Raw genomic sequence first — 180,710 nt, 5'->3', positions numbered from 1 at the left:
GCTGTCGGGGGTTTTTTATTGCCTGCAGGAAAGCGAGCAGATATGACCCTGTGATCAGGCGCACAGTTACGCTCGGTAAATAGCGTTAGCATTCCCTCAAGACTGGCAGAAAAAAAGACTAAAAAGCCAGCTTCAGAGACACTCATCAGTCATTCGATCATTGCCGTCAATAACAACAAACGGCGGGCAGGTATGGCTATGAGTACACGTAAAAGACTATTCCTCGCGCTGTCCATGGTGCTGTCTTCGGCTGCCCATGCAGATTTGCAGCCCATTTCTGATGCCGAGCTGTCCGAGGTGACAGGTCAGGCCTTTGTCTCCATAGACCGCCAGTACCATCCCGATCCCAACGAAAATACCTCCTATACCCGTGTCAATCTCGGTATGGATATCGAAATCCAGACCAATGTTGATGTTCTCGAGATGGGGCGATATGAGCGAGCGGGTGAGAAGCAGGGTTCTTCCGATGTGCTGATCCGCGATTTTGCGCTCGGGTACATCAATAACCAGGCCTACTACAGCAAGAACCCTGATGCTCCGCGACAATATCGCCCCGATGGCTCAGCCTATGGCGAGAATGAGATTGTTCCGTTCATGATCGATAGCCCGTTCTTTGAGTTTGCCTTTGATGAGACCACCAATGAGGTGGTAGGTGTTCGTCTTGGCTTTGGCGAGTCCATGGGCATTCTTTCCGGCAAGATCGAAACGCTGACGGGCAACGTCAATGTCGACATCATTGATCGGGGTGAAGGGTTGCGGGAGGCTAACTCCACCGGCAATTTCTTCGATCAGTTGATTGTACTGCTCACCCCTTTGCTCGAATCGGGCAGTCCGCTCGCCACCAAGGCGCAGCTGGTCTATGGAGCGGAAGATGACCCGCGCATTGGCGAGCTTGATCCCATCCGTGCGGAGTATATCGGTATTCCGAACGGGGAAAAGTTCGTTCTCGAAGGTGCCGCCGGATTCACCCGCTGGTCTCTGAAGAACCTGATTGGCTGGGGATCCAGTTCGGAGATCGAGGTGCCGGATTGTTCCTTCTTCAGCTGTGGTGCTGGTGACATCTATGTCTATGCCCAGGATTGCATGGTGCTGGGTATAGACTCCTGCTTTGATCTGGATATTTACAACAGTTTCCCGATTGGCCAGGTTGAGGAGGTCAATGGTGAGCGGCGAATTACCGGTCCCGCCGATGGTGCGTTTATTTCGTTTCAGACCAAAGATCTGGATTGGCTGAAGGACGTCAAGAAAACCGACATCACGGTAGAGGACTTTATTCGGGCGACGTCCGGCGCATTCTTCAATATCCCCAATGGCGCCACCGAGGTAAACCTGAATGAGGCGTTGTACGGCACGGACCGTTATCGGACTGAGTACATAGACCGTGGTCGGGGGCTGTTCTGATGAGAGGATTCGGGTTCTGCAACTTCCCCTGCACTTCAATGTTGTCGTTAGCGCTCTTGTGGTCTTTGCCCCTCCAGGCTGAGATGGTGACTCTTAATGAGTCCGAGATGTCCGAGATCGATGGCGCCGGCATAGGCCTGGTTCTCGATAACTTTGCCTTCTCCCATGGAACCGACGCGCCGGATGCCAATGGCAACCAGGCCCGTATATTCCGAATCACGGGCATCAAAAGCACGGACGGGCAGGACGTGGATATCACCGTGAATCACTTGTACATCGCGGGCGCTGATTCCGCCTATGGTCAGAATCTGACCCCGGTCAACCTGGGGCGTTTGCTGCATCCCTGGCGAATTGACGTGGTGGACGGCAACACGATCGGGGTCAGAGATAAATCGGTGTTGGAAATCGCCGCGCCCGCGATGCTCAGCGCGGCCGAGGGTTACGATTGCCTGGGTGGCTCTGCGGCTGCTGGCAGCGGTACCTGTTCAAGCCGCCCCGCGACTGAATCCTGGATTGGCGAGCGAGCGGATATGGGGATGCAGATGAATGTCGCCGTGGGTGACGATCGCTCTGCCAACCTGAATATACATGCGAAAAGTGCCGTGATTGACGGGAGTTACCTGCGCCTCTGGGGCGATGACGCTCGCCAGCAAATGGCCGGCCAGTTCAAGCTGAACTTCTACTCTCCGGAGTTAACCATCAACGCATGCACCCAGGATGGCAGCGAGTGTGGCTCCCGCATCACCATGTCCGATTTTGTCCTTCAACTGGCGATCGGTAACGAGCTCCAGCCAGTGTTTTTTGATGTCGACGGTACGGGCAATTTCGTGCTGGAGGTAGATGCTATCGCTGCGCCGGCACCCGGGCAGATTGCCGCAAACGGGCTTCGGGATGGCAGCGATACCGCAACCTGGGACTTCTATGAAGCCTATTACACCAATCCGGAATACCGGAGCAATCTCCGGATTGGCAACTTTGGTGTTGGTGACCGGGATTTTGGCTCCGCCCGCATCGAAGGAATGCTCATTCAGCACCTGGAAATCAGAACCAAGGACTTGGCGCCATGATCCGTCTGACTTGTTGTTCAGCTACCCGGTTTTGCCTGCTCTTTGCGGCCTTGCTTCCCGCCTTGGCGTATTCCGAGATGTCGCCGCTCGGGGACGACGCCCTGGCTGATGTCTCCGGCCAGGGGGGGATCTATCTGTCTGGCGACATCAGCATCAACGAAATGGGAGGTCCGGTTCAGAACAATTACTTTGGCCGGTGTGATGAGGCAGATAAGAAATGCGGTGCTCGCTTTGCCTATCGGCTGAAGCAGGATGGCGGATGGATGGTACTGGATGAAATTCGAGGGATGTTCGCCTTTGAGGGTCTGACCCTGAGGGTGCGTTCGATCGATTCCGGCTTTGGGGGGGATGGTGCACTCTTTGACCGTGATGTGATTGAGCTGGGCTTGCCAAATGTTGTCCGGTTTTCTGACGTACAGTTCAAAATCGCTTCCAGTAGCACGCCACGACCAACTGACCCCGGCTTTCAGCAAACCGACATCTTTGCGGTGGAAATGCAGGGGGACGTGATCATGCAGGGTAACCTTCTGGTTTTTCCGGATGGAACCCCTTAGCCAGGAGGCATCATGACTCGTAAGCTTTCCGGAATCCTGCCCCTGAGTACGGTCGTCCTGGGCCTGGGCAGCTATTCGATGATAACCGCTGCAGATCTCCAGAGCCTTGATGACCGGGCGCTGTCTGAGATACGAGGCCAGAGCGGGATTGCCATCGAAACTGACCTGACCATGACCGCAGACAAGCTTTCCTATTACGACGATAACAAAGGCGTCCATCTGGAAGGCATGCGGGTGGGTTCCTCGGAAGTGCCGGGCCAGGGCGCATTTCATCGGACCAGGATCGATATCGGCAGTGATTCTGCGCTGAATCTCGAATACCTGGTAGAAGACCGGCGGGTCGAATTCTCGGACATCCGGCTGGCCGGCGCGCCCGGTGTCAGTATGGGCGGGATTTTCTTTGATCATAGCCTTCAAGGCACCTTGAGCCTGCGCCAGCAGACCGCAGGTGGAACCGGCTATGAATTTGATTCCGCGTACACCATGACGGGAGGCCGTCTGGGCTATAGAACCAACGGTAATTCGGTGTTTCTGGACGATATTACGATGTCCGTTGAGGCCTTGGGAGTAACTCTGGAGCGGGTGGGCCAGACCCTGGAACTGACGGCTCCAAGAGTAACTGGTAGTTGGCAGGTCGGTGCTATTCGATATTCCAGCGATCCTGCGATTTATGGCCGTAGCACCAATGGTAACGGTGACCTGCTGCCCAGCTATGGCGGTCTCTCTGGCCAGTACGAACTGTCCTCAACGACCGGTATATCCGCAGGAGGCCGCGCAGGGGAGGGATTGCGGTTTGATAACGAGACAACCATACATAGCGCGTCTTTCCTCTATCACGATGATGGCCATGCACTCGCCCTGAGAGACATCACTGGTTCCTACCGAATTCAGGACCTTCGTCTGGATGTGGGTGAGGATTGGCGCGGCCGACCGGCAGTGGGTTTAACGCTTGGGCGAATGGAAGGCGAGTTTGAGGTCGGAGCCATTGAGATTGGCGGTGCTGGTAAGAGCTTTGGGGCCTTCAACCTGAGCTTTCTGTTGGAAGACCAGGTATTTGGTGGTCGCAACTACACCAATGCGCTCTACCTGCAGGGCGGAGGCCATGTCGATGCCGGTGCCCAGGGCCTGAGGCTGGCTGCCCAGTGGAGCCTAAGGCTTTCTGATCTGAGCTATACCGAGGACGGCAACAGGGTGATTATCAGCGGCCTTCAGTCCTGGGGGCAGGGCGATATCACCGTGAACGTTACCCGTGACGGTGTTCAGGGTGGAACCCGATTCTATGACGGTTTGAGAATTGGCTTTGAGGGGCTTGAGGCCGGTTACCGTATTAATGGGATGCGCGTTGGCAGTGATGATGCGCCATTGCAGGGTGGTACCGAATTGTTGTTGGCGCTCGGCATCTATCCCGCCTACGACTTTACGCTGGACGGTCACATGACGCTCGGAGCCGGTGGCGCGTCCGGTGAGGGCCTGACGATTAATTCGGATATTCACATTCGTGACGGTCGTGCTGCAGTGATTGCCGCTCCTTATGACGAAGGTAACGGTGAGCAGCCCCAGAAAGGTCTCTGGCTGACCGATATGACCTATGATGGTCATGTTCGTAACATGACTCTGGATGTTACCGATGAAGGATTGGCGCTGGCAACGGAAGAGTCCTGGAGCACCATGGATATCGGCAATGTCCGGATCGGTAATGGTGTCGATGGAGAGAGCCTTGGGCGTTTGAAGATCCAGCGTTTTGAACAGGGGAGCACGACGTTGATCAAGCCTGGTGGTGCCGGCAACGTCTGTGTGGGTGGCGCTGGTGCTTCGGCCTCGGCCTGTTCGGCATCGGGCGGTGAGTGGGAAATGCGGGGCGAGGAAGGTGTCACGATCGAGATGAAGAACATCCTCGCCCGTGCTCAGAGCAGCGAGAAGCGGAATTCGCTGTTGTGGGAAACCAATCGGACCGTCGATGGCCAGGGGCGGGCCGTGAATGGTTCCGGAACCCGCCTGGTTCTGGACAATATTTACACGAGTGACGGTGGTGATTTCGATGGTGATGGCTTCGACGACAATACCTACGGTATTCAAACCGACCTATCCGTTGACGTATACCAGACCCGAGTCGTGAAGAAAGAAAATGGAGCGGACTCGCTGGGGGTGAATGGCGCCCGTGGAGACGAAAAGATTATGGATGCCTCGGCCCCCCAGGGTTATCGGTATGTGTCCTCTCCTTCGGAGGCTGATCGCCTGAACCGTCCACTGGGATTCGCGGTCAAGGCGGAAACCCGTTTCAAGGAACTGACCATAAATAATATCGATCTGGTTCATCCTGTAGGTGGCGCCCAGACCGCCGTGTTCGGCGCCGTGCTGCAGAACGTGAATATTCGCGCAAACCTGACCGCGACACCTATCCCCTGACGTCGCGACCGGTAAAGGGGCAAGGCCAGTGCTGCCCCTTTGCTTTTCAATCCCCTCCTGTTGTTTAATCCGGGCTTGTTTATTCCCCGTCTGGAAGCTCATTGATGAAATCCAATGCATTGCTGTCCCTGCTCAGTGATCGTGAAATCCATTCCGGTGAATCGCTGGCCCAGAAGCTGGGCGTTTCCCGGACGGCGGTGTGGAAGCATATCCGCAAGGCTATCGCCGACGGAACTGACATACGGACCATTCGCGGGCAGGGTTACCAGCTGGTGTCCGCACTGGACCTGCTTGACCGTGACATCATTCTTGGTCAGCTCAATGCTTCGGTTCGAGAGCGGATACAGCTCGCTGTTCTGGATGAAGTGGATTCCACAAACGCCGAGGTTGCGCGCCTACTGACGTCGGCGCCACTCCCGGTGGTGTTATCTGACTGTCAGACGTCCGGCCGTGGTCGAAGAGGTCGGAACTGGGCCAGCCCCAAGGGCCAGAACCTCTACCTGAGCCTTGGGTTGTCGATAAAAGGTGGGTTCTCGGCCCTGGATGGCCTCAGTCTGGCCCTGGGCGTTGCCGTCGCCAATGCCATTGAGCAGGTAGGGGGCGGTGAGGTAGGGCTCAAGTGGCCCAATGACCTGTTTGCCCAGGGCCAGAAATTTGGTGGGATCCTGGTAGAAATCCAGGGCGAACTCCAGGAAGGTTGTGTTCAGGTGATCGCAGGAATCGGTATCAACGTGCATATGACTCAAGCTGAAGACGTTGATCAGCCCTGGACGAGCCTGGACAAGCGTTGGCCAGACCAGGCCTGGGTCCGCAACCAACTCGCTGCCGGGATGATTACTCACATTCTGGCAGCAGTGACGGAATTTGAGGCTGGTGGCTTCCGGCAATTCCGGGAGCGCTGGCAGCGCCGTGACATCTTTAGCGGCCTGCCCCTCGTCACCCGTGAAGGTGAATTAAAGGGCCTGGGAGGCGGTATCGACGAAACCGGAAACTACCTCCTGAAAACAGCAGAGGGCGAAATACCGGTGCGGGCGGGCGATATCAGTTTGCGGGTGTCTGAATGATTCTGTTGATTGACGCTGGTAATACCCGCCTGAAATGGCGACTGACTGGAACAGGCGGCCCTCTTGAAGGGGCAGCGGTCATGGCAGATGCTGAGCCCCTGACAGGACTTTCAGGCTACTGGTCTGACATCGAAAGAATTCTGGTGTCGACGGTGGCCTCGGAAAGCGCCCGCGCGCAACTTCATGAACTGTTGCTTGCCCGGGCCAAGGTGCCTGTTGAATATTGCTGGGCTGAGTCGACGCGCGATGGCCTGTCCAATTCCTATGGGGATGTGTCGCGCATGGGGGCTGATCGATGGCATGCCATGCTGGCAGGCTGGGTCAGGTGTAAGGCTTCTTTCGCCGTTGTCGATGCTGGTAGCGCCGTCACCGTGGACTATGTGAATGCCAGCGGGCGACACCTCGGTGGCTACATTCTTCCTGGGCTCCAGATGATGCGCCGTAGTCTGAAAGTGGATGCGGCACGAATTGGATTTGAGCAGAGTGAGCAACTCGCCACCCGCCCGGGACAATCGACCGGCGAATGCGTCAACCACGGTCTGGCCTGGCTCACCGAGGCCCTTGTCCAGGGGATTCATCGCGATGCAAAAGCCTTTGGACTCTCTGCGATCTATCTGACCGGTGGCGATGCCCGGCGTTTGCAGGCCCTTGGTCTTGAGGCAAACGTAGTTGAGGGTATGGTGCTTGACGGTCTTGAGCGAATCGCCAGGGCGGGCGTTCTGTGATGAAGTGGCTGGCGTTTCTGTTGGCAGCTCTCAATCTGGCCGTTTGGTTTGTGCCGGCCTGGATCGAGCCATCCCGTTATGTTGGCGTTTCATCTGGAACCCTGCCACGTGTCTCCAGTCTGAAAGTGGCTTCCGAGACCATGGAGAGCCTCTCCCGGGAAGAGAGTTGTCTACGGATAACGCTCGGAATGTTTGATGCGAGGGATGACGCCGAGAATGTGGCGGCCGGTCTCAAGCATAGAGTCGGCATTGTTGAGGTTGAGAAGGAGTTACCGCCCCTGCATTGGGTATTGATTCCTCCGCAGCCGCCGGAAGCCGCGCGAGCCCAGTTCCGTGAGCTCTATCTTCAGGGCGTGGAATCGTACATTGTTTCCCGTGGAGAGTACCGTAACGCCATTTCCCTGGGGCTGTTCGAATCCCTTGAGGCTGCGCAATCGGTAATGGCAGAAAAAAAACAGGCAAATCTGAATGTAGTGCTGGCCAAGTTCCCTCGAAATCGTTTAGGATACGCGCTCGTTTTTGAGGTTGAATCCATGGCAGAAAGTGAATGGGTTCAAGCGGTTGAAGCGGAAACCGGTTACGAGTTCGATTTCGTTGAAAGCAATGCTTGTGAAGGTGTTGCAAGGCCGGAAAAAAATCCGTAGTATACCGCCCTCGCTGAACAGGCGAATGTGAGCTGGCGTAGCTCAGTTGGTAGAGCAGCTGACTTGTAATCAGCAGGTCGGGGGTTCGATTCCGTCCGCCAGCTCCACTTTAAGTTTTAAGCAGGTTCGCTTTTGCGGATTTGTTCGGGAGGGGTTCCCGAGTGGCCAAAGGGATCAGACTGTAAATCTGACGCGAAAGCTTCGCAGGTTCGAATCCTGCCCCCTCCACCACTAATTGCTCGCGGGCATCGTATAGTGGCTATTACCTCAGCCTTCCAAGCTGATGACGCGGGTTCGATTCCCGCTGCCCGCTCCAATTTGGTTTCAATGCTCATGTAGCTCAGTCGGTAGAGCACATCCTTGGTAAGGATGAGGTCACCGGTTCAATTCCGGTCATGAGCTCCATTTTTTATCCGGTCAACGTTGCGATCCTGGTTGATTAGGGAGATTGGTCGAAATGTCTAAAGCAAAGTTTGAGCGTAACAAGCCGCACGTAAACGTGGGCACCATCGGTCACGTTGACCATGGTAAGACCACTCTGACAGCCGCCCTGACTCGTGTGTGTCACGAAGTTTGGGGTACTGGCGAGAGCCGTGCTTTCGATCAGATCGATAACGCACCGGAAGAGCGTGCGCGTGGTATTACCATCGCGACCTCTCACGTAGAGTACGATTCTCCGACCCGTCACTACGCCCACGTAGACTGCCCGGGCCACGCTGACTATGTGAAGAACATGATCACTGGTGCGGCACAGATGGACGGCGCGATCCTGGTTTGCTCCGCAGCTGACGGCCCCATGCCGCAGACTCGTGAGCACATCCTGCTGTCCCGTCAGGTTGGCGTTCCTTTCATTGTCGTGTTCCTGAACAAGGCTGACATGGTAGACGACGAGGAGCTGCTGGAGCTGGTTGAGATGGAAGTTCGTGACCTGCTGAGTCAGTACGACTTCCCGGGTGACGACACTCCGATCATCACCGGTTCTGCCCTGATGGCGCTGGAAGGCAAAGACGACAACGAAATGGGTACTACCGCTGTGAAGAAGCTGGTAGAAGCCCTGGACGACTACATCCCTGAGCCGGAGCGTGCGATCGATCAGCCGTTCCTGATGCCGATCGAGGACGTATTCTCCATCTCCGGTCGTGGTACCGTAGTAACTGGCCGTGTTGAGCGTGGCATCATCAAGGTTGGTGACGAAGTGGAAATCGTGGGTATCCGCGACACCACCAAGACCACCTGTACCGGTGTTGAGATGTTCCGCAAGCTGCTGGACGAAGGTCGTGCCGGCGAGAACGTTGGTGTTCTGCTGCGTGGTACCAAGCGTGACGACGTTGAGCGTGGTCAGGTTCTGTGTGTACCGGGCTCCATCAAGCCGCACACCAAGTTCGAGTGTGAAGTGTACGTACTGTCCAAAGAAGAAGGTGGTCGTCATACTCCGTTCTTCAAGGGCTACCGTCCGCAGTTCTACTTCCGGACCACTGACGTGACCGGTTCTTGCGAACTGCCGGAAGGCGTAGAAATGGTAATGCCGGGTGACAACGTGAAAATGACCGTCACCCTGATCGCTCCGATCGCCATGGAAGATGGCCTGCGCTTCGCGATTCGCGAAGGTGGTCGTACCGTTGGTGCCGGCGTGGTCGCCAAGATCATCGAGTAACCTTCGGGTTGCTCGTTTGTTGTTGCGCTGAGTTGTTTCGGTGCAGGCCAGTAGCTCAATTGGCAGAGCAGCGGTCTCCAAAACCGCAGGTTGGGGGTTCGATTCCCTCCTGGCCTGCCATTTTTCAACATCCGGATACATAAGCTGATTCCTATGGAGTCAAAAGCCGTTCAGTCGACCAGCCGTTTCGATGCTCTGAAATGGCTGGTTGTTTTTGTTCTGATTGCCGTTGGTGTGGTTGGTAATCAGTATTTCAGTGCCGAGTCTGTGCTGTATCGGGTTCTGGCTCTTGTTGGGCTGGGTCTTGTTGCTGCATTTGTTGCGCTGCAGACCGAGCGTGGCCGTCGTTTTGCCACCCTGTTGAAGGAAGCACGCGTAGAGATCCGGAAAGTCGTCTGGCCCACCAGGCCTGAGCTGGTTCAGACCACGATTATTGTTGTGGTGTTTGTTCTGGTTGTGGCTCTGATCTTGTGGGGTATGGATTCGCTGATCAGCTGGCTGGTCGCCGGCTTCATCGGCTAACGGGAGTGGGCAATGGCTAAACGCTGGTACGTCGTTCATGCGTATTCTGGCTTTGAAAAGCACGTAATGCGCACTCTGAAGGAGCGTGTGGCGCTCGAAGGCATGGAAGACAAGTTTGGCGAGATCCTGGTTCCGACCGAGGAAGTCGTCGAAATGCGCGATGGCAAGAAGCGCAAGAGCGAGCGCAAGTTCTATCCCGGGTACGTATTGGTCCAGATGGAAATGGATGATGCCTCATGGCATCTTGTCAAGAATACTCCTCGGGTACTCGGCTTCATTGGTGGTACCAAGGACAAGCCGGCACCCATTACCGAACGCGAGGCTGAGGCAATCCTGCGTCGTGTAGAAAGCGGTGCTGACAAGCCCAAGCCGAAGACATTGTTCGAGCCGGGTGAGATTGTACGCGTTGTTGAAGGTCCGTTTGCAGACTTCAATGGCGTTGTTGAGGAAGTCGACTACGAGAAGAGTCGAGTTAAGGTTGCGGTCCTGATCTTTGGCCGTTCAACTCCGGTAGAGCTGGAGTTTGGTCAGGTCGAGAAAGACTGAGCGTAGCCTGAAAACCTGAGAGCTCGCGCGCCACGGCGACGCGGGCTTTTTGTGTCTGCTGAAGGCAGTTATATAAACGGGGAGCCGAGAGGCGTCAGAACCCACAGGAGAACTATCATGGCAAAGAAAATTGAAGCCTATATCAAGCTTCAGGTTGCTGCCGGTCAGGCCAACCCGAGTCCCCCCGTTGGTCCGGCCCTGGGTCAGCGCGGCGTAAACATCATGGAATTCTGTAAGGCCTTTAATGCCAAGACTCAAGGCATGGAGCCGGGCTTGCCGATTCCGACTGTCATCACCGTATACAGTGATCGCAGCTTTACCTTTGTTACCAAGACCCCGCCGGCGCCGGTGCTGCTGAAAAAAGCGGCTGGCATCAAGAGCGGTTCCGGTCGTCCGAACACGGACAAAGTGGGTACGGTAACCCGTGCTCAGCTGGAAGAAATTGCCAAGACCAAAGAGCCGGATCTGACTGCTGCCGACATGGAAGCAGCGGTTCGTACCATTGCCGGAACTGCCCGCAGCATGGGCCTGAACGTGGAGGGTCTGTAAGATGGCAAAGCTGAGCAAGCGTCAGAAGCTGATTCGTGAAAAAGTAGACTCTACCCGTGCCTACACCGTTGATGAGGCGGTAGCACTGTTGGCCGAGCTGGGCCAGAACGTCAAGTTCAAAGAGTCTGTAGACGTGGCCGTTAACCTTGGTGTTGATGCGCGTAAATCTGACCAGGTCGTACGTAGCAGCACTGTTCTGCCGCACGGTACTGGCAAGACTGTTCGTGTAGCTGTGTTCACTCAGGGTGCCAATGCCGAGAAAGCCACTGCTGCCGGTGCAGACGTGGTAGGTATGGATGATCTGGCTGACGAAGTGAAAAAAGGCAATATGGACTTCGACGTGGTTATTGCCACTCCGGATGCCATGCGTGTGGTTGGTCAGCTGGGCCAGATCCTTGGTCCGCGCGGCCTGATGCCGAACCCGAAGGTTGGTACTGTAACTGCAGACGTTGAGACTGCGGTCAAGAACGCCAAAGCCGGCCAGGTTCGCTACCGTACTGATAAAAACGGCATTATCCACGCTCCGCTGGGTAACGTTGAATTCTCTGCGCAGAACATCAAGGAAAACCTTGAAGCTCTGGTGGCAGATCTGAAAAAGGCCAAGCCTGCATCGTCGAAGGGTGTGTATCTGAAGAAGATCACCATCTCTTCCACGATGGGTCCTGGCCTGACTATCGATCAGGGTACTCTGAGCATCTGAGGCTCTGAGCGGTAGTTACTTTGTAGTCTGGGCGGAAGCCAAGGCTGTCAAAGACCGCAGGCCCCCGCAGCGCCCTCTTGAAGGGCGCCTCAAGGGTTAAAGCAACGCCTGCGCAGACGGTGTGACGACGTTCTCTCTGAACCCAAACACCGTTAGGCGTCCCGCGAGGGACATAGATGGGTTTGCTGGCATAAGCCGGCGAAATCGAGGAGAAAACCAGTGGCAATTAGACTCGAAGACAAGAAAGCGATCGTCGCTGAAGTCAACGAGACTGCTGGTACTGCTCTGTCTGTGGTTTTGGCTGACTACCGTGGTGTCACCTCCGGTGACATGACGGCGCTGCGTGCCAAGGCTCGTGCCGAAAACGTGCGTCTGAAGGTTGTTCGTAACAACCTGGCAAAGATCGCGATTCGTGGTACCGAGTTCGAGTGCATTGATCCGGCGCTGGTTGGTCCGACCATTCTGGCTTTCTCAATGGAAGATCCGGGTGCCGCTGCGCGCCTGCTGAAGGATTTTGCCAAAGAGAAAGAGGCGTTCGAAATCAAGGGTCTGGCTGTCGGCGGTGAGCTGATGGGTGCAGAACAGATTGATCGCCTGGCTACGCTGCCGACGCTGCACGAAGCGTTGACCAAGCTGGCCATTGTTACACAGGCACCAGTTACCAAGCTTGCACGTACCCTGAACGATATTCCGGGCAGGATCACACGTGTTGTAGCTGCAGTCCGAGACCAGAAGCAAGACGCTGCTTGATTCTGTTGAACACCATTTTTTACATTTTTGGGAGAAAGTCATGGCTCTGTCTAAAGACGATATTTTGAATGCAATTGCTGAAATGAGCGTAATGGAAGTTGTTGAGCTCGTAGAAGCAATGGAAGAGAAGTTTAACGTTTCTGCTGCTGCCGCTGTTGCTGCCGCTCCGGCTGCTGCCGCTGCTGGCGAAGCCGCCGAAGAGAAGACCGAGTTCGACGTAGTTCTGACCGGCGCTGGCGAGAAGAAAGTAAACGTTATCAAGGCCGTTCGTGAACTGACTGGCCTGGGCCTGAAAGAAGCCAAGGAAATGGTTGACGGCGCACCTTCTACTGTTAAGGAAGGCGCAAGCAAGGACGAGGCTGAAGAAGCCAAGAAGAAGCTTGAGGAAGCAGGCGCTTCTGTTGAGCTCAAGTAAGAGTCGGCTGTTGATCGACACCGTGCGTTAAGCATGGACGGGCTGGTGGCTTCGTGCCACCGGCCTTTTTCTGTTGTATATGCTATAGAGTCTGGTGTGCAATTGCAGGTTGATGTCAGATCTATAACCTACAGCCAGAGTCTTGTTCAAGACGGCGCGATAAGCCGAGCAACTCGGCCCCGAAGCAGAACATTTGATTGCTTCTTGATACCAGGTATCAGGTCTAAAGCTGGGGAATGCAGATGACTTACTCCTACACTGAGAAAAAGCGGATTCGCAAAGACTTTAGTAAATTGCCTTCCGTGATGGAAGTCCCCTATTTGCTGTCTATTCAGCTGGATTCGTTCCGGGACTACCTCCAAATGGAAACTGCGCCTGAAGACCGCCGGGAAACTGGTCTTCATGCAGCATTCAAATCCGTATTCCCGATCGTCAGTTATTCTGGCAACGCCGCGCTCGAGTATGTGAGCTACCGAATCGGCGAGCCAGTCTTTGACGTCAAGGAATGTCAGCTCAGGGGCGTAACTTACGCCGCGCCGCTACGGGTGAAGGTCCGCCTGATCATTTATGATAAGGAATCGTCCAACAAGGCGATCAAGGACATCAAAGAGCAAGAAGTCTACATGGGCGAAATGCCCCTGATGACCGAGAACGGTACCTTTGTTGTTAACGGTACCGAGCGTGTTATCGTTTCCCAGCTCCACCGTTCACCTGGTGTGTTCTTCGATCACGACAAGGGTAAGACCCATTCCTCCGGCAAGCTGTTGTACTCAGCCCGGGTGATTCCTTACCGTGGCTCCTGGCTGGACTTCGAGTTCGATCCGAAGGACGCCGTGTTCGTTCGTATCGACCGCCGTCGTAAGCTGCCGGCCTCCATTCTGTTGCGTGGTCTGGGCTACACCTCTGAGCAAATGCTCGAGATGTTCTTCGAAACCAGTAAGTTCAGCCTGGGCGCGGAAGTGTGCAAGCTGGAGCTGGTGCCAAGCCGTCTGCGTGGCGATATCGCAACCTTCGACATCAAAGACAATGACGGTAACGTAATTGTTGAAGAAGGCCGCCGGATCACTGCCCGTCACATCAAGCAGCTGGAAAAAGCCGGTATCACCGAGCTGGAAGTGCCGACCGAGTATCTCTACGGTCGTGTCCTGGCCAAGGACATGATCGATCAGTCTACCGGCGAAGTGCTGGTAGAATGCAACACCGAACTGACCGAGGAAGTGGTTACCAAGATCCTTGATGCCGGTGTTAAAGACATTGAAACCCTGTACACCAACGACCTGGATTGCGGTCCGTTCATGTCGGATACCCTGCGTATCGACCCGACCCGCACCCCGCTCGAAGCGTTGGTGGAAATCTACCGCATGATGCGCCCGGGCGAGCCGCCTACCAAGGAATCTGCGGAGAATCTGTTTAACAACCTGTTCTTCTCCGAAGAGCGTTACGATCTGTCCGCCGTTGGCCGGATGAAGTTGAATCGTCGCCTGGGCCGGGAAGAAAGCACCGGCGAAGGCACGCTGACGCACGACGATATCATCGACGTACTGAAGACTCTGATTGCCATTCGTAACGGCCAGGGCCAGGTGGATGACATTGATAACCTGGGCAACCGTCGTGTGCGTTGCGTGGGTGAAATGGCCGAAAACCAGTTCCGTGTTGGTCTGGTGCGTGTTGAACGTGCGGTTCGTGAGCGTCTGAGTCTCGCCGAAAGCGAAGGCCTGATGCCGCAGGACCTGATCAACGCCAAGCCGGTTGCGGCCGCTGTGAAAGAGTTCTTTGGCTCCAGTCAGCTGTCCCAGTTCATGGATCAGAACAACCCGTTGTCCGAGGTTACCCACAAGCGTCGTATTTCCGCGTTGGGCCCAGGTGGTCTGACCCGTGAACGCGCTGGCTTCGAAGTCCGTGACGTACATCCGACCCACTACGGCCGCGTGTGCCCGATCGAAACTCCGGAAGGCCCGAACATCGGTCTGATCAACTCGCTGGCAACCTACGCCCGGTCCAATTCCTACGGCTTCCTTGAGAGTCCGTACCGGAAGGTGGTTGATGGTGTGGTGACCGACGAGGTGGTTTACCTCTCTGCGATTGAAGAGAGCAACTACGTGATCGCCCAGGCCAGCGCCGCTACCGATGAAGGCAAGCGTCTGACTGACGAGCTGGTTACGGTGCGTCACCAGAACGAATTTACTGTAGCGCCTCCGGAAGCGGTTAACTTCATGGACGTATCTCCGCGCCAGGTTGTATCGGTCGCGGCGTCTCTGATCCCGTTCCTGGAGCACGACGATGCCAACCGGGCCCTGATGGGTGCGAACATGCAGCGTCAGGCGGTGCCGACCTTGAAGTCGCAGGTGCCTTTGGTGGGTACCGGTGTTGAGCGCACGGTGGCTCAGGACTCTGGCGTGTGTGTAACCGCGCGTCGCGGTGGTGTGATCGAAAGCGTGGATGCGGCCCGTATCGTGGTTCGCGTCAACAACGAAGAAACCGAAGCCGGTGATGCAGGTGTGGATATCTATAACCTCACCAAGTACACCCGCTCCAACCAGAACACCTGTATCAACCAGCGTTCTATCGTGCGTCAGGGTGACGTGATTGCCCGTGGCGATGTGTTGGCGGATGGTCCTTCTGTGGATCTGGGTGAGCTGGCTCTGGGTCAGAACATGCGCATCGCGTTCATGCCCTGGAACGGTTACAACTTTGAGGATTCCATTCTCATCTCCGAGAAAGTGGTTCAGGAAGACCGTCTGACCACCATCCACATTCAGGAACTGACCTGTGTGGCTCGTGATACCAAGCTGGGCAGCGAAGAAATCACCGCAGATATTCCGAACGTGGGTGAAAGCGCACTGTCCAAGCTGGATGAGTCTGGCATTGTCTACATCGGCGCTGAAGTGGGTCCCGGCGACATTCTGGTTGGTAAGGTAACGCCGAAAGGCGAAACCCAGCTGACCCCGGAAGAGAAGCTTCTGCGTGCCATCTTTGGTGAAAAAGCGTCTGACGTTAAGGACACATCTCAGCGTGTGCCGACCGGTACCCGTGGTACGGTCATTGACGTTCAGGTCTTCACCCGTGACGGTATCGAGAAAGATGCCCGAGCGCTTTCGATCGAGAAAGAGCAGCTGGACAAGTACCGTAAGGACCTGAAAGACGAGTACCGCATTGTTGAAGGTGCGACGTTCGAGCGTCTGATGGCCGCTCTGAAAGGTCAGGAAGTGATCAGTGGTCCTGGCCTGAAAAAGGGTGCGAAGCTGGAAGAAGCCTACCTGGCGGAACTGCCGCGAGCCGACTGGTTCAAGCTGCGCATGAAAGACGAAGCTTTGAACGAGTTGCTGGAGAAATCCGAGCAGGGCCTCGAGGATCGCAAGAAAGAGCACGAAGCTCGCTTTGACGACAAGAAGGGCAAGCTTCAGCAGGGCGACGATCTGGCTCCTGGCGTACTCAAGATTGTTAAGGTTTACCTGGCAATCAAGCGTCGTATTCAGCCGGGCGACAAGATGGCTGGCCGTCATGGTAACAAGGGTGTTATCTCTGCGGTTATGCCGATTGAAGACATGCCCTACGACGAGTTTGGCAATACCGTCGATATCGTTCTGAACCCGCTCGGTGTACCGTCGCGGATGAACGTTGGTCAGGTGCTTGAGACTCACCTGGGTGCTGCGGCGAAAGGCCTGGGTGAACGGATCAGTCGTATGCTGGACGAGCAGCGCAAGGTAGCTGAGCTTCGTAAGTTGCTGGACGAGATCTACAATCACTCGGACGAAGTGTTCAAGGTTGACCTTGATAGTCTGACTGACAAAGAGATTTTCGAGCTGTGCAACAACCTGCGTGGTGGCGTTCCCATGGCAACACCGGTCTTCGATGGTGCCAAGGAAGCTGAGGTGAAGAGAATGCTTGAGTTGGCTGGCCTGGATACTACCGGTCAGACCAAGCTCTATGACGGCCGTACCGGCGATGCGTTTGATCGTCCGGTAACTGTTGGCTATATGTACATTCTCAAGCTGAACCACCTGATCGACGACAAGATGCACGCTCGTTCTACCGGCTCTTACAGCCTGGTTACCCAGCAGCCGCTGGGTGGTAAGGCTCAGTTCGGTGGTCAGCGCTTCGGTGAGATGGAAGTCTGGGCTCTGGAGGCATACGGTGCCGCCTATACCCTGCAGGAAATGCTCACCGTCAAGTCTGACGACGTAAACGGTCGGACCAAGATGTACAAGAACATTGTCGATGGCGATCATCGTATGGAGCCGGGCATGCCTGAATCCTTCAACGTTCTTGTCAAGGAAATCCGCTCGTTGGGTATCGACATCGAGCTGGAATCCGAGTGAGCCGAATTGTTTTTGGCAGCGTGAGCGGGCACTCCGTGTGCCCGCCCGAGATTAACGCCATCCGGAGCTTTAACTGATGAAAGATTTGCTGAATCTTCTCAAGAGCCAGAATCAGAGCAAGGAATTCGACGCCATCCGCATTGGTCTGGCGTCGCCTGACATGATTCGTTCCTGGTCTTTTGGCGAAGTAAAAAAGCCTGAGACCATTAACTACCGTACCTTCAAGCCGGAGCGTGACGGTCTTTTCTGTGCCAAGATCTTCGGCCCGATCAAGGACTACGAGTGTCTGTGCGGAAAATACAAGCGCCTCAAGCACCGCGGTGTCATTTGCGAAAAGTGTGGTGTCGAGGTTGCCCTGGCGAGCGTTCGCCGTGAGCGCATGGGCCATATTGAGCTGGCCAGCCCGGTCGCCCATATCTGGTTCCTGAAGTCGCTGCCGTCCCGCATCGGTCTGATGCTGGACATGACCCTGCGTGATATCGAGCGGGTTCTTTACTTCGAGAGCTTTATTGTTATCGATCCGGGCATGACCACTCTGGAGAAGGGCCAACTGCTGAACGATGAGCAGTATTACGAAGCCCTGGAAGAGTTTGGTGACGAGTTCGACGCCCGCATGGGTGCGGAAGCCGTCAAGCAATTGCTGGAAGACATCGATCTGCAGGCAGAAGTTGACGCGCTGCGCGAAGAAATTCCGCAGACCAACTCCGAAACCAAGATCAAGAAATTCAGCAAGCGCCTGAAAATTCTGGAAGCGTTCCTGTATTCCGGTAACAAGCCGGGCGACATGGTCATGACCGTGCTGCCGGTTCTTCCGCCGGACCTGCGCCCCCTGGTTCCGCTGGATGGTGGCCGTTTTGCCACTTCCGACCTGAACGACCTGTACCGTCGGGTGATCAACCGGAACAACCGTCTCAAGCGCCTTTTGGAGCTGAATGCTCCGGACATCATCGTGCGTAACGAGAAGCGGATGCTGCAGGAAGCTGTGGATGCCCTGCTGGACAATGGCCGTCGTGGCCGTGCCATCACCGGCACCAACAAGCGCCCCCTGAAGTCCCTGGCTGACATGATCAAGGGTAAGCAGGGTCGTTTCCGTCAGAACCTGCTGGGTAAGCGTGTTGACTACTCCGGCCGTTCGGTGATCGTGGTAGGTCCGTACCTGCGCCTGCATCAGTGCGGTCTGCCGAAGAAAATGGCTCTGGAGCTGTTCAAACCGTTCATTTTCTCAAAGCTTGAGCACCGCGGACTGGCGACCACGATCAAGGCCGCCAAGAAGATGGTCGAGCGTGAGGAAGGTGTGGTCTGGGATATCCTGGATGAGGTCATCCGTGAGCATCCGATCCTGCTGAACCGTGCGCCGACCCTGCACCGTCTGGGCATCCAGGCGTTCGAGCCGGTTCTGATCGAAGGTAAGGCCATTCAGCTGCACCCGCTGGTGTGTGCGGCCTACAACGCTGACTTCGATGGTGACCAGATGGCGGTACACGTACCGCTGACTCTGGAAGCCCAGCTTGAAGCCCGCGCGTTGATGATGTCTACCAACAACGTGTTGTCGCCCGCCAACGGCGAACCCATCATCGTACCGTCTCAGGACGTGGTACTGGGGCTGTACTACATGACCCGTGAGCGCCACGCCGCTCTGGGTGAAGGTATGGTCTTTGCTGACGTCAAGGAAGCCCATCGCGCTTACGGTGCTGGTCAGGTTGACCTGCAGGCGAAGGTTAAGGTTCGGGTCAAGGAAGTTGCGGTTGACGAAGACGGTAATCGTACCGAGAGCTTCCGCATTGTCGATACCACCGTTGGTCGCGCTCTGCTTTACGATATCGTGCCGGACGGCCTGCCGTTCGAGATCGTCAACAAGCCGATGGTGAAGAAGGCGATTTCCAACCTGATCAACACCTGTTACCGGGATGCTGGTCTGAAAGACACGGTCATCTTCGCTGACCAGTTGATGTACATGGGTTACCACTACGCAACCCGTTCCGGTATCTCGATCGGCTTTAACGATTTCGAGATCCCGCCGGAGAAGTACGAGCTGGTGGATGCGGCCTCCGACGAAGTAAAAGACATCGAAAACCAGTACGCATCCGGTCTTCTGACCCAGGGTGAGAAGTACAACAAGGTGATCGACATCTGGTCCCGTGCCAATGACAAAGTGTCCAAGGCAATGATGGAGCGTCTGTCCAAAGAGCAGGTTATTGGCCCTGATGGCCAGCCAGTAAAGGGCGAAGACGGTGAAGACCTGATGCAGGAGTCCTTCAACTCCGTCTACATGATGGCCGATTCCGGTGCGCGGGGTTCCGCCGCCCAGATCCGTCAGCTGTCCGGTATGCGTGGTCTGATGGCAAAGCCGGATGGTTCCATCATCGAAACGCCGATTACGGCCAACTTCCGTGAAGGTCTGAACGTACTCCAGTACTTCATCTCGACTCACGGTGCTCGTAAAGGTCTGGCGGATACCGCACTGAAGACCGCGAACTCCGGTTACCTGACCCGCCGTCTGGTTGACGTGTCTCAGGATCTGGTGGTGACCGAGGAAGACTGTGGTACCGATGAAGGCCTGCTGATGACGCCGCACATCGAAGGTGGCGACGTGGTTGTGCCGCTGGGCGACCGGGTTCTGGGTCGTGTGACGGCTCGCGATGTGTTCACGCCGACTGACAAGGACAACGCCGTTGTTCCTGCGGGCACACTGCTCGACGAGAAGACCGTCGAAATGGTTGAGCGCGCGGGTGTAGACGAAATCTGGGTACGCTCTGCGATTACCTGTGAGACCCGTCACGGCATCTGTTCCAAGTGTTACGGCCGTGATCTGGCCCGTGGCCACCAGGTGAACGTGGGCGAAGCGGTAGGTGTTATCGCTGCCCAGTCCATCGGTGAGCCGGGTACCCAGCTGACCATGCGTACCTTCCACATTGGTGGTGCCGCGAGCCGGGCGTCTGCGGTAGACAATATCCAGGTGAAGCATGGTGGTACGGTACGCCTGCACAACCTGAAGTCGATCGAGAAGACCGATGGTTCGCTGGTGGTGGTATCCCGTTCCTCCGCGCTGGCCATTGCCGACGAGCAGGGTCGTGAGCGCGAGTGGTACAAGCTGCCGTACGGTGCCGTGCTGTCTGTGAAGAACGGTGATCAGGTAGAAGCCGGTGTTGTGGTTGCCAAGTGGGATCCGCACACGCACCCGATCATCGCGGAAGCGAAGGGCACCGCCAAGTTCGTCAACATGGAAGAGGGCATTACTGTCCGTACCCAGGCTGACGAGCTGACCGGTCTGTCCACGATGGAAGTGATTGACCCGAAAGAGCGTCCGGCCGCGGGTAAGGACATTCGTCCGGCCATTCAGCTGGTCGACGACTCGGGAGAGGAAGTGGAGCTGCCCGGGGGCGGTACCGCGATCTTCTTCCTGCCGGCTAACGCTCTGGTAACCATGGCGAATGGCGCCAAGATCGAGCTGGGTGATGTGGTCGCCCGTATTCCGCAGGAAAGCTCGAAGACCCGGGACATCACCGGTGGTCTGCCTCGGGTTGCCGACCTGTTCGAGGCCCGTCGTCCGAAAGAGTCCGCAATCCTCGCGGAGATCAGCGGCGTGGTTTCCTTCGGTAAAGAAACCAAAGGCAAGAAGCGCCTGGTGATCACGCCGAAGGATGACGATGCCTATGAGGTTCTGATTCCGAAGCATCGCCAGCTCAACGTGTTCGAAGGTGAAACCGTTGAAAAGGGTGAGGTGATCTCGGATGGTCCGTCGAACCCGCACGACATCCTGCGTCTGCTGGGTGTGGTCGAGCTGGCCAAGTACATCACCAACGAAATCCAGGACGTTTACCGTCTGCAGGGCGTTGTCATCAACGATAAACATATCGAGGTTATCGTTCGCCAGATGCTGCGCAAGGTCGAAATCACCGATCCGGGTGATACCACGCTGCTGTCGGGCGACCAGGTAGAAATTACCCAGGTGATGGAAGAGAACGAGAAGGCGAATGCGGCAGACAAAGAGCCTGCACGCTTCGAGCGTCTGTTGCTGGGTATCACCAAGGCATCGCTGGCGACCGAGTCCTTCATCTCTGCGGCCTCGTTCCAGGAAACCACCCGGGTTCTGACCGAGGGTGCGGTGACTGGCAAGCGGGACTACCTGCGCGGTCTGAAGGAAAACGTGGTGGTTGGTCGACTGATTCCGGCCGGTACCGGTCTTGCCTATCACAACGAGCGCCGTCGCAAGCGTGACCTGGAAGAGCAGGGCGTGACTGCGGCCGATGTTGAAGAAGCTCTGAGCGCCGAACTTAACCGCGAAAACTGAGTTCGTGCGCGCCACCCTCGGGGTAGATACCTACCTTCAGGGTGGTTAAAAAGAGATCAGTCATCTTGACTGACTCGGGGCGCAAGCTTAAACTTGCGTCCCTTAAATTTTACCCCCTGCATTGGGGGTAAGTTTCATTGGTATGGTTTTTTTGGAGTTTGCTTACATGGCAACGATTAATCAGTTGGTGCGTAAGCCTCGTAAGCGCAAGGTAGCCAAGAGCGACGTTCCCGCGCTCCAGGCTTGCCCTCAGCGCCGTGGTGTGTGCACTCGTGTATACACCACTACGCCGAAGAAGCCGAACTCAGCACTGCGTAAAGTGTGCCGTGTTCGTCTGACTAACGGCTACGAGGTTTCCTCATACATTGGTGGTGAAGGTCACAACCTTCAGGAGCACAGTGTTGTGCTGATCCGTGGCGGTCGAGTAAAAGACCTTCCGGGTGTGCGCTATCACACTGTTCGCGGTACTTTGGACACCCAGGGTGTACAGAACCGTAAGCAGGGCCGCTCCAAGTACGGTGCAAAACGACCCAAGTCCTGATGTCCCGAGCGGGTGTCTTTTATCGTTGCTTGTCAGAACGGTAAGAGTAAGGCTGAGTAGCAGATGGCTATCTCAGGGGTTCCTGAAGACCTTTTAGATATATAAGGGCTTATCGATGCCTAGAAGAAGAGTTGCAGCTAAGCGGGAAATCATTCCCGATCCGAAATTCGGCAGTGCACGTCTTGCCAAGTTCATCAACCACGTGATGGAAAGCGGTAAGAAGTCTGTTGCAGAGCGCATTGTTTATGGCGCGCTCGATATTGTTGCCGAGAAATCCAAGGAAGAGCCGATCGAAATGTTCGAGAAGGCCCTGGAGAACATCCAGCCGATGGTGGAGGTGAAATCCCGTCGCGTGGGTGGTGCTACTTACCAGGTGCCTGTAGAAGTACGGCCTTCCCGTCAGAACGCGCTGGCTATGCGCTGGCTCGTCGAATACTCACGGAAGCGTGGTGAGAAGTCCATGGCGCAACGTCTGGCCGGCGAAATTCTTGACGCGGCAGACAGCAAAGGTGCCGCGGTGAAGAAGCGCGAAGACGTGCATCGTATGGCAGAAGCCAACAAAGCATTCTCTCACTTCCGTTTCTAACAAGCCGAGGTTTATATCGTGGCACGCAAGACTCCTATCAAACGTTACAGAAACATTGGTATCTGTGCGCACGTGGATGCGGGCAAGACCACTACAACCGAGCGTATTCTTTACTACACCGGTCGTAGTCACAAAATGGGTGAAACCCATGACGGCGCTTCCACTACAGACTGGATGGAGCAGGAGCAGGAGCGTGGTATCACCATCACGTCTGCCGCTGTTACAACCTTCTGGCAGGGTATGGACAAGCAATACCCCGAGCACCGCATTAACATTATCGACACACCGGGACACGTTGACTTCACTATCGAAGTAGAGCGTTCTCTGCGGGTTCTCGATGGTGCCGTGGTTGTGTTCTGTGGTTCCTCTGGTGTTGAGCCGCAGTCTGAGACTGTATGGCGTCAGGCCAACAAGTATGAAGTTCCGCGCATGGTGTTCGTCAACAAGATGGACCGTGCTGGCGCTAACTTTATGCGCGTTGTTGAGCAGATCCGTAACCGTCTGGGCGCGACCACTGTGCCCATCCAGCTGCCGATTGGCGCGGAAGACGATTTCGAAGGCATTGTTGACCTGCTGCGCATGAAGGCCATCTACTGGAACGAAGCTGACCAGGGCATGACCTACGAGCTTCGCGACATTCCGGAATCCATGAAGGCGGAAGCCGAGAAGGCTCGCGAGCAGATGATTGAAGCTGCTGCCGAAGCCAACGAAGAGTACATGGATAAGTATCTGGAAGGCGAAGAGCTGACCTACGAAGAGATCAAGAAGGGTCTGCGCGATCGTACCATCGCCAACGAGATTGTTCTGGCGACCTGTGGTTCCGCGTTCAAGAACAAGGGTGTTCAGGCGGTGCTGGATGCCGTTATCGAATTCCTGCCGGCTCCGGATGAAGTTAAAGCCATCCGCGGTGAGGTTGACGACGAAGGTACAGAAGAGACTCGTCCGGTTGACGACGATGCGCCGTTCGCTGCTCTGGCGTTCAAGATCGCCACCGATCCGTTCGTGGGCACGCTGACCTTCTTCCGTGTTTACTCCGGTAAACTGGAATCCGGTAATGCTGTGTTCAACTCGGTTAAAGGCAAGAAAGAGCGTGTGGGCCGTATGGTTCAGATGCACGCCAACGACCGTGAAGAGATCAAGGAAGTTCTGGCGGGCGACATCGCTGCTGCCATTGGTCTGAAGAACGTGACCACCGGTGACACCCTGTGTGACGAGAACAACAAGATTGTTCTGGAGCGCATGGAGTTCCCTGAGCCGGTTATCTCTGTTGCGGTTGAGCCGAAGTCCAAGGCAGACCAGGAGAAGATGGGTGTGGCGCTGGGCAAGCTGGCCCAGGAAGATCCTTCGTTCCGTGTTCGCACCGACGAAGAGTCCGGTCAGACCATCATCTCTGGTATGGGTGAGCTTCACCTGGACATCATCGTTGACCGTATGCGTCGCGAGTTCAAGGTTGAGGCCAACATCGGTAAGCCTCAGGTCGCTTATCGTGAATGCATCCGTAAGCCGGTTGACGTTGAAGGTAAATTCGTTCGTCAGTCTGGTGGTCGCGGCCAGTACGGTCACGTAAAAGTGAAGTTGGAGCCGCTGCCTCTGGATGATGAAGATGGCGAAAACTTTATCTTTGTGAACGAGATCGTTGGTGGTGTGGTTCCCAAGGAATACATTCCGGCGGTTCAGCAGGGTATCGAGGAGCAGATGCAGAACGGCTGTCTGGCCGGCTATCCGCTGCTGGGTATCAAGGCGACGCTGTACGATGGTTCCTACCACGACGTCGACTCCAACGAAATGGCGTTCAAAATCGCTGGCTCCATGGCGATGAAGAAAGGCGCCCTCGAAGCAAATCCTGCCCTTCTTGAGCCGATCATGAAGGTTGAGGTTGTTACCCCTGAAGATTACATGGGTGACGTTGTTGGCGATCTGAACCGTCGTCGCGGCCTTGTGCAGGGTATGGATGAAGGCCCGGCGGGCAAGGTCATCCGTGCTGAAGTTCCGTTGTCGGAGATGTTCGGTTACGCCACCGACCTGCGTTCTGCAACACAGGGTCGGGCGTCTTATGCGATGGAGTTCTCCCGCTATGCGGAAGCTCCTTCGAACATTGCCGAAGCGATCATTAAAAAGGGTTGATCCCAGGACTTAAGAAACAGGAAGAGGTGTAACCGTGTCCAAAGCAAAGTTTGAGCGTAACAAGCCGCACGTAAACGTGGGCACCATCGGTCACGTTGACCATGGTAAGACCACTCTGACAGCCGCCCTGACTCGTGTGTGTCACGAAGTTTGGGGTACTGGCGAGAGCCGTGCTTTCGATCAGATCGATAACGCACCGGAAGAGCGTGCGCGTGGTATTACCATCGCGACCTCTCACGTAGAGTACGATTCTCCGACCCGTCACTACGCCCACGTAGACTGCCCGGGCCACGCTGACTATGTGAAGAACATGATCACTGGTGCGGCACAGATGGACGGCGCGATCCTGGTTTGCTCCGCAGCTGACGGCCCCATGCCGCAGACTCGTGAGCACATCCTGCTGTCCCGTCAGGTTGGCGTTCCTTTCATTGTCGTGTTCCTGAACAAGGCTGACATGGTAGACGACGAGGAGCTGCTGGAGCTGGTTGAGATGGAAGTTCGTGACCTGCTGAGTCAGTACGACTTCCCGGGTGACGACACTCCGATCATCACCGGTTCTGCCCTGATGGCGCTGGAAGGCAAAGACGACAACGAAATGGGTACTACCGCTGTGAAGAAGCTGGTAGAAGCCCTGGACGACTACATCCCTGAGCCGGAGCGTGCGATCGATCAGCCGTTCCTGATGCCGATCGAGGACGTATTCTCCATCTCCGGTCGTGGTACCGTAGTAACTGGCCGTGTTGAGCGTGGCATCATCAAGGTTGGTGACGAAGTGGAAATCGTGGGTATCCGCGACACCACCAAGACCACCTGTACCGGTGTTGAGATGTTCCGCAAGCTGCTGGACGAAGGTCGTGCCGGCGAGAACGTTGGTGTTCTGCTGCGTGGTACCAAGCGTGACGACGTTGAGCGTGGTCAGGTTCTGTGTGTACCGGGCTCCATCAAGCCGCACACCAAGTTCGAGTGTGAAGTGTACGTACTGTCCAAAGAAGAAGGTGGTCGTCATACTCCGTTCTTCAAGGGCTACCGTCCGCAGTTCTACTTCCGGACCACTGACGTGACCGGTTCTTGCGAACTGCCGGAAGGCGTAGAAATGGTAATGCCGGGTGACAACGTGAAAATGACCGTCACCCTGATCGCTCCGATCGCCATGGAAGATGGCCTGCGCTTCGCGATTCGCGAAGGTGGTCGTACCGTTGGTGCCGGCGTGGTCGCCAAGATCATCGAGTAATTTATTCGATTGATCAGGAAAAAGGGGCTGAGCGTTCAGCCCCTTTTTCTGTTTAGGTCGCAAATGTCGCTCAACCCTGTCAATGGCAATGCTGTTGACAGGGTTGGGTATTATGCATACAATGCGGCTCCTTTTTTTGAAGGTCGGCTAACTAGTAGCTGCTACGAGTGGAGTTTGGTGCATCATGCAAAGCCAAAAAATTCGAATCCGGTTGAAGGCGTTTGATTATCGCCTGATCGACCAGTCCACGCAGGAGATTGTCGATACCGCCAAGCGGACCGGCGCTCAGGTGCGTGGTCCCATTCCTCTGCCGACGCGGAAGGAAAAGTACACGGTATTGATCTCTCCGCACGTCAACAAAGACGCGCGTGATCAGTATGAAATTCGTACGCATAAGCGTTTGCTCGACATTGTTGAGCCGACGGAAAAGACAGTAGATGCTCTGATGAAACTGGACCTGGCAGCAGGTGTAGACGTTCAGATCAGCCTCGGCTAATACCGCCCGGTATTAGTCTGTGTAACTGTCATAGGCCATAGAGGGTGCAAGCCCCGTACACTTAAGAGGTGAAACATGGCAATTGGTGTTGTCGGTCGTAAGGCCGGTATGACCCGTATTTTTACGGATGAAGGGCAGGCGCTGCCTGTCACGGTAATTGAGGTTGAGCCCAACCGCATTACCCAACTCAAGACCCTCGAAAGCGACGGCTACCGTGCAGTGCAGGTAACCGTAGGTTCTCGTCGTTCCTCCCGTGTAAACAAGGCGGCTGCCGGGCACTTTGCAAAAGCAGGTGTTGAAGCTGGTCGTGGCGTTTGGGAATTCCGTCTGGCTGATGGCGAAGGTGAAGACCTGGCCGCCGGTGGCGAGCTGACCGTTTCCGTGTTTGAAGACGGTCAGGTGGTTGACGCAGTAGGTCAGTCCAAGGGTAAGGGCTTCCAGGGCGGTGTTAAGCGCTGGAACTTCTCCATGCAGGACGCTACTCACGGTAACTCCTTGTCTCATCGTGCTCCGGGTTCCATTGGTCAGAACCAGACTCCGGGTAAGGTGTTCAAGGGCAAGAAGATGGCCGGTCAGATGGGTAATGCGCAGGTTACTGTGCAGAACCTGAAAATCGTCCGTGTCGATGCCGAGCGCAACCTGCTGCTGGTAAGTGGTGCCGTACCTGGCGCAACTGGCGGCGACGTTGTCATCAAGCCTGCAGTTAAAGCCTGAGGAGCGGTGCGATGGAATTGACAATTACTGGTAGCGGCAAGGGGATTTCTGTTTCCGACGCTGCGTTTGCCAAAGATTTTAACGAAGCTCTGGTGCATCAGGTGGTTACTGCTTACATGGCAGCTGGCCGTCAGGGTACCAAGGCCCAGAAGACACGTTCCGAAGTCAGTGGTGGTGGCAAGAAGCCATGGCGTCAGAAGGGTACTGGTCGTGCCCGTGCTGGTACCATTCGTAGCCCGATCTGGCGTTCAGGCGGCGTAACCTTTGCTGCCAAGCCCCGTGACTTCGAGCAAAAGGTTAACCGCAAGATGTACCGTGCGGCGATGCGTTCCATTTTCTCCGAGCTGGTACGCCAGGAGCGTCTGGTTGTGGTTGACGACATGAATGTCGATACACCCAAGACCAAGGCCTTCACTGCCAAGCTGAGCGATCTGGGTGTGTCCAACGCCCTGATCCTGTCTGAGAATGTTGAGCAGAATCTGCACCTGGCTTCCCGCAACGTTCCTCATGTGGACGTTCGCGATGTGGCAGGTCTGGATCCGGTCAGCCTGGTTGCCTTCGAGAAAGTCGTGGTGACTGTTCCCGCTCTGAAGAAGATCGAGGAGATGCTGGGATGAATCAGGAACGTATTTACAAGGTCCTGTTAGGGCCGCACGTATCAGAAAAAGCGTCTCTGGCGGCAGAGCGTGGTCAGGTGGTGTTTCGTGTAGCGCCTGATGCGACCAAGCCCGAGATCAAGAAAGCCGTTGAGCAACTGTTCAACGTCACCGTCGAAGGTGTTCAGGTTCTGAACCGTAAGGGTAAGCTCAAGCGCACTATCCGCGGGTTCGGCAAGCGTAATGACATTCGTAAGGCTTACGTCAAGCTGGCAGAAGGTCAGGACATCGATTTTCTGGATGTGGAATAAGGTAAAGGGGTCGTAATATGCCGATCGTCAAAACCAAGCCAACATCTGCCGGACGCCGTCACGTTGTAAAACTTTACAACCCGGATCTGCACAAAGGACGTCCTTACGAGCCGTTGGTAGAAACAAAGAGTAAGTCTGGTGGCCGTAACAATGTTGGCCGCATTACTACTCGTCACATTGGTGGTGGTCATAAGCAGCACTACCGTGTTATCGACTTCAAGCGGACCAAAGATGGTATCCCGGCGGTCATTGAGCGCCTGGAATACGATCCTAACCGCTCTGCGCACATTGCACTGGTCAAATATGCCGATGGCGAGCGTCGTTACATTATCGCTCCCAAAGGTATGAAGGCTGGTGATCCTGTGCGCTCCGGCGTCGACGCGCCGATCAAGGTGGGCTCCACGCTGCCGCTCCGGAACATTCCGGTCGGTTCCGTAATCCACTGCGTCGAACTCAAGCCTGGCAAAGGTGCACAGCTGGCTCGCTCTGCGGGCGCATCCGTACAGCTGGTTGCTCGGGAAGGGGCGTATGCCACCATCCGCCTGCGTTCAGGTGAAATGCGTAAGGTGCTTGTAGATTGCCGTGCCACTCTGGGCGAAGTGTCCAACAGTGAGCATAGCCTCAAGCAGCTTGGTAAAGCGGGTGCATCACGTTGGCGCGGCAAACGGCCAACAGTACGTGGTGTTGCTATGAACCCAGTTGACCACCCGCATGGTGGTGGTGAAGGGCGTACCTCTGGCGGACGTCACCCGGTTACTCCGTGGGGTGTTCCGACCAAAGGGCATAAGACTCGTAAGAACAAGCGTACTGACAAGATGATAGTACGTCGTCGTTCGGCCAAGTAAACGACTACATAGAGGTAATTGCTGTGCCACGTTCTTTGAAGAAAGGTCCTTTTATAGACCTGCATCTGTTGAAGAAGGTCGAGGCAGCTCTGGAAGCAAATGACAAGCGGCCCATTAAAACCTGGTCCCGCCGGTCAACAGTCTTCCCGGAGATGGTAGGCCTGACCATTGCAGTCCACAACGGCAAGCAGCACGTGCCGGTTTATGTCACCGAAGATATGGTTGGACATAAGCTGGGTGAGTTCGCGGCAACGCGTACTTATCGTGGTCATGCGGCCGACAAGAAAGCTAAACGCTGATTCTGAGGTAATAGAAATGGAAGTAGCAGCCAAGTACAAGGGCGCTCGCCTCTCAGCTCAGAAAGCACGTCTTGTCGCTGACCAAGTACGCGGCAAGGCTGTTGAGGACGCCCTGAACATTCTGACTTTCAGCCCTAAGAAGGCAGCGGTTGTGATCAAGAAAGCTCTTGAATCCGCCATTGCCAACGCTGAGCACAACGAAGGTCTGGACGTAGATGATCTGCGGGTTTCCACCGTGATGGTGGATGAGGGCCCAACGCTCAAGCGAATCAAAGCTCGAGCCAAGGGGCGCGCTGACCGTATTTTCAAGCGCACCTGTCATATCACCGTCAAGGTCGCCGACAAGTAGGAGATGCTCAGATGGGTCATAAAGTAAATCCAACCGGCATTCGCCTGGGTGTGATCAAAGAGCACAACTCAGTGTGGTACGCCGACAAAAAGGACTACGCGAAGAATCTTCTGAATGATATTCAGGTTCGCGAATTCCTGGACAAGCGTCTGGTTAAGGCGTCTGTCAGCAAGATCGTGATCGAGCGCCCTGCTCAGAACGCCCGGATCACGATCCATACCGCCCGCCCCGGTATTGTTATCGGTAAGAAGGGTGAAGATGTTGACCGTCTGCGTCGCGAAGTCAGCGACATGATGGGTGTGCCTGTGCACATCAACATCGAAGAAGTCCGCAAGCCGGATCTGGATGCCCGCCTGGTAGCGCAAAACGTTGCCGGCCAGCTGGAGCGTCGTGTGATGTTCCGTCGCGCTATGAAGCGTGCGGTTCAAAACGCCATGCGTCAGGGAGCCAAGGGTATCAAGATTCAGGTTGGCGGTCGTCTTGGGGGTGCTGAAATCGCACGTTCCGAGTGGTATCGCGAAGGTCGTGTACCTCTGCACACACTGCGTGCAGATATTGATTATGCAACCTATGAAGCGCACACCACTTACGGCGTTATCGGCGTAAAGGTATGGATCTTCAAAGGTGAGATTCTTGGTGGTATGGAGCAGGTCCGTGCTGACAAGAAAGCCTCTGGGAAGAAAGGTTCTAAGTAAAGGGGCACTCTTATGCTGCAACCAAAACGCACCAAATTCCGCAAGGTAATGAAAGGCCGTAACACCGGTCTTGCTCAGCGCGCAAACAAGGTGAGCTTCGGTGAATACGGATTGAAGGCGACCAGCCGTGGGCGTATAACTGCGCGCCAGATTGAGGCAGCGCGTCGTACCATGACTCGCCGCATCAAGCGGGGCGGTAAGATCTGGATCCGGGTATTCCCGGATAAGCCGATCACCGGTAAGCCGCTGGAAGTACGTATGGGTAAAGGTAAAGGTTCTGTCGAGTATTGGGTGGCTGAGATTCAGCCAGGCCGCATGTTGTACGAGATGGAAGGTGTCGCGGAAGAAATCGCACGCGAAGCTTTCACTCTGGCTGCCGCCAAACTGCCGGTACAGACCACCTTTGTTAAGAGGACGGTGATGTGATGAAAGCAACAGAGCTGCGTGAAAAGTCAGTCGAGGAGCTGAACAAAGAGCTGATCGACCTCCTGAAGGAGCAGTTCAACCTGCGCATGCGCAAGGCGACAGGTCAGCTGAATCAGTCTCACCTTCTCGGCAAGGTGAAGCGCGATATCGCTCGCGTGAAAACAGTATTGAACGAAAAGGCAGGACAGTGACATGACCGAAGCTACCCAAACTGCCAGAACTCTGAGCGGCAAGGTCGTGAGCAACAAGATGGACAAGTCCATCGTGGTCCTGGTTGAGCGTCAGGTTAAACACCCGCTGTACGGTAAGTACATGAAGCGTTCAACCAAGATTCATGCACACGATGAAAGCAATCAGTGCAACATTGGTGACACCGTAACCATCCAGGAAACCCGTCCGGTCTCCAAGACCAAGAGCTGGGCCCTGGTGGAAGTTACCGAACGCGCTGCCAAGGTGTAATTCGCCCGGAGAACAACCATGATTCAGACTCAAACAATGCTTGAAGTCGCGGATAACAGTGGTGCACGTCAGGTTATGTGCATCAAGGTCCTGGGCGGATCTCACCGGCGTTATGCAACCGTTGGGGATATCATCAAGGTAACCGTCAAGGAAGCCATCCCCCGCGGCAAGGTGAAAAAAGGCCAGGTCCTGAAGGCTGTTGTAGTACGTACCCGTAAGGGTGTGCGTCGTCCGGACGGTTCTCTGATCCGTTTTGACGGTAACGCGGCGGTACTTCTGAACAATCAGGACGCTCCCATTGGTACCCGTATCTTCGGACCGGTTACCCGTGAACTGCGTAACGAGAAGTTCATGAAGATTATCTCACTGGCACCCGAAGTACTTTAAAGGACCAGAGGCCGGTTATGAAAAAGATCAAACGAGATGACGAAGTAATCGTCACCACGGGGAAAGACAAAGACAAACGTGGTAAAGTCCTGAAAGTTCTGGACGACGGTCGCGTGCTTGTTTCTGGCATCAATATGATGAAGAAGCACACAAAGCCGAACCCGATGCTTGGCACCCCGGGCGGTATCGTCGAAAAAGAAGCGCCTATCCAGGCTTCCAACGTGGCTATTTTTAATCCGCAGACCGGCAAAGCCGATCGTGTTGGCTTCCAGATCAAGGAAGACGGCACCAAAGTGCGGATCTTCAAGTCCACGAACGAAGCTGTCGATAACCAGTAAGCGGTGGTGGTTACGATGCTTAACATGAAAGAGCAGTACACTAAGGAAGTGGTACCCGCCCTGCAGAAAGAGTTCGGTTACAAGAACGTGATGCAGGTGCCGCGTATCGAGAAAATCACCCTGAACATGGGTGTTGGCGAAGCGGTTGGTGACAAGAAACTGATTGAAAATGCCGTGGCAGATCTTGAGCGCCTGGCAGGTCAAAAAGTGGTTGTTACCAAAGCGCGTAAATCCGTCGCGGGCTTTAAAATCCGTGAAGGTTGGCCGATTGGCTGTAAAGTGACCCTGCGCGGTGAGCGCATGTGGGATTTCTTTGATCGTCTGGTGCACATTGCGGTTCCCCGCATTCGTGACTTCCGCGGTCTGAACCCGAAATCCTTCGACGGTCGCGGTAACTACAGCATGGGTGTGCGTGAGCAGATCATCTTTCCGGAGATCGAGTACGACAAAGTCGACAAGATCCGCGGGTTGGATATCACCATCACCACCACTGCCGGTACCGACGACGAAGGTCGCGAACTGTTGAAAGCCTTTGGCTTTCCGTTCAAGAAATAAGGAACGAGTGACATGGCGAAGGTTTCAATGAAAAACCGTGAGCAAAAGCGCGAAAAACTGGTAGCAAAGTATGCTGCCAAGCGCGCCGAGCTCAAGGCGATTATCAAAAACCCGAATACCAGCGATGATGACCGTTGGGATGCACAGATGAAGCTCCAGCAGCTTCCGCGTGATTCATCTCCTTCGCGTCTTCGGAATCGTTGCCAGGTGACTGGTCGTCCCCACGGCGTTCTGCGCAAGTTCGAGCTGTCACGGATCAAACTCCGTGAATACGGCATGCGCGGTGACGTTCCGGGCCTGACCAAGGCAAGCTGGTAAGATAGGCCGCCTGACTTCGGTCAGGTGCCTGTTGGTAAGCGGTGCGGCAAGCCGCTGCACAACTAAAAAGATCAGGAGCCTCATACCAATGAGTATGCAAGACACGCTTGCGGATATGTTTACCCGTATCCGTAATGCCCAGATGGCGTCAAAAGCTGACGTAACGATGCCATCTTCAAAAATGAAGGTCTCGGTAGCCCAGGTCCTCAAGGACGAAGGCTACGTAGCAGATTTTTCTGTTTCAGCTGACGCGAAGCCCGAGCTGACCATCACTCTGAAATACTTCGGCGGCAAGCCGGTTATTGAGGAGATTCAGCGGGTCAGCCGTCCGAGTCTGCGCCAGTACAAAGGCGCCGGGGAACTGCCGAAAGTAGCCGGTGGTCTGGGAGTCGCGATTGTCTCAACGTCCAAGGGCGTTATGACAGACCGCGCCGCACGAGCTGCAGGCGTGGGTGGCGAAGTCATCTGCACCGTATTCTAGGAGATACACATGTCCAGGGTTGCCAATAATCCTGTCGTGCTGCCTTCCGGTGTTGAGGTTAAGCTGAACGGACAGGAAATCAATGTGAAGGGTTCCAAAGGAGCGCTTCAGTTCACCATTCACCAGGCGGTTGAAGTAAAGCAGGAAGAAAACGTCCTGCGTTTTGCGGCCCGCGATGGTGCAAAACAGTCCCGCGCTCTTGCTGGTACTACTCGTGCGCTGGTTAACAATATGGTTACCGGCGTATCCACAGGCTGGGAGCGTAAGCTGCAGCTGACGGGCGTAGGTTACCGTGCGCAGGCGCAAGGTAAGAAGCTCAACCTGACACTGGGTTTTTCCCACCCGGTCGAGTATGAGCTGCCCGAGGGTGTTACCGCTGAAACTCCGTCCAATACGGAAGTTGTGATTCGCGGTATCGACAAGCAACAGGTTGGCCAGGTCGCTGCGGAAATCCGCGCGTTCCGTCCGCCCGAGCCGTATAAGGGCAAGGGTGTGCGTTATGCGGATGAGCAGGTCAGACGCAAAGAAGCCAAGAAGAAATAAGGCGGGACTATGAGCGCAAATAACGAAAGACTGCGTCGCGCGCGCAAAGTGCGCATGAAGATCCGTGAGCTGGGTACTGACCGTTTGTGCGTGCACCGTACACCGCGTCATATGTACGCCCAGGTTACGACTGCAGATGGCAGCAAAGTGCTTGCCACTGCCTCCACGTTGGATAAGGAGCTGCGCCAGGGTGCAACCGGTAACGTGGACGCTGCCAAGAAGGTCGGTCAGCTGATTGCTGAGCGCGCCAAGGCAGCAGGCATTGAGAAGGTCGCTTTTGACCGCTCAGGTTACCGTTATCACGGTCGTGTTCAGGCTCTTGCCGACGCTGCCCGTGAAGCTGGCTTGCAATTCTAAGAGGTGGAGAAGATGAGCGTTAACGAACAGAAGGCGCCTGAGCTCCAGGAGAAGCTGGTTCAGGTCAATCGCGTCGCCAAGGTAGTTAAAGGCGGCCGTATCTTTGCCTTCACTGCACTGACTGTAGTGGGTGATGGTAAAGGTCGCGTTGGTTTCGGTCGTGGCAAGGCCCGGGAAGTTCCGGTTGCCATCCAGAAGGCCATGGAAGCTGCACGCAAAAACATGGTAGACGTAGCGTTGGACGGCACTACCCTGCAGTACCCGGTTCGGGCGCAGCACGGGGGTTCCAAGGTCTACATGCAGCCTGCTTCTGAGGGTACCGGTATCATTGCCGGCGGTGCGATGCGCGCCGTACTCGAGGTGGCCGGTGTGCAGAACGTACTGTCCAAGTGTTACGGGTCCACCAACCCGGTGAACGTAGTACGTTCCACCATCAAGGGTCTGCAGGCCATGAAGGCGCCTGAAGACGTTGCAGCCAAGCGCGGTAAATCCGTGGAAGATATTCTGGGTTGAAGTCATGGCGAACGCAAAAACGATCAAAGTAACTCTGACCCGCAGCCCGATCGGCTGTCAGCCCAAGCACAAGCTGTGCGTCAAGGGCCTGGGTCTTCGTAAAATCGGTCACACCGTGGAAGTGGAAGACACTCCTTCCATTCGCGGCATGATCAACCGGGTAAATTACCTGGTTCGGGTTGAGGAGAACTAAGATGCGTCTGAACGAACTTGCTCCGGAACCCGGTTCACGTCCGTCCGCCAAGCGTGTCGGCCGTGGTATCGGTAGCGGTCTCGGCAAAACCGGCGGTCGTGGTCATAAAGGTCTGAAATCCCGTTCCGGTGGCTCCGTTGCCCCTGGTTTCGAGGGTGGTCAGCAGCCTTTGGCCCGTCGTCTGCCTAAGTTCGGTTTCACCTCGCGTCAGCAGCGTTACGTGGCGGAAATCCGCCTGAACGAGCTGGCCAAGGTTGAAGGCGACGTGGTGGATCTGGCGGCCCTGAAAAAGGCTGACATCATTCGCGAAGAAATTCGCGAGGCCAAGGTTATCCTGTCCGGCGAGCTGGACCGTGCGGTAACCGTGAAAGGCCTTCGAGTCACCAAGGGCGCACGCGAAGCGATTACCGCCGCGGGTGGTAAAGTCGAAGACTAAGACGAGTCGAGGACTAAATGGCCAAGACAGCATCATTGCCTGCGGGCGCCGGAAAAGGATTTGCAGAGCTGCGCTCGCGGCTCTGGTTCGTGTTTCTGGCGCTGCTGGTGTACCGGATCGGTGCCCACATTCCGGTTCCCGGTATCAACCCGGATCGGCTGGCGGCACTGTTTGATCAGAACCAGGGAACCATCCTGAGTCTGTTCAACATGTTCTCCGGTGGTGCGCTTGAGCGCATGAGTATCTTCGCACTCGGTATCATGCCGTACATTTCGGCTTCTATTATCATGCAGCTCATGACTGCGGTTAGTCCGCAGCTTGAGCAGCTTAAGAAAGAAGGCGAGGCTGGTCGTCGCAAGATCAGCCAGTATACGCGGTATGGTACGGTTATCCTGGCCCTGGTTCAGGGCTTTGGTATTTCTGTGGGTCTGGCATCACAGGGCGTTACCTTTAATGACAGCTTCAGCTTCCACTTTGTGGCGGTTGTTTCGTTTGTCTGCGGTGCGGTCTTCATGATGTGGCTCGGTGAGCAGATCACCGAAAGAGGTATTGGTAACGGTATTTCGCTGCTGATTTTCGCGGGTATTGTTGCCGGTCTTCCTGGCGCCATTGGCCAGACTCTGGAGCAGGCTCGTAACGGTGAAATGAGCTTGCTGGTTGTTCTCGGAATTGGTGTTCTGGCGATTGCTGTTGTCGGTTTCGTGGTCTTCATGGAGCGTGGGCAGCGTCGTTTGACCATCAACTATGCCAAACGGCAGCAAGGGCGGCGGGTATTTGCCCAGCAGTCCAGCCACCTGCCGCTGAAGGTGAATATGGCCGGCGTCATTCCGCCGATCTTCGCCTCTTCGATTCTTCTGTTCCCGGCTTCTCTGGGGCAGTGGTTCGGTCAGGGCGAAGGCATGGAGTGGCTGAGCGATATCTCTCAGGCATTGGCACCGAGCCAGCCGTTGTATATTATCCTGTTCGCAGCAGCAGTTATCTTCTTCTGCTACTTCTATACAGCGCTGATGTACAACCCCAAGGAAGTTGCGGATAACCTCAAGCGTTCCGGCGCGTTTATCCCCGGTATTCGTCCCGGCGAACAGACGGCCAAGTACATCGATGGTGTGCTGACCCGTTTGACTCTGTTCGGTGCTATGTATATTGCAGCAGTGTCCCTGTTCCCTCAGTTCCTGATGGTGGCCGGGAATGTGCCTTTCTATCTTGGGGGCACCTCTCTGCTGATTGTTGTAGTCGTGGTGATGGATTTCATGGCTCAGGTTCAGTCGCACCTGATGTCTCACCAGTATGAATCGCTGATGAAGAAATCCAATCTCAAGGGCTATGGACGGAACGGCTGAACAAGCCGTTCCCCTTGAAAACTGGAGTCGACAATGAAAGTACGCGCTTCGGTAAAGAAAATTTGCCGTAACTGCAAAGTAATTCGACGCAATGGCTCAGTTCGAGTCATCTGCTCGGAGCCTCGTCACAAGCAGCGCCAGGGCTAATCCGTTTCGGATAAGCGCTGACATTGTAAAAGGGGTTCGGAATAGTGGCGCTTGACTCACAGGTGGGTCAGGCGCTATTATTTCGCGCCCTTTTTGTGGCGGAAAATTCACACAGCAAAGCTTTGAACGCGGAGTAATTTGGATGGCACGTATAGCCGGTGTCAATATACCCGATAACAAACATGCTGTTATCTCGCTGACCTACATCTTCGGTGTTGGCAAGACAACAGCCCAGAAGCTTTGCGATGCAACCGGCGTTAAGCCGGACGCCAAGGTCAAAGACCTGAGCGACGAGCAACTTGAAGCACTTCGTACTGAAGTGGGCAAGTTTACCGTCGAAGGCGATCTGCGTCGTGAAGTACAGATGAACATCAAGCGTTTGAAGGATCTCGGTTGCTTCCGTGGTCTGCGTCATCGTCATGGCCTTCCGGTCCGTGGCCAGCGCACCAAGACCAACGCCCGCACCCGTAAAGGTCCTCGCAAACCTATTCGTAAGTAACAGGTAGGCAAACATGGCAAAGCCAGGTACACGTACCCGTAAAAAGGTGAAAAAGACGGTTGTTGATGGCGTCGCGCACATTCACGCGTCCTTCAACAACACCATCGTGACCATTTCGGACCGTCAGGGCAACGTCCTGTCCTGGGCCACTTCTGGTGGTTCCGGTTTCCGCGGCTCACGTAAGAGTACACCTTTTGCTGCGCAGGTAGCAGCTGAAAGAGCCGGTAATGCGGCTGCTGAATACGGCCTTAAAAACCTGGACGTAGAGGTTAAGGGTCCTGGGCCCGGACGTGAATCTGCAGTTCGCGCGCTGAATGCGTGTGGCTACAAGATCACCAACATCACTGATGTGACGCCGATTCCCCACAACGGCTGTCGTCCGCCCAAGAAGCGCCGCGTCTAACACAGGAGACAGTGAAATATGGCTCGTTATATAGGCCCGAAGTGCAAGCTGTCTCGTCGTGAAGGGACAGATCTTTTTCTGAAGAGCGGCGTTCGCGCGCTCGATTCCAAGTGCAACATCGAGACTCCGCCGGGTATGCACGGCGCGCGTCGCGGTCGTCTGTCCGAGTACGGCGTTCAGCTTCGTGAAAAACAGAAAGTCCGTCGTATCTACGGCGTTCTTGAGAAGCAGTTCCGTAACTATTACAAAGAGGCCGCCCGAGGCAAAGGTGCAACTGGTGAAAACCTGCTGCAGCTGCTGGAAGGCCGTCTCGATAACGTTGTATATCGCATGGGCTTTGGTTCTACCCGTGCAGAAGCCCGTCAGCTCGTCTCTCACAAGGCGATCCTGGTCAATGATAAGCCGGTTAACATCCCGTCCTATCAGGTCAAGCCGGGCGACGTTGTGAGCGTGCGCGAAAAGGCCAAGAATCAGCTGCGTGTTAAAGGCGCGCTGGATCTGGCTTCAAGCCGTGCACCGGTAAGCTGGGTAGAGGTTGACGCCAACAAGATGTCCGGCGTTTACAAGTCAGTACCTGAGCGTACTGAACTGCCGGCCGACATCAACGAGAACCTCATCGTCGAGCTTTACTCCAAGTAAAGCCCAGTTAGCAACGATAGCAGATAGGGGCGTCTATGCAGCGTTCAGTACATGAGTTATTGACACCTCGTACCATTGACGTGAAAGAATCCAGCGCCACGCGCGCCAAGGTGACTCTGGAGCCGCTCGAGCGCGGTTTCGGGCACACCCTGGGCAGCGCGCTGCGTCGTATTCTTCTGTCTTCGATGCCGGGCTGCGCCGTAACTGAAGCACAGATCGACGGTGTCCTGCACGAGTACAGTGCCATTGAAGGTGTCCAGGAAGACGTCATCGAGATTCTGCTGAATCTCAAGGGCGTTGCCGTAAAGATGAACGGCCGTGACGATGCTGAGCTTACCCTCAGCAAGAAAGGTCCGGGCGTGGTGACTGCCGGCGATATCAAGCTGGACCACGATGTGGAAATCGCTAACCCGGAGCACGTGATCTGTCACTTGAGCGAAAACGGCGAAGTGAACATGCGCTTGCGCGTGGCACGGGGCCGTGGCTACGAGCCGGCTGATCAGCGTGGTCTGGACGAGGACGAAACTCGTGCCATCGGACGCTTGCAGCTGGATGCAACGTTCAGCCCGGTTCGTCGTGTGGCCTATGCCGTCGAGAGCGCTCGGGTTGAGCAGCGTACAGACCTGGACAAGCTGGTTATTGATCTGGAGACCAACGGTACCATCGATCCGGAAGAAGCAATTCGCCGGGCCGCTACCATTCTCCAGCAGCAGCTGGCTGTGTTCGTCGATTTCGATCATGAGAAAGAGCCTGAGCGTGTAGAGGAAGAGGAAGAAATCGATCCGATTCTGCTGCGCCCGGTTGATGATCTGGAGTTGACTGTGCGTTCAGCTAACTGCTTGAAGGCTGAAAACATTTACTATATCGGCGATCTGATCCAGCGCACGGAAGTGGAGCTGCTGAAGACGCCTAATCTTGGCAAAAAGTCGCTGACCGAGATCAAGGACGTTCTTGCGTCCCGTGGTCTGTCTTTGGGTATGCGTCTTGATAACTGGCCGCCGGCAAGCCTTCGTGGTGATGACCGGGTTCTGGGCGGTTGATCGCCGATTAGTTTAAGGTAAGGAATCAGAGCAATGCGTCATCGTAAGAGTGGTCGTAAGTTCAACAGGACCAGTGCGCATCGCAAGGCCATGTTCCGTAACATGACTGCGTCACTGGTTGAGCACGAGCTGATCAAAACGACGCTCCCGAAAGCCAAAGAGCTGCGTCGGGTAGCTGAGCCGTTGATCACGCTCGCAAAGAATGATTCGGTAGCAAATCGTCGCCTGGCGTTCTCTCGCCTGCGTAACGATGCTGCGGTAGCCAAGCTGTTTGATGAGCTGGGCCCCCGTTACAGCGAGCGTCCGGGTGGTTATCTTCGTATTCTGAAGTGCGGTTTCCGCGCTGGCGATAATGCCCCGATGGCATTCGTTGAGCTGGTCGGCCGTCCTCTGGACATCGAAGCTGAAGAGATGGACGACGAAGAGTAAGTTCTTCTGAGTCCATAAAAAAACCGGGTTCCGCAAGGTTCCCGGTTTTTTTGTGCCCGTCGCTCGGGCGGGCTATTTGGTGAGCATCGGTTTGAGGTAACGTCCGGTGTGCGAAGCCGGATTGGCGGCCACTTCCTCGGGCGTTCCTTCAGCAATAATCTGTCCGCCACCGGACCCACCTTCCGGGCCGAGGTCGACAATCCAGTCTGCGGTCTTGATGACGTCCAGGTTGTGCTCAATGACAACGATGGTATTGCCGTGATCGCGCAAGCGCTCCAGCACGTTCAAAAGTTGCTGGATATCGTAGAAGTGCAGGCCGGTCGTGGGCTCGTCCAGAATGTACAGGGTTTTGCCTGTGTCCCGTTTGGACAATTCCTTAGCCAGCTTGACCCGCTGTGCTTCGCCCCCCGAGAGGGTCACTGCGCTCTGGCCCAAACGAATGTAAGACAGGCCCACGTCGATCAGCGTTTGCAGTTTTCTGGCAATGAAGGGGACTGCGTCGAAAAACTCCCGGCCCTCCTCAACGGTCATTTCCAGAACTTCGTGAATGTTTTTGCCTTTATACCGAACCTCGAGGGTCTCCCGGTTGTAGCGTTTGCCTTTACAGATGTCGCAGGGCACATAGACGTCTGGCAGGAAGTGCATTTCGACTTTGATGACACCATCGCCCTGGCAGGCCTCGCACCGGCCGCCCTTCACGTTGAAGGAGAAGCGGCCAGGTTTGTAACCGCGTGAACGTGCCTCCTGAGTGCCGGCGAAGAGTTCCCGGATGGGGGTAAACAGGCCGGTGTAAGTGGCAGGGTTAGACCTGGGTGTCCGTCCGATAGGGCTCTGGTCAATGTCGATCACCTTGTCGAGCTGATCAAGTCCTTTCAGGCTCTTGTAGGGCGCATGATTGAGGCTCGTCGCTTTGTTCAGTTTGGCGGCCGCGACCGGATAGAGGGTGCTGTTGATCAGAGTGGATTTGCCTGAGCCCGATACCCCGGTAACGCAGGTCATCACGCCCAGCGGCAGCGTGAGCGTTACGTCTTGAAGATTGTTGCCAGAGGCGCCGGTCAGTACCAGCTTCTTGCCGTTACCCTTGTTTCGCTCAGAAGGTACCGAGATCTCCTTCTCGCCACTGAGGTACTGGCCAGTCATTGAAGCCGGGTTGGCGATAATCTCTTTCGGGGTTCCCCGTGCGACAATCTCTCCGCCGTGGACGCCAGCGCCGGGGCCAATGTCAATAACGTAGTCGGCAGCCCGGATAGCATCTTCGTCGTGTTCCACCACAATCACCGTATTGCCAAGGTCCCGGAGGTGGGTGAGGGTGGCAAGCAGTCGGTCGTTGTCCCGCTGGTGCAGGCCAATGGACGGCTCGTCCAGAATGTACATCACGCCCACCAGGCCTGCGCCTATCTGGCTGGCCAGCCTGATGCGCTGGGCTTCGCCGCCTGAGAGGGTGTCTGCGCTGCGTTCCAGGGTGAGGTATTCGAGGCCCACGTTGACCAGAAATTGCAGGCGCTCCCGTACCTCTTTCAGGATTTTTTCGGCGATCTCACCTTTACGCCCGGGCAATGCCAGAGTGCTGAAGTAGCGATGGGCATCACCCACGGGCAGGTGGGTTATTTCCGGAAGGTTTCGCTCTTCGATAAAGACGTGACGGGCACTGCGACGCAGGCGCGAACCGCCGCAGTCTTTACAGGGCTGTGTACTCAGGTTGCGAGCCAGTTCCTCACGCATGCTCTGGGATTCCGTCTCGCGGTAACGGCGTTCCAGGTTAGGCAGTATGCCCTCGAATGGGTGCGCTTTTTCCATGATATGGCCGCGAGAGTTCACATAGCGAAAGGGAATGTCCTCGTCGCCGGAGCCATACAGGAGCACCTCCTGGAAGTTTTCGGGCAGCTCTTCCCAAGGCGTTTCCAGGTCAATGCCGTAGTGTTCGGCAACACTGGTCAGCATCTGGAAGTAATACACGGCACGACGGTCCCAGCCCTTGATGGCTCCTGATGCCAGGGTCGCTTCCGGGCTCTGGATCACCTTTTCGGCATCAAAGAACTGGCGCACCCCCAGGCCGTCGCAGGTGGGGCAGGCGCCGGCCGGGTTGTTGAACGAAAACAGGCGAGGTTCCAGTTCGCTCAGGGAGTAGCCGCATTGGGTGCAGGCATAGCGCGCCGAGAAGGTGTGTTCCTCGCCTTCTCCACTCATGGGCGCCACCAGAGCAATGCCGTCGGCCAGCTCCAGGGCGGTTTCGAAGCTCTCGGCCAATCGTTGCTCCAGCCCCTCCTTGACTTTGAATCGATCGACCACAACGTCAATCTGGTGCTTGCGCTTCTTGTCCAGGGCAGGAACGTCGTCTATGTCGTATACCGCTCCGTCTACTCTCAGGCGGATGAAGCCCTGGCTGCGCATGGTGTCGATCACCTGCAGATGCTCACCTTTGCGATCCCGGATCACCGGCGCCAATATCATCAGCTTGCTGCCTTCCGGCATCGCGATAACCTGGTCAACCATCTGGCTCACGGTCTGGGCTTCCAGCGGCTGGCCGTGATCAGGACAGCGGGGTTCACCGGCACGAGCGAAAAGCAGTCTCAGATAGTCATAGATCTCGGTGATGGTCCCCACGGTAGAGCGGGGGTTGTGAGACGTGGATTTCTGTTCGATGGAGATGGCTGGTGACAAGCCTTCAATGTGATCCACATCGGGCTTTTCCATCATCGAGAGGAATTGCCGTGCGTAGGTGGACAGTGACTCGACATACCGGCGCTGGCCCTCGGCATAGAGCGTATCGAACGCCAATGAGGACTTGCCGGAGCCGGACAGACCGGTAATGACGATCAGTTTGTCCCTTGGCATATCCAGGTCGATGTTTTTCAGGTTGTGGGTGCGTGCGCCCTTGATCTGGATATGGTCCATAACACCTCGCTTGGTAAAAACTGCCAGTATATCGGTTTCGTGTCGTTCCGGCTAAGTGCGGAACGACCCGCTGTGCGGGTGTCCCGTCGCCGGGGTGGTTCTGGTACAATGCGCCGCCGGCGGTTACCGGCCGCTCACCATTCATTCAAACCGCACGGGTAGGCATGAACGCGCTCGAAAAACGCTCAGTTGTGGCTCTGGCTTCGGTATACGCCATGCGTATGCTGGGCCTTTTTATGGTCATGCCCGTGTTTGTCCTGCTGGGTACGGACCTGCAGGGTTCGACGCCGGCGCTATTGGGCCTGGCGATTGGCGCCTACGGTCTGAGTCAGGCGCTGTTGCAGATCCCCTTCGGCCTGTTGTCGGATCGGGTTGGCCGCAAGAAGATGATCTACCTGGGGCTTATCTTGTTTGCCAGCGGGAGCCTGCTGGCCGCGTCGACCGACTCCATATACGTTGTGATCGCTGGTCGGATTCTTCAAGGTGCCGGTGCCATCGCCAGTGTATTGATGGCACTGCTGTCAGACCTTACCCGAGAGGAAGAGCGCACCAAGGCCATGGCCACGGTGGGCATTTCCATTGGCCTGTCGTTTTCTGTGTCGCTGGTACTGGGGCCGTTGCTGGGCGCGGCCTGGGGGTTGTCCGGTATCTTCTACGTGACGGCAGTGATGGCTCTGTTGGCGCTAATAGTGGTAGCCCGGGTCGTGCCTACGCCACATACCCATAAAGTCAGCGCCGATACCCATCCTGCCCGCGAAATGGTAGGGCGCGTTCTGGCCGATGGCCGCCTGCTGCGGCTCGATTTCGGGATCTTTGTGCTGCATCTTGTTCTGACCGCCCTGTTCCTGGTCTTTCCGACCATGCTTCAGGATCGGTTGGGGCTGGCCAGCAGCTCCCACTGGTGGTTCTATTTGAGTGTGATGGTGCTTTCTTTCTTTGCCATGGTGCCCTTTATCATCATTGGCGAAAAGAAACGTAAAATGAAGCCGATACTGTGCATGGCCATTGCCTTGCTGACAGCGGCAACAGCAACGCTGACTCAGGTGAATACCAGCCTCTGGGCAGCTTGGGGTGTGCTGTTTTTCTTCTTTATGGCGTTCAACCTTCTGGAAGCCAGTCTGCCTTCGTTGATCAGTAAAGAGGCTCCGGCTGCCAGTAAGGGAACGGCCATGGGGGTTTATTCCACCTCCCAGTTTTTTGGTGCTTTTCTGGGTGGAGCTCTGGGAGGTTATCTGCTGCAGAGCGCTGGCGTGGAGGGAGTGCTCTGGTTGATGGCCGGGTGCCTCCTGGTGTGGCTGCTGGCAGCCTTGACCATGCCGGCCCCGAGCTACACGACCAGCCTGGTTCTGGAGCTGAGGGATGCACTGGAAAATACCTTTGACGACGTGGACCGTCAGCTACGGAGGCTGCCGGGCGTGAAGGACGTTGTGATTGTTGAAAATGCATCGACAGCCTACCTGAAGGTGGATCGTCAGCATTTTCGGGAAGATCAGCTTGCGGACTTTGACTTTGTCCGGCAGGGTAAGAGTACTTAAACACAGGATGCTGGCATGGACGGCTGGCACTCCGCAAAACATGATCAGGAGCATACGATGGCACGAGGCGTAAACAAGGTAATTCTCATTGGTAACCTGGGGCAGGACCCGGACACTCGTTATACCCCCAACGGCAACGCTGTGGTTAACCTGAACCTCGCCACAGACGAGAGTTACAAGGATCGCCAGACCGGACAGCTGGTGCCGAAGACCGAGTGGCATCGGGTTGTGCTGTTCGGCAAGGTGGCTGAAGTGGCTGGGCAATACCTGCGCAAAGGCTCCAAGGTCTACATTGAAGGCAAGCTGCAGACCCGGAAATGGCAGAACAAGGAAGGGCAGGATGTCTACACCACTGAAGTGGTTGTGGATATCAATGGCCAGATGCAGATGCTGGACAGCCGTGGCTCTGAGGGCGGTATGAATCCGGGGGCGCCCCAGGGACGGCCGCAGCAACAGCCGCAATACAATGCGCCGCCCCAGCAGGGTGGACAGGCTGGTGGCTACAACAACCCGGCACCCCAGCAGCAAGGTGGCGGCATGCCTGAGCCGATTGATGATTTTGATGACGATATTCCGTTCTGATAAATATCAAGTTTGTCCTGAATCAAAAGCCCGCGATTTCTGCGGGCTTTTTTGTTACGGACTTGCAAATCTCCGTGAAATCAATCAAAAATCCGTAGAGTTACGTTCGGTTTCTCAACTACTATTTAAGTCAGTGTAAAAATTCGGCGATATTTTAAGCGTTTCTACGCTTGGCTATCGTGGCAAAGAACGTTCGTCTTAAAGGAAGTCATGACCCTGAGCTCCGTTGTAAACCGAGTCTCCCGCTTGTTTGCGCGGGCAGACAGCAGAACCCCGGTCTGTCTTGAGGTCCGCCCTGACGGCATCGCCTGGGCCAAGGGCTCCGATGGGGTGTGGGCCGGCCGAGGGTTTGTCGATTGTTTGCCGGCCAAGCGTCGCGAAGCGCTCGAGTCTCTCGTTAACGAACAGGGCTGGGTGGGAGCCCCCGCGGTTGTGGTGTTGCCCATCGATCAATACCAGGTTTTCCAGGTGGAGCGCCCTGAGGGTATTGAAGACAGCGAGCTGGCAGATGCCCTGAAGTGGAAGTTGAAAGACTTCCTGGATTTCAGTCCCTCCGATGCGGTTTCTGATGTTTTTGCCTTTCCGGAAGATGCCTCCCGTGGGCGTGGGCCCCTGGTGAACGTAGTTGCCGCTCGCAAGTCACTGGTGCAGGAGCTGGTGGCACTGGTTGACGGAGCCGGCCTGGAACTGGTGCGGGTGGATATTGCTGAACTTGCACTGCGAAACCTGGCCTCCCGTATGGACACCGCGAACCGTGGTGTGGCGCTGGTCCACCTGCGCGAACGATATGGGCAGATGGTTGTCTGCCGCGGCGATACGCTGTATCTGTCCCGGCGGCTGGACGTGTCCTACGACGATCTGCGGGATGCCGGCCGACAGGAAAACGCGGTGCAGTCCCTCGCCCTGGAGATTCAGCGCTCCATGGATTATTTCGAGAGCCAGTTGGGCCAGGTGCCGCCCGCCACGATCCGCCTGGTGGCGAGAGACTCGGTGCTGCCGCTTACCTCCATGTTGTCGTCCTATGTGGCCGCCTCGATTGAAACTGTCGCCTGGCCGGAGTTTGGACTGGAGCAGGATCTGGATAGCCGGTGTCTCCCTGCCTGGAGTGCGGGCCTGGTCGTCGGGGAGGCTCATTAATGCAGCAGCAGGTCAATCTTTATACCGCCGAGCTGCGGCCAAACAAACAAAAGCTGAACGCCACATCGGCACTGATGGCGCTGGCACTGGTGATTGTGGTGGTTGCCGGGCTTGCCGGCCTGGTTCGTTACCAGAATCAGCAACTGGAGGCTCAGGCTCTGGCCGTAGAGCGGCAAAACAACCAGTTAGAGCAGGTGGTCGCCCGGCTGCAGGATGAGGTTCGGGCTCGTCAGCCGGACCCGGATCTGGAAGCGGCTCTGGCAAGGGTCACGGAAACGATCAGCCGCCGACAACGACTGCTGGGTCGAATCGAAACCCTGACCATAAGTGGTCATTCCGGATTTTCCGGAAGGTTGTCTGCGTTGGCCCGGCAAGTGCCAGACAATCTCTGGCTGACCGGGATTCGGCTGGAGTCTTTCCCCGCTACCCTGACGCTTAAGGGCCAGACCCGGTCTGCCGACTTGGTGCCCCGTTATCTCGAACGCCTGGGCGAAGAGCCGGCGTTTATTGGTGAAACCTTCTCTGATTTCCGGATCTCGCGCCCGGATGGAGAGGCAGCACGCCAGTGGGTCAACTTTCAGATTGCCACCGAAAACAACGGGGACGCAGGCTTATGAGCGTGTTGAAATCCCGATGGGCTGACGGCTGCCAATGGTATAACGACCGGCCGATTCGCGAGCGGGTTCTGGTACTGCTAACGGTATGCGTGCTGGTGTTTGTTGTTGGCTGGGAACTGCTGGTTGCGCCTGCTGAAGCCCGGAAAAGTCAGCTAACCAGCCAGTTTCAGGCAGCGCTAACCACACGGGATGCTTTGTTTAGCCAGCAGGAAAGTCTTGATGGACAGCTTGCCAGTGATCCTTCCACCGAGCTGCGGGAAAGGCTTGCAGCGCGGGAAAACCGGCTAAGCAGCCTGAATGAGCAGATTGCTGAAACCACCGGTCAGTTGATTGCACCCCGGGACATGGTGGTGCTGTTAAGAGAAATGCTTGCTGCGCAACAGGGCCTGAAACTGGACTCCATGGAATTGTTGGCTCCGGAGCCGGTGTATGACGAACCGGACACGGCGAATGCTGCCGTCGGTAACGACAAGCCAAAATCCGAGCCGTTGTTGTACACGCACGACGTGGAAATGACCGTGCGCGGCGGCTATCTGGACGTGTTGAACTATCTTGAACGCCTGGAAGCCATGGATGAACGGCTGGGCTGGTCGCGGCTTGAGTATGATGCGGGCACCTGGCCGGACGGCCAGGCCACTATTCGGGTGCGCACGCTAAGCCTGGAGCCTGCGTGGTTGGGGGTGTGATGTGAGCTGGCAACTTATTGGTACTGCCGTGATCGTGATGGCCGCCGGCGTGGCGTTGCCAGCGCAGGCGTTGCAAGACCCCACCAGGCCCCCGGGTATTCAGAGCCGGGCTGTGGCTGCAATGCCGCCGCGACCCCTGGAGCTTGGCTCGATTGTCCATGGCTCCGACCGACGAGTGGCGGTGATTGAAGGCGTTGCCCTGAAAGAGGGTGAGAGCCACGACGGTATTCGCGTGCGCCGGATCTATCGAGACCGTGTTGAAATCCTGGATAACGGACAACATCGGGTGCTCTACCCGGAAACCCTTCCGCAGGTGCGGAGAACCCAATGAAAGACAAGCGGACACCAATGAATGCATTCAGACCGAAGGCCCAGACGGCGCTCGTAGTTGCGCTCTCCCTATTCATGGCGGCCTGTAGTAACAATCCGTTAATGCGCACCTCGGCGGCGACCTCTTCGGATGTGGCTGACGAAATCGATCGAACCCTGGAACAGGCTGAACAGAGTCAGCGGATAGCCAGTAACGTGAGTGCGGTGCCTGCGCCATCGGCTGCCGATATCAGCAGCCAGTTGTTGCCGCCTCTGAGTAGCAGCCCGCAACAGGATGAGCGCTTCGATGTGAACGCCTCGGATGTTCCGGCCAGTAGTTTTTTTGAGGCACTGGTTGCCGGCACCCGTTATAACGTGGTGGTTCGCCCGGATGTGGCCACGACGGTCAGTCTTCGACTGAGCGATGTGACCGTTCCGGAAGTCATGGACATAGCGGCAGACCTGTATGGCCTGGATATTACCCGTACTGGTCGGCTTTATCGGGTGGCGGCCGATCAGGTTCAGACCCGCCTGTTCCCCATCGATTATCTGCACTTCAAGCGCCGTGGCGGCTCGGAAACCCGTGTTAGTTCCGGGCAGGTCAGCAGTTCCCGAAGCAATAGAGAGGGGGCTGGCAGCAACGATAACAATGAAGACAATGAAACCCGCAATCTGGTCGGTACCACGATATCGACTCAGACCGAATCGGATTTCTGGAGTGATATCCGCGACGCCCTGAACATGATCGTGGGCGGTGATAAAGGGCAGGTTGTGGCGAATCCGGGAGCAGGGCTGGTTATGGTCCGGGCTGGTGCCGACGATCTTAGGCTGGTGGAGAGCTATTTGCGCAAGACCGAGCTGATTATGCAGCGCCAGGTTGTGCTGGAAGCCAAAATTCTGGAAGTGGGGCTGAACGAGGGGTACCAGCAGGGTATCGACTGGAATGATGTACAGAGCTCTGCGGGGCGGGCCGACTACTTCACCAGCCAGTCACTTGGTGGTCAGCAAATTCGGACTCCGGACATCGGCGGGCTTTTCTCGGCAACGGTCAGTGCCGGGGATTTCACCGGGTTGATTGAACTGCTTGGCCAGCAGGGCAATGTGCAGATCCTGTCGAGCCCGAGAATTTCCACGGTTAACAATCAAAAGGCCGTGATCAAAGTCGGTACCGATGAGTTCTTCGTCACTGACATTGATTTTGATGATAACAATTCCGCTGTTACCGCTACCGACAGCACATCAACCTCCGTCGAGCTGACGCCGTTCTTTTCCGGCATCTCTCTGGATGTGACTCCTCAGATCGCCGAGGACGGCGCCATCACCCTGCATGTGCATCCGTCCGTGAGTGAAGTGGCGGATCAGGAAAAGGTGATCACCATCGGGGAGCGGGATGTCACCCTGCCACTGGCCCGAAGCACTGTTCGCGAAACCGACAGTGTCATCCGGGCCGAAAGTGGCCAGATTGTGGTGATTGGCGGTCTGATCCAGAACAGCAGCGAGGACAACAATTCAGCGGTGCCTTTCTTCAGCGAGATCCCTTTACTGGGAGAGCTGTTCAAACAGCGCAATTTCGAATCCCGCAAGAGTGAGCTGGTTATCCTGTTGCGTCCGGTCGTCGCCAATGCCGGTCAGATGCAGGCCGATGTCAGTGCCTCCCGTGAGCGCATGAATGTATTGCGGGAGCTGTTGAATTCGTCTGAATCCGTCAAGCCACAACCCGAGACTGCGCCGCGCTGATGTATCAGAGCCACTTCGGACTGCAGGAAGCACCGTTTGCATTGACGCCCAACACCCGCTACTTCCTGCGGGCGCCCAGTCATTCCGATGCCCTGGAGCTTTTGCTGGTGGCGCTGCGGCAGCGGGAAGGCTTTATCAAGGTGACCGGGGAAGTCGGTACCGGTAAGACCCTGCTGTGCCGCCTGTTGCTGAATGAACTCGATAAAGAAGCCTGCACCGCCTACGTGCCCAACCCGAACCTTCCGCCGGATACGCTCTACGAGGCCGTGGCGGAGGAGCTGGGTGTGGACGTGGCGGTGTGCGCCAACGTGCATCAGATCCTCAAGGCCCTGAACGAGAAACTGATTGCCCTGGCCATGGTCCAGAAGCCAGTGGTGCTGGTGATTGACGAAGCCCAGGCCATGCCGGAAGAAACCATCGAAGCCCTGCGCCTGCTGACCAACCTGGAAACCGAAAGCACCCGGTTGCTTCAGATCGTGCTGTTCGGTCAGCCGGAGCTCGACACGACCCTGAGCAAGGACAGCCTGCGCCAGCTACGCCAGCGCATTACTTTCCAGACTCGCTTGCAGCCCCTAAACCGGGATTCGGTGGGGCAATACCTTCGGCACCGGCTGTCACAGGCGGGGTATAACGGCTCCGACCTGTTCGCGCCAGCTGCTCTTAGAGTGATCTGGCGGGCGTCGGGAGGTATTCCAAGGCTGGTGAACGTGCTGGCCCACAAGGCCATGCTGGCAGCCTGGGGCCAGGGGGATCGGCTGGTCAACCGAAGACACGCACTACTGGCCGTCAGGGATACCGAAAGTGCCCGTTCCCTCGGCCTGTTCGGGAGGTGGTTATGAGCCTGCTGAACGATGCCCTGAGAGCGGCCGAACAGCGCCAGCAACAGCCACAGGTGTCGGCGGTCTATACCGGTCACAGCACAACAACGGGTACGGGATTCGGTGGAAAAACCGCTTTGCTGTTCGTTCTTGTGAGCTTCCTGGTGCTCGGCGTTGGCGCAGCATGGTGGCTTATTTCGAAAGACGAGACGGCTGCCCCGGCGCTTACTGAAGCCGATGTGGCGCCAGCACCCGCCCCTGAAGCTCCTCTCGAAACTCAGACTGTGGCGAAGTTCCGGCCGAATACTGAGGCGGCGAGTTCTTCCGCGGCTACAGCGCCTGAAACAGTAGTCACACCTGTCCTTGAACCGGTGGTGACGGCTGAGCCTGCTGTAGCTCCAGAGTCGGCCATTACCGAAACGGTTGAGGAGCAGGTCCGGCACCTGGCAGAACCGACTGACCAGCAGGAGCCAGCCAAGCCCGAGGTGGCCGTAGCAGAAAAAGCCAGCGCAGCGAAGCCTGAGCCGGCTGTCACCATTGCTGAGCCTGAACCTGCGGCAACGCCGGCCCAGACATCCGTGAAACAGCCCCGGGAAACTCCGGAAGCGATCGACCTGCGCACCAGCCGTGAGCTGGCCAGGCTGTTGTCTTCAGGTCGCATTGTTGAGGCCGAGCAGTTGCTGGCCTCGCTGACTGAAAGCCAACCGGCACCGAACAGCCGGGAAGTGGTTGCCCGTGACCTGCTGGTGCAGGGAGAAGCGGAGCGGGCCCTTGGCTGGCTCCCGGCTGAGGTGACTGACGATTACGCCGGCCTGCGCTTGCTCCGGGCTAGAGCTTTACTGGCGCAGGGGCAGCTTGAGCAGGCAGTGGCCACGTTGTCGGCCCGGGTGCCGGCTGTGGCTGATCAGCCAGAGTACCGCATCACGCTGGCTACCTTGCTGCAACAGGTCGGGCAGACGGAGGCCTCTGCCGGCCACTGGGCGGAACTCATTGCCTACGACGACAGTCGCCCAGCCTGGTGGCTCGGCCTGGCCATTGCCCTGGAAACCGGAGGGCGCGGCCGCAGCGCTGCGCAGGCTTATGCCCAGGCTGCAGCCTTGCCGGGATTGTCTCCGGCGCTGGCGGACTACGCCCGAGAACGCTTGAATGCATTGCAGGCAGGATCATGACCACAGAACCGAAGAAAAAAATTCGCATAGGTGACCTGCTGGTCCAGAACGACGTCATCACCGAACAGCAGCTGATGACGGCGCTGCGTGAGCAGAAGAACACCGGCCGGAAACTGGGCCGGACCCTGATTGATCTGGGCTATGTGGATGAGGATAACCTGCTTAATATCCTCTCCCGCCAGTTGGAGGTGCCGTTCGTACAACTGCGCCACTACCAGTTCAACAACGAACTGGTAAAGAAGTTGCCTGAGGCCCTCGCGCGCCGGTTCCGGGCGATTGTGCTGGCGGAACAGGGGGGCGAGTTGCTGGTGGGCATGGCCGACCCGCTCGATATTTTTGCCTACGATGAACTGGTGCGGGTGCTCAAGCAGCCCATCAAGCAGGCGGTTGTTCGGGAAAGCGAACTGCTCAACACGTTGGACCTGGTCTACCGCCGTACCGACGAGATTGCCTCGCTGGCCGAGGAGCTGGAAGACGAGCTGGGCGATGATGCCTTCGACCTGGCGGACCTGTCTGCCGAATCCGAAAGCGCTGATGCTCCGGTGGTCAAACTATTGCAGACTCTGTTTGAGGACGCCGTGCAGGCCCGGAGTTCGGATATTCATATCGAGCCGGATGAGTCGGTGGTGCGTATCCGCCAGCGGGTGGACGGGGTGCTTCAGGAACAGGTGATGAAGGAAAAGCGCGTGAACGCGGCGCTGGTCCTGCGCCTGAAACTGATGGCGGGCCTGAATATTTCCGAGAAGCGGTTGCCGCAGGATGGCCGTTTCAACGTGCGGGTAAAAGGCCGCAGTATCGATGTGCGGGTATCCACCATGCCTGTGCAATATGGTGAATCGGTGGTGATGCGTTTGCTGGACCAGAGCCAGGGTATGCTGGATCTTCAGGGTACCGGCATGCCACCGCACTTGCTGGAACGTTTCCGTAAGCTGATCAAAAAGCCCCACGGCATGATTCTGGTAACCGGCCCCACCGGCAGCGGTAAAACCACGACCCTGTATGGCGCGTTAACCGAGCTGAACAAACCCGAGGTCAAGATCATTACCGCTGAAGACCCGGTGGAATACCGGTTGCCACGGATTACCCAGGTTCAGGTGAATCCAAAAATCGGACTGGAATTTGCCAACGTGTTGCGCGCCTCCCTGCGCCAGGACCCGGATATCATTCTGGTGGGTGAAATGCGCGACCACGAAACCGTCGAGATTGGCTTGCGTGCTGCCATGACCGGTCACCTGGTGCTGTCCACCCTGCACACCAACGATTCAATCAGCAGCGCCATGCGTCTGATTGATATGGGGGCGGAGCCCTTCCTGGTGGCGAGTTCACTGTTGGGCGTGGTGGCTCAGCGTCTGGTTCGGCGGGTATGCGACAACTGCAAAGAGCCCTACCAGCCCACCGAACAGGAGCTGATCTGGCTGCAGTCCTTTGACCTGGATCCGCTCGATATTGAAGCCGGCTTTATCCACGGCAAGGGCTGCTATCAGTGCAGCAACACCGGCTATAAGGGCCGGCTGGGCGTCTACGAAATGCTGGAAATGGACGAGGACATGCTGGATGCGCTGCGCCGCAAGGATGTCTCTGACTTTACCCGGGCCGCCCGCCGAAGCCCCATCTATCGGCCTTTGGGGCAGTGCGCCATGGACTATGCCCTACAGGGCGTTACCTCTTTGCAGGAAGTGGCACGAGTAGCGGCCACATCGGAAGCCGACATGTCGGTGGATGCCGATGACCTGGGCGGCGATACCGCCATAGGAGTGGATAGCTGATGCAGTTCAGTTACCGGGGCAAGGACAACCGGGGCGTTGTTCAGCAAGGTTCTCTGACCGCCGCCAATCCGGACGCGGCAGCCAGCGAACTGATGCGCCGTGGTATTACGCCGCTGACCATTCGCGAACAGGAAGATACCTCGTCGGCACTGGACAAACTGAACCAGCTGCCGCTGTTCCGGAAAGCCGTCACGCTGGATGAGCTGATTGTGTTCTGCCGCCAGATGCACGCGTTGACCAAGGCCGGCATCCCGCTGATTCGCACCATGCGCGGGCTGGCAGAAACCACGCGCTCGCCGGTGCTGGCGGAGGTGCTGGAAGACATTACCAACCGGCTGGAAGGCGGCACCACCATGGCCACGGCCATGCAGGCACACCCGAAAGTGTTCTCCGAACTGTTCATCGCAATGATTCACGTGGGGGAGAACACCGGGATGCTGGATGATTCGTTCAAGCGCCTGTCGGAGATTCTGGAGCTGGAACGGGACACCAAACGGCGGGTAAAACAGGCACTTCGCTACCCGACATTCGTGGTCATTGCACTGCTGGCGGCGTTGATGGTGGTGAACTTCCTTGTCATTCCGCGCTTTGCCTCGGTGTTTGCCAAGCTGGGCGCAGACTTGCCATTCCTGACCCAGGTGCTCGTAGGCACGTCGAATTTCCTGCTCGGGTACTGGCCGGTGATGTTGTTTGCGGGGGCTGCCGGTGCTGTGCTGATCCGCCAGTGGAAGCAGACCGATCGGGGCCGGCTGATGTGGGATCGCTACAAGCTAAAGCTGCCCATCATCGGCCCACTGTTGGAGCTGATTACCCTCAGCCGTTTTGCCCGTAACTTTGCCACCATGCTCAAGGCCGGGATGCCGGTGACCCATGCGCTGACGGTAGTGGCCGACGCCACCGACAACGCCTGGATCGGCAGCCATATCAAAGACATGCGGCTTGGTATTGAACGCGGTGAAAGCCTGCTGAGAACCGCGCGGCACAGCGAAATGTTCACGCCCCTGATCCTGCAGATGATCGCTGTAGGGGAAGAAACCGGTTCGGTGGATGACATGCTTAATAATGTGGCGGATTTCTACGACGAAGATGTGGACTATGGCCTGAAACGGCTGGCGGAATCCATCGAGCCGATCCTGATTGTGGCCATGGGGATTCTGGTACTGATACTGGCGCTGGGGGTCTTCCTGCCGATCTGGGACCTGGGGGCGGCCGCCATGGGGCGGGGCTAGGTGCAGGCGCCACGCTGGTCTTCGGCTGATGGCCTGGCCAATGCCAGGCGGATGCGGATGCTGACGGCCCTGGTGGTGTTATTTGTGCTCTGGTGGGTGCTGCTGGGCAGGCTGGAAAGAGAGCTGCAGCAGGTGGAACAGCAGAGCGTGGCCATGGTGCTGACGCAGCTTCGCTCTGCGCTGGTGATTAAAGGTGCGGAAGCCATGTTGAGCCGGGATCAGAACCTGGCCAGCCTGGAAGGGCGTAACCCCTTCAACTGGCTTGATCACCAATGGGCCAGCTACAAGGGCGATTGTGGTGAGAACGAGCCGGACTCCGGCAGCTGGTGTTTTGCAAACCAGCAACAAAAAGAAACAGGCGAAACGGCCAGGGGTTGGTTAATTTATAAACCGAAGCAGCCGATAACCATAGAAGGCAAGCGCGTGAAACCCGAACAGCCGATCGCCTGGCGAGTGACAACCGAATTTGCTGACCGCAACAGGAATAACCGGCGGGAGCAAGACGAACGGTTGACCGGCCTGACACTGAGGCCGGTACCGTTCCAGCAAACCACAGTGAACCGGCAGGACGCCTGGCGCTGAATGGCCAACACGATAGAACCGGCAAGAGGCTGACGAATGACGCAGTACAACAGCAAACAGAAGCAAAAAGGTTTCACCCTGATCGAGCTGGTGGTGGTAATCGCCATCCTGGCCATCCTGGCAGCGTTTGCGCTGCCGCGGTTTGCGCAGCTTTCTGAGCAGGCGCACCAGTCGAGTATCAAGGGTACTGCTGGGGCGTTGAGTGCGGGGGTTGCGCTGGTCAAAGCCCAGTGGGTGTCGAATGGCCAGACCGCTGCTGTGCCCGCCGTTGATGGTTTCGGCGATGACGACGTGGCGGTCAACGATGAAGGTTGGGCAACCTCGACCAACGGTATTACCGGTGCCCCGAACGAGAATCGTTGTGTGCAGGTATGGCAGGGATTGCTGCAGGCTAACGCCCCGACAATCTCAACCGCTACTGCCGCCAATGCCGACGCCGATTATTGGGCGGCTGTGGTTGGCACGGCTTGCGAATACGAATATCAGCTGGATGGTCAGGGCAGCACCATTACCTACGACACTGCTGATGGCTCTGTGGTCACCAATATAAATTAAGAACGACGCGATAGTTTCGATTAGAACTTCACGACAAACGTAAGAGGTAACGGCAATGATGAATATGATCCCTGCAAGAAATCAGAAGGGTTTCACCCTGATTGAACTGGTTATGGTAATTGTGATTCTGGGCATTCTGGCGGCGTTTGCTTTGCCGCGGTTTGCTGATTTTGGCGGTGATGCCAGAGCCGCCTCTCGGGACGGCATATCGGGGGCCATTAGATCTGCAAGTTCGATTGCGCATGCTGCTTGCCTCGCATCGAGTTCTTGCTCTAACAGCGGTGCATCAACAGTTACTATTGAGGGTGCAACAGTGGATATGGTTAATGGATATCCGGCTGCTCACCCGGCCACCACCGGCAACATCGGAATCGGTGGAATGGCACAGGTCGACGGAGTGGACGTTAGTAACTCCGGCACTACCTTTACAGCAACTATCGCCAGTGATTGCACCGTAACCTACGCAGAAGCTGCCAGCGGAGCCTCACCAACTATTGGTGGTGATGACACGTGTAGCTAACAGAAGGAACGGAACTTGTTACAGACAGTTGCTTCCCAGCTTATTTAAGGAAGTTGGAGGGGAATAGCCATTAAGATTGCTCAAAGCGAATCAGGTTTCACCCTCGTAGAGCTGGTCATGGTCATCATCCTGATCGGGGTCCTCTCCGCCCTGGGTGTTGGCCTGTTCGCCAGGAGCTCGGCCTTCTCCCCTTTGCTGGCCACCCAGCAACTGGAATCCGCCACGCTGCTTGCCCAGCAGGCAGCGCTGGCGGGTAACACCACCCAGAACACGCTGACCGTGACATCGACCTCCAGCGAATATCTGTTCACCGTGGGCTCACGGGAGCCTTTCCGGATTGACAGCGGCGGGACATCCCTGTCGGTTACCGGAGCCACCTTTCCCATTACCTTTGATTATTTTGGCCGTCCGGAAACCTCGGGTAATACCGTTCAGTTTACCTTTTCCGGCGAATCCACTTTTCGGGTTTGCCTGAGCCCACTTGGGGCGATTTACCGGGGGCCGTGCTGATGCATGTCCAACGTGGAGCCACCCTGGTGGAGCTGGTCATGGCCATCGTGATTATCAGTGTTGCCATTGCCGGTGTCGTCGGGGCATTCTCCCTGATTGCCGGGCGCAGTGCCGATCCGCTCAACCAGACCCGGGCAATTGCCTTGGCACAGTTCTACATGGATGAGGTGCTGTCTCGGAAGTATGATGACAAGACTTTGCCGGGGGGCGTTCCAAAGGAAGTTGGCTGCACGATCGACACGGAAGAGTCACAGCGTGAGGATTACAACGATGTGGATGACTACAACGCGATCAACAACGCATTGCCTGCCAATGCGCAGGGCGGCTCCCTTGGCAGCCAATACTCCGGCTTTCAGGTTTCCATTACTGTAACCTGTGCGGGCACCGAAGTAGGGCTGCCCCCCGATGAGGCCAAGCGGATCGATATCACCATCACCGATCCGTCCGCCAATGACTACCGCTTCACCGCCTACCGAGCGAATTACTGATGCGCCGGGCAGCAGGATTCACGTTGGTTGAGCTGGTCATTGTCATCGTACTTTTGGCCATCGTGGCGACCATTTCTGTGCAGTTCGTCGCCCTCTCCACCCGTGGTGCGATTGACGTTAGCGCCCGACAGCAGCGCGCTTTTCAGGGCGTGGTGATCAGTGAACAGATAAGCCGGGAACTTCGGGAAGCCTTCCCGTTATCCATTCGCGTTGCGGGCAATTGTCTGGAATGGCTGCCAATTGAGGCAGGCACGGCCTACACCGATCTTCCCGATGGCGGCAACGCGATCGCCGTAGCACCGTTTGCCAATACGCCCCCCAGTGGATATACCCGGGCGGTGGTCTATGGTTATGGCACCTCTGCGGATTCACTCTATAGCAGTGCCAGTCCGGGACCCGTATCGCCAACCATCGCCAGCATCGACAATTCAGTGTCTCCAGCTCAGATTAACCTTAGCGCCAATCATCGTTTCGGGGAACGGTCACCGCAGCGGCGGCTCTTCGTGGTGGCGCAGCCTGTCAGCTTGTGCCAGAGCGGTCAGTTTCTATACCGCTACAGCGGCTATGCCCCATCGACCACACAGCCAACTCCCCCGTCGGTGACGCCTCAGATTCTATCGGCCAATCTTGCCGGTACGGCCCAGTTCCAATACACGCCACCCAGTTTTCGGCGTGCGGCAGTCGTGCAGTTCACCTTTTCTTTGAAGGATCCTCAGGGTGATGAGACCACCACGGTTAGCCAGGAGGTGCAGATCCGCAATGTACCCTGATTCTTATCCCGGCCGGGAGACCGGTGCAGGTCTCCCGGTAGCGCTGTTTATTATTACGGTACTGGCCCTGCTGGTAGTGGGCATGGCGCAGCTACAGGAGAGTAGCGGGCAGGCGGTAAGCCTGCAGATACAGTCCCAGCGAGCGTTCTTCGCGGCGGAGAGTGGCGCCCAGGTGGCCGTCAGGGATGTGCTGGAGGGCGGCAGCTGCAGTGCGGTGAACGCATCATTGAATTTTACTGTTTCGGCCCTGAACGGCTGCAGTGCGTCGGTCACCTGCGCCTCGATAGCTGCCGATATCAAAGGCCCCGGAGGCGATACGGTGTTTTCAATTAAAAGCACGGGGCGGTGTGGCAATGGTCCGGATCAGGCCATACGGATAGTGGAGGTTCGCACCCGATGAATCGCACCATGTCACGGACGTTTATGAAAACCCAAAGCTTGTTGCTTTTGGCGTTGCTGTTTTCACTTGTCCCCTTATCGCTCCAGGCACAACAGGTTGTGGAGTTCGATTCTCCTGGTAATGGTTCCTTTACGGTTCCGGCCAACGTTCGATCCATCACGGTTGAGGTTTGGGGTGGTGGTGGTAGTGGTGGGTCGGTTTCCAGGCCTCTCTTTGGAGGCGGCGTGGAGGCTGGTGGCGGTGGTGGAGGAGCGTATGCTTCCCGGTCGTTCGGGGTTTCAGTTGGCCAGACTTTTGCCTACCGGGTTGGTTCCGGCGGAAGCAATTCAGCCGCAGGCGACAGCTCCTGGTTTGGCAGTCCGTCAACACTGCTCGCACAGGGTGGTGCTGGCGTAAGCACTAACAATACGTCGGGTGGCGCTGGTGGACGTGCGGTATCGAGTGTCGGTGATGCGGCGTTCAGTGGTGGTCGAGGTGCCAACGCCCGTGGAGATGGTGGTGGCGGTGGTGGTTCCGCAGGCTCTGGTTCTGCGGGAAACGATGGCACGGGCAGTACGGGCGGGAGCGCAGTGGCTGGAGGCGGGGCCGGCGGCAACGGCAGTTCCGGTGGAAGCGGGGCGCCGGGTAGTGTGCCCGGCGGGGGTGGAGGTGGTGCCGCCTGCAGTTTTCTAGTCTGTTTGTCGGCAAATGGTGGTGCAGGAGCATCCGGACGAGTGCGAATCACCTACACCGTTGAAGACCCTAAGCCGGCAATCTGTTTCAGCGAAGAGTTCTCTGGGGGGGCTCTCAATACCGATGACTGGGCAACCTCCGTCTCCAGGGGGAGTTTCAGGCCTGGCATTGTTGGTGGCAGACTGAGGCTGACTGAGGCTGTAGGGAACCAGGCGACAGCAGTCAGTTTACAGCGCTTGTTCCCCGGTGCAGATAACCTTATCCAGGTCGAATTTGACTACTACGCCTACGATGGCAATGGCGCCGATGGCGTCGCGATCGTTTTCTCTGATGCCTCGATCACACCGCAGGCGGGTGGTTATGGCGGTTCGCTCGGCTATGCACAGGAGCCAGACAGAACCGGGGGCTTCGCTGGCGGTTGGCTTGGCATAGGTATTGACGAGTACGGCAACTATTCGAACTGGAGCGAGGGTCGTCAGGGCGGCAAACGTGGACGAACGCCCGACTCGGTGGCAGTGCGCGGCGCCGAAGATTTGGATTACCAGTACATCGCAGGCTCCGATGCCTTGTCTCCCGGCATTGATGCGACCGGCAGGAATGCACCTCACCGTTACCGGATAACCATCGACTCACGAGGCGCTCTCCCTGTTCTCCTGGTTGAGAGAGACAGCACTGCCACGGGCACCGACTATCAGGAGATCATCTCGGTAACGCTCACTGGCCAGCAAGCGGATGTTCCGGAGAACCTGTTCTTTTCCCTGACCGGCTCCACGGGTGGCTCGACCAATATCCATGAGCTCGATGGTCTGGAAATCTGCGCAGACAAGGTGGGCGAAATTCAGCGACGAGTGGATCACTTCGAGATCATTCACAGTGGCAGTGGCCTGACCTGTAAGCCTGAAACCGTGAGAATTCGCGCCTGCGACGACCCGGCCTGCAACGCTTTCTTCCCTGATCCTGTGGAAGTGACTTTGTCTCCGTCTGGCTGGGTAGGGGGAGACACCTTCACCATGACTGGTGAGACTACTCGTTCGTTGGCGATTACCTCGCCCGGCACCGTTACTTTGGGAATTCCTTCGTCGGATCCCGGTACGGTGGCGTTTTCGCAGACTCTCTGTGATGACGGTTCCGGCACGTTAGCGGTCGGTCAGTGTGAGATGACATTCTTTGATTCGGGATTTGATATTACGGTGCCGGATCACATTGCGGATACCGTTGTCACGGCCAATATCGCGGCGGTACGCAAGGATGACAGCAGTCAGCGCTGTGTTCCCGGTTTTGACGAGGAAACGAAAGACATTGCACTTTGGTCTTCCTATATCAACCCGTCTTCTGGTAGTCAGAGTGTGATATTAGATGAGGATGGCAGCGAGTTACCTTCCTCTATCACCGGAACCAGGTCATTGTTCTTCGATGCCAATGGCCTGGCAACGGTGAGTATTCGATACCCCGATGTCGGGAGGATCCGTCTCAATGCCCGTTACCAAGGCTCCGGCGAGGATGCAGGCCTGGAAATGCTTGGCGATGGTGAATTCGTTGCCCGCCCGGATCATTTCCAACTGACGATTCCGGGTAATCCGGCGGCGACCTCGGTTCAGGACGCCAATGCGTTTGTAGCCGCCGGCGATGACTTCGAGGTTCGGGTTTCGTCTGTTAATGCCAGCGGCAACGTGACGCCAAATTTTGGCCAGGAAACGCCCGCTGAAGACGTAGTGCTGGAGGCCTCTCTCGTCGCGCCATCGGGTGGAGACAGTCCCGCACTTTCCGGCTCTTTCGGCGACTTTGCTCAGGACTGTAACGGCGCCGCGGCCGCAGGCGGCACTGCCTGCGGTCAGTTCCAGTGGCCAGAGGTGGGCATCATCAGCATTACTCCTGAGCTGGCCAGTGGTGGTTATCTGGGCACAGCTGATGTCATTGGTAACGCGGTCAGCCATGTAGGACGTTTCATCCCCGATCGTTTTGGTGTCACGATTACGGAGCCGGGTGAGATCGAGGCTTATTGCGACATTTCTACCGCATTCTCCTATATCGGCAAGCCGTTTGAATGGCTCAGCGGCGCCGAACCCACGCTGTTGGTGGAGGCCCTGAATGTCGGGGGAACCGTGACACGGAATTACACTCTGGGTGATTTCCAGCGGTTGTCGCCGGGCAGCCTTGTGCGAACGCCAGCAGCAGCCGATAACAGCGGTCTGGATGCTAACGGCGCTCCCTTTCCTGTCAGCACGAGTCTCGCCAATCCGACTCTGTCCGTGATCGGGCGAGGCCAGTTGCAATATCGGTTCTCTTCATCGGATGAGATTACCTATGACAAGACGGTACAGACGCGGGTGGCGCCGTTTACACCGGACTATGCCATTGAACTGACACAGCTGCAGGATGCAGACAGCGTGACAGCCCCGCTGTTGCCAACGAATTTGGCACCCGTTATGAACTTCGAATTGCGATACGGCAGGCTGCAACTGGAGAATGTATACGGCCCGGAAACCGTTAATCTGGCAATGCCGCTCCAGATTGATCATTACACGGCAGCCGGCTTCACCCGGAATCTGGCGGACAGTTGTTGGGGCTACAACACGGGTAGTGTCACTCTGGATCAGTCAGGCCTCTCCGGGGGCAGTACCTCGGTTGTGCCGGTCTCGGGGACGATGGATATGGGAGGCTCGGCCACGGGCAGTGAGGTTGTTCTGGCGGCGCCAGGCGAGCCAAACCGGGGGGGCGTCAGGGTCAGTTTTCCGGTGCCGGTCTGGCTACAGGGAGACTATGACGGTGACGGTTCACTGGGCGACCCGTCAGGGGTGGCCACCTTCGGCGTCTACCGCGGCCACGACCGTATCATATACTGGCGGGAGGTGACCGAGTGAGGTGAAGGAAGAGTCTTAATCCTCCTCCCCCTCCGGCTGATCCATTCCCAACTCATTGATTTTCCGGGTCAGCGTATTTCGCCCCCAACCCAGCAGAATGGAGGCATCCCGGCGGCGGCCGCCGGTGTGCTTCAGCGCCGTTTCAATCATGATCTTCTCAAACTCGGGCACCGCGGTATCCAGTATGCCTTTCTTGCCGCGCTTCAGTTCCTGTTCTGCCCAGTTCCTCAGGCCTTCCTGCCAGGTCAGACCGGTGGCAGCATGCTCGTTTTCCGCTTGATGCAGCAGTTCCGGGGGCAGGTCATCAATGTGGATCTCCCGGCCACTGGCCATGACGGTCAGCCAGCGGCAGGTGTTTTCCAACTGACGGACGTTGCCGGGCCAGGGCAGGGTGGTGAGGTATTCCTCTGCGTCCGGGCGCAGGATCTTGGGTTCTACTGCCAGCTCTTTGGCTGCTCGCTTGAGGAAGTGCTGCATCAGGCGTGGAATGTCTTCGCGGCGTTCGGCCAGCTTGGGCAGGTGCACGCGAATGACATTCAGGCGGTGGAACAGATCTTCCCGGAAGTTGCCGGCCTGTACCAGTTTTTCCAGGTCTTGATGGGTTGCGGCGATGATGCGCACATCCACTTTGATGGGGGTGGTGCCGCCTACCCGGTAAAACTCGCCATCGGCCAGCACCCGCAGCAGTCGAGTCTGAGTGTCGGCGGGCATGTCGCCGATTTCATCGAGAAACAGGGTGCCTCCGTTGGCCTGTTCAAAGCGGCCCTGGCGGGCAGCGCCGGCGCCAGTGAAGGCGCCTTTTTCGTGGCCGAATAATTCGGATTCAATCAGGTCTTTCGGAATTGCCGCCATGTTCAGGGCGATGAACGGGTTTCGTGCTCTGGGGCTGTGATTGTGCAGGGCCTGGGCTACCAGCTCTTTACCGGTGCCGCTTTCCCCATTAATCAATACGGTGATGTTGGAGTGAGACAGCCGGCCAATGGCCCGGAAAACCTCCTGCATGGCCGGGGCTTCACCGATAATTTCGGTATTGCGTGGTGTAGCATCGGCCTGTGGTTCGCTGGCGGCGCGTTTCTCATGGCTGTGGGCTACAGCCCGCTTTACCAGTGCGACGGCGTCATCCACATCAAAGGGCTTGGGGAGATATTCGAAGGCGCCGGTCTGGTAGCTGGTCACCGCGCTTTCAAGATCCGAGTGCGCGGTCATGATGATAACCGGCACATCCTGATGCAGTTCTACGATCTGGGAGAGCAGGGTGATTCCATCCACGCCAGGCATCCGGATATCGCTGATGATGGCGTCCGGTTGCTCGTGTTCCAGCCGCATCATGATGCTGTCGCCGCTGTCGAATACACGCGGTTGCATGCCAGCCTGGCTCAGGGCACGTTCCAGCACCCATCGAATACTTCTGTCATCGTCGATAATCCAGACGTTTGCCGGTTGGCTCATTTGCTGTCCTCCAGAGGCAGGAAGATGATGAAATCGGTTCTTCCGGGCTCACTCTCGCACTCCACCAGCCCCCGATGCTGGCCGATAATGCTTTGGGTAATGGAAAGGCCGAGTCCGGTGCCCGAGGCCCGACCACTGATCATGGGGTAGAAGATGTTCTGCAACAGCTCGGGCGGGATGCCTGGGCCGTTATCTATAATGTCGACCCGGCACACCAGTCGGTGACGACGGTGGCCGATGGTGAACTGTCGCAAGGCCCGGCTGCGAAAGGTAATCGTGGGCGTTGCGGAGCGCCCGCTTGCGGCTTCGTTTTCGAATGCCGCCTCCATGGCGTTGCGGGCGATGTTCAGGAAGGCCTGGATCAGTTGCTCTTTGTCGCCGGGGAATTCCGGGATGCTCGGGTCGTAGTCGCGTCTCAGGCGCACTCGGCCTTTGCTTTCGGCCTCAATCAGCGTGCGGACCCGCTCCAGAATTTCGTGGATATTGGTGGGCGCAATCTTCAGGGCTTTGTTCGGGCCGAGCATGCGATCCACCAGGCTGCGCAGACGGTCCGCCTCGTCGATAATCACACGGGTATATTCACGCTGGTCGTCGTCTGAAAGCTCGCGGTCCAGCAGTTGCGCCGCGCCACGGATGCCGCCCAGCGGGTTCTTGATCTCGTGGGCCATGCCCCGCACCAGGATTCGCGTGGTCTCCTGTTGCGAGATGATGTCTTCTTCCCGGCTGATACGCATCAGTCGGTCTCGGGGCTGGATCTCGATCAGCAGTTCGGTCGGGTCCAGGCTGATGGGAGTCACTGAATAATCCACCGTCAGTCTGGCACCGCTGATCAAAGCAAATTCAGCTTCCCGGCGGGTGTAGGACTGGCCGTTCTCCACCGCGGCATGCAGAGTGGTCAGGGCATCCTCGGAATCCACCAGAACCTCCTGTAAGGGGAGGCCATGGCTTCGGGTCATACTGGTTTCAAACAGGCTTTCGGCGGCGGGGTTGAGGTAACGGATAGCCAGATCATCGCCAAGTACCAGTACTGCGGTTGTCAGACTGTCCAGAATACTCTTGTAACTGCTTCCGGATATGGTGACTGGATGGAATGGCATGCGTTGCTTCCGTTCTCGACTCATAGGATGTACCCCTGCGGCTGCAAAAAGCGAACCAGTTTTTTGGCATTGGGTAGGCAATGGGCAAGGATCGGGCAGAACGGGCGCGGTAGCCGGTACGCGGTGCTGTAGCTTGGTGCAGTAGTGAACGGTCTGGCGACAGGCAGCCCGGATTTTGCCCCTTGGCTGCCCAAAGTATGGTCACAACATGGTGCAATTGCACCATGTTGGTGCGAATAAGATTTAGTTGAGAACGGATGGGCGGTGAATCGTGAAGGTAATTGAATTGCCGGATTTCACGCGTACTCCGTTTTCATCGACAATATGAACGCCCGCATTGTGAGTGCCCCGGTCGATATTGCTGACGGCTACCGAGCCTGAGCTGCTTTGCCCGACCGGTTGTCCATCCAGGGTCACCTCAAATTTATGGCCCCGCTTCAGCGGTGGTGTGCTTTGAACCTCGAAGGTGACGTTGCCGTTGCCGCTGTGAAAGGCCTGTTCATTGGCCGGATACTGGAATGAGACAGCCTGGTAGGCTGCGCCCTCACGTTCCACCCGCTCGCGGAGTTGTTCGGGTTCCTGAACCGCTTCCGGCTTGGGCAGGGTGATGGTGGTCACGGGCTTCACCTGGACCTCTTCACCGCCTTCCATGGGTTCGTCGGAAAAGGTGACGTTGCCATAGGCGTCAACGTGTCGGTAGACCTCGCTGTGTGCTGTGGTCGAAGCCAGCATCAGCAGGCCAGCGGCGAGTACGAACGGTGCTTTCATGGCGATAACCTGTGGTAATGAACTGCTTTGATTATCGATTGCGGGCAAGGTCATTTCAATGTTGTGGCCTGCTTCCTTGGTTACATATCGTTAAGGGCGTGGGTCTTGGTTAAGAACTGGGATTGAGGCCACAAAAAAAGCCCCGCACGGGGCGGGGCTTCTGGTCTGCATAGTCTGCACCGAATTGGTGCAGGGCTTTAGCAGGAGTAGTACAGATCGAACTCGACCGGGTGAGTGGTCATGTTCAGACGCTCGACTTCACCACGCTTCAGGTCGATGTAGCCTTTGATCATGTCTTCGGTGAACACGCCGCCACGGGTCAGGAACTCGTGGTCTGCTTGCAGGCAGTCCAGAGCCTCGGACAGAGTCTCGGCAACCTTCGGAATGTTCAGGGCTTCTTCCTTCGGCAGGTCATACAGATCTTTGTCCATAGCATCGCCAGGGTGGATCTTGTTCTGGATACCGTCCAGGCCGGCCATCATCAGGGCAGCAAAGGCCAGGTACGGGTTAGCGGCCGGATCCGGGAAGCGCACTTCAATGCGACGAGCTTTCGGGCTGTTCACGTACGGAATACGGATGGAGGCAGAACGGTTACGGGCAGAGTAGGCCAGCATAACCGGTGCTTCATAGCCCGGAACCAGGCGCTTGTAGCTGTTGGTGGCCGGGTTGGTGAAGGCGTTGATGGCCTTGGCATGCTTGATCACACCGCCGATGTAGTACAGGGCTGCTTCGCTCAGGCCCGCGTAGCTGTCGCCGGCAAACAGGTTCTTGCCGTCTTTGCTCAGGGACATATGAACGTGCATACCGGAGCCGTTGTCACCCACAACCGGCTTGGGCATGAAGGTGGCGGTCTTGCCGTAGGCGTGAGCTACGTTGTGCACGCAGTACTTCAGGATCTGAACTTCGTCTGCCTTGCGGGTCAGGGTGTTGGCGCCAACACCGATTTCACACTGGCCAGCGGTGCCCACTTCGTGGTGGTGAACTTCAATTTCCAGGCCCATGGATTCCATGGCGGCACACATGGCACCACGCAGGTCGTGCAGGCTGTCGACCGGCGGAACCGGGAAGTAGCCGCCTTTTACGCCCGGGCGGTGGCCAATGTTGTTGCGGTCAAAGTCTTCACCGGAAACCCACGCGGCTTCTTCAGAATGGATGTGGTAAGAAGCGCCTTGCATGTCCACGTTCCATTTGACGGAATCGAACACGAAGAACTCAGGCTCCGGGCCGAACAGAGCGCCATCAGCGATGCCGGTGGACTTCAGGTATTCTTCGGCGCGACGGGCAACAGAGCGGGGGTCGCGCTCATAACCCTGCATGGTAGAAGGCTCTACAATGTTGCAGGTGATGTTGACGGTGGTTTCTTCGGTAAACGGGTCCAGAACGGCGGTTTCGTCGTCCGGCATCAGGATCATGTCGGATTCGTTGATGCCTTTCCAGCCGGCAATGGAGGAGCCGTCGAACATCTTGCCGTCAGCGAAAAAGTCTTCGTCCGCCTCGGTGGCGGGCAGGGTCACGTGCTGCTCTTTACCACGGCTGTCGGTGAAACGCAGGTCAATCCACTTGACTTCGTGTTCTTTGATCAAATCAATCGTCTTGGACATTGTGCATGCTCCGTAAGGTTTTACATGTTCGTTGTGCCGGATCGTTCAGTGTTCTGAGGCCCGATCTTTTTTCAGGTCAGGGAAGCTTACCAGAAGCTTGTGGTCCTTACCTTCACTATGCGGCTGCTTTGGCATAAGCAATCGGCTTGCCAGTTTTTGTCGGCTGCGCCAGAAAAGCGCAGCGACAAGGCTTTCGGGCTAATGTGGCGCAGCTTCCTGGCCGAAGACCATGCTTATTGCACCACTGCAGCGCACCATGGTGGTGCAAGTTCTCTGATAACGCATAATTATGGTGCAAGCCCCGATTGGTTACATATTAGGCACTAATCTTCATATTATCGCCATGGACTTTTCGATATACTGCGCGCCGCTAATTTCTTCAGGATACCCGTTGTGATTGATAAGCTTAGAAACGTTGCCATTATTGCCCACGTTGACCATGGCAAGACCACCCTGGTTGACCAGCTGCTGCGCCAGTCTGGCACGCTGGACCGGAAAGAGCTCGAGAACGAGCGTGTAATGGACTCCAACGACCAGGAAAAAGAACGTGGCATTACCATTCTGGCAAAAAACACTGCTCTAAAATGGAAAGACTACGACATCAATATCGTAGACACCCCGGGCCACGCTGACTTTGGTGGTGAAGTAGAGCGTGTAATGAGTATGGTGGACAGTGTGCTGCTGGTGGTGGATTCCATCGACGGCCCCATGCCGCAAACCCGTTTCGTGACTCAGAAAGCTTTCGCAGCGGGCCTGAACCCGATTGTGGTCGTGAACAAAATTGACCGTCCGGGTGCCCGCCCGGATTGGGTGGTGGATCAGGTGTTTGACCTGTTCGACAACCTTGGTGCCACCGATGAACAGCTCGACTTCCCGATAGTCTATGCCAGTGCGCTGAACGGCATCGCCGGCATGGATCATGAGAATCTGGACGACAACATGGACGCTGTGTTCCAGGCCATTGTTGATCATGTGCCAGCGCCTTCGGTTGATCTGGATGGCCCGTTCCAGATGCAGATCTCCCAGTTGGACTACAACAGTTTCCTGGGTGTCATCGGTATCGGTCGCATTATGCGCGGTAAAGTGAAGACCAACACCCCGGTGGTGGCTATCGGTGCCGACGGCAAGAAGCGTAACGGTCGTATCCTGAAAATCATGGGCCATTCCGGCCTGCAGCGTGTGGAAGTTGAAGAAGCCCAGGCTGGCGACATTGTGTGCGTGAGTGGCCTGGACCAGCTGTTCATTTCTGACACCCTGTGTGATCCCTCCAACGTAGAAGCCCTTCCGGCGCTGACCGTTGACGAGCCCACTGTATCCATGACCTTCCAGGTAAATGATTCACCGTTTGCCGGTAAAGAAGGCAAATATGTGACCAGTCGGAACATCAAGGAGCGCCTGGAAAAAGAGTTGCTGCACAACGTAGCGCTGCGGGTTGAAGAAGGCGACTCGGCGGACAAGTTCAAGGTATCCGGTCGTGGTGAGCTGCACCTGTCAGTTCTGATCGAGAACATGCGCCGCGAAAACTTCGAGCTGGCCGTGGGCCGGCCGGTGGTGGTCATCAAGGAAGTCGACGGCCAGAAGCAAGAGCCGTACGAAAACGTGATCATCGACATCGAAGAGCAGCACCAGGGCCCGATTATGGAGCAGATGGGGCTGCGCAAAGGTGACATGACTAACATGATCCCGGACGGCAAGGGCCGTATCCGCCTGGAATACACCATTCCGGCCCGTGGCCTGATCGGTTTCCGTAACACCTTCCTGACCATGACTTCCGGTACCGGCATCCTGACCTCTACCTTCAGCCACTACGGCCCGGTGAAGATGGGTGACGTAACCAGCCGTCAGAACGGTGTCATCGTTTCCATGGCCACCGGTACTGCGCTGACCTACTCCCTCGAAACTCTGCAGAGCCGGGGCAAGCTGTTCCTGGACCCTGGCCAGGAAATCTATGAAGGCCAGCTCTGCGGTATTCATAGCCGTGACAACGACCTGGTGGTTAACCCCACCAAGGGCAAGAAGCTGGACAACATGCGTGCCTCTGGAAAGGACGAAGTGATCGGCCTGGTGCCGCCCATCAAGTTCACTCTGGAGCAGGCGCTGGAGTTTATCGACGATGATGAACTGGTTGAGGTGACGCCCAAGTCGATTCGTCTGCGCAAGAAGCTCCTGACCGAAAACGAGCGTAAGCGCGCTAACAAGAAGTAATCCCTCAGGGGCCGGGAAATCGTTGTGAGGCGGTAAACGCTTCCGCCTGTTTTTCTGGCCCCTGTATTTTTCTCGCCTGTCTCAGCTAGACTGCCGTTATCCCCGAAACGGAGTTTTTCATGCTGACCCTCTATCCTGAAATCGAGCCTTACGCCCGCCACCGACTGGCGGTGGATCATCCCCATGAGCTGTACCTCGAGGAATCCGGCAATCCGGACGGAATTCCGGTGATTGTCGTTCATGGCGGGCCGGGTGGCGGTTGTGAGGATTACCACCGGCGCTTTTTCGATGCTGAGCGTTTCCGGATTATTTTGCTGGATCAGAGAGGTGCCGGAAGATCGACCCCGTTGGCCGAGCTGGAGGGTAACAGCACAGACAAACTGGTTGAGGATCTTGAGGCGGTTCGGCATTTTCTCGGCATCGATCGCTGGTTGCTGTTCGGGGGAAGCTGGGGATCGACGCTAAGTCTGGTTTATGCCGAGACCCACCCTGACCGGGTTCTGGGGTTGGTGTTGCGGGGTATCTTTCTGTGTCGGCCCCGGGATATTCACTGGTTTTATCAGGACGGCGCCAGCCGGGTATTCCCGGATTACTGGCAGGGTTACCTTGCCCAGATTCCGGAGGTGGAGCGCGACGATATGGTGGCGGCCTACTACCGGCGCCTGACCAGCGCTAATGAGCTGGAACAGATTCAGGCCGCGAAAGCCTGGTCCGTCTGGGAAGGGCGGTGCGCCACTCTGCATCCCAATCCCAAGGTGGTGGAGCATTTTGGGCATCCTCATGTGGCCATAGCGCTGGCCCGGATTGAATGCCACTATTTCATGAATAATTCGTTCCTTGAGCCCGACCAGATCGTGCGTGATGCCTCGCGGCTAAAGGACATTCCGGGCGTGATTGTGCACGGCCGCTATGACATGGTTTGCCCGCTGGATAATGCCCTGGCTCTGAGCAAGGCCTGGCCGGAGGCGGAGCTTCAGATCATTCGTGATGCCGGCCACTCGGCATCCGAGCCAGCGATTGTAGATGCCCTGATGCGAGGCGTTGAGAGTGTGGTTGCCAGAAGTCTTCCCTCAGTTGGCTGAGAATGCGACTTTTTATTGATCTGACAGGGTTGCGGTGGTCTTGCGGGCTCTATACACTTTTCGCGTTTCAGAAATTTAACCTTCGGTGTTACCGCTCAAGGGACTGAATGAAAGGACTGATCCAGCGCGTTTCGGAAGCCAGTGTAGCCGTAGATGGTGAAACGATTGCCCGTATTGGTCCCGGGCTGCTCTTGCTCCTTGGCGTAGAAAGGAACGATACACTGAATGAGGCAAAGGAACTGTGCCGAAAAATCCTCTCCTACCGGGTTTTCCCCGATGAGCAGGGCCGGATGAACGTGAATGTTCAGGCTGCCGGTGGCTCATTGCTTGTTGTCCCCCAGTTTACGCTTGCTGCTGACACGTCATCTGGCACGCGCCCGGGTTTTTCCCTGGCGGCTGCACCGGAGCTGGCGAATCGGCTTTATGGTGACTTTGTGGCTGAAGCGAGTGGGCTGCTGGGTGCTGGACGTGTGGGTACGGGGGAGTTTGGTGCTGATATGAAAGTGGCACTGATCAACGATGGTCCGGTTACCTTTATGTTGGAATCTGGCCAGAGAGGGTCGTGCACAAAAATGTGACGCAGTTGCCAGCAGTGCCTCACGAAAGTGCGTGATTTGAGGTATTGTTTTGTGGCCCTCGGCTGAGGAAGCGTTGAGCGTAAGATAACCGCTTGTTTTTCAGATTTTTTTGGTTATCTGGCCCTGAATTTGTTGTGGAAATGGGAGAGGTTGTTAGTCCAGGCTGATCTAACGACAAAGGTTACGAATGCAAATGGGGCTAAAAAATAGCCATTAAAAATTTGCAAAAAATGGCACATTGTATTAAAACAGGTTCATCACGCAGAGCTTTAATAAAGCTGTGTAAGTGGTTGAGATCTAAGGCAAGCGTGCTTGTCTTATAAAAAGAAGAAAAGCTGTTCCCGCAGGAATGACAGGGGCCAGTCAGATACCCGGCAGGCAGAGCCAAGCGTTGTGCCGGCCAATAAAAATCGGGATTTAGACCCGTCGAAAACCTGAGTTAACTCAAAAAGGAAGACGCAACATGAAAAAAACGATTCTTGCTTCTGCTATTGCAGCTGCAACCTTCTCTGGCGCTGCCATGGCACAGTCTAATCTGTCTGCTGCTGAGCTGGCTGCCAAGATGGATTCCATGCCGAGCGTTTACGGTAACATTCAGTACGCTATCGCTCACGAAAACATTGACGGTGGCGACTCTGAGCTGAGCCACTTTGACAACGGAACCACTCTGGGCGTTAAGCACGACCACGAGATCGCCCCGGGCGTTACCGGTTTCTTCAAGCTGGAGCTCGACGGCTTTGGCGCTGATGAAAAAGACTCCGATGGCGCGAACATCGACGAAGCTTACATCGGTGTTAAGGGTGACAGCTTTGGCCAGGTATGGGTCGGCTCTGACGACTCCCTGTACGAGTCTGCGATTGATCAAATTGCAAACTTTTATGAGATCGGTGCTAGTGCTGGCGGTTCCTACACCACTGGTGAAGGCGACCTGGTTCAGTACGTGTCTCCGTCCTTCGGTGGTCTGACTCTGGGTGCGGCTATTCAGATCAATGGTGACGGTGAGTCTCAGGGTGCTGAGAAGTCCTATCCGTACCAGCTGGCTGCAATGTATGAAGTTGATGCTCTCGAGCTGGCCTTTGCCATTGACTCCAACGACAATGGCGACGGCAACAACGAGAACACCTACGGTCTGCGCGCCGGTTACAACCTGGATAACCTGTCCGTTTCTGCAGAATACCAGACTCGTAAAGACGTGAACGATGTATTTGGTGTTATGGGTGTTTACACTCTGGGCGCTAACCAGTTCGCACTCTCTTATGAGATGGTTTCTGACGACACAGACGCAGAAGATGACTACAGCATCATCACACTGCAGGCGCTGCATAACGTATCTGACCACATGTATGTTTACGTTGAAGGTTACCTGCAGTCCAACGATGAAGACTCAATCGACGAGTTCTTTGTTTCTGAGAACGGTTCTCCTGCTGGTGACGAGCGTGCCATCGCAGCCGTTGGCGCTGTTTACTACTTCTGATCAGCTAATAAGCTAGTCAAGTAGTATCGAAAGCCGGTGACTCTGTCACCGGCTTTTCTGTTTTTACAGGAAGAGAAATCATCAGGAGCGTTTCAGTGGCCACGGAACTTGAAGTAAAGCTGACCCTTTCAGAATCCGCGCAGTCCCGGGCCTTCGAGTGGCTCAAAGGTCGACCGGGTGCAAGCGAAGGTCCGGTCAAAATACTGGTCAATCGCTACTACGACACCCCGAATGCCGGGTTAAACCAGGCCCGTGCTGCTTTGCGAGTCCGTCAGGCTGGTGATCGCTATATCCAGACCTTGAAAACCCAGGGCGAGTTCGTAAACGGAGCCCATCGCCGCCAGGAGTGGGAGTGGGATCTGCCGGGGCCGGATCTGGATCTTGGGCTTTTGGAGCAGACTCCGTTGAGGTCTCAGGTCGACCTTGACGAGTTGGCGTTGGCATTCGAAACCAACTTCCAGCGGCGCATTATCATGCTGGAACAAGCGGAGTCTGTAATTGAGGTCGCTCTGGACTCAGGCGAAGTGGTAGGTGGAACGCAGGCAAGGCCTCTTCATGAGGTGGAATTTGAGTTGAAAGCGGGAGAGCCCGCAGCGCTGCTTGAAAACGCCCGTGCTCTTGCGCAAACGGTTCCGGTTTTTCTTAACCTGGTAAGCAAAGCCGAGCAAGGTTACTACCTTGCCGGAATCTACTGCCCGTCTCTGGTGCTGCCTGCTTCCGGGTTCAGCTCGGTATCTTTTCTGCATTATCTGAGTCAGGCCTGGTTAACCGGTGACACGATATGTCTGCCCGCAAGCGCGCTTGCGAAGATTGAGCCGCAGGTGGAAGCGGCCGGACTATTGCGCGTTTGGAGGCCGGTAGCCAAGGCGCTGCAAGCCGGAATTACGGTGCCGACCCTGGTTGAGCAATTTCCTGAGTTCGGTCAGTTGCAACTAGCGCTCGCTGCCGCCGGCTGACGGGGGCTCTTCAGAGCTCTCGGTGGCGGCTTTCTGGTTTTGCTCATGCATGGTGCGCCACTGCTTGAGAAACTCCCGGTACCGGTCCAGCGCTTCCTCTACCACGGAAACCTCCGGCGTCTCGCTGGAACGCACCAGAACAATCAGCCCCTTGCCCTCAACCTCGGCGTTGGTATCCGGGTGGCAGATGACTTCATTGTCGTGATCGATGTAGGCCAGAGCGGTTCCAATACCGTGGCGGATCAGAGCACTGACAATATCCGCCCAGGTAAGGTCGTCGAGCTTGAGATCATAACGATGCGGATGATCTCGCTCGTAGTTGAACATGTCTTCCAGAACCTTTTCGGAACCTGGGGCGACCACGGAGCGAACCATGATTTCAGGATAGGTGCGCACGGGGCGAATGGTGGTGCGAACGCCCAGTGCTTTGAATCTTGCACGGTTGTGGTCGCCGACACATTCAACCGTGGTTCTGCCGCCCAGATTGGATTCGGCCAGTCGATGGGCGATATCGAAGGTCAGGCTGTCTGACATCGGGTCTGATTCGTCGGCTGCCAACACGATGATGTGCTTGGCGCTGCCAGCGTGCACGGATTTCAGGGCTTCCGGGTCATTTCCTGCGCCGTGAAAGTGAACGACGCCGCAGTCGGACAGTTCTGCAGGCAGACCTCCCGGAAATTGCCGCGTAAGCAGCATTATCGGCACCGTGTGGTACTCAGGAACCGAGCGAATCTGCGAGGCGAATCGCATGAAGTACTGTTCGCCGCCGCTTCGAGGGGTGTTGATGATGACAATGTGGTCTTTCATTTTGTAAATCCAGCGTCCGGTCAGTATGCGTTCTCTGCGGTAGAAACGGTATTCGATGTAATCACTTACGATCAGGGTTAACAGGGTAATGGCGGAGACGAACATCAGTACAATGGTGCTGATCCGGCCGACGGGCGTGACCGGGGAGTAGTCTCCATAGCCCACGGTAACCAGCGTCGTCATGGTGAGCCATACGGCTTCAAAGAACGAGAGTGGCTCTGCTGCCCACAGGATAAGAATCTGCGCCGATACCAGTCCCCCGAGGATGGCAAAGAGCCGGTTGATCCGACTTCTTATAAGTCCGCCCATAGGGAGGTGGGATTGGGTATGTTCCGGATTCAGAGGGCGTTTATTTCGCATCATGGAGAGCGGGTGCCTGTTCAGTCCTTGGCGAGTTCGTTATACAGTACCTGAAATATATCAGAGAGACAGAGGGTTGCGTTATGTCTGAGCCATGGGCTTCACTGCCGGGAGTGCTCAAGGAGGAGATTTCCGGATGCTGGCCATCGGTATTCCCGGAGGGGCTGCCGGGCTGGCTGGCCGGTGACCATGTCTCCGAGGCCGATGTGGCAGAGGCTATTTCCCGTAGCCTGTTTCTCCGGCAAACCCTTGAACGACATCCGGAGCAGGTTCAGCCCGCCGTTGTTGCCCGGCCTTTAACCGAACCAACCACCGAGGCGTGGCTCGCTGATCGCTGGCGGGATTACCTGCAGAACGTTGACTCTGAACCGGCGTTGCACGCGGCACTTCGCCAGTACCGGCGGGAAGTGCAGTTCCGGATTATCTGGCGGGATCTCATGAAGTGGGCCGATCTGCATGAAACCATGACCGCTACCAGTGCCTTTGCGGATACCGCCATTGATGGTGCCTTGAATTGGCTTTACGAACGAGCCTGTGAAGAGTTCGGTACTCCCATGGGCGATGATCCGGTAACCGGGCAAGAGGCACCCCAGAAAATGGTGGTGCTTGGAATGGGCAAGCTCGGCGGCCGGGAGCTGAACGTTTCCTCCGATATCGACCTGATTTTTGCGTTTCCCTCAAAAGGCGAAACCCATGGCGGCCGGCGTGCTCTGGATAATCAGCAGTTCTTTATCCGACTTGGCCAAAGGCTGATTCAGGCGCTGGACCAGATTACCGCCGATGGTTTCGTGTTTCGGGTGGATATGCGCTTGAGGCCATATGGCCAGAGTGGTGCGCTCGCCCTGAGCTTCGCCGCCCTGGAAACCTATTACCAGGATCAGGGGCGCGACTGGGAGCGTTATGCCATGGTCAAGGCCCGCGTCGTGGCGGGCGACCAGCGCGCCGGTGAGGTGCTGATGGCTAGCCTCAAACCCTTCGTTTACCGCAAATACATTGATTTCAGCGCCTTTGAATCGCTTCGCAGCATGAAAGAAATGATCAGCCGGGAAGTTCGCCGGAAGGGGCTGGAGAACAATATCAAGCTTGGCAGTGGTGGCATTCGGGAAATTGAGTTTGTGGTGCAGGCGTTCCAGTTAATCCGCGGCGGGCGTGATCGGGAGCTGCAACAGCGTGAGTTGCTACAGATCTTGAAGGAGCTGGAGGAACTGGAGTTGCTTCCGTCCCGGGTGGTCGGTGAGCTGAGGGGCGCCTATGTGTTCCTTCGCAATCTAGAACATGCCCTTCAGGGTATGGAAGACAAGCAGACCCAGGTTCTGCCTGAGGATGCGCTTTCCTGCGCTCGGGTTGCGAGGATTATGGGCTTCGATAGCTGGGAAGACTGCCTGTTTGCGCTGGATGAACATCGAAGCCGGGTGGCTCGTCATTTTGCGGATATCATCGCCACGGAAGATCAGGATGACGCCGATGAGGGTGGTGTCGACGATGGCTGCTACGAGCTGTGGCTGGCGGAAATGGATGAAGCCAGTGCCCTGGGCTGGCTGGAGCAAAGCGGGTTTGAGGACCCGGATGGCAGTTATAAGCGCCTGACCAGCCTGCGCGACAGTCGCACCGTGCAGACTCTGCAGACCCAGGGGCGTAAGCGGCTCAATCAGTTTGTGCCGCTCCTGATTAACGCCCTGATGGATGTAGAGAATCCTTCGGAAACGCTGGACCGTGTGCTGCAACTGGTTGAAGCCATTCTGCGCAGAACCGCCTATATGGTTCTGTTGATGGAAAATCCCGGAGCCATGACGCAGTTGGTGCGGCTGTGTAGTGAAAGCCCCTGGATTGCGCGCCTGCTGGCGGATACGCCCTTGCTCCTGGACGAACTTTTGAATGCGGAGAGCCTATACAGTCCGCCGGCCAAGGAAGAGTTGCAGGATGATTTGCGTCAGCAAATGCTGCGGATTCCGTATGAAGATCTGGAAGAGCAGATGGAGGCTCTGCGTTACTTCAAGAAGGCCCATGTGTTGAGGGTGGCGGCCTCAGAGTTAAAGGGCACGCTGCCGCTGATGAAAGTGAGTGATTACCTGACCTGGATTGCCGAGGTGGTGCTGGATCATGTGGTGGATGTGGCGTTCTCGAATCTGGTCAGCCGGCACGGTTACCCGCGGCGCGCCGATGGCTCCGCCTGTGATACCGATTTCGCCATCATCGGTTACGGCAAGCTCGGCGGTATCGAGCTGGGCTACACCTCAGATCTGGATCTGGTGTTTGTGCACCAGGCTGATCCTCAACTGGCCACCGATGGCGACAAGCCTATTGATAACGCCGTGTTCTATACCCGGCTCGGCCAGCGAATCGTGCACATTCTCAGTACCCAGACACCCTCCGGGCAGCTCTACGAAGTGGATATGCGATTGCGCCCCTCGGGTAACTCCGGTTTGCTGGTGAGTACCTTGCAGGCGTTCGAGAAATACCAGCAGGAGGATGCCTGGACCTGGGAGCATCAGGCGCTGGCCCGCGCCAGGGGAGTGGCAGGCTGCGACGATACGCTCAAAGCGTTCGAGGATATTCGCCACCAGATACTGTGCCGACAACGGGACAAGGCGTCGCTTCGGCAGGAGGTGGTCGATATGCGTGAGAAAATGCGCAGCAACCTCGGGACACCCGCAGCCCGGCAGAATGACGTTTTCCACATCAAGCATGACAACGGTGGCATCGTAGATGTCGAGTTCATGGTGCAGTACCTGATGCTGGCTTGGTGCCCGGAACACCCGGAGCTGACCCAGTGGAGTGATAACATCCGCCAACTGGAAGAATTAGGCCGCGCAGGCGTTTTGCCAGTAGAAGACACTGAGCGGCTGCGGGAGGTGTTCATCACACTGCGCTCCACCATCCACCGCAGAGCTTTGCAGAATCTCAACAGCCAGGTCGAGGGCGGAGCCTTCACAGAAGAGCGTGACTACATCCAAAGTATGTGGAAAAAAGTCATGGTTGAGTAGCAAGCTAAATTTATTTCATGCGGCGTTTGCTGCTAGAATGCCAGTTCCCCGAAAACCGCTTACTCAGGAGCAGAACAGAATGTCGATGGCTGATCGCGATGGCCTTATCTGGCTGGATGGTGAAATGGTTCCCTGGCGGGAAGCCAAAACCCACGTCCTCACCCACACCCTGCACTATGGCCTGGGTTGCTTTGAAGGTGTGCGTGCCTACAACACCGCGAATGGCCCGGCGATTTTCCGCCTGAAAGAACATACCGATCGGCTGTTCCGTTCAGCGCACATCCTGAACATGAAGATGCCGTTCTCAAAGGACGAGATCAACGAGGCCCAACGAGCAGCGGTGCGGGAAAACAATCTCGATGAGGCTTATCTGCGCCCGATGGCATTTCTGGGCTCTGAGGGCATGGGTCTGCGTGCTGACAACCTGAAGGTGCATGTGATGGTTGCGGCCTGGAGCTGGCCGTCTTACATGTCTCCGGAAGCGAAGGAGCTGGGCATCAAGGTGCGCACCTCGTCCTACACTCGCCACCATGTAAACATCACCATGTGCAAGGCGAAGGCCAACGGTAACTACATCAATTCCATGCTGGCCCTGAATGAAGCCATCTCCGGTGGTGCCGAGGAAGCTCTGCTGCTGGATAACGAGGGCTACGTGGCGGAAGGTTCCGGTGAGAACATCTTTATCGTGCGTGATGGTGTATTGCACACCCCCGAGCTGACTTCCTGCCTGGAAGGTATCACCCGTGCCACTATCATTGACTTTGCCCGAGACCTTGGTCTGCAGGTCAAAGAGCGCCGCATTACCCGCGATGAGGTGTACGTTGCTGAGGAAGCGTTCTTTACTGGCACGGCTGCCGAAGTGCTGCCTATCCGCGAACTGGATGGTCGCCAGATCGGTGAAGGTAAGCGCGGTCCCGTTACCGAAAAGCTGCAGAGCATGTATTTTGACGCGGTGAAGGGGAAGCTGGACAAGCACTCAGAGTGGTTGAGCCACGTAAAAGGCTGATCCAGCCAGTATCTGTATGAAGTGGCCGCCGGCGCTGAACAGGCCCCGGCGGCCTTGTTATTTGGAATCCACGAGCAAGCAGGACGAGACAATGGCAGACGTAATCAAGGTTCCCGTTTCCTTTGGTGAGGTGCTGGACAAGATCACCATCCTCGAAATCAAATCCGAGCGCATCAAGGACGAAGAAAAGGTCAGAAATGTTCGCCTTGAACTGGAAGAGCTCAGCAAGACCTGGGATGAAGCCGTGGCCGACAAAGCCGATGATATTGCCGATCTGCGTAAGCAGCTCAAAGCGGTTAACGAGGAGCTCTGGGTGATTGAGGACGACATCCGTGACCAGGAAGCGGAGCAGGACTTTGGTCCCCGCTTTATTGAGCTGGCACGCGCTGTTTATGTCACGAATGACAAGCGTGCGGCCATTAAAAAAGAAGTGAACCTGGCTCTGGGGTCACGTTTTGTGGAAGAGAAGTCTTATCAGGACTATACCGCACGGAAATAATCCCATTTCCGAATGCATCCGCCCCTGAGGGGCGGGTGCGGCTACCCTGAATGCTCCGCGACCCATCGGTCGAGCATGGTCGTTACATCGTCCACCGATACCAGTTCCATCGCCCCTTCAAATTCTGCCTTGGCTCCCCAGCGGGCCTCTTCAACGGTTTTTCCCGTGAATTGCTTCAGGGCTTCCGGATAGCGGTTTACACACCATTTCAGCGAACTGTATGGCCCTGAGCGGTTAGGATTGCTGGCAGCGAACAGTCCGAGTACATCAGTTCCGACGGCGCTGGCAATGTGCGCCGGGCCCGTGTCGGGGGCCACAACCAGGTCGGCATGGCTCATCAGAGCAGTCAGCTGTTTCAGGGTGTCCTGGCCACAGATATTGTGAACCGGGTGTTTCATGGCGCTTTCGATAGCCTCGCAATATTCTTTCTCGAACGGTGCGGGGCTGCCCACCAGAATGACCTTCATGCCATGAGTTTCAATGGCGTAATCGGCCAGCTGAGCATAGCGTTCAGCGGGCCAGTTACGCAGTGTATGGCTGGCGCAGGGGCTGATGACCAGGTTCTTCCTGTCCTTGGCCAGATGGCCATGAGCAAATTCGTGATCAGTGTCAGAGAGGGGAATATCCCAGCGGGGAGGCGCGGCCTTGAGCCCCAGTGGTTCCAGAAAGCTTGCCAGACAGTCCCTGACATGCTGATGCGGTGCGGGCGCGATGCGCCGATTGATAAACAGGCTGTGGAGGTCTTTACTCCGGGCCTTGTCGTAGCCGATTTTGACTTGTGCCGGGATGCAGGCCGCCGCCAGGTTTGCTCGGAAAGCGACCTGCATGTGTAGCAGAGCGTCAAATTTGCGGCCTTTCATTTTCCGGCGAAGCTCCGCGTAGCCTGCTCGGCCGGCCTTCTTGTCAAAAATGATGAACTCGACACCGGGCAGGTCGCCAATCAGTTTTGCCTCGATTTTGCCGATTACCCAGGTGACTTTTACGTTGGGGAGTTGTTCCTGAAGGCTCAACACCACGGGGATGACATGGGTAACATCGCCAATGGCCGACAGGCGCAGGATGCAGATGGAGGCTGGGCTTGATAGCTGTGTTTGGCGCGTCACGTTACGGTCCGTTGCGATTCTTTAACCAGGGTATGTAGAGGTGTTCGGGGCTGATTGGTAAACTGTCGGCCATTCTAGCGTACTAGTATCCTGGCGTCTCGAGCCAGGCGCTGACCCGTTCATATGAGGAAGTCTGCACTTGCACCTTTCCGAGGGAAAACTATCTGTCGCCAAAGAGGCGAGTCTGTTGATCTCTCCCGGGTATGAGGGGGTGACTGCAGACTGGTTTCAGCCCTGCTTTTGGGGGGCTGATGCCGCGGTGGTAGACGAAGGCGGCCGAGGCGGCGCCTGGTTCCTGGATGCGGGTGGCGACGAGTTTGTGCTTCGGCATTATCGACGTGGTGGTCTGATCGGCAAGTTTGTGGAGAGAACCTACATCTACACCGGTCTGCTGCACGCGCGCTCATTTCGTGAGTTCCGCTTGACCCGGGAGCTTATACTGGCCGGGCTTCCCGTGCCGAACGTGATTGCTGCAGCGGTCTGGCGTCGTTCGCTGTGCTTCTATCGCGCGGCGATTATTGTTGAGCGTATTCCAGAGGCTGTGAACCTGCCAATCAGCACTCGGGTGAATAGTGAAAAGCTCTGGATTCAGACGGGGCAGATGATTCGCCGCTTCCATGACTGGGGGCTGGATCATGTCGATCTGAATTGCGACAACATTCTGGTCGCCAACGATAGGACCTATCTGATCGATTTCGATCGCTGCAGGCGGCGGGATCCTTCAAGTTCCCGGCAGTGGCAGGCGAATAACCTTCAGCGCCTGAAGCGATCGGTCGACAAAAGACTCGGCCTCCGCGCTGATCTTGACGTAGAGCGCCTATGGAAGCAATTACTCTCGGGTTATCATAGCGACATATCGTGACAAGGCCGTTACGTTTTTCGATCTTAAGGCCCACTCTCTCTTTTATTCCCGGATAACGAAATTGTTCATAGCCTCAAACCACTCCATTCTTTCCTCCTCCATTGCGGTTGCCATTTTTTTCTATCTGGCGACTCTGGCGATTGTTCCTGCCGTCTACGGCTACGCACCGGCGTTTCTGCTTCTGGCTGCTCTCGGTTGCTGGCGAACTCGCGAGATTGCTATGGTCATGAACCGCCGGGATCGGGTTTTCGCGTTAGCTTTTTTGCTCTATGGCATGGTGTACGTGGTGCTGACTCTCTGGCATCAGGACAACATGTCCAGCTTTGATCGTCCCAGCCGCTTTGTTGCTGCCGCAATCATTCTGACGATGCTGCTCCGTGTTCCTGTTACAGCGCGTGCAGTATTTGCGGGGGCTGCAATCGGGGCCATTGCCTCCGGTGTTTTTGCTGTTTATGAGGTGTTCGTGTCTGGTGTGGCCAGAGTGTCCAGTTTTGACAACGCGATTTACTTCGGAAATGGAGCGCTGATCCTCGCCCTGGTGTCTCTCACTGGACTGTTCGCGGAGTTGCCAAAGCCCGGTCGCCGCCGGTCGCTGCTGTTGTTTTATGGCCTTGGCTCGGTGGGAGGTGTCGCCGCATTGCTGTTGTCGGGCACCCGTGGTGGCTGGTTGGCCTTGCCCGTTATTGCGCTTGTGGGCCTCTGGGCCTATCGAGGTGTATTGATCCGTCGACCCAGGCTGCTGGCATTGGCGCTTGTGATCATCGCAACGCTTGGGGTTGTGGCAGGAAACATGAAGATCGTGAGCGACCGTGTCGATGTGGCCATGTCCGAAGCGCGCTCGTACTTCACGGAACACCGAGTGGGTACCTCCGTCGGGCTGAGGCTGGAAATGTGGAAAGCCGGAGCCTTGATGTTCTCTGCCCATCCTGTGACGGGTGTCGGTGAAAGTCAGTTTCATTCGGAGCTTCAGTCCCTGGTTGCAGACGGGAAAATCGATGGTGGGTTGCTCACCTTCCGGCACCTGCATAACCAGTTCGTAGATCATGCTGCCAAAGGCGGGCTGTTGGCGTTGGCGGCACTGCTTCTGGTGTTTGTTGTTCCCGTGATGCTGTTCTGGCGCTACCTGTCGTCAACAGAACCGACGATCAAGGCCTGTGCCTTCGCCGGCGTCGCTTTTACCTTATCCTTCGTGGTTTTCTGCCTGACGCAGGGTATGTTCAGCCGGAATCTCGGGGTTATGATGTACGTTATCCTGCCCCTGTTTTTGTGGGCCATCATTCGTCAGTCGGAGGCTGAAGATGCTGATGGACAGTCATCAGCCCTTGTTTCCTCCAGGAGGCTAGTTTGAGTACCCCGATCCTATTGGACTGCACACTCCGGGATGGAGGCTATTACAACAGCTGGGACTTTCCGGTTGATCTCATCAACGACTATCTGGAAGCCATGGCTGCACTTCCTGTCGGATACGTTGAACTCGGGTTGCGCTCCCTGAAAAATGAGGGCTTCAAGGGCGGCTGTGCCTATACCACGGATCAGTTTATCCGGACGCTTAGCGTTCCGGAGAGTCTCAAGCTTGGTGTTATGGTGAATGCATCCGAGTTAGTCAGTGGTGAAGGCTCTCTGTCGAGCCGGCTCGAGAGTCTTTTTGTCCCGGCTGACGGTTCTCCGGTGTCCCTCGTACGGATTGCCTGCCATGTCCATGAGTTTGAGCCCGCGCTTGAGGCGTCCGTATGGCTTAAAGATCGTGGTTATCAGGTCGGCTTCAATCTGATGCAAGTGGCGGACCGTGAGGCCGATGAGATCCGCCGGCTTAGCAGACTGGCCTCGAGTTATCCTCTGGACGTTCTGTACTTCGCCGATTCCATGGGGAGCATGAACCCGGCTGATACACGTCGTCTGGTGGCGCTCTTTCGGGAAAACTGGACCGGTGCCATGGGAATCCACACCCACGACAATATGGGTAACGCTCTGGCCAACACCATGGCAGCACTGGAGGAGGGCGTGACCTGGCTGGACGCGACCGTGACCGGCATGGGGCGGGGGCCGGGTAACACTAGAACAGAGTATCTCGCTCTGGCGCTGTCTGGCGATGGTAGTCGTGAATTTAATATCACGCCACTGCTTTCAGTTATCCGAAATTACTTTGATCCTCTCAAGAGTGAACACCAGTGGGGGAGTAACCCCTACTATTTTCTGGCAGGCCAGTACGGTATACACCCAACCTACATTCAGGAAATGCTGAGCGACCAGCGATACAGTGAAGAGGATATCCTTGCGGCCATTGAGCATCTGAAGGTTGAAGGGGGCAAGCGGTTCAGCTTTACCAACCTCGAGGCCGCGAGGCACTTCTTCCGTGGTGAGCTGACTGGACGCTGGCGTCCTGAGGCCAGCCTCAAGGGGCGAGAGGTCCTGGTTCTGGGCTCAGGGCCCGGGGTTGAGCGGCACAAAGATATCATTGAACTCTATATCAAGACGTTCAAGCCGTTTGTGCTTGCTCTGAACGCGCAGCGTGGGGTAAGTGACGCTTTGATCGATGCGCGGGCAGCGTGCCATCCTGTCAGGTTGTTGGCAGACTGCGATGCTCATCGTAGCCTTCCGCAGCCGTTAATTACCCCTTATTCAATGCTGCCCGAGGATGTAAGGCAGTCTTTGGAGGGAAAGGAGATCCTCGACTTCGGGCTCAAGGTGTCCAGCGATACTTTTGAGTTCAACGCAAGCAGCGCCCAACTGCCTAACTCACTGGTTGTCGCTTACGTGTTGGCGATTGCCACCAGCGGTGGCGCGTGCCGCATTTCTCTTGCGGGTTTTGACGGGTTTTCGGCAGATGATCCAAGAAATGCTGAGATGGAGAAGCTTCTTGAACTCTATCTGCAGCACCCGGAGCATCTCCCGCTACGGAGCGTAACACCGACCCGATACCGCGTACCGACCATCAGTATTTATGGTCTTGTGAGTTGAAGTTCCTGGAGAAAAACAACGATGTCAGACTTTAACAGTAAGCTGAACAATGGCCCGTGCCTGGGTTTATTCAGCAAGACCACGGACAGTGCCTTCGTTGAGGCCGCGGGTCTTGGCGGAATGGATTTTATTATTCTGGATCAGGAACACGGGCCCTGCGGCCTGGAGACACTGCACCATCACGTGCGGGCTGCCCGGCTCGGGCGAATTGCCTCCATTGTTCGGGTTCGGGGCGTGGACAGTCATGCCATCGGCAGTGCTTTGGACAGCGGGGCCGATGGTGTCCAGGTGCCCAATATCAATACCGCGGAGCAGGCTCGGCAAGCAGTTGCAGCTGCAAGATTCCACCCAATGGGGCAGCGGGGAGTGTGCCGGTTTGTCCGGGCAGCAAACTACGGAACGATGGAGAAAGACCGCTATTTCTCCGACTCGAATACTCAGACACTGGTGCTTCAGGTTGAGGGCACTGAAGGCGTCCGGAATATGGATGCCATTCTCGATGTCGGCGGTTTTGATGTGCTGTTTGTGGGCCCCTATGATCTGTCACAGTCTGTCGGCTTGCCGGGCCAGGTGGACGCGCCGGAGGTACTGGCTCTGATTGAGGAAATTGCGGCGAAAGCTTCGGCCAAAGGTGTTTTGCTTGGGGCTTTCAGCGATCAGGTTTCCCGCTCAAAAGATCTTATGGCTGCGGGCTTCAACTACATTGCTCACTCGGTGGACGTTAATGTGTTTGCGGAAGCATGCCAGCGCATGAAAGGAGATATTTGTGGCTGATTTTTCTGATATCTCAGTGGTTATCCCTGTCCGCGAGGGCAGTAGCCGGGTTCGGGAAAAGATCTTCCTTCCCTTCGGAGACAACACGACGCTGCTCGACTGGAAGATCTGCCAGCTGAAAAAAGTGCAACGGGCGGATCGTATCTTCCTGAGTTCGAACTCTGAACGAGTGAAAGAGGTGGCCCGGGCTCATGGTGTCGAGTTTCTGCCCCGCAACGATTACCTCAGCGTCGGACACCAGGCGTCATTCAGCGAAGTCATTACCGGGGTTGTTCAGGACATACCCACCGATCACTTTGCCTGGGTTACTGTTGTTGTGCCATTGATGTCGCCTGCCGAATACCGTTCGGGATTCGAGCTGTACCTTGAGCACGTTGTCGACAAGCAGAGCCATGACAGTCTGGTCTCGGTCAATCTTTTGAAGGAGTATTTCTGGGACAAGAACGGCCCACTGAATTATCAGGCTGACAAGAATCATACGATCAGTCAGGACTTGCCGGATATCTATCGTGTGACCAATGGCCTGTACATGAGAAGCCGGGAACAGACCCTGGCAGAGGGGTATTTCCTGGGTCCGAACCCTTACATGCATCAGGTTGGTAAGATGGCAGGGGTGGATATTGATGAGTTTGAGGACTACGAGATGGCCCTTGCCATGAAGGCCTTCTATCGTGATGAGTAACACGATTGCCCGGACTTGCTCTGGTTTCCCTTCCGATATTGAGTGTCATGGGTGTGATGGCTTTTTTTTCTGATTTCAGACGTCGTAAAGATCGTTGGTGGCGCTATGGCATTCTGAAGCAAGCGTACCAGCAGGCTCAGCACGCTGAAGAGGCCAACGACCAATCGTTATCCCATGCCTTCAAACGCTTCGGCTATAAGGCGCCTCCCGGAGAACTCCTCGCTGTGTGGCAACGGCTGACGGAGGTTGGAGCGTTACGCTGCACCGCACTTTCGGAGCAAGCGATCACTGGTGTCGAGCGCGCAATAGCCGACTTGCCCGCCACCACGATCAATGCCATGGCCTGGCTCGACCTGTATCGCCTCGGGCTGGGTATCGGTCTTTTTTTGCCAGCGAACCGGTTTCGGGATAAAGCGATTGCGGCAATGCTGGTTCGGTCCCAGCAGGCCAGAGCCTCACTAAACGAGCTCACCGCGGGGTGCTATGCAGCGATCGAAACGGGAAACTACCAGCGCGCAAACGACTTGCTTGAGCGAATGAAGTCAAGAGGACTGGATCAGTCGCGCTACGATCAGGGCCGTTGGCTGCTGCAGTTGTTCAGTGCACATCCGACGCCAGGGGGGCATCATCGCAAGTTGGATGACACGACGGTGGATGCGGAGTTCCGAAAGGAGCTCCAAGGCAGAAATCTGGCCCTGGTAGGGCCGGTGGCAACCAAGGCCATGAATGGCTCAGAGATTGATGCCAACGACCTGGTCATCAAGTTTGGTTATCGGGGGGGCGATACCGGGAGAGATCCTGCCACTCAGGGTGAGAGGGTCGATATCAGCTACTACAACAACAAACAGGCTCAGCAGCTGTCCCAGATGCCATACACCGGGGTTCTCGCCTCTTTGCGTTGGGCCGTGTTTAACAACCACAAGGGCCGCTCGTTTTTTCCAAAAGAGCTGAATAGCGTTCGCCAACTGGCGTCGTTGCAGTGGCTGATGCCGGATACACATCTGAACGCCGGGCCCAATGCGGTTCTTGACCTTCTGCGTTTCGGACCGGGGTCGCTCAAGGTATTCAATACCGACATGATGCTGTCATCGGGGCGATTCGCAGGCTACAAAGCGCCGGATGAGAAACCGATCGACTACACGCGCTCCTTTATCAAGACGCACGACCCTGTGGTCCAGTTCCTGATCCTGAACCGTTTGTGGACGGTAGGGCACATATCCGGAGATGAACGGTTTGAGGCCGTAATGGCTATGGGGCTGGAACAGTACCTGTTGCAGTTGCAGGAGGCTTATGGTGCACGTAAGCAGGCGCTGATCTGATGGCCTCTGAAAGCGCAGGCAAGGTCGTGCCGGAGAATACTGTAGCTCCGGCAAACCATTTTCGTCAGGGGGCGTGGCGACTGGTGTCTTACCTCGGGGAGGCCGAGAGTCTTGCTCTGCTGTCAGTCATTGAACAGGGTGAAATGACTTTCACCCGGGTGTTTCGTGACAATCGCCGGACTTTGAGTGCCCGGATTGAGACGGATACCGACGGGGCGCTTATGCTCAAGGTTCCTCGCGCCCGGAATGGTCGACGTTGGGAGCGGATGCTTACCTTTTTTCGCGGCAGTGATGCGGTCCGATCGTTCCATCAGCTCGAGAAGATGAAAGCCATGGGCTTTGCAGCGCCCGATCCGGTCCTGGCGTGTGAGAAGCGTCAGTCGGGTGTGGTGGTCGATGCTTTCCTCTGTTATCGGTTTGTTGACGGTCGGCCGGCAGAGGCCGGTGACGCCGGTCTGGTTCTTGATGCCCTCAGAAGGCTTCACCGAGCTGGTTACCTGAGAACGGATGCTCAACTTGCCAATTTTCTGATGGATGGTGATCAGGTTGTGTTTATTGATTTCCGTCTCAAGCGACCGCGCTTTTTTGCGAGTCTTCAGAAAGCGAGAGAGCTGGATCGGTTCATCAGGAGCTGTCCGGAGGCCGCCGTGCATCTGACCGACCAGGAGAGGGCGTCCCTCTGGTTACGGCTCGCCCACAGGCTGGAGAACCTCAGTTTTGCAATACGGGAATCCAAGCGCGATATACGCCGGAAGAAGCAGCAATAAGGCCAAGGTCGGCCAGCGACCCCCTGAATCTCAGCCAAGGCAGGATCAATGAAAAAAACCGTTATGTTTTGCCCGTCCAAAGTCTGGGGTGGTATCGAGAAAAATGTTCGCTTGCGGGCCCGGCTCCTGGGGGAGCAGGGAGTGGCCGTTTACGTCGTGTTACTGAGAGGTTTTTTTGCTGATCGTTTTCAGGACCTTGAAAACGTGACGGTTATAGAGGTGGGCTCCAGGGGAGGGGATTTTAACCTTTTTGTAGTTGCCAATTACGTGAGAATTCTGAAGCGAATCAGGCCAGACGCCGTCTTTTCAGCTCTGAAAAAAGACTGGTGGCTGGTTACCCTCTCGTCGAAATTGGCGGGTGTTGAACGCGTCATCCTCTATCTGGGCATTGCCCGTCGCGTCAAAAGTCCGGTCAAATTCTTTATGATCTTTCGAATCATGAACGCCATTTTGATGGTGAACAGTAACTCATTGCGGGACGCCATGCTTCGGCACCGGCGGTTATTCAGTCCCGAGCGGGTCTGCCGTGTTTACAATGGCTTTGATCTGCCGCCTATAGAGGGAACGCAGCTTTCGATCAGGCAAACGCTAGGCCTGTCCGAAGACAGCATCATTGTCGGATGCGCCGGTCGATTCAGTCCGCAGAAGGGTTTTGACCTTTTGCCCGAAGTGGTGGCCCGCCTGCCTGACCATGTTCATGTTGTGCACGTTGGCGAGGGAGAGTTTGAGGCCCAGATCAAATCCGCCATCGAGGCACGCCCGGAATCCGGCCGCATTCATTTTCTGGGCTATCAGGCCGATATGCCCGCGTACTTTCGAAGTATTGATCTTTTTCTTCTTTGCTCCCGCAATGAAGGAATGGCAAACGTTCTGAATGAGGCCATGAGTCTAGGCGTGCCGGTTGTTTCGACGAGGGTTCCCGGTAGTGAAGAGTTGTTGGATCACGGACGTTATGGTGTTCTGGTGAACATTGATGACGTAGACGCGATGGCGGACGGCATCCGGCGAATCCTTGACGGAGAGCTCAGTTTCGAGAGAGAGGCGTTGCGCACCCACATTGCTGAGGAGTTCGGGATGGATCGCATGCTGAAAGAAACCCGGGAGTTGTTCTTTGGCGCTTAAATATCGAATACGGGCCCTCAGGACCGATACCTTGAATCGTTTGCGTTATGGGCCAGGTGCACCAAGGTATGCGGAACGGGTGTGGATAGACCCCCGCCAGTGCTCGCAGTATATCGAGGCCGCTGATCTTGCCAGGCGAATGGGAACGGGCTCGCGGCAGTTGTCGGGGCGGGTCGTCCGCGATTGGCCCGAGGATCTCCTGCAATCCTTTGATTCTCATCCCAAGCTTACTTATTGCTGGGCACACTGGCGCGATGGAAAAACCTGGGAAGAGGCCGGCGCCATTGACTTCATGATGAGCCGGATTCGGGTTTCACCAACTGGCGTTACCGATAAATGTCGAACCCGTGAGGATGTCATGCAGCGGTTTGATACTCTGGAGCAGATCTGGAACGCGTCTCGGCAGCAAGGCTATCTTGCCTCGCAAGCACAGTTGGAACCTGACAACTTCCGCGAGGTCGGTGGTGTGCTGATGCACCTGGGACCGGGGGGGGAACCGGTCTTTTCGGGGGCTGGTTGTCACCGGTTTGCCATTGCCATGCTGCTCGATAGTCCCTTCCCTGCTCAGTTGGGCTGTGTGCACATTTCAGCCATTCCGGTGTTGCAGAGACTGCGGTCCAACAGCTAACAGAACGGCTTGTTGTAGCTATGAATAGGACGAGTTCAGACATGATGAACATGAAGTGCTACAAAACCTGGGTATTCGACTGCGATGGCGTGGTTCTGGACTCCAATCGCATCAAGACGGATGCGTTTTTTCGAGCGGCCGAACCCTATGGTGCTCATTATGCGCGGCAATTGGTCGACTACCATGTAAAAAACGGGGGGATTTCCCGGTACATCAAGTTCCAGTATTTCATGACCGGGATTCTGGGTCGTGAGTCCGTGGATGAAGCGGAGCTGAGCCACCTGTTGTCGACCTACGCTGAGTATGTGAAGCAGGGATTATTATCCTGCGATGTCGCCTCGGGAATTGATCGGTTGCGACAGCTGACAAAGGACTCAAACTGGCTGATCGTCTCCGGTGGAGATCAGGTGGAATTGCGCTCGGTGTTCAGTCAGCGCGGGCTGGACCATCTGTTCGATGGAGGTATCTATGGCAGTCCGGATACGAAGGACGAGATACTTAGCCGCCTCAAGGTCGAGCGTGTTATTGGCGAGCCGGCCATTTTTGTTGGTGATAGTCAGTACGATATCGAAGCGGCCAGGCGCGCGAGCCTGGATTTCATTTTCGTCAGCGACTGGAGCGAGTCGAGTTTTGACTTCAGGGACGCCGACATGACGCTTGGATCCATCGCCGCAATTGCGGACCAGTTCTAGCTGGTTCGGTGTATTCCCACTTTTGCTTTGGTCATCGCCTGTGAAACAAACCGACAATCACTCTAATACGCGTCTGATTATTCTCGGAGCGGGGAAGCCGTTCAAAGGCGAACAGCACAGCGTGCTTCGGGGAACCACTGGCCGCCGCCGGGTTCTGGACTGGTTGCTTCACGCGATGCGAGGTCTGAACCCTCAGACGAATTTCGTGGGTGGCTACCAACTGGAGGCGGTGGTTGAGCGTTATCCGGACCTGCACTACTCATTGAATCCCCATTGGGAAACCACGGGCGCAGCGGCCTCGTTACTGGAAGCGCCACTGGATGCGCAGCATACCCATTATGTATCGTACGCGGACATTCTGTTCCGTGATTCAGCCGTCGATGCATTGGCAGCCTTGCAGACAGAGATTGCGATACTGGTGGATTCCAGTTGGCGTAGCCGCTACGAGGGCCGATCCCGGGAGGATATGGCCCGGTGCGAAAAGGTTAATCTTCACGGCGGCATGGTTACAAGACTCGGCCGAGATATCCCGGAAGAGCTGGCCGACGCGGAGTTTGTTGGTCTTGTGCGGTTATCGGGTGGTGTGGCTGATTATCTGGCGGATGCTGCGGCCATACCGACGTCTTTGAAATCCGGTAGTTTGAGTCAGTTGCTTGAGTACCTGCGTATTCGAGGGTTCCCTATTGCCGCTGTGGATGTGGCTGGTGAATGGGCCGAGATGAATGACGCCAATGACCTGAGCCGGTTCGTTTTGGGTACCAAGGCCCAGACGTTGTATCGATTACAGGGCGTTGTCACCCGCAGTCGAATTGAGGATCAGGTCAGTTTCACCGTCGCGGACTGGCTGGAGGGCTCGACGGATGTTCTGGCCGACATCGAAACGGAGTTGGCGGCATATTCCCGTTTGGTGGTACGAAGCAGTGCCCTGTCTGAGGATGGCTTCGGAGTGTCCAACGCCGGCGCGTACACCAGTATTCTGAATGTGGAGCGGGCAAATGAGGAGGCACTGCGTTCTGCGGTTGAGGAGGTGATCGCGTCCTACCCGGATGGTCATCCGGAGAATCAGGTGCTGGTCCAACCGATGCTGGAGCGGGTTATTGCCAGTGGCGTCGCCTTTACCAAAACGCTTTCCTCCGGCGCCCCCTACTATGTTGTGAACTATGACGATACCACCCGCAGCACGGAGTCGATCACCAGTGGCTCGAGTCGGGAGCACAAAACTCTGGTTGTCCGCCGGACTGCGCCCGAAGACGGGCTTTGCATACCCGATAACCTGGCGGGATTGCTCCCGGCGTTGCGGGAAGTGGAAGATCTTCTGGATTTTGACTCTCTTGATATCGAATTTGCGATCACGGAGGGTGGAAGTATTCACATCCTTCAGGTCCGTCCGATTGCTGTCCAGCATGAACTGAATCCGGATGACTTCCAGGATGGTTACCTGAAAGCAGCCGTGGCGCGTTTCCGCGAGCTGCAGTGTCCGGGGCCTTTCGTGCTGGGTCGAAACGGTGTTTTTGGCGTCATGCCCGACTGGAATCCGGCGGAAATCATTGGTACCCGGCCGGGGCGTCTGGCGTCCAGTCTTTACCGATATCTGATTCTTGATGATGTCTGGGCGACTCAAAGGGCGGAATACGGATACCGGGACGTCAGACCGCAACCGTTGTTACAGATGTTTGCAGGCCACCCCTACGTTGACGTGCGTGCCAGCTTCAACTCATTTATCCCCGCTACCGTGCCCGATGGCCTGGCGGAACGGCTCGTCGATTTCTATCTGGGTTGGTTGAGGCAGCATCCGCACCTGCACGACAAGGTGGAATTTGATGTGGTGCCTACCTGTTATGCGCTGGACTTTGAGCGTTGGCGTGAGCGCCTTGCCGTTGAGGGGGAATTCCAGCCGCAGGAGATTGAGCAACTGGCTGAAGGCCTTCGAGCCATAACGGCCGGTGCCGTTGCCCGCACCGATGGAGATTTACGTCTGGTTGCGGAGGCCGAGGCCAGATTCGACCGTTTTGATTGTCAGCCGAAGCCCAGCCTTGATCTTGTGTTTGCACTTCTCGAGGAGTGCCGACGTTATGGAACTTTGGTATTTGCCCATCTTGCGAGGAGTGGCTTTGTGGCGGTGACGTTGCTGAGGTCCGCTGTTCGTAATGGCGTGTTATCCCAGGCCGCCGTAGACGAATTCATGAATTCGATCCGCACGGTGTCGCACCAGTTTACCGACGATGTGGCCAGTGTTGCGCAGAAGCGAATGCCTTTTGCAGAGTTAGTGTCTCGGTACGGGCATCTTCGGCCGGGAACCTATGACATCACTTCTGCCTGTTACGGGGAGAACCCGGAGCAATATCTGGCGCCTGCCGTGGCGCGTGCGGAATTGGCGGAGCTCGGACATGGCGACGAGTCACCTATGGGTGCCTGGAATGAGGAGAGGGCCGCTTTTGCGAGCGCGATGGCATCGGTTGGGCTGCCGTCGGATGTTGATGTTCTTGAGCGTTTTTTGCGGGGTGCCATCGAAGGCCGTGAACGGGCTAAATTTGTGTTTACGCGCCATTTGTCACTGGCGATTGAGTGTCTTGCCCGTGTTGGTGCGGAGTATGGCCTTGGCAGAGAGCAGGCTGCCGGGATTCCGCTGGAGGCGTTCGCAACGCTGCGCGCCGGGCAGGTTGGAGGGGCCGACAGAGGCAGCTGGCTGACTTTGCGAGCGGAAGAAGGCGAGCAAGCAGCCCGAGCTGCGGCAATGATTGAATTGCCGCCGTTGTTGTTCTCGGAGGCTGACTTTTATTCTTTTGTCTATTCTGAGAGCCACGCCAATTTCGTCGGAAAGCAGCGGGTGGTCGCCGAGTGCGTCGATCTCCGTAACGTTTCCAATGAGAAGGGAGCAATCCTGGAAGGCAAGGTAGCGCTCATCCCTCAGGCGGATCCGGGCTATGACTGGTTGTTCGGCCACGGGATTGCAGGACTGATTACGATGTACGGCGGTGCAAACTCCCATATGGCCATTCGTGCGGCGGAGTTTGGTCTGCCAGCTGCCATTGGTGTAGGGGAGGGTAAATACGCGGCGCTCGCCAAGGCTGACGTTCTGGAGTTGGACCCTGTCAACAAGCGTATCGAGGTGATTCGATAACATGAGAATCGGCATCACTCAGAGGGTAGAGGTGGTCGCCTCTTATGGCGAGCGCCGGGATTGCCTGGATCAGCAATGGTTCCTGTTTATGGAAGCGCTGGGCTATACGCCCATACCGATTCCCAATCGGCTTGACGATGTTCAACGTTGGGTCCGGGCTGCAGGAATCGAAGGCTTGATACTGTCTGGAGGGAACGATCTGACGCATCTGCCTGGTGCCGTGAACACCGCGCCAGAACGTGATCAACTGGAGGTGGAGTTGCTGTCATGGGCTCACGAGAATGAAGTGCCGGTTATCGGTGTGTGCCGAGGCTTGCAGATAATGAATGTCTGGCTGGGCGGCGATCTGGTGCCTGTGGAGGGCCATGTGGCCGTTCGGCATCCTCTGGTATCCTGCTCAGAGGCAAAGGTCTGTTTTCAGCAGTGCACGGAAGTGAACAGTTACCATGGCTGGGGGATTGCCAGCAATGGCCTGGCTGGAGCCCTGACGCCTCAGTGTTATAGCCCCGAGGGGCATGTTGAGGCCTTTCTGCATAATCGACTGGCCTGGGCGGGTATCATGTGGCACCCAGAGCGCGAGTCGACATTCAGCGACGCTGACAGCCGTTTGTTTAATCATATTCTCCGAGGTGAAGCATGCGAACACTGATACTGGCTGCAGGCCAGGGAACCCGGCTGCGGCCTTATACGGAAGACCGCCCTAAATGCATGGTTGCTCTTGCTGGTGTTCCGCTGCTGCACCGTCAGATGGCTGCGATGAGGCAATGTGGCATTACGGATGGCATCACGGTCATTGGAGGTTACCGATCCGGCGATCTGGATACGCTCGGGGCTGGTCTCGTGATTAACCCGGAGTATGCCTCAACCAACATGGTTCGCACGTTGTTCTGCGCTCAAGACCAGATGGTACCCGGTGAGGATCTGGTCATCAGTTACGGTGACATTATCTACGAGCCAGGCGTTTTTCAATCGCTACTGGATTGCGAGGCGCCTGTGTGTCTTGCCGCTGATCGTGAATGGCGCAGACTCTGGCAGTTGAGGATGGATGAGCCACTTGATGACGCTGAGACTTTCCGTATGAACGAGAAGGGACTTGTCATCGAGTTGGGTAAAAAGCCGGAAAGTTACGATCAGGTCGAGGCCCAGTATATGGGGCTGATCAAGGTTCGCGCAGACCACGTCCAGGCTTTCAAGGATGCTTTTCTGGCACTGGACCGGTCCCGTTTATACGACGGTAAAGACTTCGACAACATGTATATGACCAGCTTTATTCAGCACCTGATTGATACAGGCTGGCCGGTCAAAGCCTGTCTTGTTTCCAATGGCTGGCTGGAGGTCGATACAGCAGAGGAGCTGGAAGCCTATTCTGAAATGGCGGCGGATGGCCGCCTTGATTCTTACTGCAAGCTGTCCAGTTGATGTCGTAGTTGATAAAGCTCGTCCACCAGGTTCTGATAGGGGGCGAGCATGGTCTGGATAGCCTCGGTCTGACCAATGCCGATGTTCAGGATTGATATGCTTGGGTCAAAGGGTGCTGAGGGCGTTTGTGATTCTGGCAGGCTGAGAAAGTCGCAGAGCCTTTGTGCTTCCGAGCCGTGGTCTTTTACGAAACGTTCAAAACTGATTAGCAATATCTGCTCGCGGCCAAGTTGGTCTGCCAAGGCTCTCAGGCTTTTTATTTTGGCCCGGATACCCGTGAGTACGTAGGCAATATCGTCTTTTTCATCGTCGTTGAACGCGGGATCGGACTTTCGTTTTCCGATTTTTCCTTGCCGAACCACTTCCGCGAACTGGTCCACCGGGTCGCGATGAACAACAATCAGTTTGTAAGGCTGGAAGACGGCTGGCCAGATATGCTCGTGTTTACCTACCCAGATCGGCTGATTCCAGACAATCGCCGGCTTTCCAGCGGCTTGGGCAAGCCCCACGGCTTGCAACCACTGGTTCCAGATCGTGGCATCGGTGTGGCTGCCGTTGTTGCCAAGGTGACGTCGGTATTTGCCAAGATACTCAAGTTTTAACCGGTGATGCCCGACTTGTTCTTTCAAAGGCATGGATGCCTGCGCTTTGCCTTTTGCTGCTTTCAACTGGGCGGCTGGGAGTTTTCCAAGACGGGTTTCCAGCCACATGCCTCTGGCCAACCATTTTGCACGCTGAGCAGTTGCTGCCTCCAGCATCGAGCCAATACGGCCGCTGCGCTTGAAGTCCGTGAATTCTCCACGCGGAACGAAGCAATCCGGGTGGCCCTTGAGATAATCGACTACAGCTCCTGAACCGGACCAGTAAATGCCGGCTACCATAATATTGAGCGGGGTGGTGTGTTCAGCCATGGGTATTCTTCATCGTCGGGAATCGGGGGCGTCAAGAAAGGCAGCCACGACCACCTCACTGCGAAACGGTGCCAGCCATTCAGGCTTTACGGTAATCGGCAACTCCTGCGTAATTGCGGATAGTCCTCCGGCCAGTCCCTCTGCCGTTCTCGGCGTCAGGTAGGCTTCGAGATCTCCCCGGAATACGTCGCGAACGCCACCGCGGCTTTCGACCGCCATAATCGGTGTGCCACAGGCCAGGGCTTCGGTCAGCACAATTCCCAGGCCTTCGTATTCAGAAGCGAGCACAAAGAGGTCGGCGTTTTTCATCCAGGGATAGGGATTCTTACGCTTGCCTGCAAATAACACTCGGTCGTGGATGCCAAGTTCTCTGGCCTTGGCTTCAAGCTCGCTGCGCAGAGGTCCTTCTCCGACAATCACAAGTTTGTGGCTGATTCCTGACCGGGCATAGGCTTCCAATAGCAGCGCATGGCCCTTCTGGGGCACCAGGCGCGCCACATTCAGAATGTAGGGTGCGGTGGGAATATCTGGATCGGCCTCGCCAGCCAGTGTCTCGATCTGTCTGATCGGACAAGGGTTGGTGATTACCCGAAGGCTGGCAGGCTGAATGCTGCCCTTTTCGAAGGCCTCAAGGGCCGAGTCCATGACGCCGGAAGACACGCAGGCCAGGTGGCGGCGGTGGAACACCAGCTTCCACTCCAGCTTTTTCTGCCAGAGTGGCCGGTCGTAATGAATGACGTTTTCAAGAACGTAGACACAACGCTCATCCCGAAACGACCAGAAATATTTGAAGGTGCCCAGTCCACGGAAAATGATTCGGTCGAACCGGCCGTGCTGCTTTTCCAGGGAGTGGATGTGGCGTTTGAGCAGCCAGCCACTGAGCCAGCCAACCCACATGAAGTGGGAGCGTGGGAGCAGGACGCCAAGCAACAGCCGGGATAACAGAAATACCGGAATGCCAATAATCGACTTCATCAAGGCTTGAAACTGATCAAAGTAATGCAGTTTCACGCCCGGATTGGCAGGCGCCAGGTCATTGGGGTGATTCCGGCAAGAAAGCAGATGGCTTTCATGGCCTTCCTCAGCAAAGGCATCGGCCAGATTGACCGCGACGCGCTCCATACCGCCCATTTTCAGGCTGTGGATAACAACCAGTGTTCTCATGCGGTTTGCTTCTTCTTGATACCATTTTCGGCCCAGAAGGTCTTGTTATCCTTCACGGCTTTCCGGATGGCCCGGTTCCTGGCCCAGATCTCGGGTTTTGAATAGCCCCGGGCATGATCCAGATGCAGGCACACCGTGCTGTATCGAATCTGCATGGATTTGTGGCCATAGTTCCACAGACGCTCTCCCAGCTCGCGGTCCAGGCCACCATACTGCATGTCTTCGTTGAAACCGTTCACCGCAATCAGATCTTTGGTCCAGGTGGAGCTGTTCATGCCATTCCAGCTTGCGGCTGCCGGGGTAATCCGGTTCATAAAACGACGGAATCCTCGGGAAGAGGAAAGTTTCCAGAGTTTGTGGTTTTTGGGTTGGCCGTGGGCAACCAGCCACTGGGGCTTGAAGATTTCACCGGAGCGAATGTCATTGTCGGTGATGGCCTCGGATACCGGCATGGTCAGCTTGATGTAACCGCCGGAAAGAAAGTAACCGGGCCGGGCCAGATCGTGATGGGTCTGAATGAAATCCGGTTCGGGAATGCAGTCGCCGTCGGTAAAGATCAGGTAGTCGCACTCAGTTTCACGGATGGCTTTGTTGAGAATCTGACACTTTCGGAACCCGTCGTCTTCGTGCCATACGTGATCGATCGTGAGAATGCCGCGGGCTTTGAAGGTATCAATCAGTTCTTTTGTCTCATCGGCCGAACCATCGTCCGCAATTATGACACGGAATGACTTGAAGCTCTGGCATTCATAGCCAGTGAGCACTTTGCTAAGCCAGAGGGGGGAGTTGTAGGTGGTAATCACCACACCAATGGAATTTGGAGACATAAGATACCAGTGCCCGAGCCGTCAGATTGAAACGGGCCCTAGTATACACTTGCTCCGGCCTGGATGCCTGTCAGGGGTTTTTCAGATCTGCCCGGACAACCTCAGATAGCGATCGATAACCAGAAGCGAGATCAGTCGCTCATGGTTGTGATTACTGAACCTCGCCGCATGTTGTCGGGCGTTTGTGATAATGCGTTTTGCTTCCGAAGGGTGCTCACGGTAGTAGGTGACCTTCTGCTCAAGATCGGAAAAATCATCCTTGAGCTGGACGTAGTGGATGTCTGGCTGCAGGGTGCCTTCCATAAACCAGGTTTCAAATCTCGGCTGCCGCATCAGGCAAAGCGAGTTCGATGCCATGATCCATTTCAGGTTAGTGGCAACGTCGATGCCTTCCACGCTAACGATGAACTGATGCTCGAGTTGCTCCGGGATGGTCATGAAAGGCTTGTGATAGGCCTGCAATGCGGGCTCTTTGTGGCGCACACATCCGATATCGCAAAGTTGGCTGTCGGCCCATTTTCGGGCGAAAGCAATGCGTTCCGGGTGATTGGATTTTCCCCGCCAGACAGCCGTAGGGTGTTTATCTTCGAAGGTGAGCTTATCTTCGACCTTGACGTAGTGGCGAACAGTATTGAGTTTCAGGAGCACGGAGTGCGCGTTGGTGTCGCCAGCGGTGATCGGCCGGCTCTTCACGAAACGGGGGTGCTCGGGTATGCGGGTAACATCGCCTAACTGATAGGCAACCCTGGCGTCTCGTGGAAAGTAACGGATCACGTTACGAAGATCAAAGTAATAGGCACTGCTTTTATTGCGCGGTGAAAACGAGCGGATGGGCTCGGCATCGGGCGCCGGTGCGAAGGTTTGGTGTAAACGGTTGTAGTAACGAACCCGGGCCATGATGTCCGCCCGAGTGCTTGGTGTCAGGCTCTCCAGCTCAGACATAAGGCGGTCACGTTGCTGTGACCACCACGCCCAGGGTAGAACGCCGGACAACGCGTTGGCGGCATAGAAGCCGGCTTTGTGCAACCGATTGGGGCGGGCGTTCTGCTTTGCCATACAACCTTCCTGAATACCGGACGAGAAATGTATGGCAATAAGTTGTAATCAAGCCCCATGTCATCCGGGTGACGATTCTGTGGCAATTCGATGACGTTGGGGCTGGCGCTAACGACAGATTTTATGAGGGTAATAGGGGTTGGGGTTGCCGGGCGGGCGATGTCGCAGGCGCTTGTACTCCCATTGATACTGAGCGGGTGCCATTCGAATGACTTTCTCGACCGATTGGTTCAGCGCGGTTGCGGCGACCACGGGATCTGAGTCGCCATTGCCCGGAACTGCCTCCTCAACGATCAGGCGGAATCCATTGCCATCCGGCAGGCGTTCAGCAAAAGTGACCAGAACGTTGGCTCCGGTTTTCTGAATCAGGCGATTCACCAGCGTCATGGTGCGCACTTCCATCCCGAAGAAGGGAGCATAGGCGTTGGTTTTGCCTCGTGGCGACTGATCCGGAAGTATGCCGGCCACCCCGCCTTCTTTCAGAATGCCCATTAGCCGGAGCAGTCCCTTACGGTCACCGCGCACCAGTTCGGAACCCAGACGACCACGTACGCGGATCATGTAGTCCTCGAATTCCTTGATATGGGGAGGGCTGTAGAGGGCAGCCATCTTGTAGCGAGACGAAAAAAACAGTCCGGTCAGTTCCCAGTTGCCGAGGTGGGGGGCGAGCAGGATCAGTCCCTTGCCGGAGGCCAACGCCTGATCAACCAGCTCCAACCCTCGGGTTTCCTTGATAAGTTTGAAGCACTTGTCGACCGGCCATTCCCACATCAAAGGAATCTCCATCGCCGTCATGCCGGTATGGGCCATGGATTCCTTCGACAGTCTTTGCTGTTCCTCCGCCGATAGTTCCGGCAGGCAGATCCTGAGGTTTACGTCGGTGGTTTTTCGCGAGCGACCGTTCAGGCGCCAGGCCAGCAAACCGACGAACCTGCCAATGGCCTGGGCAAGTTTCAGAGGCAGCAGGCCGGCGATACGCAACAAGCCGGCAATCAGAAAATACTTGAGCTTGCTCATGACCGACCGTAACGATCCTCGTAACGAACAATGTCGTCTTCACCGAGATAGGAGCCGGATTGAACCTCAATCAGCTCAAGATCGATGACGCCGGGATTCTCCAGAGAATGGATCTGGCCAACCGGGATGTAAGTGGACTGGTTTTCCGTGACCAGATAGGTTTTCTCGCCATTGGTAACTTTGGCGGTGCCACTGACCACGATCCAGTGTTCAGCCCTGTGGTGATGCATCTGAACCGATAGCTTGGCGCCGGGTTTAACCGTGATTCGCTTGACCTGATAACGGGTACCGTTATCAATGGAATCGTATACCCCCCAGGGGCGGTATACCTCCCGGTGATTCATATGTTCGTGGCGACCATCATTCTTGATCGCTTCCACCACTTTCTTGACGTCCTGAACCTGATCTTTGTGAGCGACCAGCAGGGCATCTTTTGTTTCGATGATCACCAGGTCCTTCACACCTACGGTGGCTACCAGTCGGCTATCGGCCCGAACCAGGGTGGTCTCGGTATTGTGGGCAATGACATCGCCCGAGAAACAGTTGCCGTTGGCATCCTTGTCGCTCACTTCCCAAAGCGCTGACCAGGAACCAATATCGCTCCAGCCTGCATCCAGTGCGACTACCGCAGCGTTATCCGTTTTTTCCATGACGGCATAATCAATGGAGTCTTCCGGGCACTCAGCAAAGACGCTTTCGTTTACGCGGGTGAAATGCAGATCCTCACTGGCGTCATCCAGCGCAGCCTGGCAAATGGCGAGAATATCCGGGCGGTGTTTCTGAAGTTCCTGAAGGTAAGTGCGAGCGCCAAAAAGAAACATGCCGCTGTTCCACAGGTAATCGCCGGAGCTGAGATACTGTTCCGCAGTCTTCTGGTCTGGTTTCTCGACGAACCGGCTGACTTCGAAGCTGCCGTCTGCCAGTCCGGAACCCTGTTGAATATAGCCGTAACCGGTTTCGGCATGGCCGGGTACAATCCCGAAGGTGACCAGCTTGCCCTGCTCGGCCAGCGGGATAGCCTTTCGAATACCGTTCTGGAATGCGCCCATATCCTTGATCAGATGATCCGCCGCCAGTACCAGCATCAGTGGGTTCTGATTCTCATCGGTTTTTCTGATCAGTTGCAGGGCAGCAAGGGCGATGGCCGGCGCCGTGTTGCGGCCACAGGGCTCCAGGATAATGCGGGCATCGTTGTAGCCGGACTGGCGCATCTGTTCTGCCGCCAGGAACCGGTGATCTTCGTTGCAGATCAGCAGCGGGTCAGCAGATTCCATGCCCTCAAGTCGGGCGACCGTGAGTTGCAGCATGGACAGTCGATCGTCCGTCAGTTTCAGGAACTGTTTCGGATTCAGTTGCCTGGACAGTGGCCAAAGGCGTGAGCCGGTGCCTCCGGCCATGATGACGGGGTGAATCATGTGCACACTCCGGGTTGTGAAAGTTGCGATGGATGCAGATAAAAGTGGTCGATATCTTATCACGCTGCCAGGCACGGTTTTATCTTAAGCGTTGGAAATCTTCCCAGGAATGTCCCTGGCTATCCTGCTCCCAGGCTAATCGCTTTTCGAAACGTCGAACCTTCCTTTCAATATAGCGCTCGCTCCAGCCGGGTGCCGAGGCCAGGGCCTGGGGGATAGCAGGAGCCCCCAGGCCGTCCACCAGAAACAGCTCAGGTTGGCCGGTACGATCGGTTACTACAAGATTGTGTGGCAGTAGATTGCGGGTAAGAATGCGGTTCGCGGTCAGCCAGTTCTCAAACCGCTGAATGGCCTCAAGGAGCTCAGGCGTTAGCCCTCCGCCCCGGATCAGGAATTCGAGTGTCGGTGCTATATTGCCGTCCTTGCAGCGAAGCATTTCGCTCTCGTTCGCTGGCCCCAGGGTGGTCGCAACACGGCCATAGAACTTTGGTAAGTGACTCCACAGGCTTTCTTCGTTACCTGTTTGAATCAGGCGTCTTATAGCCGGTTGCTGGTGTGCTCTCAGTTCCTGGGTGTTGTCATTGAGCCGGGCTTTTCCCAAAAGCCGTTTCACCACTGACTGTTTTTGATACCTTGCCTGGATACTCCCGGGGCGAATTACCTTCAGGCAGCGGTCCGGATTGTCCGGATGTTGAAAGCAAAAACGATTGGCACCTTGCGCAAAGGGCAACAGTGAATCCAGATTGGCTTCCGCCTGATGGTATTGATTATGTGCACTATCCACGGCGTGTAACCTCACGGTACACCTGCAAGGTGTTCGCAACCATAGAATCGACGCTCAGTTCACGGGCAGCAAAATCCCGTACTCCAGCCTGAGACTCCACCAGTTCGGCAATCGGCGTGTTGAGAAGCGAAGATAGCCCGGCGGTGTCACCCGTCGGACAGATGTGCTGTGGTGGGAGCAACTCATTGGCCACGGGCACATCGGTTGAGACTACTGGTTTTCCCGAAAGAAGAGCTTCTGCACAGACATAGGAAAAACCCTCGCGCCGAGAAGAAATTACAATGCCGTCGACGGACTGCATCAGGCCGGGAATATCTTCCTGATAGCCGATGAGCTTGACTCTGCTGGTAAGCTTTAGCCGTTCGATCCTCTCCTGCAGTGCCTCGTGCTCTTTCCCGTCCCCTGCGATCAGCAGGCTGCCTTTTGCGCTCTGGAAGGCATCAATAAGTTGATCGAAGCCCTTTGCGTGAACCAATCGGCCGACAGCCAACCACAAGGGGCGACCGTAAGTCTGGAAGTTGAAGGGCGCTTCCGGGCATGGCTCGATGTTTATTCCGTTATAAACGACGGTTACGTTTCCGCCAATATCACTGGCCAATGCGTGGCTAACGGCAATAATCCTTGAAAACCGATTGGCAGCCGGATATCGGGATTTGAAATTGTGAATGGTCGCGATGAAACGGGTTTTGGGAAACAGGGGCGACAGTAGCTGGATTGTCGCAGCGGACTTACTGCCCTGAGCATGAACCAGGTCGAATTCCTGAGCCCGAAGTGCCTTTACGATCGAGCAGATCAATGTAGGAGAATAACGGGACCCTTTGGTGTTGACCGGGTACCGGTTTACTCCGGGATCAAGAGCTTCGAGGTGTTCCGGTGCCGACATGCAGTAGACAGATACACCCGCTCCCGCCAGTCCGTTGGCAAGATCGGCGAAGTGTTTCTCCATGCCGCCTTTTGCGGACGGAGGCGAGAGCATCATCAGCAGAACTTTCACTGGAGCTCCGCCCGTCTGGTCTGAATTGCTGCTTCGTATATCTCGAGTGTGGACTCTGTCTGTGCCCGCAGTAAAAACCGGTCCGGAAGAAATATATCAGGCTTGGGTTTGTCCAGCAGCCCGAGCACGGCGCTGGCAAACGCGCCGGTGTCGTCCGGTGTTACCAGTCCTTCCCGGAAACAGGCTTGCAGGGTTTCCGCTGCACCGCCGCGGTTGTACGCCACCACCGGTGTGCCGGACGCCAGGGCCTCGGTGACTGTGCGGCCGAAGGGCTCTGGCTTGGTGGACATGTGGCACACCACATCGGCCAGCAGGTAGAGGTTGGTCATGTCGTTTCGCTGGCCGAGAAACGTGACTTTATCAGTCAGTTGCAAACGACTGCGCTCCTTTTCCAGCTCCTGCAGAAAGCGCTCCTTACCCGGTTCTGCGCCGCCAACGATGATGCCGTGACAATCCGGGCGTTGACGTACGATACGCGCCATGGCCTCCAGAAAATGCAACTGGCCTTTCCAGCGAGAGATACGGCCCGGCATCATGATGATCTTTTTGCCGGCGAGTTGAGGAAACCTCCCGAGGAGGTGGTTTTGCCATTGTTCGTTGATGGCTCGGTTGCGGAAGGCTTCAATGTCTACGCCACGCTGGACCACCGTCAGCTTGTGTTCCGGCACAGCAAAGTGCTTCAGAACATAGTCTCGTACGCAATTGGACACCGCTATGACCTGATCCGCTTTTGCCATGATGGCGCTGTAAGGCGTCACTGAATACATGCCGTGGAAGGTCGAAACTACGGCCGGGCGTTCATATTGTGGCAGCGTTTTCAGCGCCAGGTGAACAATCCAGGCCGGCATTCGGGAACGCACGTGAACGATGTCTGGCTTCAGATCCTTCAGCAGCTTGCGCATGGGCAGTATCTGTCCGAATGAAGCCGGCGTTTTTCGGTGTATCGGCATGTGAATATGCGAGGAGCCCTGGCCGCGGACCTGTTCGGCCATCGGGCCGCCGTTGGAAACCACGAAGGATTCGTGGCCTCGTTTCACCAGTTCGGCAGCGAATTCAACAGTACCTCTTTCCACACCGCCACTGTGCAGCGCCGGTAACGCTTGTAGAACCCTCACCTTGTCCGCTCCCCGTCCTTGTTCTGATACTTGCCCAGGAATATCTGCATTACCCAGCGGCCGGCCCGGTCCGCTTCCCAGAGACGATCGTGTCGTTCGGGCTGTTCGGCCATGATTGATGCGTGGTCGGCCCAGTGCGCCAGCAGTCCTTTCTTTGCGAGTTGCTCGACACCATTGGCTACCCTGCTTCCCGATCGAGGATTAAGATCCAGAAGGCCGGTTGGCACCCCCGACGTAACGGCTTCGCACACCATGGACTGGCTATCCGGTGTTACCCAGACGGCTCTTGATGACGCGAGCTGGTGGTTCAGCCAGCCCTCGTGCGTCTGATTGTGGTCAACGACTGAAATCCTGGGGCCCTGAAGCTCCGAGAGGCTGTCGGACAGGGCTTTTGGTGTGCGCCGGGAGTTGGTGATGGTCCAGCGCCATTCGGGGTAGCGTGCCATCAGGTCGCCCAACTGCGAAAGAATGGCATCATCATGCCAGTCATAGTGCTGCGATGGTCCTCCGATCAGTACCAGAGCTTCGGGCTTGCTGGTGAGCCTGGCCAGGGGCGTGACGGCATTAATTACCCCCTCTGTGATCAGAATGTTGCGAGCAGGCTTAACCTTGTCGTGGGCCGGAATAATGGCGGCATCGACCAAACGGAGGGGGAATCCAGGCTTCATCAGCACGAGCGTTTTTGCCTTGCGATAGCGTCGCAAGGCCAGCAATAACCGGTGGGTTCCTGAACCGGCCCCGATTATAAGTGCAGGGGCGGGCAGGTTTGGCACCGAAGCCGGCGCAATTCCCGTCAGTGCTCGCCACATCGGGGTTGGGTAATCCGTGGCGTTTATCCAATGGAGGTCCGCGCCGGCGAGGACGCGCAATCGATTACCCAAACCGCGTAACTGGTTGCGATGGCCGGCCTTGTTGTCGGTAATCAGCCAGATAACGGGTGCTGTGGCGCCGGAGTCCCTGTTCAAGAGTTACCTCTTCTTCTTCCGTTTTCGGCCATAGAAGCCCGGATCATCTCTGTTCGGTCTGGTTTTGAAGCGGCGGTGCATCCAAAGATACTGGTCGGGCGCCTTGCGGATTTCCTGCTCGATAATGGCGTTGATCCTGGTGGCATCCTCAAGATCATCGCCACTGGGGAAGTTCTCCAGGGCAGGGTGGAAATAGATGTCGTAGCCCGGGCCATCTTCCCGGCGGAAATGACTGAAGGGAACCACCTTGCACTTGCTGCGCTCAGCAATCCGGGATGTGGCAGTAATGGTGCCGGTTGGGATCCCGAAGAAGGGCGCGAAAACGATGTCTTTCCGGCCATAGTCCTGATCCGTGGCGTACCAGACGGCCCGGTTGTTTTTCAGGCAGCGAAATAGCCCGCGAAGGTCACGTGCGCCCAGCACCGTTCCGTAACGTCGGCCGCGAGCCCGGGTCATCACTGCGTTCATCAGTGGATTGTTGTGATCCCGCTGCATGACGTCTGCCTCAATATACTCCGTCGCCAGGCTACCACCCAGGTCCAGCGTGCTGTAGTGGCCTCCGAGCAACAATACGCCATGCCCCTCTTCGAGCGCTTGCTCGAAATGTTCGAGACCGTGAACTCTGGTGATCTTTTTGAGTTTTGACGCATCGCGAAACCAGGCAACACCAATCTCCAGCAAGCCAATCCCGTTGGCGATAAAAGCATTGCGAACCAGGGCCGCCTGTTGCTGCTGGTTCAGCTCCGGGAAACACAGTCGAATGTTCACCTCGGCAATATGTCGCCGGCCCTTTGCCAGCCGCCAGGCCAGCAAGCCGGCAATCTTGCCCAGCCACCATTGCAGGCGCAGGGGCAACTGGGCCACCAGCCACATCGCGGCTATGCCAAGCCAGGTTGGCCACCATCGTGGATGGCGGTAGGCGGAATAGTCTGTGTTTCGTGGTAGTTTGCGGTACTTCTTCTTCAAAATCGTGAATCCTGCATCGACAAACGGTTTTCCGGGGGGCAAGATGCCCGTCCAAAGAAAAATTTGCCCTATGATAACGCACTGTTTTGCCGGGAGTCCTGCGTGTTCCAGTTTATCTATTCCCAGCTGATTCGCCTTGTGCTGCCGTTCATACTGATCCGGCTGTGGTGGCAAGGGCGTAAAGCGCCCGCCCTTCGGCGCGACTGGCAACACCGTTTGGGTTGGGTGCCTGAAATTTCTGGCCCGGTTATCTGGGTACACGCCGTGTCTGTGGGTGAAACCATTGCGGCAGGCCCGTTGGTCAGGCGCCTGCTCGCCAGGAATCTGGGGGCCACTATTTTGATGACGGCGATGACCGACACCGGGTTGGCCCAGGCCCGCAAGATGTTTGGTGACAGGGTAACGTATGCCTACGCCCCATACGACACACCCGGCGCCATCCGGCGTTTTCTGGACCGCATCAATCCCAGGATTCTGGTTATTCTCGAAACTGAAATCTGGCCCAATATGATCCGCCAATGCCGCCGGAGGAGAGTTCCGGTTTTCCTGATAAATGCGCGCTTGTCCGAGCGTTCTGCCCGTGGTTACGAACGGGTCAAAGGGCTGGCCGCGCCGATCATGAAAAGCATTACCTGGGTGGCGGCGCAGGCCGACCGGGATGCTGACCGGTTTCGGCGCATTGGCGTTGCCGCCTCCCACGTTGAGGTTACTGGCAGTGTGAAGTTTGATGTCGATATACCGGATGATGTGCGTGCGGCTTCCCGTGCCTTGCGTGAGGAGCTTGGGGCTCGCCCGGTCTGGATTGCCGGCAGCACGCATTCCGGAGAAGACCAGCAGTTGCTTGACGCTCATCAGGGAATACTTCAGCAACATCCTGAGGCTTTGCTGATTATTGTGCCCAGGCATCCGGATCGCTTTGACTCTGTCGCCGAGCTGGCGGAGAAAGAGGGGTTTTCTGTTGCCCGTCGTTCAACCGGTGATGACCCTGCCGAAGCTCAGGTTTATCTGGGTGACACCATGGGCGAACTGATGATGCTGTACGGTGCCAGTGATATCGCCTTTGTTGGAGGTTCGTTGATCGAGCGTGGTGGGCATAATCCACTGGAGCCGGCAGCCTGGGGAATACCGGTTTTTTCGGGTCCTCATGTTTTCAATTTTGAAACCATATACGAGCACCTGCTGACGGATGGTGCTGTGCAGGTAATAGACGGGGCGAAAGCCTTGGCCACGGCGCTCAGTAAGCTGATGACTGATAAAGAAGAATGCCGGGCCTACGGAGTGCGTGCATTAAGCGTCGTTCAGAAAAACCGGGGTGCCTTGGATAAGGTTGTCGAGGGGATTATCGAACGTCTGTAGCTCCGGGTATCGCCGGTGATACCCGGAGCTCGCCTTTTGGGGATTACCGGGCAGGGTTGTCCAGTGTGCGGTCTTCCTCTGCCATCGCTTCTATGCCTCGCGCACCTTCACTCAGCCAGTTGTTCAGATCCACCAGATCCTGAGGGCTCAGGGTTCCGGCTGCCTGTTTCAGTTGCAGAGTGTTGATCACGTAATCATACCGCGCATTGGCGTAGTCCCGCAGGGCGACGTAGTAAGCCCGCTCTGCATCCAGCACTTCCACGATGTTGCGGGTACCAACGTCATAACCGGCCCGGGTGGCATCCAGGGCGCTACGACGAGAGATGATGGTCTGCTCCAGTGCCGATGCCGTTTCCACGTTGTTGTTCACGGTGAGGAACAGGCTGCGGGTGTTTACCTGTACATCGCGACGGACGGTGTTCAGATCCTGCTCTGCAGCGGTGACCAGAGAGCGTTGTTGGCGCACGCCGGCCTGGGTGCCGCCGCCCATATAGAGAGGCACGTTGAGCTCCAGGCCAATAACCCCCTGGGTTCCTTCCTGCTGAGGGTTTCGGGCGCCGTCCAGCTCGGACTCGCCATAGGATGCCACCAGGTCCAGTGTTGGCAAATGGCCGGATTTGGCAACTTTAAGATTGGCCTCGCTGGCGTTCAGTTGTGATAAAGCCGCTTGAATGGACCAGTTCTGGTCCAGGGCTGTTGTTTCCCAGGCATTCGGGTTCATGGGCTCAGGTCGACCGAGCGGGAAATTCTCGCGCAGGTTTTCCAGGTCATCGGCGTATTCGCCGGTCAGTCGCGCCAGCTGCTCCCGGGCGACATTCAGCTGGTTGTCGGCGGCGATGCGCTGGCTTTTGCTGTCGTCATAGCTGGCGCGGGCTTCGTACACCTCGGTGATGGCGATCAGGCCGACGTCGAAGCGTTCCTGCGCCTGTTCATACTGGCGCTGGATTGCTGCTTCAGTCGCGCGAGCTGTTGCAACGGTATCCTGAGCGCGCAGGACATTAAAATAGGCGGTTGCAACATCCAGAATCAGTTGTTGCTGGGCCAGGTTGTACTGGGCCTGGGCGGCTTCGGTCTGGAACTGGCTGGCGTCGTAGCGGAACCAGTTGTCGGCGCGGAAAACCGGTTGCGACAATTGCACGCCATAGTTGAATGACTTGTAGCTGTCTCCCGGGCCGTTTTCAGCGTCGAAATCCGTGTGGTTGGCTTCGGCAAACGCACCAACCTGCGGCAATAAGGTACTCTTGCTCACATCGCTGGCGGCTTGCTGGGCCTGAAACTGTGCCAGCGCAGAGGCGATGCCGGAGTCATATGACAGTGCCTGCTCATAAGCCTCCACAAGATCCAGAGAGAAAGCGGGCTGGGCTGCCAGCAGGGTGATCAAACCTGGAAGTAAACGTTTCTTCATTATTGCTCCTGAAAACTATCTCCGGGCATCCGTGATCTGGACACAGGTATCGGCAGGTCAACGTGTAGAGCGCGGGTTTATCCCGATAGTGACCCAAAGGTATTGGTGGCCCATTATGGACAATAATCGTTCCCGTCTCTACACTTGAAAAGCTCACTCATTTTGTGAGCAAAACAGAATATTTATCGCGTCTTGACGGGGTGCTGATTCGCCTGAAGCAGGTGATCGGCTGAGATTGCAACGCAGAACCCGCGACCTGATCCGGATAATACCGGCGTAGGGATTAAGACCGTACGAACCATGCCGGAAGTAGGTTTCGAATTACCTTCGGCATAACTCCGTCATACGCGACCCGACCACCTGAGCAAACACGGGAGCAGACGATGACGGACATCCCATCCTACCTGAGCGATTCCGCACAAGTAGACTCCGCAGCAATCAAACCATTACCAAGCTCACGAAAAATATACGTGCAGGGTAGCCGAGCCGATCTGCGCGTGCCTATGCGGGAAATTACTGTGGGCGACACGCCCACTGAAATGGGCGGCGAAAAGAACCCGCCAGTGGTGGTGTACGACACCTCCGGGCCCTATTCAGACCCGGAAGCCAGCATTGATCTGCGCAAGGGGCTGCCGCCGGTGCGCGCTGCATGGATTGCCGAACGCGGCGATGTCGAACAACTGGAAGGGTATACCTCTGAGTTTACCCGCCGGCGTATGAAAGATCCGACTCTGGATCCGCTCCGGTTTATGGACGAGCGCAAACCCCTGCGTGCCAAACCCGGCAACAATGTGTCCCAAATGCATTACGCCCGGCGGGGCATTGTCACTCCGGAAATGGAATACATTGCCATCCGGGAGAACATGAAGCTGCAGGAAGCCCGAGAGAATGTATTGCTGGCCGAGCAGCACCCCGGGCAGTCATTCGGTGCCAACCTGCCGAAAGAAATTACCCCGGAATTTGTCCGCGACGAAGTGGCCCGTGGCCGCGCCATCATTCCAGCCAACATCAACCACCCGGAAATCGAACCGATGATCATCGGTCGCAACTTCCTGGTGAAGATCAACGGCAACATTGGCAACTCGGCAGTGACCTCCTCCATTGAAGAGGAAGTGGAAAAACTCACCTGGGGCATTCGCTGGGGAGCGGATACCATCATGGATCTGTCCACCGGAAAGAACATTCACGAAACCCGGGAATGGATCATCCGCAACTCCCCGGTCCCCATCGGCACCGTGCCCATCTACCAGGCCCTGGAAAAAGTCGGCGGCGTGGCCGAAGATCTGACCTGGGAAATCTTCCGCGACACCTTGATTGAACAGGCGGAGCAGGGCGTGGATTACTTCACCATCCATGCTGGCGTGCGCCTGCACCACGTACCGCTGACCGCCAAACGCACCACCGGCATTGTGTCCCGAGGTGGTTCCATCATGGCCAAGTGGTGCCTGGCTCACCACAAGGAAAGTTTCCTGTACGAGCACTTTGAAGACATCTGCGAAATCATGAAGGCCTATGATGTCTCCTTCAGTCTTGGTGACGGCCTGCGCCCGGGCTCCATTGCCGATGCCAATGATGCCGCCCAGTTTGGTGAACTGGAAACCCTCGGAGAACTCACCAAAATTGCCTGGAAGCACGACGTCCAGTGCATGATCGAAGGCCCCGGCCATGTGCCGATGCAGTTGATCAAGGAGAATATGGACAAACAGCTGGAATGCTGTGACGAAGCGCCGTTCTATACGCTCGGACCGCTGATCACCGATATTGCACCGGGCTATGACCACATCACGTCTGGCATCGGGGCGGCCATGATCGGTTGGTATGGTTGTGCCATGCTTTGTTATGTCACGCCAAAGGAACACCTTGGACTGCCCAACAAGGACGATGTGAAAACCGGCATTATCACCTACAAGATCGCCGCGCATGCTGCAGATCTCGCAAAGGGTCACCCGGGTGCCCAGATCCGCGACAATGCGTTGTCCAAAGCACGATTCGAGTTCCGCTGGGAAGACCAGTTCAATCTGGGGCTGGACCCGGATACTGCCCGCGCCTACCACGACGAAACCCTTCCCAAGGAATCGGCCAAGGTGGCGCATTTCTGCTCCATGTGTGGCCCCAAGTTCTGCTCCATGAAAATCTCCCAGGAGGTCCGGGATTACGCGGCAGAGCACGGTATCGATGAGGTGTCGGCGATTGATGCCGGTATGCAGGCGAAATCACGGGAGTTTGTGGAATCGGGCAGCAAGATCTACGACAAGATCTGACCCGCATTCACTTGGTTCCATGATGGCGTGAATCCGAGCCTGGCGGGGTGTTAACTTGCACCCCGCCGTGGCTCCGGCTATCGTTCAAGGCCGAATGCGCAACCGGGTGAAGTAATGCCAAAACCATTCCAGTTCAACGCCAGCGACGTCAAAGTCGAAAAACGTGAAACCGTGTTCCAGGGCTTCTTCCGAATGGACAAACTCTGGCTGACGCATCCGCGCTTCGATGGTCGCGACATGCCCGTCTTTACCCGGGAACTGTTTATCCGGGGTGATGCCACCTGCGTGCTGCCATACGATCCGGCGCGCGACGAGGTTGTACTTCTGGAGCAGTTTCGTTTGGGGGCGCTCCACCGTAACCAGTCCCCCTGGTTACTGGAACTTGTTGCTGGCATGAATGAGGATGGTGAGAGTCCGGAAGAGGTGGCCCAGCGAGAAGGTCAGGAAGAGGCTGGGCTGAGTTTCAGTCGCCTGGACAAAATCTGCGATTACCTGGTTTCCCCCGGCGGTACCACGGAAATGATCCACCTGTATTGCGGTCAGATCAGCACCGCCGAGGCTGGTGGTGTTTTCGGTATGGAACATGAGCACGAGGACATTCTCAGCCACGTGGTGTCAGCGGAAGAATGCTTTGCCATGATTGCTGATGGCCGCATCAATAACGCCGCCGCGATTATTGCCATCCAGTGGCTGCAATTGAACCGGGAGCGTTTGCGGCGGGAGTGGCAAGCATGACGGAGTGGGTAAAGCGGCCCAGGCAATATGTGCCGGACCTGCGCCAGTTGGGGGCGCTCTGCGACGGCAACTATCAGCGCCTGCGCAAGCTGCGCCAGCTTGAGGTGGATGGCAAACCCGTATGTGAGTTCGAACTGCACCGGGAGAACCAGTACCTGGGCCGGGTGCGAATTGAAGTGCTGCAAACGGCCAGATTCACAGAAACCCTGCTGCTGGAGCAAGTCCACAACAGCGGCCGATGGCTGAACAACCCGCGGATGACTGTGCGCGTATACCACGATGCCCTCATGGCCGAAGTAATCAGCTGCTACCGGCAACGACAGATTGCGCCCGTGAATGACTATCCGAACCGGTTTATGCATCACCCGGATGAAAAGGTTCAGGTGAACGGCTTCCTGGCCGATTGGCTGGACTATTGCCTGCGTTTCGGGCACCTGCCGATGGAGCATGCAGCCTGGTCTGCGGGCGAAGGCATCGATTGAAAACCCTCATCTCTGAACGGTTTCTCAGTTCGCCGAAAGTCTATAAAGCCGGTTGCCGGACCTGTGGCAGAGTTGTCAAATACTGCAAAATATAGCGTGCCGCTGGTCAGAATGTGATCCACCTTCCATTCGTGAACAATCAATCTGAACTAAGCCATCGTACACTTGTCTGGATTATCAACTGCTTGCAGAAAACAGAACAGGCCTGGCATGACCAAACCCACAACGGCGCGCCCACTCAATGTGTTGCAGCTTACCGATCCGCACCTTATGGCGTCTGCGGATGGAGCCTTGCTGGGAGTCAACACCCGTGACAGCCTGGCGGCGGTGATTGACGAAGTGCTTCGCAATCACGGCCAGCCCGACCTGATTCTTGCCACCGGAGACCTCACCCAGGATGCGTCGCCGGAGGCGTATCGCTATTTCGCTGAACAACTGAAGGCGTTTGATTGCCCCTCGCTCTGGATTGCTGGCAATCATGACGATTCCGCGCTCTTGTCTTCCATTGCGGCGGAGTCCGGCTCTGATCAGAAACAATGGGTCCAGGGCGGCTGGCAGTTTGTCATGCTCGATTCCTCGGTACACAGCAAGGTGTATGGAGAGCTTTCGGCCGATGAGCTGAGTTTTCTCGACAGGGCTTTGTCCGAGCAACCAGAGATGCCTGCTGTGGTTAGTCTGCACCACCACCCGGTGGATATCGGTTCAGACTGGATGGAAAAAATCGGGCTCAAAAACCGGGACGCCTTCTGGCAAGTGATTGACCGGCATCCGCAGGTTCGGGTAGTGCTGTGGGGCCATATCCATCAAGAGCTTGAACAGCAGCGCAACGGTGCTTGCCTGCTGGCTACACCTTCCACTTGCATCCAGTTCGCCACAGGATCCAGTGACTTTGCCGTGGAACCTCTGGCACCGGGTTATCGCTGGCTGGAACTTGATCCCTCCGGCAGCTTCAAGACGGAAGTCCGCCGAGCGGAAAGTTTCGAGTTTGACCTGGACGAGAAGAGTACCGGGTATTGATTCGGGCCTGGCTGAAGGCAGATCACGGTTTACGTTGACGGCTTTGATAATATGACAAGCCTGTGAAGGGGATTTCACAGGGAAGATCAGCACTCGTCAACGGATGACACGGAATGAAAATCATACAACCTCAGGATCTGCGGGCTGCGGATCTGCCAGGGCTGGAATCGCCCTTTTTTGCCTTGGAAAAAGCCCGGCGCTTTATTCAGAACAACCCCAACATAAATCTGGAGCGCCTCCTTGGACAGCCGGCAACTTACGGTCTGGGAGCGCGGGCGTTCAATCTACAGCGCAATACCCATATTGAAAATGTCCTCCGGGAAATACGGGATGGGCGACTTCTTCTGGTTTTTGACAGTATTGATGGCGAGCCATCCTCACCCGTCGTGCGTTGGCGTGAGGAGGTGGGAGGCGAGGGCCGTTGGCAGGTGACAGACGCCGGAGTTGATCATGAGATCATCGCCGGAGTAAACGCTCTCAATCAGCACGGTATTACCCCGGGAGATTTGCGGGTTCAGGGCAGTCTGGGCGTGGGAAGTCTGCCTTCAGGCGATTTCGCGATGGAGTATCGCCTTAAACAGCGCGAGCAGGCTTCGCGGCAAGACGTTCAATCCGGCGGCTCACCCAGCTCATTCTCGAAAAACGTTTTGCCTGTCTCTCCACTGACCAAGACGACCGAATCTTCCACCACCGAAGCACCTCCGGAGGTCCATCTCGAAATCGGCATCTTCACTGATGGCACCCTCAACAATGCTGAAAATTCCAGGGAACTGGAAGAGCGAGTGGCGACCGAATGCGTTGAGGCTTTTGAGCGCGGCGAGATGTCACTGGAGGAATGTGAGTATCGATTGTCTCTGGCATTGGGGGGGAGTTATGGCAATGCGCCGAGTAATGTGGCGAAGCTGGCTACTCATTATGCCGAAACTAAAAGTAAGTCTGGGAAGCGGGTAATCCATCGGCTATGGACCTATGCACCTGGAATTGGTACTAAAACTGGCGAGGGTGATTCGCTGGTTGGATCGATTTCAGGAATGGGGGATACGGGTATAGTTAGTCAGGTTCGCGATGTCTTCGCGAATGCTGCGAACCGAGTTGGTGAGCTTGAGCTTCCTGGACAGATTAGAGTTCTGAAGGTTGATTTGTTCGGATTTAGTCGCGGAGCGGCATCCGCGCGTCATGCCGTATACGAAATACAGAAGGGGCAGAGTGGGGCGCTGGGTGAGGCATTTCGAAGAGAGGGTATTGATTGGCCTGAAGAAACAAAAATTCGCTTTGTTGGGCTATTCGATACAGTTGCGGCTATCGTGAATCCGTTATTGCTGGATTTTGGGCCCGGCAATAGTCGGAATGAACCTGTAAGGGTCTCCCTCGACCCTGCACATGTTGAGCGCGCTGTGCATATTGTTGCCGCCGACGAAGTCAGGAAAAACTTCTCCCTGAATAGCCTACGTAACGCTGATGGGAGTCTGCCAGAGGCATTCCGTGAAATATCTTTGCCTGGGGTACATTCAGATATCGGAGGAGGTTATCCAGATGCGCAACGCGAGGATGTCCTGCTGACTCCATACCATTTGATTCCAACCAGTCGGCATCGTTGGCCGGAACAGACTATGCAGTGGGATAATCTGGAGGAACTCAGGTCGACAATTGCCTCCGAAGGCTGGGTTGGTGAGCGTAGTTCGCCAGATCAATTGTCCGAAAGATATGGCTCAGCGACCGCGGGGGTTGGCGCTGAGGCGGATTCCTACTTGGGAATCTACAAAAAAGTCTCTTCTCATCCGGCGCCTGACGGTCGGGTTGAATTGGCGTTGCGAATGGTTCGTGAGGTTCGGGGAGAGTATTCCCTTATAGCGTTAAAAGTAATGTGCGAACTGGCAAAGGAAGCCGGTGTCCCATTCCGTGATATCAATAGTAGTGACGGGGCAAAATTGCCAGAGGATTTGGAGTCAATTGCAGAAACCATTCTTGATCAGGTTACCTCCGGCTCCGACAGCCCTTCGTTAAGTACAGGGCAGCGCGCTCTGATTCGTCAACGATATACTCACCACTCAGCGAACTATAATCCCCTTCGAACAATGATGAAGGGCCTCGTGGCGACTTTTCGTCTCGGGCGACACTTTAGCCCAAATGCGCCGGCAGACTCTGGAAAGCGGACCATCCATCCCAACAATTGAGAGATTTCGTGATGTGCAGATTGCTAAGGATTGCATTAGTGCTTGCACTAGTCTTTGTTATTGCCAGCTGCTCAACTTGGACGAAAGACGAGTCTTCACTATACATTGGTGTCTCAGCACCGGAGAAATACCAGATGCGGGTTGTGCATCTGCAATTGGAAAAGCCTGGTGAAAGAAGCTGGTGGTTCCCTGTTGGTTCAGTCTCTTGTTGTTGGATTGGGGAATCAGGCCCCCGCCGGGTTGGCGGTGGTGAATTGTCTCCCTTCCCCAGTTTGATCGCGCTTCATTGGTTTTCATTTGCAGAGCAAAAATTCTATTTCTCATTGATTCGTGTACCGGAGGGCCTTCAGGACCGGATGCGTAAGCCAGCCGCACACTCATATCCGGACGGAACAACCGGCATGAGGCCTCGGAGCTCGCTGGTATTGGGCCTGGCCCCCGGCGGCCAGGTCGTAATGTGGATGATGAGCCAGCGAAGTAACGCGGTGGAGGTGATGCGAGTATCTGCTACTGAGGTTGAGGGCGACCCCGCCGATTTTGCCAGTGCCACAGCGTCTTATCTGGAGGAGCATGGCGATTACCTGGAAGAGCATGGCCTGCAGCTCGACAAGTGGTAGCCGCACCGCTCAATCTGCGGGTGCATTTTCTTGGGCGCACCCACAGATTGCCGCTTGTGAAACCTAGCTTCTCAGTTCCCGCGCTGCCGCTACCATGGTTTCCAGTGCCGGCGTCACTTCTTCCCATTTCCGCGTTTTCAGGCCGCAGTCCGGGTTAATCCACAGCCGTTCTGCGGGGATACGTTCAGCCGCCAGAGTCATCAGGTTGATGATGTGTTCCTTGTCAGGAATGTTGGGCGAATGGATGTCGTATACGCCCGGACCAATGTCGTTGGGGTATTCAAAGCTCCGGAACGCATCCAGCAGTTCCATGTCTGACCGTGAGGTCTCGATGGTGATGACATCGGCATCCATACGGGCAATGGCTTCGATGATGTCGTTGAACTCCGAGTAGCACATATGGGTATGGATCTGGGTGCTGTCATCTACGCCGTTGGCGGCGATGCGGAAGCTGTTGATCGCCCACTCCAGATACGTTGCCCAGTCGGACTGTCTCAGCGGCAGGCCTTCGCGCAGAGCGGCTTCGTCGATCTGGATAATGTTTACGCCAGCTTGTTCCAGATCCTGAACCTCCTCGCGAATCGCCAGGGCCAGCTGCAGGCAGGAGTCCTTGCGAGGCTGATCATCCCGCACGAAAGACCAGTTCAGAATCGTCACCGGGCCGGTCAGCATCCCTTTCACCGGTTTGTCGGTCAGCGACTGGGCATAGCGGATCCATTCCACGGTCATGGCCTGGGGGCGGCGGATATCGCCAAACAGAATCGGCGGTTTCACGCAGCGTGAACCGTAAGACTGAACCCAGCCGAAGCGCGTGAAGGCATAGCCGTCCAGTTGCTCGCCAAAGTATTCCACCATGTCATTGCGTTCCGGTTCGCCGTGTACCAGGACATCCAGTCCGAGCTTTTCCTGCTCTTCCACGCAACGAACAATTTCTGCTCGCATTTGTTCGATGTAAGCCTGTTCGCTCAGCTCGCCCTTACGGAATTGCAGTCGCGCCTGTCGAATCTCGCGGGTTTGCGGGAAAGATCCGATGGTCGTGGTCGGGAAGGCGGGCAGGTTTAGTCTCTCCCGCTGGCGGACGATCCGCTGAGGGTAGGGACTCTGGCGATTGCCAAGCTCAGACGTGGCGGCGGCAACGGCCTTTCGAACCTCCGGATTGGTCACGCGATGGGAGCTGCGGCGGCTATCGATGGCCAATTGATTGTCTGCCAGCTCGGCGCGCACGCTGCTGCGGCCCTCGTTCAGTGCTCTGGCGAGAATCTTCAGTTCGTCGAGTTTCTGAACCGCAAACGCCAGCCAGTTGCGAATGTCGCGATCTAGTTCCTGTTCCCGGGAGAGATCAACAGGGACATGCAGAAGCGAGCAGGTCGGTGCCAGCCACAGACGTTGGCCCAGTTTTTCGTTCAGGGGTTCCAACCAGCCCAGAGTGCTGTTCAGATCCGATTTCCAGATGTTGCGACCGTTGACCACCCCGAGAGAAAGCACCTTGTGGCTCGGCAGCCAGTCTGCCACCCGACTGACCTCGGCCGGCGCGCTGATGGCATCAACGTGCAGGCCTGCAACGGGCAATTCGCACGCCAGCTGAAGATTGTCCCTGAGCTCGCCGAAATAGGTGGCCAATAGCAGTTTCGGGCGGTTCGTTTTGAGCTGGTGGTAAGCCAGATTGAAGGCATAACGCCAGTTGGCGTCCAGGTCCGTGACCAGGGCAGGTTCGTCAATCTGAACCCATTCCGCGCCGGCATCCGCCAGGGCTTCCAGGAGTTGGGAGTACACCGGTAGCAGGCGCTCCAGCAAATCCAGAGGATTGCTTCCATCCGAGCTTTTTCCCAGCCAGAGATAGGTCACCGGGCCAATAATCACGGGTTTTGCGTTGAGTCCCTGTTTCCGTGCTTCGGACAGTTGTGTTAACAGTCGTTCCGGATTGAGTTCAAAGTGAGTGTCAGCTGTCAGCTCCGGCACAATATAGTGGTAGTTGGTGTCAAACCACTTGGTCATCTCGCCAGCGGCAGTGGCGCAGCAGGGGCTATCATTGGCACCCCGGCCACGTGCGGCACGGAAGTAAGCGTCCAGCTCCGAGCCTTCTTTGCTGGCGGCCCGGATGGGGAGGTTTCCCAGAGTGACGGACATATCCAGCACCTGGTCGTAAAGGGAAAAATCGCCTACCGGCACGTAATCGAGCCCGGCCTGTTGCTGCCAGTGACGCCGGCGCAGATCGGCTGCCGTGATGGCCAGTTCCTGTTCGGTTTGCCGGCCGCCCCAATAGTCTTCCAGCGCGAATTTCAGCTCACGCTGGCCACCGATACGGGGGAAGCCGAGGTTATGTGTGGTTGCCATGATCGAGTCCTTGAATCCTGTGTGTTGAGTCAGGCCTCAAGGTTAGGCGGGCTTTTGCATGAATAAAAATGGTATTATTTCACTAAATCATGAAAAAGTTTCACGGATAGGACATGGTCGAGCGGCATCATCTGGAAATCATGCGAGCGGTGGAGCGTCAGGGTTCACTGACGGCTGCGGCGGAACAGCTACACCTCACCCAGTCGGCGTTGTCCCACGCTATTCGTAAACTGGAGCAACAACTGGGCACGTCGGTCTGGCTCCGAGAGGGGCGTCAGTTGCGTTTGACTCAGGCTGGTCATCAACTGCTGGCATTGGCCAATCGTTTGCTGCCGCAGTTTGAACACGCTGAGATGCAGATTCACCAGATTGCCCAAGGGCAGCGCGGCAGCTTGCGAGTTGGCATGGAGTGTCACCCCTGCTATCAATGGCTTCTGAAAGTAGTAGGCCCTTACTTGCAGCAGTGGCCGGATGTCGATGTGGATGTGAAACAGGAGTTCCAGTTCGGCGGCATGGGCGCGTTGTTTGGTCATGATATCGACTTGCTGGTTACCCCGGACCCGTTGCATAAGCCCGGTGTACGTTTTGAGCCCGTGTTCGATTATGAACAGGTGTTGGTGGTGTCGGAAGATCATTCGCTTGCCGATGAAAAATGGGTAGAGCCGCATCAACTCGAAAAAGAAACGCTGATTACTTATCCGGTGGCAGTAGAGCGTCTGGACATCTTCACGCGGTTTTTTCTGCCGGCGCATACCGCACCGGCGCGCCATAAGACCATTGAGACCACCGATATCATGTTGCAGATGGTTGCTGCAGGGCGAGGGGTGAGTGCGTTACCACGCTGGCTGGTGGATGACTATGCCCGGAACATGCCCATCAGAGCCCTGAAACTCGGGCAACAAGGTATGCCCAAACAGATTTTTCTGGGTTTCCGGGAGCGTGACGAGGCGGTGGATTATCTGAACGCGTTCGTGAAGCTGGCCCGCAGCATTCGCTGGAACTAATCTCTTCGGTTAAACTGCGCGGAAAATTATCACAGGACACACAAATCATGAGTGAAATCCCTTCTGATCTGAAGTACATCGAAACTCACCAGTGGGTGCGCGTTGACGCTGACGGCACCGCCACCGTGGGCATCACCGATTTTGCCCAGGAGCAGCTGGGAGATGTGGTCTACATCGGTGTGCCGGAAATGGGCGCAACGGTAAACGGCGGCGAAGAAGCCGGCGTGGCAGAATCCGTGAAATCCGCCTCAGACGTTTTCAGCCCGGTAACCGGCGAGGTCATCGAGATCAATGAAAAGCTGGAAGACGAGCCGGAAATCGTGAACGAAGACCCCTACGGCGATGGCTGGATGTTCAAGGTAAAACTGGCCGACGAAGGCGAGCTGGAAGGCCTCATGGATGCGGCTGCCTACGCTGAACACGTGGCCGCTGAGGAATAATTATTGATGGAATTCCCCGTTCTCTATCTGCGCAAAGGCGCAGAACGTCGTCTCCGGGCCGGTCATTTGTGGGTGTACAGCAACGAGGTGGATACCCGCCGCAGCCCGCTGACGGAGTTTCAGCCCGGCGCGCAGGTGCAGGTTCGGGCATCGAACGACAAACCGATGGGGGTGGCGTTTGTGAACCCCCATGCCCTGATCTGCGGTCGTTTGATCAGTCGTGATGCTGCTCACGGCATGACGCCCAAGCGGCTGACTGATCGCATGGAGGCGGCACTGAGCCTGCGGGAGCGATTGTTTGATAAACCCTTTTATCGCTGGGTATTCGGCGACAGCGATGGTCTCTCTGGCCTGGTAGTAGACCGGTTCGATGATGTCGTCGTAGTGCAGATCTCCACCGCCGGCATGGAGCAGATGAAGGAGGCTATTGTCCGTGCCGTCCAGCGCCTGGCTCATGCCCGCATCATCGTGCTGAAGAACGATGGAAAAATGCGCAAAGTAGAAGGGCTGGATACTTACGTGGAATTTGCCCACGGTCCGGAAGCCGACACTGTGCTGGTGGAAGAAAACGGCGCCCGCTTTGAAGTGCCCCTGGCGGGCGGCCAGAAAACCGGCTGGTTCTACGACCACCGCATGAATCGCCAGCGCCTGCAGGCCTACGCGCCCGGCAAAAAAGTTCTCGATGTGTTCAGTTACGTGGGCGGTTGGGGCATTCAGGCCGCTTGCGCCGGCGCATCCCAGGTGACCTGCGTGGACGCATCGTCAGCCGCCGTAGATGCGGTACACCACAACGCCAAACTGAATGGGCTGGAAAACGTGGATACCATTGAAGGTGATGCCTTTGATGCCCTGAAAGCCCTGGCGGACGAAAAGGAAAAATTCGACATCGTGGTGCTGGACCCTCCTGCCTTGATCCCGCGCCGCCGGGACCAGAAAGCTGGTGAGCAAGCCTATGCCCGGTTGAATCAATTGGGGCTCCGGCTGCTGGAGCGCGACGGACTACTGGTGTCGGCCTCCTGTTCCATGCATCTTTCCCAGGAAAAGCTGATCGATATTATTCGTAGCAGCGGCCGCAAGATCGACCGGTTTGTGCAACTACTGGAACAGGGTCACCAGGCGCCGGATCATCCGATCGTACCGGGGATTCCGGAGACGGACTATATCAAGTCCTGCTTTGTGCGTTCCCTGACTGGGTTTTTGTGATCTGCGGGCGTTACGCCCGCAGCGAAATCACCGCCCAGCCATTCTCAATTGCCGTTTTCTCCAGGGTAGGGTCCGGGTCCACCGCCACAGGATTGTCCACCTTCCGCAACAGCGGCAAATCATTGTGGGAATCGCTGTAGAACCAGGCGCCCTCAAGGCTCTTGCCGTGGGCGGCCAGCCAGTCATTCAGCCGCTCCACCTTGCCCTCCTGAAAACTCGGTGTGCCCGCCACTTCACCCGTGAATTTCCCGTTCACCAGCTCTGGCTCAGTGGCAATCAAATGATCCACTCCTAGCATTTCGGCAATAGGTTCGGTAATAAAACGGCTGGTTGCCGTAATGATCATCAGCGTGTGGCCCCGCTCGCGATGATCCGCGAGTAACTTCACCGCCTTGTCCAGCATCATCGGCTGCACCTTCTTGGCCATGAAAGCAGCCCGCCAGCCTTCAAGCTCTTCCAGATTGTGGCGGGTGAGGGGGGCCAGTACAAAGCGCTGGTAATGGAAAACATCCAGCTCTCCATTCAGATATTCCTGATAGAAGCGGTCGTTGGCCCGCTTGTACTCCTCCGCATCCACCATGCCCTCTTCCACCAGGAATTCGCCCCATGCATGGTCGCTGTCCCCGGCCAGCAAAGTGTTATCCAGATCAAAAATCGCGAGCGTCAAGCCTTCTCCTCCCATCCGTACAGGCATCATGGCAAAGGCGACAGTCTACCACGGCATGCCAGTAACGTGCCGCCAACAGCTCCGTTTGCCGAAGCCTTGGGTTTCTGTAAGAATGAGAGCAACTTGGACAATTTTCGCCGGTTAAAAAATGACCGGCAGCCGACTACTACGAGGACTGTGCCGTGATCGACTCAGACGGTTTCAGACCCAACGTCGGAATCATTCTGGCCAACCACAGGGGAGAAGTTCTCTGGGCAAGGCGAATAGGGCAGGACTCCTGGCAGTTTCCTCAGGGCGGTATCAAGCACAACGAAACCCCCGAGGATGCACTCTACCGGGAGCTTGGAGAGGAAATCGGCCTGTGTGCCAGCGATGTGGAAATCATCAGCTGCACCCGGGGCTGGCTGCGTTACCGGCTTCCGAGGAGGATGGTACGCCATAACTCGCACCCCGTATGCGTGGGGCAAAAACAGAAATGGTTCCTGCTGAGGATGTTATCGCCAGATGCGTATGTACGCGTGGATGGCACGGATTCACCGGAATTCGACGGCTGGCAGTGGGTGAGCTACTGGTATCCGTTGGGGCAGGTGGTTTCATTTAAACGAGAAGTATACAGACGCGCGTTGAGGGAGCTGGCCCCAAGACTGTTTCATAACATGGAGCAGTGGCACCGGGCCGAGAACCCACGGCGTATGAAGGAACATCAGAAATGACGGACTGACTCCATGCTGAGCATCCTGCGAAGTCTAGTACAAGAGGTAAACAGCGCCCGCGATCTCCAGGAGGCGTTGGAAATCATTGTATCGCGGGTGCAAAAGGCCATGGGCACAGAGGTCTGCTCGGTTTATCTGCTGGATCCCGCCTCTAATCGCTACATCCTGATGGCCACCGAAGGCCTTTACAAAGACTCCGTGGGTCAGGTCAGCCTGGCCTACTCCGAGGGTCTGGTGGGGCTTGTCGGTTCCCGTGAGGAACCCATCAATCTTGAAGATGCGCCATCCCACCCGCGCTATCGTTACTTTCCGGAGACCGGTGAGGAACGCTTCCGCTCGTTTCTGGGGGTGCCGATCATTCACCATCGCCGGGTACTGGGCGTGCTGGTGGTTCAGCAACGGGAGAGTTCCCGTTGTTTCGATGAAGGTGAAGAAGCTTTTCTGGTCACCGTGTCAGCCCAGTTGGCGGGTGTGATTGCCCACAGTGAGGCCACAGGTGCCATCAGTGGATTGTCGCTGACGGGTGAGGAAGCCCGCGATGTCAGTTTCAGCGGCGTTCCCGGAGCGCCGGGTGTCGCCATTGGAACGGGCGTGGTGGTTTATCCTGCCGCCGATCTGGATGTGGTTCCGGAAAAGCCGACCGAAGACATCGATCAGGAGCTGGAACTCTTTCGTTCAGCTGTTTCGGCGGTGCGGGAAGATATCGAGCGCGTTGCCAACCGCCTTGCGTCCCAGCTCCGGCCGGAAGAGCAGGCGTTGTTCGATGTCTATCTGCGGATGCTGGGAGATGAGGCGCTACCGGGTGAGGTGGCGAATCGAATCCGGGAAGGCGTTTGGGCTCAGGGCGCCCTGAAACAGGTGGTTCAGCAGTATGTTCGTCATTTCGAGATGATGGACGACCTGTACCTGCAAGAACGCGCAGTCGACATCCGTGATCTGGGCCGCCGACTACTCTCACACCTGCAGGAAGGTGAGCAGAAGCATCTGGAGTATCCCGAGCGTACCGTGCTGGTGAGTGAAGAGCTGACGCCGGCCATGCTTGGTGAAGTGCCCAAAGGGCAATTGGTTGGGCTGGTCTCGGTAAAGGGGTCGAGCAACTCCCACGTTGCCATCCTGGCCAGGGCAATGGGTGTGCCCACGGTGATGGGTCTGGTAGACATCCCGGTTAACCAGCTCGATAGCCGGGAACTGGTGGTAGATGGTTTCGAAGGGCAGATTTTCGCGTCTCCCTCAGCGGATCTCAGGGCCTTTTTCCAGGCCATCTGCGACGAAGAGGACGAACTGGTTCGGGGCCTTGAAGCGCTTCGTGACAAGCCCTGTGAGACCACTGACGGTCATCGGGTCTCGCTGCTGGTGAATACCGGTTTGATGACCGACGTGGTGCGCTCCCTTTCCCATGGTGCCGAGGGCATCGGCCTGTACCGCACCGAAGTGCCGTTCATGATCAAGGATCGCTTCCCGTCAGAGCAGGAGCAGCGGGAATACTACCGGGAACAGCTGGAGGCCTTTGCTCCCAATCCGGTGACCATGCGAACCCTCGATATTGGCGGTGACAAGGCACTGACCTATTTTCCCATACAGGAAGAAAACCCGTTCCTCGGCTGGCGCGGTATCCGGGTAACGCTGGACCATCCTGAGATCTTCCTGGTACAGGTGCGGGCCATGCTTAAGGCCAGTGAGGGTCTGAACAACCTGCAGATCATGTTGCCGATGATCAGCAATATTTCTGAGGTGGAGGAGTCCCTGCACCTGATCTATCGGGTCTATCACGAAGTTCGTGAAGAAGGGTACGACATCCATATGCCCAAGGTGGGTGTGATGGTGGAAATCCCGGCCGCGGTTTACCAGATTCGTGAGCTGGCGGAGCGGGTGGATTTCCTGTCAGTGGGCTCCAACGATCTGACCCAATACTTGTTGGCGGTAGATCGCAATAACCCGAGGGTGGCACAGCTGTATCACTCCTATCATCCGGCGGTGCTGCAGGCGCTGGTGCGGGTGGCTCAGGATGCCCATTCGGTGGGCAAACCGGTGGGTATCTGTGGCGAACTGGCGGGTGATCCGGGCGGCGCGCTTTTGCTGATGGCCATGGGCTATGACTCCCTGTCGATGAACGCAGCGAGTCTGCCGAAAGTGAAATCCGTGATCCGCAGCGTGGGGCGGGAATGGGCCATTCAACTGTTGGAGGATGTGCTGTTGCTGGATTCGCCCCATGTCATCAAGAGCTGTGTTGATCTGGCGTTACGCAATGCCGGTTTTGGTCGCTACTTGCGCCCAGCCCGTACCTCGTCGGCAGCACTGGCAGAACAGGCCGTTTCCTGAGCATTGTGAGGGTTATAGTGTGCGCACTCTAAATTCCCTTGTTAGGTTGTTGGATAACTGAAATCCTGCAGCAGTATCCGATAAGGACAGGCAATGAAGACAGCGACCGAGCTCAAGCCAGCACCGAGAATTGGCCTCGCCCTTGGCGGCGGCGGGCCTCTGGGTGGTATTTACGAGATCGGTGCCCTGCGGGCTCTGGACGAAGCCCTGGATGGTCTGGATTTCAATAATATCGATGTCTATGTCGGCGTAAATGCCGGCTCTTTTGTGGCTGCCAATCTGGCAAACCAGATGACCACAGCCCAGCTTTGCCGCATCTTCGTAAGGAACGAAGCTGAGGTTCACCCGTTTCACCCTGAGGTTTTCTATCGTCCGGCTTTGCGTGAGATCGGGCGCCGGCTGCTCGCTGTTCCGGGCTTGCTTTCAACGGCGGTCAGCCGGTTCGTGAACAACCCTTACGATCAGAGCCTGCTGGAAGCCATGACCATTCTGGCCCAGGCGGCACCGGCCGGACTTTTCGATAACGAGGGGTTGCACGAGTACCTGAAGCGCGCCTTCACCATGCTTGGCCGCACGAACGATTTTCGTCAGCTCAAGCGCAGTCTGTATGTGGTTGCTGCAGATGTGGAGAGCACGGAGGCGGTCTGCTTTGGTGCGCCCGGGTACGATCATGTCCCCATATCCCGGGCGGTTCAAGCCAGTACTTCATCTCCGGGGCTGTACGTGCCGGTCGAGATTGATGGTCGTTTTTACGTGGACGGTACCCTGAGAAAGGGGTTGCATGCCTCGGTCGCTTTTGAAGATGGCGCGGATCTGGTGTTGGCGGTCAATCCCCAGGTGCCCATCGATGCCAGTGCTGCGGTGCGCGCGGGGACCATGAAGCCGGGCGAGCTTACCCGTTCCGGCATGCCGAATCTGTTGTCCCAGATGTTCCGGACCATGGTTTATTCCCGTATGCAGTCGGGTATTGCGCAATACACCCGTGATTATCCGGATAAGGACATACTGCTGTTTGAACCTACCCGGGATGATGCCAAGCTGTTTTTCTCAAACGTGTTCAGCTTCCAGAGTCGCCGTATGGTGTGTGAGCACGCCTATCAGATGACCCGCCGAGATCTGCTCCGGCGGGCAGATGAATTGGAGCCCAAACTGCGCAAGTACGGCATTACGCTGCGCCGGGATCGTCTTGAGGATGAGCAGAGAACCATCAGTACCAGCCTGTATGGTGAAATGCTGCCCCTGTATGTGGCCAAAGGTCGCAAGAAGCAGGGCGAGAAGAACCGGATTGCGAGCGGCTTCAGTACCGTCACGCACCTGTTCTCAAAGGCAGAATAAGTACTGATGTTGCTGATACGGGCATGAAAAAGCCGGAGAGGTCATCCCCTCCGGCTTTTTTGTTGGCATTTCAGGAAACCGCGAATCAGAGAATGTAGCGGCTCAGGTCTTCGTCTTCAGACAGCTCGCCGAGCTTCTCGTCAACGTAGTCCGCGGTCACCTCAAAGGTATCGGTGACCTGGTCGCCAGCGTCGTAGGACAGACTTTCCAGCAAGCGCTCAAGCACGGTATGCAGGCGGCGCGCACCGATATTCTCGGTGGTTTCGTTCACCTTGTAAGCCACTTCCGCAATGCGGGCGATGGCATCGTCGGCGAAGGTCAGTTTCACACCTTCGGTGCCCATCAGCGCTTCATACTGCTGCACCAGCGAGGCATCCGGTTCGGTCAGAATGCGCTTGAAGTCGTCCGGCGTCAGCGCCTGCAGCTCCACGCGAATCGGCAGGCGGCCCTGCAGTTCCGGAATCAGGTCAGAAGGCTTGGACAGGTGGAAGGCGCCAGAGGCAATGAACAGAATGTGGTCGGTCCGAATGGAACCGTATTTGGTGCTTACGGTGCTGCCTTCAATCAGAGGCAACAAGTCGCGCTGAACGCCTTCCCGGGACACATCCGAGGAGGTGTTTTCCGAGCGTTTGGCAACCTTGTCGATCTCATCGATAAAGACAATCCCGTTCTGCTCAACCGCCTGAATGGCCTTCTGCTTGATCTCTTCCTCATTCACCAGCTTGGCGGCTTCTTCGTCCTTCACCCGCTTCATGGCATCCGCCACTTTCATCTTGCGGGTTTTGCGCTTGTCCGAAGACAGGTTGGAGAACATGCTCTGCAACTGGGAGGTCATCTCTTCCATACCCGGAGGTGCCATGATCTCCACGCCGGCTCCACTGCTGCGTAAATCGATCTCGATTTCCTTGTCGTCCAGCTCGCCTTCCCTCAGTTTCTTGCGGAACAGCTGTCGGGTTGAGGAGTCCGCATTGGTGCGCTGGCTGTCTTCGTTAAAATCCCTGGGGGGCGGGAGCAGGGCATCCAGAATGCGGTCTTCGGCGGCATCCAGTGCACGGTGTTCATGCCGCTTCATTTCCTGTTCGCGCAGCATTTTCACCGCCATGTCGGCCAGGTCGCGGATGATGGACTCAACATCCCGGCCTACATAGCCCACTTCGGTAAATTTGGTGGCTTCCACTTTCAGGAAGGGAGCATCCGCCAGTTTGGCTAACCGGCGGGCGATTTCCGTTTTGCCGACACCGGTGGGGCCGATCATCAGGATATTTTTCGGGGTGATTTCATCCCGCAGGCTGCTGTCCAGTTGCATGCGGCGCCAGCGGTTACGCAGGGCAATGGCGACGGCGCGTTTTGCTTCTTCCTGGCCCACGATGTGTTTGTTCAGTTCGTGGACAATCTCTCGGGGAGTCATTGCAGACATGGTCGCTCCGGTCGTCAGTCTTTAATGGGCAGCACTTCCAGAGTGCGGTTCTGATTGGTGTAAATGCAGATGTCGCCGGCAATTTCGAGCGCCTTCTCGGCGATTTCGTTGGCGCTGAGCTCGGTGTTTTCCAGCAGCGCCCGGGCGGCGGCCTGGGCAAACGGTCCGCCGGAACCGATAGCGATCAGCCCCTGCTCCGGCTCGATTACGTCGCCGTTGCCGGTAATGATCAGAGAAGCGGTTTTGTCCGCAACGGCCAGCAGGGCTTCCAGTTTGCGCAGGGCGCGGTCTGTGCGCCAGTCTTTGGCCAGTTCTACAGCGGCACGGGTGAGGTTGCCCTGGTGCTTTTCCAGCTGGGCTTCGAATCGCTCGAACAAGGTGAAGGCATCGGCGGTGCCACCGGCAAAACCAGCGATTACCTGGCCGTTGTACAGGCGGCGTACCTTTCGGGCATTGCCTTTCATAACGGTGTTGCCGAGGGATACCTGGCCATCACCGCCCATGGCGACTTCATTCTCCCGGCGTACGGAAACTATCGTGGTCATTGGCGCTCCAGTTGCCTGTTTGAATTTGTATTTTGGCTTTATGGAGGCGCTGGGCGGGATTTCAAGAGTAGGGGAGGTGGCTGAACAAAGTTCAGCCTTCTTTCGGGATCTTCCGCACCAGAGGCTGGATATTGATAGTAACCAGCTTGTCGACCGCCGAGTTCATCTGGCTGCGTGAGTTGAATGGTCCCACATTTACGCGGTACCAGACACTTCCATTGTCGAGATCAATACGCTGTACATGAGCCCTGAGTCCCTGGAAGGCGATCTGTGCGCGCTGTCGCTCGGCGTCTTCCTTACTCCTGAACGAGCCAGACTGTACGACATAATCGAACTCCTGCATGGCCGGGCCCGGGGTATATTCTTCCACTTTGGGCGGAACGACCTCGGATTCCGGCAGCATTTCATAGAACCGGAAGTTCTGCTCTTTCGGCCGGCTATCCTGTTTAGCCGTGGTGTTGGCGGGTTGCTTGGGCGCTACCGGGGTCTGTTCCTGAATCGGGGTTTGCCTGGCCGTTTCCGGCCCGCCGGGCAAGGTGTTCAGGTAGACAATAAAGCCGATGAAGCCGCCCACGGCGGCCAGAGACAGGATGGTTTTCATAGACAACGCGCCATGCTGTGAGTGTGATGGTGCACTCTTTTGGGGTTTGGACGGCTTGCGGGGCCTGGCCGCAGGCTTGCTGGCGGCGGCCCCTTTGCCCGCAGGGCGATCTTTCCTGGCGTAATCTCTGGCCATGGCCTGATTACATCTCCTCTGGTGCGCTTACGCCGAGCAGGTCCAGGCCGTTGGCAATCACCTGGCGCACGGCCAGGTACAGGCTGACTCTTGCGTCCCGCAGGGCGGTATCTTCAATCAGCACCTTGTGGGCGTTGTAGTAAGTATGGAACTGGCCCGCCAGCTCACGCAGGTAATGGGTGAGGTGATGCGGCTCGCGCTGGGCGGCAGAGTTGGCAATCAGTTCCGGATACTTCGCCAACTGGTTGGCCAGCTCTTTTTCTTCATCCAGAGTCAGCAGGCTCAGGTCGCCGACGCATTCGTTCATGCCACGCTGTACGCCCTCGGCGGCCAGCTTGCGCAGCACGCTGCAAATCCGGGCATGGGCATACTGGATGTAATACACCGGGTTTTCATTGGTCTGGGAGCGCGCCAGGTCGATATCGAAAGTCAACTGGGAATCCACGCGACGTGCCGCCAGGAAGAAGCGGGTGGCATCCCGGCCCACTTCGTCGATCAGATCCCGCACGGTAACGTAGCTGCCTGCGCGCTTGGAGATTTTTACTTCCTGGCCAGAGCGGGTCACCATCACCATCTGGTGCAGAACGTAATCCGGCCATCCCTGGGGGATATCTGCCTTCAGGGCCTGCAGTCCCGCGCGAACACGGGTTACGGTGGAGTGGTGGTCAGCGCCCTGCTCGTTAATTACGGTGGTAAAACCGCGCTGCCACTTGTCCAGGTGGTAGGCGACATCGGGCAGGAAGTAGGTGTAGCCGCCGTCTTTCTTGCGCATCACCCGGTCTTTGTCGTCGCCGAACTCGGTGGTTTTCAGCCACATGGCGCCATCCTGCTCATAGGTGTAACCGTTGGCCTTGAGGCGCTCAACGGTGGCTTCCACCTTGCCATCCTCGTACAGAGAGGATTCCAGGAAATACACATCGAACTGAACCCCGAAGGCTTTCAGGTCCAGGTCCTGCTCACGGCGCAGGTAGGCGACGGCGAATTCCCGGATGGCATCCCGGTCTTCCGGATCTGCTTTTGCGGTTACCTCGCGGTCGTCGGCCACCACGGTTTCGCCAGCAAGGTAGGCGTTTGCCAAATCGACGATGTAATCGCCCCGGTAGCCATCTTCCGGCCAGCTTTCATCTTCCGGCGTCAGGCCCTTAACGCGGGACTGCACCGAAAGGGCCAGATTGTTGATCTGGGCTCCGGCGTCGTTGTAGTAAAACTCCCGGGTAACGTTGTAACCGTTGGCTTCCAGCAAGCGGCACAGGCAATCGCCAATGGCGGCGCCCCGTCCGTGACCCACGTGCAGAGGGCCGGTGGGGTTGGCAGACACAAACTCCACCTGAACCTTTTCGCCGTTACCGGAGTTGTTGCGGCCGAACTGCTGAGCTTCGTCCAGGATAGTGTTCACAATACCGAAGGCGCTGGCGGTGCTCATGAAAAAATTGATAAACCCCGGTCCGGCAATCTCCACTTTTTCCACGGCGGAGTTCTCAGGCAATGCCGCCACCAGGGCTTCGGCCAGCTTGCGAGGCGGGCAGCCGGCGGCTTTGGAGGCCACCAGGGCAATATTACAGGCATAGTCCCCGTGGGACTTGTCTTTGGTGTTGCCCACCTGAGGGGTGAAGCTCTGGTCTGCCGGCAGTGTGCCGTCAGACTGCAGGGTCGCCAGTGCAGACTGGAGAAGCTCGGATACGGTCTCTTTCATGCTGTCGAATGACTCGGTTTGCAGAAGAATGGGTGTCAGGGCAGGGCGCCCGTTAAAAACAGAAGGGGCGTATTATCGCGGAAAGTTGGTGTGTAAGCAAAAAGCCGGAGGCGCTCTGCTTCCTGCGACATCAACCTGTCTCCTGAGGGTCAACATCAACAATCCATTTGGTGCTCGCTGGCAGCTTGCATTGGTCCAGGTACTGGCAAATGTGAGTAAGCAGATGGTTGAGTTGGCGCCGGTGGTTACTGCACAGGATCAGCTGCGCCCGGTGTCGGTCGGCTTTGCGTGCAATTACCGCCGGTAGCGGCCCCCAGGTTTCTATGCCGTTCGCGGCCGTCATTGGTTTAATGCTGTCTAACAGTTGCAGGCTTGCCTGCATGGTGTCGGCTTCCGCGCGGAGTATGACCATGGCGCGGAATGGTGGCAGGGCGCCGGTTTGGCGCTCAGTCAGAAGTTGGTCTGCCAGAGCGGCATAATTACCCTGGCAGAGCGATTTCAACAGCGGGTGGTCGCTGTGGCAGGTCTGGATAAGCACTTTGCCGGGTTTTTCGCCCCGGCCAGCGCGGCCGCTCACTTGCAAAAGTGTCTGCACCATCTGTTCCGGCGCCCGAAAATCGACACTGAACAGGCCACCATCGGCGTTGACGACGGCAACCAGGGTCACGTTGGGAAAGTCATGGCCCTTGGCGAGCATCTGGGTGCCCACCAGTATGCAGGGCGCACCGCTGTTAACCTGAGCCAGTATATTCTGGATACTCCCTTTGCGCTGGGTGCTGTCCCTGTCTACCCGTACAATGGGGGTGTTCGGAAACTGTTCGGCCAGGGTTTCTTCTGTGCGCTCTGTGCCCTGGCCTACGGGTTTGAAATTTTCACTCCGGCATTTGGGGCAGCTGTGGCTTGCGGCCATCTGGAAGTCGCAGTGATGGCAACGCATGGCTCTGTCCCGGCGATGGTATGTCAGTCGGGTATCGCAGCGCGGGCATTCCTCCATGTGGCCACAATCGAAGCACATCATGATGGGGGCGAATCCCCGCCGGTTCACAAATACCAGTGCCTGCTCACCTCGTGCCAGTGTTTCCTTTATAGCGTTCAGGGTGGGGCGCGAGAGGCCGGCTTCCAGAGGGCGGCTGCGGATGTCGAGCAACTCCACTTCCGGAGGTGAGGCATTGCCAGCCCGTTGTTCCAGCCGGATAAGGTGGTATTTGCCTTGCGTGGCGTTGTGCCAGGATTCCAGCGAAGGCGTTGCTGAGCCCAGGATGACGGGGCATTGATTCAGGTGAGCCCGATAGACGGCAACGTCCCGCCCCGAGTAGCGAAACCCTTCGCCCTGCTTGTAGGAGTTGTCATGTTCTTCGTCCACAACAATGGCGCGAAGGTTCGTGAACGGCAGCAAGACGGCGGAGCGGGTGCCGATCAGAATAACCGGTTCCCCATGTCGGATTCTCAGCCAGGTAGCCAGGCGTTCGCTGTCGTTCAGGGCCGAGTGCCAGGCCACAATCCGGTGGCCGAAGTAACGCCGGAAGCGCTCGAGGGTCTGGGGAGTGAGGTTGATTTCGGGAACCAGTACCAGAGCCTGTTGGTCGTCCTGAAGTTTTTGTGTCAGGTAATGAAGATAGAGCTCGGTCTTGCCGCTCCCGGTGATGCCATAAAGAAGTGTGGCACTGAAGCGATCTGTAACCTGTGGTAATTCTTCGGCCGCTGCCAGTTGCGCGGGTGAGAGTCTGGGGCCGTCTACTGTGGCGATGCTTTCGCTGGAAGTCGGATGCTGTGGATCGCTCAGTTCGATAAGGCCTTTATCGTGAAGGCTTTTGATCTGAGGGCGGTTGAAGCCGGCTTTAACCAGTTCGCCGGTCGATATGCCGGGGGCGCGCTGGATGGCTTCCAGCAAGGCTTTCTGTCGATGGGCGTTGGCCGGCAGTGGGGCGATGTTTTGGGTGCCTTGCCAGTGTTCATCCTGTTTCTGCTGTGACGGCCGGCCTCGGCGTAATGCGGGAGGCAGAGCGGTGAACAGGCACTCACCCAAGGGGTGCTGATAGTAGTCGCTGGCCCAGCTAAGGAGTTGGAAGGTGGCTGTGGGTAAGGCGAGCCACGGCTCCAGCACTTCCAGGATCGGCTTGAGGGTAATGCCGTCTGGTGGTGTCACGCCGGTTTCCACCACAAGGCCGGTCAGGGTTTGCCTGCCAAAGGGTACTTTCACGCGTTGCCCGGGTGAGACTGTCATGGTCTCCGGGATTCGGTAATCAAAGAGTCGCCGGAGCGGGCGATTCAGGGCGATGCGAGCGGTTGAGGGCCGTGTCACGGTAACTGCGTATCCTGAAAGCGGGCAAAAGTAGGCTGGTTGCATGGTATCCGGACTGTTCCGGATGGCCAAGATACTTGCCTGTGGTCGGGTTTGTCAGTAAGATTCGCGGTCTGTTTCTGGCCGGGCTTGATTGTGCACGGTCTTTTCAATTGATTCAAACATGCGGTGCCTGGCACCTGGGCAGCCAAAATGCCCCGTGATCAGGTAGCGGCATGACCTAACGAGGTTCGCCATGAAAGAAGGTATTCACCCGAAGTACGAAGACATCACCGCTACCTGTTCCTGCGGTAATGTGATCAAAACCCGTTCCACCATCGGTCACGATCTGCAGCTGGACGTATGCTCCCAGTGCCACCCGTTCTACACCGGCAAGCAGAAGGTTATGGACACCGGTGGTCGTATCGATCGCTTCCAGAAGCGTTTCGGCAGCCGTATCGGTGGCAAGAAAGACTGATCCGCGCCGGGATGTTGAAAAAGCGCCTTTGGGCGCTTTTTTTGTGCGCCAATGAAAAATAAAGTTTGCTATATACGCAAAATGCACTATTGACTGTTCATAAAATATTCGATTTCGGCTTGTCGTTTTGGGTCGGGCGCGCCATAATGGCGCGCTCCGTTGGGCGAGCTCCAGCGGGATTTACCTTTAAACGTGACAAACGGAACAGTGGCAATGTCTCAAGATCTGAAAGAAGCAGCCCTTGAATATCACGCCAAACCGCGGCCGGGTAAGCTGAGTGTTGAAATCACGAAGCCGACCCAGACTTCCCGCGACCTCTCCCTGGCGTACAGCCCCGGGGTTGCCGAACCGGTCCGCGAGATCGCGAAGGACCCCGAGAACGCTTACAAATACACAGCCAAGGGTAACCTGGTTGCCGTGATTTCTGACGGTACCGCTATCCTGGGTCTGGGTAATCTCGGCCCTCTGGCGAGCAAGCCGGTTATGGAAGGCAAGGGCGTACTGTTCAAGCGCTTTGCCGGAATTGACGTCTTCGACATCGAGGTTAATTCCGAAAGCCCGCAAGCGTTTATTGAAACTGTTGAGCGCATCGCCGATACCTTTGGTGGTATCAACCTCGAGGACATCAAAGCACCGGAGTGCTTCGAGATTGAGCGTGCGCTGATTGAAAAGTGTAACGTGCCCATCTTCCACGATGACCAGCACGGTACCGCTATTGTAACTGCGGCCGGCATGATCAATGCTCTTGAGCTGCAGGGCAAGAAAATTGAAGAGGCAAAGGTGGTATGTCTGGGCGCCGGTGCGGCTGCCATTGCCTGCATGAAGTTGCTGATCAGCTGCGGTATGCGCTCTGAGAACATCTTCATGCTCGACCGTAAGGGTGTGATCCACTCTGGTCGTGATGATCTGAACCAGTACAAGGCGATGTTTGCCAACGATACCGACAGGCGTACTCTGGACGACGCCATCGACGGCGCAGACGTGTTCCTGGGTCTGTCCGGCCCGGACCTTCTGTCTGCCGAGCAGTTGGCGAAAATGGCGCCGAACCCGGTGGTGTTTGCCTGTTCCAACCCGGATCCGGAAATCAGTCCGGAAGTGGCCTTGGCTACCCGTGATGATCTGATCATGGCGACCGGTCGCTCTGACTATCCGAACCAGGTGAACAACGTGCTTGGCTTCCCGTTCATTTTCCGTGGTGCACTGGATGTACGCGCAACCGCTATCAACGAGGAAATGAAGGTTGCCGCGGTTAACGCGATCCGTGAACTGGCCAAAGAACCGGTGCCGCAGGAAATCTGTGAAGCCTACGGTGTTGATGCGTTTGAATTCGGTAAGGAATACATTATTCCGAAGCCGATGGACGTTCGTCTGCTGGAAGTGGTACCGGCCGCTGTGGCCCGTGCTGCGGTAGATTCCGGTGTTGCGCGCAATCCGTACCCCGCGCATTACCCGCTGAAGTCTATGGACGACATCATCTGATCGGGATGTAGTCTGGCTTCAAAAAAAACCGGCGGAGATCCCGCCGGTTTTTTTGTGCTTCCTGCTTGGGGTGATGCTGCGACAGATCAGAAGATCTGCCGTGACAAGTCGTCCCCGTTACCATTGTCGCCATTCCCTCCGTTACTCTCGGCTGGCAGAGGGGAGGGTGCGTCTTCTTCCTTGAAGATTTCGAACACGGCTTCTTCGCCGGGGCGAGCTCTTTCTCCGGTTTCCGGGTTGATCCGGATATTCACGATGCCATTGGGTCTGGGCATGGTGGCTGCTGGCTGGTCTGCCAGCGCTACTTTCATATAGTCGACCCATATCGGCAGCGCGGTACTGGCGCCAAACTCGCCGCGACCCAGGGGGGCGGGTTGGTCAAATCCGACCCAGACCGTGGTTGCGATATCGTGGTTGAAGCCCGCGAACCAGGTGTCTTTCTGCTCGTTGGTGGTGCCAGTCTTGCCTGCGATGTCGCTGCGATTCAGGGCTAGAGCGCGCCGCCCCGTTCCCCTGCGAACCACGTCCTGCATCATGGAGTGCATGATGTAGATTGATCGTTCGTCGGCCAGGCGTTGCATGATCCGTGGTTCGTTGGCGTTTTCCTCGGCTTCTGAGGCGGGTAATGCCATTCCCTCAATCTCGGGCGGTTGCTCCGGATTTTCCTGTTGGGTATCGACTGTCGGTGCGGATGAAGCTTCGCAATCCTCATCGCACAATAGGGTGTCCGGGGCTTCATAGACCACGGTGCCGTCCCATTCCTCGATTCGCTCAATCAGGTAAGGCTGTACGTCGTAACCGCCATTGGCTATCACCGCAAAGCCTCGTGCCAGCTCCATGGGTGTCAGCAGACCGCTGCCTAGAGAGAGTGAGAGGTTAGAGGGCATATTTTCAGTCGGGAGTTTGAGTTGCTCTAGATAGCTGAGGGTGGTGTTTATGCCAAGGTCTCTCAGCAGGCGGATGGAAACCAGGTTGCGGGATCGGTAAAGGCCTTCGCGCAGTGTGGTTGGTCCGTAGAACTGGCCTGATGAGTTCTGTGGTCGCCATGCGGTTTCAAGTTCGGAGTCTTCGAATACAATCGGGGCGTCGTTGTAGATGGTCGCCGGTGTTCGACCGTTTTCCAGAGCGGAAAGGTACAGGAACGGCTTGAACGTTGAGCCTGGTTGGCGGCTGGCCTGGGTGGCGCGATTGTACTTGCTCTGGTTAAAGCTGTAGCCGCCCGCCAAAGCTTCAATGGCGCCGGTTTTGGCCTTGAGAGAGATAAGTGCGCCCTCGATTCTGGGTGCCTGCGCCAAGGAAACGTGCAGTTCGGTGACTGCCTGAGTCGATACGCTCGCGCTGCCCGATTCTGCTTCAGAATCTGCAACCTGTGGCAGCTGGTCGACTTTGACATAGATGACGTCTCCGGGGCTGACCACCTCGGAAGGATTCTGTGGTTCGGGCCCGGTAATGCTCTCGGTGCGGAATCGGCGTGCCCAGGTCATGGTGTCAAATGGCATAACGCCCGGGCCCAGGCGCCGTGCGTGCACTCTCACTTCATCTTTTTCGTCATCTATGGATGTCACAACGGCTGGTACCAGTGCTTCAACCCGCGGGTAATTCTGCATCTGGTTTGAGAGTTCGGCCGGTGTCAGCCCTTCAATATCAAACTGTCCGATGGGGCCCCGGAATCCGTGCCGGCGGTCATAGGCTTCGAGGCCTGCTCTCAATGCCTCGGTGGCAGTTTGTTGCTTGGTGCTGTCGACCGTCAGGGTCACGCTGTAACCGTCGGTGTAGGCATTCTCCCCGTAGCGGCGAACCATTTCTGCCCGGGCCATTTCGGCCACGTAGTCGGCGTCCACTTCGGCATCCCGGGTGTTATAGCTGGCGGTCAGGGGTGCTTTGGTGGCCAGAGACCAGGCGTCTTCGGTGATGTAGCCAAGGTCTTTCATTCTGCCCAGTATCCAGTTGCGGCGAATCAGGGCTCGTTCCGGGTTTGCCAGAGGGTTGTAGGCAGAGGGGGCCTTTGGCAAGCCGGCGAGCATTGCCATCTGTGCCAGTGACAGTTCTGTCACCGGTTTGTCGTAGTAAACCTGGGCGGCGGCGGCGATTCCATATGCACGGTTGCCGAGGTAGATCTTGTTCAGGTAGAGCTCAAGAATCCGGTTTTTATCCAGTTCACGTTCAATCTGAAGAGCCAGCAGTATCTCGTTGAACTTTCGGATGAAGGTCCGGTCGCGTGACAAAAAGTAATTTTTTGCAACCTGCATGGTGATGGTGCTGCCGCCAGACTGGATTTCTCCGGTGGTGATCAGTTCCACTGCAGCCCGCGTCAGGCCTTTAATGTCGACTCCGAAGTGCTCGTAAAAACGCGCGTCTTCCGCCGCCAGAAAGGCTTGTAACTGAATTGTAGGGATCTGTTCTATTGTGATCGGTGCCCTTCTCTTTTCACCGAATTCTGCTATTAATCTGTTGTCTTTGCTATACACCCGTAAAGGCGTCTGCAGCCGGACATCCAGCAATTGCTCAACCGGTGGCAGATTGGGCCGAAGATAAAGATACAGGCTTGAGGAAATAATAATGGCGACACTCAGGCCGGTAAGAAAGAACCAGGCAAAAACGCGAGATGTACGCAACAAATGAGACATTTTTTTCTGACAACTGTTGGATATAGGTCTATTATTTGAGAAATTGCTTTAGGAAGGTTCGGTCGCCTCGCCGTCTGCAATGTCTCCCGAAATTCGAGAGATTGCATTGTAGACGGAATAAATAAGAAATTCTCTTACATAAAAAACACATAGAACGCCTCTGAAATGATCGCCTTTACAGGGAGTGGTTCAGGGGTTCCAACGCCGGGTGCATTTAACCAGGTATAGGGTGAGCGCGTGTTCGGATTACCAGGAAAAAAATCCAGTGCCGTCCTTGGAGTGGATGTAAGCTCCAGTTCGGTCAAGCTGCTAGAGCTGTCAAAACATGGCGATCGATATAAGGTCGAGAGCTATGCGGTAGAGCCGTTGCCGGCCAATGCAGTTGTTGAAAAAAACATCACAGACGTCGAAGCGGTTGGGGAAGTGCTCAAGCGTGTCGCGTCCAAGTCACGCACCAGTGTGAAACAGGTGGCTGTTGCTGTTTCCGGCTCGGCGGTGATCACCAAGGTTATCCAGATGGATGGTGGTCTCAACGAGTTTGAAATGGAAGACCAGATCGCGCTGGAAGCTGATCAGTACATTCCTTACCCCCTTGATGAAGTGGCGATCGATTTCGAAGTCCAGGGCCCGTCCGAATCCAACCCGGATCAGGTGGATGTGCTGCTGGCGGCCTGCCGTAAGGAAAACGTCGATATCCGCGAAGACGCCCTGGAAATTGCAGGGCTGACAACCAAGATTGTCGATGTGGAAGCCTACGCCCTGGAGCGAGCCTACAGCCTGATTGAGCCTCAGCTTGACTCCCAGGGAGAAGAGTTGGTGGTTGCCATCGTTGATATCGGTGCAACCATGACAACTCTTAGTGTGCTGGCAGAGGGTAAGACGGTATATACCCGTGAGCAGATCTTTGGCGGAAAACAGCTGACTGAAGAAATTCAGCGTCGTTATGGCCTGTCGCTCGAAGAGGCTGGTCTGGCCAAGAAACAGGGTGGTTTGCCGGACGACTACAACGAGGAAGTTCTGACTCCGTTCCGGGAAGCGGTTGTTCAGCAAGTGGCGCGGGCGCTGCAGTTTTTCTTCGGCGCCAGTCAGTACAATGCGGTGGATTACGTAGTGCTTGCCGGTGGAACAGCGTCGATTCAGGGGCTCACGGAAATGGTGGAAGAGAAAACCGGAACGCCAACCCTGGTGGCCAATCCGTTTGCCAACATGGCGGTGGGTTCCCGGGTCAACGCCTCTGCGCTCAGCAATGATGCCCCCTCGTTGATGATTGCCTGCGGTCTGGCAATGAGGAGTTTCGACTGATGGCAAAGATTAACCTCAGGCCCTGGCGGGAAGAGCTTCGCGCCGAGAAGCAGAAACAGTTTGTTGTGATGATACTGGGCGCCGTGATTATCGCGGGTGGCCTGGCTTTTCTCTGGAAATCGGATATGGACAGCCGGATTGCCTATCAGCAATCTCGTAATGCCTATATCGAGACTGCGACCAAAGAGCTGGACAAGCAGATCAAGGAGATTGAAAACCTCAAGCGTCAGCGCGATGAATTGCTGGCACGCATGCAGGTGATTCAGGATCTTCAGGGCAAGCGGCCGGTGATTGTGCGGGTGTTCGATGAATTGGTGAGAACCCTTCCAGACGGGCTGTACTACACCGATCTCAAGAAGACTGGCGAGCGACTCGACATCGTGGGTATGGCAGAGTCCAACAGCCGAATCTCGAACCTGATGCGTCAATTTGAGGATTCCGAATGGTTTGCCAATCCCAATCTGACCAATGTGGCCGCAGCAGACAGTGCCCGATCCGGCTACAGCCAGTTCAATCTCTCTGTCCAGCAGCGGACACCTGAGCCCGAAGGGGAGGATAACTGATGAGCCTCGCGGACTCTCTGAAAAGTCTTAACGAATTCGATATCAATGATCTTGATATCAACAATGCCGGCATCTGGCCGGCACCAGTCAAGGCCATTGTGGCGTTAATTGTCTTCGGTCTGATACTTGGTGGTGGTTACTGGTTCTTTATCAAGGATCAGTATGCCCAGCTCGATCGGGTGGAGCAGCAGGAGCAGGAACTCAAACAGCGCTACGAGCAAAAAGCCTATCAGGTGGCAAACCTGGATGTTTTCAAGGCCCAGATGGAAGAGATGGAGGAAACCTTTGGAGCGCTGGTGCGTCAGCTGCCCAGTGAAACCGAGGTGCCTGGCCTGCTGGAAGATATTACCAATACGGCGTTAGGGAGCGGTTTGGCGCTGCAGGAAGTCAAGCTTCAGCCGGAGCAGCAGCGAGACTTCTATTCCGAGCTTCCCATTAATATTCGGGTGTCAGGTTCGTATCATGAGCTGGCCTCTTTCGTAAGCAGTGTGGCGAGCCTGCCGCGCATCGTGACGCTGCACGATTTAACCATCAAACCAATGGGCGGAGACGGAGACCAGCTGGACATGCAGGTGGTTGCCCGTACTTACCGCTACCGGGCTGGAGAATGAGCATGACAGGAAAGCATGCGGGAAAAGCCTGGCTGGGTGTGTGTCTGGCGTCTTTGCTGACGGCTTGTTCCCAGGGAAACGGTTTCTCGGATCTCGACAAGTTCATGGCAGATACCCGGGCAAAACCCCGTGGGCACGTGGAACCTTTGCCGGAGTTCAAGGCCTACGAGGCCTTCAGTTATTCGGCAGCAGATCGGCGCGCACCGTTTGAGCCGCCGGTAGATGTCCAGCTGACCATGGTCGATGAGGAGCCAGTCAGTGACGTTGAGCCGGATCTGGACCGGCCCCGGGAAGTGCTTGAGAACTTTGACCTCAAGTCTCTGGCCATGGTGGGCACGCTACAGGGGGTTGAGGGCAACCTGTTCGCTCTGATTAGAGATAACTCGGGCGGCATTCACCGGGTGCGCACCGGTAATTACATGGGCCAGAACTATGGCCGTATTGTGGGGGTCAGTGAAACCCGCATTGAACTGATTGAAATCGTTCCGAATGGCCGGGGTGGTTGGGTAGAACGCCCGCGCTCCCTGTCTTTGGATGAAGGCTGAGGAGCGGTAACGGTATGAATTCAAGAAACATGCACGAACAAACAGGTTTAGGGTCGAGGCTAGCGATGTTCAAAAAACTCAATGTCTGCGTAGGCGTGATTGCCATCGGGTTATGGAGCGGCCTGGCCAGCGCGGTCACGCTGCAGGACTTGTCGTTTTCTTCGCTGCCGGGGGAGCGGCTGGAAGTCACCATGCAGTTTGATGGCACGCCGCCGGAACCGTCGGGCTATACCATAGAGCGACCTGCCCGGATTGCGGTAGATCTCAAGGACACCACCAGTGCCCTGAATCAGCGCAGCATTCCGCTGGGTACAGGTAATGCTCAGAGCGTCACCGTGGTCGAAACCAAGGATCGCACCCGCTTAATCTTTAATCTGGTTGAATTGGTGCCTCACGATACCGTCCGCACCAATAACTCACTGGTAATGACGATTGGTGGTGAGTCTGATGTCGTTTCGGCTACGTCGCAACCTGCCCAGAGAACGACAACGACCTCGTCAGCGTCGTCGAATTCGTTGGCCGGCGTCGATTTCCGTCGTGGTAACGAGGGTGAAGGTCGCGTCATCGTTGATCTCGGTAGTAACGCCGCGACCGTTAACCTGAATGAGTTGGGCGGCCGGATCCGCTTGACCATGCCGAATCTTCAGGTTCCTGCGGATTTGCGCCGCCGCCTGGATGTAACGGATTTTGCTACTCCGGTTACGCGCATCGATACGTATGTAGAGGATGGAAGTGCGGTAGTTGAAATTCGGCCGGAGGGCGACTACGACTATATCGCTTATCAGTCTGGTCGCGAATTCACCGTGAGTGTTGAAGCGCTGACTCAGGAGGAAGCCGAAGCTCGCCGAGAGGAGAAGTTCCCGTATACCGGCGAGAAGCTCTCCCTGAACTTCCAGGATATTGAAGTTCGCTCTGTCCTGCAGCTGATTGCTGATTTCACCGGTCTTAACCTGGTTGCCAGTGATACAGTGGGAGGCAGTATCACTCTGCGCCTGCAGAATGTGCCTTGGGACCAGGCGCTGGATCTGATCCTCAAGACCAAAGGTTTGGACAAACGCCAGATTGGCAACGTCCTGCTGGTTGCGCCTGCTGAAGAAATTGCGGCACGTGAAAAGCTTGAGCTTGAAACCAATAAGCAGATTGCTGAATTAGCGCCGGTGCGCCTGGACATTATTCAGGTGAATTACGCCAAGGCGGCCGACGTCGTTGCTCTGATTCAGGCAGATGCAGAGTTGATTTCCTCCCGTGGCTTTGTTTCATCTGATGCCAGGACGAATACCATCAGCGTTCGTGAGACGGCAGAGAAGCTTGAGGAAATCCGTCGGCTGGTCGCGACTTGGGACGTTCCCGTGCGTCAGGTGTCCATAGAGGCGCGTATCGTTCGAGCTCAAAACAATGTCTCGGAAGAGTTGGGCGTGAAGTGGGGGTTTGAAGGGCGAGGCTCTGCCGACGGTGGTACCGATACTATTGTGGTTGGAGGATCGCAGGGGGCTACCGCATTGATTCCCAATTCGGGTCCTCTGTCGCTACCTTCTGACCTGAACGTTGACCTGGGCGTTACCCGCGCGGGGTCGTCTTCGGTTGCTTTCGGTTATATCGGAACGGACTTTTTGCTTGATCTTGAGTTGTCGGCTTTTGAAAGTGACGGCCGCGCAGAGGTGGTGTCTCAGCCTCGCGTCGTAACCGCTGATCGCCAGACGGCATCTATCAAGTCTGGTGAAGAGATCCCATATCAGGAGGCCACCTCAAGTGGTGCAACGAACGTTGAGTTCAAGGAAGCAGTCCTTTCACTCGAGGTTACTCCCCAGATCACGCCCGATGATAAGATCATTATGGACCTTGTTGTTAATCAGGATTCCCGGGGTGAAGTGACGGCAGGCATCCCCTCTATCAACACTAACGAGGTTACAACTCAGGTATTGGTTGCTAATGGTGAAACTGTGGTTCTGGGCGGTATCTTCCAGTCAGAAGTGGCTACCCAAACCACCAAAACACCGTTCTTGGGTGATATCCCATACCTCGGTCGACTGTTCAAGCGCACCGAACACGTCGATGAGCGCAGTGAATTGTTGATTTTTATCACTCCAAAGATCATCAAGAACGACATACTGCAGTAAGTCTGCTGAACAAAAAAAACCGCCGGTAACCCCGGCGGTTTTTTTGTTCAGGGACGGTTACCCCTTTTCGAGCCGCTTATGGATTGCCGGTCCTTATGCTATTCTCACCCGCCTGAAACCTGTTGAGCGGAAATTATGTCTTTGCCCAAACGTGTTGTTCTGGTTGGGCCCATGGGGGCTGGAAAAAGTACCATTGGCCGATTGCTGGCCAAGGAGCTCGGCTATCGTTTTCTGGATTCGGACCGGATTATCGAAGAGCGTTGTGGTGCCAATATTCCCTGGATCTTCGATGTTGAAGGTGAGGACGGTTTTCGTCAGCGTGAAACCGCAATGCTTGACGAGTTGTCCAATGAGACGGGCACGGTGCTGGCGACAGGGGGTGGTGCCGTCATGCGTGCTGAAAATCACGGATTGCTGAAAAAGAACGCTGTGGTGGTTTACCTCAAAACGTCTATAGACCAACAGGTTGAGCGCACACGTAAGGACAGGAACCGACCGTTGTTGCAGAACGACGATCCGGAAGGCGTGTTGCGCAGGCTGTTTGCGATTCGGGACCCGCTCTATACCGAGTTGGCGGATATCGTTATGTTTACCGATCGTAAAAGCCCCCGTCTTGTGGTTCGGCAACTGGTGAACCGAATCAATCCTAAAACGCCCCGCCACAGAAGACAGCGGCGGAAAGAGGGCAGGCATAATGCACAAGGTACTTCGAGAGCTGAAGGTTGAGCTCGGGGAGCGCAGCTATCCGATCATTATCGGGCAGGGGCTGCTGGGCTCGTTTGACTTGACACCCTGGGTGGCAGGCCAGCAGGTCATGATCGTAACTAACGATACCGTTGGCCCCCTGTATCTTGAGAAGGTGAAAGGCTGTTTTCCCGGCAAGGCCATTGACGTAGTGACCTTGCCTGATGGAGAACAGTTCAAGGATTGGCAGACGCTCAACCTCATTTTCGACGCGCTTCTGGAAAAACGACATACCCGCAAAACGACACTCGTTGCCCTGGGCGGCGGCGTTGTGGGTGATATGGCGGGTTTCGCGGCGGCCTGTTACCAGCGCGGCGTTCCCTTCATACAGGTTCCAACCACGCTGCTCTCTCAAGTGGACTCGTCTGTTGGGGGGAAAACAGGGATAAATCACCCGCTTGGCAAGAACATGATCGGTGCTTTCCATCAGCCGCAGGCGGTGCTGATCGATACCAACAGCTTGCAAACACTGCCGGAGAGGGAGGTGTCTGCCGGTCTCGCAGAGGTGATCAAATATGGCCTGATTCGGGACGAGTCTTTCCTGGCCTGGCTTGAGGATTCCATGGAGAGCCTGTTACGACTTGATGCTGAGACATTAGGTGAGGCGATCTATCGTTCCTGTGTCTGTAAGGCGGAAGTTGTTGCGCTTGACGAACGAGAGGGCGGGTTGCGTGCAATCCTCAATCTTGGTCATACCTTTGGTCATGCCATTGAAACCTTTGCTGGCTACGGCAACTGGTTGCACGGTGAAGCCGTGGGCACGGGTATGATGATGGCAGCCGATCTCTCTGTGAGAGAGGGGCTGATCTCGGCGGACGACCGGGCCCGGGCGGTTGCCCTGATTCGGCGCGCTCGTTTGCCTGAGTGGGCACCGAGCGGCATGACATCAGAGGACTTCATGAATCTGATGTCCGTGGACAAGAAGAATGTGGATGGTCGGCTACGGTTGGTTCTCCTGAAAGCAATAGGTGATGCCTTTATCACCGAGAATGCCTCCGCTGACAACATCCGTGATACCTTGAGGGCATTCCTGCCACAGGCAGGCTGATGGGCTCTGAGTTTCGAAACAGGGACAGCGTGTGACTCAAGAATCCTTGAACAGTTCCGATGGTGGGGGGCTTTTCCCTCGACTCCAGCAGCGATACGGTCTTCGAGACAATCCTCTCGAGATGGAAACGCCGTTTTTCCCGGATGCCATGCGTCAGCACGCTTTGGAGACGTTGCGCCATCTGTGTGGGTTCGGGGACATGGTGCTGGTTCTGACCGGTGCGCCGGGGGCCGGTAAGACTCGGGTGTTGGCAGAGTTGGTGCGCAGCGAGTCCTCAAGGCTTGATTTTCATCGAATTCCCGCATCGGCGCTTACCAGCCGCCAGGCCCTCGCGCGTTACCTGAAGCAGCTGGCGAAATCCGGGATACCGGCAGACTCTGAGCCCAGAGAGGCGGTTTATCGTTATTTCCGCTGGTCTGAATCCGGCATCCGCCGAGGTCACCGGCAAGTGCTGCTGATTGACGATGCAGACCGGGTTGAGTCGGATGTTCTGAATCTTCTGGTAGCAGGCTTTGTGGCATCAGAACGGTCTGTTTCTGCCGTTCCGATTATGGCCGGCACCGAGCAGGTCTGGAGCCAGTTGGAAGATCGTCCGGATTCCGCCTATGCGCATCACTTGAACCTGCCTCCGTTAAGCCGCGAAGACATCAAGGCTTATCTCGAACCCAGGGTTCACAGGGCGGGTGGTTCTCAGTCTGAGCTGCTGTCGGCCTCTCGGTTGAAAAAGCTTGAGGTGTTGAGTCAGGGTAGCTTTGGTCGACTCAAGCGTGTTGCGCCGGGTGTTTGGCTGGACATGGTTCCGTCGTCGGCAACGTCCTCCTCGAAAGCTGGTTTTACGGTTGCGCATTTGCGGTGGCCTGCGCTGGGGCTGCTATTGCTGGCGGCATCCTGGTGGTTTGTTTCCCAGCAATACGAGAGCACGGTTCAGCGACAGGCTGACGCCGAGGTTGAGCCTGAGCCAGTCCGTAAGAGCATTACCATTGGTCCGGGTACTGAGGAGCCTGAGCCGGAAATAGCGCCTTTGATTGCACCTGCGCGCCAGGATGAGCCTGTCGTTCCGGGCGAGAACAATGCGGCTGAGGAATTGACACAGGCCCCGCCTGAAACAGAGATTGTCCCAGAGCCAGAGCCAGAGCCAGAGCCAGAGCCAGAGCCAGAGCCAGAGCCAGAGCCAGAGCCAGAGCCAGAGCCAGAGCCAGAGCCAGAGCCAGAGCCAGAGCCAGAGCCAGAGCCAGAGCCAGAGCCAGAGCCAGAGCCAGAGCCAGAGCCAGAGCCAGAGCCAGAGCCAGAGCCAGAGCCAGAGCCAGAGCCAGAGCCAGAGCCAGAGCCAGAGCCAGAGCCAGAGCCAGAGCCAGAGCCAGAGCCAGAGCCAGAGTTTGTGCCGGACAATCCCGTTAAATTTGTGGCACTTGAGCAGTTACGTCAGCGTAAGGGTTGGACGCTGCAGCTTGTTGCAGGCAATCAGGAACAAACGGTGTTGAATGTACTGCGTCGAGCGCCCGAGGATGCGAATTTGAGCTACACCAAGGGTGAGCGCCAGGGCTTACCTTGGTTTATGCTGGTTTATGGCCAATACTCTAGCCGAGAAGAGGCCGGGGCGGCGGCGGCTAGTCTGTCCGACGTGCTGAGGATCTCGAGTCCTTGGGTTCGACCCTACGAGGATTATTGATTTTCGCACCATTCCGGTGCGTTTTAGGCCCCAAACTACGAAAAAAATTGTATACGTAGTTTCACGTGTGTAAAATCCCTTCCCCCTTTTTTTCTGTGTCAGCGCATTTCTTGCACCATTTTGGTGCGGTAGCGTCGCTGGCGGGAAGCATTTACACGCGAGAGAACGCTTATGACAACAGGCTTGTATCATCCTGATGAGTTCAGGGACAACTGCGGTTTTGGCCTGATTGCCCACATGAAGGGCGAAGCGAGCCATAAGCTGTTGCAGACAGCCATTGAATCTCTGACCTGCATGACCCACCGGGGCGGCATTGCTGCCGATGGCAAGACCGGTGATGGTTGTGGTCTGCTTATTCAGAGCCCCAAGGCCTTCCTCTATAAAGCTGCCCAGGCAGCCTTCGGCAAAAAACCTGGCGACTTGTTTGCGGTTGGCCAGGTTTTTTTGGCTAAGGACGACGCAAAAGCTTCTGCTGGCCGATCAGCTATTGAAAAAAGGCTGACGGAGCAAGGCCTTGAAATTATGGGTTGGCGGGAAGTGCCCGTCGATGACAGTTGCCTTGGCCCCATGGCTCTGGATTGTCTTCCGCGCATCGAACAGGTATTTGTAGAGCCCGGCGGCAAGGAAGAAAAAGAATTTGCGATCAGTCTGTTCGTCGGGCGCCGCCATGCTGAACGAGATATGGCGGAAGACCCGGAATTCTATATCTGCAGTCTTTCCCATAAGACGTTGGCCTACAAAGGCCTGATGATGCCCGCGGATCTGGCCAACTTCTACAAGGATCTTGGTGATCCGGATCTGCAAACGGCCATCTGTGTTTTCCACCAGCGCTTCTCGACCAACACCATGCCGCGTTGGCCACTGGCGCAGCCGTTCCGGTTCCTGGCCCATAATGGTGAGATAAACACCATCGACGGTAACCGTAACTGGGCAATTGCCCGCGCAGCCAAGTTCAGCTCACCGGATTTGCCGGATCTGCAGACCCTGCAGCCGCTGGTTAACCTGACTGGCTCCGACTCCTCAAGCATGGACAACATGTTGGAAGTGCTCCTGGCAGGTGGTGTTGACCTGTTCAGGGCGGTGCGCATGATGATTCCGCCTGCCTGGCAGAATGTTGATACCATGGATTCTGAGCTGCGGGCCTTTTACGAGTACAACTCCATGCATATGGAGCCTTGGGATGGCCCTGCGGGCCTGGTAATGTCAGATGGTCGTTATGCGCTGTGTATGCTGGATCGCAATGGTCTGCGTCCCGCACGCTGGGTTATCACCAAGGACGATTTCATCACCCTGGCCTCGGAAGTGGGAACGTACAGCTACTCACCGGATGATGTGGTGGCCAAGGGGCGGGTTGGCCCGGGTCAGATGCTGGCCATCGATACCGAATCCGGCGAGGTCCTGCATACCGGGGATATCGACCAGCGGCTCAAAAAAGCCCAGCCCTACAAGCGCTGGCTTAAGGACAATGCACTGCGAGTCGAGACCACGCTGAATCAGGCGACCCCGGAATTCAAGCTGATGGAATCCGAAGAGCTTCTGGTTCATCAGAAGATGTTCAATATCTCGTTTGAAGAGCGGGACCAGGTGCTGCGCCCACTGGCTGAGAGTGCCCAGGAGGCGGTCGGTTCCATGGGGGACGATACCCCGATGGCGGTTCTGTCCAGCAAGGTGCGCCATGTGGCGGATTACTTCCGGCAGAAATTCGCGCAGGTCACCAACCCGCCCATTGATCCTCTCCGTGAGACCATCGTCATGTCTCTGGAGACTTGTCTGGGCGCGGAACAGAACGTTTTCGAGGAGTCTCCGGAGCACGCTAACCGGATTATCCTGACCACGCCGGTGCTGTCGCCGGCCAAGTTCCTGAAGATCAGCAATAACGATCGCCCGGGATTTGAGGTGGCAAAAATCGCCCTGAGCTATCGTCCTGAAGAGGGCTTGGAGCAGGCGGTTCGTCGGGTATGCGACGAAGCCGAAAAAGTTGTGCGTGATGGCAAGGTGTTGCTGATTCTAAGCGATAAGGACCTGGCTCAAGGCGATCTTCCGATCAATGCCCTGATGGCCACCGGCGCAGTGCACCATCACCTGGTGGCGAGAGGTCTGCGCTGCGATTCCAACATCATTGTTGAGACCGGCTGGGCTCGGGATCCGCATCACTTTGCGGTACTGTTCGGATTTGGTGCTACGGCGGTCTACCCGTACCTGGCGTACCAGATCCTGAATGACCTGATTCGCACCGGCGAAATGCTGATGGATCCGATCGAAGCCAAGAACAATTACCGTAAGGGCATCAACAAGGGCTTGCTGAAGATCCTGTCGAAGATGGGTATCTCCACCATTACCTCCTATCGCGGTGCCCAACTGTTTGAAGCCATTGGTCTTGCCGACAATGTGGTAGACCTGTGTTTCAAAGGCGTGCCGAGCCGGATTCAGGGCGCCGACTTCTTCGATTTCCAGCAGGATCAGGAGCAGTTGGCCGCGGTTGCCTGGAAGCCCCGTAAGCCTATTTCCCAGGGCGGCCTGCTCAAGTACGTGCATGGCCAGGAATATCACGCCTTCAACCCGGATGTGGTGGGCAAACTGCAGGATGCCGTGATAAGTGGCGACTATGGCACCTACAAGGAATACGCCGGTCTGGTCAATGAGCGCCCGGTTGCCACCCTGCGCGACCTGCTGGTGTTCCGTGAGGGCATCCAGTCAATTGACCTGAGCGACGTTGAGCCCGTGGAGAATATTTTCCCGCGTTTTGACTCTGCGGCGATGTCTCTCGGTGCCCTGTCGCCGGAGGCGCACGAGGCTCTGGCCGTGGCCATGAACACGCTGGGTGGTCGTTCCAACTCCGGTGAGGGCGGCGAAGACCCGGCCCGTCACGGCACTAACAAGCGTTCCAAGATCAAGCAGGTGGCTTCCGGTCGTTTCGGTGTGACCGCTGAGTACCTGCGTAGCGCCGATGTTATGCAGATCAAGGTAGCTCAGGGTGCCAAGCCGGGTGAAGGCGGCCAGTTGCCGGGCGGTAAGGTGAATGACCTGATCGCGCGCCTGCGTTACTCGGTGCCCGGTGTCACCCTGATTTCGCCACCGCCGCACCACGACATCTACTCCATTGAAGACCTGGCGCAGCTGATCTTCGACCTGAAACAGGTGAACCCGGAGGCGCTGGTGTCCGTCAAGCTGGTATCAGAGCCCGGGGTGGGCACGATTGCCGCGGGCGTTGCCAAGGCTTATGCCGACCTGATTACGGTTTCCGGTTATGACGGCGGTACCGCAGCCAGTCCGCTGACCTCAATCCGCTACGCAGGCTCCCCCTGGGAGCTGGGCCTGACGGAAACCCAGCAGGCGCTGCGCGCCAATGATCTGCGAGGCAAGATTCGCCTGCAGACCGACGGCGGCATCAAGACTGGTCTGGACGTGGTGAAAGCCGCGATTCTGGGCGCGGAGAGCTTTGGCTTCGGCACCACTCCGATGGTGGCGTTGGGTTGTAAATACCTGCGGATCTGCCACCTGAATAACTGTGCGACGGGTGTCGCGACACAGAACGACTATCTGCGCGAAGAGCACTTCAAGGGCACCGTGGAAATGGCCATGAACTTCTTCCGCTTTGTGGCGGAGGAAACTCGCGAATGGCTGGCGAAGCTGGGTGTGCGTTCTCTGGAAGAGTTGGTCGGCCGTGTTGACCTGCTGGAGCGTCTGCCGGGTAATACCGAGCGCCAGAAGAAGCTGGATCTGACCCGTCTGCTGCAGAATGACCACATTCCGGCTGACAAGCCGCACACCTGTCAGATTGAACGCAACAAGCCCTTCGATGAAGGTAAGCTGGCGGAGCAGATGGTGCAGGACACCGCTGCTGCCATCGCCGAGAAGTCCGGCGGTGCCTGGAGTTACCGGGTGACTAACTGTGACCGTTCCATTGGTGCACGCCTGTCTGGCGAGATTGCCGCCCGTTACGGCAATCAGGGCATGACCGATGCGCCCATCACTCTGGACCTGACCGGCACCGCTGGCCAGAGTTTCGGTGTCTGGAACGTCGGTGGTCTGAACCTGATTCTGGAGGGTGATGCTAACGACTACGTAGGTAAAGGCATGACCGGCGGTAAGCTGGTCGTCAAGCCGCCCCGTGGTAGTGATTTCGAGACCCAGGAAACCTCCATTGTCGGTAACACCTGTCTGTATGGCGCAACTGGTGGCAAGCTGTTTGCGGCCGGCACCGCCGGTGAGCGCTTTGCGGTTCGTAACTCCGGCGCCCATGCCGTGGTTGAAGGTGCTGGCGATCACTGCTGCGAATACATGACGGGTGGTCTGGTCACCGTGCTGGGGTCCACCGGCTACAACTTCGGTGCCGGCATGACCGGCGGGTTCGCCTATGTGCTGGACCTGGACAACACCTTTGTGGACAAATACAACCATGAACTGGTTGAGATCCAGCGTATTTCCCGTGAAGACATGGAAGCCTACCGGAACCACCTGCGTGGCGTGATCCGGGAGCACATCTCCGAAACCGGAAGTGCCTGGGCAGAGCACCTACTTGAAGATTTCGACGATTACATCGGCCGTTTCTGGCTGGTCAAGCCCAAGGCCGCGAACCTTCGCAGCCTGCTGGCAAGCACCCGCGCCCGTCCGGAATAACGGGCAGGTCCAACAAGGTTGATGGGTCGCACTCCGGTGCGGCCCCCGTCGAAATCGAGCTGATGAGAGTGGCAACATGAAAGAACGTCTCAACAATGACTTTCAGTTTGTGGAAGTTGGGCGGGTAGACCCGAAGAAGGTGCCTGCCAAGAAGCGCAAAAAGGAATTCGGGGAAATCTATCACCCGTTCAGCGAAACCCATGCGGCCTCCCAGTCCCATCGCTGCCTGGCGTGTGGTAACCCGTACTGTGAATGGAAGTGCCCGGTACACAACTATATTCCGAACTGGCTGAAGCTGGTGTCGGAGGGCAACATCATGAAGGCGGTGGAACTGTGCCACCAGACCAACTCCCTGCCGGAAGTCTGTGGTCGTGTGTGCCCGCAGGACCGCCTGTGTGAAGGTGCCTGCACCCTGAATGACGGCTACGGCGCGGTTACCATCGGTTCTGTTGAGAAGTACATTACCGACACCGCATTTGCGCTGGGCTGGAAACCGGATATGTCCAATGTCACCTGGACTGACAAGAAGGTGGCTGTGATTGGCGCGGGCCCCGCAGGGCTTGGTTGTGCTGATGTTCTGGTGCGCAACGGCGTCAAGCCTGTGGTGTTTGATCGTTACCCGGAGATCGGTGGCCTGCTGACCTTCGGTATTCCTGAGTTCAAGCTGGAAAAATCCGTCATGTCCCGCCGCCGCAAGGTGTTCGAGGAAATGGGCGTGGAGTTCCGTCTGAGTACCGAGGTGGGTAAAGACGTTCAGTTGAACAAGATCCTGGAAGAGTTCGATGCCGTCTTTATGGGCATGGGTACCTACACCTACATGAAAGGTGGGTTCCCCGGTGAGGAGCTGCCGGGTGTCTATGACGCCCTGCCGTTCCTGATTTCGAATGTTAACCGTCGCCTGGGTTTCGAGAAAAAGGAATCTGACTTCATCGATATGAAAGGCAAGCGTGTTGTGGTGCTGGGTGGTGGTGACACCGCTATGGACTGTAACCGGACTTCCATTCGCCAGCAGGCCGAGAGCGTGACCTGTGCCTATCGCCGCGATGAGGCCAACATGCCTGGCTCCCGTCGGGAAGTGGCCAACGCGAAAGAGGAGGGCGTCAAGTTCCTGTTCAACCGTCAGCCCATCGCCATCATCGGTGAAGACCGCGTTGAGGGTGTAAAGGTAGTCACCACGGAGCTGGGTGAGCCGGACGAAAACGGCCGTCGTCGTCCGGAAGTGGTTCCGGGCAGTGAGGAAGTGATTCCGGCTGATGCCGTGCTGGTAGCGTTCGGCTTCCGCCCGAGCCCAGCGCCCTGGTTTGAAGAGCTGGGCGTGAACACGGACGACTCCGGTCGGGTGACTGCGGCAGAAGAAGCCGAGTTTCCGTTCCAGACCAGCAATGCCAAGATTTTCGCTGGTGGCGACATGGTGCGTGGCTCGGATCTGGTGGTTACCGCAATCTGGGAAGGACGTCAGGCGGCCGAAGGCATCCTGGACTACCTGGACGTTTAACGCTGGATTGACCAGAGTCAGAAAGGGCGGCTTGCTAAGGGTAAGCCGCCCTTTTTTATTCGTGCAAACGGGGTATCATTGCTCCCCATTGTCTCTGACCATTTTTACCGACGAGAACGGGAAACTCTATGACCGAGCTGAAGAACGATCGCTTCCTGCGCGCCCTGATGCGCCAGCCTGTAGACCGCACCCCGGTGTGGATGATGCGCCAGGCAGGCCGTTACCTGCCGGAATACCGCGCAACCCGGGCCAAGGCCGGCGACTTCCTCAGTTTGTGCAAAAACACCCCGCTGGCCTGTGAGGTTACCCTGCAGCCGCTCGAGCGTTACCCCCTGGATGCCGCCATCCTGTTTTCTGACATTCTGACCATTCCCGATGCTCTAGGGCTGGGGCTCTATTTCGAAACTGGCGAAGGCCCGAAATTCCGTAAGGTGATTCGTTCGGAAGCAGATGTGGATGCCCTGCCCAGGATGAATGCCGAGTCTGACCTGGACTACGTGATGAATGCGGTGTCTACCATTCGCCGGGAGCTGAATGGCCGCGTGCCGCTGATCGGTTTCTCTGGCAGTCCCTGGACTCTGGCCACCTACATGATTGAAGGTGGATCTTCCAAGACCTTCTCGGAAGCCAAGAAGTTGATGTACGGTCAGCCGGAGGTGATGCATCGTCTGGTGGACCATCTGGCGGATTCGGTCATTGACTACCTCAATGGCCAGATCAAGGCCGGCGCCCAGGCTGTGCAGATTTTTGATACCTGGGGTGGTGTGTTGAGTAGCTGGGCCTATGAAGAGTTTTCCCTGCGCTACATGAAGAAGATTGTTGATGGTCTGATTCGTGAGAGCGAAGGTCGCCGTGTGCCGGTGATTGTTTTCACCAAGAACGGTGGTCAGTGGCTGGAGTCTATCGCTGATTGTGGCGCCGATGCTGTGGGGCTGGACTGGACGACGGACATCGGCAACGCCCGTGCCCGCGTGGGCGACAAGGTGGCCCTGCAGGGCAACATGGACCCGGCCATGCTGTATGCGCCGAAGGCGCGCATTCGCCAGGAGGTGGCGGATATCCTGAAGCGCTATGGTTCTGGCTCGGGGCATGTGTTCAACCTTGGGCATGGGATTACGCCGGATGTGGACCCAGAGCATGCCGGGGCGTTCATTGAGGCGGTTGTTGAGCTTAGTGGGCAGTATCACCAGTGAAACTAAACTAGGAGATTGCCGTCGTTGGTAGCCTGCGAGCGTGGTGCTTGCGGGCTGGTGGAACGGCCCTCTTATGACGTTTCTGGAGATATCCTCGTGAAACTGTATCGTGATCTCTCATCCGAAGAGTTTCACCCCGTTTGAGTGTCGTTTAACTGAGCTGTACTCCTTTTTATGTCCGGTCTATAGTCAGAGAAAGCACGAACCTCTGTCTGGAGCTTTCCCTTGTCTAACAGAACATCCGAAAAACGCCGGTTTCACCGAATCAACTTTGACGCCCCCTGTGAGCTGCATTGTCAGGATGTGGTGTGGTCAACGGAGGTGTTGGATATTTCCCTGAAGGGCGTTCTCGTTCAGCGGCCAGAAGGCTGGAAGGTTCCTTTGAACAAGCCCTGTGAAGTGGTGATTCACCTGAATGAGCATGAAGCTGCGATTGTAATGGCGGTGGAGCTGAAGCATGTGGAGGATCATCGGTTGGGATTTCGCTGCCAGTACATTGATCTCGACAGTGCAACGCACTTGAAGCGTTTGGTGGAGCTGAATCTCGGGGATCAGGCGCTTTTGGAGAGAGAGTTTGCGCATCTGATTGACTGAGGTCGTCGTTGGCGATTACTACGAAAGTTGCCGGGGCGTGGCAGAGGGACACCTCAAAAAATGTCGGAGGCCATGGATGGCCGGAGAGAAGCGCACATGGATGTGCTCGTAGCGGTTTTTTGAGGTGTCCCTCTGCCGCGCGCCTTGCACCGGATTTTGCAGGCTAGGGGCCTGGCTCAAAGCTCCTCAAGAGCCGAAAGAGCATCCGAAAGCTTGGTCACCGGAATCACCTTCATGCCATCAACGGGCTTACGTGGAACATTGGCCTTCGGCACCAAGGCCCGGGTGAAACCGTGCTTGGCCGCCTCGTAGATACGCTCCTGGCCACTCGGTACCGGCCGGATCTCCCCAGACAAGCCAACTTCGCCAAAAATCACCAGATCCTGCGGCAGCGCCCGATTCCGGAATGACGAAACCACAGCTGACAGCAAAGCAAGATCCGCACTGGTTTCGTTGACCTTCACACCGGCCACCACATTCACAAACACATCCTGATCGGCCACATGCATGCCGCCATGGCGGTGCAGCACGGCCAGAAGCATCGCTAAGCGGTTCTGGTCAGTCCCTACCGCTACCCGTCTCGGGTAGCTCCCCTGGGCCATGTCCACGAGGGCCTGAATCTCCACCAGCATCGGCCGAGTGCCTTCCCAGACCACCATCACCACGCTACCCGGCGCCGCTTCCTCGCCTCGATTGAGGAAGATGGCGCTGGGGTTTTTTACTTCCTTCAAACCTTGTTCCAGCATGGCGAACACGCCCAACTCATTAACCGCGCCGAAGCGGTTCTTGATGCCGCGCAGGGTTCGGTAGCGGCTGTCGCTGGAGCCCTCCAGCAGGATCGAGCAGTCAATCATGTGTTCGAGCACCTTCGGCCCCGCCAGGCTGCCATCTTTGGTGACGTGCCCCACCAGCAAGAGGATGGTGCCGGTTTGCTTGGCAAAGCGGGTCAGAAAGGCGGCGCTTTCCCGAACCTGGGATACCGAGCCAGGGGCGGATTCAATGTCCGCGACATGCATTACCTGGATACTGTCGATTACCAGAATGCGGGGCTTCTCCGCTTCCGCCACCTGCATAAGCCGCTCAACGGAGGTTTCCGAGAGCATTTTCAGGTCTTTGGTGGGCAGGCCCAGCCGCTTGGCGCGCATGGCCACCTGTTGCAGGGATTCCTCACCGGTGACGTACAGCGCTGAGTGCTTCTCGGCCAGTTGGCAAACCGCCTGCAGTAGCAGGGTGCTTTTGCCCGCGCCGGGGTGACCGCCCATGAGTACCGCCGAGCCTTCCACCAGGCCGCCACCCAGGACACGGTCGAATTCCTGCATGCCGGTGCTGATACGTGCCTGCTCCGCCAGGCTGACCTCGTCCAGGCTTTTGACCTCAGACAGGCTGCCGGCATAACCCTCAAAGCGGGCGCTGCGAGCACCTTTGCCGGGGCCTGAGACGCCGCGTACTTCGCTGATGGTGTTCCAGGCCTGGCAGGCGGTACATTGGCCCTGCCACTTGGAATAGTCGGCACCACACTCGGTGCATACAAAGGCGGTTTTGGCTTTGGCCATGGGTATGGTTCCGTGTCGGGCAGATCGGGGAGGGCAAGCGGGCCGACGCGAAGGCCGGCCCGGTCATCGGTTACGCCAGTTTCTTGTACTTCATACGCTTGGGCTGCATGGCGGAGTCGCCTTTGCGCTTCTTGAAGTCGGCGTCGTAATCTGTGAAGTTGCCTTCGAAGTAGACTACTTCGCCGTCGTCTTCGAACGCCAGGATGTGGGTCGCTACCCGGTCCAGGAACCAGCGGTCGTGCGAGATCACCAGGGCGGAGCCCGGGAAGTTCAGCAGGGCTTCTTCCAGAGCGCGCAGGGTTTCCACGTCAAGGTCGTTGGTGGGTTCGTCCAGCAGCAGCACGTTGCCACCCTGTTTCAGCAGCTTGGCCAGGTGCAGGCGGTTGCGCTCACCGCCGGACAGGTCGCCCACCCGTTTCTGCTGGTCAGTGCCCTTGAAGTTGAAGCGGCCCACGTAGGCCCGGGACGGGGTCTCGTAGTTACCGACCTTGATGATGTCCTGGCCGTCGGAAAGCTCTTCCCATACAGTCTTGCTGCCGTCGAGATCGCGCATCTGATCCACATAGGCCAGTTCCACGGTTTCACCAACGGTGATGGTGCCGGAATCCGGTTTGTCCATGCCTGCGATCATCTTGAACAGCGTGGATTTGCCTGCGCCGTTACCACCGATGATGCCAACAATCGCACCCGGTGGAACGTGGAACGAGACATTCTCGTACAGCAGGCGGTCGCCGAAGGCCTTGCTGATGCCGTCCACCTCGATCACCTTGTCGCCAAGGCGAGGTCCGGGCGGGATATACAGTTCGTTGGTTTCGTTGCGCTTCTGGAATTCCTGGGAGCTCATCTCCTCGAAGCGGGCCAGTCGTGCCTTGCTCTTGGACTGGCGGCCCTTGGCGTTGGTGCGTACCCATTCCAGCTCGTGCTTGATGGCTTTCTGGTGAGCGGCCTCCTGCTTGGCCTCCATCTCCAGGCGCTTCTCTTTGTTCTCCAGCCACTGACTGTAGTTGCCCTCGAACGGAATGCCGTGGCCACGGTCCAGTTCCAGGATCCAGCCGGCGACGTTGTCCAGGAAGTAACGGTCGTGAGTGATGGCGACAACGGTGCCGTCGTAATCGTGCAGGAAGCGCTCCAGCCAGGCCACGGATTCGGCATCCAGGTGGTTGGTAGGCTCGTCCAGCAGGAGCATGTCAGGGCCGGACAGCAGCAGGCGGCAAAGGGCCACACGGCGGCGCTCACCACCTGACAGCACTTTTACCTTCTGGTCCCAGGCCGGCAGTCGCAGGGCGTCTGCCGCCACTTCCATCTTGCGCTCTATGTCGTGGCCATCGGTAGCCTGGATAATGGCTTCCAGTTCGCCCTGTTTCTTGGCCAGTTCGTCAAAGTCCGCATCCGGCTCGGCGTAGGCGGCGTAAACCTTGTCCAGCTCCGCCAGAGCGTTGTGTACGTGTGCGACGGACTCGTCAACGATTTCCTTTACGGTCTTCTCCTCGTCCAATTCCGGCTCCTGCGGCAGGTAGCCCACATTGATGCCGGGCTGTGGCCGGGCCTCACCGATGTAATCCTGGTCGACACCCGCCATAATACGCAGCAGGGTGGATTTACCGGCGCCGTTCAGACCAAGTACGCCGATTTTGGCGCCCGGGAAGAAGCTCAGAGAGATGTCTTTCAGAATTTCCCGCTTGGGCGGTACCACCTTGCCCACGCGGTTCATGGTGTATACGTATTGAGCCATTTTGGCATATTCCTTTTATCAAACAGTAGCTTGAAAAATGAAAGCACGTCAGGCGACTGATCGAGGACTTCGGGGTGAGCGATCCGGGATCGTCAAAATCAGGGATGATTTTGTCGAGCGTACAGGGACGTATTTACAGCGTATCCCGGATCGCTCACCCCGAAGGCCGATACCACGGACGTCGGTACCTGAGAACAATAACCGGGTAAGGTATCTAAAGCGTTCCGCGATAGCAATTGACAGCCTCCGGTGTGCCGGTATCTGCGGACGGCATAAAGGATGATTTTTAACCCGCTTTCAAGATAGAATAGCGGCCCAATTTTTCAGGGGTTCCGGCTTGCAAAGAGGCATCGCCGGGCCAGCCATACAGACAGGGGCAGCACATCCATGTTTACTCGTGATATGAAAATCGCCGGTTTCGATGACGAACTTTGGAACGCTATGCAGGCGGAAGAAAAGCGCCAGGAAGCACACATCGAACTGATCGCGTCTGAAAACTACACCAGCCCGCGGGTGATGGAAGCCCAAGGTAGTGTGCTCACCAACAAGTACGCTGAAGGTTACCCCGGCAAGCGTTACTACGGTGGCTGCGAGTTTGTGGACATCGCTGAGGATCTGGCCATTGCCCGCGCCAAGGAGCTGTTTGGTGCCGCCTACGCCAACGTGCAGCCGCATTCCGGTTCACAGGCCAACTCTGCGGTGTTCATGGCGCTGCTCAAGCCCGGTGATACCGTTCTGGGTATGAGTCTTGCTCACGGTGGGCACCTGACCCACGGTGCCAGCGTGAACTTCTCCGGCAAGATCTACAGCGCGGTTCAGTATGGCCTGAACCCGGAGACCGGTTTGATCGATTATGACGAAGTGGAAGCTCTGGCTGTCGAGCACAAGCCGAAAATGATCATCGCGGGCTTCTCTGCTTACTCGCAGGAGCTGGACTTTGCCCGTTTCCGTGCCATCGCAGACAAGGTAGGCGCGTATCTGTTTGTTGACATGGCCCACGTGGCCGGTCTGGTCGCCGCTGGCGTCTACCCGGATCCGGTACCTCACGCCCACGTGGTTGCGACCACCACGCACAAAACCCTGCGCGGCCCACGTGGCGGCCTGATCCTGGCCTGTGATGACGAAGATCTGCAGAAGAAGCTGAACTCCGCTGTGTTCCCAGGCGGTCAGGGCGGCCCGTTGATGCACGTGATTGCGGCCAAGGCCGTGTGCTTCAAGGAAGCCATGAGCGACGAGTTCAAGGCCTACCAGCAGCAGGTCGTGAAGAACGCAGCCGCCATGGCAGAGGTGTTCATCGAGCGCGGCTTTGACGTGGTTTCCGGTGGTACCAAGAACCACCTGTTCCTGGTGAGCCTGATCAAACAGGACATTACCGGTAAAGACGCGGATGCCGCACTGGGCAAAGCGCACATTACCGTGAACAAGAACGCCGTGCCGAACGATCCTCGTTCACCGTTCGTAACGTCCGGACTGCGCATTGGTACTCCGGCGGTAACCACCCGCGGCTTCAAGGAAGCCGAGTGTCGGGATCTGGCGGGCTGGATGTGCGACATCCTCGATAACCTTGAAGACGAAGCGGTTAATAGCCGTGTGCGGGAGCAGGTGGAAGCTGTCTGCGCGCGGTTCCCGGTCTACGGCTAACAGGCTTAGAGACAGGTCAGCCCGGGCGCTCCGGTGAGTGCCCGGGTTCTTTCTTTCCGGAGCAGGTGATTTATGCATTGTCCTTTCTGTGGTGAAGCCGATACCAAGGTGATTGATTCGCGCCTGGTGGCCGAGGGTGACCAGGTTCGCCGCCGCAGGGAGTGTCTGTCCTGTCGTGAGCGATTTACCACCTTTGAAACTGCCGAGCTGGTGATGCCCCGGGTCGTTAAGCAGGATGGTACCCGGCAGCCATTTGATGAAGAAAAGCTGCGGGCCGGCATCATGAAAGCTCTGGAAAAACGTCCGGTCAGCATTGAGGAAATCGATGCCGCCCTGAACCGTATCAAGTATCGTCTCCGCTCGACTGGTGAGCGTGAGGTCAAGTCGATGCAGTTGGGTGAGGAGGTAATGACCGAGCTGCGCCAACTGGACAAGGTTGCCTACGTGCGTTTTGCGTCGGTTTACCGCAGTTTCCAGGACATCAACGAGTTCAAGGAAGAGATCGAGCGGCTGTCCCAGGGCAATGGCGATACCGCGGTGGATGTTGCCAGGGCATTGGTGGATAACGGTACAGACAAAGGCAAGGCATGATTTCAGACCGTGATCGGGCAATGATGGCCCGGGCCGTTCAACTGGCCTGGCGCGGTCGCTATTCCACCCATCCCAATCCCCGTGTTGGTTGTGTTATTGCCAAAGGCGATCTGATTGTGGGCGAGGGCTGGCACGAGCGTGCCGGTGAAGCCCATGCGGAAGTGCGTGCTTTGAGCCAGGCAGGCCATGAGGCTCGAGGAGCCACCGCCTACGTTACGCTGGAGCCATGCAGCCATTACGGGCGCACGCCGCCCTGCGCACGGGCACTGATAGATGCCGGTGTGGCCCATGTGTTTGCCGCCACCAAAGACCCCAACCCGTCTGTGTCCGGTCGGGGGCTGGATATGCTCAGGGAGGCTGGCATACGGGTGACCGAAGGCGTGATGGCCGATGAAGCTGCGCGTCTGAATCCTGGCTTCATGAAGCGTATGAATACCGGCCGGCCCTGGGTTCGGCTGAAGATGGCGGCCAGTCTCGATGGCCGGACCGCCATGGCCAGTGGTGAAAGCCAGTGGATAACGGGCCCGGAAGCGCGCGCGGATGTGCAGCGTTTGCGGGCGATCAGCGACGCCATCCTCACCGGGGTAGGCACGGTACTGGCGGACGACCCCTCGTTGACCGTTCGGCGGGACGAGATGGGTGATATCGGCGATGCCACGGATCCGTCCCGGCAGCCGTTGCGGGTGATCGCCGACCGGGATGCCCGTACGCCGGCCACCGCCAGGATTCTTCAGGGTGGCAATGTGCAGGTATTCTGCGCCAGTTCGACACTGGCCTCAGGCCCGGCCCAGGATCTGGCTGCACTGGGCGTCAGCCTGACCGGGGTTGCCTGGAAAGATAACGGTGTTGATGTCGCCGAGTTGCTGGACGCGCTGGGAGAGCTTGGTATTAACGAGTTGCTGGTTGAAGCCGGCCCTACGCTGGCCGGTACGTTCATCGGTGAAAATCTTGTGGACGAGCTCTGGCTCTACCAGGCCCCGGTTTTCCTGGGTAGTACCGGCAGGCCGACAGCGCATTTGCCGCTGGAGACCATGGCCGACAAAGTGCAATGGAAGGTGCTGGATCGTCGTCAGGTGGGTGAGGATCAGCGTCTGATCCTGGCTCGCCACTAATCATTCAATCCATTCCCCGTGAACCGGCTAGACTGTCGGGAGGGGTGAAAGGGTGCAGAACCGTATGGCACTGAACAGCATTGAAGAAATCATTGAAGACATTCGCCAGGGCAAAATGGTCATCCTGATGGATGATGAGGATCGCGAGAATGAGGGCGATCTGGTGATGGCAGCGGAGCACTGCACGGCAGAGGCCATCAACTTCATGGCCCGCTTTGGCCGCGGACTCATCTGTATGCCCATGACCCGTGATCGCTGCGAACAGCTGGGTCTGCCGTTGATGGTTCAGCAGAATGCTTCTGGCTTCGGAACCAAATTTACCCTGTCTATCGAAGCCCGTGAGGGTGTTACCACGGGAATTTCTGCAGCGGACCGGGCTCGTACCGTGCAGGCAGCGGTTGCCCGGGATGCCAAGGCTTCTGACCTCGTTCAACCGGGACATATTTTCCCGCTGATGTCCGATCCTGGTGGCGTTCTCAGCCGTGCCGGTCACACCGAAGCGTCGTGCGATCTGGCGGCCCTGGCTGGCTGTGAGCCGGCCGGTGTGATCTGTGAAATCATGAATGATGACGGCTCCATGGCCCGGCGCCCGGATCTGGAGAAGTTCGCAGAAGAGCATGATCTGAAGATCGGCACCATCGCAGACCTGATTCATTACCGCACTATGAACGAGCGCACGGTGGAGTGCGTGGAACAGAACGAACTGGATACCGAGTACGGCCTGTTCAAACTGCACACCTACCGGGACAATATCCAGGGTGCTACCCATCTGGCTATGGTAATGGGCGATATCCAGCCGGAGGAGCCGGTGTTTGTGCGTGTGCACATTACCGATACCCTGCGCGATCTGCTGGGTGCACGCCGCAAAGATTCCCGGAGCTGGCCGCTGCATCACGCACTGGAGAAGGTTGCGGAAGAAGGCAAAGGCGTGGTGGTGCTGCTTAACAGTGCTGAAGACAGCTACAACCTGGAAGACCGGATTCAGGAGTTCTTTGACAAAGGGCAGGGATCCTCAGGCAAGGGCAGTTCCGGCGTGTATTTTACCGTCGGTACCGGTTCCCAGATTCTCCGGGATCTTGGAGTCGGTAAAATGCGCTTGCTCAGTCCGCCGGTTAAATTCTCCGCCATCTCCGGTTTCGACCTGGAAGTGGTGGAATACGTACCTTACGCCCCCGAATGATAAACCCGGTTATCGCCAATAAGGCGATGACCCGTGAAGGAGCCCGAGATGGCAGATATCAAAGTAATTGAAGGTGATTTTACCCAGTGCAGCGGCCGCTATGCGCTGGTGGTTGGCCGGTTTAACGGCTTTGTGGTGGAAAGTCTGGTGGAAGGTGCAGTGGATACCTTGCGTCGTCACGGCATTTCCAATGATGACATTGCCATTATCCGTGTGCCGGGTGCCTATGAAATGCCACTGGCGGTCAAGCGTGTTGCCGAAACCTCGGACTACGACGCCATTATTGCCCTCGGCGCGGTAATTCGTGGTGGCACTCCCCACTTTGAATACGTGGCGGGCGAGGCCTCCAGCGGCCTGGGCGCTGTCAGCCTGGAAACCGATGTCCCGGTTACCTTCGGCGTATTGACCGTAGATTCCATTGAGCAGGCCATCGAACGCTCCGGCACCAAGGCCGGCAACAAGGGCGCGGAAGCCGCCATTACTGCCCTGGAAATGGTCAGTCTGTTCAAAAAGTTGGGTGAGTAATGAGCGAAGCGGGTGACACTTCTCCCCAGCCGGGGAAAACCGGCCAGCCCAAGGCAGGCGATCGCCGCCGGGCACGGGCGCTGGCCATGCAGGGTTTGTATCAGCGGCACTTCAGCAAAACGCCGATTTCTGATATCGAAGCCGAGTTCATGGTCGACAACGACATGAGCAAGGTCGATATCATGTATTTTCGGGACCTTCTGCGTGGCGTTTACCGCGAGCAGGCAGAGCTCGACAAACTGCTGGAGCCGTTTCTGGATCGTCCCCTCAAGGAGGTCGACCCGGTTGAACTGGCGATCGTTCGCCTGGGCGCCTATGAGCTGAAACACCGCATCGATGTGCCCTATAAAGTGGTCATCAACGAGGGTATTGAAATGGCCAAGCGCTTTGGTGGCACCGAAGGGCACAAGTTCGTGAACAGCATTCTGGACAAACTCAGCCGCCGGCTTCGCCTGGCCGAGACCCGCCCGCGTTGATTCATGGGTGAATTTGAGCTGATCCGGAAGTATTTCCAGCCGCTGGCCGATGGTGCCGGGCAGGATCAGCTCCTTCTCGGTCCCGGCGACGACTGTGCGATCCAGCGGGTATCGCCGGGGCTGGATCTGGTGTTTTCTGTGGACACCCTGGTAGAGGGCGTTCATTTTCCTTCCGATTATTCGCCAGATTATCTCGGATGGCGAGCTCTGGCGGTTGCGGTAAGTGATTTGGCCGCGATGGGCGCAAGCCCGGTCTGTTTTACTCTGGCTTTAACCTTGCCAGACGCCAATCAGGGCTGGCTGAAGCCGTTTTCAGAGGGGCTGGCCCGGGCCAGCAAAGCCTTTGGTATCGCCCTGGCGGGCGGAGATACTACCCGTGGCCCCCTGACAATCAGCATCCAGGTGCACGGAACTGTTGAGAGTGGGCGTGCGCTGTATCGATCCGGCGCGAAGCCCGGCGACCTGATATGTGTCAGCGGCACGCTCGGGGCGGCCGGTGCCGCTCTTGATTACCTTGCTGCCCCCGCGCCCTCACCGGCCCAGCTCGCCTTGTTGTCACGTTATCATTTCCCGCAGCCTCGTCTGTCACTGGGTCAGCAGCTGGCGGGCTGTGCCTCCTCTGCCATAGATATTTCTGACGGGCTCCTGGCGGATCTCGGCCATATCCTTGATGCCTCGGGGGCCGGAGCGCGAATCGACACGGGACGTATACCGATGATGGCGGAGTTGGTTGCATTAAAGGGTGAGAACGCCCGGGATCTGGCGTTGGGAGCAGGAGATGACTATGAGCTTTGCATCACCATCCCGCCAGAAACCTTCGGCACTCTTGACGACTCTGTGGCCCGTGAGCTGACGGTCATTGGAGAGATTACTTCGGAGCCTGGCCTTCAGCTGAGCGGGCCGGTCTCTGGCGTCATTCAAGGATATGAGCACTTTGGGAGACCCGCATGAGTGATGAGCTGATGCATGAACCGGACGCCGCCCAGGTCATCTTGCCCCCTGGCTTTCTGAAAAACCCGGTCCACCTGTTGGCCTTCGGTTTTGGCAGCGGTGCAGCGCCCAGAGCGCCGGGAACCTGGGGTAGCCTCGCCGCTATTCCGGTTTGGTATGCCTTTTCCTGGATGCCTCCGTTGGCCTACTGGCTCGTGGTTCTGGCGGCGTTTCTGGTGGGTATCTGGTTGTGTGGCAAAACCGCGACAGACCTGAAAGTGCATGATCACGGCGGTATTGTGTGGGATGAATTTGTGGGGATGTGGATTGCCCTGGGCCTGTTTCCGGATCAGCTTTACGGGGTGCTCATGGCGTTCATGCTGTTCCGGCTGTTTGACGTGTGGAAGCCCTGGCCCATTAACTGGCTGGATGAGCGCTTGCCCGGCGGGCTCGGGATTATGGTGGACGATGTCGTCGCCGGGGCTATGGCGTTGGGTTGCCTTTGGGCGATTGACGTCTGGGTGATACCCTATATTATCTAGCGGGGCATCACCCATTCGGTTTGTCGGGTGGGTTAGTGCACCTGCTGCTCTTCTGGCAGCATGCGAACAACATGCAGAAAGCGTTTAAGGCCGACTTCTGCCCGCTCTCTTGAGGCAAAAGGCCCGCTGTCGAAGCCCTCGCGGGTTGTAAAGTACCATTTGCTCCCTACGCAGAAAAAACGACTGCTGCGAAACGGGACGGGGCCTTGCTCTCCTGTCCTGCGCTGAGTGTCCATGGTTTCTCCTGAGCCCACTTGTTCTTTTCTTCTCGGGCTGTGCGTTGTGTAAGCCGACTTGTTTAAAATTAATCCAATTGCAGCCGAATTCAACAATTTTTTACATTCTTACGTTGGGCGTCACATTCCGGACCTTCCTGCAGTGAAAGTGAATTCCGTTGCGTGCCTTGCTCTGATCCGCCCGGATGGTCAGAATGCTTGGCAGAGTTGTCCTCAACATTGCAGGCCGTGCCAACGGCCATCCCTATGGATAAGGAGATGAAGTGAGTATGTGTCACGTTCCAAGGCTTTTCAAGTTGCTGGCTGTTCTGGCGAGCGTTGTCATGGCGGGCTGTGCATCGAGTGTGGCCAGAGTGGATACCTGGGAAGGCCAGTTGCCGGCGACGACAAAACCGGCTGTGCTGCAGGCGCCCGGTGAGATACAGGTGGTCAGTGTGAATGGTCGGAACATGACCAACTTCCTGATTGAGGATCTGGCACTGGACTACGGTTTGTTGCCGGGAGAGAACGAGGTGGTGTTCCGCTACAAAACCATCTGGGCGAAGAGTGGTGTGGTACGCAACGGCGAATCCAAAGTGCATGTTATCGAGAGCAGCACTCAGGTGGCGCGTTTCACGGCGAGCCCGGACGCAGTCTATGGTTTCGAGTTTGATAAGCCGGCAAGTCGCCAGGAAGCCGAAACCATGATGGAGAGCTTTTCAGCAAAGATCGTTGCCGGCAATGGCACTGTCGTGGCGGTATCTGAGGAGTGGGACGGACAGTCCCGTCTGACGGACAGCCGCACTCCGGTTCCGGCTTCCGGGGGCGAGAGCACCAGCCGGCCCCAGGAAGGCAGCACTCTGGAGCAGCTCAAAGCCATTTGGGCCGATGCTTCTGATGAAGACAAGAAAGCCTTTTTGCGTTGGGCATTCGAATAACCCGGTGCCGGGCCTGCGGGCCCGGCTATCTTCTGAATCTGCCCAGCCCGCCTTTCAGCAGTTTTTCCACGTAGGCAAGGACATCGTCGGTCAGGTTGTGTTGTGGTTCCGGAAACTGCTCATGGCCCTGATCGGGGCCCAGCTCCGCTGCAGCTTTCTCTATCGCTTCCAGACTGTCGTGTACCAGTTCTGGTAGCTGGTCGCTGTCGGCGACCACGTCCGGGCAAAGCGTAAAGTTCAGGGTGAGCTGACCCTGGTAGCTGACCGCAACAATCACCAACCCAAGGCTGTCGAATAATGGGGCACTGTTGTACTGGCGCACCAGTCGGGCACCTTGCAGGTACAGCGGTACCTGCGGGCCCGGTACGTTGGTAATCGGCACGTTGAACAGTGGCTGGTAGCGCTGTGCGACCTGCAGCTCGGAATACAGGCGGGCGGACAGTGCCAGCAGCGTTGACGGAAGTAGCTCGGTCAGCCGGTCTGCGGCTATGGCTTCACGGTAGGGCTCGGATTCAACCGCATTGCGGTGAATTCGCCGGATCCGGGCTGCCGGGTTGGGTTCTGCGGTGGCCAGGTCCAGCAACATGGCTGACATCTGATTGCCGGTGGCCTTGCGAAGACTGCTGGAACGAACCGAGATCGGCGTCATAGCGACCAGCGAGGATTTCGTTTCTATGTTCTGGTTGGCGAGGTATCGGGCCAGGGATTCGGCACACAGGCCGAGGACCACATCGTTCAGGGTGACGTCGACCAATGAGCCCTTGATGGCTTTGAGCCGGGACAAGTCCACGCTGGTTGAGACAATTCGCCGGTTGGCTGTAATCTGCCGGTTGAAGGGGCTGTGGGGTGCGGTGAACAAGGGTAGTGGCAATGGCAGCTTGTGTAATTGCTTCTGGATCAGCCCACGGGTGGTGGCTTCGGCGGCGTTATAGGCCAGAGAGGCCAACTGCATCGGCGTTTTCAGCATGTTGGCGCCGGCCTGCAGGAAAACCCGCTCTTCTGAAGGTTCCTGTCTTGGCAGCCAGGGACGGGGTGGCGTGATGGTTCTCGGGCTGGGTGTGTACTCCAGTAGCTTGCCCATGATTTCCTCACCGCTAAACGCGTCAATGGCGGCATGGTGCAGCTTCACGATCAGTGCAAAACCCTCTTTTTCACCCTCAGGATCGTCGATCCGGAAACCATCGACAAAGGTGATGTGCCAGAGTGGTCGGTCCCGTTTCAGCGGCTCTTCAAGAATCTTCGAGGCCAGGGATATCAGGCTGGCCTGCTTGCCGTGTTCGCCAAGGTTTACGTAGGCCAGGTGCCGCTCGATGCTGAAATCGGCGTCGTCCACCCAATAGGGGCGGCCAAGCCGGAGAGGGATTTCTTTCAGCTTCTGGCGGAACAGAGGTACCACGTGGAGCCGGCTGCGCAGATAGGCGACGAAGGTGCTGAATGCCAGTGGGTTGGACAGGCCACTGGCATCGAACAGATAAATGCCGCCGATGTGCATCGGTGTGGTGTCCGATTCCAGATACAGGAACGAGGCATCCAGTTCCGACAGCTGACGCATGGAACGCACTCCTTGTGTTTCTCGTTGTATTCGGCTGTTCAGTATACTTCAGGTCGTGAATTCGCCGGTTGGCCCCTTTGCCTCAGGAATCGGCAGGCTTGAGCCACTGGCTGAGGTTCTGGTCTTCGCTCAGCCTATTCCAGAACCACATCAGTGCCTTGCCTTTGTCTTCACTGTGGCGGGCCAGGTGAATGGCGATCGGGGGGCGTGGTTCGTGCACGGCTTTCGCCACCAGCCGGCCTGAAGCCAGTGCCTCCCGGATGCGTGGCAAGGGCAGCCAGCCAACGCCAAGGCCTGCTTCCTGTATGGCAATTTTCTGGTCGATGTTGGTGACGGTCAAGGTTCGTTGGCGCCGGAAGATGCCGGCATGGCCGGGTGGCAGCGCGCGGGAGGTGTCGGCGGCAACGGCAGCGGGAAATGGGGCGATGTCGCTTTCTGTCAGGGGTTCTTCTGCCTGGGCCAAAGGGTGGTTGGCCGCCACGGCAAAGACGAAAGGTATCTCGCCCAGTGGCTTGGTGGTAAAGCTTCCGGCGGGCTTGCTGAGCTGGTCTGCGCCGATCACCATGTCGACGCGCCGGCTTTGCAGGGCGTCCCAGGCGCCTGCAAAGACCTCCTCCACCACCTGTACATCCACTGGAACGCCCAATTGGTAAAAAGCGTCAATCGCCGGAAACAGGCATTGTGCCGGCAGCAGCGAGTTGAATCCTATTCTAAGCCTGGTTTCCCAGCCCTGAGCTACCTGGCGGGTAGAGTGAGCCAGGTTCTCGGCGGCTTCAAGCAGCGAGCGGCCTTCCTCCAGCAGGTAACGACCGGCGGGCGTGAGCACGGCTTTGTGGCCGGTTCGGTCAAAGACACTGACGCTGAGGTCTTCCTCAAGCTTCTGAACGGTGTAACTGATGGCCGAGGGAACCCGGAACAGTTCGCTGGCGGCACCGGCAAAACTGCCCTTGCGGTCGATAGCGTCCAGTACTTTGAGTGCGTCGATGGTAATGGCTGTATGCATGTTCGAATAATCTGAAAGTGTTTGCCAGAAATGCTTGCTATCAGCCTAGCAGCACAGTCGTTAGCCTGTCTCTATTAATTCAGAACCGGGTCGGCCCCATCACACTTCATCAGGGCAAATTTCATGGTGGCTGACCTCGCAGGAGGGTAGTTATGGGCTTGTTGGTTGACGGCTGTTGGCACGATCAGTGGTATGACACGGGCAGAACCGGCGGCAAGTTTGAGCGCGAAGCGGCGCGGTTCCGGAACTGGGTAACCGCTGACGGCTCCGCCGGGCCGGCCGGAGAGGGTGGTTTTCCTGCAGTGAGTGGCCGGTATCACTTGTATGTTTCCATGGCCTGCCCCTGGGCCCACCGCACCCTGATTTTCCGGAAGCTCAAAGGTCTGGAGAACCATATTTCGGTGTCTGTCGTGCACCCGGACATGGTGGAAAACGGCTGGGAGTTCCGGCCCGGTCGCAAAGACCATCAAGACGACTTGTATAATTTTGACTTCATGCACCAGATCTATACCCGTGCCGCCCCGCATTATTCTGGCCGGGTCACGGTGCCGGTGTTGTGGGACAAAGAGCGCGAAACCATTGTCAGTAATGAATCCGCAGATATTATCCGGATGTTCAATTCCGCCTTTGATGGCCTTGAGGGCGTGAATAACGACCGGGATTTCTACCCGGAAAGCCTGCGTGGTGACATCGAGGCGGTGAATGAGCGGGTTTACCACACGGTGAACAACGGTGTTTACAAAGCAGGGTTCGCGACTGCGCAGGACAAGTATGAGGAGGCCTATCAGGCCCTGTTCGACTCCCTGGACTGGCTGGAAGAAAGGCTGGCGGAGAAGCGCTATCTCACCGGTAACCGGCTAACCGAGGCCGATTGGCGGCTGTTCACCACGTTGATCCGATTTGATGCGGTGTATTACAGCCACTTCAAATGCAACCGCCAGCAGATCCGCGACTATCCGAATCTGTCCGGCTATGTGCGGGAGCTATATCAGGTGCCGGGCGTGGCTGAAACCGTGGATCTGGGCCAGATCAAGCGTCACTACTACGTAAGTCAGCGCACCATTAACCCAACGCAGATTGTGCCGGTGGGGCCAGAGCTGGAATTCGAAGCACCCCACGGGCGTGAACATCTCGGCTGAAAGGGCCTGGTCGACTAGCTGACCCGGGCTACCGCCACTTCGGTCAATAGTTCCAGCGCCTGCCGGTGCTCAGAGCCCGGCAGGCAAGCCAGCAGGTCTCTCGCGATCTGCGCCTGCTCTTTTGCCTTTGTCATGGTGTATTCAATAGCGCCGGACGCCTTCACGATATCCAGTACTTTTGGAAGGTCGTCCAGCCCTCCCTTCCGGATGGCCTGGCGGATCAGTTGCTTTTCATCTTCGCTACCGTTGGCCATGGCATAGATCAGCGGCAGGGTGGTTTTGCCTTCCGCCAGGTCGTCTCCCACGTTCTTGCCCATGGTTTCGGCATCGCCCTGGTAATCGAGAACGTCATCAACCAGCTGGAAAGCCAGCCCCAGGTGTTTGCCATAGTCTTTCAGTGCGGCTTCCTGTTCCGTGCTGGCTCCGGCCAAAAGGGCGCCGGTGTGGGATGCGGCTTCAAACAGCATGGCGGTCTTGTTGTGGATAACGACCATATACTGGTCTTCGCTCAAGTCCGGGTTCTTCACGTTCATCAGCTGCATGACCTCGCCCTCGGCAATAACGGCCGTGGCGTGCGACAGCACGTTCATAATCGGCAGGCTCTGCAGCTCGACCATCATCTCGAAGGCCCGGGCATAAAGGAAATCGCCGACCAGTACGCTGGGCGCGTTGCCCCATTTTGCGTTGGCTGTGCTGCGGCCGCGGCGCATGTCGGAGGTGTCTACCACATCGTCGTGCAGCAGTGTGGCGGTATGCAGGAATTCAATCACAGCAGCCAGCTTCAGATGATCGTCTTTCTGGTAGCCGGCGGCCTGGCTGGCCAGGAGAACCAGCAAAGGTCGCAGACGTTTGCCGCCGCTTTCGATAATGTACTGGGCGATTTTCTCAACCAGTGGGACATCGGAAGCGAGCCGCTTGATGATAAGGTCGTTAACGCGGCTGAAATCATCCGCTACGGTGTCGTAGATGCGCTGGGCTGTCATCGGGCCGGTAAGTCCCTTGCTGGTGTTTTCGTTGAGTTTTCGGGCAGGTCGCGGCAATGCTAGGTATTGCTGCTTACAGTGTCAACTTGAGCCGGAATCCGGCTTGTATTGGCCGGCGGGTTTTCGTACAATCACGCGCCCAACTCATCCCAACCTGCGCTCCCTGCAATAGGGTCGCCAGAGTGCTTCCCTTAGAACCAGGTGGATAAGAGCAGGGATGGGTCAATCGCGGAGACTATGAATGTACGCAGTTATTGTTAGCGGTGGTAAGCAGCACCGTGTAAAAGAAGGCGAAACTCTGAAGCTGGAAAAGCTGGAAGTTGAAACCGGCGGTTCCGTTGAGTTTGATCGTGTTCTTCTGGTTGCCAATGGCGACGACGTAAAAGTTGGCGCTCCGGTTGTTGAAGGTGCCAAGGTGACCGCAGAGGTGGTTAGCCACGGTCGTCACGACAAAGTGAACATCATCAAGTTCCGTCGTCGTAAGCATCACATGAAGCGTCAGGGCCACCGTCAGTGGTTTACTGAAGTCAAGATCACGGGTATCCAGGGCTAAGCCCTCGAATAACCCCTTAATGAAGGAGGCTGGTAATGGCTCATAAAAAGGCAGCAGGTAGTACCCGTAACGGTCGCGATTCCGAGTCGAAACGACTTGGTGTCAAGCGCTACGGTGGCGAGTCTGTATCTGCAGGCAGCATCATCGTTCGTCAGCGCGGCACCCGTTTCCACGCTGGCAGCAACGTAGGCATTGGCAAGGACCACACCCTGTTCGCGAAAGCAGAAGGTCAGGTGAAGTTCGAAACCAAAGGCCCGCAGAACCGCAAGTTCGTAAGCATCGTTCCGGCTGCGTAAGCAGCGGCGATCCGGTTCTGTTGAACCTTGGGTTTGCCTGATATGCTGATTTAGTCAGTTCTCAGGTGAATCCGGAGCCCCGCAAAGCTTCCTTGAGGCTGCGGGGCTTTTTAGTTTATGCAAAGGCATTTGGCGTATGAAATTTGTAGACGAAGCCACCATCATTGTTGAAGCCGGTAAAGGCGGGCATGGTTGCCTGAGCTTCCGGCGGGAAAAGTACGTACCAAAGGGTGGTCCCGACGGCGGTGACGGTGGGGATGGCGGTTCCGTCTATCTGGAGGCGGACAGCGCACTCAATACCCTGATTGATTACCGCTTCCAGCGTAAATACAAGGCCCAGAATGGTGAGCCGGGCGCTGGCCGTAACTGCACCGGTACTAAAGGCGAAGATCTGGTGCTACCGGTGCCGGTTGGCACGACAGTGGTGGATATGGATACCCATGAAGTGCTGGGAGATCTCACCAAAGAAGGTCAGCGCCTGAAAGTGGCTCAGGGTGGTTTTCACGGCCTTGGCAATACCCGTTTCAAGTCGTCCGTTAATCGTGCTCCGCGCCAGACCTCCAAAGGGTCTGAGGGTGAGGCGCGTAATCTGCGTCTGGAACTGAAGGTTCTGGCCGATGTCGGTTTGCTGGGTTTGCCCAATGCCGGCAAGTCTACGTTCATCCGGTCGGTTTCCGCCGCGCGCCCGAAGGTAGCGGATTATCCCTTCACCACCCTGGTACCGAATCTTGGTGTGGTCAGTGTGCAGGCTCATCAAAGCTTTGTTATTGCCGATATTCCTGGTTTGATTGAGGGGGCAGCCGAGGGTGCGGGGCTTGGTATTCGTTTCCTTAAGCACCTGGTCCGGACGCGCTTGTTGCTGCACCTGGTGGATGTTGCTCCTTATGACGGCTCGTCCCCGGCCGACGCGGTCAGGGCGATTGCCCACGAACTCGAAAAGTTCAGTGAAACGCTGGCCAGCCGTCCTCGTTGGCTGGTGCTGAACAAGGTCGATATGGTCGCCGAGGAAGATCGTGAGGCCCATTGTCAGGCCATTGTTGATGAGCTTGGCTGGGAGGGGCCTGTGTTCCGCATTTCCGCGCTGAGTGGTGAGGGCACCAAACCTCTGGTGCAGGCCGTGATGCGCTGGATTGAGGAACAGGCCGAGCAGGAAGCCGACAATCCCGATTTCGCTGAGCAGGAAGCCGCGCGCAGGCGTCGCATGGACGAAGAGGCCCGTCAGAAAATTGAGGCGGATCGTCAGGCCCGTAGAGCGGCCCGTAACGCGGATGATGACGACGACTTTGACGACGATGATTACGACGTTGAAGTGGTTTACGCACCGGAATAACTCACTAACGGAAGAGACTGTAGCGCTATCATGAGTGAACGCCTTCAGCTTCGACAGGCCCGCCGTCTGGTGGTCAAGATCGGTAGTGCCTTGCTGACCAATGATGGCAAAGGTCTGGATGTGGCCGCGTTGGGGTTGTGGGTAGATCAGATCGCCGAGCTGATTGCCGAAGGGGTGGAGGTGGTGGTGGTGTCCTCCGGCTCGGTCGCCGAAGGCATGAGTCGCCTTGGTTGGACAGTTCGCCCCCAGCACTTGCACGAGTTGCAGGCTGCGGCTGCTGTGGGGCAGATGGGGCTTGTGCAGACCTGGGAGGCCCAGTTCAAGCGCCATGATATCCATACGGCGCAGATTCTGCTGACCCACGACGACCTCTCCGACCGCAAGCGTTACCTGAACGGCCGCAGTACCCTGCGTACGTTGCTGGATTACGGTGTGGTGCCGATCGTGAACGAGAACGATACGGTGGTGACCGACGAGATCCGCTTTGGTGATAACGACACCCTGGGTGCGCTGGTGGCTAACCTGATTGAGGCGGATGGTCTGATTATTCTGACCGATCAGGTGGGGTTGTTTAATAAAGACCCCCGCAAGCACGGCGATGCCGTGCTTGTGACCGAGCGCAGGGCGGAAGATCGCGAGCTGGATGCCATGGCCGGCGGTGGTGCCGGAGCGCTCGGGCGCGGTGGTATGCAGACCAAGCTGAGGGCGGCCCGGTTAGCGGCCCGCTCAGGCGCGTTTACGGTGATTGTTGGTGGCCGGATTGAGCATGTGATTGCCCGATTACGCCAGGGTGATGTGATTGGTACCTTGCTGTTGCCGGAGCAGGGGCGGCTGGCGGCCAGAAAGCAGTGGATTGCCAGTCACTTGCAAACCCGGGGCAAGCTCACGCTGGATGATGGTGCGGTGAAGGTGTTGCGCCAGGGTGGACGGAGTCTGTTGCCGGTGGGTGTGAAGGCTGTGTCCGGGCAGTTCCGGAGGGGGGAGATGGTCTCCTGTGTCGATCTGACTGGCAAAGAAATCGCGCGGGGGCTGGTTAACTATGATGCTGATGAAGCCAGGGCCATCTCGGGCCGGTCCAGTGATCGCATTAATGATGTTCTGGGTTATGTGTCCGATGAGGAGATGATCCATCGGGATAATCTGGTGGTGGTTTGATCTTTTTCGCTTGATTCAGACACAAAAAAACCGGCTGATTAGCCGGTTTTTTTATTTCGCACAGAATCAGGCGCTTTTCAGAGCCTTGATTTTGGCGTTCAGACGGCTCTTGTGGCGAGCAATCTTGTTCTTGGCGAAGATGCCTTTGTTGACCATGCTGTCCATGATCGGCTGAGCTTCTTTCAGAGCAGCCTGGGCTTCATCGTGGTTGCCGGCCTTGATCTTGGCGTCGACCTTTTTCATGTAGGTGCGTGCCATGGAACGCAGGCTGGCGTTATGCTTGCGGTTTTTCTCGTTCTGACGAGCGCGCTTCTTGGCTTGCGGGGAATTTGCCACCGTAAAACTCCTGAAAATTCGTTGCTATAAAAAAGAAATTTTTACATCGCGGGCGCGCCAAAACCAGCGCGTCGAAATAAATGACGCGGAACTATGCCGCTGAATGCCCGAAATGTCAAGGCCGCCGCACGGTTCGTGCCTCGCCTGCAAAGCCCTGTGATACACTCCGGCATCGCAGCGCTGGGGCTGGCCGGGGGCATTACTCCGCCTTGTGGATTACCGAGATGGCCCGTAGCTTCCACTCAGGATTCTGGACGCCGAAATCATGTCTTCCGAACAACGAAAGCCACCCTCAACAGGGAAGTCAGAACCGCCCAGGGCGCCGGGATTGTTGAGATCGTCTGGCGTGGTCGGGATGATGACCATGCTGTCCCGGGTGTTGGGGCTGGTTCGGGATATGGTGATTGCCCGCTATTTTGGCGCGGGAGCGGGGGCTGACGCGTTTTTCGTGGCATTCAAGATTCCCAACTTCCTCCGGCGTCTGTTTGCCGAAGGTGCGTTTTCTCAGGCTTTTGTGCCGGTGTTGTCATCCTATCGGGAAACGCAGGATATTTCGCAAGTGAAACGCCTGGTAGACGCCGTGGCCGGTTCTCTGGGTTTGGTGCTTCTGGCGGTAACTCTTGTTGCGATGCTCGGCTCGCCGGTGCTGACCGCGGTGTTTGCGCCAGGATTTCTGGGTGACGACGTCAAGTTTGCGCTCACCAGCGAGATGCTGCGCATTACCTTTCCGTATCTGCTGTTGATATCCCTGACCGCCTTTGCGGGTGGCATTCTCAACAGTTATGACCGGTTTGCGGTGCCGGCCTTCACTCCGGTCTTACTGAACCTGGCGATGATTTCGGCGGCCATTTTCCTCACACCGGTGATGGATGAGCCGGTGATGGCCCTGGCCTGGGGTGTGTTCATTGCCGGTGCCTTGCAGCTGTTTTTCCAGTTGCCGTTTCTGATGCGCCTGGGGCTTCTGCCCAGGCCCAGGATTGATTATCGGCACGAAGGGGTAAGCCGTATCCTGAAGCTGATGGCGCCGGCGCTGTTCGGGGTTTCGGTCAGCCAGATCAATCTGTTACTGGATACCGTGCTGGCCTCCTTCCTGCAAACCGGGAGCGTGTCCTGGCTGTACTATTCCGACCGTTTGTCGGAGTTGCCATTGGGGGTGTTCGGTATTGCGATCGCCACGGTGATTCTGCCCAGTCTGTCGCGCAAGCATGCGGCAGCATCTGCGGACCAGTTTGCGGCGACCCTGGACTGGGCTGTGCGGGCCGTTCTGCTGATCGGCGTGCCGGCCGCCCTGGCGTTGGCTTTGCTGGCAGAGCCCTTGATCGCAACTCTGTTCCACTACGGCGAAGTGACCGATCGCGATGTCGCGATGTCAGCACAAAGTCTGCGGGCCTATTCTGCGGGTTTGTTGGCGTTCATGTTGATCAAGGTGCTGGCACCGGGTTTTTTCGCCCGGGAAGATACCAAAACCCCGGTAAAGATTGGTGTGATCGCCATGGTCGCCAATATGGTGTTTAACCTGGCGCTGATCGTGCCGCTGGCGCATGCCGGGCTTGCGCTGGCGACATCGCTTTCTGCCTGGCTCAACGGTTATCTGCTCTGGCGCGGACTTCGCAAGGAAGGCGCCTGGAAAAGCCAGTCGGGCTGGCCGAAGTTCCTGATGCAGCTGGCGGTTGCGAACAGCGCGCTGGCAGCGGTGATCCTCTGGCTGAACGTGCCGGTTGGCCAATGGCTGGCCTTTACTGGCCTGCAGAGGGCTTCGGAAATGACGATTCTGGTTGTGGCTGGGGTTCTCGCCTATTTTGTTGCGCTGGCCCTTGCAGGTGTCCGCGTGCGGCAATTCCGCCAGAAGTAAGGCGTCGTCATTTCTACCACGCCCGCTCCTGGGGTATAATCGCGCGTTTTCTCACCAGTGCGTCGCGCGTTCGCGCCGGCGCGCCGAAAGCCATTGGCAGCATTAGGGTTCGCAGTACATGCGTCTGATTCGAGGCCTGACCAATCTCAAGCGTATCGCGGGAAGTGCGGATTCTCCGCTGGCCGATGGGTGCGTGGCCACTATCGGCAACTTTGACGGCGTTCATCGGGGTCACAAAACCATCATCGATCAGGTCAGAGGCAAGGCTCAGGCACTTAACCTGCCGTCTGTGGTGATGATTTTCGAGCCTCAGCCCCAGGAATTTTTCAAGGGGGCGGAAGCGCCTCCCCGGTTGATGCCGTTTCGCCAGAAATTTGAAGCTCTGCTTGGCGAAGGCGTTGATGTGGTGCTGTGTATCCGCTTTGACGAAACCTTCCGCAGCTATTCCGGCATGGGCTTTATCGAGGATGTGCTGATCCATGGCCTTGGGGTTCGTCACCTGGTGGTGGGCGACGACTTCCGCTTCGGCTGCGACCGGGCCGGCGACTTCAGGCTGTTGCAAAGCGTGGGGCAGGAACGGGGCTTTACAGTTGAGAATACCCGCACCGTTGTCGTGGACGGAGAGCGGGTGAGTAGCACCCGGGTGCGCAACGCCCTGAATGTGAACGGACTTGAGGAAGCCGAGCGACTCTTGGGGCACCCTTACCGGATCCATGGGCGGGTGGTATATGGCCGGCAGCTGGGCCGGCAGATCGGCGCGCCCACCGCCAATATCCTGCTGCATCAGATGCCGGCGCTGAGAGGGGTTTACGTGGTGAGGGCCCGGCTCGATACCGGGGAATGGCGTGATGGCGTGGCGAACATCGGCCTGCGCCCCACGGTAGATGGCAAGCGACCATCGCTGGAAGTGCACCTGTTTGACTTTGCTGGCACACTTTATGGCCAGCACCTGGAAGTCGTGTTCCGCCATGGCCTGCGGGACGAAGTGAAATTCGACTCTGTTGACGAACTTCGGCAACAGATCGCCCGGGATTTTGAGCATGCCCGGGCCTGGTTGGCGGAGAACCCCGCCACCCCGGAAACCTGATTCAACTGACCAACCAAGAGTACGCACACAGACATGAGCGACTACAAGCATACCCTGAATCTGCCGGAAACCGCGTTCCCCATGCGCGGTAACCTGGCCAAGCGCGAGCCGGACATGCTCAAGCACTGGCAGGACCTGAACGTTTACGGCAATCTGCGCAAGCAGCGCCAAGGTCGTGAGAAGTTCATCCTGCACGATGGCCCTCCCTACGCTAACGGCAGCATTCACATCGGGCATGCGGTCAACAAGATCCTGAAAGACATGATCGTGAAATCCCGCAGTTTCATGGGCTACGACGCACCCTACGTGCCGGGCTGGGATTGCCACGGTCTGCCCATCGAGCACAAGGTTGAGCAGGAAATCGGCAAGGCCGGCGTGAAGGTGGACTACAAAACCTTCCGCCAGGCCTGCCGAGACTACGCCACCAAACAGATCGAAGGCCAGAAGGCCGACTTTATCCGCCTGGGCGTGATGGGTGAGTGGGACAAGCCCTATCTGACCATGGATCCGAAAGTGGAGGCGGGCATTGTCCGGGCGTTGGGCAAGATCGTCGCCAAGGGCCACCTGGTGCGGGGCTTCAAGCCGGTTTACTGGAGTGTGGTTGGTCAGTCCGCACTGGCAGAAGCCGAAGTTGAATACCAGGACAAAACTTCAACCCAGATTGACGTGCGCTTCACTGTCGTGGATCAGGACGCCGTACTGAAAACCTTCGGAACCAGCGAAGGTGAGGGCGATGTATCCCTGGTGATCTGGACCACGACTCCCTGGACGATTCCCGCCAACCAGGCGGTGTCCATCGGTGCCGATATTGAATACGCACTGGTACAGTTAGATGTCGGCCACGGCGCTGAGCGAATGATTCTGGCCACGGACATGGTGCAGGGCATCATGGCTCGCTGGGGTGTGGAAGACTACAAAGTGCTGGCCAACGTGGCCGGTTCTGCGCTGGAGAACCAGCTGTTGCAACATCCGGTGTATGACAAGCAGGTGCCGGTGCTGCTGGGTGACCATGTCTCCCTGGATGCCGGTACCGGTGCCGTACACACCGCGCCAGACCATGGTATGGAAGACTTTGAAGTAGGCAAGGCCTACGGCATTGGCACCATCAACCTGGTGAAAGCCGATGGCACCTACACCGAAGCGGCCGGCGAGTTCGCTGGCGTGCACGTATACAAGGCCGATGAGCCGGTATGCGCCGCGCTGGAGCGGGAAGGCAAGCTGGTACGCTCGGAAAAATTCCGCCACAGCTATCCGCACTGCTGGCGCACCAAGACCCCACTGATCTACCGGGCTACGCCCCAGTGGTTCATCAGCATGGACAAGCTCAACCTGCGCGCCGATGCGTTGGAGGCCATCAAAGGCATCCGCTGGGTACCGGCCTGGGGCCAGAACCGTATTGAAGCCATGTTCGAGCAAAGCCCGGACTGGTGTATTTCCCGTCAGCGCACGTGGGGCGTGCCGATCACCCTGTTTATCCATAAGGAGACTCAGGAGCTGCACCCGAACACCCAGGAACTGATCGAGAAAGTCGCCCAGGCGGTGGAAACCGGCGGCATCGATGCCTGGTACGACATTGACCAGAACGAACTGCTGGGTGCTGACGCCGACCAGTACGAAAAAGTGCTGGATACCCTGGACGTCTGGTTTGACTCGGGTGTCACCCATGACTCTGTATTACGGGTACGTGAAGAATTGGGCCAGTTCCCGGCCGATATGTACCTGGAAGGCTCTGACCAGCATCGTGGCTGGTTCCAGTCATCCCTGAAAACCTCCATTGCCATGAATGGCGTGGCGCCGTACAAGCAAGTGCTCACTCACGGTTTCACTGTGGATGCCAAGGGCTACAAGATGTCCAAGTCCCTGGGTAACGTTATCGCCCCACAGGAAGTCATGAACGAGCTGGGTGCAGACATCCTGCGTTTGTGGGTTTCTGCCACCGACTACAGCGGTGAGATGAGCGTTTCCAAGGATATCCTGCGCCAGACTGCAGACGGCTATCGCCGTATCCGCAACACTGCACGCTTCCTGCTGAGCAACCTGACCGGGTTTGATCCGGACCAGCATATGGTCGCGCCGGAAGACATGATTGCCCTGGACCGCTGGATGGTCGACCGCGCCCTGCAGCTCCAGAACGAACTGCACGAAGACTACGGCAACTATGCCTTCCTTCGGATCTACCAGAAGGTGTACAACTTCTGTGAAGCCACCCTGGGTGGCTTCTACCTGGACATCATCAAGGACCGCCAGTACACCACCCAGGCCGACAGCCTGGCGCGACGTTCCTGCCAGACCGCGCTCTATCATGTAGCCGAAGCCCTGGTGCGCTGGATTGCGCCAATCCTGAGCTTCACCGCTGATGAAATCTGGCAGCACCTGCCGGGTAAGCGCGGCGACACCGTGTTCTACGAAACCTGGTACGAGGGCTTGACTGCGCTGCCTGAAGGCTTCGAGTTAGGACGTGACTACTGGCGAGAAATCTACGCTGTGAAAGAAGCGGTCAACAAGTGCCTGGAAGAAGTCCGTGCCCGTGGTGAAATCAAAGGCTCGTTGAGCGCGGAAGTGACTCTGTACTGCGAAGGTAGCCTGGCCGAGCGTCTGAACTATCTTGGTGAAGAGTTGCGCTTTGTGCTGATTACCTCTGAAGCCACCGTTAGGCCGGTGAGCGAAGCGGCCGGCGTAGAGCAAACCAACCTGGAAGGTCTGCTGGTGAAGGTGACCCCGGCGACTCACGCCAAGTGCGAGCGCTGCTGGCACCACCGTGAAGACGTGGGGCAGAACGAGCAGTACAGCGATCTGTGTGGCCGTTGCGTGACCAATGTGGAAGGCCCGGGTGAAACCCGTGCATACGCCTGATGGATGCGGTCATGACTGAAAGCACTGGCAGTAAACTGAAATGGCTGTGGCTGGCGGTGCTGGTCATCGCCATTGACCTGGGCACCAAAGCCATAGCCACGGCTATGCTGACCTACGGTGACCCGGTACCGGTACTGCCCAGTTTCAACCTGACGCTACTGCACAACACTGGCGCGGCATTCAGCTTCCTGGCCGATGCCGCCGGCTGGCAGCGCTGGTTCTTTGTCGCCCTGGCGGTCGTGGTCAGTGTGGTGCTGGTGGGCTGGCTGAGAAAGCTCAAAGCCGATGAAACCTGGACCGCGATTGCCATCGTATTGATCCTCGGTGGCGCCATCGGCAACGTATACGACCGGGTGGTGCATGGTTACGTGGTGGACTTCCTGCATTTCTATTGGCAGGACTGGCATTTCCCGGCCTTCAACCTGGCCGACACCGCCATCACCATTGGTGCTGCCATGATGATCATCGATGCATTCCGCAAACCCGCTGGTGCCAGCGGCGATGCTGACAGGAGCAACTGAATCCCATGAAAGAACTGCCCATCGACAAGGGAACCCGCGTGAAACTGCACTTCGCCCTGAAGTTTGAAGACGGCGAAACTGTGGATACCACCTTCGACAAAGAACCGGCTACCCTGGAAATCGGTGATGAAAACCTGCCGGAAAATTTCGAAGCCTACCTGATGGGCCTGAAAGCCGGCGACCACAAAACCTTTGAAGTGCCGCCGGAAAAAGCCTTCGGCCAGCACAACCCCAGCAATATCCAGACCTTCAAGCGCCACGAATTCAGTGCTGACATGGTTCTGGAGCCGGGTGTGGTGATTTCCTTCGCCGACGCGCGCCAGCAGGAACTGCCCGGTGTGATCAAGCGGGTAGAAGGTGACCAGGTAGATGTGGACTTTAATCACCCGCTGGCAGGGCATACACTGAGCTTTGAAGTTCAGATTATCGACGTTGAACCAGCAGGGCCGACACACTGATTATGCACATTCGACTCGCTAACCCCCGTGGCTTCTGTGCCGGCGTAGACCGTGCCATAGAAATTGTAAACCGCGCGCTGGACGTGTTCGGAGCACCCATCTACGTGCGCCACGAAGTGGTCCACAACAAATTCGTGGTAGACAACCTGCGCAACCGGGGCGCGATCTTTGTCGACGAGTTGGACGAAGTGCCCGACGACAAACTGGTGATCTTCAGTGCCCACGGCGTATCCCAGGCGGTACAGAACGAAGCCGCCCGGCGCGGCCTGAAAGTGTTCGACGCTACCTGCCCGCTGGTCACCAAAGTGCATATGGAAGTGATGCGTTACAGCCGTGATGGCCGCGAGTGCATCCTGATTGGCCACCATGGACACCCGGAAGTGGAAGGTACCATGGGCCAGTACGATCACAGCAACGGCGGCGACATCTATCTGGTGGAAGACGAAGCCGACGTGCAAAAGCTGGAAGTGAAAGACGCCAGCCGTTTGTCCTTCGTTACTCAAACCACGCTGTCCATGGACGATACCGCACGGGTAATCGACGCCCTGCGCGCGAAATTCCCGAAAATCGAAGGCCCCCGCAAAGACGACATCTGCTACGCCACCCAGAATCGGCAGGACGCGGTCAAGCAGTTGGCCGGTGACTGTGATCTGATGCTGGTGGTGGGCTCCCCCAATAGCTCCAACTCCAATCGCCTGCGGGAACTGGCTGAGCGCATGGGCACGCCTGCTTACCTGATTGATGAGGCTGCCCAGATAGAGCCGCAATGGCTTGAGGGCAAGAAGGCCGTAGGAGTCACTGCTGGAGCGTCGGCTCCGGAGGTGCTGGTGGCGGATGTGATCAATCGGCTCAAGGAGCTGGGTGGTGAAGAGCCGGAGGAAGTATCCGGGCGTGAGGAGAATATTGTGTTTTCCATGCCGAAGGAATTGCGGATTGATGCTGTAAATGTGTGACCTGTTTCTTACTTCGGCGTGCTGATTCCCGCTTGTCTGCCAGAAACCGCCACTTGTCGATGACATCTGGCGGTTTTTTTGTGCGCCTTTATTCTATAGAGATGAAAAATTGTTCAGGGAGCT

The 180,710-nt window shown here is 56.8% G+C and carries 171 protein-coding genes, 5 tRNA genes and 1 riboswitch (1 of these 177 only partly in view); of the genes, 142 read left to right on the top strand and 34 right to left on the bottom strand.

What is annotated here, in order from left to right; translation table 11 throughout:
- Positions 1-198 precede the first annotated feature (198 nt).
- From ACAM27_RS17510 to rplQ, 53 genes are all read left to right on the top strand, one after another.
- Positions 199-1,401 (top strand): DUF6160 family protein, encoded by a 1,203-nt coding sequence (locus ACAM27_RS17510; RefSeq protein ID WP_023009394.1) that lies wholly within the window; start codon positions 199-201, stop codon positions 1,399-1,401.
- Between the two features lie 107 nt (positions 1,402-1,508).
- Positions 1,509-2,468, top strand: a complete 960-nt coding sequence (locus tag ACAM27_RS17505) for a hypothetical protein (protein WP_022992946.1) — start codon at positions 1,509-1,511, stop codon at positions 2,466-2,468.
- Positions 2,465-3,022: a hypothetical protein gene (locus ACAM27_RS17500; protein ID WP_023009396.1), complete on the top strand. Its 558-nt coding sequence runs from the start codon at positions 2,465-2,467 to the stop codon at positions 3,020-3,022. The genes ACAM27_RS17505 and ACAM27_RS17500 overlap by 4 nt, the downstream gene beginning before the upstream one ends.
- 12 nt (positions 3,023-3,034) lie before the next feature.
- Complete coding sequence (locus tag ACAM27_RS17495) at positions 3,035-5,428, top strand: DUF6160 family protein (protein WP_369612374.1); 2,394 nt, start codon at positions 3,035-3,037, stop codon at positions 5,426-5,428.
- Between the two features lie 104 nt (positions 5,429-5,532).
- A complete protein-coding gene (locus tag ACAM27_RS17490) occupies positions 5,533-6,492 on the top strand; it encodes a biotin--[acetyl-CoA-carboxylase] ligase (RefSeq protein ID WP_114434844.1) in 960 nt (319 codons plus the stop codon).
- Positions 6,489-7,217, top strand: coding sequence for a type III pantothenate kinase (locus ACAM27_RS17485; RefSeq protein ID WP_303293370.1), 729 nt, complete (start codon positions 6,489-6,491; stop codon positions 7,215-7,217). The genes ACAM27_RS17490 and ACAM27_RS17485 overlap by 4 nt, the downstream gene beginning before the upstream one ends.
- Entirely contained in the window at positions 7,217-7,861 is a 645-nt protein-coding gene (locus ACAM27_RS17480; protein ID WP_114434842.1) for a hypothetical protein, read from the top strand. The genes ACAM27_RS17485 and ACAM27_RS17480 overlap by 1 nt, the downstream gene beginning before the upstream one ends.
- A gap of 31 nt (positions 7,862-7,892) precedes the next feature.
- Positions 7,893-7,968 (top strand) — tRNA-Thr (locus ACAM27_RS17475).
- A gap of 40 nt (positions 7,969-8,008) precedes the next feature.
- Positions 8,009-8,092, top strand: a tRNA-Tyr gene (locus ACAM27_RS17470).
- Positions 8,093-8,102: 10 nt separating this feature from the next.
- Positions 8,103-8,177 (top strand) — tRNA-Gly (locus ACAM27_RS17465).
- 13 nt (positions 8,178-8,190) lie between these two features.
- Positions 8,191-8,266: transfer RNA gene (locus ACAM27_RS17460), tRNA-Thr, on the top strand.
- A gap of 52 nt (positions 8,267-8,318) precedes the next feature.
- Positions 8,319-9,515 carry an elongation factor Tu gene (tuf, locus tag ACAM27_RS17455; protein WP_011784245.1) on the top strand — a complete coding sequence of 399 codons (1,197 nt, stop codon included), beginning with the start codon at positions 8,319-8,321 and terminating at the stop codon, positions 9,513-9,515.
- Positions 9,516-9,559: 44 nt separating this feature from the next.
- Positions 9,560-9,635 (top strand) — tRNA-Trp (locus tag ACAM27_RS17450).
- Between the two features lie 33 nt (positions 9,636-9,668).
- Positions 9,669-10,037, top strand: coding sequence for a preprotein translocase subunit SecE (gene secE / locus ACAM27_RS17445; RefSeq protein ID WP_011784235.1), 369 nt, complete (start codon positions 9,669-9,671; stop codon positions 10,035-10,037).
- A gap of 12 nt (positions 10,038-10,049) precedes the next feature.
- Complete coding sequence (gene nusG / locus ACAM27_RS17440; RefSeq protein ID WP_011784236.1) at positions 10,050-10,583, top strand: transcription termination/antitermination protein NusG; 534 nt, start codon at positions 10,050-10,052, stop codon at positions 10,581-10,583.
- A 117-nt stretch (positions 10,584-10,700) separates the two neighbouring features.
- Positions 10,701-11,132 carry a 50S ribosomal protein L11 gene (rplK, locus tag ACAM27_RS17435; RefSeq protein WP_014420481.1) on the top strand — a complete coding sequence of 144 codons (432 nt, stop codon included), beginning with the start codon at positions 10,701-10,703 and terminating at the stop codon, positions 11,130-11,132.
- A gap of 1 nt (position 11,133) precedes the next feature.
- On the top strand, positions 11,134-11,832 hold the full coding sequence (gene rplA, locus ACAM27_RS17430) for a 50S ribosomal protein L1 (RefSeq protein WP_014420482.1): 699 nt from the start codon (positions 11,134-11,136) through the stop codon (positions 11,830-11,832).
- A gap of 219 nt (positions 11,833-12,051) precedes the next feature.
- Positions 12,052-12,582: a 50S ribosomal protein L10 gene (gene rplJ, locus ACAM27_RS17425; protein WP_014420483.1), complete on the top strand. Its 531-nt coding sequence runs from the start codon at positions 12,052-12,054 to the stop codon at positions 12,580-12,582.
- Positions 12,583-12,622: 40 nt separating this feature from the next.
- Complete coding sequence (gene rplL, locus ACAM27_RS17420; protein ID WP_011784240.1) at positions 12,623-12,997, top strand: 50S ribosomal protein L7/L12; 375 nt, start codon at positions 12,623-12,625, stop codon at positions 12,995-12,997.
- Positions 12,998-13,239: 242 nt separating this feature from the next.
- A complete protein-coding gene (gene rpoB / locus ACAM27_RS17415) occupies positions 13,240-17,316 on the top strand; it encodes a DNA-directed RNA polymerase subunit beta (RefSeq protein WP_011784241.1) in 4,077 nt (1,358 codons plus the stop codon).
- 76 nt (positions 17,317-17,392) lie between these two features.
- Entirely contained in the window at positions 17,393-21,607 is a 4,215-nt protein-coding gene (rpoC, locus tag ACAM27_RS17410) for a DNA-directed RNA polymerase subunit beta' (RefSeq protein ID WP_369612373.1), read from the top strand.
- A 166-nt stretch (positions 21,608-21,773) separates the two neighbouring features.
- Entirely contained in the window at positions 21,774-22,148 is a 375-nt protein-coding gene (gene rpsL / locus ACAM27_RS17405) for a 30S ribosomal protein S12 (protein ID WP_008174844.1), read from the top strand.
- Between the two features lie 115 nt (positions 22,149-22,263).
- Positions 22,264-22,734 (top strand): 30S ribosomal protein S7, encoded by a 471-nt coding sequence (rpsG, locus tag ACAM27_RS17400; RefSeq protein WP_011784243.1) that lies wholly within the window; start codon positions 22,264-22,266, stop codon positions 22,732-22,734.
- An 18-nt stretch (positions 22,735-22,752) separates the two neighbouring features.
- On the top strand, positions 22,753-24,858 hold the full coding sequence (gene fusA / locus ACAM27_RS17395; protein WP_114434839.1) for an elongation factor G: 2,106 nt from the start codon (positions 22,753-22,755) through the stop codon (positions 24,856-24,858).
- 34 nt (positions 24,859-24,892) lie between these two features.
- Positions 24,893-26,089, top strand: a complete 1,197-nt coding sequence (gene tuf / locus ACAM27_RS17390) for an elongation factor Tu (protein ID WP_011784245.1) — start codon at positions 24,893-24,895, stop codon at positions 26,087-26,089.
- A gap of 184 nt (positions 26,090-26,273) precedes the next feature.
- Positions 26,274-26,585, top strand: coding sequence for a 30S ribosomal protein S10 (gene rpsJ, locus ACAM27_RS17385; protein WP_004580743.1), 312 nt, complete (start codon positions 26,274-26,276; stop codon positions 26,583-26,585).
- Between the two features lie 75 nt (positions 26,586-26,660).
- Complete coding sequence (gene rplC, locus ACAM27_RS17380) at positions 26,661-27,299, top strand: 50S ribosomal protein L3 (RefSeq protein WP_011784246.1); 639 nt, start codon at positions 26,661-26,663, stop codon at positions 27,297-27,299.
- Between the two features lie 11 nt (positions 27,300-27,310).
- Positions 27,311-27,916 (top strand): 50S ribosomal protein L4, encoded by a 606-nt coding sequence (gene rplD, locus ACAM27_RS17375; RefSeq protein ID WP_011784247.1) that lies wholly within the window; start codon positions 27,311-27,313, stop codon positions 27,914-27,916.
- Positions 27,913-28,206: a 50S ribosomal protein L23 gene (rplW, locus tag ACAM27_RS17370; RefSeq protein WP_008174862.1), complete on the top strand. Its 294-nt coding sequence runs from the start codon at positions 27,913-27,915 to the stop codon at positions 28,204-28,206. Before rplD ends, rplW begins: the two co-directional genes overlap by 4 nt.
- A gap of 17 nt (positions 28,207-28,223) precedes the next feature.
- On the top strand, positions 28,224-29,051 hold the full coding sequence (gene rplB / locus ACAM27_RS17365) for a 50S ribosomal protein L2 (protein ID WP_011784248.1): 828 nt from the start codon (positions 28,224-28,226) through the stop codon (positions 29,049-29,051).
- Between the two features lie 23 nt (positions 29,052-29,074).
- Positions 29,075-29,350: a 30S ribosomal protein S19 gene (rpsS, locus tag ACAM27_RS17360; RefSeq protein WP_007154011.1), complete on the top strand. Its 276-nt coding sequence runs from the start codon at positions 29,075-29,077 to the stop codon at positions 29,348-29,350.
- Between the two features lie 16 nt (positions 29,351-29,366).
- Positions 29,367-29,699, top strand: coding sequence for a 50S ribosomal protein L22 (rplV, locus tag ACAM27_RS17355; protein WP_008940674.1), 333 nt, complete (start codon positions 29,367-29,369; stop codon positions 29,697-29,699).
- An 11-nt stretch (positions 29,700-29,710) separates the two neighbouring features.
- Positions 29,711-30,394 (top strand): 30S ribosomal protein S3, encoded by a 684-nt coding sequence (rpsC, locus tag ACAM27_RS17350; protein WP_011784249.1) that lies wholly within the window; start codon positions 29,711-29,713, stop codon positions 30,392-30,394.
- A gap of 12 nt (positions 30,395-30,406) precedes the next feature.
- On the top strand, positions 30,407-30,820 hold the full coding sequence (gene rplP / locus ACAM27_RS17345) for a 50S ribosomal protein L16 (protein WP_011784250.1): 414 nt from the start codon (positions 30,407-30,409) through the stop codon (positions 30,818-30,820).
- Entirely contained in the window at positions 30,820-31,011 is a 192-nt protein-coding gene (rpmC, locus tag ACAM27_RS17340) for a 50S ribosomal protein L29 (RefSeq protein ID WP_008174877.1), read from the top strand. Before rplP ends, rpmC begins: the two co-directional genes overlap by 1 nt.
- A gap of 1 nt (position 31,012) precedes the next feature.
- A complete protein-coding gene (gene rpsQ / locus ACAM27_RS17335; protein ID WP_011784251.1) occupies positions 31,013-31,279 on the top strand; it encodes a 30S ribosomal protein S17 in 267 nt (88 codons plus the stop codon).
- 18 nt (positions 31,280-31,297) lie between these two features.
- Positions 31,298-31,666 carry a 50S ribosomal protein L14 gene (gene rplN, locus ACAM27_RS17330; protein WP_011784252.1) on the top strand — a complete coding sequence of 123 codons (369 nt, stop codon included), beginning with the start codon at positions 31,298-31,300 and terminating at the stop codon, positions 31,664-31,666.
- A gap of 17 nt (positions 31,667-31,683) precedes the next feature.
- The gene (rplX, locus tag ACAM27_RS17325; protein WP_011784253.1) at positions 31,684-32,004 is read left to right on the top strand and encodes a 50S ribosomal protein L24; all 321 of its coding nucleotides are present in this window, start codon (positions 31,684-31,686) and stop codon (positions 32,002-32,004) included.
- Positions 32,005-32,019: 15 nt separating this feature from the next.
- Positions 32,020-32,559 (top strand): 50S ribosomal protein L5, encoded by a 540-nt coding sequence (rplE, locus tag ACAM27_RS17320; protein ID WP_011784254.1) that lies wholly within the window; start codon positions 32,020-32,022, stop codon positions 32,557-32,559.
- 12 nt (positions 32,560-32,571) lie between these two features.
- Positions 32,572-32,877 (top strand): 30S ribosomal protein S14, encoded by a 306-nt coding sequence (gene rpsN / locus ACAM27_RS17315; RefSeq protein WP_011784255.1) that lies wholly within the window; start codon positions 32,572-32,574, stop codon positions 32,875-32,877.
- An 88-nt stretch (positions 32,878-32,965) separates the two neighbouring features.
- Entirely contained in the window at positions 32,966-33,358 is a 393-nt protein-coding gene (gene rpsH, locus ACAM27_RS17310; RefSeq protein ID WP_023010931.1) for a 30S ribosomal protein S8, read from the top strand.
- Positions 33,359-33,367: 9 nt separating this feature from the next.
- Complete coding sequence (rplF, locus tag ACAM27_RS17305; protein WP_011784257.1) at positions 33,368-33,901, top strand: 50S ribosomal protein L6; 534 nt, start codon at positions 33,368-33,370, stop codon at positions 33,899-33,901.
- A 9-nt stretch (positions 33,902-33,910) separates the two neighbouring features.
- A complete protein-coding gene (gene rplR, locus ACAM27_RS17300; RefSeq protein WP_011784258.1) occupies positions 33,911-34,258 on the top strand; it encodes a 50S ribosomal protein L18 in 348 nt (115 codons plus the stop codon).
- Positions 34,259-34,270: 12 nt separating this feature from the next.
- Positions 34,271-34,771: a 30S ribosomal protein S5 gene (rpsE, locus tag ACAM27_RS17295; RefSeq protein ID WP_023010932.1), complete on the top strand. Its 501-nt coding sequence runs from the start codon at positions 34,271-34,273 to the stop codon at positions 34,769-34,771.
- A 4-nt stretch (positions 34,772-34,775) separates the two neighbouring features.
- The gene (rpmD, locus tag ACAM27_RS17290; protein ID WP_008174894.1) at positions 34,776-34,964 is read left to right on the top strand and encodes a 50S ribosomal protein L30; all 189 of its coding nucleotides are present in this window, start codon (positions 34,776-34,778) and stop codon (positions 34,962-34,964) included.
- 1 nt (position 34,965) lies between these two features.
- On the top strand, positions 34,966-35,400 hold the full coding sequence (gene rplO, locus ACAM27_RS17285) for a 50S ribosomal protein L15 (RefSeq protein ID WP_011784260.1): 435 nt from the start codon (positions 34,966-34,968) through the stop codon (positions 35,398-35,400).
- Positions 35,401-35,417: 17 nt separating this feature from the next.
- A complete protein-coding gene (gene secY, locus ACAM27_RS17280; protein ID WP_011784261.1) occupies positions 35,418-36,740 on the top strand; it encodes a preprotein translocase subunit SecY in 1,323 nt (440 codons plus the stop codon).
- 33 nt (positions 36,741-36,773) lie between these two features.
- Positions 36,774-36,887: a 50S ribosomal protein L36 gene (gene rpmJ, locus ACAM27_RS17275; protein ID WP_008174902.1), complete on the top strand. Its 114-nt coding sequence runs from the start codon at positions 36,774-36,776 to the stop codon at positions 36,885-36,887.
- 142 nt (positions 36,888-37,029) lie between these two features.
- Positions 37,030-37,386 carry a 30S ribosomal protein S13 gene (gene rpsM / locus ACAM27_RS17270; protein ID WP_011784262.1) on the top strand — a complete coding sequence of 119 codons (357 nt, stop codon included), beginning with the start codon at positions 37,030-37,032 and terminating at the stop codon, positions 37,384-37,386.
- Between the two features lie 13 nt (positions 37,387-37,399).
- Positions 37,400-37,789: a 30S ribosomal protein S11 gene (gene rpsK / locus ACAM27_RS17265; RefSeq protein ID WP_007153992.1), complete on the top strand. Its 390-nt coding sequence runs from the start codon at positions 37,400-37,402 to the stop codon at positions 37,787-37,789.
- A gap of 18 nt (positions 37,790-37,807) precedes the next feature.
- Positions 37,808-38,428, top strand: a complete 621-nt coding sequence (gene rpsD / locus ACAM27_RS17260; protein ID WP_014420494.1) for a 30S ribosomal protein S4 — start codon at positions 37,808-37,810, stop codon at positions 38,426-38,428.
- 35 nt (positions 38,429-38,463) lie between these two features.
- Positions 38,464-39,468 (top strand): DNA-directed RNA polymerase subunit alpha, encoded by a 1,005-nt coding sequence (locus ACAM27_RS17255; protein WP_008174911.1) that lies wholly within the window; start codon positions 38,464-38,466, stop codon positions 39,466-39,468.
- 33 nt (positions 39,469-39,501) lie between these two features.
- On the top strand, positions 39,502-39,897 hold the full coding sequence (rplQ, locus tag ACAM27_RS17250; protein ID WP_023007570.1) for a 50S ribosomal protein L17: 396 nt from the start codon (positions 39,502-39,504) through the stop codon (positions 39,895-39,897).
- Between the two features lie 72 nt (positions 39,898-39,969).
- Here rplQ and uvrA read toward each other — a convergent pair whose 3' ends face one another.
- Positions 39,970-42,792: an excinuclease ABC subunit UvrA gene (gene uvrA / locus ACAM27_RS17245; RefSeq protein ID WP_222180713.1), complete on the bottom strand. Its 2,823-nt coding sequence runs from the start codon at positions 42,790-42,792 to the stop codon at positions 39,970-39,972.
- Positions 42,793-42,956: 164 nt separating this feature from the next.
- On the opposite strand from uvrA, the gene ACAM27_RS17240 reads away from it, so the two are divergent.
- The 20 genes from ACAM27_RS17240 to ACAM27_RS17145 all read left to right on the top strand — a co-directional run bounded on the left by ACAM27_RS17240 (position 42,957) and on the right by ACAM27_RS17145 (position 61,735).
- Positions 42,957-44,327, top strand: a complete 1,371-nt coding sequence (locus ACAM27_RS17240; RefSeq protein WP_369612372.1) for an MFS transporter — start codon at positions 42,957-42,959, stop codon at positions 44,325-44,327.
- A gap of 57 nt (positions 44,328-44,384) precedes the next feature.
- On the top strand, positions 44,385-44,909 hold the full coding sequence (gene ssb, locus ACAM27_RS17235) for a single-stranded DNA-binding protein (protein ID WP_113880451.1): 525 nt from the start codon (positions 44,385-44,387) through the stop codon (positions 44,907-44,909).
- Between the two features lie 210 nt (positions 44,910-45,119).
- Entirely contained in the window at positions 45,120-46,046 is a 927-nt protein-coding gene (locus ACAM27_RS17230; RefSeq protein ID WP_369612371.1) for a biogenesis protein MshI, read from the top strand.
- Positions 46,046-46,663 (top strand): PilN domain-containing protein, encoded by a 618-nt coding sequence (locus tag ACAM27_RS17225; RefSeq protein WP_369612370.1) that lies wholly within the window; start codon positions 46,046-46,048, stop codon positions 46,661-46,663. Before ACAM27_RS17230 ends, ACAM27_RS17225 begins: the two co-directional genes overlap by 1 nt.
- Positions 46,660-47,349, top strand: a complete 690-nt coding sequence (locus ACAM27_RS17220; RefSeq protein ID WP_369612369.1) for an MSHA biogenesis protein MshJ — start codon at positions 46,660-46,662, stop codon at positions 47,347-47,349. Before ACAM27_RS17225 ends, ACAM27_RS17220 begins: the two co-directional genes overlap by 4 nt.
- A 1-nt stretch (position 47,350) precedes the next feature.
- Positions 47,351-47,680: a hypothetical protein gene (locus tag ACAM27_RS17215; protein ID WP_369612368.1), complete on the top strand. Its 330-nt coding sequence runs from the start codon at positions 47,351-47,353 to the stop codon at positions 47,678-47,680.
- Positions 47,677-49,395 (top strand): pilus (MSHA type) biogenesis protein MshL, encoded by a 1,719-nt coding sequence (gene mshL / locus ACAM27_RS17210; RefSeq protein ID WP_369612367.1) that lies wholly within the window; start codon positions 47,677-47,679, stop codon positions 49,393-49,395. The genes ACAM27_RS17215 and mshL overlap by 4 nt, the downstream gene beginning before the upstream one ends.
- Positions 49,395-50,234, top strand: a complete 840-nt coding sequence (locus ACAM27_RS17205) for an ExeA family protein (protein ID WP_369612366.1) — start codon at positions 49,395-49,397, stop codon at positions 50,232-50,234. Before mshL ends, ACAM27_RS17205 begins: the two co-directional genes overlap by 1 nt.
- Positions 50,231-51,382 carry a tetratricopeptide repeat protein gene (locus ACAM27_RS17200; protein ID WP_369612365.1) on the top strand — a complete coding sequence of 384 codons (1,152 nt, stop codon included), beginning with the start codon at positions 50,231-50,233 and terminating at the stop codon, positions 51,380-51,382. Before ACAM27_RS17205 ends, ACAM27_RS17200 begins: the two co-directional genes overlap by 4 nt.
- Positions 51,379-53,148: a GspE/PulE family protein gene (locus tag ACAM27_RS17195; RefSeq protein ID WP_113880440.1), complete on the top strand. Its 1,770-nt coding sequence runs from the start codon at positions 51,379-51,381 to the stop codon at positions 53,146-53,148. Before ACAM27_RS17200 ends, ACAM27_RS17195 begins: the two co-directional genes overlap by 4 nt.
- Positions 53,148-54,377, top strand: coding sequence for a type II secretion system F family protein (locus ACAM27_RS17190; RefSeq protein WP_369612364.1), 1,230 nt, complete (start codon positions 53,148-53,150; stop codon positions 54,375-54,377). The genes ACAM27_RS17195 and ACAM27_RS17190 overlap by 1 nt, the downstream gene beginning before the upstream one ends.
- Positions 54,378-54,959 (top strand): hypothetical protein, encoded by a 582-nt coding sequence (locus ACAM27_RS17185; RefSeq protein WP_369612363.1) that lies wholly within the window; start codon positions 54,378-54,380, stop codon positions 54,957-54,959. It abuts the gene before it with no gap.
- A 36-nt stretch (positions 54,960-54,995) separates the two neighbouring features.
- A complete protein-coding gene (locus ACAM27_RS17180; RefSeq protein ID WP_369612362.1) occupies positions 54,996-55,514 on the top strand; it encodes a prepilin-type N-terminal cleavage/methylation domain-containing protein in 519 nt (172 codons plus the stop codon).
- A gap of 55 nt (positions 55,515-55,569) precedes the next feature.
- A complete protein-coding gene (locus tag ACAM27_RS17175; protein WP_114434830.1) occupies positions 55,570-56,034 on the top strand; it encodes a prepilin-type N-terminal cleavage/methylation domain-containing protein in 465 nt (154 codons plus the stop codon).
- A 63-nt stretch (positions 56,035-56,097) separates the two neighbouring features.
- On the top strand, positions 56,098-56,544 hold the full coding sequence (locus tag ACAM27_RS17170; RefSeq protein WP_369612889.1) for a Tfp pilus assembly protein FimT/FimU: 447 nt from the start codon (positions 56,098-56,100) through the stop codon (positions 56,542-56,544).
- Complete coding sequence (locus ACAM27_RS17165; protein ID WP_369612361.1) at positions 56,544-57,032, top strand: prepilin-type N-terminal cleavage/methylation domain-containing protein; 489 nt, start codon at positions 56,544-56,546, stop codon at positions 57,030-57,032. The genes ACAM27_RS17170 and ACAM27_RS17165 overlap by 1 nt, the downstream gene beginning before the upstream one ends.
- Positions 57,032-57,802: a type II secretion system protein J gene (locus tag ACAM27_RS17160; protein ID WP_369612360.1), complete on the top strand. Its 771-nt coding sequence runs from the start codon at positions 57,032-57,034 to the stop codon at positions 57,800-57,802. Before ACAM27_RS17165 ends, ACAM27_RS17160 begins: the two co-directional genes overlap by 1 nt.
- Positions 57,792-58,202 carry a hypothetical protein gene (locus ACAM27_RS17155; RefSeq protein WP_113880433.1) on the top strand — a complete coding sequence of 137 codons (411 nt, stop codon included), beginning with the start codon at positions 57,792-57,794 and terminating at the stop codon, positions 58,200-58,202. Before ACAM27_RS17160 ends, ACAM27_RS17155 begins: the two co-directional genes overlap by 11 nt.
- A 423-nt stretch (positions 58,203-58,625) precedes the next feature.
- Positions 58,626-58,874, top strand: coding sequence for a hypothetical protein (locus tag ACAM27_RS17150; RefSeq protein WP_369612359.1), 249 nt, complete (start codon positions 58,626-58,628; stop codon positions 58,872-58,874).
- 41 nt (positions 58,875-58,915) lie between these two features.
- Positions 58,916-61,735: a DUF6701 domain-containing protein gene (locus ACAM27_RS17145; protein ID WP_369612358.1), complete on the top strand. Its 2,820-nt coding sequence runs from the start codon at positions 58,916-58,918 to the stop codon at positions 61,733-61,735.
- A gap of 15 nt (positions 61,736-61,750) precedes the next feature.
- Here ACAM27_RS17145 and ntrC read toward each other — a convergent pair whose 3' ends face one another.
- From ntrC to glnA, 4 genes are all read right to left on the bottom strand, one after another.
- Positions 61,751-63,184, bottom strand: a complete 1,434-nt coding sequence (ntrC, locus tag ACAM27_RS17140) for a nitrogen regulation protein NR(I) (protein ID WP_113880430.1) — start codon at positions 63,182-63,184, stop codon at positions 61,751-61,753.
- Positions 63,181-64,305, bottom strand: coding sequence for a nitrogen regulation protein NR(II) (gene glnL / locus ACAM27_RS17135; RefSeq protein WP_011784286.1), 1,125 nt, complete (start codon positions 64,303-64,305; stop codon positions 63,181-63,183). Before glnL ends, ntrC begins: the two co-directional genes overlap by 4 nt.
- Before the next feature lie 219 nt (positions 64,306-64,524).
- Entirely contained in the window at positions 64,525-65,049 is a 525-nt protein-coding gene (locus tag ACAM27_RS17130; protein ID WP_031209479.1) for a DUF4124 domain-containing protein, read from the bottom strand.
- A 197-nt stretch (positions 65,050-65,246) separates the two neighbouring features.
- Positions 65,247-66,650, bottom strand: coding sequence for a glutamate--ammonia ligase (gene glnA, locus ACAM27_RS17125; protein ID WP_011784288.1), 1,404 nt, complete (start codon positions 66,648-66,650; stop codon positions 65,247-65,249).
- A gap of 393 nt (positions 66,651-67,043) precedes the next feature.
- Between glnA and typA the strand changes: the two genes are divergently transcribed.
- The 5 genes from typA to ACAM27_RS17100 all read left to right on the top strand — a co-directional run bounded on the left by typA (position 67,044) and on the right by ACAM27_RS17100 (position 72,945).
- On the top strand, positions 67,044-68,855 hold the full coding sequence (gene typA / locus ACAM27_RS17120) for a translational GTPase TypA (RefSeq protein ID WP_011784289.1): 1,812 nt from the start codon (positions 67,044-67,046) through the stop codon (positions 68,853-68,855).
- A gap of 119 nt (positions 68,856-68,974) precedes the next feature.
- Positions 68,975-69,937, top strand: coding sequence for a prolyl aminopeptidase (gene pip, locus ACAM27_RS17115; RefSeq protein WP_222534778.1), 963 nt, complete (start codon positions 68,975-68,977; stop codon positions 69,935-69,937).
- Between the two features lie 107 nt (positions 69,938-70,044).
- On the top strand, positions 70,045-70,515 hold the full coding sequence (gene dtd, locus ACAM27_RS17110; RefSeq protein WP_222534779.1) for a D-aminoacyl-tRNA deacylase: 471 nt from the start codon (positions 70,045-70,047) through the stop codon (positions 70,513-70,515).
- Positions 70,516-70,978: 463 nt separating this feature from the next.
- Positions 70,979-71,989: a porin gene (locus tag ACAM27_RS17105; RefSeq protein ID WP_113880428.1), complete on the top strand. Its 1,011-nt coding sequence runs from the start codon at positions 70,979-70,981 to the stop codon at positions 71,987-71,989.
- 95 nt (positions 71,990-72,084) lie between these two features.
- The gene (locus ACAM27_RS17100) at positions 72,085-72,945 is read left to right on the top strand and encodes a CYTH domain-containing protein (protein WP_369612357.1); all 861 of its coding nucleotides are present in this window, start codon (positions 72,085-72,087) and stop codon (positions 72,943-72,945) included.
- Here the strand turns inward: ACAM27_RS17100 and ACAM27_RS17095 are convergent.
- Positions 72,922-74,115, bottom strand: a complete 1,194-nt coding sequence (locus ACAM27_RS17095; protein ID WP_141067836.1) for a potassium channel family protein — start codon at positions 74,113-74,115, stop codon at positions 72,922-72,924. The genes ACAM27_RS17100 and ACAM27_RS17095 overlap by 24 nt on opposite strands.
- Positions 74,116-74,195: 80 nt before the next feature.
- Between ACAM27_RS17095 and glnE the strand changes: the two genes are divergently transcribed.
- The 3 genes from glnE (at position 74,196) to ACAM27_RS17080 (ending at position 78,601) form a co-directional block, all read left to right on the top strand.
- Positions 74,196-77,096, top strand: a complete 2,901-nt coding sequence (gene glnE / locus ACAM27_RS17090; protein ID WP_369612356.1) for a bifunctional [glutamate--ammonia ligase]-adenylyl-L-tyrosine phosphorylase/[glutamate--ammonia-ligase] adenylyltransferase — start codon at positions 74,196-74,198, stop codon at positions 77,094-77,096.
- A 79-nt stretch (positions 77,097-77,175) separates the two neighbouring features.
- The gene (locus ACAM27_RS17085) at positions 77,176-78,102 is read left to right on the top strand and encodes a branched-chain amino acid transaminase (RefSeq protein WP_041654552.1); all 927 of its coding nucleotides are present in this window, start codon (positions 77,176-77,178) and stop codon (positions 78,100-78,102) included.
- A gap of 91 nt (positions 78,103-78,193) precedes the next feature.
- Positions 78,194-78,601: a DUF6165 family protein gene (locus ACAM27_RS17080; protein WP_014420523.1), complete on the top strand. Its 408-nt coding sequence runs from the start codon at positions 78,194-78,196 to the stop codon at positions 78,599-78,601.
- Between the two features lie 41 nt (positions 78,602-78,642).
- On the opposite strand, the gene ACAM27_RS17075 is transcribed toward ACAM27_RS17080, so the two are convergent.
- The gene (locus ACAM27_RS17075) at positions 78,643-79,704 is read right to left on the bottom strand and encodes a glycosyltransferase family 9 protein (protein ID WP_369612355.1); all 1,062 of its coding nucleotides are present in this window, start codon (positions 79,702-79,704) and stop codon (positions 78,643-78,645) included.
- Between the two features lie 139 nt (positions 79,705-79,843).
- Between ACAM27_RS17075 and ACAM27_RS17070 the strand changes: the two genes are divergently transcribed.
- The 13 genes from ACAM27_RS17070 (at position 79,844) to ACAM27_RS17010 (ending at position 94,048) form a co-directional block, all read left to right on the top strand.
- On the top strand, positions 79,844-80,566 hold the full coding sequence (locus tag ACAM27_RS17070; protein ID WP_183580435.1) for a 3-deoxy-D-manno-octulosonic acid kinase: 723 nt from the start codon (positions 79,844-79,846) through the stop codon (positions 80,564-80,566).
- Positions 80,567-80,627: 61 nt separating this feature from the next.
- Positions 80,628-81,914, top strand: a complete 1,287-nt coding sequence (locus tag ACAM27_RS17065) for an O-antigen ligase (protein WP_222447308.1) — start codon at positions 80,628-80,630, stop codon at positions 81,912-81,914.
- The gene (locus ACAM27_RS17060; protein ID WP_183580441.1) at positions 81,911-83,524 is read left to right on the top strand and encodes an aldolase catalytic domain-containing protein; all 1,614 of its coding nucleotides are present in this window, start codon (positions 81,911-81,913) and stop codon (positions 83,522-83,524) included. Before ACAM27_RS17065 ends, ACAM27_RS17060 begins: the two co-directional genes overlap by 4 nt.
- A gap of 21 nt (positions 83,525-83,545) precedes the next feature.
- Positions 83,546-84,298, top strand: coding sequence for an HpcH/HpaI aldolase/citrate lyase family protein (locus tag ACAM27_RS17055; protein WP_014420528.1), 753 nt, complete (start codon positions 83,546-83,548; stop codon positions 84,296-84,298).
- Complete coding sequence (locus tag ACAM27_RS17050; protein WP_183580448.1) at positions 84,291-84,980, top strand: cytidylyltransferase domain-containing protein; 690 nt, start codon at positions 84,291-84,293, stop codon at positions 84,978-84,980. Before ACAM27_RS17055 ends, ACAM27_RS17050 begins: the two co-directional genes overlap by 8 nt.
- A gap of 56 nt (positions 84,981-85,036) precedes the next feature.
- Positions 85,037-86,299 carry a hypothetical protein gene (locus tag ACAM27_RS17045; protein ID WP_369612354.1) on the top strand — a complete coding sequence of 421 codons (1,263 nt, stop codon included), beginning with the start codon at positions 85,037-85,039 and terminating at the stop codon, positions 86,297-86,299.
- Complete coding sequence (locus tag ACAM27_RS17040; protein WP_369612353.1) at positions 86,299-87,066, top strand: lipopolysaccharide core heptose(II) kinase RfaY; 768 nt, start codon at positions 86,299-86,301, stop codon at positions 87,064-87,066. The genes ACAM27_RS17045 and ACAM27_RS17040 overlap by 1 nt, the downstream gene beginning before the upstream one ends.
- Positions 87,067-87,114: 48 nt before the next feature.
- Positions 87,115-88,188 (top strand): glycosyltransferase, encoded by a 1,074-nt coding sequence (locus ACAM27_RS17035; protein WP_222562844.1) that lies wholly within the window; start codon positions 87,115-87,117, stop codon positions 88,186-88,188.
- A gap of 31 nt (positions 88,189-88,219) precedes the next feature.
- Entirely contained in the window at positions 88,220-88,816 is a 597-nt protein-coding gene (locus ACAM27_RS17030; protein ID WP_369612352.1) for a hypothetical protein, read from the top strand.
- A 41-nt stretch (positions 88,817-88,857) separates the two neighbouring features.
- Positions 88,858-89,508, top strand: coding sequence for an HAD family hydrolase (locus ACAM27_RS17025; RefSeq protein ID WP_369612351.1), 651 nt, complete (start codon positions 88,858-88,860; stop codon positions 89,506-89,508).
- A gap of 40 nt (positions 89,509-89,548) precedes the next feature.
- On the top strand, positions 89,549-92,629 hold the full coding sequence (locus ACAM27_RS17020; protein WP_369612350.1) for a PEP-utilizing enzyme: 3,081 nt from the start codon (positions 89,549-89,551) through the stop codon (positions 92,627-92,629).
- 1 nt (position 92,630) lies between these two features.
- The gene (locus tag ACAM27_RS17015; protein ID WP_369612349.1) at positions 92,631-93,278 is read left to right on the top strand and encodes a gamma-glutamyl-gamma-aminobutyrate hydrolase family protein; all 648 of its coding nucleotides are present in this window, start codon (positions 92,631-92,633) and stop codon (positions 93,276-93,278) included.
- Positions 93,266-94,048, top strand: a complete 783-nt coding sequence (locus tag ACAM27_RS17010; protein WP_041654557.1) for an NTP transferase domain-containing protein — start codon at positions 93,266-93,268, stop codon at positions 94,046-94,048. Before ACAM27_RS17015 ends, ACAM27_RS17010 begins: the two co-directional genes overlap by 13 nt.
- Here the strand turns inward: ACAM27_RS17010 and ACAM27_RS17005 are convergent.
- The 11 genes from ACAM27_RS17005 to lpxL form a co-directional block, all read right to left on the bottom strand.
- The gene (locus tag ACAM27_RS17005) at positions 94,027-94,959 is read right to left on the bottom strand and encodes a sulfotransferase (RefSeq protein ID WP_206855009.1); all 933 of its coding nucleotides are present in this window, start codon (positions 94,957-94,959) and stop codon (positions 94,027-94,029) included. The genes ACAM27_RS17010 and ACAM27_RS17005 overlap by 22 nt on opposite strands.
- A gap of 9 nt (positions 94,960-94,968) precedes the next feature.
- On the bottom strand, positions 94,969-96,123 hold the full coding sequence (locus tag ACAM27_RS17000; protein ID WP_369612348.1) for a glycosyltransferase: 1,155 nt from the start codon (positions 96,121-96,123) through the stop codon (positions 94,969-94,971).
- On the bottom strand, positions 96,120-96,950 hold the full coding sequence (locus ACAM27_RS16995; RefSeq protein WP_014420540.1) for a glycosyltransferase family 2 protein: 831 nt from the start codon (positions 96,948-96,950) through the stop codon (positions 96,120-96,122). Before ACAM27_RS16995 ends, ACAM27_RS17000 begins: the two co-directional genes overlap by 4 nt.
- A gap of 81 nt (positions 96,951-97,031) precedes the next feature.
- Positions 97,032-98,006 carry a glycosyl transferase family 90 gene (locus tag ACAM27_RS16990; RefSeq protein ID WP_014420541.1) on the bottom strand — a complete coding sequence of 325 codons (975 nt, stop codon included), beginning with the start codon at positions 98,004-98,006 and terminating at the stop codon, positions 97,032-97,034.
- A gap of 108 nt (positions 98,007-98,114) precedes the next feature.
- Positions 98,115-99,023: a lysophospholipid acyltransferase family protein gene (locus ACAM27_RS16985; RefSeq protein ID WP_014420542.1), complete on the bottom strand. Its 909-nt coding sequence runs from the start codon at positions 99,021-99,023 to the stop codon at positions 98,115-98,117.
- On the bottom strand, positions 99,020-100,438 hold the full coding sequence (locus ACAM27_RS16980) for a mannose-1-phosphate guanylyltransferase/mannose-6-phosphate isomerase (protein ID WP_041654558.1): 1,419 nt from the start codon (positions 100,436-100,438) through the stop codon (positions 99,020-99,022). Before ACAM27_RS16980 ends, ACAM27_RS16985 begins: the two co-directional genes overlap by 4 nt.
- A gap of 79 nt (positions 100,439-100,517) precedes the next feature.
- Positions 100,518-101,222, bottom strand: a complete 705-nt coding sequence (locus ACAM27_RS16975; protein ID WP_226374391.1) for a YrbL family protein — start codon at positions 101,220-101,222, stop codon at positions 100,518-100,520.
- Positions 101,215-102,216 (bottom strand): glycosyltransferase, encoded by a 1,002-nt coding sequence (locus ACAM27_RS16970; RefSeq protein WP_369612347.1) that lies wholly within the window; start codon positions 102,214-102,216, stop codon positions 101,215-101,217. Before ACAM27_RS16970 ends, ACAM27_RS16975 begins: the two co-directional genes overlap by 8 nt.
- Positions 102,213-103,331 (bottom strand): glycosyltransferase family 4 protein, encoded by a 1,119-nt coding sequence (locus ACAM27_RS16965; protein ID WP_222198380.1) that lies wholly within the window; start codon positions 103,329-103,331, stop codon positions 102,213-102,215. The genes ACAM27_RS16970 and ACAM27_RS16965 overlap by 4 nt, the downstream gene beginning before the upstream one ends.
- Positions 103,328-104,296: a mitochondrial fission ELM1 family protein gene (locus ACAM27_RS16960; protein WP_041654559.1), complete on the bottom strand. Its 969-nt coding sequence runs from the start codon at positions 104,294-104,296 to the stop codon at positions 103,328-103,330. Before ACAM27_RS16960 ends, ACAM27_RS16965 begins: the two co-directional genes overlap by 4 nt.
- Positions 104,297-104,299: 3 nt before the next feature.
- Positions 104,300-105,262 (bottom strand): LpxL/LpxP family Kdo(2)-lipid IV(A) lauroyl/palmitoleoyl acyltransferase, encoded by a 963-nt coding sequence (gene lpxL / locus ACAM27_RS16955; RefSeq protein WP_206855033.1) that lies wholly within the window; start codon positions 105,260-105,262, stop codon positions 104,300-104,302.
- Between the two features lie 102 nt (positions 105,263-105,364).
- Here lpxL and waaA point away from each other — a divergent pair, with 102 nt between their 5' ends.
- Positions 105,365-106,618: a lipid IV(A) 3-deoxy-D-manno-octulosonic acid transferase gene (waaA, locus tag ACAM27_RS16950; protein ID WP_121208539.1), complete on the top strand. Its 1,254-nt coding sequence runs from the start codon at positions 105,365-105,367 to the stop codon at positions 106,616-106,618.
- A gap of 43 nt (positions 106,619-106,661) precedes the next feature.
- On the opposite strand, the gene ACAM27_RS16945 is transcribed toward waaA, so the two are convergent.
- Positions 106,662-108,023: a TolC family outer membrane protein gene (locus ACAM27_RS16945; RefSeq protein ID WP_014420550.1), complete on the bottom strand. Its 1,362-nt coding sequence runs from the start codon at positions 108,021-108,023 to the stop codon at positions 106,662-106,664.
- Positions 108,024-108,209: 186 nt separating this feature from the next.
- Positions 108,210-108,323: riboswitch (TPP riboswitch) on the top strand.
- A gap of 83 nt (positions 108,324-108,406) precedes the next feature.
- On the opposite strand from ACAM27_RS16945, the gene thiC reads away from it, so the two are divergent.
- The 6 genes from thiC (at position 108,407) to ACAM27_RS16915 (ending at position 115,309) form a co-directional block, all read left to right on the top strand.
- Positions 108,407-110,284, top strand: a complete 1,878-nt coding sequence (gene thiC, locus ACAM27_RS16940) for a phosphomethylpyrimidine synthase ThiC (RefSeq protein ID WP_369612346.1) — start codon at positions 108,407-108,409, stop codon at positions 110,282-110,284.
- A gap of 114 nt (positions 110,285-110,398) precedes the next feature.
- Positions 110,399-111,019 (top strand): NUDIX domain-containing protein, encoded by a 621-nt coding sequence (locus ACAM27_RS16935; RefSeq protein WP_014420552.1) that lies wholly within the window; start codon positions 110,399-110,401, stop codon positions 111,017-111,019.
- Positions 111,016-111,501 (top strand): DUF1249 domain-containing protein, encoded by a 486-nt coding sequence (locus ACAM27_RS16930; RefSeq protein ID WP_023010963.1) that lies wholly within the window; start codon positions 111,016-111,018, stop codon positions 111,499-111,501. The genes ACAM27_RS16935 and ACAM27_RS16930 overlap by 4 nt, the downstream gene beginning before the upstream one ends.
- 210 nt (positions 111,502-111,711) lie before the next feature.
- The gene (cpdA, locus tag ACAM27_RS16925) at positions 111,712-112,518 is read left to right on the top strand and encodes a 3',5'-cyclic-AMP phosphodiesterase (RefSeq protein WP_041654561.1); all 807 of its coding nucleotides are present in this window, start codon (positions 111,712-111,714) and stop codon (positions 112,516-112,518) included.
- Between the two features lie 113 nt (positions 112,519-112,631).
- The gene (locus ACAM27_RS16920; protein WP_369612345.1) at positions 112,632-114,692 is read left to right on the top strand and encodes a DUF2235 domain-containing protein; all 2,061 of its coding nucleotides are present in this window, start codon (positions 112,632-112,634) and stop codon (positions 114,690-114,692) included.
- Between the two features lie 11 nt (positions 114,693-114,703).
- Entirely contained in the window at positions 114,704-115,309 is a 606-nt protein-coding gene (locus ACAM27_RS16915; protein WP_369612344.1) for a DUF2931 family protein, read from the top strand.
- A gap of 63 nt (positions 115,310-115,372) precedes the next feature.
- Here the strand turns inward: ACAM27_RS16915 and metE are convergent, their stop codons facing one another.
- Entirely contained in the window at positions 115,373-117,643 is a 2,271-nt protein-coding gene (metE, locus tag ACAM27_RS16910) for a 5-methyltetrahydropteroyltriglutamate--homocysteine S-methyltransferase (protein WP_141067843.1), read from the bottom strand.
- A 113-nt stretch (positions 117,644-117,756) separates the two neighbouring features.
- On the opposite strand from metE, the gene ACAM27_RS16905 reads away from it, so the two are divergent.
- Genes ACAM27_RS16905 through ACAM27_RS16895 form a run of 3 tightly spaced genes read left to right on the top strand, consistent with a single transcriptional unit; the run spans position 117,757 to position 120,290 of the window.
- Positions 117,757-118,647, top strand: coding sequence for a LysR family transcriptional regulator (locus tag ACAM27_RS16905; protein WP_206855050.1), 891 nt, complete (start codon positions 117,757-117,759; stop codon positions 118,645-118,647).
- 47 nt (positions 118,648-118,694) lie between these two features.
- Positions 118,695-119,087: a glycine cleavage system protein GcvH gene (gene gcvH, locus ACAM27_RS16900; protein WP_011784330.1), complete on the top strand. Its 393-nt coding sequence runs from the start codon at positions 118,695-118,697 to the stop codon at positions 119,085-119,087.
- A gap of 6 nt (positions 119,088-119,093) precedes the next feature.
- A complete protein-coding gene (locus tag ACAM27_RS16895; RefSeq protein WP_011784331.1) occupies positions 119,094-120,290 on the top strand; it encodes a class I SAM-dependent rRNA methyltransferase in 1,197 nt (398 codons plus the stop codon).
- A 10-nt stretch (positions 120,291-120,300) separates the two neighbouring features.
- On the opposite strand, the gene ACAM27_RS16890 is transcribed toward ACAM27_RS16895, so the two are convergent.
- Positions 120,301-120,957 carry an HAD family phosphatase gene (locus ACAM27_RS16890; RefSeq protein WP_141067846.1) on the bottom strand — a complete coding sequence of 219 codons (657 nt, stop codon included), beginning with the start codon at positions 120,955-120,957 and terminating at the stop codon, positions 120,301-120,303.
- Positions 120,958-121,139: 182 nt separating this feature from the next.
- On the opposite strand from ACAM27_RS16890, the gene ACAM27_RS16885 reads away from it, so the two are divergent.
- The 3 genes from ACAM27_RS16885 (at position 121,140) to ACAM27_RS16875 (ending at position 125,324) form a co-directional block, all read left to right on the top strand.
- On the top strand, positions 121,140-121,670 hold the full coding sequence (locus ACAM27_RS16885) for an RNA pyrophosphohydrolase (RefSeq protein ID WP_023010968.1): 531 nt from the start codon (positions 121,140-121,142) through the stop codon (positions 121,668-121,670).
- 12 nt (positions 121,671-121,682) lie between these two features.
- Positions 121,683-123,989 carry a phosphoenolpyruvate--protein phosphotransferase gene (gene ptsP / locus ACAM27_RS16880; protein ID WP_011784334.1) on the top strand — a complete coding sequence of 769 codons (2,307 nt, stop codon included), beginning with the start codon at positions 121,683-121,685 and terminating at the stop codon, positions 123,987-123,989.
- A 93-nt stretch (positions 123,990-124,082) separates the two neighbouring features.
- Positions 124,083-125,324, top strand: coding sequence for a patatin family protein (locus ACAM27_RS16875; RefSeq protein ID WP_022992070.1), 1,242 nt, complete (start codon positions 124,083-124,085; stop codon positions 125,322-125,324).
- Positions 125,325-125,409: 85 nt separating this feature from the next.
- Here ACAM27_RS16875 and hslU read toward each other — a convergent pair whose 3' ends face one another.
- The 5 genes from hslU to ACAM27_RS16850 all read right to left on the bottom strand — a co-directional run bounded on the left by hslU (position 125,410) and on the right by ACAM27_RS16850 (position 132,062).
- Positions 125,410-126,741, bottom strand: a complete 1,332-nt coding sequence (gene hslU / locus ACAM27_RS16870; RefSeq protein ID WP_011784336.1) for an HslU--HslV peptidase ATPase subunit — start codon at positions 126,739-126,741, stop codon at positions 125,410-125,412.
- A 14-nt stretch (positions 126,742-126,755) separates the two neighbouring features.
- A complete protein-coding gene (hslV, locus tag ACAM27_RS16865) occupies positions 126,756-127,286 on the bottom strand; it encodes an ATP-dependent protease subunit HslV (protein WP_369612343.1) in 531 nt (176 codons plus the stop codon).
- 91 nt (positions 127,287-127,377) lie between these two features.
- The gene (locus ACAM27_RS16860; RefSeq protein ID WP_121208529.1) at positions 127,378-128,022 is read right to left on the bottom strand and encodes an SPOR domain-containing protein; all 645 of its coding nucleotides are present in this window, start codon (positions 128,020-128,022) and stop codon (positions 127,378-127,380) included.
- A gap of 7 nt (positions 128,023-128,029) precedes the next feature.
- Complete coding sequence (gene argS, locus ACAM27_RS16855) at positions 128,030-129,715, bottom strand: arginine--tRNA ligase (RefSeq protein ID WP_369612342.1); 1,686 nt, start codon at positions 129,713-129,715, stop codon at positions 128,030-128,032.
- A gap of 130 nt (positions 129,716-129,845) precedes the next feature.
- Positions 129,846-132,062, bottom strand: coding sequence for a primosomal protein N' (locus tag ACAM27_RS16850; RefSeq protein WP_369612341.1), 2,217 nt, complete (start codon positions 132,060-132,062; stop codon positions 129,846-129,848).
- Between the two features lie 190 nt (positions 132,063-132,252).
- Between ACAM27_RS16850 and rpmE the strand changes: the two genes are divergently transcribed.
- Positions 132,253-132,474 (top strand): 50S ribosomal protein L31, encoded by a 222-nt coding sequence (gene rpmE, locus ACAM27_RS16845; RefSeq protein ID WP_014420566.1) that lies wholly within the window; start codon positions 132,253-132,255, stop codon positions 132,472-132,474.
- A 213-nt stretch (positions 132,475-132,687) separates the two neighbouring features.
- Positions 132,688-133,953 (top strand): malic enzyme-like NAD(P)-binding protein, encoded by a 1,266-nt coding sequence (locus ACAM27_RS16840; RefSeq protein ID WP_222534799.1) that lies wholly within the window; start codon positions 132,688-132,690, stop codon positions 133,951-133,953.
- Positions 133,954-134,039: 86 nt separating this feature from the next.
- On the opposite strand, the gene ACAM27_RS16835 is transcribed toward ACAM27_RS16840, so the two are convergent.
- The gene (locus ACAM27_RS16835) at positions 134,040-136,580 is read right to left on the bottom strand and encodes a penicillin-binding protein 1A (RefSeq protein WP_374730293.1); all 2,541 of its coding nucleotides are present in this window, start codon (positions 136,578-136,580) and stop codon (positions 134,040-134,042) included.
- Positions 136,581-136,817: 237 nt separating this feature from the next.
- On the opposite strand from ACAM27_RS16835, the gene ACAM27_RS16830 reads away from it, so the two are divergent.
- The 12 genes from ACAM27_RS16830 (at position 136,818) to ACAM27_RS16775 (ending at position 153,081) form a co-directional block, all read left to right on the top strand.
- The gene (locus ACAM27_RS16830) at positions 136,818-137,882 is read left to right on the top strand and encodes a pilus assembly protein PilM (protein ID WP_011784345.1); all 1,065 of its coding nucleotides are present in this window, start codon (positions 136,818-136,820) and stop codon (positions 137,880-137,882) included.
- Positions 137,882-138,445, top strand: a complete 564-nt coding sequence (locus ACAM27_RS16825; protein WP_011784346.1) for a PilN domain-containing protein — start codon at positions 137,882-137,884, stop codon at positions 138,443-138,445. The genes ACAM27_RS16830 and ACAM27_RS16825 overlap by 1 nt, the downstream gene beginning before the upstream one ends.
- On the top strand, positions 138,445-139,056 hold the full coding sequence (locus ACAM27_RS16820; RefSeq protein WP_224851272.1) for a type 4a pilus biogenesis protein PilO: 612 nt from the start codon (positions 138,445-138,447) through the stop codon (positions 139,054-139,056). The genes ACAM27_RS16825 and ACAM27_RS16820 overlap by 1 nt, the downstream gene beginning before the upstream one ends.
- 2 nt (positions 139,057-139,058) lie before the next feature.
- Positions 139,059-139,601, top strand: a complete 543-nt coding sequence (locus ACAM27_RS16815; protein WP_153741467.1) for a pilus assembly protein PilP — start codon at positions 139,059-139,061, stop codon at positions 139,599-139,601.
- 14 nt (positions 139,602-139,615) lie between these two features.
- The gene (gene pilQ, locus ACAM27_RS16810) at positions 139,616-141,718 is read left to right on the top strand and encodes a type IV pilus secretin PilQ (protein ID WP_369612339.1); all 2,103 of its coding nucleotides are present in this window, start codon (positions 139,616-139,618) and stop codon (positions 141,716-141,718) included.
- Between the two features lie 135 nt (positions 141,719-141,853).
- Positions 141,854-142,444: a shikimate kinase AroK gene (gene aroK, locus ACAM27_RS16805; protein ID WP_023010980.1), complete on the top strand. Its 591-nt coding sequence runs from the start codon at positions 141,854-141,856 to the stop codon at positions 142,442-142,444.
- The gene (gene aroB, locus ACAM27_RS16800; protein ID WP_369612338.1) at positions 142,413-143,510 is read left to right on the top strand and encodes a 3-dehydroquinate synthase; all 1,098 of its coding nucleotides are present in this window, start codon (positions 142,413-142,415) and stop codon (positions 143,508-143,510) included. Before aroK ends, aroB begins: the two co-directional genes overlap by 32 nt.
- 31 nt (positions 143,511-143,541) lie before the next feature.
- Positions 143,542-145,179, top strand: coding sequence for an AAA family ATPase (locus tag ACAM27_RS16795; RefSeq protein ID WP_369612337.1), 1,638 nt, complete (start codon positions 143,542-143,544; stop codon positions 145,177-145,179).
- Between the two features lie 171 nt (positions 145,180-145,350).
- Entirely contained in the window at positions 145,351-149,799 is a 4,449-nt protein-coding gene (gene gltB, locus ACAM27_RS16790) for a glutamate synthase large subunit (protein WP_183580539.1), read from the top strand.
- A gap of 76 nt (positions 149,800-149,875) precedes the next feature.
- Positions 149,876-151,294, top strand: coding sequence for an FAD-dependent oxidoreductase (locus ACAM27_RS16785; RefSeq protein ID WP_011784353.1), 1,419 nt, complete (start codon positions 149,876-149,878; stop codon positions 151,292-151,294).
- A gap of 128 nt (positions 151,295-151,422) precedes the next feature.
- Entirely contained in the window at positions 151,423-152,487 is a 1,065-nt protein-coding gene (hemE, locus tag ACAM27_RS16780; RefSeq protein WP_222534801.1) for a uroporphyrinogen decarboxylase, read from the top strand.
- Positions 152,488-152,712: 225 nt separating this feature from the next.
- Positions 152,713-153,081, top strand: a complete 369-nt coding sequence (locus ACAM27_RS16775; protein WP_011784355.1) for a PilZ domain-containing protein — start codon at positions 152,713-152,715, stop codon at positions 153,079-153,081.
- 176 nt (positions 153,082-153,257) lie between these two features.
- On the opposite strand, the gene radA is transcribed toward ACAM27_RS16775, so the two are convergent.
- Together radA and ettA are read right to left on the bottom strand one after the other, a co-directional pair.
- A complete protein-coding gene (radA, locus tag ACAM27_RS16770; protein WP_011784357.1) occupies positions 153,258-154,634 on the bottom strand; it encodes a DNA repair protein RadA in 1,377 nt (458 codons plus the stop codon).
- A gap of 70 nt (positions 154,635-154,704) precedes the next feature.
- Positions 154,705-156,366 (bottom strand): energy-dependent translational throttle protein EttA, encoded by a 1,662-nt coding sequence (gene ettA / locus ACAM27_RS16765; protein ID WP_153741461.1) that lies wholly within the window; start codon positions 156,364-156,366, stop codon positions 154,705-154,707.
- 387 nt (positions 156,367-156,753) lie between these two features.
- Here ettA and glyA point away from each other — a divergent pair, with 387 nt between their 5' ends.
- The 8 genes from glyA to ACAM27_RS16725 all read left to right on the top strand — a co-directional run bounded on the left by glyA (position 156,754) and on the right by ACAM27_RS16725 (position 163,363).
- Positions 156,754-158,007 carry a serine hydroxymethyltransferase gene (gene glyA, locus ACAM27_RS16760; protein ID WP_113880389.1) on the top strand — a complete coding sequence of 418 codons (1,254 nt, stop codon included), beginning with the start codon at positions 156,754-156,756 and terminating at the stop codon, positions 158,005-158,007.
- A 72-nt stretch (positions 158,008-158,079) separates the two neighbouring features.
- Positions 158,080-158,598 (top strand): transcriptional regulator NrdR, encoded by a 519-nt coding sequence (nrdR, locus tag ACAM27_RS16755; protein WP_011784360.1) that lies wholly within the window; start codon positions 158,080-158,082, stop codon positions 158,596-158,598.
- Entirely contained in the window at positions 158,595-159,710 is a 1,116-nt protein-coding gene (ribD, locus tag ACAM27_RS16750) for a bifunctional diaminohydroxyphosphoribosylaminopyrimidine deaminase/5-amino-6-(5-phosphoribosylamino)uracil reductase RibD (RefSeq protein ID WP_023011679.1), read from the top strand. The genes nrdR and ribD overlap by 4 nt, the downstream gene beginning before the upstream one ends.
- A gap of 64 nt (positions 159,711-159,774) precedes the next feature.
- On the top strand, positions 159,775-160,890 hold the full coding sequence (gene ribBA / locus ACAM27_RS16745) for a bifunctional 3,4-dihydroxy-2-butanone-4-phosphate synthase/GTP cyclohydrolase II (protein WP_011784362.1): 1,116 nt from the start codon (positions 159,775-159,777) through the stop codon (positions 160,888-160,890).
- Between the two features lie 48 nt (positions 160,891-160,938).
- The gene (gene ribE / locus ACAM27_RS16740) at positions 160,939-161,415 is read left to right on the top strand and encodes a 6,7-dimethyl-8-ribityllumazine synthase (protein ID WP_011784363.1); all 477 of its coding nucleotides are present in this window, start codon (positions 160,939-160,941) and stop codon (positions 161,413-161,415) included.
- Positions 161,415-161,891, top strand: a complete 477-nt coding sequence (gene nusB, locus ACAM27_RS16735) for a transcription antitermination factor NusB (protein WP_014420583.1) — start codon at positions 161,415-161,417, stop codon at positions 161,889-161,891. Before ribE ends, nusB begins: the two co-directional genes overlap by 1 nt.
- Before the next feature lie 3 nt (positions 161,892-161,894).
- Complete coding sequence (thiL, locus tag ACAM27_RS16730; RefSeq protein WP_113880388.1) at positions 161,895-162,842, top strand: thiamine-phosphate kinase; 948 nt, start codon at positions 161,895-161,897, stop codon at positions 162,840-162,842.
- Positions 162,839-163,363 carry a phosphatidylglycerophosphatase A gene (locus ACAM27_RS16725; RefSeq protein ID WP_369612336.1) on the top strand — a complete coding sequence of 175 codons (525 nt, stop codon included), beginning with the start codon at positions 162,839-162,841 and terminating at the stop codon, positions 163,361-163,363. The genes thiL and ACAM27_RS16725 overlap by 4 nt, the downstream gene beginning before the upstream one ends.
- 32 nt (positions 163,364-163,395) lie before the next feature.
- On the opposite strand, the gene ACAM27_RS16720 is transcribed toward ACAM27_RS16725, so the two are convergent.
- Positions 163,396-163,599, bottom strand: coding sequence for a DUF6316 family protein (locus ACAM27_RS16720; RefSeq protein WP_011784367.1), 204 nt, complete (start codon positions 163,597-163,599; stop codon positions 163,396-163,398).
- A 269-nt stretch (positions 163,600-163,868) separates the two neighbouring features.
- Here ACAM27_RS16720 and ACAM27_RS16715 point away from each other — a divergent pair, with 269 nt between their 5' ends.
- A complete protein-coding gene (locus ACAM27_RS16715) occupies positions 163,869-164,516 on the top strand; it encodes a DUF2057 family protein (protein WP_121208516.1) in 648 nt (215 codons plus the stop codon).
- 25 nt (positions 164,517-164,541) lie between these two features.
- Here the strand turns inward: ACAM27_RS16715 and ACAM27_RS16710 are convergent, their stop codons facing one another.
- Together ACAM27_RS16710 and ACAM27_RS16705 are read right to left on the bottom strand one after the other, a co-directional pair.
- Positions 164,542-166,068 (bottom strand): wax ester/triacylglycerol synthase family O-acyltransferase, encoded by a 1,527-nt coding sequence (locus ACAM27_RS16710; RefSeq protein ID WP_113880387.1) that lies wholly within the window; start codon positions 166,066-166,068, stop codon positions 164,542-164,544.
- Between the two features lie 82 nt (positions 166,069-166,150).
- Positions 166,151-167,071: a LysR substrate-binding domain-containing protein gene (locus ACAM27_RS16705; protein ID WP_183580552.1), complete on the bottom strand. Its 921-nt coding sequence runs from the start codon at positions 167,069-167,071 to the stop codon at positions 166,151-166,153.
- 152 nt (positions 167,072-167,223) lie between these two features.
- Between ACAM27_RS16705 and ACAM27_RS16700 the strand changes: the two genes are divergently transcribed.
- Entirely contained in the window at positions 167,224-168,210 is a 987-nt protein-coding gene (locus ACAM27_RS16700; protein WP_369612335.1) for a glutathione S-transferase family protein, read from the top strand.
- 14 nt (positions 168,211-168,224) lie between these two features.
- On the opposite strand, the gene ispB is transcribed toward ACAM27_RS16700, so the two are convergent.
- Entirely contained in the window at positions 168,225-169,193 is a 969-nt protein-coding gene (ispB, locus tag ACAM27_RS16695) for an octaprenyl diphosphate synthase (RefSeq protein WP_369612334.1), read from the bottom strand.
- A 241-nt stretch (positions 169,194-169,434) separates the two neighbouring features.
- Here ispB and rplU point away from each other — a divergent pair, with 241 nt between their 5' ends.
- The 4 genes from rplU (at position 169,435) to proB (ending at position 172,527) form a co-directional block, all read left to right on the top strand.
- Complete coding sequence (gene rplU / locus ACAM27_RS16690) at positions 169,435-169,746, top strand: 50S ribosomal protein L21 (RefSeq protein ID WP_011784373.1); 312 nt, start codon at positions 169,435-169,437, stop codon at positions 169,744-169,746.
- Positions 169,747-169,781: 35 nt separating this feature from the next.
- Positions 169,782-170,042 carry a 50S ribosomal protein L27 gene (gene rpmA / locus ACAM27_RS16685; protein WP_011784374.1) on the top strand — a complete coding sequence of 87 codons (261 nt, stop codon included), beginning with the start codon at positions 169,782-169,784 and terminating at the stop codon, positions 170,040-170,042.
- A gap of 136 nt (positions 170,043-170,178) precedes the next feature.
- The gene (cgtA, locus tag ACAM27_RS16680; protein ID WP_011784375.1) at positions 170,179-171,372 is read left to right on the top strand and encodes an Obg family GTPase CgtA; all 1,194 of its coding nucleotides are present in this window, start codon (positions 170,179-170,181) and stop codon (positions 171,370-171,372) included.
- A 30-nt stretch (positions 171,373-171,402) separates the two neighbouring features.
- Positions 171,403-172,527, top strand: coding sequence for a glutamate 5-kinase (gene proB, locus ACAM27_RS16675; RefSeq protein WP_014420591.1), 1,125 nt, complete (start codon positions 171,403-171,405; stop codon positions 172,525-172,527).
- 66 nt (positions 172,528-172,593) lie between these two features.
- Here the strand turns inward: proB and rpsT are convergent, their stop codons facing one another.
- Positions 172,594-172,863 (bottom strand): 30S ribosomal protein S20, encoded by a 270-nt coding sequence (gene rpsT, locus ACAM27_RS16670; RefSeq protein ID WP_011784377.1) that lies wholly within the window; start codon positions 172,861-172,863, stop codon positions 172,594-172,596.
- 265 nt (positions 172,864-173,128) lie between these two features.
- On the opposite strand from rpsT, the gene murJ reads away from it, so the two are divergent.
- From murJ to ACAM27_RS16635, 7 genes are all read left to right on the top strand, one after another.
- Complete coding sequence (murJ, locus tag ACAM27_RS16665; protein ID WP_081496550.1) at positions 173,129-174,715, top strand: murein biosynthesis integral membrane protein MurJ; 1,587 nt, start codon at positions 173,129-173,131, stop codon at positions 174,713-174,715.
- Positions 174,716-174,833: 118 nt separating this feature from the next.
- Positions 174,834-175,802: a bifunctional riboflavin kinase/FAD synthetase gene (ribF, locus tag ACAM27_RS16660; RefSeq protein ID WP_011784379.1), complete on the top strand. Its 969-nt coding sequence runs from the start codon at positions 174,834-174,836 to the stop codon at positions 175,800-175,802.
- 33 nt (positions 175,803-175,835) lie between these two features.
- Positions 175,836-178,655: an isoleucine--tRNA ligase gene (gene ileS / locus ACAM27_RS16655; RefSeq protein ID WP_222534808.1), complete on the top strand. Its 2,820-nt coding sequence runs from the start codon at positions 175,836-175,838 to the stop codon at positions 178,653-178,655.
- On the top strand, positions 178,655-179,176 hold the full coding sequence (gene lspA, locus ACAM27_RS16650; RefSeq protein WP_011784381.1) for a signal peptidase II: 522 nt from the start codon (positions 178,655-178,657) through the stop codon (positions 179,174-179,176). The genes ileS and lspA overlap by 1 nt, the downstream gene beginning before the upstream one ends.
- Positions 179,177-179,181: 5 nt before the next feature.
- Positions 179,182-179,634 (top strand): FKBP-type peptidyl-prolyl cis-trans isomerase, encoded by a 453-nt coding sequence (gene fkpB / locus ACAM27_RS16645; RefSeq protein WP_153741450.1) that lies wholly within the window; start codon positions 179,182-179,184, stop codon positions 179,632-179,634.
- A 2-nt stretch (positions 179,635-179,636) separates the two neighbouring features.
- Entirely contained in the window at positions 179,637-180,587 is a 951-nt protein-coding gene (gene ispH / locus ACAM27_RS16640; protein WP_222534809.1) for a 4-hydroxy-3-methylbut-2-enyl diphosphate reductase, read from the top strand.
- Between the two features lie 59 nt (positions 180,588-180,646).
- A protein-coding gene (locus ACAM27_RS16635) for a GspH/FimT family pseudopilin (protein WP_369612888.1) crosses the window boundary here: on the top strand, positions 180,647-180,710 show its 5' portion. 470 nt of this gene lie beyond the right edge of the window; only the first 64 of its 534 coding nucleotides appear in the window; its start codon is at positions 180,647-180,649; the stop codon falls past the right edge of the window.

This window comes from Marinobacter sp. RI1 (assembly GCF_041155085.1).
Lineage (GTDB): Bacteria > Pseudomonadota > Gammaproteobacteria > Pseudomonadales > Oleiphilaceae > Marinobacter > Marinobacter nauticus.
The sequence above is the reverse complement of the archived record's forward strand: the minus strand, read 5'-3'. Positions and strand labels throughout refer to the sequence as shown.

What these genes read in the sequence shown, in the direction of transcription:
- rpsM (WP_011784262.1), top strand. Translation starts at nt 37,030, where the DNA reads ATGGCACGTATAGCCGGTGTCAATATACCCGATAACAAACATGCTGTT.
- rplA (WP_014420482.1), top strand. Translation starts at nt 11,134, where the DNA reads ATGGCAAAGCTGAGCAAGCGTCAGAAGCTGATTCGTGAAAAAGTAGAC.
- hslV (WP_369612343.1), bottom strand. Translation starts at nt 127,286, where the DNA reads ATGACCACGATAGTTTCCGTACGCCGGGAGAATGAAGTCGCCATGGGC.
- dtd (WP_222534779.1), top strand. Translation starts at nt 70,045, where the DNA reads ATGAAAGGACTGATCCAGCGCGTTTCGGAAGCCAGTGTAGCCGTAGAT.
- ACAM27_RS16945 (WP_014420550.1), bottom strand. Translation starts at nt 108,023, where the DNA reads ATGAAGAAACGTTTACTTCCAGGTTTGATCACCCTGCTGGCAGCCCAG.
- glyA (WP_113880389.1), top strand. Translation starts at nt 156,754, where the DNA reads ATGTTTACTCGTGATATGAAAATCGCCGGTTTCGATGACGAACTTTGG.
- ACAM27_RS17195 (WP_113880440.1), top strand. Translation starts at nt 51,379, where the DNA reads ATGACCACAGAACCGAAGAAAAAAATTCGCATAGGTGACCTGCTGGTC.
- ACAM27_RS17040 (WP_369612353.1), top strand. Translation starts at nt 86,299, where the DNA reads ATGGCCTCTGAAAGCGCAGGCAAGGTCGTGCCGGAGAATACTGTAGCT.
- ACAM27_RS16980 (WP_041654558.1), bottom strand. Translation starts at nt 100,438, where the DNA reads ATGATTCACCCCGTCATCATGGCCGGAGGCACCGGCTCACGCCTTTGG.
- ACAM27_RS16725 (WP_369612336.1), top strand. Translation starts at nt 162,839, where the DNA reads ATGAGTGATGAGCTGATGCATGAACCGGACGCCGCCCAGGTCATCTTG.
- pilQ (WP_369612339.1), top strand. Translation starts at nt 139,616, where the DNA reads ATGAATTCAAGAAACATGCACGAACAAACAGGTTTAGGGTCGAGGCTA.
- ACAM27_RS17160 (WP_369612360.1), top strand. Translation starts at nt 57,032, where the DNA reads ATGCGCCGGGCAGCAGGATTCACGTTGGTTGAGCTGGTCATTGTCATC.
- ileS (WP_222534808.1), top strand. Translation starts at nt 175,836, where the DNA reads ATGAGCGACTACAAGCATACCCTGAATCTGCCGGAAACCGCGTTCCCC.
- ribE (WP_011784363.1), top strand. Translation starts at nt 160,939, where the DNA reads ATGGCAGATATCAAAGTAATTGAAGGTGATTTTACCCAGTGCAGCGGC.
- ACAM27_RS17505 (WP_022992946.1), top strand. Translation starts at nt 1,509, where the DNA reads ATGTCCGAGATCGATGGCGCCGGCATAGGCCTGGTTCTCGATAACTTT.
- ribD (WP_023011679.1), top strand. Translation starts at nt 158,595, where the DNA reads ATGATTTCAGACCGTGATCGGGCAATGATGGCCCGGGCCGTTCAACTG.
- ACAM27_RS17200 (WP_369612365.1), top strand. Translation starts at nt 50,231, where the DNA reads ATGAGCCTGCTGAACGATGCCCTGAGAGCGGCCGAACAGCGCCAGCAA.
- ACAM27_RS17490 (WP_114434844.1), top strand. Translation starts at nt 5,533, where the DNA reads ATGAAATCCAATGCATTGCTGTCCCTGCTCAGTGATCGTGAAATCCAT.
- ACAM27_RS17080 (WP_014420523.1), top strand. Translation starts at nt 78,194, where the DNA reads ATGGCAGACGTAATCAAGGTTCCCGTTTCCTTTGGTGAGGTGCTGGAC.
- ACAM27_RS17085 (WP_041654552.1), top strand. Translation starts at nt 77,176, where the DNA reads ATGTCGATGGCTGATCGCGATGGCCTTATCTGGCTGGATGGTGAAATG.
- ACAM27_RS17240 (WP_369612372.1), top strand. Translation starts at nt 42,957, where the DNA reads ATGAACGCGCTCGAAAAACGCTCAGTTGTGGCTCTGGCTTCGGTATAC.
- ACAM27_RS16705 (WP_183580552.1), bottom strand. Translation starts at nt 167,071, where the DNA reads ATGCATACAGCCATTACCATCGACGCACTCAAAGTACTGGACGCTATC.
- ACAM27_RS16895 (WP_011784331.1), top strand. Translation starts at nt 119,094, where the DNA reads ATGGAATTCCCCGTTCTCTATCTGCGCAAAGGCGCAGAACGTCGTCTC.
- rplN (WP_011784252.1), top strand. Translation starts at nt 31,298, where the DNA reads ATGATTCAGACTCAAACAATGCTTGAAGTCGCGGATAACAGTGGTGCA.
- rpsL (WP_008174844.1), top strand. Translation starts at nt 21,774, where the DNA reads ATGGCAACGATTAATCAGTTGGTGCGTAAGCCTCGTAAGCGCAAGGTA.
- ACAM27_RS17005 (WP_206855009.1), bottom strand. Translation starts at nt 94,959, where the DNA reads ATGGCTGAACACACCACCCCGCTCAATATTATGGTAGCCGGCATTTAC.
- rpsC (WP_011784249.1), top strand. Translation starts at nt 29,711, where the DNA reads ATGGGTCATAAAGTAAATCCAACCGGCATTCGCCTGGGTGTGATCAAA.
- ACAM27_RS16995 (WP_014420540.1), bottom strand. Translation starts at nt 96,950, where the DNA reads ATGTCTCCAAATTCCATTGGTGTGGTGATTACCACCTACAACTCCCCC.
- rpmE (WP_014420566.1), top strand. Translation starts at nt 132,253, where the DNA reads ATGAAAGAAGGTATTCACCCGAAGTACGAAGACATCACCGCTACCTGT.
- ACAM27_RS16720 (WP_011784367.1), bottom strand. Translation starts at nt 163,599, where the DNA reads ATGGACACTCAGCGCAGGACAGGAGAGCAAGGCCCCGTCCCGTTTCGC.
- hslU (WP_011784336.1), bottom strand. Translation starts at nt 126,741, where the DNA reads ATGTCTGCAATGACTCCCCGAGAGATTGTCCACGAACTGAACAAACAC.
- ACAM27_RS17230 (WP_369612371.1), top strand. Translation starts at nt 45,120, where the DNA reads ATGACCCTGAGCTCCGTTGTAAACCGAGTCTCCCGCTTGTTTGCGCGG.
- ACAM27_RS17055 (WP_014420528.1), top strand. Translation starts at nt 83,546, where the DNA reads ATGTCAGACTTTAACAGTAAGCTGAACAATGGCCCGTGCCTGGGTTTA.
- ACAM27_RS16825 (WP_011784346.1), top strand. Translation starts at nt 137,882, where the DNA reads ATGGCAAAGATTAACCTCAGGCCCTGGCGGGAAGAGCTTCGCGCCGAG.
- ACAM27_RS17190 (WP_369612364.1), top strand. Translation starts at nt 53,148, where the DNA reads ATGCAGTTCAGTTACCGGGGCAAGGACAACCGGGGCGTTGTTCAGCAA.
- rplW (WP_008174862.1), top strand. Translation starts at nt 27,913, where the DNA reads ATGAATCAGGAACGTATTTACAAGGTCCTGTTAGGGCCGCACGTATCA.
- rpsG (WP_011784243.1), top strand. Translation starts at nt 22,264, where the DNA reads ATGCCTAGAAGAAGAGTTGCAGCTAAGCGGGAAATCATTCCCGATCCG.
- ACAM27_RS17015 (WP_369612349.1), top strand. Translation starts at nt 92,631, where the DNA reads ATGAGAATCGGCATCACTCAGAGGGTAGAGGTGGTCGCCTCTTATGGC.
- ACAM27_RS17485 (WP_303293370.1), top strand. Translation starts at nt 6,489, where the DNA reads ATGATTCTGTTGATTGACGCTGGTAATACCCGCCTGAAATGGCGACTG.
- ettA (WP_153741461.1), bottom strand. Translation starts at nt 156,366, where the DNA reads ATGGCTCAATACGTATACACCATGAACCGCGTGGGCAAGGTGGTACCG.
- nrdR (WP_011784360.1), top strand. Translation starts at nt 158,080, where the DNA reads ATGCATTGTCCTTTCTGTGGTGAAGCCGATACCAAGGTGATTGATTCG.
- proB (WP_014420591.1), top strand. Translation starts at nt 171,403, where the DNA reads ATGAGTGAACGCCTTCAGCTTCGACAGGCCCGCCGTCTGGTGGTCAAG.
- gcvH (WP_011784330.1), top strand. Translation starts at nt 118,695, where the DNA reads ATGAGTGAAATCCCTTCTGATCTGAAGTACATCGAAACTCACCAGTGG.
- ACAM27_RS16785 (WP_011784353.1), top strand. Translation starts at nt 149,876, where the DNA reads ATGAAAGAACGTCTCAACAATGACTTTCAGTTTGTGGAAGTTGGGCGG.
- ntrC (WP_113880430.1), bottom strand. Translation starts at nt 63,184, where the DNA reads ATGAGCCAACCGGCAAACGTCTGGATTATCGACGATGACAGAAGTATT.
- ACAM27_RS16710 (WP_113880387.1), bottom strand. Translation starts at nt 166,068, where the DNA reads ATGCGTCAGCTGTCGGAACTGGATGCCTCGTTCCTGTATCTGGAATCG.
- rplU (WP_011784373.1), top strand. Translation starts at nt 169,435, where the DNA reads ATGTACGCAGTTATTGTTAGCGGTGGTAAGCAGCACCGTGTAAAAGAA.
- ACAM27_RS16860 (WP_121208529.1), bottom strand. Translation starts at nt 128,022, where the DNA reads ATGGCCAGAGATTACGCCAGGAAAGATCGCCCTGCGGGCAAAGGGGCC.
- ACAM27_RS17155 (WP_113880433.1), top strand. Translation starts at nt 57,792, where the DNA reads ATGTACCCTGATTCTTATCCCGGCCGGGAGACCGGTGCAGGTCTCCCG.
- ACAM27_RS17220 (WP_369612369.1), top strand. Translation starts at nt 46,660, where the DNA reads ATGAGCGTGTTGAAATCCCGATGGGCTGACGGCTGCCAATGGTATAAC.
- nusG (WP_011784236.1), top strand. Translation starts at nt 10,050, where the DNA reads ATGGCTAAACGCTGGTACGTCGTTCATGCGTATTCTGGCTTTGAAAAG.
- hemE (WP_222534801.1), top strand. Translation starts at nt 151,423, where the DNA reads ATGACCGAGCTGAAGAACGATCGCTTCCTGCGCGCCCTGATGCGCCAG.
- ACAM27_RS16905 (WP_206855050.1), top strand. Translation starts at nt 117,757, where the DNA reads ATGGTCGAGCGGCATCATCTGGAAATCATGCGAGCGGTGGAGCGTCAG.
- secE (WP_011784235.1), top strand. Translation starts at nt 9,669, where the DNA reads ATGGAGTCAAAAGCCGTTCAGTCGACCAGCCGTTTCGATGCTCTGAAA.
- rplK (WP_014420481.1), top strand. Translation starts at nt 10,701, where the DNA reads ATGGCAAAGAAAATTGAAGCCTATATCAAGCTTCAGGTTGCTGCCGGT.
- rplC (WP_011784246.1), top strand. Translation starts at nt 26,661, where the DNA reads ATGGCAATTGGTGTTGTCGGTCGTAAGGCCGGTATGACCCGTATTTTT.
- rpoB (WP_011784241.1), top strand. Translation starts at nt 13,240, where the DNA reads ATGACTTACTCCTACACTGAGAAAAAGCGGATTCGCAAAGACTTTAGT.
- radA (WP_011784357.1), bottom strand. Translation starts at nt 154,634, where the DNA reads ATGGCCAAAGCCAAAACCGCCTTTGTATGCACCGAGTGTGGTGCCGAC.
- ACAM27_RS17025 (WP_369612351.1), top strand. Translation starts at nt 88,858, where the DNA reads ATGATGAACATGAAGTGCTACAAAACCTGGGTATTCGACTGCGATGGC.
- ACAM27_RS17010 (WP_041654557.1), top strand. Translation starts at nt 93,266, where the DNA reads ATGCGAACACTGATACTGGCTGCAGGCCAGGGAACCCGGCTGCGGCCT.
- ACAM27_RS16915 (WP_369612344.1), top strand. Translation starts at nt 114,704, where the DNA reads ATGTGCAGATTGCTAAGGATTGCATTAGTGCTTGCACTAGTCTTTGTT.
- glnA (WP_011784288.1), bottom strand. Translation starts at nt 66,650, where the DNA reads ATGTCCAAGACGATTGATTTGATCAAAGAACACGAAGTCAAGTGGATT.
- rplF (WP_011784257.1), top strand. Translation starts at nt 33,368, where the DNA reads ATGTCCAGGGTTGCCAATAATCCTGTCGTGCTGCCTTCCGGTGTTGAG.
- lspA (WP_011784381.1), top strand. Translation starts at nt 178,655, where the DNA reads ATGGATGCGGTCATGACTGAAAGCACTGGCAGTAAACTGAAATGGCTG.
- ribF (WP_011784379.1), top strand. Translation starts at nt 174,834, where the DNA reads ATGCGTCTGATTCGAGGCCTGACCAATCTCAAGCGTATCGCGGGAAGT.
- mshL (WP_369612367.1), top strand. Translation starts at nt 47,677, where the DNA reads ATGAAAGACAAGCGGACACCAATGAATGCATTCAGACCGAAGGCCCAG.
- ACAM27_RS16840 (WP_222534799.1), top strand. Translation starts at nt 132,688, where the DNA reads ATGTCTCAAGATCTGAAAGAAGCAGCCCTTGAATATCACGCCAAACCG.
- ACAM27_RS17255 (WP_008174911.1), top strand. Translation starts at nt 38,464, where the DNA reads ATGCAGCGTTCAGTACATGAGTTATTGACACCTCGTACCATTGACGTG.
- ACAM27_RS16990 (WP_014420541.1), bottom strand. Translation starts at nt 98,006, where the DNA reads ATGGCAAAGCAGAACGCCCGCCCCAATCGGTTGCACAAAGCCGGCTTC.
- rplV (WP_008940674.1), top strand. Translation starts at nt 29,367, where the DNA reads ATGGAAGTAGCAGCCAAGTACAAGGGCGCTCGCCTCTCAGCTCAGAAA.
- ACAM27_RS16815 (WP_153741467.1), top strand. Translation starts at nt 139,059, where the DNA reads ATGACAGGAAAGCATGCGGGAAAAGCCTGGCTGGGTGTGTGTCTGGCG.
- ACAM27_RS16935 (WP_014420552.1), top strand. Translation starts at nt 110,399, where the DNA reads ATGCCAAAACCATTCCAGTTCAACGCCAGCGACGTCAAAGTCGAAAAA.
- ACAM27_RS17495 (WP_369612374.1), top strand. Translation starts at nt 3,035, where the DNA reads ATGACTCGTAAGCTTTCCGGAATCCTGCCCCTGAGTACGGTCGTCCTG.
- rpsN (WP_011784255.1), top strand. Translation starts at nt 32,572, where the DNA reads ATGGCGAAGGTTTCAATGAAAAACCGTGAGCAAAAGCGCGAAAAACTG.
- ACAM27_RS16820 (WP_224851272.1), top strand. Translation starts at nt 138,445, where the DNA reads ATGAGCCTCGCGGACTCTCTGAAAAGTCTTAACGAATTCGATATCAAT.
- rplQ (WP_023007570.1), top strand. Translation starts at nt 39,502, where the DNA reads ATGCGTCATCGTAAGAGTGGTCGTAAGTTCAACAGGACCAGTGCGCAT.
- glnE (WP_369612356.1), top strand. Translation starts at nt 74,196, where the DNA reads ATGTCTGAGCCATGGGCTTCACTGCCGGGAGTGCTCAAGGAGGAGATT.
- ispH (WP_222534809.1), top strand. Translation starts at nt 179,637, where the DNA reads ATGCACATTCGACTCGCTAACCCCCGTGGCTTCTGTGCCGGCGTAGAC.
- ACAM27_RS16715 (WP_121208516.1), top strand. Translation starts at nt 163,869, where the DNA reads ATGTGTCACGTTCCAAGGCTTTTCAAGTTGCTGGCTGTTCTGGCGAGC.
- rpmD (WP_008174894.1), top strand. Translation starts at nt 34,776, where the DNA reads ATGGCGAACGCAAAAACGATCAAAGTAACTCTGACCCGCAGCCCGATC.
- pip (WP_222534778.1), top strand. Translation starts at nt 68,975, where the DNA reads ATGCTGACCCTCTATCCTGAAATCGAGCCTTACGCCCGCCACCGACTG.
- thiL (WP_113880388.1), top strand. Translation starts at nt 161,895, where the DNA reads ATGGGTGAATTTGAGCTGATCCGGAAGTATTTCCAGCCGCTGGCCGAT.
- rplE (WP_011784254.1), top strand. Translation starts at nt 32,020, where the DNA reads ATGCTTAACATGAAAGAGCAGTACACTAAGGAAGTGGTACCCGCCCTG.
- ispB (WP_369612334.1), bottom strand. Translation starts at nt 169,193, where the DNA reads ATGACAGCCCAGCGCATCTACGACACCGTAGCGGATGATTTCAGCCGC.
- glnL (WP_011784286.1), bottom strand. Translation starts at nt 64,305, where the DNA reads ATGAGTCGAGAACGGAAGCAACGCATGCCATTCCATCCAGTCACCATA.
- thiC (WP_369612346.1), top strand. Translation starts at nt 108,407, where the DNA reads ATGACGGACATCCCATCCTACCTGAGCGATTCCGCACAAGTAGACTCC.
- ribBA (WP_011784362.1), top strand. Translation starts at nt 159,775, where the DNA reads ATGGCACTGAACAGCATTGAAGAAATCATTGAAGACATTCGCCAGGGC.
- rpsE (WP_023010932.1), top strand. Translation starts at nt 34,271, where the DNA reads ATGAGCGTTAACGAACAGAAGGCGCCTGAGCTCCAGGAGAAGCTGGTT.
- aroB (WP_369612338.1), top strand. Translation starts at nt 142,413, where the DNA reads ATGCACAAGGTACTTCGAGAGCTGAAGGTTGAGCTCGGGGAGCGCAGC.
- ACAM27_RS17225 (WP_369612370.1), top strand. Translation starts at nt 46,046, where the DNA reads ATGCAGCAGCAGGTCAATCTTTATACCGCCGAGCTGCGGCCAAACAAA.
- rpsJ (WP_004580743.1), top strand. Translation starts at nt 26,274, where the DNA reads ATGCAAAGCCAAAAAATTCGAATCCGGTTGAAGGCGTTTGATTATCGC.
- ACAM27_RS16875 (WP_022992070.1), top strand. Translation starts at nt 124,083, where the DNA reads ATGAAGACAGCGACCGAGCTCAAGCCAGCACCGAGAATTGGCCTCGCC.
- ACAM27_RS17095 (WP_141067836.1), bottom strand. Translation starts at nt 74,115, where the DNA reads ATGATGCGAAATAAACGCCCTCTGAATCCGGAACATACCCAATCCCAC.
- rpmA (WP_011784374.1), top strand. Translation starts at nt 169,782, where the DNA reads ATGGCTCATAAAAAGGCAGCAGGTAGTACCCGTAACGGTCGCGATTCC.
- ACAM27_RS17480 (WP_114434842.1), top strand. Translation starts at nt 7,217, where the DNA reads ATGAAGTGGCTGGCGTTTCTGTTGGCAGCTCTCAATCTGGCCGTTTGG.
- ACAM27_RS17205 (WP_369612366.1), top strand. Translation starts at nt 49,395, where the DNA reads ATGTATCAGAGCCACTTCGGACTGCAGGAAGCACCGTTTGCATTGACG.
- rplB (WP_011784248.1), top strand. Translation starts at nt 28,224, where the DNA reads ATGCCGATCGTCAAAACCAAGCCAACATCTGCCGGACGCCGTCACGTT.
- ACAM27_RS16850 (WP_369612341.1), bottom strand. Translation starts at nt 132,062, where the DNA reads ATGCAACCAGCCTACTTTTGCCCGCTTTCAGGATACGCAGTTACCGTG.
- ACAM27_RS17500 (WP_023009396.1), top strand. Translation starts at nt 2,465, where the DNA reads ATGATCCGTCTGACTTGTTGTTCAGCTACCCGGTTTTGCCTGCTCTTT.
- argS (WP_369612342.1), bottom strand. Translation starts at nt 129,715, where the DNA reads ATGAAAGAGACCGTATCCGAGCTTCTCCAGTCTGCACTGGCGACCCTG.
- ACAM27_RS16700 (WP_369612335.1), top strand. Translation starts at nt 167,224, where the DNA reads ATGGGCTTGTTGGTTGACGGCTGTTGGCACGATCAGTGGTATGACACG.
- rpmC (WP_008174877.1), top strand. Translation starts at nt 30,820, where the DNA reads ATGAAAGCAACAGAGCTGCGTGAAAAGTCAGTCGAGGAGCTGAACAAA.
- ACAM27_RS17035 (WP_222562844.1), top strand. Translation starts at nt 87,115, where the DNA reads ATGAAAAAAACCGTTATGTTTTGCCCGTCCAAAGTCTGGGGTGGTATC.
- ACAM27_RS16835 (WP_374730293.1), bottom strand. Translation starts at nt 136,580, where the DNA reads ATGTCTCATTTGTTGCGTACATCTCGCGTTTTTGCCTGGTTCTTTCTT.
- cgtA (WP_011784375.1), top strand. Translation starts at nt 170,179, where the DNA reads ATGAAATTTGTAGACGAAGCCACCATCATTGTTGAAGCCGGTAAAGGC.
- gltB (WP_183580539.1), top strand. Translation starts at nt 145,351, where the DNA reads ATGACAACAGGCTTGTATCATCCTGATGAGTTCAGGGACAACTGCGGT.
- ACAM27_RS17105 (WP_113880428.1), top strand. Translation starts at nt 70,979, where the DNA reads ATGAAAAAAACGATTCTTGCTTCTGCTATTGCAGCTGCAACCTTCTCT.
- rpsD (WP_014420494.1), top strand. Translation starts at nt 37,808, where the DNA reads ATGGCTCGTTATATAGGCCCGAAGTGCAAGCTGTCTCGTCGTGAAGGG.
- ACAM27_RS17165 (WP_369612361.1), top strand. Translation starts at nt 56,544, where the DNA reads ATGCATGTCCAACGTGGAGCCACCCTGGTGGAGCTGGTCATGGCCATC.
- rpsH (WP_023010931.1), top strand. Translation starts at nt 32,966, where the DNA reads ATGAGTATGCAAGACACGCTTGCGGATATGTTTACCCGTATCCGTAAT.
- rpoC (WP_369612373.1), top strand. Translation starts at nt 17,393, where the DNA reads ATGAAAGATTTGCTGAATCTTCTCAAGAGCCAGAATCAGAGCAAGGAA.
- ssb (WP_113880451.1), top strand. Translation starts at nt 44,385, where the DNA reads ATGGCACGAGGCGTAAACAAGGTAATTCTCATTGGTAACCTGGGGCAG.
- cpdA (WP_041654561.1), top strand. Translation starts at nt 111,712, where the DNA reads ATGACCAAACCCACAACGGCGCGCCCACTCAATGTGTTGCAGCTTACC.
- rplX (WP_011784253.1), top strand. Translation starts at nt 31,684, where the DNA reads ATGAAAAAGATCAAACGAGATGACGAAGTAATCGTCACCACGGGGAAA.
- metE (WP_141067843.1), bottom strand. Translation starts at nt 117,643, where the DNA reads ATGGCAACCACACATAACCTCGGCTTCCCCCGTATCGGTGGCCAGCGT.
- fkpB (WP_153741450.1), top strand. Translation starts at nt 179,182, where the DNA reads ATGAAAGAACTGCCCATCGACAAGGGAACCCGCGTGAAACTGCACTTC.
- ACAM27_RS17045 (WP_369612354.1), top strand. Translation starts at nt 85,037, where the DNA reads ATGGCTTTTTTTTCTGATTTCAGACGTCGTAAAGATCGTTGGTGGCGC.
- rplD (WP_011784247.1), top strand. Translation starts at nt 27,311, where the DNA reads ATGGAATTGACAATTACTGGTAGCGGCAAGGGGATTTCTGTTTCCGAC.
- ACAM27_RS17180 (WP_369612362.1), top strand. Translation starts at nt 54,996, where the DNA reads ATGACGCAGTACAACAGCAAACAGAAGCAAAAAGGTTTCACCCTGATC.
- nusB (WP_014420583.1), top strand. Translation starts at nt 161,415, where the DNA reads ATGAGCGAAGCGGGTGACACTTCTCCCCAGCCGGGGAAAACCGGCCAG.
- ACAM27_RS17510 (WP_023009394.1), top strand. Translation starts at nt 199, where the DNA reads ATGAGTACACGTAAAAGACTATTCCTCGCGCTGTCCATGGTGCTGTCT.
- rplR (WP_011784258.1), top strand. Translation starts at nt 33,911, where the DNA reads ATGAGCGCAAATAACGAAAGACTGCGTCGCGCGCGCAAAGTGCGCATG.
- ACAM27_RS17130 (WP_031209479.1), bottom strand. Translation starts at nt 65,049, where the DNA reads ATGAAAGCACCGTTCGTACTCGCCGCTGGCCTGCTGATGCTGGCTTCG.
- aroK (WP_023010980.1), top strand. Translation starts at nt 141,854, where the DNA reads ATGTCTTTGCCCAAACGTGTTGTTCTGGTTGGGCCCATGGGGGCTGGA.
- ptsP (WP_011784334.1), top strand. Translation starts at nt 121,683, where the DNA reads ATGCTGAGCATCCTGCGAAGTCTAGTACAAGAGGTAAACAGCGCCCGC.
- ACAM27_RS16920 (WP_369612345.1), top strand. Translation starts at nt 112,632, where the DNA reads ATGAAAATCATACAACCTCAGGATCTGCGGGCTGCGGATCTGCCAGGG.
- ACAM27_RS16985 (WP_014420542.1), bottom strand. Translation starts at nt 99,023, where the DNA reads ATGAGCAAGCTCAAGTATTTTCTGATTGCCGGCTTGTTGCGTATCGCC.
- rpsQ (WP_011784251.1), top strand. Translation starts at nt 31,013, where the DNA reads ATGACCGAAGCTACCCAAACTGCCAGAACTCTGAGCGGCAAGGTCGTG.
- secY (WP_011784261.1), top strand. Translation starts at nt 35,418, where the DNA reads ATGGCCAAGACAGCATCATTGCCTGCGGGCGCCGGAAAAGGATTTGCA.
- rplL (WP_011784240.1), top strand. Translation starts at nt 12,623, where the DNA reads ATGGCTCTGTCTAAAGACGATATTTTGAATGCAATTGCTGAAATGAGC.
- uvrA (WP_222180713.1), bottom strand. Translation starts at nt 42,792, where the DNA reads ATGGACCATATCCAGATCAAGGGCGCACGCACCCACAACCTGAAAAAC.
- murJ (WP_081496550.1), top strand. Translation starts at nt 173,129, where the DNA reads ATGTCTTCCGAACAACGAAAGCCACCCTCAACAGGGAAGTCAGAACCG.
- ACAM27_RS16930 (WP_023010963.1), top strand. Translation starts at nt 111,016, where the DNA reads ATGACGGAGTGGGTAAAGCGGCCCAGGCAATATGTGCCGGACCTGCGC.
- rpsK (WP_007153992.1), top strand. Translation starts at nt 37,400, where the DNA reads ATGGCAAAGCCAGGTACACGTACCCGTAAAAAGGTGAAAAAGACGGTT.
- rplO (WP_011784260.1), top strand. Translation starts at nt 34,966, where the DNA reads ATGCGTCTGAACGAACTTGCTCCGGAACCCGGTTCACGTCCGTCCGCC.
- ACAM27_RS17175 (WP_114434830.1), top strand. Translation starts at nt 55,570, where the DNA reads ATGATGAATATGATCCCTGCAAGAAATCAGAAGGGTTTCACCCTGATT.
- tuf (WP_011784245.1), top strand. Translation starts at nt 8,319, where the DNA reads ATGTCTAAAGCAAAGTTTGAGCGTAACAAGCCGCACGTAAACGTGGGC.
- ACAM27_RS17000 (WP_369612348.1), bottom strand. Translation starts at nt 96,123, where the DNA reads ATGAGAACACTGGTTGTTATCCACAGCCTGAAAATGGGCGGTATGGAG.
- rpmJ (WP_008174902.1), top strand. Translation starts at nt 36,774, where the DNA reads ATGAAAGTACGCGCTTCGGTAAAGAAAATTTGCCGTAACTGCAAAGTA.
- rplP (WP_011784250.1), top strand. Translation starts at nt 30,407, where the DNA reads ATGCTGCAACCAAAACGCACCAAATTCCGCAAGGTAATGAAAGGCCGT.